Here is a 174,845-nt window from a genome sequence, read left to right on the forward strand (position 1 = left end):
GATAAAGCTGATCTTTAGTAATCTTAAAAAGCTCCACTGCGGTACCAAGGAACGTCCCCTGATTATAAGTAAGCGTCGTCATATCCACATTACCTGTCTGACCATTAATATTATCATAAACAGCGCCTGTTGACGGATTATACAAGGTTGCCTTTTGCCATTCGTAGATCTTCTTGGCCCAGGTCAGGTAGTTTTCATCTTTTGTCAAACGATATAATCTAGCTGCCAGAATGCTAGCTGGCCCATTCGAGCAGGCATTTTTACTATAGCGCATATCTTTCTTCCAAGCCAATCCGCCGCCTGCATATTGCTCATCCCACGCACCAATAATATCTTTCCATAAAAGTAATACGGTGTCGAGGTATTTTTGCTCCTTGGTAATTTCATATAAGCGCAATATGGTCAGTGCATTCCATTCCATATCATCATAGAATACGTTATAATAGGTATTGCCATTTTTGATCTTCACACCTTCAAACCATTTGCTGAAATAGGCACTATATCTGCTGTCCTTCGTTCGTAGATAGGCATCGATAACAACATCCATGGCATGTGCATTGGGCCAATATTGAAATCCCAGATCGGATTGATTGATCGCATTGTTAAAATACCCGGACTCATTCCAGAACCCGGCAATCATCTTATCGGAAACCTGTGTTGCAATAGCTGTCCAGCTTTCCTCGACGGTGTCTTCATACGGGTAGCTGTCCTCAATCTTGGTGCATCCAAAGAGTAGAAACAATAGGGATGACAGTATAATCATTTTATTCATCGGGTCTCCTCCTTTAATTTGGTACGACAGTATGCGTATAGTCTTTGTCGCCTTGTAAAATCATCGCTATTTTTGTTGGATGGCCGTCTACTGCATCTACAAATTTCCATTTATCATCCCATTGCGAAAGATTGGACAATATGCGAACGAAATAATAAGAAGGAGCTGATGAACTATTGGGCGGACTGTCCGTCCCGTTTTGAGTTCCCAGCTGTAATGTTTCAGCCTTTCCGGCCTTAACGGTTTCCATTTGGAACTTATAACGTTGGTCGCGGCCCCAACTTTCCTGTTTAAAATTGATGATACCCGTTGCAGCCCAAATTCCCTTCCCTTGATAAGGTAGATCCAACACTACAGCTCCGGATGGCGAGAAATAAACGCCCATGTTTTTGATCTCTGTGTAGGTAACTGCTGCAACATTGAAATCTATTCGAATACGATATACTGCGGTCTTAGCAATGCTGTTACTTCCGGTTTCACCTTCTTTTATTTTGGTTTGATCTTCCGAATAGAAAACACGTCCCTCAGCAGACTTGCGATCCGTAAAAATATATTTTTTACCGGCTTCCAATTTTGTAAAGATCTCATATTCACCGTTCCCTACCAATTTAAAAGGTAAAGATGAGGCAACATCCGTCCCACCCTCAGTTGCCTCTCCAGTGATAAATAATTCATCGGGGATTTCCGCAAAGCCTTCCAGTGTTTTGATGTTCAATACCTTCTTAGCTTTGCTCAACACCCGTTTCATTCCACGGATAGCGTAGACTGACCAGATTACATCGCCGCTCTCACCAGGGTTGATCCCCGCTTTCGTCGCGACCTGATTCAATATTTTGTGACTGATATTGGCGCCGTTTGAGTTTCCATTATTATCCGACGTAACTGTATAAAGAGGCTTGCTAAAATCGCCGTCGAGCTTGTCAAAGACAACTTCATATTGAGCTGCCCCACCGTCGGCAACCAAGGCCGACTCCCATTCAAAATACAGCGCGGCGGAGCTGGAACTTAATAATTTGACAGCTTTTCCATCTGCAGGGGCATATAGGTTCTCAACAGCAGACACCTCTGCGTCAGCGTATTTCATATCGTCTTTTTTACAGGAAACGATGCTCGCAGCCAATGCGACCATTGCTATAACTTTAAAATACCATTTCATGTCTTTATCCTAAATTTATGGTTCGAAACGTACATTTTTTTAATGCGACGTTTGCGCTAATTTTTTTAATTAAGTTTAGTTTGAGTAGCCCTGATTGTTAGGCAATAAATTTTTATTTAGATCGATCTGGGTTCGTGGTATCGACCAAAGATAGTCTCTACTTTCATCAAATCGACGGATATCCAGTTTGATATTGCTATTGTTACTACCATATTTAGCACCCAATACCTGGCCGTCCAAATAAGTTTTACCGGCCTTCCAGCGCATGATATCATAGTAACGCAATCCCTCAAGTGCGAGCTCGCTTCGCCGCTCATTTCGGACAATTGTTTTCAGATCCCCGGTAGTCGGAAAGTCTAACGCTTTTGATGCTTCAAAACCAGCCCGCTGACGAATAGGTCTGATCGTCATATCCCACACTGCTGCATTGAGTTGTCCCAGTGCTTCTTTTGCTTCTGCATACATCAATAAGATATCGGCGTACCGAAACATGATGATGTTCAATCCTGCATCGTATTTTACCGTTGCTGTTACATCGTAGTATTTCTTTACGTAATACCCTGTGGCAGAAGCGTTGGCACTTGCACCCTGATATTCGTCGAGCCGTTCCTTATCGCTTGTACCCGAGCCGGGTTTAATAAAAATCTTGCGTGTTGTACCGTCAAAATCTGTCCATTGTCCGCCATGGAAAACGATGGTTGCGGCCATGCGTGGATCGCGGTTCACATAGGGATTACTATCGTTATATTGCGGATCCGTTGCAATGGTATTTCCGCCCAGTGTCAAATAATTATCAACCAGACTTTGCAATGGTGCATATCCGTTTAAACGTGCCTGTGCAGAGATCGGTGCTGCATCATATAACTTATTCCAGGTTTTTAAAAGAGGTACATAGGCATAATCCAGAATAACTTCTGAATTGTATTCATTGGCTGCAGTAAACAGCTCCGGATAACTGCGGAATAATGAATAAGTTCCAAATTCCGTTTGTTTTTTCATCAGATTTTCACAGTACTCCACTACTTTATTCCAGTTGCTTTCATACAGGTAGGCCCGGGCTTGAAAGGCTGAAGCGGCGCCCTTGGTAATCCGGCCGCGGTCGTCTGCCGGTAAAGCATCTTTGTTCGGTAGATCGGCCATGCATTGATCCAACTCCTGATGGATAAATGCCATAATAGTCGCTTTTTCTGTCCGAGGAAGAGTCTTAGACTCTTCCAATGAGATATCTTTCGTGAAGAAAGGCACAGCGCCATAGAAATTAACAAGTCTAAAATAGAGAAATGCACGGATAAAGCGTACCTCGGCGGTACGGCGTTTTTTGAGTGCCGCATCCATTCCGGGTACACGCTCTACATTCTCTAGATAGACATGGCAGGTCTTAATACCACCGTAAAGATCGGACCACTCTGCCCCAAAGCGGCCCAGTGTTGGATCGGCGGTTCCATTACGAATTGCGCGCTGGTCTGTGTTTGAGCGCCCCTCAAAAATATTATCACTCAGGGCTTCATCATTCCACATACGATCTGCTGAATACAGCTGATTATAGGCCATATTGACCATTTTTTCGGCGTTGTCTGGATAGTCCCAAAAATTTTCATCGGTAAAGCGATCTGTTGGCAGCGTATCCAACTTATTACAGGATGTTAATTGGAGAATTGCCATTAAACTCAAGCCTCCAATAAGTATCTTATATAGTTTCATTACATAAAAGGTTAGAATTGAATATTTAATCCACCGCCATAGTATTTCAACGTCGGATAATTGCGGGCACTATTTGCCGAACCACCCATGTTAGAATCAAATTCGGAGGATTCGGGATCTATCCAGGAGTTTTTGCTCAAAGTCAGCAGGTTTTGGGCATTGATGAAAAAGCGAACACGCTGCAATCCCAATTTCGACACGACTTCTTTGGGTAACGAATAACCTACCTGTATATTTTTCAATCGAGCATATTTCCCATTGAAAAGATAGAGATCAGAATCTTTCCCAAAGTTGTTGGTCGATGCTGTTGATCCATTTGCAGTCAGTCGGGGCCAGCGTCCATCAATATTGGTCGGCGTCCAGTAATCGAGTTGATGCTGATAAATGGTATAGGAATAATTCTGATGAAATGGTTCGATCAACTCTCCCCGGATCATCATATCGCGCTTGCCTACCCCTTGCCAGAACATACTAAAATCAAAATCTTTATAATTCAGGTTATAGGTAAGACCAAATGTAAACCGGGGGAAACCATTGCCCAACACAAAGCGGTCCCGTGCATCGATAATTCCATCGTTATTGCGGTCGACATACTTTACATCTCCGGGGCGCAGATCTGCTGCCGTAATACCGCTCGGCAAGGCCGAAGTTTCAATATCCGTTATATTTTGAAAGAACCCGGCCATCTTGTACCCATAATAGGAATTATAGGGTAGCCCAACACGCGTTAATTTAGTAATGTTATCGACTGTCGAAATACGGTCATCGCCGGGCATCGCAATAATCTTATTGTGACTATCGCCCATATTCGCATTGATCGTATGGTGGAAATCGCCTGTTGTAGCACGGTAGCTAAGGTTGATTTCCCAGCCCTCATTGTTCATTTCACCTAAATTCTGATTCTTTAGGGAGGTTCCGAATGTGGAAGGTATTTGAGGCGACATCAAGATATCAACTGTACGCTTTTTAAAATAATCGAAACTGGCCGTTAATTTATCATGAAAGAAGGTGGCGTCCAACCCAACATTGAAGTTATAGGTTTTCTCCCAGCGTAGATCCAGGCTGGCATAATTAAATCCCGCAGCAGAAACAGGTTTGTTGTTAAATCCATAACTGTTCTGATAGGATTCATAGGTAAAATAATACGCATAGTCGTCTACGGCCTGATTGCCAAGAACACCATAGGTAGATCTGATTTTTAGGCTACCGACATGTTGTTTATACCAATTCATAAATACTTCGTCGGATGCCCGCCATCCGAGGGATCCCGAAGGAAAGAAGCCCCAGCGATTAGCTTTCGAGAACTTAGAAGATCCATCGTAGCGAAAGCTAAATTCGGCAAAATACCTACTTGCAAAGTCGTATCCGGCACGACCGAAGATCGAATTGATACTATTTTGCAGTGTCCCATTTGGTGTCACACGGGCACTCACGGGATCGATAACTGTCCCTGTCGTAGGTGTGCCGAGGACAGGATCAGTAAATTTCATTTTCAGTTCGTTTTGTCGGCGTGTATAGGATTCGTTGGATGCTCCAAACAGACCTGATACATGATGGCTGCCAAAATTTCGGTCATAATCCAGAAGGAGTTGAAAGTTTAACAACGAGGCTTTTTCGTTAAAATCTTCGGTATTGCGGTCTGAATTGACGTAGACCTGAGGTTGCGTGGCATCTGGACTGGAATATAATGGCACCTGGATTCTACGGATAGAACGGTGATCGGCATAGATGTCCGCTCCGAAGATACCACGCAGTTTTAAACCTTCGAACAGTTTTGCTTCGAGATTCAGGTTGATATTAAAATAGTCGTTATCATTTTTAATATAGCCGCCTTCATTCAGTTCGGCCAGAGGATTTTGATCTGTAAGTGCATTGTTGACAAGATATTTTCCATTATCAGCCTGCATGCGATAGTAGTAATAAGGCGGAAGTCTGGAAGCATTGATAATGGCACTTCCGGCCGTGTTGCTCATGTTGTTGTTGCGGGTATAGGCTAAGATTGAGGTCAATTTAAAACGTCCGATCTCTGTACTGAGGTTGCTCCGCAAATTGTACCGCTTAATGCCAAAGTCCTGTCCGACAAAGTTGCTGGGCTGATTGTAAAAGCCGCCGGAAAATAAATAGGAACTTTTATCTCCACCCCCGGCCACACTGATATTATATTTTTGCTGGAAAGAGTTTTTCATGATTTCCGGCAAGTTCCACCGCTCGATATCCTGATGGGCATATAAGTCTGCAATAGCCTCTGGTGAAAACTGTGGATCCATTCCTGAGTTGGTCAGCGCAAGATTACGAAGGGTCGCGTTTTCATATCCTGCAACCGGTGAAAATAAAATTTTGGGTTCTTGCACGCCCCACTGTGTACCGACAGTCACTGCAGGCCGCTGATTCTGGCGTCCTCTTTTGGTGGTTACCAAAATAACGCCATTGGCAGACCTCGAACCATATATCGCCGTAGATCCAGCGTCTTTCAATACCGACACCGTCTCGATATCATCCGGATTAATCTTATTGAGCGTTCCGCCTTCTGTAATAATTCCATCGATCACCACCAGCGGCGCATTACTGTTTATGGTAGATATTCCACGAATATTGATATTCATCGAATTATCGTTGGGGTCCATGCTTTTCTGTTGGATGGTCAAACTGGGTGAGGCTCCTTGAAGGGCTTGCGTTACATTGCCTACAGGTCGGTTTTCGAAAGTCTTCGCACTGATCTGGTCAACGGCCCCAACAACACGCTGACGTGTCGTGGTACCATAGCCGATTACTATAACTTCTTCGAGCTGACTGTTGCTATTTTTCATGATCACATTGAGCTGCCCCGATCCATCGGTCCGCAGGGAAGACAGTTCTCCGCTCAATGCATCATAACCAACAGAGGAGAATACCAAGGTTGCTTTGGGTGAAAGATTTGTGAGGGTAAATAGACCATCACTATTGGTGGTAGTACCTATAGATTCATTTCCTTTGACCCGCACAGAGACATTTGCGAGCGGTTCGCCACGTTCATTGGTCACACGTCCTTTTACGGGGACTTGATTTGGGGTAATCGTAAACTCCATCGGTACGGACGTTATGGAAGCTTTTGGCTTATCATAAATGACCACAGTCTTATTATCCAACTGGTAGGACAAGGGCTGATCTTTAAAGATCTGGTCTAATACATCCGACAATTGACGGTCCCTAACTTTTATGTCAACAGGCTTCGCGTTTACCATCTGCCGTTCCGTGTACAGAAAATTGTACCCCGTTTGAGATTTGAGTTCCCTAAATATTTTCTTAAGGCTCATGTTGGAGTATTCTAATGTTACCTTTTGTGCAAAGGTGGTAGCGCTAACCTGCATAAAAGTAACCAAGATAATTATGGTTGTCAATCGCATAATAAGCCATAGTTTACGGAATAGCAGATATGCTATCTCCTTTTTTCTGATATAATTTTGATACATTTGTAAGGTTTATTTGCAGTGTATTCGAGTCGTCCAAAACAGAAACATACTGCAGATTGGATAGTTAAATTTTAATTGTCCCAAACGGCAACCGAGTCCCTTCAGGATCTTGGTTGCTTTTTTATACCCCCCTTCGTGGCTATTCGTTTTGTCGTTTTTTGTTCATCGGTTCGTTTATTTAGGTTATTGTGTCATTAATTATTTAGCGGATTATTACGGCAGTACATGTATTTTTTTTCCGTCGATTCTGAAATGAACGGCACCCGTTTTTTCGAGCAGGCTTAAGACTTTTTGAACATCATCAAAACGCGATATTCCGCCACCAAATTTCTCGGTCGTTTTTTTACCTTGATAGATGACCTCCACATTATACCAGCGTGCCACCTTGCGCATGACACTTTCGATATCATCTCCATCGAACATAAATTCGTTGTTTGTCCAGGCAATAACCGGCGCAGTATCTATTGGACGGGATTTTAGCACCCCATGAGCTGTAAGGCTCGACTGCTCACCCGGTGCTAATAACAATTTTTGACTGTGGGAACTGACCTGTACACGACCTTCCAGTAGGGTGGTCTGTACCGCCGATTCGTCGGCATAACTATTTACATTGAAATGAGTACCGAGCACTTCGACCTGCTGATCTGCTGCCTGCACAATAAAGGGGTGTTTGGAATCCTTCGCTACTTCAAAATAAGCTTCACCGGTCAGTGTGACAGTTCTGTTTTTTTGATTTGCAAAACGAACCGGATAGCTGAGCGAAGAAGCCGCATTGAGCCATACTTGTGTACCGTCAGGTAGCTTAATCCGATAGGTTTCTCCTTTGGTTGTCGATAAGGTATTTTGCTCGATTTCGCCCTGCGAATTATCGCTGACTTCGTAAATCAATTGGCCATCTGTTGTTTTAGAGATTCTTATACCCGATTCTTCCGCAATCCGACCGTTTTGTGTTTCATGTAGATGAATCTGCTTGCCGTTGGCCAGCGTTAAGGTCGCCGATTGTTTTCCGGGTGATATCACATGTTGTGCAGCTTGCGGAGATACGTTTTTATTTTCAATGGTAAGAAACCAGCGACCAATAAATAATAGTCCGATAACAGCAGCTGCGCTTGCGCCAATACGTTTCCAAGTCCATAGCGATTTTGTTTTTGGTTTATTGATCTGGAGATGCAATTGGTCCCAGGTATTATCCAGTACGGCCAATAAAGTTGGATCGTCCAACAGATGTTGATCGGCGGGATCGTCCAAAACCTCCTGGATGAGTTCTTGAAGTAATATTTTATCCCTGCCTGATTTTACATAGGACAAAAACGCACGGGAATTTTCCTCGCTAAGTTTCCCCTGTATATAGCGCCTTAACTTATATCGAAGTGTTTTCTTTTCCACAATTGGTTACCCTCTTTTCAGCTAATACACTTCAGCGGTACAGATCATCTGCTCTGCCTGCGAATTTATTTTACTTTTTTTCTGTGCAATGAAAATTTTATGCGTTAATGCTGTTGGAGAAGTATAAAAGAAATAATGAGCAATGTGGATTTATCCAGGATTCCATGCTTCTCTTTTATATATTTCGTGGCTTTTACGATATGGTCGTTAATTGTAGAAGTCGATATACTCAATAAGTCGCTTACTTCGGCGTAGGTTTTGCCCTCAATTTTACAAAGATTATAGATCAGTTTGCGTTGCGGCGGCAGTTGGTCAATGGTCTGTGACAGCCATTCTTCATACTGCTTTTCATAGAGTTCTTCTTCGACGTGACTGTACAAGGCTGTGTTGTGAAGGCTAACATAGGCCTGGACTTGCTTTTCGAGATTATTTCGTCGGATAAAATTATAGACAGTATATTTGGCGATCTGGAATAAATAAGATCGAAAAGGCTGCTCGGGATCAATCAACTCCCGCTTATCCCATACTTTAATAAATACTTCCTGTAATAGTTCGACTGCGTCTTCTTCCGACTTGACCATCTTACGGATGTTGAGATAAATACGCCCACTATACATACTGTAAACCTGCCGGAAAGCACGCTGGCAGCCGGAACGAAGGGAGATCAAGACAGACTTCTCTTCAGTATTGCAGGAATATTTCATAAGTTGGTCTTTCACGCACTGTGTCCTAGTAAGTTGTAGATTACTCCCTTAATTTGGTTACGAACAAATATAACAAAACTAAAACGGTTTTGCTTTTTTAAATAAAAATTTAAAAAGATGAAGAAATTTCGATTTTTTCAATCTTGTATAACAGGAATTCTTACCGCATAAAAAAGGAGATTACGGTTAATAATCCGTATCCCCTTCATATCCCAACGATAGCTCGCAAAGCCTTTCTCTAGGCCTCCTTCCAAAAACAAACTAAGGCAATAGACGAGATCTATACCATCGCCAAAGGAGAAAAAGAAGCAAGGCGAAACCGATGATCCAAACCTGCTGGACAGCTAGCAATTGCCTGCCACGTTTTTCAATGTTGATCTGCTTCTGATTTTCCTGTTTGCTTTTTTCAGTCAGCTCCAATACCTGTTTACGGACTCTTTTGGCGGACTCATGCCATACTAAACCTCCCGACCGGGCAGATAGACCACTATCTGGGGAGAAACGGAAAGCGCTGTCCGTCCAAAAATACCAAAGGCGGGAAAGCGTATCCTGATGATCGGAATATAACCTTTGGAGCTGCTCGGTATATTGCCGGCGCGTATCCGTTTCTTGTTGTTTCTGATATTTTTTATTTTCGTAGATCTTGCAGGAGATCAGCAAGGATAAAAGTCCCCCGTAAGATACGATCTGGTATAGCCTTGTTTTCATCATTCCTCCTTTCAGTCCAGCCAATTTGAAAACGCATAAATGGTAGCCAAGGGACGCCGCTTGCACAACACACGATTATCTGCATTCCCTTCCACAGTCACGATCCAATTGCCCTCCTTTTTCCGCACAATCCCCACATGGTTGATACGCTGAAGACTGGAGCTATAGATGGCGAAGAGATCTGCCTGCCGCACAGTCCCCTGATTGATCTGCTGGGCCGTATAACGCCGGGCTAATGGAAAAAGTGCCGGGCTCCAGGCATTCCGCGGAGCTGCTAGTCCAGCTTTGCCGTAACACCAGGAGGCAAAAGCCGCACACCAGGCATGGCCCTTTCCAAGTCCAGTATACGCCAGGTATTCCTCGACCCGCTTGCCATCGTTGTGGCCAGTCGCCTCTCGCACGCCGATTTCGTGTACCGCAATATCGACAATGCGTTCGCGTACCCCCGAACTGGCGTAGCGTTTCACTGATGGGGCATCCACCTGCTCCAGGCCAGGGCTGGTACTTGGAAGCTCAGCATCACTGCCTGACTGCTCCTTATCGGCTATAGCAGCATTGCGAGCACCGCCAGGAAAGAGAACAGCGACAGAAAGAAAACCGAAAAATAAATAATGCATTGTTGCCATGAGGTCAATTGATTAAAGTGAACACTAAATTGCTGACGAAAGAATTTAAAAGGCTGCCAGAGGATCTCCTGTAGCCAGTAGCAGCAGTAGATGATCAATAGTGCCGCCAATACGGCAAAGAACAATACCGAAAGAATACCGATATCCACGACCCCTGCCGTGGGATCTATCGCTTGCAGCAGAAAGCCTGCAGCAATAAAAAATACCATAAGACAGACCAGACTGATGCCCAGTACCCATCTCCCTGTCAAAGGCCAATAGATATCCTCGATATCTGCAACCAATTGTTGTTGTACTATTTTCATTTGTTTGATTTTAAATTTTACCTAATCGAATCAATTCATTTTAAAAAAAAGGAGCTGCTCCCGAAAGAGCAATCTCCATAAATCCACACAGCTAGGTGAGCACAAATTCACCTAAATACTGGCTGCTTGATGTCATCACTCCGTCGCGATGGATGTTAAATGTCCAGCCGACTATTGTCTTACCTGTATAGCTGTCTGGCAGCGTAATATCCATTGCGGCATCAAGTCGTGTTGCACCTTCAAATGCAAAAAAGAGGTTTTCTATTACGTCGTACAGAATCACAAGGACCTGATCATCATCAAACGCATTGAAGCGGTTTCCGATCGGATCCCAGGTCAAAGACAATACCTTCGGAAAAGATTCAACTGTCTGCAACCCTACCAGAGCGGCCAAACCACCGCTTGCGATTTTCACGACACTATAGTCGACCGTAAAATTGGGATAAGTCCCCTGAAACGCATTATTGATAAATTGTTGGAAAGCTACATTGTAGCCCGTTTTGTTTCTTTGTTTGCTGTCCGAAAAACCCAGCATCAGGATATCTTTAATGGATTTGAGAAAACTGGTTGTCATCCCAAATTTCATGCGCTGTGCTAGCTGGTCTTCTGATGCTGCTTTTGAGCTTTTCTTTGGTAGCGAGCGTACATAGTCTATACCCCGCCACGACGAACCTACGATGTTACCCACTTTACCCTGGTAGGCCCCGTGTATTCCTTTTATAAATCTTGCCATGTTATTAATTTTTAAAATGTTAAACCATAAGGTGGCGCTGCAGGCAGCCACGATATCGATATCATGACACTAAGGTAAAGTGCTTTAGAAGCACGGTTGGCCAAATGGCGCCATCTTGCGCCATTTGTCTGAAAATGCCATTTTTAGCGACATAAAAACCGAGCTATATGTTGGGAAATACTGTATTTTTCGAGCGGTTTCGATTCGGTCTCGCCCGCTTCTGGATTAGTCATTCTTTGTTAGTTTAAGGCTATTTTTAGGCCATTTAAAGGCTGCTGCATTGCCAATATGACAAGGTCTAAGCAGATAAACAGGAAAGAATCACCAAAGAACAGGCAGAGAAATGGCAACGAATAAGCAGAGAAATAGTAAAGAATAAGCAAAGAAATAGCAGAGGATAGGCAGAGAAAGACCAAAGGATAAGCAATGAAGTAGCCTAGTGTAGGTAATCAATCAGTAAGGAAATGGCAGGCCAGTATACGAGCAATACCAAACCAATACGCCACAACAAGTAAAGAATTGGCCATAAATCAGCAATGAAAAAAGAGAATAAAAAAAAGGCCAACCTTTTCATAAAAGATCAGCCTTCTAAAGACCATAACTCAAATTAGTCCCTTAGCGATACTCCGCTTGATCGCATCCTGCAGATCCTCTTCGCGGTAGTAATGTTTGTTGCCCAGATAAATGGGCTTAAGGACACCCGATTTCACCCAGCGGTTGTAGGTTCGTTCGGAGATACCCAATCTTGACACCACAGCCATGCGGGTCATCAATTCGTCCACATTCCAACCTTTATCTTGCTTCCCCTTGGGAAGTAGATGATGGGCCGTAAAGGACAATCTTTCGTTGATTTCAGTCAACAAGTCAACAATTTTGTCTAATTGTTTCATACATAATTTCATTGGTCAATACCATGAAATGAGGGCAGCCCTACCCTTTTATCTATTGTTCTGTTTATAGGCATCATATTGATGCCTAAAATTATCTTTAAAATATCTTGTCATAACAATGCGGAAGCCATTCCTTGGTTTTACCAGATACAATTCTTCCGGACGCACAAGATCAACCATCGCCAAATTCACCAATGTATTATTCCGTGGCCGGGCAAACCGGTCTGATGGAAGCTCCGATTGCAGATCATTCAGACTACCCTTAAATTGGTATTCTTCTTTTTCCAAAAAAATATCAATTGTATTATTCTCCACACTAGCATAATAAATTTGCTCCACTGCGATATCAATCATTTCGCCTTCCAGACTCTTTATCTTCAGACTTTTTACGTCCCTATTTTTTCTATCCGATTTCCTATCCACAATTTCAATTACGTCTTCCATTTTGGATTTTAACGCATTGAAGCTAATTTTCTTACTGAAATAGGTGCAGAACCCCGCTTCGTTAGCTTTAAAAACATAATCTGTGTGTGCCGAACAGGCCACCATTACCGGTGGGTTGGGGATGAGTTTCGACAATTTTATACCATCAATTTCTCTATCGCTGAGATCCATATCGAGCATCAGAATATCGACCTCATTTTCTTTTAAATAAGTGATGGCCTCTATCGGATTTTCGATAATCTTGATCTCATCGTTGATAAAAGGAAGTTCTTTAAGCGACATCAATACATACACCAAAGACTGTGGCATATCGTCAACAATTAATAGGCGGTAATTTAGTTTGTTCATATTAGTTCAAAAAGTTTAGTTTCAAGTGCACAGAAAAAATACCTTCATCCTGCTTCGTTTCCATCGACGAGGGATAATCTACTTGGGCTAACTTGGCCTCCAACAGTGCAAAGCCTGTCCCCGAATGAACGAGACCTTCTTTTGGCGACCAACTGTTGTGACAGTTCACAACGAGGTCAGCTGCCGTATAGCTAATTTTATAGGATACAGGATATTCGACCGAAATATTTGCATGCTTTAGGCAATTCTCCAGCGGAAAGAAGAGCACACCTGTCGGAATATCCGGATATTTTATATTGTCATCGCTCTCACGGCTATATAATACAGTTCCCTCCCCATAATACATTTTTAATAGCCGTACAAAGCATTCCAGATGATCTACTTCGTCCACAATGGTAGCCGTCTTGTTCAGCTGTTCCACTTCTAGTAAGTATGCCAAAAATTGAATAATATCACGTTTCGCCGTTTTGTCTTTAGGGACGTCGTTAATCAGCATTTCACCAAATTTATTTGCGAAAACCGAGGTCAGAAAATGTGAGGTATACTTTATTGCTACGGCGCGGTCTCGATATTGTTTTAGATCTATGTCGAGCTGGCGTTTATTTCGTAATAAATAGATTCCGCCATAAGTCAGACAGGCGAATATCGCAAATAAATTAGCGGTCATATAACCAGAAATGAGTCGAGCGCGAAATGCAACATAATTTTCTGGTAAGTCAACCACAAAAAAAACAACACCAAACGGCGGAAGAAATTTATGTACCAAAAAATCTATGAAGGGAATAAACGTGAAAGTGAGGAAAAGATAGATTATCGCGTTTACTACAATTTTTATCCACCTTCTACTCCAAGCATGCAGGATCAAATAGGAAATCAATACACTATAACCCAAATACAGCGAAATGACAATACTAATTTGAATCAAGGGAATATGATAGTCATCACGAAAGTAATTTAGTCCGCCTATGATCGTAAACAAAACTACGAAGCAAAAGAAATGCAAAGACGGTAAAACATAAATGTTTTTCATGATAAAAAATACAGTATAACTACCTGAATTTACTTATATTTTATTTTTTACAGGAATTTGTAACAAAAATATTTCCTATTAAAACAACCTTTCCTTCCATTTAATTTTAGTTTAATGCAGGTCTGCTCCTTGTCTTTATGAGCTAACTCCTCTGGATACACTCCTACATCATAGCAATTCATTTCATGCAGATACCCCCAGCATTCCCATTTCCAGGGTCGATCTTCTATTTCAATAGCTAGAAAATCATAGAGCCGTTGCATACAGCGGCTGATGAAAATATTTCGCTGCTCATTTTCATCACGCACAATAGGTGCTCCATAGTGGACCTGATATTCCCTATCCACGGTCGTATGGGAAAGTGGTACAACGGGTACCTTTAGTAGGTAAGCCAATAGGGCTATTCCGGTACGGACATAGATCCGATTGGCTAAAAAATTAACGGCTACTTTTTTATGTTTCGACTCAGATACGCCACTGTTTCCATCTGCAAAAATCAGTAGATGCCGTCCTTCTTGAATAGCCGTCCTGGCCTTTAATAGTACCGACGGATCATCACTGATCAGGTAACGGAATTTTAATCCCCTTGACCGCATTTCTGTTTGCATCTCCAGCATCTCGTCATTTTGGGCCAGGTACACCTTTTTATCCATCAATATATCGAATTGAATCCCCTGATCGGCCAGCACCCGTGGTAATTGCGCATGAAAACCCAAATGATACAGGCAAATAATCTTAGGGCCTCCGTCTTTTAACAGGTCTGGATCTAAAGCTCTCCATTCTTCTGCTGGACGGAAAGGCCTGGCAATATGGTAAGATTTCCATTGGTCATATAATTGGTAATGATCATGCCAGGCTATAGACGGCATATAATAATGGAGGTGTGCGGAAAATAGCGCGAAATCCCAGGTATTGTATTTTTTTAACATGAATGATTTAAATTGGTTAGTAAAGGGAGCGATGCTTTGATAAAACTCCGCTCCCTATCGGGTATAAGGCTGCATTTTTTAGATGGTAAAGATCGGACATCTGTCGCCGGTAGACGCTTCCTCAGCGATAAACGGCAACAACTGCTCCCAGGTCAATGTCTGAACATTGTCCACAATCAGTTCCATACTTTTTAAAACTTGATCATTTTTTGATTCCATTTCATAGTATCTACATGTTACACCATTTTCTGTCGCCGGGTTGTACCCTCCCTTCGCCAGAAATTAACTAGTCCATATTGGATCCAATGGCGCAAATATGTTGGTGAAACAAAACCATCTGAAAAAAAAATGTACATACACGGGAAATAGACAGTTGCAATCCATTTACCACAGCGATATGCTATTTACAGTCGGTAAAATACAGTTAGCCAATCATCGTAGTCAGTCACAGGCAACAATCAGTCATGTACAATTATATTTGGCTCCCTCCAATTAAACTTCATAAAATCATCTTTTAACTATTTATATAACCGAGATGAAAAGAACTTACAAATATTCTTTAGATGAGGGTTTTAGCGCAGTCAACCAACCTCAGCAAACATTTAGTTACCTCATCCGCAATGCAGAGCAAATGCATTGGCAATCTACCGACAACCAGATTAGCGAGCAGATCTTCGATGGGCGGTATGCTTACCTCTATTATTACGAGTATTGGATCAACGAGGCAATGGACCTCCAGGTGGAGATCACGATGAACGACCTGCATCTCATCTATCCCCAGTTAAGCACAGGGCATATTTACGGCAAACGTATGGATCAATCTTTTACCTTCGAACTATCAGAAGCAAAAGGTGCATATTTTTACCTCGCTAAAGGCATTTACAACCTACACCTGCCAGTCGGCCACCACATTTTGATTGGCTTTATTGTCGATGCGGGCATGTTCAGACCGCCTGTCCTACAGCAATTCTCTTTTATCAGACATCTTATACAAGCCAAGAAGGAACATTCTGCGGCAACACTTAAAAGTGCAGACTTTAGGGTAGGCCCACTGACCATCAAATATCTACGCATTCTATTTAGCAAGCTTAACCCCAATACGCTCAACAACGAGCATATCCTGCTCAGATATTTAATTTTCCTGGTTCATCTCAGCCGTTTTAAGCTCATCGAGGTAGAGGATCCGATCCTGCCTCTCCCACAGAAAGCGAAAGACCTGCTCGAAGTGATCGTCTTTCATGAAGGCGCGAAGACGCGCATCCATGAAATTGCTCAGGTCCTAGGTGTCGATCCAGCGAGTCTAAGCCGCCAATACCATCAATTTTACGGTATCAGCATGCAGAACGAGCGCAATATGCGCTTGCTGGCCTTCGTACAATTAACCATCGTGGAGCATGATAAACTGGGGGCTACCGCAGATGAAACCGGATTTAGCGGTCCCAGCGAACTGAACCGGTTTGTCAAAAAGTTGACCGGCAAAACTGCATCGCAGTTTAAGGCCGAAATTGAAAAAAATCTCAAACGCTAAAAATAACCGATAAACTTAAACATGAAATTTAACAACAACAAAAAACTAGGTACTAAAATCACCCAAGCGATTCTTCAGGATGCTTATGAGGCCGTACCGCAACTGATGACCTTGTTGGCTCCGCAAGGATGGCGAGAAAGTTCCTTCCATCAGGAGCTTATGGTCTGTCGCTATGAGTTCTACCATGAATTTCTCCAAACGGATGATTACCTGTCCACAGGAATCGACTTTAGGCGATCCGACACGGATCAGGAAATCAGCTCCGAACCACCGCTCACTTTTGATGAATACCTCTACCTCACCTTTCCTCCATTGGGCAATGATCATCTGGAGCTCTTCTATATCCTATCCAACATTTTGATTGAAATTACCTTTACTTCTGCTCTCTACCGAGACTATGATTTCGATGCTTACTATTTTGACGAAGTGCAATGTGAAGGCATCATGATGCAGTTGGCTTATGTCAATAATCAGGTCGACAAAGAATGGGCTAATATCGCTTTCACGGCCTTTCCGCCACCCTATCTTGACGAGATGGACGTACATCACTGTCTGGAACTTTTGTTTACAATTCTCCAAAAGCATGGCTTTAAGCTGGATTATTGGCATGGTGAATTACTTTACATTGTAGAATTGCAAGATATGTATTGGGCTATTTTGTATGGAGATCTAGACGTCGAAGAAAAAGATATCCGGCGCCAACAGATTAAATCCGATATCAGCGAAATCCTCGAGCGTTATGACAGCACCTACATTGATCCACTTAACCTATCGTCAATTGTCGACCTATTCAACCGACGCTGGGTATGCCCATTTGTATTGGCCTACCTTTATGTCTATGATGAGTTCCCCAAAGGCTACCCCTATCTGCTTTCAGATTATGAAGGCCACTGAAGATCGATATCAAACTTGGCATATCGCTCGGTCAAATTTGGCCTAACACTAGGGCGGTATAAGAAGCTAATTTAGCGTTGTAAACTTAGTAAGCAGATGAACAATACAAATAGACAGATCAGCCATCAAGATTTTCAAATCGGAAAGATCCCTTCGCTAGCGAAAGCGGGAATCCGATTATTGTCGCGATTTCTGATGCTGTTCATTCGCTTTTGCTTAGTTCATTGGAAAGAAATCGCGGTGACTTTTTATGGTTCCTTAATGATGGGCCTCTGGATTTTCGTCGCTTACAACAAGCTTACAGGTTTTGACCAAAATATGGAAGGCATGCTTCGTCAGCCATTCCCAAGACCTTTTGCCTTGTTCTTGGCATATGCTATACCTGGCAGTGAGCTTATTGCCGCACTATTGATTGGTTATCATCGCACCCGGTTATTTGGGCTGGGATTATCAGCACTATTAATGATGGCGTTTACAGTCTATGTCGGCTTGGCCATATTACATGTATGGAGTGACAAGCTACCCTGTAATTGCGGCCTGATCATTCAGATTGGCTGGAAAAAACATTTTGTATTCAACGTCTTTCTACTACTGATCAGCAGCTGGGCCTTTGTACTCCAATGGTGGATATTAAAATCTAAACCTCATATTGACAAGCGAAATAATATAGATCGTTATAAAATCACCGAATCGATCCCATTAATGAGAAATCGAAAAAGGGAAACCCGTCATAGGTTGAAATGTAAGCATACGCATACGAAAGAATAGCACCAAAAGCCACAGCGGATCTCTGATGCAAGGCTATCGGAGTGAAGGGCACGTCTGCCAAAAGACATGGATTACCCTGTATTTCTGCTGAGGGCTACGGACAGAAAAAATTGGCAGCTACAGGCGGTTAAAAACAACTAATTTACCATTTAAAGTTAAGGTTATGAACCTCATTAAATTTATCAAGACAAATGTAATGCCTATTCTAGGATTAGCCATTGCAGCCGGGTTGTCAACTTGGTCGTTGACATCTGCAAACACCACTAAATATGCCGATCCAATGGATTGGTATGAAAGACAACCTAATGGCACTTATCAGTTGCTTTCTGGTGGGCCAACAGATGAGCCTTCCAATGGATGTCAGGAGGCTATTACTGATCTTTGTGCCAAGGGGTTTGCACCTGGTACAGCGCCATCAGTGATCAATGACTCCACTCCATCTGATGCACAACGTTATCATGTAGAGCCCTAATACTTTTGGTTAGCAATGAAGCCCTGTAAAAGAATTTTCTTTTACGGGGCTTTCTATTTATTTTGCAGTTGCTTCCAACGGAAATGGCCATGTCCAGCGCGGGTCATTGGGCGCTAAAACATACTTCTTTCCATTTACCGTTCTTTCCAAGCTGATATTGGCCCCCTCGATATTTAACCGTCGGAGATCCGACCAACGAATCCCACGAAAAATCAATTCTTTTCTTCGCTCCCCTAAAATCACTTTCAAGGCTTCTGTCTGAGACAGATTTTCAACAGGCACATATTTCCCCTTTTCCCAGCGATTCTCCAAAAGGTGGTTTAAGTCTGCCAGTCCCGCTTCGACCTTGCCATTTCTCACACGGCATTCTGCCCGATTTAAAAACACCTCATCCACAGCAAGGCCAGAGAAATAATTACTTCGGGTCGAGAAGTAATTATAGGTTCCCCTAAATCGATATCCAGACGGCCTTTTTTCAAAGAACAATTTCTTGCGCAAATCACTCTCGGCATAACTGTTATAAAGCTGATCGGGAATTAAAGCACTTAAAAATGTCGTTGGATAATATTGATACGGATCCGCCAGCATACCCGTCCAGTAGATCACCTCAGGCTTGATGATGCCCGATTGATTTTTGCCTGTCAATGGTTCAGTTAGCGCCATATTGATCAGGTTATAATCCAATAGGAAATCTGTAATAGCCAAGCAAGAGTCAGCATATTTTTCTGCTTCCATATAGTCCTGCATAGTTAAATACACACGAGACAGTAAAGCATAACCCGCCTGTTTGGACGGCCTAGTCGGATAGTCAATGTTTGTCTTCAAATATTGCACACTTTCCTTTAGGTCAGCAACTATGCGGCTGTAAGTTTCTGCCACCGTAGACTTCACCAGAACTTCATTGATATCCTCTGTCATGCGCAGGGGAATTGATTTTTGATCATTGGCGGTCCCTTTACGATAAGGTGGCGCAAAAACCTGCGCTAACTGATAGAATAAATGGGCGCGATGGAATAAGGCCTGTGCTTTGAGATAATTTAAATCAGCTTGCGGAGCAACGATCTTGTCTAAATGATTGAGCACCGTATTTGCCGCCAGTATGGCGCGGTAAGGATATACCCAATCTAGTACCTCCACTCCCGCATAAGGCTGTGCACTCCAAGTATAATAGTTTTGCATCTGAGGACGCAAGTTGGCATTAAAATCAGCGTCCAGCAGATAAAAATTATCTGCACCTGATTCTCCCAACTGAGGTGTCACCCCTTGACTTGTTCCATTTAAATAGGCATCTCGATCCAATAGTGCCTGAAAATGAACCAATGTGGTTGGAATGATCAATGAATCTTTGGGCTTTTCATTTAGAAATTCTTCCTTGCTGCATCCACTGAACAGTAGGCTAATTATCAACAGTTTTATAATTGATTTCATGTGTTAAAAATTAAAGTGAAAGGTTTAGACCAAACGCGACCTGTCTAGTTTCTCTTGGATTATTGTTGTAGTAAGGATCAATGGCACGGTGATTTGCTTTCCATAGCATTCCCAGATTGCTGAAATATAGAAAGGTTCTTACGTTTTTCAATTTTCCGAGTTTAGGAATGGAATAGCCAATATTGATGTCATCAAAACGGATGTGATCACCGCGCTGCACGAGTACCTCAGCATATTTATAAAAATTATCCCGATTCACATTAGCCGGATACACAAGGGAAGGAATAGCTGTGTACATTTCATCCCCAGTTTCTTGCCACCTAGCCGCATAGTCTGCATGCCCGTACCAGTCACCGGCAAACATATTGGTATAATTGACCGAATTTGTCCTAAAATAATAACCGAATTTGAAGCTGATACTAAAAGAAAGATCAAATTGTTTATAGGTCAATCTATTCCTTACCGCGCCGAAATGTGTCGGTTGGGCAGTGCCAAAGAAAACAAGATCTTCCAAGGGCGTCTGGTTATACAAAGCATTGTAGTCCTTCGAAAGATTTCCTGCCAATAAACCCTGTGGATCACCATTGGTCGGATCAAGTCCTTCCCATTTCAAAGCAAATACACTATATAGCGGTTTGCCCACCAGCGGATTCGCCAAGGTGATCGGTAGATATTGCTGGCTTGTGCTCGCTACCGGCAATAAGTACTTTGTTATTTTGGAACTTGTATGGCTGTACATCCATACGGTTTCCCAGCTCAGTGCGCCTTTGATATTTTGCGTGTTGATCTGAATATCAATGCCGCGTCCTTTCATATCAGCCACATTCATGTAGACACTTGACATACCGTAGGTAGGATCTACTGGAGTACTAGCAAGTAGATCGACCGCTTTTTTAGTGTACCAATCGATCGTTCCGTCAATACGCTTATTCAAAAATTCAAAATCAATCCCCGCATTCCACTGCTTCACCCTTTCCCAGGAGAGTTTACTATTGGCTATGGTGTTGAGATAAGCTGTTGGGAAAGGATGCGTAGTACCGCTTGTATTTAATGTAATGGTCGATATCGCATTGGCATTGCGTGCGATGTTTCCACTAACACCATAGGTACCTCTAAGTTTAAAACGAGAAAACAGTTTGTCCAATCCGATATCTTCCTTTGCCATATCCCAAGCCACACCTACTGACCATAATGGTGTCCCCTTCTCATTTGTGTTGAGGCCGAAGAGATTCGCTTCATCCTTTCGTAAACTGGCATATACATCATACCGATTTTTATAACGATATGATAAATTGCCAAAGTAAGACAAGAAGTTGTCTACTGCCCCATCCTTATAATCATTAAATGCGATTCGCCTCGTTGACGTTGTTGTTCGCCGTGGAAAATAAGTCAAAAGATCCACTTGATTAGCAATGGCGCTATTTTCGGCATTATAGCCTATATTTTGGTAGTTTTCATTTTGGGTGCGAATTGCCCTGATCTCAAATCCGGCCATTGCATCCAGTTGATGTTCCTGCTTCCAATTTTTGGAATAATTAAGCTGTCCCCTACCTTGGTGACTGCGCGTACTGCTATAATTTTGCCAGATAATGCCGCCCAATGGAAATGGATAGGTGACCAGACCTGTGGTACGATTGATCTGCGCAAGATCGTTGATATTGTTTCGCGCATAATAGGATTGTTCGGAGAATAGATCCCGACCATTGCCGGACTGATGCTGATATTGGTATTGGACAGAAGCCTGCAATCCATCAAGGATTTTATAGTCCGTCGAGACAGCGAAAACTAAATCCTGCTTGTCTGTGGAATGCCTCTCGCGATTTATTTCATCTAAGGGACGATAAGCCCAGTCCAACAGGCGACCATTACCAACAGTGTCCAAAAATCCTTTTCTATAATTCAGATAAACAGACAATGCCTTCCCATTGACATCAGCCAAGCGTGCATATGGCGATAAAGTATACGTACCAGAGGGTGCTGTTCCCATCCCATCATTATTGCCATTCTTGTTATTTGTACGGATATAGCTGATTGTCGTTTCAAATCCGAGTCGATCCGTTACTTTGAAGCGATTGTTGGAACGTAGTGTAAATCGTTGACTGGATGTACCAACTAATTGACTACGCTCTTGATCCAAACCAGTCGAAATGTAATACTGCATTCTATCATTTGCGCCGCTGACATTCAGGGCATTCTGACTATTTAGTGTGCCCTGATAAAAATATTTCCGAAGATCTTTTTTCACATCCTGACTCGCCAGTTGTGCTAGCTGCGCATCAAGATCCGGAGCGTTCGCAATCATCAGTTCCACCGCATCCGGTACCACAGCAATTCTATTGCCTAAAGTGGTTGGATTCTTATAAGCATCGTATCGGCCATTGTCAAAGAGAAACTTTTCCAGAGCGATGCGGTCTGACGACGACATGATTTTACGATGATCAAGATCAGGCTTTCCCTTATAGGACAAGTTACTATTCCAGGAGACTGTAGTCGCTCCTATTTTTCCTTTTTTGCTGGTCAGTACAATAACACCATTACCAGCACGTGCCCCCCAAATGGAGGCAGCAGCTGCATCTTTTAGCACAGTTACGGAGGCAATATCATTGGGATTGATATTCTCCAAGTCGCCTTCGTAAGGGAAGTTGTCCAGTACGATCAAAGGTTTGGCTTCGGCATTGATAGTACTACGGCCGCGAATGAGAAAAGCATCTTGTGCCGCCGCATCCCCATGATTGACCAATAATCCCGGAGAGAGGTTCTCGATACGTTGGATTATATTTGCACCGACATTTCGATTGATCAGTTCTGTTCCGATCACATCGACACTACCAACTGCCCTTTCTTTCGAAATACGCTGGTATCCTGTATTGATCAGTACCTCCTGCAGCATATTGTCTGCTTTAGCTAATCCAATTTCCATCGCACTGGATACATGCAGGTCAAATGCTACTGTTTTAGGCAAGTACCCTATCCGCGATAAGGTCAGGCTTCCTTTTGGCACCCTTGTTTTAATTTCGAATGTGCCGCTATTATCGGTAGATGCTTTTATTTTTGATTGACCGACAAGTGCAATGGTAACACCGTCTATCGTCTCGTTTGTGAAAGAGTCACGCACTATTCCTTTCAATAGACCAAGATTAGTTTGGCAATAGCCAAAATTGACCGATAATAAGGATATGATGAGAAGAACAAAGTATACTTTGATCCCACTATTTAGTTTTAGTATAAGGTTCATTATAGGTTATCTTATGTTAGGCTTAATATCAGCTGTATTGTTATCCGCAAGGATGAGCATGTCTATTTTTCTTTTCTTTTTTGAAGCCGTAAGTCCGTAAGGTCTCAGAGCTTGATTGAGCTTATCAAGATCAAATTGGAGGTCTTTATAGTAAGGCATAATTACCTTACCTGTAAAGTCCGATTCATTTATAAAAAGAGGCTGATCTACCTTCCATCGTACTGAAAAATTGAGCAGCTTGACAAAATCTTGAAAGTCCTGTGGATGGCCGGAATTGGTGATGGTGTCTTTAACGTTACTTCCTTTTAATTTGCCAATAATAATACAGTCTTTGACTACTAACTTGCGCTCCATTTTGACATCAAATTGGAGGGATAGATCATTTAAAACTCTTCTTACCCAGAATGATCTGGTGGTATCCTTGCTGATCAATTGATAGCAGAACATAGCCTCCATACCGGGAAGTTTATCGATTTCCAATAGCTTTTTATTGATGACGATAGTTTTGTTATTGGGTTGTTGCAAGGTCCGCATAAACATGGAAATCGGATCAGCATTGGTATAATTGACAAAGATTTTGTTTTGTGAAATCACCTGCGAAATAATACTACCGAGCCCTTTTTGTTTACTACTGAATGTTGAAACGGCGAAGCTATTAACCTTAGCGGTATCGATAAAATCTGCTAGATAGCGACTGGTAGAGAAATCGAGGCGATCATTTTTAGTTGCAAGCTTAAACGAATCGTCTTTCAAAGCGCGCTGAATATTATCACCCGTTGCATTAGATCCTTCGGTAATAGCGATAATTTTGCCATTTTTGATCCATACCTGATGCGGGATCATCTTATGGGGAAAATATTGTTTCAGGTATTCTGTTTTTGTACCCGAGAACAGTTTAATTCCCTGTTTTTTCAGAAAAGTATTTACTCGTTCTGCATCTTCATAACTTGTGGCAAATACCGCCAATTCATCTTTAAAAATGGGCTGCAGGCTATCCAGCTTGTGAATGGACTTAATGCAGGGACTGCACCATGTTGCCCAAAAATCTATGATGATCAATTTCTTGTCTCGAAACTGATTAAGTTTAAATGGATCACTTTTAGATGGAGCATTAACAATGTCTATTGGCAAATCCCAAACTGACTCTGGGATACTATCTCCCACTTTCAGCGGTTTGATTAATTGCCCATCGGCCCCGCTTTCCTTGCGGGGCGTCTGAGCTGATAAACTAAACATAGAAACTAAGAAGTATAAGATCACAAGTACCGTGATCTTTAGTATTTGAATATATAGTAGTGCACTGTTATTGGATTGTAGCTTTAATTTTTTCATCATTTTAGGAATTGGGGTTGGATGAGGATACGCGATTAAAGAAATCGGAGATTGCTTTAGAAATATCTATCGCTTCTTTGTTTGTCTCTACTGAAATAGATACCTTACCAAAATCCAATTGAGTCATATGGATCATAAAATAAGCTACCAGGACGCGGAGAAGTTCGACGGAAAATTCAGACAATTGCGGATTACCACTCATTTTTTCGTTATCAACCGTGTTGGGATGTAAAACAACGATATAGTCTTTAATTGTACTTAGAGGATACTTATCCCAAAAGTCTTGAACATTTTTCACCGGATCATATCCTGATCGATGAGTTTCATAAATTACCAAATCCAGTAGAATTAGGTGAGCGTAATTAGATCTCATTCTTTAGATTTTTAATAGCGAGTTTAGAGCATACCTATTCCAGTCCGACTGAATCGGTTACTTTTTAGGCCGTAAACCGCCCGTAATAAAATTGGTTAATTGGGAAAGCTAGAATTCTTCTGAATGAGTATCACTAGGTATATTATTGGTCGTCTCGAATTCCATAGCTGATGTGACCAGGTCATTGCTGGCGAAATCAGACCAAGCTACTCGGGGGATTTGAAAATGTTTTTTGTCGTTTGTTTTTTTTCTTTCATTACTCACTTAAAATTAAATTTTATAAAGTGAGCTCCATTGGTTATTAAAAAGGATCTATAACAGGCTCCTACATACCGCGCTGCAGGCTTCCGACGGCCAAACGGAACGGATTTACAGTAGGAGCCCAAGAAGTTATAGAGTACCAAAGGTACACAAAATATCCACTTGGGCATTAAACCTACCTCTTCGTCCGTTGCAATTTGTCGGAATTTGCAGCCGAAGCTCTTAAGTCTAACGCTCAACATATCAGTAGATCATTTCTTACTGATAATCAACAATACAAATATAATAAAATGAATTAAAAAAAAGAAATCACTTTCACTTTTATAATTCATTTTAAAAATTCTTTTGTGTATATGAAAATATACGATGCACAAATCGCAAAAAAGAATATTCTAAACTTCTTTAAAAAAAGCGGTATTACTATAGAGGATTTTGCGAATATTCTTGGGACTTCAGATAGATGGATTAAATATATCCAATCCAACGAAAAATATGTCTTCGATGTAGAGATAGTAAAAAAAGCCAGCTCTTTCTTTGTCGTAGAATATAGTAATATGTCCTCTACTGTACTCAATCCACCGAATAACTTACGTCAGGTTCTCCAGAAAAAACATTCCAAAAACCCTGAATATAGTAAAATATTAAACGATACTCCTACAGTCTCATTTATTATCGAAAATATTTTAGCTATAGATGGAGACTTTAAGAATTCAAATGGACTTGAACTAAAATATATTAAAAATATTATCAAGAAATATTATCCTAATATGAAGCTTACAACTCTTTCTTCCGAGCTACAAAAATCAACAGTGATAGAATCGTCGAAGAGTACTACCAAAATCAACACTAATCTTTATAAGCTTAAATAAAACTTGTAAGGTGCCTCAACTTATTTCTTTTTCAGAGTTCTATAGAGATTCCGAGCCTTCAGGCTATTAAATTTCGTTGCAAATTGACCATCTTTATTAATTCTAAAAGTAGTAAAAATTATACATTTAAAATCAATAGAGCCTTTCTTATAATGGTCAAATTAGCTCGAATTGATTGATCAATGTGCATAGCATATCTTTATCCGCTTTTAAATCTAAAGGTTCACAAGCCTCGTGAATATTTAGATTTAATTAACGATCTTTGCATCCTTTAAAAGAAAATTTAGCATTTTAAGAGATCCGGCTCTGATTATTACTATACCATGGTGAAATGGTGTCTTATCAATACTTTTTTAATGAGCCAACAAAGTGCAATAATAAAACCTAGCTTCATTGGAATTTTGATTGCTATTTTATATAAAAAAAACAATCCTAAAAGTAGCTTATATGCATGATAAATCTCGTATGCTTTTTATATTTGTCATCTTAATACAGAGAGGAAATCAGGCTTCAATGGCCGGGCTCTTGTGTCTAATGGTAATACCCAAATTATATCCTTTTCTTTCATTCTTCCACATGTAGAAATGAATACCAATTTCCGTGCACGGGTTTTCATAATTTAGGCTTTTAAAAGTCAGTATACTTTTTTTGATTTTGTGAGGGATTTCTTCATGAACCGACATATCATATAATTCATCGAAGATGCTTAGGAACAAATGTATATCGGAAATACGTGACGAATCATAACAGGTTAAGTCCAAATGCAAACTATGTACAACATATTTACTGCCTTTAATGGAGTAATTACACACTCCTGTCATAAAATCTTCACACAATTTTAGGTCTTTTGATTTCCCTTCCCATGTTTCCCCGAGATTGGAGTCGTACTCTCGGATGATGATATTCTTTCTATACAAGAATTTTTTTGCATCAATAGGATTCCAGCCCTCTAATTCAGGGTGTTTTGGAGGTGTGTTTTCCTTAATTTGTTTTGCCCGAATTTTTCTCATCGAACTCCATAGACTTTCCTCAAGATTTAAATAGCCAAAATTGTTACGCCATCTAATAACCCCTTTTATATTAAAATTGAAGAAGATTAGTGCACTAAAAAGCCATTGGTAATACTGTAACTTGTTTTTTGATTTACGTTTTAAAGGTGTAGCAATGTCCTCATACTGCACATAGAGATTTAGTGCAGCAAGAAAAGGGATAAATAGTATCGTTAAAATAATCGGAAGTGTAAACTCCTTTAATGTTTGTATGTTGAGATATTCGCTGTAATGGCGTATCGCAAAGTAGACAAGGTATATTAGCAATAAGACTGATGCAATCTGTCCCAAAATACCTAAAACCTTTCGGACAGGTGCATGCTCCTTTTTGTATTGTGCGACTGTGTGCATTCCAACAAGTAATACTAATATAGGTATCGCTATAAATTCAATCCAAAAATTGAATGTAGCCAAGGTCATTACAAATGACAGAAAAACAGACAACTTAACATTGTCCTTTATAGCGTTTTTGAGGAAGTTTAGGGGGGCTTTATTTGTAGCAATCCGATACATTAACATACTAGCACTCAATAGAACCCAATATATTGTATCTTTTAGCAAGGATTTATCCCAAAAACCAAATATTGACAGTACGTATATCAAGCCATAAAAGTGACCTAGTGTCAGCAGGTATATAATGTTGAACTTCCAATTAAACAAAAGCCTTAGTAAATTCCATACTGATTTACGTAGCTTAGGAGATGATATAATCAGGCAAATAATTATAGCTAGCCACGAGAGGTATGCCAGCTCTCTTGTGCTAAATATGAATATGAGGTTTTGTATATCTTTATAGATTATTGAAAATTCCATAGAGGAGTTGGTTTTATATCTGCTCGTCAACTTCTTCACCAATATTTTTCAAATAGGCATTTAGATTTATCGCAGGTATTGTTCCGATTGCCTGTTGTAGATACCTTGTTAATTGCATAAAGAATGTTACAAAAGAGCTGTCGGCATTGCTGAATTTAATTTTGTTGAATTTTCTGTTAGAGTAAAACTCTAAATAAGCATCTTGCCCAGCGGTTGTAATTTCTGCATTAGGATTATAGTCAATATAAAAACTTCCATAATCAGCAATACAACCCAAATCAATACTTTGAAGATTGTCTAATGCTTTTATGTGCTTTTCAATAGTGTTATTGTTTTGGTGTGTGAATGTGTTTGTACTACATAATATCCCCCCAACGATTTTAGTTAAAGGACGAGGGGGCGATTTATGTCCGCCATTGATGAAACTTGCCGCTTCTCTTTTCAATATTCTTACACTTTCAATCTTTTCTCCCGCATATTCAATATAATTTTTGTCTCCGACATTTCCTTGTATATCAGGTTTTACTTCAAAAACAGCATATACGCCTTCGGCAGGTATGTAGTAAAAACCGTTTTGATTAAAAATAAATGGAGTGAACCAATTATCGTAAATCACAATATCCAATTGTTGACTTGTGTTGCCTTCATGATCTATCACAATTGCTTTATCAACACAGTATCTATTTGGTAAGTATTTTCGTAACCATTCAATCCACGCATTTTCCAAGGCATCGCCTTTAGATCCGGGATGGTCAATAAATTCTCGATTTGTGTTCAATTGGGCAGACATCTGTTGCTGTAACCCCTTGAATAATTGTTTTAAATTAACTTGGTTCATATCTGAATAATTTATTTTCAAACCATACGTAAAATCCAAAAGTCACTGAGGACTTCGAATATCCAATTATTAGCAAAACAGGATTAGTAATGAAAGTATGCTTACTGTTTATAATCGTATTTATTGCCGAAATATCTGTTACGCTCGGGATGGGGCTATTATCTGGATGTGTATGCCATTCTCCGATGTAAACTAAAGAAGGATCTTGTCTGTAATACTCCTCAAACGCTTCTTTCAGTCCTTCAACACCTCTTTCGAAGCTTGTTTTGGTAGATTTAAAATCAATTGGTAGTATACTATCAATGATGTTCACCGTTCTTTTATCGTCCGAATAATATCCGACTAAAACCCCTCCAAATTCTTTTGGATACTGATTACGTCCATAAAGCACTAGCATATCTATTAAACTCTGTTCAATAGAAATCCTTAATCCAGTTTCCTTATTTACCAATTTCACAGCTGCTGTAATTTAATTTCAAATCCATTTTTGTTATCCGTTGAGAGGTAAAAAGACCGCAGCTTAACTTCGCGCTCATAATTTAAATTGATCTGCTTTAAAGCATAGTGTACTAGTACAGAAATATCGTTATATGAAGCCTTAAATGTTGGGTTCCAACATCCTGTAGGATTGTAAAGATCTTCCACATCATTATTCAATAACGCATAAATAGCATTGGTTGCACTATATAAATTTGGATTTACCGCACAAACCAGCTCTTTGGCATGGTTTGTAATACTTATACTGAAAATATCAGATTTTGTTGGGAGGTTATTCAACATAAATGCTACATCGTTATCCGTCGTACAATCGAATACAACATCAAAATCAGAAAGTGCTTCGCAGAGATAGTTAGCCCATTCACCGTTACCAATTCTAAGCTTCGCTGTATCCAATAACTGTTCATTAAATTTCAGTGCAACGAATGGAGAAATCGACCTTAACGTCGTCACCAACTCATGAATCTTTTTATTCACTCCAGTTGCAAACAAATACTCCGATCTACATACATTTCCAGCCTCTTTCATATCGTGATCAATAATTACCAAATTTGTTACACCACCCCTTACCAAAGTTTTTGCCAGGTTGCTACCGATCGCGCCCACCCCTAATACTGCAATTTTTGCTTTAGCTAATCGATCGTTCATTTTGCCTCTTCCAAAGAAAAAATCATAGGAACAATTATCAGTTTGCTGCCACTTGATTTCTTGAGGTATGCTGAAGTAATTCCAAACCCTCGTTTTAGGAATTCTATCAGCTTTGATTGGAGTTTTATCCATATCAATCCTTATTGATTGCCAATGAATATTGATATCATCTATTCTGTATCCTAACAAAAGAGATACATAACTACCATTGTTCGGCTTCCAAGCTCGTTGTATATTATGCAAATATTCTTTGAATGAATATGGTAGGAATCCATCGAGAGCTGACCAATCGGATACCGCAAAACGACTCATTTCTACTGGGGGTTCTTTTAGAAACACAAAAAGTCCTTCAGACTTCTCCCTCGCATATAAATCAACAAAACCTGTATCCCACTTGCATGTAGCGACTTTTTTATTTTTAATTCGGTAATCGACTACAATATTTGAGTGTAATATCTGCTGAGGCTTTCCTTTCACAATATTTGAACTAATCCTCGAATAAGTAAAAATTCCGAAATCATCATCGTTAAATAGGTAGTCTACATCTGTAAACAGAAACACGTCACCTTCTGTTCCTGATTCAGCAGAAACAATGATATGCTCGTAGTGGCTATCTTTTCCTTTCTCAATGTAATATTTTTTTACCCACTGTTTTAAAGAATCGATGTCATAACCTATCTTTTGCGTTATATCTGGGCTATGTAGAGTGTGTAAGCAAATTGACCCGTCCCTATTAACGTGATTTAAAGAGATCAAATCTTTATTGATAAATCGAATAGCTTCCTGACCTTGGAAACTCAGTGGATAGCAATCAAATATTTCAACTGCGAAATCCAATTGAACGTCCTCAATCGAAATTTTTATATTCCCTTTGAGCCGAATTTCTTCGGACTCAAAGGGAGTTAGAATTTCGACTCCATCTATCTGTTCTAAAGCAGAACCTATTTGGTCTAACCGGTCCATGTCTTATCCAAATTTGACAGGAGGAGGCACAGAACGAGAATCTCCGTTAGAACCGTAAGTTTCTTCCGGAGGAAACTTCTCATTGATTGGAAAATAAAGTTTAATCAAATCGCTTGATTCATCAATTCTTTCAATTAGATAAGCAAAATCTGATGAAAGACTTTGCTTTTCATAATCTGTTAACGTATCAGCGACTTCATTATTCGTATTACCCGGATCTGGAAGAGAAATTGATTCTATATTATCCTTAAAAAATACCAAGACAGAACGTAACTTATCCCAAAGACCACCTTCAATAGCTAGCTTATCGAACGCTTTTATAACAATAAGCTCTATGAGAAATGACTTAGGATAATTCTGGTTTGTATGCTTCTTCCAAACCTTTAAAAGCCTGATGATATTACGAACGGACGTACGATCATCCCCACTTTGTCTTATATGGTCGACTTGTTTACGTACATTGGAGCGTATATAATCACTTCCTTGCTCAAGATTACCAAATTGAGAATACACATATAAGTTCAGCTTTTCATCCTCCACATACTGGCCTTGATTTAATTCTCTACCGGGCACCACATCTATTTTTACCACCTCTCCGTCACTGTCAGGAAAGAATTCGAGCCCAATAGAAACCTTTTGTTTACGAACGTGCGCCTCTCCATCAAATTCTTCATATAAAAAGCCGTACGCCGCTTCATACATTTCTTCCAATGTACTAAAGGCGTTGCGTTTAAAAGGAGCCATTAAATCGAAATCAAATTTGAGATTAATTGCTGTATGCTTGGCAAACGAGCCAGAATTAAAAGGAGAATATAAATTATCCCCAAATCTTTCCTTGAGGCTGTCCTTTATTATGTCCCTCTTTTCTTTGAACTTAGCTAATAGCCCCTCTTCCTTACTTACCTTATGGGAGCTCAATACATCCCATAAATAACTACTTCTATCAGTCGCCATTTGTTACCTCCTTCTTGCTCTCCTCCTTATTATTATTTGTACTACTTTTCTCCTTTGAGCTCGTATATCTAGGAGTAACACTGGTGAGAACACCTGCTAACATTACCAAACCCCAATAGTCCTTATCCGCATAAATCATATATGCAGATATTAAAATCAAAAGAATTGACACTAAATTGTAACTAATGTACTTCATTTTATTTCTCCCTCCTTACTCCTTTGAACTTACCACCAGATGTTTTCACATCCATAAATTGTCCTGTTTGTGTATCACGCTTAGTCCATAATCCTGTTGTTGGATTTTGAGTCTGCGTACGCCCACCGACGTAACCGTGACGACGATTGTCACCCGATTTGCCATTTCCAGCCATAACTTTTTTAGCTTTGAAATTTTAACATTGCCAGCAGCATATCGTATTGACTATCCGCTGCAAAAAATATCGCAACGGATAATCAAAAGCAATGTGCTTCGGCTTAATTACTCCAAGAAATAACGTGATTTGTACTTAGGAAACCGGTCAGCGTATAACCCCGGTTATAGCTAGAAAGGAGAAAGTATATATACTGTTTTTGAACAAAAGCTTTTGATTATACAAACAAAAATCTTTATTTTGCGTTCATTAAAAATAAAACCAAATATACTTTCGTGCTACCTTTCTAGGTATGGACGATACAAAAATTAAAGGGCTAAGAGGTCGAAGACTTAGCTCTTTTTCTCTATATAATCCTCCCACATTTATCCATATCTCATTTTCATACTACTAACTATTTTATTATTAATCCTTCAGTTATAAACAAATTTACTAAAATTTAAATCATCAATATCTCAAAGTGTGATGGAAGTTTTCCACATTAATCAACATCTAGCAACTCAAAGTATTCCACCATTAAATGAACTGTTGTATATGGATTGCGATCAACTATTCCCCTATCTTGCATTCTTCTATAAAGCCGTATAGCTCTTTCTTTTGCTGCAGGTAAATGCATATATAAAGATTTGAAATGGTTAAGCTTAGTTTTGTGATAACCAGGCCAAAGTCGCATCAAGTTACGCAAACAGTCCTCCCCACTTCCAAATGCTCTACCGCAGTCTTCAAAATGCAATGTAAACCAGAACTCCAGACTAATCGCAGAATAAGCAACCTGAAAGCCCTCTAACTCGCAAATATCAAAAGCTTCAACTAAATGAGGTGAATTATCATGATCGAAAAATAACCAAACACAATCGTAGGCATTTTTTTCTTTAAAAGCTTTAGTAGCTTTTCTCTTCGCTTCTTTCGCTAAACTCCGGGGATCATTCTGTTTATGCTGAACGATTTCTATAGTTACCATCCGTTGCCGCTCACGCGAAAGGCTAGCCTGCAGAGCACGAGCATAGATATACTCGGTCGTTCCCTCACATAATACCAATATTCGTTTATTAATCCCCCTAGCCATTTCGAAATATTAGTCCTGCATCGCAATTAATAACTCCATATCATTGATAATTGGTGTTGCTCCAAAACGCCCAGTAATATACCACTTATCTAAAGGCGTATTTAGACGAACGCCCTCCATATCCGAACAACGGAATAGAATACTCTCCCCATATTCGTTCTTTTCAGTAAACCAAACTTGATCCCTACGAAAAACTTCACTACTCAATTGGCTCACATCATGTGTAGCAAATATCAGTTGTGCATTATGTTTATTTAATAACGGATTATGAAATATTTGAATTAAAAATTTCGTAATCATCGGATGCAGATTCTTTTCCAGCTCATCTATGATCAACACCGATCCATCTTCTAATGCTTCAATAATAATTCCTCCTAAAGCAAAAAGGTTCTTAGTTCCCGTCGATTCGTCTTTCACTTCAAAAGTATGGCTGCCTACTCTCCTTCCCGAATCAAACAGCCCGTGAGAGGTCTTAATATCATATCTAAATTTTTCTTGTATACGCCCTCTAACCTCATCAGGAACCGCAGATGGGAAGTCAAATCCTTTCCAGTCCATTTCCTCAACAGAAACCTTCTCTATCCCAGTATCTAAGGCACATATCAAAGCATTAAAACGTTTTGTAAAGGTACCTTCTTCATCTTCCGCCAACCGACGAGCATAAAATCGTTTAAGATCATCTTCTGTATCACTATCCATAAATGGTACGGCTTGCAAAGTTTGATCAAAAAAATCATAGGCCCCTGTTAATGCATCAACATTATTCAATGCAGCTTTTGATAAAAAAAGCTGATTCGGAAGAAGCATTTTTTCAATCGTTTTTTTAGCCCCTTTATAATAATCTCCAAATTTGATGTCTGCATCAGCCTCTCTTAGATAAAGTAAAGCTTTGGAATTACCCTTATAAAAAAATAGCTCTTCGTATACTATTTTAGTAGCAGTAAACTTCACCTTATATAAATACTTTACCTCGAAGCTAACAAATTCTACTTCAAACTCTACTGGTCTCTGTTGATAACCAACATCCAGCAAAAACGGCTCATAAACCGGAATATCCTTATTCGGCTTAAAATTAGCGGAATGATTAACCAAATAATCCAACGCTCGTATAGCTCTCAAGAAACCTGATTTCCCAGAAGCATTTGCTCCAAACAACACACTACTTCGCAACAAATCCCCATGATAATTTTCAGGAGAACCCTTAGCTGAGGTTCTCCTCATATCTAATATGGCCCTTTCCTTAAAGGATCTAAAATTTGAAACTGCAAAATAAACTAACATATCTCTTCTGTTTATACACAAAAATAAAAAACAAAAATGATAAAACCTATATTTTTGTTCAAAACAAACAAAATAAACATTTTAATCATTTTTAAAACATTTTAAACATAATAAACAAATAGGGTAAGCAGCCCAGATGAGACTATTGACTGATTAAGAGGGCCAACCAAAAAAATTCAATTATATTTGTAACACCTAAATATTTTTAATAAAAGTATCAAGGAAATAGTAAAGCGATATGAAGACATCTTTGCAGAAACAAACTAAGCACGAACTTAAGGTAACTCACAGAGTTCCGAAGGCTACGCATGCTGTAACTTCTGACAATAACAGATTTAAAGGTATGTATAAAGACCTCGAAAAAGCTGAACCACTTTATATCCCAGGTTATAAAATTAGAGGTTAATTCCTTATAAGTTGACAGTTAAGCTATCCATATTAAATAAGTAATTTCTGCTAATATACCATATAACACCTCTTTTCTCTAATAACAAGCGTTAATCAAATAAAATAGAATTATTTTCATTACTTAATCTATAAGTATACAAAACTTGTTTTAAATTGACTTTGTTCATAAAAAATATTACCATCGATTTAAAAAAATGACTCCAGAAACTTTCTTTTCATCCGAATTGATCCTTGAAAACAATACAGTTCTATTACGCCCCTTGACTATGGACGATCTTGACAGCATCGAAACGATAAGCTATAACAAAGCATTGGGTGAATTTGGAGCGCGAGTAAAGAACAGAAATGACTTAATGGATTATTTTAACTTCTGTCTAAATGCTAAAAAAGCTAAAGAACTTTATCCGTTAATAATCATCGGCAAGGAAAACAACATTCCGATAGGAATCACTATGCTTGGAAATATAAGCTTTCAGCATAAAAGACTGGAAATAGGCTGGACCTGGATTGGTAAAAAATTTCAGGGAACAGGCATTAATGCTGTCTGCAAAGGACTTTTACTTAATTATTGCTTTGAAACGTTGAACCTGAGAAGGGTTGAATTTAAAATAGATAATAACAATCTAAAATCGCAAAGGGCCATAGAAAAGATTGGAGCTATCAAAGAAGGTCTTCTCAGAAATTACAACATCCAATCGTACGGAGAAAGTGAAGGAACTTACGTTTATAGTATCCTTAGAGAAGAATGGTTAAGCAGGCCAACATAGGACACCGTCGACCAGTTCCGTGATGCCGGACAGGCCGTTTATAGTTTGAGTTTGTCAGTCTCTTTGTGGTAACTAATGCCAGATGAAAAGTGGCCCCTCATTTAACGGAGACCTACCTATCAAAATCTACGGCTTTACTTCTTTGTATATCGTCTGGAATTCTCGATGCCATTTCTCCAATTTGTTATTCTTAAACCTAAATAAATAGTATTCGTCATCAAAAGGAACATTCCTGTAGGAAATAACTTCTATAGTATCCGTAGCGTTTGCTTCCTTTTGCGCAATTGAATAGGATGATCCAAGAATATTGACAACTTGCAATTTAGACATCCCCAATTCAAGCTGCTCCATTTTCGATTGTCTCATTGCGGCAATTCGTGTACCAGAACAAGAAGATAACACCACAATTAAAAGACTTAAAATGGCTATTAAATTATTCTTCATATATCTAATTTAAGAAATAATTTCATTAAATTGATGCCTTTAAGTTGGAGATAAGATTTACTCAAAAAGGCTCGTAATTTGAGTTAGATCTCGATCCGTTCGTAGCACGTCATTCAATTGGCACAATGGAACTAGAATTAATACCTGTAATAGAAATTGGATATAACAATCAGGACATATCAACACCGGATAAATATCCTTATTGGGAATACTTTATATTATGGGATAAATATAATGCTGAGAGCTACAAAAAAGCAGGTTTTAAAGACGATTTAAATCCATATTTAGCCGGATCATCATTTTACAGACTTTCTGAAATCACAGACAGCAATTTAACGAAACTTGTAACTGACCATACACACGAAATGAGGGCAGGAACATACGAACGAGAACAAGCAAGTGCGTTTTTTGGAGGTTATGTTCTTCGAATTGACCATCAGGACAAATATTTCCCACAATGTTGTGGTGATCTTTCAGACATCCATTATTGGGAAAAACTTGCAAATGGAAAAGATGGCTTTTATGCAGGACATCCGCAACCAAAAGTAAAAGTGGACACGAACATTATTACGCTAGATTTTACCGTAGAAGAGTTTGACGAACACTTTGCCCCCACACCAAAAGATGTATTGGTTTCATTTGACATTTCATCTCTAAAGAAAGCAATTGAAGTTGTAAAACAGGAATTAGAAAATTTCGAAGTAAGACTGGAGAGGATAAATCGGGACAACAATTTAAACATTGAAAGAATCGGCGAACTGTTGATATGGGATGATGAAAACTATCAATAAAGAAAACCGAATGGCTACATTATGGCCAATTTTAGGATGGCCAAAACAACTAACAAATGAACGATTTACCAATAGATTGTAAACAGGAAAGACCAATTTCAGCAGAGCTGTCCGAACTTTGGACGGCTATCAAGCTTCTGCCGCTAGACAATTGGACTGTCTCAACGGCATAATTTACCCAAACAATGATCCAGAACTACTTGGCGATATTATGGGAAGAGCGATTTTACGGTACCGTTAACCTAAGGTTTTTAGAAAATCTCCGTTTCATTAATAATACTAAATAATAAGATGATGTATATTAGCCAAATTCGAAATAAAAAACCTTTGGACGACCGCGAACATTATCCGTATAATATCCCGTCATTGTCAACACTGGATGAACTAAGATTTCGGAATCCGGTGACCTTCATCGTCGGAGAAAATGGTATCGGAAAATCGACTCTCGTAGAAGCTATAGCTATAAATGCTGGCTTTAATCCTGAAGGTGGAAGCCGTAATTTTAATTTTAGTACCATGGATTCTCATTCCGCTTTATTCGAAGATATCCAAGTGATACGAACCGCATATCGCAACAGAGATGGCTATTTTCTCAGGGCTGAAAGTTTTTATAATGTAGCCACCGCAGTAGATCAATATGAAGCTCAGAAATCCTATGGTGGTTCGCTACATGAACGATCTCATGGTGAAAGCTTTCTCTCGTTATTACATCATCGCCTAAACGGAAACGGACTCTATATCTTTGATGAGCCAGAATCAGCGCTGTCTATCTTAAGCCAGCTAAACATGCTGAGTCGAATAAGAGAGCTTGTCGATCTGAGATCGCAATTTATTATTGCAACACACTCCCCCATCTTAATGGCCTATCCCGAAGCTTACATCTATCAGGTAGCTGAAAATGGAATAAAGCTGATTGCATATCAGAATACTGAACAATACAAATTGATAAAGTATTTTATGAATAATCACGAACGGATGCTATCCGAATTGGGGTTTGATTTTTAAATCAAAAAAATGGAAAACATAAATAAATGCAAAGAACTCATTGGGAAAATATATGTCTTATATATCAAAAGTAAAGTTGCACTAGCCGAAGCACATTTAACAAGAAGCCCTAAATTCTATTTTGAAAAGTTCAACACCAAAAATGATCCCGAAATAAACATCGAAATATTAGATTATTTGGTCACCAGAGAATCGCCTGTTTACGCAGAGCTATCAAGAAAAAGCTGGGTGCTATTTGTCATTGAAATAACCAAGATATTATCAAAATCCAAAGGAGAAAAATTTGGAATTTGGAAGCTTTACAATAAGCTGCTAAACAAAGAATTCAAAGATGATATTTCTCTCGATTACTTTAGCGAAATTTTAAAGATGATCGAAGATAATTATCAAGATTCAACACTTAACAAGTTAAAATTGCTACGTGATAAATTTTACGCACATACAGACAGTGAAATCAATATCCTGACACAAGATTTATTTCCTACTTACAACGAAGTATGGGAATTAATGGATATTATAGAACGATTCTTGGTGGCTATCTACTCAGAATACAGCGCTGGTATAGATTTACGAATTGATAGATTCTTGAATAAGTATGCAAGGGAGTTTGAAAAGACTTATAAATATTTTCAAACTACAATGGATATCGCGGATACCTACCGCTTAGAAAGACATTTCAGTAAATTGGAAATTGACGCTTTTAGAAATAGAAAAAATTAAATCGAACTTGAGTTAACCAGATAATCAATAAGTTTGTCCACTTCCTTGATAAATTTCAATAAATAATGAGATACATATACCTTATCATCTTCATGAAAAATTGGAAAAAATTCTTGGGGAAGATTATAATAAATTGCCTTTTCATGCCAAAAACAACGATCTATAAATTCCGTTTGCTCGAGCACTTCTCGAAGATTGCTTAGCAGAGTATGGCAAACTGTATATCATATGTCACCTTGCCCGCGAGATTCTTCTCTGGATCAGGCAGCCATAAGCCGACATTTCCTTTGGTTGAGAGGTAAAATGAGTGACTGAAAACGAGAGGAATAAAAGAGAGCTTACCAGCTCCGGCGGAACTTGACGGATTCTTGGATACCGAAGCATGGTAAGTCTATAGGGTTAAAAGCCGTATTTTCGAATTATCACACAAAGATAATTTATAGAAGGTATATTAATTTTGTCAGAATTAGTCCATTGCTTTACATATTTATAAATTGTACCTTATCAAGAATATGTTTAAAATTTGGCAACATCCGAGTGATAGCTTATAATTTAAATAGCTGTGCGCAGTCTACTGGTATGTATATTTTTCCCAGCTCCGGACCTCGGGAGCTGTGCAAGTCATATCGTCCGTGCCCCCACCCGATCGTACATATCGGCCGTTTGCCCCCCTTAGGGAGAATGTACCGTCTGCATTAGGAATCCAGTCGAATGCCTCCCAAGTTGAAGCAGTTGTTCTATTACAGATCATAGCCTTAACCCCATTTTCAGAAGAAACATATTTCCCCATGGATTTCAGGTATACCTTGCCTGTACCGGCACTGATCACTTCGAAACGTTCCCAACTTCCTACTGTAGCACGGTCACAAAGCATATTGGCCGTACCGTTATTGCTGGTTACGTATTTGCCATTACTTCCTTTGATACTAATTGTTTGGCCAACAGGAATGCTCACCGTAGCGGGCTGATCAGGTTGGCTCGCCGTATTCAGACGTACGCGAATGGGATAATGATCAGATGGTAAACTATTGTCATACGTATCGATAACGATATTATACTGGTCTACCTGAAAATGAGGCGAAACAAAGATGTGGTCGATCCGGCTATTGGCCACTCGGTTAATATCCCATCCATTATAGGTATGTCCCTTGGGATTATAAGGATAATGATTGAGGGTATAGGCATCCTTTACCACTCCTGAGGTCTGCAAGATATTGTATTGGTTGGTCGTTTGATTTGAATTGAAATCACCGGATAAAACGACAGGATTAGTACCCGCAATCTCCTCGATTTTTGCTAATACCAGCTTTACACCGTTGGTTTGCGATAAAGTTGTCAGATCAAGATGCGTGTTGAAATAAAAAAAAGAGGTATTGGATGCGATGTCGCTGATCTTAGCCCAGGTGCAGACCCGGGGGTGTACGGCATCCCAGCCGATGCTTCCTTTTACGGTAGGCGTCTCCGAAAGCCAAAAATTACCACTGGCCAAAATACTAAACTTGCTCTTGTTGTAGAAAATGGCTGTATGTTCTCCTGTGCCATTTGCATCTCTGCCAGAACCTAAGTTATTAAAGTCAGGAAGTAGACTCTGTAGATCTGCCATTTGGTTGTCTTTCGCTTCCTGCACACCGAAAACATCAAACTTGTGTGTCTTAATCAAATTGGCTATCATCGTTTTGCGGTCTGACCATTTATGATCTGGCGCATCTGCCGTAACATCTACACGTACATTATAGCTGGCCAATACAATTGTCGGAAGTTCAGCTGCTGCTACTTCTGCCTTTAGCCTGGGCTGAACGGAATCTACTCTTTCCGGTTCAAGTGCCTGTTCTTTACAGGACAGAAAGAGGGCTATGATACTTATAAGGATCAGTAAGCCCGATTTACATTGTTTCATGTTGTTTTAATTTAATTGGTGACTATTTTATTTCAAAATTGACAATCAAAGGGACGTGCCTATTTGGTGTATACCCTGCTGTATAATAATTGATGACACGCAGCTGCGATGCAGAGGAAAAAAAGATATAATCGCTCACTGTTGTTGGGTTGGGATAGGAAAAGGTCGGCAGTGGAGTCTCCTGAGTATACAACATAAAATATTCATTCAGCTTATTAAATGATGCAGATCCCACATTCGCCGTCATATTTCCGGCAAGTACAAGTGGCGTATCGTCTTGTTTTAGCTTATCTTTTAATTCATCGATCTGGGTCAAGCGGTTGTTCTCCTTGCTAAACTCAAGTTGTATGGAGACCACTTTAAGCTTTTTACCTTTTCCTACATCCACAACTGCTATTGCTGCACCCCGCGCTTCGTCATTCGGATCAGTATATAGTTTCATATTTTCGGATGATAGTATGGGGTAACGGCTTAAAATCGCATTTCCGGATTTTCCCTGGCTCACCTCCCTAACCGGCGCATAAAAATGATTCATTCCCGTCAGTTCGCCGAGCTTTTTGGCCTGGTCCACATCCATCTGACCCCGATTCGTAAACTGGTCTACCTGACGCATACAGACAATATCTGCCTTATTTGATTTGATTACATCTGCGACTGCCTCGATATCCAGTACCCCGGTATTTGTACCTTTGATCGCACGGTTGGTATAGTTGATATCATAGGACATCACCCTAATTGATCCCTCGGCAGAACCACTATTTTCATTTCCTGCAGGCTTCTCCACCACTTCATAGCGATAGACTTCCTCGACCTGGGTGATTTCCTTGCAACTGTTTAAGCTGATGACCGAACCGGTTATTAAGGTCATCAGGAAACTGTTTTTTATATTTTTCATTTTATTTTAGCTGTTATTTATTGTTTATACTAAGTTTTACACGCACAGGATAATGATCAGAGGGTAGTTTACCTTCATAATCATCGATCAGAATGTCATATTCATTTACCGTAAATTGTGGTGTGACAAATACCATATCTATTCTGGCCTTTGAAGACCTGTTCATATCAAACAGATTTAGCGTCCCCTTGGGCGCATTTGGATCAGCAGCCAAGGAATAACAATCGCGTATTATCGTCGATGTATTTAAGGTTTTGTAGTTTTCGCCATATTGGTCAAAGTTGAAATCTCCACTTAAGACCGTGGGTAGATTGCCTGCAATTTCGGGAATTTTACGCAGCAATAGAGCGGTACTTTCCCGCTGCGCAACTTGTCCCTGATGATCAATATGGGTATTAAATACATAAAACTCGGTTCCGGTTGAGCGCTGACGAAACCGCCCCCAACTACATATCCTGTTGAGCGATGCATCCCAACCCGGCCCAGGGCTCTCAGGACTAGGCGACAACCAGAAATCTCCTGTCTGTCTCACTTCGAAGAGATCCGAACGGTAAAAAATTTCCACATGTTCTCCGGTAAGACCATTGTCACGACCAGCACCGAAGTGTTTATATTGGGGTAGATTTTCAGCAAGATCGTTCACCTGGTTATCCTTCCCCTCCTGAATGCCAAATAGCTCAAACTGATGCTTCTTCACCATGTCAACAACCATCGTCTTGCGCAATTTCCATGGATTATCCACATCAGCGTCTGTGTCTGTACGAATATTGAAGGTGGCATAATAAAAGGGATCGATACTTCTTTTCTCCGGATATTCGTATACTTTTTTGCAGCCCGAAAACAACATAAAAAATGCGATCAGCGAAACTATTTCTGTAAAGTGCAATTTGATTTTTTTCATTGTCAGTGTTAGTTAGAAGGTTGCCACCCTAGGTTCTGTTTCACTTTGTCCCCGCTCAGTACCACCTGATCCAACGGAATCGGGTAGAAATACCGCTTCTCGTCAAATACTTTCTTCACATTGCTGAGCCAGATCAGATTTCCTTTTGTTCCCTCACTCAATTGACTCGATCCGCCGTTGATAATGTAATAAATAACACCCGACACCGTATTCGAAGGACGCGAAGTGACAAAAGAAACATCCGGTTTGCCATCACTATTTAGGTCCATCAAGGTATTCATGGCGGGTACATACATCCCTACAAATGGTTTTTCCAACAAATAACCTGCTTTCCAACGGACAAGATCGTCGTAGCGAAAGCCTTCGGCAACAAGTTCAATAGCTCGCTCCTTGCGGATTTCAACCAATGCGGTGCTCTGCAGACCGGGAAAGAACTCACGCTGATAATAGCTGTCCATTGTCGTCGGCATATCAGCCTTGGTAATACCGGCGCGCTGGCGCAAAAGACGTATGGTCTTGTCCCATACCGAAGAACCGAAAGTATTTAACTCTGCCATGGCTTCAGCATAGTTTAAAAGAACTTCGGCATAGCGTATTAATGGGATAGAATTATAGTTTTCGGCTTTTCCATCCAGACCAGAATCATCCAGTGTATATTTTATGGGCTGGTAACCGGTGGTAGTATAACCGAAATCAGGTGCCGCAGCAGTGCCATTGCTGCGTTTATATCCTGCAAGACGGATAGTCTGCCCGAGCCTCTTATCACGATTTTGGGTCTCCTGCATAAAAGTCATTGTTTCAAATCCCGGCTGCTCAGTAAACCGCGTACCGTCCAGCATCGGATACGAGTTGATAAAACTTTTGGTAAGACTCCACCTCGATCCGTAAGTGGCACTCGTAAACCACCAGTTGGCCGAATGCCAACGGCGTAGGCTATTGTTATAGACCGTCGCCAGCATAACCTCGTCGGTTTGCGGGTTTTCACTGATAAAAAGGCTTCGGTAATCACTGGCAGAATTGCCGGTATTCCGCAATTTATACATACCGCTATTCATCACTTTTTCAGCAGCATCGGCAGCACGTGTAAACCAAATATCAGCCTGATCTTTCAAGTTTAACTGAGGGTGATATTTTCTTATCGAGCCCTCAAAAAGGCATATCCTGGATTTCATTGCCAAGGCTACATTGCGTGTAATCCGTGACGAGCTTGTATTTTTCGCTACCCGTAAATTTTCACAGGCAAAATCCAAATCTGCCAATACAGAATCCATGACCAATGTGCGAGGATCACGAGCTTTGTAAATAGCGGGGTCATCATCAGCTAAGGTATTGCTGTACCAGGGCACATCGCCAAATTTCTTGACCATATTGAAATAGAACCAGGCCCGGAAAAAGCGTGCCAGGCCCTGATAATGATCCCGGGCTTCCTGTGATATGGAAGGGTTATTAAAATTCTCCAAAAAATAATTGATGTTGCGCAGTGGCCCCCAGTCCCAACCCGAAGTCTGATTGGATTCGAACCCATTCTGGATGTATACATTAATTGAACTCACAGCGCCATAATCCGACATGTTGTCGCTACTAAAAACATCCTTATATACCTGATCTGCCTGGGGCATAATCTGCGTGGCAGCGTAAAAAGAATTGGTATATAATTCAAGTCCTTTCTCACTGTTGAAGACCGTCTCAGGTGTCATCTTGTCTACCGGACTCAGGTCAAATAACTTTTCACATCCTGTCAAAAAAGGAATTAGAAGTATAAACAAATATATTTTCTTCATCTTTATCGATTTAATTTTGAATTGATTACTGCATTAAAATGTAATATCTAAACCAAACGTAAAACTCCGCAGCATCGGGTAACGATAGCCATTACCATTTTTTTCGTTGATTTCGGGATCGGCACCTTCGATGACTTCCGGATCAAAATTCCGCGTCACCTTATACATAGGCGAATAGGTCCATAGATTTTGTGCATTGAGGAAAAGTCTTGCCTGAGATAACTTGACACGTTCCATCCAACCCTTCGGAATAGTATAGCCAATGGTCAGATTTTTCAACCGGATATAACTTGCATCTTGCAGATAACGCGTCTGCTCAACGCGTAATGTCCCCGTAGCATTTTGGGCAAGATAGCCCCGGTACCTCGGGAAATAAGCATCGGGATTTTCAGGTGACCATGCATTATCAATGGTGTGTTGTGGCAAAAATCCATAGGGACGGTTATACTGTCCCCAAAAATATCCAGCTTCGGTTCCGGGCCACCAGTCACGTTTGCCGATCCCTTGAAAAAATGCGTCTAATGAAAAACCGTTCCAGTTTAGCCCGATATTTAAACCGTAAGTGTAGCGGACCTCACTATTTCCGATAATAGACCGATCACCCGGATTATCTATAGTATTCTCCCCATTATTAATAACGCCGTCGCCATTTAAATCTTTAAATTTCACATCTCCGGGCAGATAGTTGTTTCCACTGGAGGTACGGAGAAAGTTCTGGTTGGCATGATTACGGATCTCTTCAATATTCTGAAAAAGTCCCTCGGTGGTATATCCCCAGATTTCGCCGAGTCTCATACCCACGTAGTAGGTATTGTTAAGACTTCCGGTGGGATTGTTGAACTTTGTAATCCGGGCCCGCTGATCCGCCAGTACCAGGCGGAGATTATAACCCAATGGCTTATTGGCACCGATTTGATCCTTCCAGTTCAGGGAAAGCTCCCAGCCTTTGGTTTCAAGATCAGCATTATTGCCCTTGGGCACAGTAGCACCAAAGGTACGCGGCAGTGGCTGCAGTGCAGTGAACATATCGGTAGTGCGACGGCTGTACCAGTCAAACACAATTCCTAAACGGTTACGGAGCATCGTCATATCAATACCCAAGTCCAATGTCGTCGATGTTTCCCAAGTGAGTTTGTTGGGCAATACCGCAGGCTGGCTGATCTGAGAAGGGAACACACCGTCGAGCAACATGGGGGAACGCGTTGCGCCCAATGTGGTCAGAAAGAGATACTCATCGATATCACCATTTGGCATACTGCCATAGGAAGCCCTTAACTTCAATTCATTCAACCAGCTTTTTGCAGGTTTCAAAAACTGTTCTTCCGAAACCCTCCAGCCGGCAGACGCAGAAGGGAAGAAAGCGAAGCGCTGATCCTTCGGAAAGCGTGAGGATCCATCATAGCGACCATTGAACTCGAAGAGGTATCTATTATCAAAAATGTAGTTCAATCGATAAAACGCACCAAAAATAGCCCAGTCCGCGCCGCCACCTGTGCTGGTATAATTGAGACCATCCATTAAACTAAAATCCGGAAGTTCGGGATTTAACAAACCATCTCTTTGAAAGCGATTCTTTCTGGTTCGCGAATATTCGAGGTTGTAGCCCAATAAACCTTTGAAGGAATGCTTACCCCAGTCCTGACGGTAATCTCCGTAAATATTATTTGCAAAGTAACGCTCTTCTTTTTGATCTTCACGTAGAAAGTTGTTACCAGCAGTTTCCATTACCCCGGGACTATTGCTATAAGTAATGGGATACAATTGGGTATTGACCTTTCCACTGCGCTGCATATAGGTGAAGTCGGCATTGATATTAATCCTTTTATCCAAAAAAGTACTTTTAAGCCCCACTGTATTGCGCAACATGTTTTCCTTTTCCTTGCGCGAGCTATTTGCTGTCTCATAATCGCCTAGGGTAAAAGCGGCATGTTGTGTAAGGCTACCATCTGGGTTTCGCAAAACTGCCATCGGAAATCCTTGGTCAGCAATATTGCGTAGCACCTGATTCTGATAAATTGAGCTCATCGGTTCACGGTAGTCGTAGGCAGAGAAATCCAGGTTATTGGACAGGCTTAACCATTTGTTCAGCTTGATCTCCCCTTTCGCACGGAAGTTATACTTATTGAAATCATCAGGATTATAACGATATACACCGGCTTGTTTGTAATAACGACCAGAAATATAGTAACTCAGATTCTCGGTCCCTTTCGAAATACTGATATTCTGTTCCAAAGACGGCGTAATCCCCTTGTAAAGCTCCTTCAGCCAATTCGTTTTGCCGAAATAGAGATAACGTCCATTAGCAGGGTTCAGGCCTGTTTCAGGTAGTCCCAATTGTGGGTTTTCACTTCTGTATTTCAAAGAGTCGAGGTAGCTCAAGGAAAAAGGAAATGCATTGTTTACTCCTGTTGGATTTGACGAATAATCGTTCCAACCGCGAAAAGACTCCAGAAACATTTTGGCCCATGTATAGCCATCCCACACCATATCCGGTTTTGTAGTCTGCTCATTTATGGTATAGCTGCTATTAAAGCGTACGCTTGTAGTTCCGTTTTTCGATGATTTGGTGGTGATCAAAACCACACCAAAAGCACCACGAGCTCCATAAATAGCGGCAGATGCGGCATCTTTAAGAACCGTAACACTTTCAATATCGTTGGGATTAAGCAGGTTAGGATCACCAGCAACACCGTCGATCATAACCAATGTGCTTCCACCACTCAACGAAGTTGTCCCACGTACATTGTAGGTAGCTCCCCGTGTGGGTTTACCATCGGTCATTCGGATATTGAGATTAGGGATAACTCCCTGAAGACCCCGCGTAGTGCTCGGCATAGGTCTATTTTCAAATACTTCGGCACCGACCTGATCGACGGCACCGGTCAGGTTTACTTTTTTCTGCGCGCCGTAGCCCACAATAACCAGTTCCTCAAGTTGCTGCTGGTCTGGTTGGAGGCGGGCCGTGATAAGCGTCCTTCCGCGGACGGGTTCCTCCATTGTTACAAAGCCGACATAGGAAATCTCCAGAACCGCAGCTTCATCAACATTGTCTAGCACAAACCGACCGTCATTTCCTGTACTGGTAATTATATTGGTTCCCTTCACTTTTACACTGGCAGCACTCAGGGGCTTGTCCCTGGCATCTAAGATCTGCCCATTGATCTTTATTTTAACAAGGGTATTCAAATCGGAGCTATTAATTGAATCTTTTCCTCTCCGGATCACGATCGTGTTGTCGCTTATGGCAAAATCTAGCCCCTGGCCAGATAATGATCGGGTTAGCACGGTGTTGACATCTTGCGCTATAAAGTCGACACGGATTTTATTGTTCTTCTTTTCAAGTAGGTCTGATTTGTACACCACATTATACCCGGTCTGCCGTTTAATTTCACTAAACAGCTCTTTAAGATTTAGGGCTTTGTTTCGAATCGTCAATTGCTGAGCGAATCCAGAAGCACTGACCTGCAGGATAAAAGCAAATAAAAAGAATGTTGTTAATTTCATAACCAATAGGATTTTCCTGGTCGCACATAATAACCTTATGCCCTCTTTGAAAGCATTATTTTTCATACATTTGAATACATTTGGGTTTTAAACTAGATTTCCGAAAGATTTCAATCTGGGTTAACCAGATATAAGTGATACCTAAATGAATAGCGTGTCCTGACCGCGAATCGGGGCACGCATCATTTTCTATCACCGCAGCGTTCAAGAGGGTGGTTTTTTAAACATTTGTATTGGATTTATTGTGATTATTTGTTTCATATTTTCCGATGGATACCAGACATTATTTGGTCACGATAATTCTACGCCCGTTGATACGAAAGCGAACCTCTCCGGTGAGTTCCAGTTTCTCGAGCACTTTCGAAATCTCTGAAAAACGGCTGACTGCCCCACCAAAACGCGTAGCGGGATCAACCTGCTCGTAGGAAACATTGACATTATACCAGCGTGCAATTTTATTCATAATACTTTCGAGCGATTCATCTGTAAAGACAAATTCACCGTTTTTCCAGGCCACACTTTCTTGGGTATCCACTTGCCGCACCTTGGCCTTACCATGTCCCGATTCATACTCCTGCCCCGGTTTGAGTAGCAGCGGTTGGTCACCATTGTTCGAATTGACACGGATTGCGCCTTCCAGAAGTGTGGTCTTGTGAAGCTTGTCATCAGGATAACTGTTGACGTTAAAATGAGTACCAAGGACGGAAATTTTCTGGTCTAAAGTCTGTAGAATAAATGGCTTCGCAGGATCTTTGGCTACTTCAAAATAGGCCTCCCCGACAAGCTCAACAGTCCGTTCTGTTTTTGCAAACCGTACGGGATACTTTAATACTGAAGCAGCATTAAGCCATACATGCGTGCCGTCCGGCAGAATGACCTGGAACTGCCCTCCTCTAGGCGTCTCTATGGCGTTATACTGATCTGATAGCTTACCACTACCTAGATAGTTATCAGAAACCGTATATAGCAATTGCCCATCAACCGATTGACTGATGACAACGCCAGCATCGTTTGCCAATGTTCCATTCCCGGCATCAGCAAGGGATAGCTTCTTACCATTGGACAAGGTCAGGAATGCCCGGTTTCCGCCTGGAACAATCTTATTATCTACAGCTGTTTGATTGATTGGAATACTTAAATTATGCTGATAGAGCAGCCATGTTATTGTGACAACCAACAATATTGCAGCTGCAGCTGCAATACGTTTCCACAAAACCACTTTTGGGGGTTTAGATACGGTGTTTAGCCGCCGCCATACGGAGTCAAGATTCTCCTCCAATTCCTCATCGGAAATATCAGCGGATCCTGCTTCCATACGCTCACGATACCATGCTTCAAGAATTTCTAGCTCTTTTGGGCTGATTGTTCCTTTATTATACTTTTCAAGTAACAGCTCTGCTTCTCGGTCTTTCATATGTGGTTTATATCGGTTTTTAGATATAAGACGAATGAAACCTAATCTGGTGTAAGAAAAAAAATAAAAAATTTAAAATAAGTGCAAAATCATCAGCAATGAAGTGATTTTGGGGCGGAGTATCTTAAGCGCATTGTTAATCTGTTTTTTGACCGTATGGTCTGAAATATTCAATTGTGCCGCAATTTCCTTGTGCGAAAGGTTATCACGACGGCTTAGCTCAAAAATCTCACGCATCTTGGGTGGCAGTGCTGCCACTTCCCGGTCCAGCAAATTAACGAGCTCGTTAAAAAGCACCTGTCGCTCCGTGTAAGGTATGGAACATTCAATATAGTGTTGCAATGAATCCAGGTAATTGCCCACAAATCTATTTCTTGCAATATGATCTAATATGCGATTTCTTAGTGCTCCATTTAAATAGGCCGATAAACTCCTGTTGATCGTAATAGTCTCTCGTCTCACCCAGAGCGTCAGAAAAAGATCATGGATCACATCATTTACTTCTTCTTTCTTCTCCAGAACTTTCAACGCATGTCTATATAACGGTGCCTTATACCGATTGTAAATTTCGGTATAAGCCTGATGTGAGCCTGCCCGCAGGTGCTCAATCAATTGTTCGTCAGCGATAGATTCATACTTGGTCATTTTTAATTGCTTAGGGCTATCTAAATATAGTAATTACTTCCCGGATTAATTAATGTCTCCGTAATCGGGGAACGTTCCAATATATAAATAAAGAGGCTTAAACCTGATATAAAAGAAAAAAAATCATAATTTCTTAATATATTATTATCGAACACCTACCGTTTAGAAAGGCATTTTAGCAAATTAGAGGTTGAGGATTTTAGAAGAAGAAATTAACAGTTTTTCTTTGTCCAATCTTGCTGTATAAAAATGACCAGATCTCCTTTCTGACTAGAATAACTATTCACACAATAAATCACCTGATAATGAAAAGACATAAAATTGATATTTTAGGCGCAGTATTTATTGCTTTAAGGCAATTATAATTATTAAATGTAAATGGTAAATAAGAATGCAGCATAATTGGTAAGTTGGAGTGGTTCTTCGCCAATTTTGATGCAATTATCCAGTTTTTGAAAGACAAACTTTTCTTCTAAGTAACTCAAAGCCACATCTACCATACATCTCACGTTTTTTATTTTTTAACCTGTTTACATTTCCTTCTACCAGGCCATTCGTCCAATTATAGCTTATGGCATTCTTTACCGCAAGTATATCCTTTTTCAATCCCTTACAAAAGCTGTCAATTCTACTTCGGCCAATAGATCGGAGATATTCAAACCAGATGTCCAATCGATCGGGACAACCTCCTTTTAGAACATTTCTAAAGTCTACGAAAAGCGTACGAAAACTGGATAAAAGTGGAACCTCACTTACCAGTTTGTCAACAATTTCCTTTTCCTTTGAGCATTCTCCCGTATCCTCTGAAACTCCATATTCTGGATTTGTTACATAAATTGACAGCGTTTTTGGCAAAGGGATAGAATAAGGTCCAATTTTAGGTTTATTGACCTTTAATGGCTCCGGGTACGTCCTATTCCATTTATGTTCATAGTGGGGAAAATTCAAATAAAACCATCTTGTAAAAGATCGTTCACAACAGTTTAAGCCTATGCTCTTTAGAGACCTGAACATGGCCGTAGGATTGATTTCCAAACTGCACATGTGCTTAATTTCGTCCATATATATTTCATAATGTACGCGCGTACTTCTTGCTGCTGAAGGCATTCCCTGTTCCAGATGTTTTTTTACAGTGCGCCGGTTCGTTTGGGTTTTTCGAGCGATTTCAGAAATACTGTGTCCGTCTTTTTTCATTTCGATCATCTGGGAAAGCTTCTCTTTTTTTTGAACCATTACGGAGGACATCGCCTGCTTAACATTGCCCTTGGCGTATAAGGTTTCTTTAGCTGCTTTATCAATGGGCCTCCTTGATTCGGATCTCTCATAAATACTTTTGGAGATTTTCTTCAAATGAATATATTCCTGCCTGATCTCCTCTTGTATAGCATCTCCGAGATTTTTCACCAAATGGAACCTATCAGCTATTTGTTTTGCCTCAGGGATAGCTCTCTTGATGGCACTGGAATAAACTGTGGACCGATCTCTGGTTACGTATTTGATTTCTTTATGATCCGACAGCCATTCCACAACATCACTGGAATCCCTGCTGTTCAGTAGGTCTATGGGCCGTCCTGTCTCGGCATTAACGATAATTGTACCATAATTCATTCCCTTTCTCTTTGCCCAATCGTCTATTCCGATGCAGAGCAATTTGTCGTTTGTTGGCATCGCCATGGATTTGACCATTCTAAGACAAGTACTACTACTGATAGGGATATTCATTATTCTGGAAAAATAGGCCCCTTTATTGGACGATACCTCAAGAAGGAACTTCTTTAAATGTTCTGAAGCCCTGATCGTACGTCTGGAATAAGGCTTTGTCAAGCCGTCACACCGTTCCGAAAATATCCGCCTTTCACAGGAGGAATTTTTGCAGGCAAAGCGCCGTACCTCAAGCCTAATGAGAATTGCGATTGCTGCCCAGGGCAGGTCCGCGAGTGTTCGCACATAAGAGGAACGCACGTTGCAACTGCTTTTCATACAACTCGGGCATTTGGAGCGTGTTCCCGTTCTTTTTGCAAATAGACGTATGGTTGTACCTTGTATTTCCGAGCGATAGATCTTAATTTTCCGGGCACCATAAAATAAACCTACAATTTTTAAGTTAAAAATATTGGATGGATTCAATCTTAAAGAGTTTGATTATCAATTCTTTAAGATACAAAAAAGGCATTAGCAAAACAACTTTAAAATGATTTATTTTGCTGAAAATAAGATAGTTAACATGAATTATAGAGAATTATTAAGTGCATCAAAATTGGTGAAGAACCCAGAGAACTACCGATATTCTTTTCATTGTATGTACGTGGCAGTGTTTGGCGTTCATTGGCAGTGTTTGGCGGTGTACGAGCGTGCAATGCTTTCGTAAAGAGGACTTTACTTTGTAGAAAGATATTTTATTAACGGATTTATGCAAAATCGGATAGACAAAATGGACTTTAACAGCGACGGCTTCGAGCCGTTTTTCCCTGTTAAAATCAATCCGACCCGTAGGGCGGATTTTTGTGTTCAACAGAACACGGAAAGTTGTGCTTTGAGCATCTCGAAAACTTTTCGGATGCTTAAAACAACTTGCCCTTGCAGGGAGCAGAAAACGTCCTCCGAAGCCGGCGTTTTTGTGTGGATTAAAATGGATTAGTGATGAATGAGAACAGCAAAAAGCAGTTAAAAAAGACGGGGGGACCGCTTAAAAACGACCCTGCGAAAATCCGCTACACGATTTCCTTTAATCAGGAAGAACACGCCCGTTTTCTTGCCCTGTTTGATAAATCGGGTATGCAGGTAAAAGCACATTTTATAAAGTCTTGCATCTTCAATAAGACGATAAAATCGGTGCATATTGACATAGGAACAGTTGATTTCTATATGCGACAGACTTCGTTTCACAGTCAATTCCGCTCAATCGGGGTAAACTATAATCAGATTGTAAAGCTATTGTACAAGAGTTTTTCCGAGAAAAAAGCATCGGCATACCTGTACAAATTGGAAAAGCAGACGGCAGAAATGGTCGAATTGTTCAAAAAAGTGGTGGAGATAACGGAGGAATTTGATAAAAAACACCTCAAATAACAGCCTTAAAAATGATAGCGAAAATCGGGAGAAGTGCAAATTTGTACGGTGCATCGGCGTACAATAATCTGAAAGTTGAAAAGGAAAACGGGCAAATCCTGTTTGCCAATAAGATGATTGAAACGTCCGACGGGCAATATTCCGTTGCACAATTAGCCCAATCTTTTACTCCTTATCTGTTGGCAAACCTCAGTACCGAGAAACATACATTGCATATTTCTTTAAATCCCGACCCGAAAGATAAGGTTAGCGATGAAACTTACAGGGAAATGGCAGAGCAATATATGAGGGAATTGGGGTACGGCGACCAGCCTTTTGTCGTATTCAAGCATACGGATATAGACCGCTCCCACATTCATATCGTATCGGTTTGCGTGGACGAAAACGGTAAAAAAATCTCTGACAAATTTGAAAAAATGCGGTCAATGAATATCTGTCGTGAACTTGAAAAGCAATACAATCTCATACCAGCTACGGACAAGGAACACCAGCAGAACAATAAGATTTTTAAGCCTGTGGATTATAAAGCAGGCGATGTAAAAAGTCAGATAGCTTCCGTAGTTCGGCATTTGCCAAACTACTATCAATTTCAGACTTTGGGAGAATACAATGCTTTGCTTTCCTTGTTCAATATTACCACCGAAAAAGTCGAGGGCGAGTTGCAAGGACAGCACCGAGAGGGGTTGTTATACATTCCGTTGAATGAGCAGGTCGAAAGAGCAGGAAACCCGTTTAAGGCTTCCTTGTTCGGGAAAAATGCGGGACTTCCTGCATTGAAATCGCATATCGAGATATGCAATATGAAGCTGAAAGACCACCCAAACAAACAGACGTTAAAAGCAGCCGTAACGATTGCCCTGCAATCTACGGCTAATGAATTGAGCTTTAAAAAACAGTTGGGCGAGCAAGGTATTAATGTAGTGGTTCGCAGAAACGACACAGGACGTATTTACGGTATGACGTTCATTGACCACAATTCCAAAACCGTATGGAACGGCTCACGATTAGCAAAGGAACTTTCTGCCAACGTCTTTAATGATTATTGGAACAATAACATTAAGCCCGACATCAAAGAGCCTGACGAACCACAAGAAAAAAAATCCATAACAAATAATGCGGATCTTCCTATGGAAGAATTGCATCATTTGTTTGACTTAGACATTCCTGATAAAAAAGACAGTGGTTTAATCGAAGCCTTTGGCGGTTTGCTTATTCCTGAAGCACAAGGCGAGGATTATGAGGAGCAAGACTTCGCCAATAAAATGAAGAAAAAGCATAAACGCAAAAGACGTTTATAACAACATTCAGCCAAATACCGCCATTGACTGCCATAATCTTATAGCTACGCTATACAGCCTATAAATTCACGCCCGAACATTTAAAATTTTTAAAAATGCAGGGAGAAGACGATTTAAGAGGCTTAGCCAAGATAATGGCTTTTATGCGAGCATTAAGCATCATTATAGTATTGATGCACTTGTATTGGTTCTGTTACGGGTTCTTTATACACCGTGGCTGGACATTGGAAATCATCAACAAAATATTAGGGAATTTCAACCGGACGGCAGGACTATTTGAACACACCTTATATACCAAAGTTTTTGCTTTGATATTGCTGACTTTGAGCTGTTTGGGTACTAAAGGAGTTAAGAATGAATAGATTACTTGGGGAAAAATATATGTTGCTTTAGGTATTGGCTTCGTTTTATTCTTTTTAAATTTTCCATTGCTAAAGCTACCACTAAACACCGCTACATTTCTTTATATCCTAACCACAGGTTTAGGCTATATCGCTTTAATGGTTGCAGGGGTTTGGATGAGCCGTTTGCTTCGTAGCAATTTAATGGACGACGTTTTCAATAATGAGAATGAAAGCTTCCAGCAGGAAACCAAATTAATGCAAAATGAATACTCGGTTAATCTGCCTACGAAATTTTACTATAAAAACAAATGGAATGACGGCTGGATAAACATTGTAAACCCATTTAGGGCAACGATTGTACTCGGAACCCCCGGTTCCGGTAAATCTTATGCTATTGTAAACTACTATATCAAACAGCAGATTGAGAAAGGCTTCTCAATGTACATTTATGATTTTAAGTTTGATGACCTTTCCACGATTGCCTACAATCACTTATTAAAGAACGGGGATAAATACAAAGTACAGCCAAAATTTTATGTGATAAATTTTGACGACCCTCGCAAGAGCCACCGTTGCAACCCACTCAATCCCGACTTTATGACCGACATCAGCGATGCCTATGAAGCAGCATATACCATAATGTTAAACCTCAACAGGTCGTGGATACAGAAGCAAGGAGATTTCTTCGTGGAAAGCCCGATTATTCTATTAGCAGCTATTATTTGGTATTTAAAAATCTATGATAACGGAAAGTATTGTACCTTTCCACACGGCATTGAGTTACTGAATAAAAAGTACGCAGACGTATTTACGATTTTAAATTCTTATCCTGATTTAGAGAACTATTTATCTCCCTTTATGGATGCTTGGCAGGGAGGCGCACAAGACCAATTACAGGGAAAGATTGCATCAGCTAAAATACCTTTGTCAAGAATGATTAGCCCACAGTTGTATTGGGTAATGACAGGCGATGATTTTTCATTAGACATAAATAACCCACGTGAGCCTAAAATCCTTTGTGTAGGAAACAACCCCGACAGGCAAAATATTTATTCGGCGGCTTTGGGTTTGTACAATTCCCGAATTGTCAAACTCATTAATAAAAAAGGACAATTAAAGAGTTCTGTCATTATAGACGAGTTACCGACAATTTATTTTAGAGGCTTGGACAATCTTATTGCAACGGCGAGAAGTAATAAGGTAGCGGTTTGCTTAGGCTTTCAGGATTTTTCCCAATTAATTCGTGACTATGGAGATAAGGAAGCTAAGGTAATTCAGAACACGGTCGGTAATATTTTTAGCGGTCAGGTCGTGGGCGAAACGGCAAAGAGCCTGTCAGAACGCTTTGGGAAAGTATTACAGAAACGCCAAAGTATGACGATTAACCGAAATGACAAATCAACTTCAATTTCTACCCAATTAGACAGTCTTATTCCAGCTTCAAAAATCAGTACACTTACACAAGGTATGTTTGTCGGTTCAGTGTCCGATAACTTTGACGAACGTATAGAACAAAAGATATTTCACGCAGAAATTGTAGTAGATAACGAGAAAGTTGCTGCCGAAACAAAAGCGTACCAGAAGATACCGGAAATTTTATCCTTTGTCGATGAAAGCGGAGTAGATAATATGAAACGGGATATTGAGAACAATTATCGTCAGATAAAATTAGACATTGTTCTTATCGTGGAAAGTGAAATGGAGCGTATAAAGAACGACCCGAATTTACAGCATTTGATACAGGAGGGATAATATTGAATTTTTAAATCATTTATTTTGAAATATTTTAAATTACAGCGTCTTATAAAAGAGAGCAGACTTTTTTATTAACTTTGTTAAGTGAAAAAAATGTTTTCAATATTATTATTGTCTGTGTATTTAATTTCGACAACTGAATTAGGTCAGTTATTGAAGTTTCCTATACTTATAGAGCATTATTTCGATCACAAAGAAAAAAATCCGGAGGTTACTGTTTTGCAATTTTTGGAAGTTCATTACGCCGGGAACCATCTGGAAAACCATCCACACGATGACGATTATGAACAAGACAAACAATTACCGTTTATCGTACATATCAATGTTTTATATATCAGTTTTGTACTTGCCCCCCCTTTTAGTTTTGATATAGAAACCAAAAAACTTGTAGGCAAAGAACCCAAAACCTTGCCTTTGGACGATACATTTTCTGATAACAATTACCTTTCTGCCATCTGGAAACCGCCGAAATTCTGTTAATCTTTTTTGATTTCCAGGATGAATCCTTTCATCGTGCATTTGCTGTTTGATAATACTTTCATTCGGGCAGTCTGTGTATTTTGTGTCCGCCTGTAGGATTGATTATGTATTGAAAACGTCAAATCTCTTTATTTATCATTTACGATTAACAGAATAAATTATGCTTACAAAAATCATTGAGTTTTCTGTAAAGAACAAACTCATTATAGTATTATTGATTCTTGGTTTAATCGGCATTGGCTCTTATCAGGTAAGCAAATTACCGATTGATGCTGTGCCGGACATTACCAATAATCAGGTGCAGGTTATTACAATCGCTCCGTCTTTTGGGGCAACCGATATCGAACGTCTGGTTACTTTCCCAATTGAACAGGCGAACTCCAATATTTCCGGACTCAAAGAAATCCGCAGTTTCTCCCGTTTCGGATTGTCCTTGGTTACCATTGTTTTTGATGATGGTATTGATGTGTATTGGGCAAGACAACAAGTGGCAGAGCGGCTGCAACAGGTTCAGAATGAAATTCCGCAAGGTATCGGAACACCCCAATTAGGGCCGATTTCTACCGGTTTGGGCGAAATCTATCAATATGTCGTTCGTCCTAAAAAAGGTTTTGAACAAAAATACGACGTTACGGAACTCCGTACCATTCAGGATTGGATTGTGCGTCGACAGCTACTTCAGGTCAAAGGCGTAGCGGAAGTCAGCAGTTTTGGCGGTAAATTGAAGCAATACGAGATTGCCGTGAATCCCAACCGACTCAATGCTTATGGCATTACCATCAATGATGTTTTTGATGCACTGAATGCCAATAATCAGAACACCGGCGGTGCTTATATCGAAAAAGGGCCAACTGTTCTCTACATCCGGAGCGAAGGTTTGGTGGGCAATATTGAGGATATTCAAAACATTTCCATTACAAACAAAAATAATGATGTACCATTGTTTATCCGCGATGTAGCCGATGTAAAAATTGGCTATGCCACCCGTTACGGAGCGATGACCTATAACGATCAGGGCGAAGTTTCCGGTGCGGTGGTAATGATGCTGAAAGGTGCCAACAGCAGTCAGGTCATCAAAGATGTAAAAGCCAAAGTGGCTCAAATCCAGAAAACTCTGCCCGAAGGCGTGGTGATAGAACCCTTTCTTGACCGTACCAAAATGGTGAATAACGCCATCAGCACGGTTGAGAGAAACCTTCTGGAAGGTGCTTTAATCGTGGTATTTGTCCTCGTTTTATTTCTCGGAAATTTCAGAGCCGGCTTACTCGTGGCTTCGGTGATCCCACTGGCAATGCTTTTTGCCATTTGTATGATGAACCTTTTCGGGGTGAGCGGCAATCTGATGAGTTTGGGTGCACTGGATTTTGGATTAATCATCGACGGAGCGGTCATTATTGTAGAAGCCGTCCTGCATCAGTTATCCCTCAATCCTAAGTTCAAGAGCCTGCTGAAAATTCCGTCCAATGATATGGATAGTGTAGTTACAGAATCTGCCGGAAGAATGATGAACAGTGCAGTTTTCGGACAAATTATCATCTTCATTGTGTACATTCCGATCCTAACATTGCAAGGGATTGAAGGGAAAATGTTTCGCCCGATGGCAGAAACGGTGGCGTTTGCATTATTAGGTGCATTTCTGCTTTCCCTAACCTACATTCCGATGATGAGTTCGGTTTTGTTGAAGAAAAGAAGTTTAAAACCTTCGTGGTCGGACAGGGTAATGAAGAAAGTAGAAGCGCTTTATTTGAAAACCTTGCTGAAAGTTTTACGCATTCCGAAAACCATTTTTACCATAATCGGGATATTGTTCATCACGGCAATAATTCTGCTAAGCAGAATGGGCGGCGAATTTATTCCGTCTTTGGAAGAAGGTGATTTTGCGGTGGATACCCGCGTTTTACCGGGCAGCAACCTTACCACCACGATTGAAAGTACGCAAAAAGCAGCCCATATCTTAAAAACCCGTTTCCCCGAAGTGGAAAAAGTGGTCACCAAGATAGGAAGTGGAGAAGTGCCTACCGATCCGATGCCAATGGATGCTTCGGATATGATGGTCATTCTGAAAGACAAAAAAGAATGGACTTCCGCCAAAACGTTTCCCGAATTATCAGAAAAAATGAGCAAAGCACTGGAAGATGTGCCCGGTATTACAGTTGGTTTTCAGTATCCGGTAGCGATGCGTTTTAATGAACTGATGACCGGTGCAAGACAGGATGTGGTCATCAAAATCTTTGGCGATAATCTGGATTCTTTGGTTCAAAATGCCAACCAACTCGGTAAAATCATTGAAACGGTAAAAGGTACACAAAACCTTTATATAGAACCGGTTTCCGGGCTTCCGCAGGTGGTGGTAAAATACAATCGTCCCCTGATTGCTCAGTATCATCTTTCTGTTGCAGCTGTCAATCGGGTGATTAATACCGCTTTTGCCGGACAGAGTACAGGTTTGTTTTTTGAAGGCGAAAAACGCTTTGATATGGTAGTACGCCTGAATGCCAGTGACCGAAAAAACATCAATGATATTCAAAATCTATTGGTTCCAACACCTGCAGGCAATCAGATCCCGCTCAATCAGCTGGCAACCGTAGATGTGGTTGAAGGTCCCAATCAAATTCAACGTGAAAATGCACAACGCCGTATTGTCGTCGGCTTCAACATCAAAGACCGTGATGTGCAAAGCATTGTGGAAGAATTGCAGGGTAAAGTGGACAAACAGATTAAACTTCCGGCCGGCTATTCTATTACGTATGGCGGTTCTTTTGAAAATCTGAACAACGCCAAACAACGGTTGATGATTGCCGTTCCGCTGGCATTGGCATTGATATTTGTCCTGTTGTTTATGGCGTTCAAGTCGATTAAAGAAAGTCTTCTGATTTACAGCGCCATTCCGTTGTCGGTCATCGGAGGTGTATTTATGTTGAATTTACGCGGAATGCCTTTCAGCATCAGTGCTGCCGTTGGTTTTATCGCTCTTTTTGGCGTAGCGGTTTTGAACGGTATTGTATTGATTTCAGAATTTAACCGACTACATAAAAACGGCATTAGAAATATCGTCAGAATTGTGATTGATGGCGGCGAAAGCCGATTGCGTCCGGTGTTGATGACCGCAGCCGTTGCCTCCCTCGGCTTTATCCCGATGGCAATAAGCACAGGTGCTGGCGCAGAAGTGCAGCGACCTTTGGCGACCGTGGTAATTGGCGGACTGATATTGGCCACTTTGCTCACCCTTTTTGTCCTACCGCTTTTATATGTCAATATCGAAAATGGATTTAAAATGAAAAAACCAAAATCCAAACATGTCGCCTCTGTTCTGTTGATTTTTATGCTGTTTTCAGGAATAAAAATGAAGGCACAAACCATAATTTCTTTAGATGAAGCCGTGCAAACAGCGTTGCAAAACAATCGCAACCTGAAAAACGAAAAACTGCGCTCGGATTATGCCAAAGCATTGATTAAAACTTCCAATGCCGATATTCCGCAAACCGCAGTTACGGTAGATTACGGACAAATAAATAGTGCATACAACGATATGAAATTCGGGATTTCGCAGAGCATCGCTTTTCCGACTGTGTATCAGAAACAGAAAAATTTGCATTACGAAGAATGGAAAAAAAGCCAGTTGAATGTTTCGCTTAAAGAATTTGAACTGAAAAAAGCCGTCAGCCAAAGTTATTTCCAGATGGTGTATTGGAAAGATAAGGAAAAATTGCTGAATGAAACGTTGCAACTGTACACCCAATTTTTAGACAAAGCCAGTTTGCGTTTAAAAGCAGGAGAAAGCAATATTCTGGAAAAAACAACGGCTTCCAACCAAAAATCGGCGATTGAGATTCAGTTGAAACAAGTGCAGCAGGAAATAAAAACCTTGCAGTTGCAGTTCAGTTGGTTGCTGAATTCCGAAACGGAATATCTTCCTTTGGAAAATTCCAGACCGGTTCTTTTGCTTCAGGAAAATGCTTCGCATCCCTTGTTACATGTATTGGAACAGCAAAAAACGGTTGCCGGCAAACAAACCGAAGTGGAAAAATCCAGACTTCTTCCGGGTTTGCAAATCGGTTATAATCTCAATTCGTTCAAAGGTATGGGACCTGATGATAAACTGTATTCTGCTACACCACAGTTTCATTCGGTGATGGTAGGTGTTGGCATTCCAATATTTTCAGGCGGACAAAAGGCAAGAATTCACGCTTCTAAAGTGGCGGAAAGCATTGCGGAAAACGATTGGCATAATACTGAATTTGCATTAGAGAAAAAACAGCAACAGCTCAAGCAAATGTATCAAACGAATCTCGAAATAATCAACCGTTACGAAACTGATGAACTGAAAAATGCAGACATCATTACCAAAACAGCACAGCAACAATTCATTAACGGAGAAATCAATTATCTGGAATTTGTAATGCTCGTCAATCAGGCAGTTTTGCTCAAAAGCAATTATGCAGATGCCCTATTGAAACTAAACGAAAGCGTTGTTGAACTGAATTATATCACGCTTCAGTAGTTGATGAACAGGATATTTTAAACAGTAAACAGAATTTTTCAAATCAATATATAATTAGACAAGAAAATGAAAATATTAAAATTATACGGTTCTTATTTTTTGGTCTTGATAGTACTGCTTTCCGCAGTTCAATGTCAACAAAAACAAGAAACCACCGCCACCAAAACTGCAAATCCGAAAGACGAAAACACGGTTATTTTCACCGATGCACAGTTACACAATACCCCCATTGAAACCGCGGAACTGTCGATGCAGCATATTTCCACCGTATTGAAACTCAACGGTAAAATTGATGTACCACCGCAAAATCTGGTTTCCGTAAGTACACCGCTGGGCGGCTATCTGAAAAGCACCCGCCTTTTGCCAGGAATGAAAGTAGTTAAATATCAGGTAATTGCCGTTATTGAAAATCCGCAGTTTGTACAGTTGCAGCAGGATTATCTGATGGCAAAATCCAAATACCACTTTGCCCAACTGGATTATAACCGACAAAATAAGCTCAACCAAAGCCAGGCAAGTAGTGATAAAGTGATGCAGCAGGCACAATCCATTATGAGCGATCAGCAAATTCTGATGAATTCCATTGCCCAGCAACTGAAGTTGGTCAACATAAATCCGGCTAAGATATCTGCCGGAAATATTCAGCAGAGCGTACCTGTCTATAGTACCATCAACGGTTTTGTGAGCAAGGTGAATGTGAATGTAGGCAAATATGTAACGTCTTCGGATGTGCTGTTTGAACTCATCAATCCTTCTGATATTCACCTCAATTTAAAAGTGTATGAAAAGGATTTGGAAATGCTGAAAACCGGGCAACAGATTGTGGCTTATACCAATGTAGATCCTTCAAAAAAATATGCCGGTGAAATTTTGCTGACGAGTAAAGATGTGGACGGAAGTGGCATTGCCGATGTGCATTGTCATTTTGAAAAATACGATCCGGCACTCATTCCCGGAATGTATATGAATGCCGAAGTGGAAACCGAAAATTCCTTTGCCAACGCCATTCCCGAAGAAAGTGTGGTGGATTTTGAAGGGAAAAATTTTGTTTTTGTAGAAGCCGGAAAACAAAGCTGGAAGATGATGCCGGTCACGTTAGGAATTTCTGAAAATAGCTATGTTGAGATCCTCAACTTTTCTGATTTCAAAGGCAAGAAAATCGTAACCAAAAATGCTTATACTTTATTGATGAAGCTGAAGAACACAAGCGAAGATGAAGATTAATAGTCAGATAAAATCTCATATAAATATTTAAAAAAATGAAAATTATAAAAGCAATCATTCCCCTATTACTGATTTTGCTGATTGGCATCCAGTTCTTTGGGGTAACGCCCAATACTTCTGCAATAGTGCCTGAAAGTGCCATAGAAAACCATTACAGCATTCCCTCAAATGTGCAGCAAATCCTGAAAACCAGTTGTTACGACTGCCATTCCAATAACACGGTTTATCCATCTTACAACAAGTTGCAACCCATCAAATGGTGGCTGGCAGAACATATCGCGGATGGAAAAAAACATCTGAATTTTGATGAATTTAATGCATATGCTACAGATCAGAAATTACGTAAGCTGGCTGAGATTGAGGAAACCGTAAATGCAGGAGAAATGCCATTGAAAAGTTATACCCTTATCCATAACAATGCAAAATTGTCGGATGAGCAGAAGCAGCAACTCCGGGATTGGGTCATTGCCACAAAAAAGGTAATCAATCGTAAAGCTATTAACCGATGAAGAGTGTTATTGTATTAATCCTGTTGTGCTTATCCCAATGGAGTGTGGCTCAAAGTGGGTTGCAGAACATTGCCCAAAAGCCGGCATCAGATTCTGTATCGGTATATCAATTCAAATATAAAAAGCTGATAGTACCATCTGTTTTTATTGGATATGGAATCCTAAGTCTGACTTCTGATGACCTGAAACAGTTGAACAACTCCACCAGATATGAAATTGGTGAGCATCAGCCGGATAAATCAAAACTGGATAATTATGCCCAATATTTACCGGCAGCATTGGTTTATGGATTAAATGCTATCGGAATTGAAGGAAAACATAATTTGAAAGACCGAAGTATTATTTTAGGCACATCACTGTTGATTTCAAGTGCTGTCGTATTACCTGCCAAGCATTTGGTAAAAGAAGAGCGACCCGATGGTTCCAATGCACTGTCATTTCCGTCCGGACACACGACGTTTGCCTTTGCAACTGCCCAGTTTATGTTTCGGGAATATCAGGATGAAAATATTTGGTTAAGTTTGACTGGTTATCCTATTGCTGTTTTTACGGGAGTTTATCGGATTTTGAATGATAAACATTGGGTGGGTGATGTGGTTGCAGGTGCCGGTATTGGTATTCTCTCCACAGAAGTTGCTTATTGGCTGTTCCCGAAAGTCAGTCAACTATTTTCAATAAATCATACCGAAAACAGTGCTCTTGTATATCCGTTTTATCAAAGTAAAACAATGGGATTAGGTTTGTCTCTAAACTTTTAAAATTATAAAAATGAAAAATATATATAAATTCATTGTCGTTCTCAGCATTGCCTTAGTGGCACTTGTTATGGAATTTATTCTAAAAGAACCCTATTATTCTAAAATCTTAATTACGGCAACCGGCATTTTGATGTCTATTGTTCTTCTGAAAGGAATGATCGACGTGCTTCGTTCCGGGAATTTTGGCGTGGATATTTTGGCGATTTCTGCCATTGCTGCAACCTTAGCTGTTGGTAATTATTGGGCGGCACTCATTATCCTCATTATGATTACCGGAGGTGATTCGTTGGAAGATTATGCCCAGAAAAAAGCCCGGAAAGATTTAAAATCATTGCTTGATAATACCCCCCGAATTGCTCATAAAAAAACAGGAAACGATTTAGATGACGTTCCTGTGGAGGATATTAAAATCGGTGACATCATCATCGTAAAACCCAAGGAAATTATTCCCGTGGACGGAATTTTACTGAGTTCAGAGGTGCTGCTGGACGAATCTTCGCTCACGGGCGAATCCAAACCCGTCAACAAAACCAAAGGCAACGGCTTATGGTCGGGTTCGGTGAATGGTTCGGGAGCCATTACCATTCAGGTTTCCAAACTCGCCAAAGAAAGCCAGTACCAGCAACTCGTGCAATTGGTGCATAATTCCGAAAAAGAGCCGGCACATTTTGTGCGAATGGCGGATCGGTACGCTTTGCCTTTTACCATCGTTGCTTTTTTAATTGCCGGAATTGCTTATTTGATTACCAAAGATCCCAACCGCATTGCCGAAGTGTTGGTGGTGGCTTCACCCTGCCCGCTGATTCTGGCGGCTCCCATTGCCCTGATAGCCGGAATGAGCCGTTCCAGCAGAAATGGGGTGGTGATAAAATCCGGGACTGTCATCGAAAAACTGGACAGAATGAAAGCCATCGCCTTCGATAAAACCGGAACTTTAACCAAAGGCGATCTTACTTTGGACGACATTATCCCGGAAAATCCTTATTCGAAAGACGAACTGATTGATTTTGTAGCCAGCGTGGAACAGCAATCTTCCCACGTTTTGGCGGTTTCGGTGATGAAATATATCGGCGATAAAACGATTCTTCTGGCAACAGATTTAAAGGAAATAGAAGGAAATGGTATTCAAGGAAAAGTTGATGGCAAACTGGTGAAAGTAGGTAAACTGAGTTTTGTAACGGCTGAACCCATTCAAATTAAAACGGAAAAAACCTCGTTGTTTGTTTCGGTGAATGACAAATATGTTGGGGAAATCACCTTTATCGATGAGGTGCGTCCCGAAGCCCGGCAAACCATTGCCCAATTAATAAAAATGGGTATCCAAAAAATTATGATGATTTCCGGCGACAAGCAAAGTATTTCTGAAAACATTGCCAAAGAAATTGGCATTACGGAAGTGCACGGTGGCTGTTTGCCGGAAGACAAACTGAAAATCCTGAAAAGTATGCCCGACGAATTTCGTCCTGTTGTAATGGTGGGTGATGGCGTGAACGATGCACCATCGTTGACCGTTGCCGATGTAGGCATTGCGATGGGTGCTAAAGGATCGAGTGCCGCGAGCGATTCGGCAGACGTCGTGATTTTAAGAGACAATCTGCAAAAAGTGAGTGATACTATTCTCATTTCCAAAGAAACGATGAAGATTGCCCGTCAATCCGTTTTTATTGGCATTGCCGTATGTACCGTGCTGATGCTGATTGCCGCTTTCGGTGTTTTACCGGCATTGATTGGGGCCGGATTGCAGGAAGTGGTGGATGTGATTTCCATTACCTCGGCATTAAGGGCTTTGAAGGACAGAACGTAACCACAACATTTGTTAATTGTCAGGAAAACCTTCAAAGGTCGCTGTTCAAGTAAAATAAAAACGTCCATAAAGACCGAAGGGCAAAACATCTATTATCTGGGTTACATCAGCGTCGATAATGACCTGTTGAAAGGCATAAAGGGTTGTTAAAAAGAATCGCTTCTAATTAAGCAATTTTAAAAGGGGATTGTCTCACAAGGACAGCCCCTTTTGTTTTGGTTTAGCGTGCTGTTTTCATAGCCTTACAGTTTTATCGGAATACCACTGTTACAAACGGCATCCACTAATCCAAGTATAAAATTCCTACTATCAAATGAGAACTTTTCACAGGTAAAACCCAAGCTGTGAAAGATTTATTTCCATTTCTGTTTGCCGGATAAATTTTATTCTTTAATTTTACATAACCAATTATGTAAATAGTTTTTACGGTAGTCCTTTAGTTTCTTGTCAACTATTTCAAGGACAAAAGGATCTTTAATACTAAATTCTTTTTTTCAATTTCCGTTAACTTCTATAAATAGATCATTCCAATGGTTCAATTAATTTAAAATGATCAGTGAAGTTATAGCTAAGCTTGTATGACAAATGCTCGTGAACCAAAACCATATGCAATTCATCTAAACTACTACTTTCATTATCCACGATGATTTCGAAATCAAGCAATTGATTAGTTTGAACAATCTCATCCTCATTTACTTCGTTGATTAAAGGAAATTCATTAAAAGTAATCCCATTCCATGTGGCACCATGGGCTTGCAATGGAAACTTATCGACTACCACGCCTATTGGTAAGTCGTCAAAGGCAGTATTTGTTTTTACGACCTTGTCGCTAACGATTTTCTTTGCCAATGCTTGGCACCACTTTATATAGTCCGGAATTCTTTGGTACGCATTACTCCAACCCTTAGAGCCACTACTGTATCCAACTGTCACATTGTCTCCATTAGACACTCCTTTCATGAAAACATGACCATTTGCATAATTTTTACTGTGGCTCTTTCTGATTGATGTCTCGGCGTTTGGCCCCGCGACTATCCTTTAAGATTCCCCACTATTAGCAGAACGATTTTGCATTCCAATATTAAAAAATTCGGGATTTTTTATGTCTGCTAACACTTTATTAAGTTGATATTTAGAAATGCGTTCATATTTGCCGATAGCAAAGCGCTCAATTAGCGAGTCATAGAATTGAGGCGTTTTTATTGAAGAATGAACAAACATCAGTTGGCTATCTTCGTCAAAATAAATCAAGAAAAAATAGTGTTTAACATTTATCAAATCATCTGATATAATCCATTTAGGTTTTTCTATCTCTTTGGTAATATATATAGCAGTATTTAACTCTTCGCTGATCGCATAATGGATTGTCTGGTGTCCAGAAATGTCTAAAGTATTGTTAAGCAACACTCCCTCCGCTTTGTAGACCTTAACATGGCAATAAGGATTAAGATTATAAAATGAAATCTGTTTTCCCTGATCCAGCTTCTAAAATGAAAGGAAAAAACGAGATAAAAGGTAAAGTATGTTAAGACTTTACCCTTTATTTATTAAATTTGCAGTAATGATTTACAAGGTAATCAAATGAAAGCAAGTGCAGTAAGCACCATTACTAAATCGTTACCGATAGCACTTCCGGTTCTTCTAAACTACTCTTTATTAGCCACTTTAGGCTATATTAATCTTTTTCTGTAAAAAAATGAACACTTTAGTGTAGTATTTATCGTATTCCAATATTTTAACCTATTATTTATTAACTTCACGCCATACTAGCAAAACAAATAACACCTTAATTTAATGAAGAGAATTTTATTACTTTTTACAATTTTTATTTTTATTGGAGGATGTAAAGATCAATATGAGATTATCCCCAAAGATCCAATTAAAGAGAAAATTGATTTATTGCGAGCCGACTTTCAAAAACAAACCAATTACAGTCAGGCAGATTCTAATTTTTTGATAGCCAATTTGAAGACTTCCATTAATTGGCAAAAAAACAAAATAGTCTCCGACGACACTATCTATGTTAAGGTAAATTTATTTGATCAAGTTCAATTGCTTTCAACTGATTCCTCCAAAGTTCCTATCGAAAATTTAGTATGGATAAAAGCTATAAAAACCAAAGATAAATGGAACTATATTTTAATAACCTTTATCCCAGAAAACACAAAAAAAGGTTATACAGGAACAATTATCTCAAAATCTATCCTGACAGGGAGACAATCAACAATCTTTTATAAAGAGGGGCACAAGATTCAACGCGAGGTGATAAGCATCAAAATTGCGAATGGTAAAAAAAGTACAGCTGAAAGAAAATGTGTATACGGTTATGTGAATGGTATATTAAATTACGTAAACTGCGAACCTCAAAGAACAGGGACGGATGATCCTGACCAAGGAGGTGGCCCTATAGATTATGAAACTTTAGATCCTTTTGGTGATGATGGAAGCGGTGCAGGTGGCAGTGGGACATCTGGAGAGGGAGACGCAGAAGCTGCTGTAAATGATTTTAATGAAAGAATTGATGACTCAAATCTTCCTGACTGTATGAAAAATGTTCTAGAAAGACTACAAATGCTTAAAGGCAATACAGTTGCAGATATTATTAACAAATTCTCAGGATATGTACCCGGATACAATTTGAATTTTAAAATGGTAAACCTATCTGATATATCTCAGGTTAGTGGCGTTGAAACAACAGTATCTAAAGCAGGATATGTCACAATAAACTTCAATAATAATCCAGATGTTGTACGGAATGTTACAGATCTAGCCGTAGCAACAACAATATTGCATGAATCTATACACGCTTTTATTGTCGCATGGGCAAAAGATGACCCAGTAAACAGTAAATTAGCGTATCCACAATTATTTGAAAAATATATACAACTATCTTTGAACGTAGATCAAAACAGCCTACAGCATGATATAATAACTAAAAACTTTATTACTGATATATCGACAAGTCTTAAAAGTTATGGTGAATTGATGGGATACAAATTGAATGGCACGTATTACGATGATTTAGCATGGAAAGGGCTGACCGGAACTAAGGCATTTAATAAATTGGACGATGAAACAAAAACTAGGATAACTAATACTATTAAAGCAGAACAATATGGAATTATTAAAGAGGGTACATCCAGAAAAGGTACAAAACTTGGCTGTTAAATTCTTGTTTTTATTTTTATCCGTAACATTGTTTTCCTGTATATCGATTAGGAAACGAGATGCCAATTATTTCAAAGGAAAAGACAGTGGGGGCTATAATATAAAATATTTAAAAGATAATAGAGATCTTGAAGGAATAATATCACTTCAGGGTGAGGTACGCATGGGAGGAAGTAATAAAATAGTACCAAATGCAGAAATTGAAGTTCGAGATACAAATAATAAATTAATTGCTAAAAAAACAGCTGATAGTAAAGGAAGATTTAAATTTACCATAAAAACTGAACCTACTGTCGGGAATATTAATATAAATGGATCCGATGGAAATTCATTAGGTGAACTTGAAATTGCTAAAGTTGATATGGGTCGATTTTATTCACAAGTAGAAATATCTGTGAAACTGTTTATTATAAATGGAGTTATGACAAGCACAGTCCCCCTTTCGAAAAAAGAGATTAAAGAAATCAAGAATCAAAATAATAAATAGATATAAATGAAACCAAACTCAACAAAAATTATTAATATTGAAATGAGTTAGATTTTAGAGGTAGGTACAAGCAAGTAAAAAAACAGCTTTTGGTGGTGCTAAAAATTTCATCTTGTTTACAACGGAACCTATTTATATAAAGAATGTTTGTTTATTATTTGAAATATAAAAAAGGTCCAAATTTTTAATGGCATTACGCATAAAGTTAAACTTTTGTGGTTTTAAAATTCTTCTTTTGCTTACACTCTTTAGCTGTTCCACAAAGAAGAATTATAATGACTGGGTTGATATAGACCAAAACAACTGCAGCAGCTATAGCCAACGAGGTAAAGGTTATACAGATGATGAGATATCGCCTTTAATAAAGGGCAAAGTGAGAATGTGTCATAATAATGAAAATGTTCCTTCTGCTAGAGTTTTCTTTCTTAGTTCAGAGAGTGATACAATTGGTACAGCCATCACAGATAAAAATGGAGAATTTTCGCTAACGATCCCATCCGAGGGATTGCTCCATGGAAAAATTATTGTAGATACATTTGGAACAGGGATGACTATCGAGCATGTTTACATTGCGCCAAATTTTAAAATCTACGCCTTAGACATAAAATTACCAAGGCAGCCTATGTATATTAATGAAATAGGTTCAAAAAAGGATCAGAAAAAATTGAGGAAAGAAGTTGAAAAAGCAAATGAAAAATATAGATAGGTGCTATAATTTGATCTGGGCTATTAAAATTTCTGTCTTTTTTTGGGCCTTTTGTTTCTCATCCTGTTTTGTCATCATACCCAAAACAGAAAACAATAACGTATCGGGCGGGTACGAAACTTCTAGCTATTTAGACGAGAACGATTCGCAAGACTCGGTAACGATTTCAGGCATTATCACTGAAGCTAAGACAAAAAGAAAGGTACCCAATGCCGAGATACGATTTTTAGACTCGGAAGGAAATACGCTCAAAAAAGTATCTTCAGACGCAGATGGATCATTCAGTACAAATCTGGCAAAACTCACAAAATTTGGAAGTATCGAAATTGATGGAAATAGTGCTGGTTTTCTTACGGTAGCAAACATAGACTTTGGTATTTTTGTCAATAATACCAGAATAAAAGCGAGACTATTCAAGTACGATTATTCTGCAACGGAGTTAGAATTTTACAAGAAAGAAGATCGAGACCAGCTAAAGCGAGAGATAGAAGAAATGAAAAAACAAAAGAGGTAACAGCATCGTACCACAAAGTGTATTAATTATAGAAATGTGGAGTCGAAAGGACTTCACATTTTTTATTTGTCCATTTTTGTCATTTCGATATTCAGAGACGTATACTTCAGCGTATCTAAAATTCGATAGGCCTTATGATCAGAACCAAATTTCATACATTGGCTATCTTCCCGCCTAAGCTGAAGAAAACGAGTTTCAAAAACTGAAGCTGTGATCTCGTTGCTTAAAAAACCGCGTATAAGATCAAGGTATTTCTGGAAATTGGTACCTTCCGTATTTTTTGAACTCATCGACATAACAATTATTAAAACTGTGATTGTATAAACTATCCACTAAAATAATCCCAATAGGCTTGTTTGGAGAGATTACAAATCCTTCTCAAGCTCATACGTCAACTGATCCAAGACATTCCAGATTCCTATTTTAGACCACAAATCTATCCACATTATTTACTCAGAATATCTTCTAACAAATTCAACTTGATCAATTACTGGATATACTTGAACAAGCTGACCCCTCAAAATTGAATTAGAATTAGGGATGCGTAGTGCGTTTAAAGCTGTTATTCAACTGCCATACTGGCTGATGTTGACCCCCTAATTTATTTTTTCAGTTCATTGCGCTGGAGCATGCTGACCCCTTAGCAAGTAGTTTTTGTTACTTAGTGATCAAACAATTCGGATCACTGATGGCTGGAAAACCAAAACGAATGAGTCAGATAAAGCAATTAATCAGATTGTACCAGAGCGGTAGCGGGATAAAAACAATCGCCCGCATCCTTGGTATGAGCAAGAATACGGTGAAGTCCTATCTCAAAAAGATGGCCGACGGCGGTTTCAATACGGAAGAACTTCTTAAACAGGAGGACCCCCTGTTGGAAAAGTCGTTCTACGCAGGGAATCCTGCTTACAAGGCAGACAAGTTTGAGTACCTAAAAAGCCGTCTTGACTATTATGAAAAAGAACTTAAGCGTACCGGAGTTACCAAGCTGCTGCTCTGGCAGGAATATATAGAAAGTGATCCCACCGGTTATAGCTATCCACAGTTCAACTATCATTTAAGGCAACAGCTTGTCTCGCGCAAGGGCAGCATGGTGCTTGAACATACCGCCGGCGATAAATTATATATTGACTTTTCCGGAAAAAAGCTCCATTATATTGACAGGTCCACTGGGGAGCTGGTCGCCTGTGAAGTATTTGTGGCCTGCCTGCCCTTTTCAGACTATGCGTTTGCAATCGCTGTACCATCTCAGCAGACCCCTGACTTTTTTTATGCACTGAGCAGCTGCCTGGAGTCTCTTGGCGGTGTACCAAAGGCCATTGTCCCCGACAATCTCAAAGCAGCGGTCATCAAGGCCGATAAATATGAGCCGGTCCTGAACCAGTCCATGGAAGACTTTGCCAATCACTACGGCACAGCTGTGGTTCCAGCACGTGCAGGCCGCCCAAAAGACAAATCATTGGTAGAAAATCAGGTAAAAATGATCTATACCCGTGTTTTTGCACCACTGAGAAACAGGCAGTTCTTTGATATCCATACGCTCAATGAAGCCATAAAGGTCTGTATGTTAAAGCACAACCAGACCCGGATGCAGCAAAAGCCATACTGCCGGGAAGAGCGGTTCTTAAGTTCCGAAAAATCAACATTGGGCGAACTTCCCAAAGAACGCTTCGAGCTGAAGAGCTACGCTGAACTCAAAGTTGGAGATAACGGACATATCTACCTGCAGCGCAATAAACACTATTACAGCGTACCCTTCGCTTATATCGGAACAAAGGTAAAGATCATTTACACACGCAATATGCTCTGGATCTATTGTCGGGGCAAACAGATTGCCTCGCACATACGCAGTTACAGGGAAAATGCGTACACCACTCTGGCGACACATTTAAAGTCCGAACATCAGGCGTATAAGAACCGCTCGCATGAAACGTACCTGACAAGGGCAAAAGCACACTCTGCGGAGTTCGCCAGACTTCTGGAGATACTCTTTGAGCGGGCGCATTATCCCGAGCAGTTATTCCGTACCTGTGACGGACTGTTCAGGCTAAAACGGGACTTCCCGGCAGAACAGTTTGACAAAGCATGTAGTTACGTACTAAAAAATAAGCTATATACCTACTACTACTTTAGGAATGTACTTGAAAATGAAACAGCAAACAGTCAGCAGGAAACTTCCGTAAAAAGCTCCCTGCCAGAGCATGCCAATATCAGGGGAAGAGGGTATTATGAAGGCAGCCAGCCGACACTGTTTGATCAGTCAAACGATGGATCCGCAATACAGTGATGAATAGAATAGAATAAAATAAACAAATAATAAAATAAGATGAATATTGAAACACAGATGAGAGCGTTGCGCTTACATGGTATGGAGCGTAACTGGAAAGCATTGAATGAAACCCGCCGCAGTACAGAACTCACCCTTTCCGAAGGACTGTCCCTATTGCTGCAGGCAGAATCAGATGAACGGGATGAAAAAAGGTTTGAGCGTCTCAAACAGAATGCCGGGTTCCGCTATCAGGCTTCCATAGAGGAAATAAACATGGTCGCTACCAGAGGTTTGGACAAGGGATTGATCACTACGCTGGCTACCGGCGAGTACATCAAAAAAGGAGATCCGATACTCATCAGCGGTGCTACGGGCTGTGGGAAGAGCTTCCTCTCTTCAGCATTGGGCCATCATGCCTGCGCACAGGGGTATAAAGTCCTGTACTTTAACCTGCAAAAACTACTTCTAAAGACTAAAATGGCCCGCCTTGAAGGTACACTGCACAAGCTGATGGACAGGATATCAAAAGCAGACCTACTTATTGTCGATGACTTCGGCCTGGTAAATCTAGACCAGCAGCAAAGGCTGGATCTGATGGAAATAATTGAAGATAGACACGCTAAGGCCTCGACAATAATTGCCAGTCAGTTACCTGTGGCCAGCTGGTATGATGTAATCGGTGAAGATACAATTGCAGACGCAATACTCGATAGACTGATCCATGGATCTTACAGAATCGAACTTAAAGGCGAAAGTCTAAGAAAAAAGAAGTAATATTGTCAGGTCATCAGTTGGACTGAAAAAAGCCTTGTTAGAGGGGTCAGTATGTCCAGCGGAGGGGTCAACTTCAACATTATATCCACAATTACATCAATCATTTCCGAATTCCATTTTTTGGAATAGGGTAATAATATGAATTTATCTTTCGACAAAAATTCAATCAAATGTAAAGACTTGTTACGACCACTTGATATGGATAGAATAGAATCCTGCTTAATTCGGTACCTAAACGGGACTATACGATTATAAGGTAAATACGCTATTACACCAGAATCTTCTCTAAATGTAATCGAAATAGAAATATCATCTGTTTTTCCACACCATTGCCCAATTAGTCTTATATCCTTGGTATTTCGATCAGTTCCTAAAGAACAAAACAAAACACCGAATAAAAATACTGAAACGATAATTTGCGATTTATATTTTGCCATACTTAGTTTGTTTTGTAAGTTTTTGTTACTTCTTCTCTTTTTTCTACAATCACATTAATCTTAGTTTCTGTCCCTGCTTCAATATTTGCGGTTGCTCTATTGGATATATCTTCTGCAAAATTCTCGATTTCTTCTCCTCCCAGACAACTGCATAACACCCTTTAGATCCAACTCTTGAAAGAACTGGTGAACTTGCTGGATTTTTAAAAAATCCTCCAACGTGAATTGAAACACCTTTAGCTACTTCCTTTTTTTTATTCGCACCGGGCATCGCTACAGCATCTAGCCCTGTTCCGTCTTTACCTTTTCGCAAAGCTACTGTTGCTAAGCCTGTTCCCCTCGGATAATCATTGTCAACAACTCCTTCGAAAGTTGAAGTACCATTTTTCGGTTCAAAAGCAGCATTGTTGGCATTAAAAACTTGTATCAACTGGCGCCGCCGCCGTAACGTCTTTGTTGAGCACTACCCTTACATTGCCCAGATGGTCCGTCAAATGGTAGTAATAGCTATATGTACCCCAACTGTTCAACAGAAAACCATCCTCCGTGGCAATATGCTCGATCACAGAACTTGCCACACACACCTGTCCTGGCGTATTCGATCCCACTTATATAGTCCTGTTCGGTAGTAATGCTTCCAACCGTAGACTCTCGCTTCAATTTGCCGCCTGCTGCATCATAGGTATAGCCAATATGTTTGGTGCTCCCGATTCAGGGATTCCTAACGCTAGATTTTGTCAGAATAAAGGGGAGTAGGTCAAGATAATAAACTATACAATTATTTGAAAAACAGAAAAATATACATATATTTATTAGAAATATTAACCTAAAAATAAATATAATTATGAAAAATCTAATGCTATTTTTATTTGTAGTCACGGGATTGCTATTAGCGTCTTGTAAAGATTCAATTAAGTTTGAAGAAATCCCCATTCCGACTTCGCCCGAAGTAAAAATAAAAGATGTGCTCGCCCTTTCTCCTCAAGCGCAGAAAGTTTTTATTTCCGGTATTACGGATAAAAATGAAATCATCTCACTATTCAAACAAAAGTTCAGTAAAATAATTGAAGAAAAAATTACTTTTAAGACAGATGCTGAAATTAAACAAATAGCTGTACTCAAAGATTTTTTAGATTCTGAAACTGTAAATCAGATCTCTACACATGAGCGAGAATTTGACAATTTCATTGCTAAATGGTATTTAGAAACCTCTAATCAGTTCAAATGGAATAATAACATTTATAAATTCCTTTTGTATTCTCTAGAAACGGATCTTGAAAAGTATTTAGCTCAGCAATCCGTATCATCGTTGGCTAATGTTGCTGCTGGGTTTGACTGTGAATGTTACACTGGTGGACAAGGAATCGTTATAAAAGACTGTGCAGGTCCCGAAGCTAAATGCAAAAGCAAAAACAGCTGCGCTAATAATCAGACTGGCTGTGGGTCTTTTTGGTTAAGACCCTGTGATGGTGCGTGTGAAATAGAGAGAACTAATCCTCCTAATCCTCCTCAGTAGATAATAGATTATTTGGAATGAAAACTCTAACAAAATAATGGCTTATGAGCAAAGCGGGTAAAATTTTATCCTATGTAATACATTGTATTTATGTAATGGTTCTACCAATGTTTATACTTAGGAGCGGATATTTTCAGGCCGATGCCAGATTTAAATACTTACCAATTTTTTCTTTGTTTCTACTCGGTTTATTTTTAATAAACCGAGTAATGCCTATTAAAAAAAACAAAATACTAATAGTATTACCAATTTTATTTTTAACAGTTTTAGGACTTTATGTGAATTCTGATGGCCTAGTACCGTTTGTTTTTCCGGTTATAACAATTCTTTTTTTTCTTGCATTCGCTATCCTTATAATCCTTCCAAAAAAAAGGATGATCATGATATTGGTCAGCTCCTTTATCATTTTATTCTATTCCTTTGGAATTTACCCAAAATTGATCGTCCGAAAAGAAATTGTTGAAACTTCATTAAGCTTGAATAGTATTACGTTACACCCTTTTGTTTCCGTCCAAAAAGATTCTGTAAACATTCATTTTGAGCGTCCTGTGCTAATGGACTTTATGTTTACTTCCTGTGGCCCATGTCTCAAAAAATTAACATATTTACAGGCAATCAAAAACCTTGATCTGTCTATTTATGTTATCGTTAACGGGAAAATAGATTCATACACAGCCTTCCAGAACTATTACACAATCCATAACCAAGCTTTGCAAGGAATTAATTTTCTATACGATCCAGATGGAAGATTCACCGAACAATTCAATATCGATAGCTATCCTACGGAAATACTTATACGAAATAGAGAATTGATTGCAAGGGAAAAAGGTATACCCGATGGAGCACTCAAAGAGTATGCTGAGTTAAGGAAACAATTAATGATAGATTGACAAGTGGTAGACTTTAACATCTTGCATTAAACCGATAACAATAATCAACCTCTTAGTCTCATTTCCGTCTTTTGGAAAGGCCTACTTTTAATAAGGAGGAAGCTAGCATCCAAAGGTATACGTGTTCATATGAAAATGCTCCGTTTATCAATAATAAAATACAAGACCATCTCTTTTTGCAGTGATTTCCTTTAATTGACCATTGCGGTCAGGGTAATGATTTTATCCTAGAAAGAATAAATGGAAAATGGAAAGTGATAAAACGCGACTATACCTGTATAGCTTGAAAAGATAACATTCATTGACTTGCTCTCCAATTTTATCCGCCAAAAGCTGATTGTATATCAGGATACTGAACAGTATAAATTGATGAAGTATTTTATGAATAACCATGAACGGATATTGTCCGAATTGGAATTCGATTATCGGTGAGCCCCCTGCCCCATAAAGCTTGGTCACTTTACTGATTCTTACACGGTGTTTTGTAGAGCTATTAAGATTGAATAACTTAGATGCTTCACTTTGGTATAAAAGGAAAATTGTTAAAATAAAACGCTAGTATTGCATCTGTCTAAAAAGACACCTCGAAATAATATATGATTTTGTTAAGAAAACTTCATTTAGTCGCTAAAGATCTAATAATAACAATATTGGATTACATCCATAAAATTTTGTTTCATTTTATACCAATCAAAACATTTAGGTATGCAAGTTGTGGTGGCGGAGTGGCTGCCCTAAACATCATCATTTATTTCATATCGTATAATTTTATTTTTAGAAAGAAAATTATACAATTTACTGAAACATTAGCGGTAACTCCGCATATTGCTGCTTTTATAGTAGCTTTCCTGATTACCTTTCCATTGGGATTTTATCTGAATATGTATGTTGTCTCTAGTCAACAAGCAAATCGTAAAAGGAGGATACATTTGTTCAGATATTTTCTCGTTGTATTGCTATGTATTGTCTTAAATTATATCTGTATCAAATTCTTTGTTGAAAAACTTCATTTCTATCCGACTCCTTCCGCGTTACTTACGACGGTAGTAGTTTCTGTTTTCAGCTATGTATTGCAACAGGTTTTTTCATTTAGAAAAAAAATATAGTCAATTAAATATCAGGTTAGCATTATAAAACAGCATTGCCAAGATGAGCGATAAAATACATCAGATTTTTCTCGCTTAATATAAACGGGTCGAACAATATGATAGTAGAAAAGACAATGGTATTAAACAAAAAGGTTCGCGTTTGGAGTGTTAAGCTTCTTCTTTTGCTCACACTCTTTAGCTGTTCCACTAAGAAGAATTATAACGACTGGGTTGATATAGACCAAAACAACTGCAGCAGTTATAGCCAACGCGGTAAAGGTTATACAGATGATGAGATATCGCCTTTAATAAAAGGCAAAGTGAGCATGTGCCATAATCATGAAAATATTGCTTCTGCTAGCGTTTTTTTTCTTAGTTCAGAAAGTGATACGATCGGTACAGCCGTAACCGATAAAAATGGAGAATTTTCGCTAAGGGTCCCATCCGAGGGATTGCTCCATGGAAAAATTATTGTAGATACATTTGGAACGGGAATGACTATCGAGCATGTTTACATTGCACCAAATTTTAAAACCTACTTCTTAGACATAAAATTACCAAGGCAGCCCATGTATATTAATGAAATAGGTTCAAAAAAGGACCAAAAAAAGTTAAGGAAAGAAGTTGAAAAAGCAAATAGAAAATAGATATAGGTATTGTAATTTGATCTGGGCTATTAAAATTTCTGTCTTTTTTCGGATCTTTTGTTTCTCATCCTGCGCTATCATCAGACCCAAAACAGAAAACAATAACGTATTGGGCGGGTACGAAGCTTCTAGCTATTTAGTCGTTCCTTAACAAAACCCACTATTTAATTTATTTTTAAAAACAGGATTAGAAAACAGCATAATTTGTATCTTATAAAATAAGAAAATAATTTTCTGTTTCAGTAGTTCCATCATTTTCTTCATGTTCCAAGCGGTTGCAGCTAGTAATGCATTGATTTGTGGTCCCGTTTCTCCCATGAAATAATTTTTTGCCAGCCTAAAATCGGTTTTTAAATGTCCGATGATAGGTTCTATTGCCGCTCTGGTTCTAAATTTTTTGCGCTTTGTCTGCTTTTGATAAGCAGTGTCTTTTTTTCTTGGAGTGCTTGGGATGGAGATTTTCACGCCCTTTATTTCTGATTTTCCTCTGCCACCTCTATCGTAAACGAGTTCTTTTGGGAGCTTTTGACCACCGGTTTCCATCTGTTCCAAAAGTGGTTCTATGGTGTGACCATCGTAAGGAGTTTGCAAAAATGCTTTAATCCCGAGAATGATTTTCTTGCCTTTGTTGGCGGTGGTTATCAAACCTACCTTATTCCCAAATTCATACTGGCTATGCGCTTTTCCTTTGGCAATACATCGGGTAAAAGGCTTGTGAATGCTGTAAATTTTATCGGCATCGTTTCTTTTTTGTGTGACAACCTTGGTGTACAATGTCATTAAATCTTTATAAAATTCTTGCTGTTCTGCATTAAAATTCCGTTGCAATTCACGAATCAGTCTCATGGCGATGGTTTTGAGCTGTCTTTGAGATTTCCTTGCCGCTTTTGCCCGCTTGGGATGTTTTCCGTTGTAGGTGTTGCGCACCATTTGTTTGCTGACTTTTGTGTAGCGTTGTCTTTGTTTTATGCCTTCATTTCCGGCTATTTTGTTGCAATAATCAATCACTTTTTTGCACAATTTTGCATCGGTAGGAAAAGAGGTATTATTCTCCTGAACGGTAGTATCGGACAAAACAAAATTTGAGGTGTTCGTCTTGGCATCGTGCATTCTTACGCTGTAGGCAAAGATTTTTTCGATACCTTTTTCGCCAATTCTTTTTCGGAAATGAACAAAACGCCTCCAAGATGTTCCAGACATTTTCCCAGCGCATATAGAAAGTCGTCGGTGTGCTGGGTGGGAACGGCCATGGCGAAGGTATAATTGGAGTATGGGAGGACGGCAACCAGCACCTGTACCTTGATGATCTCCCCACTGTCGCGGTCAATATAACCCGGCGTATCGCCCACAAAGTCAACCTGTAATCGGTGTGCCGGGTCGTGCTGGAAGACCGCGCTGCCCCTGCGGGCTACCGATAATTGGTTCAGATGGTGACAGAACTGCGAATAACCGTAGCCATCAGGGTGCTCCGCACGGTACTCTTCCCAGAGCAGTTTGCGGGTAACGTGTTTGCGGCCGAGTTCTTTTTCCAGATATGGTATAAGAGGCTTGAAGTCTTCGAAACGGTCCTGTAGGTAGGCGGGGGATCCTGCCGTAAAAAGCCTCTCCAGAACAGGTTCTTCCATATCCAGCAGTTCTCCGACAGGGCGGCTGATGACCTGTAACTTCTGGACATAACGGTTCACCGTACCCTTATAAAGACCGATCTGCTCGGCAATCTTACGGTTGGACAGCCCCTGGAGATGTAAACGGAGTAATTGTTTTATCGTGCTCATTCTTTTTGTTTTTCCTGCCATATGCCTTTTCTTGATGGAATTGGCAATTAAACAAAAAGCACAGAAAATAATAGGGTCCAACTGGGTGCATATCCTCCGGAATCGCTGTTTATGTAGATCAAAACAACGGTTATCGTGCCTTTTCTGGGTGCACATGCTCCGGAATCGTCCCGGATCTATACCCCGATCCACCTGCTGGGTGCATATCCTCCGGAATCACGACGGAGCAGCTCCGAATTTCTCCCTAAACAGCTCCCTTTACGCTGTTTTTGGGTGCATAAATGCCGGAATGGCAGAGATATCAGCTCCTTTTCAGCCTGGATTAACAGCCGGATATTGGGTGCATATCCTCCGGATTATGCACTATACAAATAATCATATTCCTCCTTTATTTCAGAAATTTTTGAGTTGGAATTGGATGTTCTATTTATCTAATTTATCAACGCCAAATATTTATTTTTTACATCTTCATCAGTTCTAAATTCTATTATATGATCCCATGAGGTATCAGAACTTGGAGTGGGAATATCATTTAATATAAATTGAATTATCTGTGTTTTCCTTTCATTCGACCTTAAAGTATCAATAGTGCGAAGCAATGGGTAATATTCCGAAAATTCATTAAGTTTTCTCAAATGTAATGTGTCCAATCTAATAGATATATCATGAGTAAGGAAAAAATGATGAAAGTATTCTCGCTTCATTTCTTCTAATTCCTCCTGAGTTGGATTTGATATTTTTGAAGACTTATCTAGTCTCTCCTTCCTAAATAATTCCTCTAATTTCTTTGTCAACTCCAATATTTCCTCATCTTGTTGATCGAACTTTTCTTTAAAATATGGATATACTTCAACTACATTATTATCCTTTAAAAATTCCCATACTGCTTTCTCATGAGGTAGAAGTATGGAGAAATGGTGCAAAATTAATACCTACTTTCTGGTACGAGGACTAAAACTTTGAGATTTAAAAGTCAATCTAATAGTCTCCTGGCAATAATAAAAAAAGTACTCAGAAAAATGCTTTTAAATGGTCTAGGATCAATTGGTTCGGTTACCTCCCTTCGATAATAAAACAATTGCCATGAAATCCAAATTCATGGCAGTTTTTATTAACACACGGTATTAAGTGGATAATACCTGAAAAATCAAATCAGTTCAAATCCCTCCTGCTCCCTAACCAGTTTTCCTCAAACACTAAATATCTCTGAAACAAAAGGATAATCTTTTATAATAAGGATGCAGTAAAATCCTCTTAATCAAAATATTAATATCAGATCATTTTAGGTTCGATTTTTTTTCAGAATCTTTTGTGTCTTTATAAGATTGTTCAAAAAGTTATTTAGAGCATGTTTACGGTGTTTTATTAAGGTTAGATTTCTCCTTTGGATTTTGATGTTGACCTTCTTTAAATATTCAATAATTCTTTATCTAAGATATAATATTCAAGCTTCTTTATCATCCTAAATCTAAAATCCTGCTAATTAATCAAATTTATTTTTTCACTTTCCAAAAAGCCTCAGATCCCGGTTTCCTTTCATCTGTTGCTCTTACAACGAGTGTGTCTCCGGCGTTTAATTCCCCAAATACTTCAATTCCATTTTCGGTACTCATTCCCTGGCGTACATCAACCCATTCCGCTTTTCCGTTCTTAAGGGCTATCACAAACCTGCGCTCCTGGTTAGTGGCAATAGCGCTCGGCATGATAACCAAGGAAGCCGAGTTCCGCTGAAGATTAAGCTTCACATAGGCGAAGCTGCCTGCTTTCAGGTCATTATTTGAATTGTTGAATCTATATTCCCAGATTTCCGTACGATTTTTAGGATCAATTGCACCACTTTTTCTTGCTAACTGAGCAGAAAAGCGCTTATCAGGATTACTTTCAACCCTGAAATCAACATCCTTCCCTTTCGTTTCTGCTGAAATATAGGTTTCAGGAACTGCAACTCTTAACCTTAACGTACTTGTGTTCTGGATGGTAAATATTGGAGAACTTTGTCCGACCAGAGCGCCTCTATCCGCATTTCTCGCAGTAACTACACCATTGAAAGGAGCTGTTATAACCAGATAGCCGGCTACTTCTTTATAAGACTGGGCAAGACTTTTTGCGCTTTGATAAGCAGCGCTATCTGTCAGCTTTTGGTTCCTGCTTTTCTCCAGATCAACAGGTGCAACAATACCTGATGTTTTTGCTTGCGAGGCCCTGTATAATCTTTCGTAAACGTCCTTGCTGGACTGGTATTTGGACTGAGCTGAGGATAGTGCAGCGTTATACTCCGCAAATTTGGTCCTTAGCTCCGGCGCGTCAATTACTGCAAGCACCTGCCCTTTGCTGACCTTATCTCCAATATCCACCCTGATTTCTTTGATATATCCTTCAACCTTTGGTGTTAGGTTTGCTGTTTCGTAAGGCAACAATTCCGCAGGAAGTTCAATAGACTTGTTTACCTCCGAACCTGACAAGATAAAAACAGGTACAGTATCTGTCAATTGAGTAGTAGCTGCGTTTTGTGGTGATTTTTTTTCTGTACATGCAGAAAAGCACAGTACAACTATTGATAATTTGAATATTAGTTTTGTCATTTCTTTAAGTCTACAGTTTAACTATTTTGAGAATTTACTATTGGAGTCATCTGGGTCCAGCGAGAGATGGTTGTATTTTTTATAACCAACCATCGTTTGGTATACTGATGGCAAAAAGAATAAAACACAAATGGTTGAAGTGATTAATCCGCCTATTACTGCAATCCCTAAAGGGGCAATCATTCCATCACCTGTAGCCATAGGAATCATACCGGCAATCATTGCTAATGTTGTCATTACTATTGGGCGTAAACGGTTCTGGGCCGAATGCAAGTGTGAATTTTCATTGTTCCCCTCTTTTCTCAGCACTTCAGCATTGGTTACAAATAAAACAGCATTTGCAATGGCTACGCCTACTGCCATAATAGTTCCCATATAAGATTGTATGTTCATCGATTGCCCGGTAATCAATAGCATCAGCAAAGAGCCTGATATTACGGCCGGAATAACTGAAAGCATTACAAATCCGATCCTGAAAGATTGAAAGAATACCGCCATTAACAAAAATACTACAACTATGGCCACGAATAATCCAAATTCAAGACCATTAAGGGTTTGACTTAACAATTCAGGTTGCCCCCTCACCAATATTTTAGCACCTTTCTGAAGATCCTTCCTTAATTCTGCAGCAATATTTTCTGTTTGCTTAAATGCAGCTCCCAAATCTTTATGATGGACATTGGCTGTAACTGTAATGTAGCGCTGCTGATTTAAACGATCGTATTCGCCTGGCATGGCAATTTTTTTCCAGGAAGCTACCTCATTCAAAAGATGGGTATTGCCATTTCCTCCGCCAACCGGTATCATCTCAATTTGAGAGGTAGCGTTCATTTTGTATTCCGGATATTGAACTTGGACGATATAGGCTGTACCCGTTGATTTATCGAGCCAGTAACCAGGTGACATAAACCGGGTGCTCGACGTTGCCGCTACTACTGAACGGGTAATCTGTTCAGATGTTAAATTAAGCTGCCCGGCTTTGATCCGGTCCACGTCAATTTTTATCGTTGGATAGTCAAGCGGTGTTGCAATCTGAACATCGCGCATATAGGGCAACGCTGAAAGTGCTGCAACGATATTTTTAGCTGTCGCCTTGCCCTGGTCCAGGTTTTTGTTTACTACAGCAATTTCAATTGGATTGGTTGTACCCATATTCAAGACCTGGCTTGCGATGTCTCCAGGCTCAAAGGAGATGACAGCTTTAGGCAATTCCTTTTTTACTGCAGCGCGCAGTTCTTCCTTAAAGTCATCAATTCCAATTGAGCCCTTGTTCAGTTTTATCTTGGTCACACTTTCATGCGGTCCTCCAGTCCAAAGATAGATGTAGTTTACGGGAAAGCTTGAAGGCTGTGTTCCGACAAAAGCAGAAGTAATTTCAATATTATCCTTTCCAGCTATCTTTTCAGATAAGGCCAATAATTTTTGGGTAGCATCCTCGGTACGCTCCAACCTGGTACCTACCGGTAAACGGAGCCTGATCTGTGTCTGCCCAGAATCCACAGCCGGAAACAGCTCGGTGCCAATCAACATAAAAAATAGTACGACCAGCCCTATCGAAAGCGTTACAAATAGTAAGGAAACACGGCTGGTATGTTTTGACACCCAGGCTAGCTTATTCTCATACCAGGATCTGAATTTGTTGAAAATCTTGTCCGCTGAAGTTTTCTGGCTATGCCCCTTCATCATCCAATTAGCCATTACCGGCACAAAAGTTTGGGATAAGATAAAAGATGCGATCATGGCGAACGCAACAGCGAGTGACAAGGGAACAAACATAGCCCTTGGTACCCCATTCATGAAAAATGCCGGAACAAAGACTGCAAGAATGCTCAATAATATTAAAAGTTTGGGTATGGCAATTTCTTTGGAAGCATCTGCAACTGCCCGTGCCTTGCTTTTACCCATTTCTAAATGACGATGGATGTTTTCAATCGTTACTGTGGCTTCATCAACCAATATTCCAACCGATAAGGCCAATCCGCCCAAGGACATAATGTTGATGGTCTGGCCCATAAGGTACAGAACTGTAGCAGAACAAAGCAAAGCCAGAGGGATAGTAAGTACAACGATCAAAGCAGCTTTTCTGTCACCAAGAAATAGCAAGACCATAAGACCAGTCAGAACTGCGCCCAACCCTCCCTCAAAGAGCAGGTTTTTTAAGGCATTCACCACATAACCTGATTGGTCGAACTCATAGGAGACCTTGATGTCATCAGGAATTGCAGCTTGCATATCAGGTAGCGAAGCCTTAACCAGTTGAACAACATCCCATGTTGAGGCATCAGCCCTTTTTGTAACAGGTATATAAACTGATCTTTTTCCGTTGACCAAAGCATAACTAGTGGTCACGTCGGACCCAATGCTAACCGTTGCAATATCCTTTACATAAACAGACGCTCCACTACCTTTTTGCAATGGCGTATTTTCCAGGTCCTGTAAATTTTCAATAACGCTATTTTGCGGCGTCAGGTAGGTGCTGTCCCCAATGCGAACATTCCCCGCGGGAGAAATGGTATTTGAGGTCGCCAGCGTCTGCATAACCTGTTCTGGTGTCATTTGATAGTTGCGGATCTTATCCGGGTCTACGTTTACGATCACCGTTTTGTTGTTTCCTCCAAATGGCGGCGGCGCAGAAACCCCAGGCAGGGTTGAAAACATCGGCCTTACCCGGAATAGGGCCAGATCGGAGATTTCGCCCAATGTCTTTGTCGTGGAGCTGAATACCAACTGGCCAACGGGTACACTTCCAGCATCGAACCGGGTAATAAACGGAGGTACGGTACCAGGTGGCATGAACGCCCTGGAACGGTTCACATAGCCTACTACCTCAGCCATGGCCTGAGCCATATCTGTTCCTTCATTAAACTCGATTTTAATGATTGCAGCCCCTTGAATGGACTTTGAATCAACATATTTTACCCCAGTAATATAAAGAAAATGGTATTCATAATAGGAGGTAACAAAACCCTCCATCTGTTCGGGAGACAAGCCTCCATAAGGCTGTGCAACATAAACCGTTGGCAATCCGAGCTTCGGGAAGATATCTATCTTACTGTTGCGAATGGATATAAAAGAAAAAAACGCAATTGCGATTACCGCTACAAGAACCGTGATGGGATGCCTAAGCGCTGAGATAATGAGTTTCATCTATTATTGTATCTGTTGGAAAAAAAGGTCTAAATCTCCCCTAGCGATGCTGATTTCCAGCAATGAACGCTGAATAACCAATATTGCAGTTGCACTGCTTATTTCTGCTTGCTGGAGTTCGTACTGCGACTGAGCCAAACGCGCGAAATCAACCAATCCGCTTTCATAGCTGATCTTTAAGCTATTGAAGGCATCAGCTGCACTCTTGAGGCGTATATTCTGTTTATTAAAAATTGCAAGGTTGAATTTGTACTGCTGCCAGGCCATGTCGGTCTGTTTATTAAGGTCTGATTGCAGCTGTTTGACCCTGTATTCCTCCGCCTGAACCAATTGCCCATATTGCTTCTTTTTTGTGTTCAATTGATAAAATTGGAGAACAGGGAAGCTGATTTGCACCCCAGCACCCATATTAGTCCGGCTCAAATTTAGTCCGTCATTTTTGTCAATAGTTCCTGTGGCATTTATTCCCGAACCTCGGCCATATACATTGCCCCAAAAATCCAGTTTTGGCCTCCAGCTCTTCTTCACTTCATCCAACTTAGCTTCTGTCAGCTCTTTCTGTGCAGAAGCAGTTAAAAAATAGGGATGGTTTACATTACCTTCCAGAGAATCCATGAAAACCCCCATGCTTTTAAAAGTTGTATCTGTAAGTATCAAATTTCCATTTCGTTCTGCGCTTCCAACAAGACCTGCGAGCACTATCAGTTTTTGCCTGAAGCTATTCTCGTTTTGTAGTAGCTCTATTTCTGCCTGGGCTAAGGAGCTTTGCAGCTGTATGGTATCTACGCCAGGCCTCAATCCGGTTTTTGCAAGCACTAGTGCCTGCTCTAAACTACTCGAATATCTTTTGATACTTGCCCGGTTGCTCGAAATTACCTGTTTAAAAAAGACGGCTTCCAGATAAGTATTTATGGCTTCGAACTGATATCTGAACACCTGCTCGTTATACTGTGCATTAGCAAGTTTAAATTGGGCAGTTGCCTTTTCAATAGCTGATTGGCGTTGTCCAAATGAGATTGGCCTCCAGGTAAGAAGAGCCGCCGCTGCAGACCCAGGGACGAAATTATGATCGTTATTCTGGGATGGTGGTCCACTTATGGGCATGATCAGCCCAGGGTAACTCATTCCGGTGATATTGTTGAAAGTTGCGATGTTTGCCTGGTAACCGATGTTGAGATCTGGCATTAAGCTTCTTTTTTCATAATCAATCAAGGACTTTTCTGCTTCTGCATTGGCTTTGGCTGCATTTAACAGTGGCAGATTGTCCTTTACCAACACGGGTAGATCTTTAAGGGACAGTAGCTGCTGCGCATTTCCATTTAGGGAAAGCAGGATAAATAAAAATGCCATGACCAACAAATGAAGGCTTCCTGACATTCTTAAAACGTTTCTGTTCATCTAAATTTTCTGGTTAAATTTTAACCAAAAATGCACTATAATAAATTAATTACGTGGTATATTTGAAAAAACTGCGGTATTATTACTGTTCCATCCGAAAGGTTTTTGGGGTAATATTAGCGAAACGCTTAAAGTATTTAACAAAGTGGGACGAGTCATTGAAACTGAGCAGAAAACCAATTTCCGATATGGTTTTGTCAGTATATATCAGGAGCCTCTTTGCTTCACTGATAATGAATTCAGAGAGTATATCGGCAGCGGACAAATTTGCAGCTTTCCGGCATACTGCGTTAAGGTTCTGTGGAGAAGTGTTCAGTTTCGAAGCATAATACGAAACGCTGTTCTTTAACCGGGTTTCCTGACTGAGTAGCTCCCGGAAAGAATGGTAGAGATTACTTTCAGAAAGGTTCGGTACTACAGCAGAACTACCTTCCAACAAAAGCTTTCCAAGCAAAGCTTTCAAGAGTCCTTCAATAACTGGGTTAGGGTTAACTTTTTCAACCATGCTTTCTTTAGCCAATAGCTGGAACAGGACTGTGATGGTATCCGTCTCTTTCAGATGAAGCATTTCCGTCTTACTTAATTTATACAGGAGCGTTTTGATTTCCTTATCTAGACTAGTTTCCACAAATTGCCGTTTGATAATGACCACAAAACCTTCGGGCTCGGCATCTAATTCCCAATGATGGATTTGTTCCTTCCTTACGAAAAAAACAACTGGTGGAACAACCTTATGCCTTTGTGAATCGATAGTGTGAAAACCGGCTCCTTCTGAAAGGTAAATGATTTCAAAATAGTTGTTGTGTTTATGGGGATTGGTTACCCTTACTTCTTTTTTAAATGGCGCTATCTTGATTGTAGTGTAAGTGTTTATTTTATCTTTTATAGCTATTTTATTCTCCATATATACTTTTGAAATACCGATACCATTCTATTTTCAAATATACCACATTTTTAGATATTTACAGACTAAATTGGGCTTACTTAAATATAAATTAAGAATGCTATGTTTCAAAGGATTGTATACACTGACAATGCTGGCACAACAATCATCATCAGGTTAATGGTTGGTGCTGTTTTTCTATCGGAAGGAATTCAAAAGTTCTTGTTTGCTGATAAACTAGGGACAGGCCGCTTCGTAAAAATAGGTTTGCCAAATCCTGGATTCCTGGGGCCTTTTGTAGGCAGTTTTGAAATTACCTGTGGGATATTGGTTTTGCTAGGGCTATTCACAAGACTGTCAGCTATTCCGTTACTAGTTATTATGTTAGTTGCAATGGCTGCAACCAAATTGCAGCTATATCTGGACAACGGCTTTTGGTCAATGCTCCATGACAGCCGGACGGATTGGGCAATGTTATTAGGTTGTATCTTTTTAATTATTAAAGGAGGAGGAAAATGGTCACTGGACCAAAGCTTATGGAAAAAGAGAAAAGGCATTTAAAAGAACTGGCACAGTTATTTTTTAAATTAGGCTGCATTGGTTTCGGCGGGCCAGCGGTACATATTGCGCTGATGGAAGAGGAAGTTGTGAGAAAACGCAAATGGTTTTCTGCAGAACATTTCTTGGATATGGTTGGGGCAACCAATCTGATACCCGGTCCCAATTCAACTGAAATGACCATGCATATAGGCCATGAAAGAGCCGGATGGAAAGGGCTTGTTGTTGCAGGACTTTCGTTTATTCTTCCTGCGGTCCTAATTACCGGTGTTTTCGCATGGGCCTATCGGCAATATGGTAAACTGCCGGAAGTAGCCCCATTTATTTATGGGATCAAACCGGCCATTATTTCGGTAATTGTTTCCTTGATGATTGCTTTGGGCCGGAAGGCGCTGAAATCTATTGAGGTAGGGATTTTAGGCTTTATTGCAGGAGCATTGGCCTTTTATGGCATCAATGAGATATTGCTGCTCTTTAGTGCTGGTTTTACCGGAGTGTTGCTGTTTCTTTACAAGCCCCGTAATAGGCAGTCAGCTAACAGCGTTTTTCCATTAGCGTTTTTACATTTGGGCACATTTTCTTCCGATGCCTTTAATTGGAGGATATTTTGGATCTTTCTTAAAATCGGTGCTATCCTATATGGCAGCGGCTATGTCCTATTCGCCTTTCTTGATTCGGAGCTTGTTGAAACCGGGCTCTTAAGCAGGCAGGAACTAATTGATGCTATTGCTGTTGGTCAGTTTACGCCAGGCCCTGTTTTTTCATCAGCAACATTTATTGGATGGCAGCTAGCCGGTATCCCAGGAGCAATCGCGGCGACGATAGGTATATTTCTGCCTTCATTTTTGTTTGTAGCCTTACTTAACCCAATAATACGGAAACTGCGCAATTCCAAGATGATGTCTGCTTTCTTAGACGCCGTAAATATGGTTTCAGTTGTCCTTATTTTAGTTGTTTGTATCGAAACAGGCAGCGCATCAATTACAGACTGGAAAACAAGCTTGATCGCTATCTGCGGTTTTGCTGTTTGCTGGAAATTTAAAACGATCAATAGCGCATTCGTTATTTTGGGAGGCTCTTTGGCCGGATACCTTTTATCGTTTGTGTAAACTCATGACCTGATTATGATAAAATCTACTTTGTAAAGAGTAGTTTAAAAAGATTGCCACTCTGCAACGCCTCCCCCTTAAATACAGTTTTCATATCGCGATAATATATAATCATGGTATAGAGATAGTTTCAATAATTATTGGATAAAGATCGAAAAATTAAGCATCCTTATATCCCTCCTGCTCCCTACCTAGTTTTTCTGAAACTACAAAATATTCCTGAAAATAAAGTAAGCATCTTTAATTATTAGGGTGAAAGATTCAATGTTTTGAATTATTTTCTAAACATTTGTATTTATAAATTATTAATCATAATATTGCAATATTATGGGAGTAACAAGATCAGATATATTTACAGATGAACAAAATAGATTAGCTGTAATTTTAAAGGCTTTAGGCCATCCTGCTCGTATAGCCATCCTGCAACACATAATTAAGGCTAATGCTTGTATTTGCGGAGAATTGGTAGAAGAGTTAGGCCTTGCACAAGCTACGATTTCTCAACATTTAAAAGAGTTAAAAAATGTAGGGATAATTCAAGGGAACATTGAAGGTGTTAAGGTGTGTTATTGTATAGAACCAAAGACCTGGGACCTAATTCAGCGTGAACTTGGTCAATTTTTCTCTTCGTACAAAGGAATTGGATCCTGTTGTTAAAAAAATTTAATCATATATATCGCAATATTGCAATTAAACAATAAATATTCGTTATGAAACTTTCAGAAATTAAAGCGATCCTCACAAACGCAGAAAGTGTAAATTTTCAATTGCCCAATGGCAATATGGTGCCAGAACATTTCCATGTTACAGAGGTAGGTGTAATCACTAAAGACTTTATTGATTGCGGTGGAACTGTACGTCATGAAAAAGTAGCTAACTTTCAATTATGGGATGCTAACGACTATGAACACCGTTTAAAGGCTGGGAAATTACTCAGCATTATTGACCTCTCTGAAAAGGTACTGGGTATGGAAGACCTGGAAATAGAAGTTGAATACCAGTCGGAAACCATCGGAAAATATGACCTTGGTTTTGATGGAACTAATTTCCAGCTTTTATATAAACAAACTGCTTGTCTCGCTATGGATAAATGCGGTGTACCAGAAGAAAAAACTAAGATTAACCTCTCCGCATTACCTACTTCGGGAAACAGCTGTTGTACGCCGGGTGGTGGCTGTTGCTAATTTATCAGGATGAAATACCGCAATATGCTCCCCAAGGATTGGGAAGTAGTAAAACACATTTACCTGCAGGGAATAGCAACCGGAAACGCGACATTTCAAAAAGAAGCACCTGATTGGGAAGAATGGGATAAGGCTCATTTATCTTTCGGAAGAATTGTTTCGTTTGATGATACCGGAGTAATTACCGGATGGGCTGCGCTTTCTCCAATTTCTTCCCGCTGTGTCTATGCCGGCGTTGCTGAAGTAAGCGTTTATATTGCTACTGCTCATTACGGAAGGAAAATTGGTACCGGCCTGTTAGAAGCCTTAGTTGTGGAAAGTGAATACAAAGGCATCTGGACACTTCAGGCCGGTATATTTCCGGAAAATAAAAGTAGCATCCGTATCCACGAAAAGAATGGTTTCCGGGTAGTCGGATATCGAGAAAAAATCGGCCATATGGATGGCATTTGGAGAGATACATTATTATTAGAAAGAAGAAGCAAAATCATCTAAACATGAAGAAAATATTAGTACTCTGTACCGGCAACAGTTGCCGTAGCCAGATTGCAGAAGGTTATTTAAGATACTTCGCAGGGGATAAAGCTGAGGTGTATAGTGCCGGCGTAGAAACCCATGGAGTGAATCCCAAAGCCATTGCTACCATGGCAGAAGATGGAATTGATATCTCAGGTCATACATCCAACAACATTACCGAATACCAGGGTATAGACTTTGACTATGTTATTACTGTGTGCGACAATGCTAAAGAACGTTGTCCCTTCTTCCCTTCCAAAGCACAAAAGTTCCATGAGAACTTTACCGACCCGGCAAAGGCAATTGGTACGGAAGAAGAGATCAATGAAGCTTTTCGTAGCGTCAGAAATACCATTAAACAGTATGCCCAACAATTTATTACAGACCATATAACTCAATAAGATGTCCGCAAATAATTGTGCTCCTGCACACGAACGAAAAAAACTAGGTTTCCTGGACCGCTATCTTACGCTATGGATATTTCTGGCCATGGCAGCAGGTGTAGGTATCGGTTATTTTATCCCATCTTCAGCGTCCTTTATCAATTCATTTTCCAATGGCACGACCAATATACCTTTAGCCATCGGCCTGATCCTGATGATGTATCCTCCATTAGCTAAAGTTCGTTATGAGAAAATGGGTGAAGTATTTAAAAATACTAAAGTATTGGGAACCTCCCTTTTCCTGAACTGGATTGTGGGGCCTATCCTCATGTTTGTTTTAGCAATTGTTTTTATGAAGGATTATCCAGAATATATGATCGGGCTAATCCTTATTGGTCTTGCCCGATGTATTGCCATGGTCGTTGTCTGGAACGAGCTTGCTGAGGGTAATAGAGAGTATGCTGCCGGACTAATCGCGCTGAACAGTATATTCCAGGTCTTGTTATACAGTGTATACGCCTATATTTTTATTACTGTATTACCGCCATTCTTTGGCATGAAAGGACTGGAGGTGAATATTACTATTGGTGAAATAGCTAAAAGTGTGGGTATATACCTGGGTATTCCTTTTGCCGCTGGCGTCATCAGCCGTTATGTTTTGATCAAAATGAAAGGCTTAGATTGGTTCCAAAACAAATATGTCCCTTTCATTTCACCCATTACACTTATAGCTCTCTTGTTTACTATTGTGGTCATGTTCAGCCTTAAAGGGGAGTTGATCGTTGAGATCCCGATGGATGTAGTGCGGATTGCCATTCCACTAATTATCTATTTCCTGATTATGTTTGTCGTTAGCTTTTTTGCCGGAAAACGTATGGGTGCCGACTATTCCAAAAGTGCGTCGATTGCTTTTACGGCCGCGGGAAACAATTTTGAATTGGCGATTGCGGTAGCTATAGGTGTATTCGGGATAAACAGCGGACAGGCATTTGTGGGAGTAATCGGGCCACTTGTGGAAGTGCCTGCTCTTATCGCCTTAGTGAACCTTGCATTCTGGTTAAAGAAGAAATATTTTAGTCCATCAACTGTACACGAATAACTTATGGAAGTCGCATTCATAACTTCAATTGTATTGTTAATCGCCTTTGTTATTCTGGCCATGTTCGACTTTCCTGCTTCCCTGAGTTTTTCGTTCAGTGCGGAAAGTCTGTCCCTGAGCGCTGTGCTGTCAATGGGAAGGGGTGTTTCATCCCTGCCAAGCTCCGACTGGTCTTCTTTGATCTGGGATTCGATATCCGAAAGGACCGATTCTATTTTCTTCTCCAGTTTGGCTTTGTTCTTTTCCACTGATCCCTTCCATACAAACGTGTAACGACCGGCTGCCGATTCGATCTTCGTTCCGTCTATGTACTGGACCTTTAGGCTTACATAGCCCAATTCGGCAAGCAGACGGACTACATCGGCAAAAAGCGACTGGATATGGCCTTTGAGCCTCTTGCCACGGAAGTAGTTGATCGTACGGTAGTCCGGTGTGCTATGGCCCGACAACCACATGAAATAGATGTTCTCCTGAAGGGCTTTTTCAATCCGGCGACATGAATAGATATTGCTCAGGTAGGCGTAGAACAGCACTTTCACCAGCATCCGCGGATGAAAACTGCTCGTCCCGCCGCCTTTGTATTGCTCTATGATGTGCTCAATGTTCAATTTATCAACCACTTCGTTCACCAGGCGTACCGGGTGGTTCTCTGGGATCTTTGCAAAAATATCTTCCGGAAATAAACTCGGACTATTGGACGGTAATGCTTTGAATAGTATGTTTGCCATATTGTTTGGGTGCACCTAAAATTAACTGTTTTTTTAGGACAAACAAAATAAATCCCCGACACTTTTGTGTATCGGGGATTCCTTTTTTACAGTGACTTTTTAGACACCTTCTTTACTTGCTTTGAGTTGCTTAGGCACAAAGGGCGTAAAGAATGAGAAGATAACCTGGTCTAAAATTTACGTGGCTTTGGGCGTTGGCTTTGTGCTGTTCTTCCTGAACACACCATTGCTGAAGCTATCTCCGGCAACAGGCACATTCCTGTATATCCTTACTATCTCTTTAGGCTATATCGCTTTGCTGATGGCGGGGGTATGGATGAGCCGATTACTCCGTACTACCCTGATGGACGATGTTTTCAACAATGAGAACGAGAGCTTTCAGCAGGAAACCAAGCTGATGGAAAACGAGTATTCCGTTAACCTGCCACCAAATTTTACTACAAAGACAAATGGAACAACGGTTGGATAAACATTGTAAATCCGTTCAGGGCATCAATAGTTTTGGGTACTCCGGGTTCAGGCAAATCTTATGCTATCGTAAACAACTACATCAAGCAGCAGATTGAGAAAGGCTTTAGTATGTACATCTACGATTTCAAGTTCGACGACCTTTCCACCATTGCCTACAATCATTTGCTGAAGCACAGGGATAAGTACAAAGTTCAGCCGAAATTTTACGTGATAAATTTCGACGACCCACGCAAGAGCCACCGTTGCAACCCGCTCAATCCCGACTTTATGACGGATATTTCAGATGCCTACGAAGCCGCATATACCATAATGCTGAACCTTAACAGGTCGTGGATACAGAAGCAAGGGGATTTTTTCGTGGAAAGCCCAATTATCTTATTGGCTGCTATTATTTGGTATCTGAAAATCTATGAGGATGGCAAGTATTGTACATTCCCACACGCTATTGAATTACTCAATAAAAAGTATTCGGACGTATTCACGATTTTAACATCATACCCCGATTTGGAAAATTATTTGTCGCCCTTTATGGATGCGTGGCAAGGCGGAGCGCAAGACCAGTTGCAAGGACAAATAGCATCGGCAAAAATTCCGCTATCAAGAATGATCAGCCCGCAACTATACTGGGTAATGACAGGTGATGATTTTACGCTTGACATTAACAACCCGAAAGAGCCGAAGATTTTATGCGTTGGTAATAACCCCGACCGTCAAAATATTTATTCAGCAGCGTTGGGTTTGTACAATTCAAGGATTGTAAAACTGATTAATAAAAAGGGACAGCTAAAGAGTTCGGTTATCATAGATGAGTTGCCCACGATTTATTTCAGGGGACTGGACAATCTTATCGCAACGGCGAGAAGTAATAAGGTTGCGGTATGTTTGGGTTTTCAGGATTTTTCGCAGTTGACGAGGGATTACGGCGATAAGGAAAGCAAGGTAATTCAGAATACCGTTGGCAATATATTCAGTGGTCAGGTGGTTGGAGAAACGGCAAAAAGCCTATCGGAACGCTTCGGGAAAGTATTGCAGAAACGTCAGAGTATGACGATTAACCGCAATGATAAATCTACCTCTATCTCCACACAGTTAGACAGCCTTATTCCGGCTTCCAAAATATCCACGCTTACACAGGGTATGTTTGTCGGAGCCGTTTCGGATAACTTTGATGAACGTATCGAGCAAAAAATATTTCACGCTGAAATTGTGGTGGATAATGAAAAGGTAGCAGCAGAAAGCAAAGCCTATCAGCAAATACCGCAAATCCTTTCTTTTATAAATGAGCAGGGCGAGGATAAGATGAAACAGGAAATCGAAAGTAATTACAAGCAGATAAAATCAGACGTTCTAAATATTGTTGTCAGTGAAATGGAGCGCATTAAGAATGACCCGAACTTGCTGCATTTGGTACAACAAGAGTAATTCTAATCATTAGTATTTGTCATAAATAATCAATCATTGTAAATGAATTAAACGATGAGCAAAGCGTAGTTCAACTTAAATTGTAAATTTGTTTATTGCTTATGTATTAAATACTAAACGTAGTCAGTAAATAAATATGAATACAATCTTTATTAAAAATATGGTTTGCGACCGTTGCATTATGGTGGTACAAAACGAATTGGAAAAACTGGGATTAGATTCTAAAAATATAAAACTGGGCGAAGTTATTCTTTCCAAAGAAATAACATCTCTGGAAAAAGAGAATTTGTCCAAAACTTTAGAGCCATTAGGATTTGAAGTAATTGACGATAAAAAAGGCAGGATAATAGAAAAGATAAAGAACATTATCATTGACCTGGTACACCATCAGGATAGTGATGTAAAAACCAACCTTTCCGATGTATTGAGTGACAAATTGCATCACGATTACAATTACCTGTCCAATCTGTTTTCAGAGGTAGAGGGTACAACCATTGAAAAATACTTTATCGCCCAAAAGGTGGAGAAAGTCAAAGAATTGTTGGTGTATGATGAGTTGTCATTAAGTGAGATTGCGAACCGCCTAAATTATTCGAGCGTGGCATATTTGAGTAACCAGTTTAAAAAAGTTACCGGGCTAACACCAAGCCATTTCAAACAGATTAAAGAGGATAAAAGAAAACCGTTGGATAAAGTGTAAGTAAATCTTACAAATCAAATCCAAAATTTCACAACAGTACCCATAAATATAATAGCCAATTTTGTATTGTAAATTAAAGCAGGCAAATATGGCGACAAACAGAGAAAATATATACATTCCATTGGAGGATGTAGAAAGCGAACACTGTGCATTAATCGTTGAAAAGGGATTGGCACAGGTAAAAGGCGTAGAAACCCATAAAGTAGAGCTGAACAACCGAAGGGCAGCGATTACAGTAGATAGCAATGAAACCGTAGGCGAGGCTGTTAAGGCAATTAAAGATTTAGGTTACGGAGTTCCTACGGTTAAAAGTGCTTTTCCGGTATTGGGGATGACCTGTGCATCCTGTGCGGGCAGTGCCGAAAGCATTGTGAAATACCAACCGGGAGTAGTTAATGCTTCCGTGAACTTTGCAACGGGCAATCTTACCGTAGAATATTTGCCCAATATGACCGATGCCTCCACCCTGCAAAAAGCGGTTCAGGGAGTAGGTTACGACCTATTGATTGAAGACGAAACCAAGCAGCAGGAAACGCTCGAAGCCATCCACGAAAAGAAATTCCGAACCTTGAAAAACAAGACCATTTGGGCAATTATCCTTTCCCTGCCCGTGGTAATCATAGGAATGTTCTTTATGGATATGCCCTATGCAGACCCGATAATGTGGCTCTTTTCCACGCCCGTTGTAATATGGTTGGGCAGGGATTTTTTTGTAAACGCTTGGAAGCAGGCAAAGCACCGTTCCGCCAATATGGATACGCTGGTGGCATTGAGTACAGGTATTGCCTACCTGTTCAGTGTTTTCAATATGCTGTTTGCCGACTTTTGGCATCAACGGGGACTGCATGCTCACGTATATTTTGAAGCGGCTGCCGTTATTATCGCATTCATCCTCTTGGGAAAACTGCTGGAAGAAAGAGCCAAAGGCAACACCTCTTCAGCCATTAAGAAGCTGATGGGCTTGCAGCCAAAAACGGTCATCGTGGTACAGGCGGACGGAACGGAAAAGCAGACCGCTATCGAAGACGTAAGCGCAGGCGATGTGATACTCGTAAAGCCCGGTGAAAAGATTGCGGTAGACGGCATGGTCATATCGGGCAATTCGTATGTGGACGAAAGCATGTTAAGCGGTGAGCCTGTACCTGTATTGAAAAAAGAAAAAGAAAAAGTATTTGCAGGAACGATTAACCAAAAAGGCAGCTTCCGGTTCAGGGCGGTAAAAGTGGGCAAAGAAACCATGCTTGCCCACATCATCAAAATGGTGCAGGATGCACAGGGAAGCAAAGCACCCGTACAGAAACTGGTCGATAGGATTGCGGGCATCTTTGTTCCCACAGTGATAGGTATTGCCATCCTGACATTTACGCTATGGTTGATTTTGGGAGGCGAAAACGGGGTTGTTCAAGGTCTGTTGGCAGCCGTTACGGTATTGGTCATTGCCTGCCCCTGTGCTTTAGGCTTAGCGACACCCACCGCTATTATGGTAGGCGTTGGTAAAGGTGCTGAAAATGGCATTTTGATAAAGGATGCCGAAAGTTTGGAACTGGCCAAAAAAGTAAATGCCATCGTTTTGGACAAAACCGGAACCATCACCGAGGGAAGACCACAGGTAACGGGCATTAAATGGCTGAACAATGAGGACACTGCAAAAGAAATCCTTTTGAGCATCGAAAAGCAATCCGAGCATCCATTGGCAGAAGCCGTAGTGAAGCATCTTGGCGATGTAGCGGCCACCTCTTTATCCATGTTCGACAGCATTACGGGCAAAGGCGCAAAAGCAGACCATGACAACGAAACCTATTATGTAGGCAACAAAAAGCTATTGGCAGAAAACAACATTGCCATTGCCGGAGAATTACAAGACCAGGCCGAAGAATGGGGCAAACAGTCTAAAACCGTTATCTGGTTTGCAAACAGCAAAAAGGCTCTTGCTGTAATCGCTATCGCCGATAAGATTAAGGAAACATCGGTGCAGGCTATCCGGGAAATGCAGGAAATGGGCATTGACCTGTATATGCTGACCGGAGATAATGAAGCTACCGCTAAAGCCATTGCGGAGCAGACAGGCATCAAGCATTACAAAGCCGAAGTTTTGCCACAGCATAAAGCCGACTTTGTGAAAGAACTGCAAAGTAAAGGAAAGGTAGTGGCAATGGTGGGCGATGGTATCAACGACAGCACCGCATTGGCAACAGCCGATGTAAGTATCGCAATGGGCAAAGGCAGCGACATCGCAATGGACGTAGCCAAGATGACCATCATTTCGTCCGACCTGACCAAGATACCGCAGGCAATACGCTTGTCCAAACAGACCGTAGCCACCATCAAGCAAAACCTGTTCTGGGCGTTTATCTACAACGTAATCGGCATTCCGGTAGCGGCAGGCATCCTTTACCCTGTTAACGGCTTCCTGCTCAACCCGATGATTGCGGGTGCGGCAATGGCATTGAGCAGCGTGAGCGTGGTCAGTAACAGCCTGCGGTTGAAGTGGAAGAAATAAAACAGTAAATCTCACAAATCAAACAAGAAATTACACAACAATAACTAACTGAATAGTACGGAAATTTGCATTATCAGATAACTCTAAAATTTGTAAACAATGGAAAATAAACAATTTCAATTCAAGACGAACATCAATTGCGGCGGCTGTATCGCATCTGTAAAGCCGCACTTGGACAAGGCAGAGGGCATCTGCCATTGGGAAGTGGACACGGCCAACAAGGACAAGGTACTTACCGTGAAGTCCGAGGGCATTACCGAGCAGGAAGTAATATCGACCGTGCAAAAGGCAGGCTTCAAAATAGAACCTTTGGATGCCTAAGCCAGCAACTTTTTGAAATGCCCTTTTTCCGGCCGAATTTCCATGAGGTTGGGTTGATGAAAAAGGGCATTTTATCAATTCTGAAAAAAGGCGATAGGTTATTGCGTATATGGCATTATTTTTCCATATAGCAAAAAAAACGTAAAACGATATAAAAAAAACCAATCTAATTTGTAACTTTGTTGCGTTGAAAAATTATAGAATACATATAGGCATTTTGACATTGTTCTGTTTGGTTTTCTTTATGATGCCAAGTCAGAGCTATGCCTGTTCCAAAAATTCAACAAAGACCGAGCAGTCTTTCTGCTCAAAGGAGAAATCCAAAAAATCAGAACATAAAAAAGGTTGCAAGAGCAAATCCTGTAAAAAATGCAAAAGTGACAAATGCGGGGGCGGTTGTTCCCACAGCTCTTGCAGGTGCGGTGCTTCAACCACTTCCCTAAATGTCCCAACCGTAATCGAATTAAAGGCAAAAAATCACTTAGCAGCAGCTAAAAAGCAAAAATTCGGTTTCAAAGAAGCCTACTATTCTTCGGGCTTTTTCTCCATTTGGCTACCGCCTAAAATAAGCTAAAACTATGGCCTGATAGCCATAGGTATGTCCTGTCAGAAGCTGTTCCGGCTTTTGCAAATCCCCTATTTGTATCATTTATTTAAAATTTAAAACAGAAATGGGTTTATCAATCCCCCGTTTCTCAAAATGTAATTATTATGAAATCATTATCAAAAATAGTGATGGTAATCGCCGTATTACTATCATCAATAAACGGCTTCGCACAAATCAAGAATGCGAAAACAGAAACCGTAAAGATTTACGGCAATTGTGGTATATGCAAAACCACCATCGAAAAGGCAGGTAACGTAAAAAAGGTAGCCAGTGTGGACTGGAACAAAGATACCAAGATGGCTACGCTCACCTATGACGGCGACAAAACAAATCAGGATGAAATCCTGAAACGTATCGCTTTGGCTGGTTATGACAGTGAGAAGTTCCGTGCGCCGGATGACGTATATGCTAAACTGGCTGGTTGCTGCCAGTATGATAGACCAGTGAAGACGGTTGCCAAAAACAAGGAGGCGGGAATGGACATGAATGCCGGACATGGCAATCACGACCATAGTCAAATGGCAGCTAACAAAGATGCAGCCCAAAACCAATCACAGCTAAAGGCTGTATTTGACAACTACTTTTCAGTGAAAGATGCTTTGATAAAAACCGATGCGGCGACCGCATCTGCCAAAGCCGCTGAATTGGCTGCATCCCTTAAAGCAGTCGATATGAATAAGCTATCGGCAGAGGAACATACGGCTTGGATGAAAGTGATGCAGGACTTGACGGCCAATGCGGAAAGCATTTCAAAATCAAAAGATGTTGCAAAACAAAGAAGTGCTTTTGCGGCACTTTCGGGAAGCATCTACACACTGGCCAAAGTGTCTAAACAGGATACTCCCGTTTATTACCAGCACTGCCCTATGTACAATGGAGGTAAGGGAGCCAATTGGCTAAGTAAAGAGAATGCTGTTAAAAACCCATATTACGGCTCACAGATGCTTACCTGCGGCAGTACGGTCGAAACCATTAAATAACAGGTCTGAAAGCTATGGTACAGTACAATGACATGGTGCAGGCGCTTAAAGACCTAAGACAGCGTGGATACAGTATGGACTTTAGTCTGTTGCCGGACTGCCTGTACTGTGCGTCAAGGAGCCTGAAACTAAAACCGGAGGATTTTACGGTTACGGAAACCCATAGGTTTGAAAGCCTCGACAGCAGTCCTGATAACAATGCCGTGATTTATGCCATATCGTCCAATGATGGTAAGAATAAAGGCGTACTTGTGGATGCCTATGGTGCTTATGCCGAAGAAATGACCCATGAGATGGCAAAAAAATTAAGTGCAACATAACTTTTAAAACCCCTTATTATGAAAAAATACACGTGTCCCATGCACCCGCAGGTGCTAAAAGACGAACCAGGCAAATGCCCGCTTTGTGGCATGGCACTGGTTCCCGTTGGCGGTAGCTCAGTTTCTCATGTACAAAAATCAGGACATGGGCATTCCGGGCATTCTCATCATAACCAAGCCAGAGATAGCTTTAACAAACATGAGGGGCATCATACAGGCGATTTTCTCGCTCGTTTTTGGATAAGCCTCGTCATTACAATCCCTATCCTGCTCCTGTCACACATGATACAGCAATGGTTGGGTTTCAGCCTTGCTTTCAATGGAGATAAATATGTGCTGCTGGCATTGGGTACAGTGATTTATAGCTATGGAGGCTTGCCGTTCCTAAAGGGAATGATTGGCGAGGTGAACGCCAAAGCCATAGGGATGATGACACTTGTTGCTATCGCTATATCCGTAGCCTATGTCTATTCCGTAGCCGTTGTATTTGGCTTGCAGGGCATGGACTTCTTTTGGGAACTGGCTACGCTTATCGACATCATGCTGTTAGGGCATTGGCTGGAAATGCGTTCCCAAATGGCTGCTTCACGGGCTTTGCAATCATTGGTTGCTTTGCTGCCTAACGATGTCACGGTGGAGCGAAACGGAGAAGTGGTAAAAATAAAGCTTGAAGACCTGCAAAGCGGTGAAACGGCTATCATAAAACCGGGTGAAAAAATTCCAGCCGATGGATTGGTACTGGAGGGGCTTTCGTATATCAACGAGAGCATGCTTACCGGAGAAAGTATTCCCGTGAAAAAGGAAAAGGACGGAAAGGTCATCGCAGGCTCTATCAATGGCGATGGTGCGCTGAAAGTTAAGGTAACAGCCGTTGGAAAAGACAGCTACCTGAACAGGGTTATCAATCTTGTGCAGGAGGCACAAGCTACTAAGTCCAATACGCAAAACCTTGCGGACAAAGTTGCCAAATGGCTCACCTTTATTGCCATTGCCGTTGGCATAGGCACATTTGCCTATTGGTATGCAAGCAGTGGAGATATTGCCTTTGCGCTTGAAAGAATGGTGACGGTAATGGTAACGGCCTGCCCGCACGCATTGGGCGTGGCTATCCCGTTGGTGGTCGCCATTTCCACAACGCTATCGGCGACCAATGGTCTGCTCATCCGCAACCGCACAGCATTTGAAACCACCCGAAAACTTTCCACTGTCATTTTTGATAAGACCGGAACGCTCACCAAAGGTTCCCATGCCGTAGAAAAGGTTATACCGTTAACAGACGAATATAATGCCGATGAGGTTATCCAGTATGCTGCCGCAGTACAGCAAAATTCGGAACACCATATCGCCAAAGGCATTATGGCTACATTGAAAGAAAAGAGCCTTGCCTTATGGAAGTCTGAAAACTTCAGCTATATGCAGGGCATAGGTGTTAAAGGTGTTGTGAACGGGAAAAATGTCGTAGCTGGCGGCCCGAATTATTTCACCGAAAACCACCTTTCCCTGCCTGAAATTCCAAACGAAATCAATCAAGAGGCCGAAACGGTCAACTTTGTCCTCATTGATGACCGGGTAATCGGCATCATTACTTTGGCAGACAGCATCCGTGAGGGTTCGGCACAGGCGATTGAGGAACTCAAAAAAATGGGCATCAAGTCCTTTCTGCTCACCGGGGACAACGACAGGATTGCTGCTGCCGTAGCCGGAAAATTGGGTATGGACGGGTATTTGGCTAATGTGCTTCCGCACAACAAGCAGGAGAAAGTAAAGGAGTTTCAGGCAAAAGGCGAAATCGTAGCAATGACTGGTGATGGTGTAAATGATGCACCTGCACTGGCACAGGCAGATGTGGGCATTGCCGTGGGTTCCGGTACGGACGTGGCTGCCGAAACAGCGGATATCATATTGGTAGACAGCGACCCGAGGGATGTGGTCAAACTGATTGACTTCGGCAAACTTACCTACAAAAAGATGGTACAGAACCTTATATGGGCGGTTGGCTACAACGTGGTGGCAATACCGCTTGCGGCAGGCGTACTCTATCCGAATTTTGTTTTAAGTCCCGCTATGGGTGCTGTGCTGATGAGTGTAAGCACCATTGTAGTGGCTATTAACGCAAGTTTTTTAAAAATCAAAAAATAAATAAAAATGAAAAATCTAACATTATCAATCATTGCTGTTATCATGGCATTTGTAACAGTATCATGCAATCAGGCATCCAACAAAAACGAGCAGTCTTCAAGTGATACTGCTGTTGTATCACAAGAACAGTCAGCTTCCCAACCAAAAGAGGATGATACGGTAGCTGCGCCCGTTGTGAGTGAAACTCCGAGCGGTCAGGAAGCAAAAGCAACAGGAAAAGAAGAAGCAAAAAACTTTTCTATTGCGCCCATAGTTACCGATTATCTGTCCTTAAAGAACGCCCTTGTTTCGGACGATGACAAAGCTGCCGCCAGTTCAGGGAAAAAGCTGTTAGCTACCCTGAATAAAGTGGACATGAAAGCCGTTCCTGCCGATAAGCACAAAAAGTACATGGACATAGCGGACGATGCTAAAGAACACGCAGAACATATCGGGGAAAATGTCGGCAACATCCACCACCAGCGGGAACATTTGGCCTCGCTTGGCGAAGATTTGAAAGACCTGATTGATTTGTTCGGTACATCGCAAACATTGTATCAGGACCATTGCCCGATGTTCAATGACGGTAAGGGTGCTGTTTGGTTCAGCGAAAACAAGGAAATCAAAAACCCTTACTACGGTTCTAAAATGCTGACCTGCGGTAAGGTGGAAAAAACAATTAACAGCAAATAAAATTCAGGGTTATGGAAAATATGCAAAACAGTCACCATGCGGGTCATTCCTCGGAGCATGGCACGCACAATACAAAACATGCTTCGGCCATGTACAAACGCTTTGCGGTGATGGCTGTCGCAATGTTCGCAGTGATGTATTTTATCATGTACGCCATGATTGACGGGTGGCAGAACCTGATACCCAATATCAACAATTTGTACATGACCCTGCTGATGACCTCGGCAATGCTGCTTATCGAATTAGCGATAATGAAAGTAATGTACCCCAACAGGAAGATGAATTGGGCGATAGCCATCATCTCGGTTGCTGTTGGCATCTTTTCATGGTTTGGTATCAGGGAACAAATCAATGTCGGGGACAAGCAGTTTGCAAAGGGTATGATACCCCATCACGCAGCAGCCATATTGATGTCCGAAAAGGCACACCTGACCGACCCGGAACTGATAGAGCTGCAAAAAAATATACTTAAAACCCAAGCGGAAGAAATTGAACTAATGAAGCGCAAGCTAAAAGAGTTTGAAGAAAGTAAATAATAAAATTTAAAAAAACAAGTTTGGACATGAACAAAATAATAATTGGCTTTATTTCCTTATTAACCCTGCTATTCACCGCTTGCGGTCAGGCGGGGTCAAATAAGGATGAAGCGGAACAGCAGCATTCGCAGGCAACTCCGGAAAGCAACGGACATACTACCCAAATAGGTGAATTGGTTCCATCGGATGAAGTCTGCATGGTCAACGATGCCTATATCGGCAAAAAGCAGTTTGAAGTAAAATTTGATGGTAAAACCTATTACGGATGTTGCGAAATGTGTAAGGAACGTATTCCAAAAGATGCGACCGTGCGGATGGCGATAGACCCCTATTCCCATAAGCAGGTAGACAAAGCTAATGCGGTGATTGCTGTGACAGGAAATAACGGTGAAGTTTCTTATTTTGAAAACAAGGAGAATTATGCCAAGTATGTGAAAAAACAGTAGACACAAAAAGATGAAGCCACAATAAAATAATTATGACCATAAAGAAGAAAATCATATTGGGGCTGGCTGTCGTCCTGATTGCCATACAGTTCTTTCAGCCCTTACGGAACCAGGCGGTTGAAGTGCCAGCCACCCATATCGAAAGGGTGTACGCCGTACCCCAAAATGTAAAGGCTATCCTTGTTCAGTCCTGTTATGACTGCCATAGCAACAATACCCATTATCCGTGGTACAGCCGTATCCAGCCCGGCGCATGGTACATGGCAGAGCATATAAAAAAGGGGAAAGAGGAACTCAACTTTAGCGAATTTGGCGACTATTCTGTCCGCAGGCAGCGAAACAAGTTCAGGGCTATGGCCGGGCAGGTTAAGGACGGGGAAATGCCGTTGTCATCATACACACTAATTCATCGCAATGCAGTATTGTCACCGGAGGATAAGCAGGTTTTGATAGCGTGGTTTAGCACAATGGAAGACAGCATTAAATAAAATTTTTCAAATCATGAACAGATATAATAAAATACCTATAAGAATTTTGCAAACAGTGCTGATACTGCTTTGCACGCAAACGCTGTTTGCACAGAGAGTGGTGCATTACGAGCTGTATGTAAAAGATACGCTTGTAAACTATGCAGGTAAGCAAAAAAGGGCAATTGCCGTAAACGGGCAAATCCCCATGCCCACCCTTACCTTTACCGAGGGCGACACTGCCGAAATAGTGGTGCACAACCAATTGAAAGAAAGCACATCACTTCACTGGCATGGTGTGTTCCTGCCCAATAAAGAAGACGGTGTGCCCTGGCTTACACAAAAACCCATCGCACCGGGCACAACCTACACCTACCGTTTTCCGATTATCCAGCATGGTACGCACTGGTACCATTCCCACTCAGGATTGCAGGAGCAGATTGGCATGTACGGAAGTTTTATCATGAAGAAAAGAAGCGATGATAAGACATTCAGAAAAGGAATTGACGATTTGCCGACCGTTCCAATTATATTAAGTGAGTGGACAAATCTTAACCCCGATAATATCAACCGTATGCTACACAATGCAAATGATTGGGCGGCCATTAAGAAAGGCGCAACACAATCATATGTTGAAGCTATTAAGGAGGGAAAATTAGGGGTAAAGGTAAAAAACGAGTGGAAGCGGATGCTGGCGATGGATGTCAGTGACGTTTACTATGATAAAATCCTAATAAATGCTAGCCATAGCACCGATTTGAAAACAATTGATGGTAAAAAGCTAAAAGCAGGCGACAAAGTCAGATTGCGTGTTTCCAATGGAGGGGCGTCTTCATATTTCTGGCTACGGTATGCTGGAGGAAAAATTACAGTAGTAGCGAATGATGGGAATGATGTTGAGCCTGTAGAGGTGGACAGGTTAATCATTGCCGTTTCTGAAACTTACGATATTGTAGTGACTATCCCTCAAGATGGTTTGGCTTACGAGTTCTTAGCAACAACCGAAGACAGGACACAATCTGCGAGTTACTTTATAGGTGATGGGGTCAAACAGCTTATTTCTCCACTCCCACGATTGAAGTATTTCGAGGGGATGAAGATGATGAACGATATGATGAAAATGAATGGCGATTTGGACGATATGGGCATGAAGATGAGCCTTAACCAAATGGACATGAATGTAGTGATGTATCCCGAAATTACCGGAGATGCAACAAAAAAAGCAGACCACAGTAAGCATGAGGGTATGGATATGGATAACGACGCTAACCGTTACAACGCTAATGCCTTGGGAGACATCAAAACATTAAATTATGCTATGTTGCAATCACCTTATAACACCTCTCTTCCAAATGATGCGCCTGTAAAAGAGTTGAAATTCACACTTACTGGCAACATGAACCGCTATGTATGGAGCATGGATAATAAAATACTTTCGGAAACTGACAAAATACCTGTAAAAAAAGGAGAAATTCTACGGATTACCATTTATAATAATTCAATGATGCGGCATCCAATGCATCTTCACGGATTTGATTTCAGGGTGATAAACGGAAAAGGCGAAAAATCGCCGCTTAAAAATGTGTTGGATATCATGCCTATGGAAATAGATACCATTGAGTTTTTAGCAAATGAGGAAGGTGATTGGTTCTTTCATTGCCATATATTATATCACATGATGGCGGGAATGAACAGGGTCTTTGAAGTTGGAGACTACAATAACCCCTATCTACCCGACAAGGCAAAAGCCTATAAAGAATTGCAAAGAGAAAGTAATATGCCTCATTTTATGGCACAAAACGATTTTGCAACCAATGGTAATGATGGAGAAGCTATGCTAATGAATGCACGCTACCAATTAGGAACAGAATGGCGTTTAGGCTATAATAGTATGCACGGTTATGAAGTAGAAACCCATTTAGGTAGATACATTGGAAAGATGCAATGGTTCATGCCCTTTGTAGGTTTTGATTACCGCTACCGTAAAATGGGAGAAGATGAACACGAAAAGAACATATTTGGACAAACCAACAAGAAAGACACCCGCAGGGCGTTCAGTTTAGGGTTTATGTATACGTTACCTATGCTGGTCAATTTTCAGGCAGAAGTATATCATGATGGAATTGTGAGATTGCAGTTAATGCGTGAAGATATACCAATTTCAAAAAGACTAAGAGGTGGTTTTATGGTGAATACCGACTTAGAGTATATGGGAGAACTTAGGTATATCATTAATAAGAATATAGGTATACGTACCCACTATGATAGCGATATGGGCTTTGGTGTGGGGCTGGCATTGACTTATTAAAATTAAATAACTAAGGGTTGTAAACTGCATAACCGTAAAAAAATATCGGTAAAAAAAAGGAGGTGATGCAGGTGTAATTCGCAAAGACTAACCTGCATCATACTACAACCCTTTAAAGTATGCAACAAAAATCTATCTATCGTTCCATCATCAATACGGTAGAGGTTGAATTTTTTTAAGCAGTAATTGCATCATAAGCTAATACGAACAGTGTTAGCTTTTCTGTATTAACCAATAATATATTACATCAAAATGAAGCGAATGGATAAATTTTACAATGAAACATATCTTAAATTGGAAACTGCAATCCAGGAACTGGAGATTGAAACCGACTGCCCCATAAAAAGAATTGAAGCCGTTATACACCATATCATACAAAGCCTTGCCGACTTAAAGGACTTTGTACTGAAAAATGACTTTAAGAATATGGCAGAAGAAATCCATTTTTTCAAGTATCAGAAACCTGTTATTGTTTCAAAGCTCATCTACTACAATGCCATCTATAAAATCGAAACAAGAAGACCCTACGGGAACAAGCGTACCAAGAAATATTTTACCAAAGAACTGAAAAAGCTAAAAAGGTTCTTTGAAAACAACCTTGATTTTTACAAGTATTACCGCAGCAATAATTCTTTCGTTGACGAAAAATTCTTTGTGCGTGGCAAGCACGATATAAGGCTGTGGTTAGACACATTTTATTTTGAAGCAGACCATCGTTTTTCTACTTCACACGATTATAAGGTTGCCAAGATTATTGCCAATGACCTGATACAAGTTTATTTGGAAGACAGGCTCAATAACATCAATGTGAAAAGGGGTTCGGACAATTCATTGAAATGGACGGCAAGCAAAACGGCACTGACTGAACTCATATATGCACTGTACTCCCACGGTGTATTTAACAATGGGAATACAGATATAAAATTGATTGCTAAAGCATTTGAAGATGCCTTTAATATTGAATTGGGCGATTTTTACCATACGTTTATGGAACTGAAAGCCCGTAAGATAAACCGAACCAAATTCCTTGACAGCCTGTGTGAAGCCCTAATAAAAAAAAATGGACGAAAAGGACGAAAAGTAACGACTATTATAATACGCCACGAGGTGAATGAACGCCTTTTGTCCGTATAATGCTTTCCTGCACCTTTGGGGCTTCATTCTGCTTTTCTGCCTGCTCCGAAGCATCTTGTTTGGTTTCCGGCGTAATAGATAGCTGTATCTTTCTTTCTACGGCAGCCAGTTCCGTTTTAAGATCACTCAATCGACTTTCCTTAGCCCAAGTACCGTTAACCACTTCCTGAAGTATCGGTAGGTCTTTTGGTATTTCAGCGATTTTCTCCTGCTCCTGCTTCACAAAGCCCGGCAGTTTTTCCAAAGCCCTTAAAAAATTCATTGCGGCGGTTTCGGGGTCTTTTGCCATCAGACCGTTATTGTAGGTGTACTTGATATTGCCCTCGCCAGTTATAAAAAATCTATTGACCCTTTCGAGTGTTGAATTATCCTTTGGAAGTTCTGTTTTAACCAATAATTGAAACCCGTAGAGGTTGCCTATTTCACGATAGTCGCCTGCCGTGCGGGCTTTGTTCGCAATCTCGTTCAGTTTTGCGCCTATTTGTTTCGGATTTGCATTGGGCGGCAAGCCATCTAACAGCACAGGGTTTTCGATTGTAAATATAAAATATTTAAAAGATGATAAAGATCTTGAAGGAATAATATCACTTCAGGGAGAGGTGCGCATGGGAGGAAGTAATAAAATAGTACCAAATGCAGAAATTGAAATTCGGGATACAAATAATAAATTAATTGCTAAAAAAACAGCTGATAGTAAAGGAAGATTTAAGTTTACCATAAAAACTGAACCTACTGTCGGGAATATTAATATAAATGGATCCGATGGAAATTCATTAGGTGAACTTGAAATCGCAAAAGTTGATATGGGTCGATTTTATTCACAAATAGAAATAGCTGTGAAACTGTTTATTATAAATGGAGTTATGAAAAGCACAGTACCCCTTTCGAAAAAAGAGATTAAAGAAATCAAGAATCAAAATAATAAATAGATATAAATGAGAATCAACTCAGAAAAATTATTAATATTGAAATGAGTTAGATTTTAGAGGTAGGTACAAGCAAGTTAAAAAAAAGCTTTTGATGGTGCTAAAAATTTCATCTTGTTTACAACGGAATCTATTCATATAAAGAATTTTTGTTTATTATTTGAAATATAAAAAAGGTCCAAATTTATAATGGCATTACGCATAAAGTTAAACCTTTGTGGTTTTAAACTTCTTCTTTTGCTAACACTCTTTAGCTGTTCCACAAAGAAGAATTATAACGACTGGGTTGATATAGACCAAAACAACTGCAGCAGCTATAGCCAACGAGGTAAAGGTTATACAGATGATGAGATATCGCCTTTAATAAAAGGCAAAGTGAGAATGTGCCATAATAATGAAAATGTTCCTTCTGCTAGAGTTTTCTTTCTTAGTTCAGAGAGTGATACAATTGGTACAGCCATCACCGATAAAAATGGAGAATTTTCGCTAACGATCCCATCCGAGGGATTGCTCCATGGAAAAATTATTGTAGATACATTTGGAACGGGGATGACTATCGAACATGTTTACATTGCGACAAATTTTAAAACCTACGCCTTAGACATAAAATTACCAAGGCAGCCCATGTATATTAATGAAATAGGTTCAAAAAAGGACCAGAAAAAGTTGAGGAAAGAAGTTGAAAAAGCAAATAGAAAACATAGATAGGTGTTATAAGTTGATCTGGGCTATTAAAATTTTAGTCTTTTTTTTGATCTTTTGTTTCTCATCATGTTCTGTCATCAGACCTAAAACAATAAACAATAAAGTATTGGGCGGGTACGAATCTTCAAGCTATTTAGACGAGAACGATTCGGAAGATTCTGTGACGATTTCAGGCATTATCACTGAAGCTAAGAAAAAAAGGAAGGTACCCAATGCAGAGATACGATTTTTAGACTCGGAAGGAAATACGCTCAAAAAAGTATCTTCAGACACAGATGGATCATTCAGTACAAGACTGGCAAAACTCACAAAATTTGGAAGTATCGAAATTGATGGAAATAGTGCTGGTTTTCTCACTATAGCAAACATAGACTTTGGTATTTTTGTCAATAATACCAGAATAAAAGCGAGATTATTCAAGTACGATTATTCTGCAACGGAGTTAGAATTTTACAAGAAAGAAGATCGAGACCAGCTAAAGCGAGAGATAGAAGAAATGAAAAAACAAAAGAGGTAACAGCATCGTACCACAAAGTGTATTAATTATAGAAATGGAGACTGTAACATGAACTGTGTCAGAGGAATAATTCAATAAGATTATGTATATTCAATTATTCAAACGACACGGTCATGAAAGAAAAAGACCCATTCGACTTTGAACGCTTCAAGGCAGAAGCCATGCAAGGTCTTTACGAAGGTAAAAGTTTGTCTCCCAATGATGGCGTCCTAGCGCCGTTAATGAAGCATCTGTTGGAATCAATGATGGATGGAGAACTGGAAAACCACTTGAACGAAGAGAAAGCTTCGGGCAATAGCAATCGTCGAAATGGCAAGACAAAAAAGACAGTCCGAGGTCTCAATTGTTAATTCGCATATAGATACCCCCAGCAATTCGCATTAAAATGCCACCACCTTAAACAATTAAGGTTTTACTTGTTGAGAGTATAATAAACTCTCAGCGTTATGTATAAAGTGGCTATGTACAATACGATAAAAACACTTTTGGAACACGGCAAATCTTTGCGGGAGATCTCAAGGGAACTTGGGATGTGCCGCAAGACCGTTTCGCGTATCCACATTTAACATGTATTGTTTTGATAGAGGACTGCGTAAGCTGGTAACCGCTGAACTCGAAAAGATAGAAGTCGCAATCAGAGCAAAAATGATTTATATATTGTCTCATCAATATGGTCCTTTTTGGTATAGTGCCCCTAACCTGTTCGAATCTCTCCAGCTCCACTTAAGGGGACACTTAATAGAAAGCACCCCCTTTCTTTATACCCATAAAGAACTATGAGTCAAAATGTTAAAACACCTACACATAGAGTTAGAAAATTTCAACAAAATGTTTAGTCTTAGGTTATCAATTATTAGCAGACGTGGTCATTAAACCGAAGCATTTCTAAACACATCCGGCCGTTATGATAAGGACATTTCCAGAAACCCGCCTTATCATCGTTACGATTCATTTGTCCATCGGGCAATACACTCCAGTACCATTCTCCAAATTGAACATCAATAAGTTTTGTCTGAATAAATTTCCAGACATTTTCTGCTAAATCTAAAAACTTGGAATCAGGTACAATTTTGGACAGATAGCTATAACCAACTACTGCCTCGGCCTGTACCCACCAATGTCTTTCGTCATCTAAATGACCATCTCTAAATTCGTAAGCCATACTTCCGTCAGGAAGGATCCCCTCCACGGCGGCGAGGCCAATGCTGGTCACAATATCTTTGATGGATTGGGAGAGTGCGGGAATATTCAATACGGTAGTAGCTTCCCACAAAAGCCATGCTGCTTCAATATCATGACCATATGATATGGTATCAGTTGTTGAGTTCCACTCCCGATCAAAAAAAAGATTGAGATGCCCTGTACGCGAATCATAGATTTTGCTAACGAAAAGATCGACCAGATCCTTTTGGGCTGAAATTAATTGATCATCTGGCCACACCTGTAGCAGATTGGTATAGGGCTCAAGAATATGTAAATGAGTATTCATGGTCTTGACCTGATTCTCGTCTTTTTCACTCAGCCGCATATCGGCTATCGGTGACCAGTCGCGCGAAAATGCTTCCAAATATCCGCCAGACTCATCATCAAAAGTATGCTCAATCAACTTAAAAAGATCTATTGATAACTCCAAAGCTTCGGATATTCCCGTAGCTCTGTAAAACTCCGAGAAACCATACAGTGCAAAGCCCTGTGCATAGGTCTGTTTTTTTGTATTGAGGGGCTTGCCCTGATAATCAAGCTCCCAATAAACTCCCCCATATTCTTTATCGATAAAATTATCGCGTAGGTAGTGGTAAGCCCGTTCAGCCATTCGTAAATAGGATATATCGTTAAATTGGCGATAGGCAGCTGAGAACGTCCAGAGGATCCTCGCGTGCATAACAGCTCCTTTGCTAGCATAGGGCACCAAATGATTATGCCCATCCATCTTTCCGTAAAAACCGCCAAATTCCAGATCGACCATTTTTTCACTCCAAAATGGAAGTATGTTGTTTTCAAGTATTTCTCTAAAACGATTCATTTAATTCAAGCTAAATGTATTGATTCATCTATTTTTTTTCAAGATCAGCCTCTCTTTTATTCTTTAGATCATTAAGGATCAGATCCATCCGTTTTTCGCTCAAAGGGTAAAAACTTATGAACAACACGGATAATACAGTACCGATTGCAGGGAAAAAACTCAAGAACATCCGAATACCATGAAGTGCTTCGTCACTCTGCTGCTGATTGGCCTGAAAACCATAATAGGCCAATAGCCAACCTGTCAGAGCCGTCCCAAATGCCCAGCCGAGCTTCTGACTCATCGATGAAGAACTAAAGATCAAACCTGTTGCCCTATTGCCTGTGCGTAGTTCGGAATAATCTGCACAGTCGGCATACATCGACCAAAGCAAGGGAAATACGCTCCCGGCGCAAATACTGATGAGTACCTGAAGAGAAAATATAAGAATTAGATCTTCTTTGCCCAACCAGTAAAAGGCAATACTTCCCACCGTAGCAATAAGCATGGCAATCATATAGGTGCTTTTTTTTCCGATACGATTACTGACAGGAGCTGCTAATACAACACCTAATATATTAGCAGCTTGCCCAAGGGCCAAATAAAGTCCACTTAATACAAATGGTACCTCAAAAATCATGATTCGGTCGATTTGATGCTCCTCAACATAATACTTGAAGTAGTATAGCGTTGCTCCATCCCGAATGGAATTAAAAACAAGAGCCGCCACCCCGGCTCCCAGCAGTATCCACCAAGGACCATTTTTTAGCAAGTCTCCGATATCTTGCTTTAATGTCGAGTGATGCGCCGTCACCTCTACAACCCTTTCCTTTGTCCAATAAAAACATAGCAAAAAAAGTATCGTTGAAAATGCAGCAATAACTAGTGCAGCCATAAACCAACCATGCTGAAGTGACGTAAGATCTGCTCCCGCCTTACTGAAAAAATCTATTAATGGGTTGAATAAAAGCAGGGTAACAAAACTCCCGATATAGGCGAATGTCATCCGAAAGGTAGCCAGTACATTACGCACTTTGGGAAAGGGACTCATTACACCCAATAATGATGCATATGGTACGTTGATCGCCGAATACACCATCATCATCAAGGAATAAGTCAGGTAGGCATAGATAATTTTTCCGGTATGCGAAAAATCAGGCGTATAAAATGTTGCTGCACCGATCAAACCAAAGGGTATGGCAACATAAAGGATGAATGGTCTGAACTTGCCCCAACGGCTCCGTGTACGGTCTGCAAGTGCACCTATAATGGGATCGAACAACGAGTCCCAAACTCTGGTGATCAAAAACATGGTACCAACAGCTTTCGCCTCCATACCAAAAATATCGGTATAAAAAAACATCAGGTACATACCAAACAGCTTCCAGAACATGGACGACGCTGCATCTCCCAGGCCATATCCGATTTTCTCTCTCAACGAGATTTTTTCATTTTCAATTCTCATAAGTAGGTATTCTGGATACAAATCTAACTATTCAGATTTTTTGAAGCGATCGTATGTACGACCTTGACTGATGCTGCTGACCGAAATCCATCCTGGGCTGTATTAAAACAATAATCAAGCAATCTGTCTATCGATGATAAGGCGACATGCATCCGTGTATCGCTCGAAGCATAATAGATATAAACGGTACCATCGGGGTCTGCGATCCAGCCATTTGAAAAGAGTACGTTGGAGACATCTCCTACTCTTTCTATACCCTTGGGTGCCATAAAATGTCCCGCGGGTTCAGCAATTATTTGGTCGGGATGTGCCAGATCTGTTACAAAAAGATAGAGTACATACCTAAGGCCTGCAGCACACATCCGTACGCCATGTGCCAGGTGTAGCCAGCCACGCTCGGTTTTAATGGGCGCTGGCCCTTGCCCATTCTTAAGCTCTTTAATGGTATGATAGTGTCGGTGATTTATAATTTTCTCTTCGGAAACAACCGCATTTTCCATACTGTCTACCAGCCCCCAACCTATTCCACCACCTTTGCCTGCATCAATAAAACTATCCTGTGGACGTGTGTAAAGTGCATACTTACCATCGACAAACTCGGGGTGGAGGACCACATTGCGCTGCTGACTGCTGGACTGTAAATCTGGCAAGCGTTCCCATGTGACCAAGTCGCGAGTACGTACAATGCCGGCAGCTGCAACTGCCGAAGATAGATCACCAGCAGGAGCTGCGGGATCTTTGCGTTCGGTACAGAAAATACCATAGATCCATCCGTCCGCGTGTAGCGTGAGACGCATATCATAGATATTGATATCTGGAATTTCGGTCTCGGGAATATCTATCGGATAATCCCAAAAATGGAAACCATCTATGCCATTTTCACTTTCGGCAATAGCAAAAAATGACTTGCGATCGTTGCCCTCTACACGCACAACCATAATATATTTGTCCTGCCACTTGATTGCCCCAGCATTGAATGTCCCATTGATGCCGAAACGCTCCATCAGAAAGGGATTTCTCTCCTCATCAAAATCATAACGCCAATGAAGTGGTGTATGATCAGCAGTCAGAACTGGATAGGTATACCGCTCGTATATCCCATTTCCTGGCAATAATGGCGTATTTTTTCGAGAAATTAGTTCCTGATGTGCTTGTTCGATAGCTTGTCTACGATTTTCAAATATTAAATTCATCTTCTATAAGTATAGTTTTGTTTCTCTTGTATATTTTCTATTTCTTGTGCTCTTTAAAGATCTGTTGGACAAATTTTTCCAATTGTCCCCTCCAGAATGACCATTCATGGCCAGCATCTGCCTGGTCATAGACATAATCAACCCCATAGCTTTTCAACTTCTGGAGAAAAGCTAAATGTCCGTTGTACCGAGGATCTTTGGTACCACAGCTGGACCAGATATAGACAGCTTGACTATTGGAAGAAGATTTTAAAGCTGACATATTGGGGATATAGCGATCAAAATCAAATGCTGGATCACTCAAAAGTCCCGAGCTAAATTGACCTATATATTGGAAAGTATCTTTATTTCGCATACCGATCACGAAAGCCTGCCCTCCTCCCATAGATAAACCAGCTATGGCCCGAGATGACTTATCCTTACCCACATTAAATCGTTGCTCGACAAGCGGCTTCACGTCGTTTAGCAACTCATCTTCAAGAAGATCCATCCCTTCAACTGAACTACCCCCGGCCCATGATCCATCCGTTAGACCATTGGTCATAACCACCAACATGGGTTTTATTTTTTTTTCGGCAATCAAATTATCCATGATATACGCAACACGCCCATCACGAAACCAACTCCCCTCATCATCTCCCCCACCGTGCCTGAGATATAAAACTGGCAGCGGTTTAGTTGACTGGACAGCTTGGGGTGGCACATAGACATAAAGGTTGCGCTGCTTATTTAATTTGCTAGCGGTATAGGTTAAGATGCGGAGTTCTCCGTGGTTGACGGCTCTTAACTGATCAACGGCAGGCTGACGTGCTATAATTTCCAATACACTGCCATACACTTCTGTGCCGTATTTGACTTTAGGATTGGCTAAATCTATAGAACGTTTTCCATCTACCACAAATACATACTGATAAATACCTGGCAATAGGGAGCTCGTAGATGCCGTCCAAACACCGCTTGTATCCTGTTCCATCGCCAATCTCATAATGTCCCAGTCGCCAATCTCGACCTGCACTTTGCTGGCTTGGGGAGCCTTCACACGGAAGGTAACCCGTCCACTGGAATCAATCGCAGGTGAAAATTTGCCTGTCGATGCCTGCCACCATCCGGCTGTGCTAAATGAGGATCCGTCCTGCTGTGCTTTAACAGGCAAATAGAGACCTAACAACGCTGTGCCCAATAAAATTAGTTTTTTCATCTGTATATCATTTGTTTTCAATGGTAATGAGGCCGCCAGATCTATTCTTCCCACTGTGTGGTTTGAATATTCATGGTGGTTTCATAATTTTTTATTCTGATTTCCAGCAATAGGTGCCTACTGCTCCAGCAGCTAACTTGATCATGCTGAATTTACCCTTATACTGAACTTTTACCTCCCGATCATAGAATGAACTGTTTGCAACAATCAGGACAATCTCTTTTTTGGGAGTAAGAAACGCAACATTGGGCAATACTCCACTATTCTGTACTGTAGTAACGCGTTTGATATCCGCGTTTTCCTCGTCCGTGGTAATGTCAATACCTTGATCATAAGGAGCATTGGAGGAAACACGTACCGATCCCGGCGGAACGAATTTTGAAATATGTGCAACAACGTAATAGGCCACATTTCTTGATACCTGATCTCCATCAATGGTAAGTGCGCCCTGACATATGGCACATCCACCATTATCTGTATGGGGATCATTATTGGGATCTGCGGCCAAATTCCACAATATCATATTCCGGCTCCAATTGCGCATGGTTCCGATAACAAGGCGTTCGGTCTGGTAGGCAAGGTTGCTGATTTTACTTTGGCTAGATTGAATGACCATCTGTTCTGTAAAATAGATATTTTTGTCAGGTCTAGCTTGATGCACCAATGACATCGTACCAATGTCACCTCCATAGTGGTGGAAACCGGATCCATCTACATATGGACCAATAGCAGGGTCATTCAACAGGGTCAATGGATAATCTGGCCGATCACAATTATGATCAAAAAGAATAATTTTTGTATCCGGCTTCAATTTGTTAAAGACGGGCAGTAAGTGGTCTCTTAGAAAATTGCGCATCTGCGATACAGAAAATGGCATACTGGGAGTATTCCTCGAATTGAGTGGTTCATTTTGCACGGTGATCATATGAATAGGGATCCCATTTTTTTCCATTTCCTGTACATAACGTAAAAGATAACGGGCATATACAGGATAACAGTCCGTCCTTAATGAACCGCCTTGAAACAGCTGTCCCACTTTCATCCACACAGGAGCAGTCCAGGGTGAAGCCATAATCTGAATTTTGGGGTTGATGGCCAAAATTTCTTTGAGTACAGGAATGACATGTTCGTAATCATGCCCCAGGCTGAAATTCAAAAGATCCGGATCTGCCTGGCCACCACTGAGATCATTATAGGTATAAACAAAGCTATTTAGATCGGATGCACCAATACTTAAACGGATAGCACTAATGGCGATTCCATCTCCGGCACTGAAAAGTTCGTGTAGAAGCTTAGACCTTTTATCGGGTACCATCTGATGTATCAGTTGGGCACTACCACCCGTCAGCGCAAACCCAAATCCATCAATAGTCTGGAATGCCTGTCTTTCGTCAATAACGATAGGTAGTTGACGCCCCCGTGATGTCGGCTCGAATACTGCCGGCGGCCCTGCGGAAAGCTGCGAAAGAGGCTGATCGTGGGTCACCCACTGGTTTAATTTGTGTTCTTGCGCCTTCAATTGAAAAACAGATAGGATCGCAAATAATAAGGCATATAATAATTTTGGATTTGGTCGTCGAATAATCATAATTTGTGAGCCTAGTCTGAATATTACAATTGGTTATCTTTTAACATCTCTACAGCAAATTTACTTGGTAAAGCTTACCTCGACTAATACTATTTTAGCAGTAGGTAATTCAATTCGAACTAAAAATCATCAAAATAACACTTAAACATCACTTACGGCGTATACTATTTTATCTCCAAATTGGCCAAACTAGTAAAAAAAGCAGTAAACTGCTCCTCTAACACCAATTACCAATCACTAGAATACAACACTGTTAGGGATAAACTAGACTCGGATAATTGACATAAAAATCATTTGTAGCCACTTTAATGGCATTGAAATTACCGTAGTTATCATTTTCCCATGGATTTTTCCATGCACATACGCCTGCGTACCCGTTCCAATAGCTTTGTTTGTAATAATTGGCCAGAGTAATATTCCAATTGCCGGAATTATTATAGGATGAGCTGTTGACATCATACCCCGGTGTTTCTCCGATCAAGACAGGTTTATCACCATTATCTAACCAATAGCCGATGGTCGTGGTAAATGGCGCCCCGGAGGATTGCCACTGGTACCAATGGGGTGAATAAAAATCTAAATAGGCGTTGGAATTGTTGTACTGCGCCTGCAATTTTGCATTGCTATAATTATTGCCCCCATAGGTATCCCATGATGTGTACCTATCGCTGTTAAAAATAATCCACATTGAACCTACCGTCACCGGCTTGGTAGAAAATTGGTTTGTCTTGGCCGCACACCATGCAATGAAACGCACGACATTGTTCTTATTTAAATTGCCACAGTTTGCATCACGCCACATATGCTCTGGCTCATTGCAGATATCATATCCCATAATGGTGGGTTCATTTTCATAACGCTGCAGAAAGGGGACAAGAAAATATTCGGTATACCACTGGGTTTTGTTGACGTCATTGATGATCTGCCTAAATTGATTGTACTTGCTGCTGGTATTCTTTACCATATCAAATGACCAAAATGTAACCAGCAGATACACTCCCTTTGATTTAGCGATCTGAACGAGTTGGTCCATATCTGTCCAGAACTGACTACTGGCACCTGTGACAAGACCGTCACCGTTTAAAGACGGACTATGGCTCCCCGACCCATGCACCCAGATTCTAGCAAGGTTAATTTTATTATCCTTATAACGCTGAAACTCATTGCTCCACCAGGTGTAATCAAAATTTCTACCTAAAAAATCTAAAGTATAATCGCTTTGCTTTTGCCAGGCTGTGTTGATACCATTGAAAAAAATCTGCTTTGAGGCAACATAAAATTTATTGCCCGAAATAGTCACGGCATCAGTGATTGAAGCCGGAGCAACACCATTGTTCAAAGCCATCTTTTTCTGCTTGGGCAGAGATTCTGCAGCCTGATCAAAAGCTTTTTTTTGGCAGCTGTATGACAATATGATCAAGCAGATACACCATAATTTACATAAAGATCTCATAATTGTTTATTTTGGTTATTCTAAGATAGTGAGCTAACGATATTGCTGGCTAATACTTTATTAACAAATAGTTGTACAAGGGTGTAATTATTCTACTCACCCAGCATAATTACCTGATCGGAACCGTATAATGCTTTGATCTTAGCCTCACTGTTCTTTTCAAAGACCAATTCTGACCAGCCCATAAAAAACACCCAATTGGGCTGGTCTTTAAGTACCTCAAGTGACGGTAATACCTGGCACTCTCCGATCGCCATTGGCCTTCCTGCTGCTACACGAACGATCGCATCATACTTTTCATTACTAAACCCCGTGTGATCATCGTATACATCAAGCGAAACAATATCCCAATAGGATCTTCCGGGATTATACAGCTCGACGTCAGTATCCAGGCTTTGAAAATCTTGAACATTCCAAACCCAAATTAGATTATCGAGCTCTTTTTTCTTAACCATAAAGTCATGTACATACCGGTAGAGTCTAGCGGTGCCTTTTTCTCCCGGGCGTCCCCCCCACCAAAATTTCCCCTGATTCATCTCATGAAAGGGCCTGAACAGAGCGATGACCTTGTTGTCTTTCAATCGCTTTAGATAAACTGCAATTTCTTCCATCATCGAGACTAATTTACCATGCTCTAAGGTCCCTTCTATAAAAAGGTTTTCCCACTGGCTGTCTGTCAAATGACTTAAAACGCCACGTCCGTCATCCCAGCTACAAGGTTGTCCATTGACAGGGTTGCAGGCGTGCCACATGATATTAACAATTGCACCCTGATGGAATTGGCTGATAGCCTCATCAATCATAGTGCTCCTGTGATCAATATTTTCCTGCTGAAATAAAAAATCACCGCTCCACAGCTTCGGATATCTACCTACTAGTTTGTTTATGGCATTGGTCCAGCGGGCAGGCTCACTATTGGGTTCGCGATTGTGTATACCACCAATAACACGCTTTCCCTTAATCCGGGATAGGTAATCCATTATCTTTTGCTTTTCTTTTTTAGCCGACCACGAAACAGAATCATTGACCTGCGTATTTGCCGCCAGCGATTGGCTAGTCAATGTTTTACAGCCGATCCCGGTGATCACGATTAATGAACTACATAGTAGCGCTAGTGACTTGAATATATTTTTTTCCATAATAGGTGATTTGTTACTGTCATTACTTAATAATATAAAGCTTCTCTTTTTTAGATCCCACAAAAAGATCTTTCAATAATATTTTTCCATCCTGATGATCTTTCAGCTCTTCTGCCTGATATTTTAATGTAAGCGGGTCAAATGATTGGATCTCCTTTTTGTTTCCGATGATGTCCAAAATCTCTACGCTACTACTAAAAACCTCATTCGTGGGATTGTAAAGATAGATATAGAGTTCCTCGCCACATTTTACGCCATAGGCTTCAAGCCTACCGGCTTTTAATGCCAATGGCTTGAATTCTCCTTTTCCATTCAGCAACATACGGTCGCTCAATTGCCGTACCCCACGATAATAAGGTAGCATATCCCTATTCTGAAAGTATTCCCACCACCAGCTCATCGGTAGGATCGGTGTTGATGAGAAAAGCCCATACCAGAGACCCCGTTTGAAATCTAATTCCATCTCATATGCAAAATCATCAAAATTTTGCTGCCAATCCCATTCATAGCCAAACTCGCCAATGACATAAGGCTTTTTATGTTTTGTGGAGTATGCATTGATTTCTGAGGGTATCAGATCAGTATGTTTGTAAATGTGTTTTTGATTGATATCTATTGCCTCGATATCATTGAGCCCCGGGATATCTCTATGGGATATGCTGGTAGTAACAATGTGTTTATATGGATCTATCTTTTTTAAATAGGTAGCCATTTCAGTATGCCATTCTACAATAGCTTTAGAAGAAATCGGCTTTTCCCGACCATTAAACTGTATATTATCTACTTCATTCAGAAACTCCCACATAGCAATATGCGGTGAATACCCCCAGCGTGACACAATGTAGCGCAAACGATTTTTATAAAGCGTTTTAGCCTCTTCGGCTGCAAAAAACTCGTCCGTCGTCTTTACCCCTCCGATATTATCGGATCTGAAATTACCCATTCCCAAAGTAAGCATAACATATAAATCGAGTGAATCGGCAAGATCGACGAGATGATCGAGCCGGCGTACTGCGCTGGGGTTAAAATGAGCTGGATCTGACTGGTAGCGATCATTGTTGAATCCGTCCTGAAAATCTATGGGCAAATTCCAGGGACAGATCCAGGTCCTAAAGAAATTGCCGCCATTTTCAGCAAATTCGGCAAGCATACGGTCATAATTATAAACGGAAGCATTTTGGTGCAGTGCTGCATAATATTTTGAATCGTCTTTACGCCTTGATTCCCAACAGATGTTTTCGGCTATCCCACGAAAGGATGTACCGTTATCAAATTGTAAGGACCAGTTATTTTTAACACTTAGAAATCCTTTTTCTGCCGTTTCCCGCACCCGCGCATCGAATTTCCTAGATGTGGCGACTATTTTTCCATTTTTGCTCAATACGAACTTAAAATGATAATCGCCATGCTGTCTGGGTGAGAACCGGGCATTCCATTCTGAAATATCCCCAGATTGCCCCTTTACATAAAAGCACGGCTGAAGCAGTACCTCACCTGATGCTGTATATATCTCCATGTCAAGCTTAATGTCTTCCTGCAAATAAGGGTTTGTCCAGGTCGATTTAAGTTTTATAACGAAATCCATCCGTCTTCCTTGAAGTGCTGCTGACTCCTTAAAATCGACAGAAATAATCTGGGAAAATGTAGTTACTGGAAATATGAAAAAAAAGATTATTCCAATTAAAAAGCGCATACCTGATTAATTGACGGTTACACCATCGGCCAATACATACATATTGGGGAGGTCCTTTGAAAATAAACTTATACTGCTCCTAAATAGCGTTTTGAAATCATCGGCTGAGGGATGCCCTTTCCATGGTCCATAGAAATGTATCCCTTGCTTTAATGGATCGTATTCATTTCGCCACATAACGACCATACTGATTTTTTTACCAACGAGTGGAGTGAGGATCTGCTCGGTCCAATAACTGACATAGGGTACATTACCATTTCTGATCCCTTCAATTCCTGTTTCGGTAACACCAGCAGGCTTTTTCTTTTCTAAAGAAAGCTCTTGCAACGCGTTTAAATTGGAAAGAAACGCTTGGGTATTTGTACCATGATAACAGTCCATACCGATAAAATCGACTAATTCATCCCCCGGCCAGCGGAATAGCAGATCTTCTTTCCGTCCATTATTGTCCCGTTGTGGCGATATCGCAAAAATAAAATTATGTACCCCTTTCGCTACTGTCAAATAAGATAACGTAAACTTCCAAAGCGCTATAAACTCTTCACTAGTCGTACAAGAACTTCCCCACCAGGACCAGCTTTGGGTATGTTCATGAAAAGGTCTAAAGATAACAGGAATCAATTTGCCATTGCCATCCTTCAATGAAAGTGCAAACGTGGCGAGATTATCCAACCAACTTTTAAATTTTAAATTTGTTGCACTTCCATCGGTCAAAATTTCTTTAACAACTGTTTTTGATGAATTGTCCCATGAATCCCCGCCCGTCAAGGGATTGTTTAGGTGGCACATAGCGGTAATAACTTCACCACGGGAACGCGCTTCAAGGATAGCCTTTTTACGGGCCTCGTTTAAAGTCGCTCTGGTACGGCGGTCATCCATCAATTCAGCAAAATCAACACTAAAAACTGCGGGGTAGTCGCCTACAATTTCGTAAACGTCAGATCTACCGGCAACTTCCTTCCATTCTCTGCCGTAGATCAGATCATCATGATGGCCAAACATAAAGCCTTTGTCTTTTATCTTCCATAATTGGGAGTAGAGCGCTTTAGTTTCTGCCGTCGCCTGCTTGTCAAATAATCGGAGTTCGATTTGTGAGGGTTTTTCTCCGGGCTTTTGATCTGTGGCCGGATCAGCCTTGGTACATGCCGTTCCACCTATTAAGATGGACACGGCATACATAAATAACTTCTTCATGATTTGGATCAATTACGCTTTTTCACTTCCACCCAATATCTTCTGGGCTTTTTCACAAACTTATCATAGTCTGTATAGATTGCAGACCAGTCGTCATTACCGTTCAATGAAAAAGCAAAAGCATTGTTAACAATTGTTTTAGCCTGTTTATTGCCAAGATCCTCGGTACCAGGACCAAGAAAACTACAATTTACGCTGCTTCCATCTGCGGCAATTAGCGTCAAGATATCGGTTGTGTAGTCCCGCTCCCATTTCCCTTCACCCTTCGGTATTTTACGATAAAATTTATTGACATCTGTTTTGGGGTCTGGTGTATAAATGAAATTGGCATATTTTCCGTCAGCGCCGGCATCATTTACAAATGTACCCGTAGTTTTACCTGTCGGTGTTACTCCTGTCAGTTTAAAGGTTATGCTATTATCCAATTCCACTTGAGGACCATCAGATACAGGCCATATCCATGGTTTACTCGTTAAGGATAAAACCGCGCCACCACCATATTCAGGCCCTGTACCACCATAAAGTACAAGTCCGGTAATATCGTAGGTACCGAGGATCGTTTCGGTAAAAGGCTCGACGATGACCTCCCATTCTCGAGATTCACCTGTCTCTGCTGTCACGGTATAATTATACTTATAGTTGCCGGCAAGAAAATTGACTTCAGAACCAGAGGCAGGCGAAACAGTAGCGCGATAAGATTGTTGGATCACAGGTTTCACTTTGGAAAAGTCAGTATTGTCCTCCACCAATACTTTTACTTTCACTGTCCCAGCGGCCCTGTCTACAACTGCTGCTCCTATCTGCGTAAAGCCTGTCCCCATGGAAAAGTTTTCAATGGATTTCTCATTGCTCTCGACTCCCTTATAGGGATCCTTTTTACAACCAAAGACTGTAAAAACCAATATCAAATATGCTGCAAAACCAGCTTTATATGTTTTCAGATTCATAATAAAATAGTTATGGTTTCAATAATGGGTTTGTATCAATTTCACGCTGTGGAATTGGAAAAAAGTATGCTCCTGAAGTGATGGATTTACCATACTTTTCTACCAAAACTTTTTCCATCAGATGATTGCGTCGTAAATCAAACAGCCTATTCCCTTCAAATGCAAGCTCTAGTGCACGTTCTTCAACTACTGCCTCACGAAATGCAGCGACCGATAGATTTGCTGTAAGCGGGCCTAGGCCTGCCCGGCTACGGATTTTATTCACCGCAGCATATCCCTCAGCTGTAGGACCAGCAGACTCTGCATAAACCAGAAGAATATCCGAATAACGTATCACCGGCGAATTGGTACTCATTTTATCTGCATCCCGAAGTGGATCAATGTACTTTCGGGTAAAAGGTCGCGAGAAATCCGCAATACCAAGTTTAATGGTTTTGCCATCGGGATTGACAACTTCTGAAACAATAAGGTCTGTTTTCCTCTTATCACTTGAGTTGTAGCTGTTGTAGTGCGCGGCCTCCATCTGAAAATGGTTCCACCCTTTACCAATATTGATTATTGTAGTCTCAGGATCGCTTGGATTGTATGGAATACGCATTGCAAAACCGGGATCAGGCAAAAACATGTTCGGTAATTTGGAATAATTCCCCTCGCGCTCACCTGAGCGATCTACAGCAGCGTCAAATATGTGTTCGGAAACGGCAGCTTTTTTATAAATTTCAGTATTCCAGATATCAGGTAACACACTTGTAAAATTAAAAATTTGCTGATCGTTGATCACTTTTGCGGCATATGTATTCGCTTCAAGATAGAGCTTTGTCGCATCAGTTACAAATTCGTAGCCTGGCGAAGTTGAAGCTTTTGAAGACGCCATATGGAGGTATACCTTTGCGAGTAATGACTGGGCAGCACACCGATTTGCCCTTCCCTCAAAATTTTTAGAAATTGACATCAATTGTTCCCCTTGCTTTAGATCAGCAATGATAACATCGTAAACCTGCTGGATACTTGACTTGGCTACAGGGATCTGCTCGGCCTCAACAAGGGGTTCTAAACGAAGCGGAACTTCACCGAATAGACGCACTAGATTAAAATTGTGAAGTGCACGCAAAAAATAAGCCTCGCCGATAATTTGATTGCGGTCAGCTTCCGCCATATTAGGAACGTTAGGAACATTGGCTATTACGGCGTTAGCACGTGAAATACCACGATAAAGATATGTCCATAGATTATCAAGATCTGAATTTGTCGAGGTAGTCCGTAATTGATCCAGTTCAAAATTTGACTGCCCTGCATCTGCTTTCGCTGTCAGATTCTCAGTCGGCAATTCAGTAATAATGTAATAACCCCTAGAATAATATCCGACTTCAGGCAAAATGGCGTAAGCATAGATCAAGCCTGAAAGCGCATCTTGCCCCGTCTTGTAAAAAGACTTTGAATTAACTATTCCATAAGGCTCTTCTGTTAGTTTAGAACAGGATATAAAAGTACTGCTGATTAGTCCTAAAAGACAAATAGGTATAAAAAGTTTATTGATTTTCATGGCTGTTTAATTTAAAATCCAACGGATAATCCAAGGGAATAAGTTCGAGGTCGTGGGTAATTACCCCAGTTGATTCCATCCAATCCCATCTCGGGATCAAAACCCTTGTTAAATTTGGTAAAAGTCAGTAAGTTATTGCCGGCGGCAAACAACCTTAATGTGCTGATGCCAGCAATCAGGCCCGGCTTAAAATTATAGCCAATGGTAACATTTTGCAGTCTAAGAAAGGAACCGTCTTCAACGAAAAAATCCGAAGCTTTATAGCCTCGCGTATTATTGGCTCTAGGATATAACTGACTTGGGTTATCGGGCGTCCAGCGCTGCACTTGCCTGCTCGGTGTCATCTTTTGAAGATCGAAAACATCATTCCCATATACGCCGTAAAACTGGGCACTTAGGTCAAAACGCTTGTACGAAGCACTGGTATTAAAGCTATAAATGAATTTAGGTGTAGGGTCGCCAATTACTGTACGGTCATATGTAGGATCTATGGTCCCATCAGACTCGCCCTTAGGGCCGCTGATATCGACGTATTTAATCTCACCTGGTAATGCCTCCCGCCCAGTAAGTCCGGCACCTATCCCTTCCTCCAATGTTTGAATTATTCCATTTGCACGATAACCATAGAACGTATACATTGGTTGGCCAACGATAAAATGGTTGACATTCTGACGTACCATTTCAATCAATGATCCTGTGACAACACGGTCACTCTCGCCCATTCTAACCACTTTGTTACGGTTGAGAGCGAAATTGCCACCAACAGACCACTGTAAACCGTCGGTTTGAATTACTTTAGCATTGAGTCCCAATTCGAAACCACGGTTACTTATTTCACCATCGTTTACCCATTGTTGATCAAAGCCTGAGGATGGTGAAATTGTACGCGTACGGAGTAAATCTTTCGTCTGCTTGTCGTAATAATCTGCCGTCAGGGTAAAGCGCTGGTTCATAAACCCGATATCCAAACCAATATCGAAAGATGTTGTCGTCTCCCACTTTAGGCTTTTGTTCCCTAAGCCACCAACGACAGTAAGCCCCTGCTCATTATTGGCTCCGGCCAAGCCCGGACCAAAGCCCGTCATAAAACCATTTTGTGATCCTACAAAATAGCGCTCAGAGCCATAGCGGTCCATGGTCTGATAAGGAGATATCCCCTGATTACCTGTCAATCCATAACTTGCTCTAAATTTCAGCTCGGAAAATGCGCCCAGGTGTTTAATGAATTCTTCTTCACTTATTTTCCAGGCGAATGCTGCTGACGGGAAAAAGGCCCACTTATTATTGTCCCCAAATTTAGTAGAGCCATCTGCGCGACCGGTCAGGGTAAAAAGATACTTATCTGCTAAAGCATAATTTACCCGTCCAAACCAAGAATTCAATGTAGATGAAGAGAGTCCATTACTGAGTGTCTTTGTCTTTGCACTGTTGAGATTTTCATTTTGAAGGTTATCGTTGACAAAATTCATCCCTATCAAATTACTCGTTCTGGTTGTTGATGTCTGTAAAGAGAAACCTCCTACAATATTAAAGCGATGTATATCGTTAAATGTCTTGTTGATGGTGAGATAGTTTTCATTGACTAGCTCATTATTGTTATAGTTGCTAATAGAGCCATAACCTGTATTTTCATAACCTCGAAATGTCACAGTGGCTGGCTCGTAGATATCACCAACAGAATTACCAAACTTAGTACTTAACTGTGTCCTAAACTGAAGCCAATCAGTAAATTTTATATTAGCAAATACTGTAGCCAAGACGTCTATAGTCTTTGACTTGTTGAGCACTTCATTAGCAATCGCTATCGGATTACCAAAATCCGTAGCCGATGTACGAAAATAGTTTCCATTTTTGTCATAAACAGGGAATATACGCGTACGGCCGGCACTCAAATTTTGCCCTTGATTGTTCGTATGTGTCAATATCACATTTGTACCAGCGGAGATAGCCTCAGTTAATTTTTGGTCTAAATTCAATCTGCCGGTATATTTGTCATACGCATTTTTTATCGCGAGTCCCTCTTCCTTATAATAATTACCGGACATGGAGTATTTTGTATTATCTGAACCTCCATCTACACCAAGCGTATAGTTTTGGGAAAAAGGGTTTCGATAGACTAAATCTGCCCAGTCGGTATTGGTGGTCCACTGTGGTTTATTGGGGTCCAACCCGCGCAATTCAGCTATAGACGGAAAGTAAACCCCACTCCTAACTTCGCCTAGATAAGGTAATTGACTTAAAGGAGTCCCCCCATTTAATGCCGCCTCATTTGCATAAACAGCTTCTTCGATGCCATCACGCCAAAGATCAGGTTTGACAGCTAGTGTCGAAATAGAATTTAAAGTGTTTAAAGATATTCTTGGTTTACCGGCTCTTGCCTTTTTGGTGGTAACCATAATAACTCCATTGGCCCCACGCGAACCATATATTGCTGCTGATGAGGCGTCCTTAAGTACTTCGATGGACTCAATATCTTCAGGATTTATCTGTTTTAGATCTCCTGCATCACCCCAGGGAAATCCATCAACAACAACAAGTGGCGCATTGGATCCATTGAGAGAGCTATTACCACGGATACGTACTGTAGCGCCAGCTCCAGGCTTACCGCTTGAAATTGCCACTTGGACTCCAGGGATCTTTCCTTGCAATAATTGATCCACTGATGAAGCCGGAGTCTTGTTTAGGTCCCCACCTTTGAGTGTGGCCACAGCGCCTGTAAGATCACTCTTTTTAACTCCGCCGTAACCGATAACAACCACATCCTCGAGATCGACTGTGGCGGTTGCCAAAACTGCATTTACAACTGTTTGATTATTTAATTGGACGTTTTCGGTCTTGAGTCCGAGCGAAGTGAAGGTCAAAACTCCTGTTCCGCCTGGCACAGAAATCTGATAATTCCCTTTTTCATTTGTGGTGACTGCCTGATTTCCATATTTTACTGTTACTCCAGCTAAAGGCTGACCCTGATTGTCCCGAACGGTTCCGGAAACTAATCGACTCTGAGCAACACTTAATTGAACGGCAAATAGCGCACTGCAAAAAAGAGTATAAGTCGTCAATAAACTTCTTCTCATAATATATAACATTTAGATTTATAAATTGCTTACTATGGGTAACTTCTATTAAGCATACGTACTGTATATCCCTTTCTTAATTGGTTAGCCTCAAGTATTAGACAAATATATTCCAATACCCCACTTAAAGATCAATACTATTTTAACCAAATGTTATACTCAAATTAAAATATACCCCATCTTACAATCAAAACCACAAAATACTATATATATTATTTTAACTCTTAAATGAAAACACGGCTGCCACTGAAGTTGAGTCTATAGGCAGATGGGGTACAATTTTTTTTACGTTTGAATGCCCGGTTAAAGTTGGAAATATTATTAAAACCACATAGGTAACAAATCTCAGCGACTGTATTGCTCGTCTCTATTAACATTCTGGTAGCGTGGCCAAGTCTTATTTCATTGAGATTGTCAATAAATGTTTTTCCTGTACGTTTCTTTATAAACCGGGAGAAAGAAACTTCGGACATATTGACCAGTTCGGCGACGTCATTAAGGGAGATCAATTTGCTGAAGTTTTTATTCATATAATCAAATGCTACATCTAAACGACGGCTTCGAAAATTCAGTGATTTGTCCAAAAGCATATCTCCCTCAACCAGTAGTTCAGTGTCTTTGCTTACCGATAAATCCCGCAAAATTAGCATTAATTTTATCACTGAATCAAACCCCACCGTTTTATGCAAATTCAATATTTCGGGTGCGATTGACTTAATAGTGCTTTTCGAGAATTTTATACCAAAGCTGCTTACTTGCAACATTCTTTTAATAAAATTCAGTTGATTTTTATTTAAAAATTGATCGCTAAATAGATCTTTATTCCATTGCACTGTCACTTCAACAATATTCTTTGATCTACAATTATTATTGAACCAGCCATGTGGCAAATTAGGGCCTGTCAAAACGAGCTCATAATCTCCAATTTCTTCAATCCTGTCTCCGACAACTCGCTGAGCACCGGAAGCATTCAAAATCATATTTAATTCGTACTCCTCATGGTAATGATATGGAAAATCAAATTTATCTTTAATGCGATGAAACACAGTGAAGCATTCTGTTTCTCTTAATGGAGTGACTTCTTTGATCGGATGGTGGCTCATAATTGTTAAAATACTATTATCTAAAATAACACTATAGTTATTAATAAACAATAACAGAACAATCAAATAGTATGAATCAAGCTATTATCAGTTAAAATAGTATTATATTTATGATACTCCCCAAATACTGGATAACTGTTTAAATGTTTAAATTAGCAGTTAATAGATGAAAAAACACGAAGAAAGTTTAGTGCAAGCTTCAAAGCTAAAGTAGCTATCGAAGCTATTAAGGAACAGCAAACGATTCATGAGCTTGCCTCTAAATATGAAGTTCAAGCTACGCAGATCAATACCTGGAAGCGGGAATTCTTAGATAATGCTGAAGCAGCATTTACGACGGATAAGCCTATGGTTAATGATGATTCGAAAGAGAAAGAGCTCTATTCGAAGATCGGCGAACTCCAGATGCAGGTTGATTTCTTAAAAAAAATCTTGGGCAAATGAGCACAGAAGATAAACGTAAGCTTATTTGCCCGTCCCACCACCATCTGAGCATTCATAAACAGTGTAAAATCATAGAACTCCCTCATAGCAGTTACTATTTCAAATCTAAGGGAGTATCTACGCTGAAGCAACAGCTGATGAATGCGATAGATCGCAAATTTCTAGATTGTCCATTTTATGGTGTTAAACGTATGACTGTTCACCTGTGTAAAGACCTGGGGTATTTTGTAGGTGAGAAACGTATTCGGAGGCTTTATAAGCTCATGAACCTTAGGACGATATATCCGAAGAAGAATTTGAGTAGATCAAACAAAGCTGATTATAAGTTCCCCTATCTTCTGAGGAATCTCAAGATAGAACGAATAAATCAGGTGTGGCAGGCTGATATAACCTACATCCCCATGTTCCGGGGTTTTATGTACATGTTTGCTATCATCGATGTGTATAGTAGAAAGATCATGGGTTGGGGAGTTTCCAATACAATGAATGCAGAATGGTGCAGGGATATCATGCTTGAAACGATTGAAAAACACGGTAAACCAGATATTTTTAATACAGATCAAGGCTCTCAATTTACTTCCAGTATCTTTGTTCGTGCGCTGCAAGATGCAGAAGTTCAAATATCTATGGATGGCAAAGGTCGTGCGATCGATAACATTTACATAGAAAGATTTTGGGGTTCACTAAAGAGAGAGAAAATCTATTTGAATCCTCCTAACGCAGGGATGGATCTCTATCAGAAAGTTAACGCTTATGTTACCTTTTATAACACGATAAGACGGCACGATTCGCTTGATGATGAAACTCCAGACACTGTTTATTACGCAAAGAAAGCCTCATAATTGGTCGGTGCAATAAGGAAAGCTGGTGGTAGGTATAATATTTCCCTCTTTTTCAAACACCCTCAATCACTTTGGGGAGGGGATTTGAAAAAAGAAAAATATTAGCAAATACAGTCAAAAATTGAAGATTATATATTAAGTTTGAATTTAGTTGTCCAACAAACCGGCAGTATCATAGAGCTCCTGCCACAATGTGGTGATCAATATGCTCGGCTCTTCCCCCATACGCTTTTTTATATGCGTAAAAGAATTTTTCAAGCGGATTAATCTTGCATTGAGATTTCCGGAGCAAGGTTTCCATGTCCAAATAGTTTTTGACGGTTTGTCTGTGCATGCACAGATGCCGTGCCATGGCACGTATGGAATATCCTTTTTTCTGTAATTCCTTCAGTTGCTCAAACCGCTTTAAGCGGATCCCGCCATGAGCTGAATCCGGAGAGCTTCTGTTTTCAGATAGTGAGCTTTGATTTTCAGCTATTTGTTGATCGTCAACCCGCAACTGCTTATTGGCCAACAAAGCTGTGGCTTTGCTGTAATGCCTAATCAAAACTTTCTGTACAGCCTCACTTAAATTTTTCAACACCTTTTGCTGGTGAAAAATCGCTTTTTTCAATCAACCGTAGTATAGTCGTATCGCTAGTGGGTATAGACAATATGGTACAAATCCGCTGAGCAGGCCTTCCTCCGGCAAGAAGCCCAAGTTGTCTAATCTTACTTTCCAGACGCTCAGTCCTCCGTTTATATGGCCTGAAATGACTCTCGAGCCTCTCGGTGAATATTTTGAACGGACATTCGTCTTGATGACAATAAAATTTACGAGAGCGAAGAATAATTCTGGAAGTTTTACCAAAGACAGGAAGGTCTGCGATCTTGCGGGTGTAATAGCTGTGGATTCTTTTCGAAGTGATGCAGCAGTTTGAACAGACAGCACTTTGGGTAGTACTCTGCACATAAACTACCAGTACATCTTGCTGGTTATCTACTGATATAATCCTGAAGTTATCACCATCGTCCGAAAAAACAAGTTTTGATGCATTCATTAAAATATGAACGCTAATTGAAGACAAATATAATGGTATTACCACCAAAAGTGGGGAAGAACCAACATCAGCCAGTATGGCAGTTGAATAACAGCTTTAAACGCACTACGCATCCCTAATTCTAATTCAATTTTGAGGGGTCAGCTTGTTCAAGTATATCCAGACTTCACATTTTTTATTTGCTCATGTTTGTTATTGCGATATTCGGAGATGTATACTTTGCAAAAATAAATTAAGCACGAAATTAAAGTAGCTCAAAATTTACCTTTTAACTGGATATGCTGCACCACAGTTTTCAACCGATTGTCTGTGATAGCTATCCTGTCAAATCCTGTTCCTGTCGATTTAAAAGTGTTGATACCGTTTTTAAATCCGCTTTTGATCTGGTTTCCGCTCACATTGATATCTGATGATCTGCGTACCGAAGAAGATTGAATATCGATACCGACCTCATTGGAATCATTCCCCTCAATAATATTTCCCTCTACGGAACAGTTGTCGACCGTATATAACGAGATGCCCGTTTTCCCAACACCCAAAACAACATTTCCGGCAGTTTGATCCAGGGCTAAAAATCCACTTTCAAAATATCTTGTTCAAAAAATTATCCTGTCTATCAGACTATCAACGAGATGTAATGCGATAGATATGCAATTCTATTTCTTATCCTATGCAAAGTCGATCGAAGAACAAATCTGTTAGATTTGTAAGACTGCAAATGATCAAAATCCAGATAGAATAGATAAATGTTCCTAATATGAAATCAATATTTGAGAAAAACATAAGAGAAGCGGTCATCGAAAGAATTAATTTATTACACGAGGACAGCGATGCTCTTTGGGGAAAAATGACAGTAACGCAATTATTAATCGAGCAATATGAAACATTTGAAAAAGCTACATTTGTACATTGGTTCTTTGGTAGAATGTCCAGAGCCCAATTAGGTCAGTTCATATACAAACATTGCAACCACCATTTAAAGCAGTTTGGAGCGTAACCCAAAAAGCCACGGAACCGCTACATGTGTCAGACGTTATAACGGGTTCGTTCGAGGGCAGGTATCTGAAAATGGAATAGGTCATTATTGGTGTAATGTTTCAACACGCAGGATTGTGTTTAATCTCGGATATGATCTATTATAAAAAAAGCGCCATTGAACAAACTCAAGTTATTTATTTATATTTGATCTGCTCAATTTCTTTAATTTGAATAGTATTCTACTAATATAAATGGGAAAACCTGTATTTTTATATCTGATTTTATTTTTTATAGCCACAATTTCCAAAACTAAAGCGATTGCTTTAAAAGACTCCTCAATTCTCAATCTTACTAATCTCATTCAAAATAAAGATACTTTTGTTGAGCAAAAAGAGCTTTATCTTTCCCTGATAAAAAAAAAGCTGGACAATAGCACCGAAAATCTGAATCTAAAATTTGAATTACAAAAACAGCTGAGTAGCTCATACGCATCCTATAAATCTGATTCCGCTATTTATTATGCTAAGAAAAATTTGGAACTGGCAAATAAACTCCAGAGTCCAAATTGGATACTAGAAACTGAATTAGACCTTTCTCTACATTATCTGGTCGCAGGTATGTACATTGATTCTAAAGATATTTTGGATAGAATACCCATCCAAAAATTAAACAATCACCTAAAAATAAAATATCTGGATGCTCAAAAGAACTTTTTCAAGTTTTATGCATACCATAATTATAACCAAAAAAATTATTTAGCAATTAGCCGTAATTATCGTGATTCTTTATTAACGCTGCTTGATGAATCTTCGAATCACTACAAAATGGTATATGCAGAAAAACTGATCGACCTGAACAAAATAAAAGAGGCTAAAGTAATCTTGAATTCAATATTCGCGACAATAAAGGAAGATAGCCATGAAAAAGCAATGCTTGCATTCTCACTTTCAGAAATATACCGAAAGGAAGGCAATGTAGGCAAACAGTGCGAACTGCTGATTATATCCGCAGCTTGCGATATTAAAAATGCGATAAAAGAAAATACTTCCATGCAAGCGTTAGCATTTTTACTGCACCAACAAGGTTACATCGATGAATCCTATATGTGTATAAAATCATCGCTTGAAGACGCAATCTTCTGCAATGCTAAATTTAGGACCTATGAAGTTTCTCAAATTTTCCCAATTATTGATACCTCTTATCAGGAACATCAAAAACAAAAAAAGGAGCAATTGTTTACGTTTTTAATTGTTGCTTCCGTCCTTTCCATATTATTGATACTAGCGATAATATATGTTTATAAACAGATGAGAAAAGTGAGTAGGTTCAGGCTCGAATTATTTAAAGCAAATCAGGATCTCAATAAACTAAATGACGAATTACAAACTAAAAATGAAGAGTATAAAATTGTAAACAACAAATTGTCCAAAACGAACAATTTGTTGTATGAATCCAATCACATCAAAGAGGTATACATCGGACATTTTCTTGATATCTGTTCAATGTACATCACGAAATTGGAGAAATTTCAGACCTTAATAAAGAAAATGATCATGGGAGACAAAATCTCGGAGCTCCTTAACTTGGTTAAATCTAACGAGAGAATAGACAAAGAAAAAAAGGAACTGTTTAATACCTTTGATCATATTTTTCTTCATCTCTTTCCCAGTTTTGTAGACGATATAAACTCGTTGCTGACCGAAGATGGAAAGATAATGCTTAAAACGAATGAGCTCTTGAATACCGAATTGCGCATCTTCGCCCTAATCAGACTCGGTGTAAATGATTCATCCAAAATTGCTGGATTTCTCCATTGTTCCTTAAACACAATTTATACTTATCGGGCAAAAATTAAAAGCAAAGCTATCATAGATAAGGATGAATTTGATAAAAACATCATGCAGATCGGAACGATTAAAAGTATTTAGAAACAAGACACCCGATACGTTTAAATACCCATCTATACAGCTCTGATTCGCTGTATTACATATCGTACTGCGTGTTAAATTTAGATTATTCGGTACGCTAAATGTTAATTCCCTACCTAATTTACTGCTGTTATATCTATATTTTTCTAAAGAAAAATATAGATATAACAGCTAATAATCAAATACTTAAACATTCACCAGACTTATATTTTGCGTTTACGATCTTTTTCCTGGGATTTGGTTTCTCTAGATTTGGAACTGTAACCAATGGCTGTTTTAGAAAATACCTAAGCAGCAAAAAAGGGATAATTTAAAAATTTTAAACAACCAATTTATGAGGGTAATCTATTTAAGACAGTGCTCGTCTTTAAAGTATCTATTAACTGTGTTTATGTGGATACTGATAATGACATGGGTACAAGCTCAAGAAAAAAACATTCAAGGGAAAATTCTTGATGTGACAGGTAAACCAATGGCCGGTGTTTCTATTACCGTATCCGGAAAACCAAAAGCTACTAAAACAGATGACGAAGGAAGATTTTCACTATCCGCAGTAAATGTCGGGGATAAATTACAGATAAGTTTTCTAGGCTATAAAAAATTGGAAAAGAATATTGATAACGCCACTGTCTATAATCTAACGCTTGAAACAAATGAAGAAAGATTAGCGGACGTTGTAGTAGTTGGCTACGGAACCCTAGATAAAAAAGAAGTAACCAGCGCCATTACACATCTAAACGGTAAGGATCTCAACGTATTTGGTGGAAATGGCGTACTTAATGCTCTTGCTGGCAAGGTAGCGGGACTCAGTGTAGTAAACACTGGCCAGTCAGATCCGAATTCCTCTCCCAGTCTGCAACTACGTGGTGTGTCTTCCCGCAACGCCGGACTTGGACCGCTTTATGTGGTTAATGGTGTTCCTGGGGGAAATGTTGACAACTTAAATCAAAACGATATTGAATCAATCGATATACTCAAAGGAGGTGCAGCTTCTGCTATCTATGGAACACGTGGGAGCAATGGCGTAATTATTATCACAACAAAAAAAGGCACATCTGAGCCTTACGCATTTTATGATGGATATGCGAGTTTTGACTTACCGAATAACCGTATCCAGGTTCTCAGTGCCGAAGATTTTTTAAAACACAACCGAGGAACGGATTTTGGAGGAAATACCAATTGGTTTAACGAAGTATCGCGCAAATTCGCCTTTAATCAAAAAAATACGCTTCAGTTAGCTGGTGGAAACAGACAAACCAATTATATCGTCTCATTTGACCTGCGCAATGCTCATGGATTGGACTTACGTTCAGACAAGAAAGAATACGGGGCGCGGTTGAATCTGTCCCATACCTCGGCCAATAACCTGTATACAGCCACTGTAACCATTGCGCCCAGGTTCCTTAAAGCAAATAATGCCAGTTATAATGCATTCAATCAAAGTTTGACACTAAATCCGACATTGCCGGTGATGGATGCAAAAAATCCAAACTTATTCAATTATATCAATACGGGTTTTTCTGGTGCTTATAATCCTGTTGAAGAACTTCGCACGGTATTGGATGGAACCGAGGGCAAGTACCTGGACTGGAATGCAGCTTTTAAACTTAACATTTTGGAAAACTTGTCTACACAGGTAACGTTGGCACAACAATCTTCTGATTTTTTTGATTTCAATTTTACACCGTCCTACAATACAGGCGCGATTAATGGAAATAGTGGTAGAAATTCAGCAGGAAGAAATTATAAAAAAAGTGACCAGTATGTATTTGAATGGACAGGAAACTACAAACAAAGTTTCGGAAGACATAATATTAACGTATTAGGAGGATATGCATATAATTATTTTCTGTATTCAGGAATGAATGCGGGTAACCAAAATTTCCCATCCGATGTACTGACGTATAACAATCTGGGCTCAGGTCAATATGACGTCCCTATTCCTACCAATCCACAGCCGGGTGATTACACATTCAGATCGGTTGGTTCATATAAAAATGATGCGAAACTGATCGCTTTTTTTGGAAGAGTAAATTATGATTTGGCAAATAAATATTATGCATCGGCAAGTTTGCGCTATGAAGGCTCTTCTAAATTTGGAAGACTGAACAAATGGGGTTATTTCCCCGCGCTCTCCTTAGGCTGGCGAATTATGGAAGAGGATTTCTTTCCGAAAGCTTCTTGGATCAATGACCTGAAACTTCGAGCAGATTACGGTGAGACGGGTAATCAGGACTTTGGCAGTTACCTTTCGTTAGATACTTATCAAGGTTATGGTTATTTTGCATTTAACGGGGCATCGTACCAAGTTTGGGGTCCCAGTCAGAATACCAACTATGACCTTCGTTGGGAAAAAGCACAGAACTTAAATTTCGGCGTCGATTTTGATCTTTTCCAACGAAAAATAAGTGGTAGTATCAATTATTATGTACGTACCAACAAAGATCTACTAGGCTCCTATAACGTTCCGGTTCCACCATTCGTGTTAACAACAACCTTTGCCAATGTAGGTACTATGAAAAATTCGGGCCTGGAAGTGCAATTGAATGCTAAAATCCTCACCCAGAAAGATTTTTCATATTCGGTAAGTTTCGCTGGAGCATCAAATAGCAATAAATTCGTTTCCTTTTCAAATGACATTTATAAGGGGCAAAACTTTCAATTCATGTCCTATATGCCTTCGCCGGGGTCTCCCGGACCAGCTCAACGTTTGGAAGAAGGACGGAGAATCGGCAGTTTCTATATGTACGAATCTGCCGGTATCGACGCCACTGGACGTTTGATGGTGTATGATAAGGACAACAATATTATACCCGGAAACACAGCAAAGGAAGAAGATAAACGTTTTGTAGGCAATGGATTACCATTGTTTACCGCCAGTTTGGGACAGAACTTTACCTACAAAAACTTCGATCTTTCGGTATTTTTACGAGGTTCATTTAAATACGACCTCTTTAACACGACCGCTTTTTATTTGGGAACCCCAGTTACGCAATCTGGTGCGAACGTGCTCAAATCGGCTTATGGAAATGGCAAATATGCTGCGTTGACCAATGCAGAGACCTATTCTACTCTTTCGGATTACTTCTTGGAGAAAGGTGATTTTGTAAAAATCGACAATATTACGATTGGTTATAATATCAAACCTCCTGTCAAGCAAATCAGTTCGATCCGGGTGTATGCCGTAGCACGCAATCTATATACTTTCACCAAGTTTACAACAGGTGATCCTGAAGCAATATCCGTTAATGGACTGACACCCGGTATAAATACTTCCTTGTCTTACTATCCATCGACGGCACAATTCCTAGCAGGCTTACAGGTTAAATTCTAACGATTAAACACAACAAAGAGATGAAATTTTCATTACGTTATATAATTCCCCTTTCCATTAGCACCCTAATTTTGGGAAGCGCAAGCTGTACCAAGCTTGACGAAACCTTATATGATAAAATTACTTCTGACAATTTCTTACAGAAAAGAGAAGATGTGATCCGTGATTTTTTGAGACCGTTTGAACATGCCTTTTGGTCGATTCAGGGTGGTGGTCTATTTTACGCGCAGGAACTCCCTGCCGACCAATTGATGACCCCAAATAGGGATGGCGACTGGTTTGATGGAGGCAAATACCAACGGGCTCATTACCATACCTGGACAGTTCAGGATGATTATACCAGTGATATGTGGAAAGCTCTTTTTCAGGGTATCAGTTTAGCTACAAACTCGCTTGAGGATATCGAAAAGGTGGATATCCAAAAAGTTCAGATCACTGAAGCGGAAAAGGCCGACTTTGTGGCTGAGCTGAAGACACTCCGGGCCTGGTTCAACCTACGGGCTTTTGATTTATACCGGAATATTCCACTGGTAACAAAAGTAAAGGGTGAAACTGCAACTCCGCCGCAAGCGACACCTGCTGAAACCTTCGCCTTTATTGAAAAAGAGCTGAAAGATGCTATTCCCGGATTGCCACTCCGTCAGGATCTCGGCACAACGGGTATTGGTAGATGGACAAAAGGCGGAGCCGCAGCCTTATTGGCCAGACTTTATCTGAATGCTGAAGTTTATACGGGTCAAAGCAAATATGCTGAATGTGCTGCGGTATGTCAGGATATCATAGACGGAAAATATGGCAATTACCAATTGGAAACGATATGGTCAAAACCTTTTGATTACGATAACGCAAATTCAAGTGAAGTTATCTACGGATTCCCTGCAACTTTGGCCCGCACACACTGGCATTATAGTTCGGATATGTATTGGTGGATGGCACCGCATCAGGCTCAAAATTTCTTCGGCTTTACCGATTTCGGAAATATGAATACCCGCTATGCCCTTCAGCCAGGACGGGATGTGGACAGTGTCGAGTATAATTTTGCCCTCGGTAAGCCCTTTATCAAATTTCAGCGCTATCCAGATGATCTTCGATTAAAGAAATATAAAAATCTTGGCAATAGTAAAAGAGAAGGTATGTTTTTGTTCGGTTACCTCCCCTATTATAGCGATCCGACAAAATTGGTCAAAAGCAACCGAGGATATACCATCTTTGCCCGTGATCAGGTGGGATGGTTTAAAGATACCCCTCCGGGAACAAAGATCGCAGATAAAGAATCCAATATGAACCATGCAGATGACAACTCTGGCTTATGGGTTGCGAAATATCCGATATATCCTTCTAAGGATCCAAATACCATTTCTTCGGCATTTGCAGAGATTAGACTTGCTGAAATTTATTATTCACTAGCTGAATGTAAATATAGAACCGGCGATAAAGGATCCGCCGCAAAATTGTTGAATGCGGTGCGTAAGCGTAACTATCCAACTGGCTCAAACAGCCTGTACCTGGAGTCGGGACAGCAATTGAGCGATCAGGAAATGATCGATGAATGGGGTCGTGAGTTCCTGGTCGAAGGAAGACGCCGAACCGATTTAATTCGTTGGGGTAAATTCAATTCTGGAAAATGGTGGGATAAAGAACCTGATAATAGTGATCATACTAAAATTTATCCTATTGGACAGAGTGTTTTCACACTAACTCCGTCATTGCAACAGAATCCCGGATACTAATCAGTTTTAGTAAGTATAAAACCTTTTGAAAGTTATGAAATTTAATTGGAATATAAGATTGTCGGCTTCAAAGCAACTTGGAAATATCCTGCTATGGGGCGTATGTTTAATAATGGTGCAGTCCTGTTCGAAAGAACTGGATGCACCTACTCCACTGCCATTCGAAATTACGGATATTACAGCATCTGCTGATAAAGTGGTCATTAATCCGAGTAAGCCGTCTGAGGATGCGCTTACGGTTTCGTGGCCGGCATTTTCAAACTCAATGATCTCTTATAAAATAATCCTGGCTAACGGTGAGCAACGGGATAGTGTAGCAGTCGCCTCTGGAGCGATAAGCAAACGGTTTACCCAGGGTGAATTGAACGCTATACTAGTTGAAAAATTGAAGATGACGGTCAATATAGAGTCCAAACTGGATATTACGGTGCTCGGACTAATTCCGTCAAAAACGCTGTCAACTACATCGAAAACAATCAGCATACAGGTTGTTCCTGGTCCGGTCGGTGCGGCGTATGCATCCCTATGGGTGGTGGGCGATGCTACGCCAAATGGCTGGAATATTGAAAACCCAAATGCAATGAAGAAAGATCCGACCAACGCCTTTCAGTTTAAGTTTAATGAAGTATTGAATGCTGGTGACTTTAAAATCCCTGTAGCGACAGGAAATTGGGGGACAGATTTCTTTATGCCTTTAGCAAACCATCCAAAACTTTCCGAAACTGGTGTTCAGCTGGTTCCGGGTGGAAACCCTGATTATAAATGGAACATCGCAACTGCTGGCGCTTACAAGATTCTGCTTAATATCAGTGCAACCCCATTTATAACGATCAAACCTTTTACCCCGTACAAGCAGATATGGCTCGTAGGGGACGCTGTGCCTTCTGGCTGGACAATAGATAATCCAACACCAATGGTGCCTACAGCAGGAAACCCTTATGAGTTTACTTATACAGGCTCATTAAAAGTGGGCGAATTTAAGATCCCAACCGCAACCGGAAGCTGGGACGGAGATTTCTTCATGCCACCAACCAATGGAGAAGGAACAACAGGAAAAGATGCAATAATTATCGCTGAGGGTAAAATCGACAACAAATGGAAAATTACCGAAGCTGGAACGTATAAAATTACCTTCAACCAGCTTTACGAAACAATTTCAATTGTCAAAAATTAGGCCATATGAGACGATTTCATCAACTCGCTACACCACTTGTATTTTTGAACATGCTGTTTATGACAGCATGTTCAAAAACTCCTTCAAATGATATAACCACAAAGATAATTCATCCAGACAGTTTGCAAAATCCGTTCGTCGGCCCACTATATTGGAGCCCTTACGAATATAACTTCGAAACGGATGGTTATATTCCTGAAGATGAATGGGAAAAGAATATCAACTGGATTGACAACAACCTAAAATCTTTAGGTTACAAGATGGTCTGTATCGACGGCTGGGGCGACGACTTTAAATACAACGCCGATGGTTATCGTACAACCCACTCGTCCAAATGGAAGCACGACTACGCCTGGTGGTCCGATAACCTGAAAGGTAGAGGGATGACTTTGGGAATATACAACAACCCCCTATGGGTAATCAAATTGGCTGCTGATGCTGGTGTAAAAATTAAAGGAACGAATATTCCCCTTTCCAGCATCATGAAAGAAGATGAACAGGCCACCTGGTTTAAGTGGGTACAAGTTGACAAACCGGGAGCCGAAGAATATGTCAAAGGATATATTCAATACTATGCGGATATGGGTGTGCGCTATCTACGCGTAGATTTTCTTTCCTGGTTTGAAGATGGAAAAGATAGGAATATGGGGACAGTAGGTCCAGTACGTCCGGCGGCGTACTACGAGAAAGCTCTTCGGTGGATGCGTGAAGCCTGCGATAAAAATGGAATTTTCTTAAGTCTGGTGATGCCACATCTCTATAATGATGCGCAGGTAGAGCAAAAATACGGACACATGATCCGCGTCAACGACGATGTTGGAGATGGCAAATGGTGGCGATGGAGCGACAATGAACGTGGAATCAAACGTGTTGGATGGTCACAATATGCAAATGGCATGGATGGTCTGACCTATTGGTCTAACATTTCAGGCAGAGGAAAGATGATACTGGATGCTGATTTTCTTCGGATTAATACTTTTTCCAATGATCATGAAAAGAAGAGTGTCATCTCAGCCTGCTTTATTTCTGGCGGCGCTGTCACAATTGGAGACCGTTATAATTCCATCGGTAAAAATCTTTGGCTTTACCAAAATAGGGAACTACTTGCTTTAAGAGAAGATGGATTTGTCGGAAAACCCTTAACCAACGATCCGAAAGATCCAAAAAGCCAGATCTGGAAAGGTCAGTTGACCAATGGTGATTGGGTCATAGCCCTTTTTAATAGAGAGAGTAACTATCAAACCAGAGGATTGAATTTTACAGATTTATCTGGCAGCCATTGGCGGGTAAGGGATTTATGGAAACATGAAGACCTGGGGACAATGAGTTCCTATCTTGAGAATATTCCACCACATGGTGTAACAGTTTTGCGATTAACGAAGTAATCCAAAGCTCATAACAATACTGAATTTTAATATATATGCTAAAATAGAAATGATGAAAAAATCAATTTTTCTTTTATTTGTCGTCTTTTGCTGTAACGGGATCGTAGCACGGGGGCAACAGATAAAATCGCCCAATGGAAGATTTGAACTGGCCTTTGGATTGACAAAAGAAGGTACGCCAACCTACGAATTAAAGTTTAAAAACAACGTGGTAATCAAGACCAGCAATCTGGGATTGGAACTCAAGCTCAAACCGGATGAAGAATTAAACTTAAAGGGACAAACGGATGGTGAAACCCAGATAAAAAAGAAGAGCTCGCTTTATAGCAATTTTGAAATCTCCGATTCAAAGACCAGCACTTTCGATGAAACATGGCAACCGGTATGGGGAGAAACTAAAAATGTAAGAAACCATTATAATGAACTCGCTGTCACATTAAACCAAAAACAAACAGAGCGCCAAATTATTATCCGTTTTCGTTTATTTGATGATGGTCTCGGTTTTCGGTATGAATTTCCACTGCAGAAAAACCTAAATTACTTCACTATTAAAGAGGAACGTAGCCAGTTTGCCATGACTGGTGACCATACCGCTTATTGGATTCCTGGCGATTATGACACCCAGGAATATAATTATACCACATCTAAACTATCTGAAATAAGGGGTTTGATGGGAAGCGCTTACGAAGGCGGCAACGTCTCTCAAACCTCCTTCTCGCCAACGGGGGTACAGACCTCGTTGATGCTAAAAACCAATGAAGGTGTTTACATCAATTTACATGAAGCAAGCTGTCTGAATTACTCGACGATGCACCTCAATTTGGATGACAAAAATTTTGTTTTTGAATCTTGGCTTACGCCAGATTCACATGGCGATAAGGGTAAAATGCAAGCACCCGCTACCTCACCTTGGAGAACAATTATCGTAAGTGATGATGCAAGAGATATATTGGCGTCTAAGATGACCTATAATTTGAATGAGCCAAGCAAAATACAAAATACTTCCTGGATAAAGCCTACAAAATATGTAGGCGTGTGGTGGGAAATGATTTCCGGTAAGAGTAGTTGGTCCTATACAAATGAATTTCCGTCTGTCCAGTTGGGAATAACAGATTTCAGTATGGCAAAACCAAATGGTACCCATGGCGCGACAACAGCAAACGTTAAAAAGTATATAGATTTTGCTGCGAAGCATGGTTTTGAGGGTGTTTTGGTTGAAGGATGGAATATCGGATGGGAAGATTGGTTTGGCAATGATAAAGATTATGTCTTTGATTTTGTCACGCCTTATCCTGATTTTGATCTCAAAGGATTAAACGATTATGCACACGCCAAAGGTGTGAAACTGATTATGCATCATGAGACATCCGGATCTATCCGCAACTATGAGCGACATATCGATACAGCCTATAGGCTGATGAACCAATTGGGTTATGATGCTGTAAAAAGTGGGTATGTAGGAAATATTCTTCCATTGGGTGAACACCACTATAGCCAATGGACAAATAACCATTTTCAGTATGCTGTAGAAAAAGCAGCTTCCTACCAAATTATGGTTAATCAGCACGAAGCTGTACGTCCGACGGGTGTAGCACGTACCTGGCCAAATTTGATAGGCAATGAATCTGCTAGAGGTACAGAATACCATGCATTTGGTGGCATAAAGCCCAATCATGTAACTATCTTGCCTTTCACAAGACTTATTGGCGGTCCAATGGATTATACCCCCGGTATTTTTGAAATGAACCTCGCCAATGGCGCCCATGTGAATAGTACGTTGGCCAACCAATTGGCGCTATATGTAACGATGTATAGCCCTTTGCAGATGGCAGCAGATTTTCCGGAAAATTATGATCGTTTTCCAGATGCTTTTCAATTTATTAAAGATGTCGGGCTGGATTGGGATGACAGTAAATATTTAGAGGCTGAACCTGGTCAATATATTACCGTTGCCCGTAAAGAAAAAAATACAGAAAAATGGTTTTTAGGAAGTGTAAATGGAAATTCCAGCAGAACATCGAAGATAAAATTTGATTTTCTGGATGAAGGAAAGACCTATTTGGCAACTATTTATGCTGATGCGTCAGACGCAAACTATAAGACAAAACCACAAGCGTATACAATAAAAACTACAAGAGTAACGAAAAAGGACACGATCGTTCAACATTGTGCCGCAGGCGGTGGTTATGCTGTTTCGATTGTCCCAATCAAAAAATAAAGGCAATTGATGAGATCATAGGGAGGATTTTTCGGATCCAAACGGAAATGAATCCCTAAATGTCTTATCCATTTCTATAATTAATAAGGCCTTCTTCCCAATCTCACTTATGATAGTTTAACGGATCGATATAACTAATGTTCATTAGCGAACTTTATATCGGACCACCAACGAGATGCAATGCGTGATATATGCGGTTCTATTTCTTACATCCTGTTTTGTAAATTCAAAAACCAGTAAAGCGATATCATGAAGCTAGTTGCGAAAATATTTTAATTAAAATAGCGCTGAATAAATATGGATCATTTAGAACCTATACCATTATCGACATTAGTAGCTAATATCAAACAGGAAATTAGTTATGGTGAAGGGAAAATGGAAACCCACAAAGGCTCTAAACAGTTTAGCCCGGGCACCAAAGTGTATATTATCGATTGGTATGCTGGGATGTGCCAAGCTATCACTGTAATCGGCTTGTCCAGAGACACAAAAAAAATTAATTACGATTGTTATACGGGCCGAATGGATCGAAAACTTCCGCGTCAAGTTATGCTCCAACCCTAAAGTATGCTCAAAAATAAAGACCTACTTTGATAAGGAGGAAGCTGGAATGCAGCGGTATACAGAAAAATTTGTAAATGATATGTTTGTCGGTATACCTCAATGGAATGAACCTATTTAACTCTCACAACGATAATGTGAGTTACCTTTGCCACAATTGATTATGTATATGGTCAAATATTGTCCATTACAGTAAATTACTTTGTACTAAATTTTAGATAATGGTCTTTCATCGGTATCCCATCTGCAGTACGGAATGCATTTCCTGTAATGATAATTTCATAGGTTTTGTTTGGTTCTAACTCCCAATCAATGATAACAGATTTCTTATCTGAAGAATAACGATGTCCTTTTATCAGCGGAAAACCTTCTTTGGAAATCCCCCTAAATGACCGTCCCTGTCCCAATAAGGGCCTGTCGAAATTTATCTTCAGCTCCCTTAAGGTGTTGTTGACATTGGTTTGTCCATCCTGAATTCCCTCAAAAGAAATGATTTTTGGTCTTCTTTCTTCAAAAGCTGCATCTAAAGAAGAAATATCTGCAGCGTAAGATCGATAAGCTTTGGCAAGTACAGGCATATAGCTCTCTAAAGTAGGATATAAGTCTCGCTGACGATCAAAGTGTTCAAGTTCATCAACAAGTTTCTCAATCCAAAGAAATCCCCTATCTAGCTGTCCATTGGTTTCCTTTGAAATCTCTTCGAAGCTGAAATTATGATCTTTTTGATATTTGATAACCGCAGCTCGAACCAATGCCTCGTTCAACATCGTTTGCCAGCTACCGTATGCCTGCCGGTTCATTTTCTCCTTTACAAGGCTATATAATTTTTCGCCGCTGTCTCTAAAAATTGTCGTGTCTTTTTCCAATAAATAATTAACAAAGGAGTGGTTAAACTCGTGAAGTAATGTAGGGAAATAGCTCTGTAAAGGAAATTCAGCCATGCCAAGACTATCCATACTCCATGTCCCCATAATAGCGTAGACTTCCTTAAGACCCTGTGGATTTTTAATGGCTACCCCATAGTTACCGCCGCCATTTCCCAAACCATTCACAATCAAAAACTTTTCGGATGGTTTCTTACCATAGAATTTAGGGTACCAGTCCAATTCAATATGTTCATAAATTGGAAGAAAGCGCTTTTGTACCTCATTGTACAGTGCCTGGTTATCCTGAAAAAATCCTTTGCTATTACTGTCTTTGTAAAACTTCTTTAACAGTGTTGCGAATTGAAGAGCATTAGCTCTACTCCACCTTTTGTCCAGGGTTTCGTTGATATTTTTTTGCTTAAGATTGAACTTATCATCAAGATGTATGGCCATACTCATCACTGCATCGTAGCCTATGCCATTTTCATTTTTAATCTTATTGACAAAAGTGATCAATTCGTGTTCTTTAAAAGGACCATAGTGTTCATTGATTCGATCAACGTAGCGCTTAAAAATAGCTGAGCTATACTCTTGATTGCCAGCAAGTCTAAACACAATACTCAGAAGCTCGATACGCTCATCAACTTTTGGCTTATCCATAATTTCGTTACGCTGCCCATAGGTAAGCATAAATGATAAACTGAATAGGATAATCAATACATATTTAGAAGTTTTTTCGAACATATTGGAAATAGGCTTTACCATCTTTTATTTATTTTGTACTTGAATGGGGATTCCAAATAGTTTGCCAATAAATTTAACACGCTATTTGCCAATACACTACGAACGAATTTCTTTCTTAATACTGACCGTTATTGAACACTAGCCGTTCAATATTGAACAGGCTGCCAGCCATTTTCGATAATCTTATTCATTAATATTAAATTGATCACTTAAGTCTTATAACTGTTTGAAAGCATATTACATTTCTTGTGCAACGTTACCTAAGTTGACAGCTGTTAGAAAAGAATAAATTCTTAAATTAGTTCAAGAATTATTTAGATCTAATTAGTTGAATTTAAAACTGCTTTACACCAATAATATGACCACCCTAAGATTTATATTGCTTGCACTTATATCAGTTGTTTGGTCACTGCCCTCTGCTTCTGCTCAAAACTCCCTTCCTAGAAATCTGAAAGAAACAGCCTCATTCTTAAATCTTAACGTTTCGGATAGCCTAAAAAACGTAATCAAATATAGTGATGAGGTAGAGTTAAGTGAATTAACCGACAATGAACTTGAAAGTGAATTTGAATTGATTGACTCGCTCCTTTCGACTGGAAAATCTCCATTATTTACATATTTAAATAATAAAGGAATCCACAACTTTAAAAAAGATGTGATTTTGGAATACTATAAACAGCTACTCTCAGCAGGTTATGTAAAAGAAGATTCTCTCCTGAAGGCATTCAAACTGAAGGAAAACAAATTGAAAAAGGAAATCAGACAGCGGATGAATGCGGACACAATTGCCGGTATTTATATCCCGAAAAACCTTGACGATTGTTTTGTCCAAATAGACTCGTTCTGGGATGATAGCACCAAAAATAAAATAAGAGAAATGACAGAGTCAGAGTTTATGGCCGGCTCACATTTCGGATTTGGAATGTGGATGAGAAATAATTGGGGCCTCTGGGGAGGTTCAAGGCTCTCCGCATATTTGACTAAACGGGGAATAAGGCATCCTGACGACATGTCTGGCATCATATTAACAAGTTATTATAGGAAATTAAAGGGGAAAGATCCCGATGTAAAATCGCAGCTAGAGTATTATAAAAAGTACTGGACTCCATAAAACTTTTCAATAATACTAATCGTATTACCAATTTTATTTTTAACAGTTTTTGGGCTTTGTGTGAATTTTGATGGCCTAGTACCGTTTGTTTTTCCGGTTATTACAATTCTTTTTTTTCTCGCATTCGCTATCCTTATAATACTTCCAAAAAAAAGGATGATCATGCGGTCAGCTCCTTTATCATTTTATTCTATTCTTTTGGAATTTACCCAAAATTGATCGTCCGAAAAGAAATTTTTGAAACTTCATTAAGCTTGAATAGTATTACGTTATACCCCTTTGTTTCCGTCCAAAAATATTCTGTAAACATTCATCTGGAGCATCCTGTGCTATCGGACTTTATGTTTACTTCCTGTGGGCCATGCCTTAAAAATTAACATATTTACAGGCAATCATGATCCGCTTATCAGTAATAAAATACAAGACCATCTCTTTTCGCAGTGATTTCCTTTAATTGATCATAGTCCATATTCAAACATTGATATAGCGTAAAAATCACACCTGAGCGCATGGAATAAATTTCATCGGGAAGTCGACCCAAATTTGTACCGTTCAAAATAACGTTATTCACGGCCTTCAAAGCACAAATCTCTACAGGAAATTTCTTGAGCTTGCTATAATTGAAATCCAGTTTTAGCAGACCGTCCAATTGTCCAAAACTGCTTGGAAAATCAGTAATCGAAGATGCCCTTGCATTGATTTCCTTCAGGCTCTTAAGTTTTCCGAATGTTTCCGGTAGAGTTGTCAGTCTACTATTCTCCATATTCAGATAGGATAAACTACTTAATCCGCCGAACTCATCTGGAAGCTTCTCTACAGAAGGGGATAGCCAAAGATCTTCTAATTTTTTAAGGTTACCTATCGAAGCCGGTAAAGTTTTAAAATTACCGCCCACTAACCAGAATCTAAGATTAGACAAGTTCCCAATATTATCAGGAATAGATTGCAAGCTTTCTCCTTGAATCCAAAGTTGTTTTAAGCTCTTGAGGTTACCAAAAGATTGTGGCAGTTGCTGAAGCCTACTTTCTCCGTAAATTTCAAGCGTGTCCAACTTAGTCAAATTATCGATATCCGAAGGCAAGGTAACTGGTGATGATCCCGGATAAACAAAACTAAAACGTGCAAACCTCAAATTACGGCATTGACTCAAACTTGATGGGATATAAGCCTGTTGCGCGAGAACTTCCGTAGACACCAGTTTGGTCAAGTTTCCAAAATCTGAAGGAAGCTGGGTAACAAAGCAATCGAGGTGTTTTAAATTGACCAGTTTACCCAACGTGCCGTTGAAGTCTACATCGCCGACATACCGCATAATAAGGGTTTCGAGCGACTTTAAATTTCCAAAAGTTTTTGGCAATACCACGGTATATCCCAAATCGGGGGTTCGCATCGGTGTCAGGTGAAATGATTTCAGTTTGGTCAGATTGCCAAAATTATCAGGAATAGTAAGATAATAGCCTACCCGATCCAGACTAAGTTCTTCAAGGGCAAGATAATGATCGCCAAAAATAGTCGGAACATCTTTCAATGAAGATCCACCTAAAATAAGCTTCCTTAGATATTTAAATGCCTTAAGCGCAGGAAAAGAGCCCGGGTCATTAAAACGATGTGCTATACCTGAAGCCTGCATATTCATTTCAATAATATGTCCATCCTTATCTTCAACAACACGCCCACCGCGCCCCATTTGCAATTCATTTAATGCCTCGTCTTCTTGATATTCGCCAGTCTGTACCTTTTTGGTAAACTGATAATTTTTCCCAGCATAAGTCATCGTATAGGTAACTTGATAGCTGGTATTGGAATAACCATGCAATTCAATGGTTGGATTTTCTTCTACCGGTCTGGCCCAACCATCGTGGTATGTGCTATGTAGATGACCATAAGCTTTATCGAAAGACCATTTACCTTTATATTTCGGATCCACGGCAAAGTGAAGTATCGTCTTAAAGGATGAAGGTGTGTTTTCTTTAATATCGATATGTAACTCGGGTATTTTAACATCGACTGTGGCCGTATTACTATTACCGCTACCTTTTACCGTCCAGGTAAGGATATATTCCTCTCCAGGCACTCCCCTAAAAAACGAATTAGGGTTATTAGGGTCGTCGATTTTCACATAATCTTCCACTACAGTTCCTTTTGTTATACTCCATGTACCTGTTTCCCCTTTTTGTAAGGCGCTACCCTTTAGCTGGACGGTGAATTCGTCATATAGTTCAGTGGGCTCGGCCTTAGGTTCATATACTGTTTTCAGTACATCCTGGTATTCCTTCTTTGAACAGGCTACAAATAAAAAGCTTTCAAAAAAAACACAAAGAAATGAACACCAAAATAATGTAGACTTATTATACATGGATATTAAGGTTGAGTTGTAAAATTAAATATTGCTGAACGTACTGAATTCCCGTTGCTGTCGTTAACAATCAGTTGATAATAGTATTTTTTCGATTTTTCTAAAGGGGAAAAGAACACACTATACTTATTGTTATTTTGACTCACGGCATTGTAGATTTTTCCTCCGGTCTGTTTGTACATAACAGCAAGATCATCGTGTACATATACTTCAACTTTACTATATGGATACGAAGCAAGTGTAAAAGACAGTATGTACTGGCCTTTATCTAAAGTAACTTTATTTTGAATATCTGCAAAAGCATCTATTTCGTTATATACGGTTTCCTTTTTGCAGGAGCTCATAAGGACTAATAAAACTCCTATAAACCAGCATATACAGTTGTTATTGGATAGACATTTCATAAATTGAGCCTTCTAAAAAGTTAATATCAGCATTGAGGTAATACTTGTCTTTATAAGTGAACATTCCGCCAAAATACATATGATTTCCATTAATACTTAAATAGATAGGACTTAGCGTGTTTTTTACTATGTTGTACATCATAAAATTATTGACGTCCAATGCCAGTAATATATCACCATTAAAATTTATGGCACCTACTGGCGCATAAGGATAGGTTTGATTTGTTGTTCCGACACGATATAATTCTGTAAGTTTAAATGTGTTCGCGTCAACAGCATATATCGTTAAGGTATACCCGATATTGAAACCTTGGTCAAATACATTTGAAACTCCAAGTGCATATAATCTGCCTTTAACTGAGACAAAGCATTCACTGGAAAAATTAGTATCGAAAGTGGCGATCTCCTCAAATTTATCTTTTGTCGGGTTATATTTGGCGACAATATTCTTTATTCCACGAGAATTCACTGTAAGTGTATACGTTTGGTAGACCGCATTATTGTGCACAAAGATACTATGATTACTATAACCGTGCGATTCTTTAAGTTGGGGCCGGCTAAAATAGTACTTTGAAAATTCGCGTTTTTCAATGTCAAAAGCTTGACAAAACAACTCATAACCATTGAAAAGGTCCGGCTCTAGCGAAGGCAAAATATGGCTAACTGGAAGTGCAAGAAAAAATATTCGATTTCCAATGGATACGGACTTTGGCGGAATAACCCCCATCGTATCGGGAATATGAGCAATATTCTGCAACCGGCTCGTTTCAGGATCAAAATGTGAAACAGAATTGTTCCAAAAATAATAGATTTGGTCATTGCAGATCGAAGGATAATTAGTTCTCCAGTTCGTCTTTTTCAGTCCTATGGCCAATGTATTTCCCTTATAAATAAAATCAATAGCCTGACCAATGATCTCTTTCTCTTTATAAATCACGCGCAACATATAATTTCCGTCTCGATACGGATAATAACCCGTTAGACTGATCTGATAGGTTCCATTTTTCGTTGCAATGGGATAGTTCATGTGAAGCGTGTCCATTCCAAATAGAAATTTAATATCTCTCAGATTAATATTATTAAGATTCTTCCCTTCAACCACAGTCCTAAACTGGCCCCTTTCATCATACTCTGCCTCTGTATTTGGCCAAAAGAGCGTAAAATCTTCTGGGAATGGAGCAGTTGTGGTTATTTCAGTTTTACGCTCAGATTCTATTGTGTTGCCATTATACTCGATGTAAGGCACCAAAATATAAGTAGATTCGGAATCCAGTTCATTCAATGTGAGTCGAAACATATCGCCTTCACGAACAGCTTCAACACTTTTTCCTTGACTGGGATTATCTTTTTTATAGTACCTGACGCCCGATTTTGTATATCCTAGACTGGAAATCTGATAGGTCATTGAAATTTCTTTATCCCGGACACTAGTGATGGCCTCATTAATAATCCTTGGAAAAACCTCATTTTTTTCAGTTTTACAGGCCGACATAAGAAAAACAAGCCCCAGTAGACAAAGGTATTTGTTAAAGTTGCCCATTTGATTTTGTTTTAATATAAATGAAATTCAAATTTTCATAGGACCAGGTTTGTATATAATAGAAAAACAGGTTGTATGAATTATCGACATTCTGGGTCATATTTTTAAACATATGCATCTCCAAATTAGGATATTGTAAAGTCGATAAGAGCTTCAGATCACTGTCATACTTATTTATAGTACCATAAGTGGATATTCCACCACCTTCTTGCTGTCCATAGACCACAATATTGTTATCATTATCAAAAAAAGCTCCTGCTGGCTTTAAATTGACGTACTCACCCAATTTTGCCTTGACATTGCCATTCTTATCAAATTTGACATACCTTAACGAATAGGAATAGAAGTCAAAACCCCAGAGATAAAAAATATCATTTTTATCTTTCAGTAAAATAGGCATATGGTATTGACGTTCGTAATCGCCAGGAAGCTTTCCATCAAACTCAAAAGTAGCCAGCACATTACCGTCCCGATCTGTTTTTTGCACCTTAATTTTTGATGCTTCAGAATCAAGCAAACTATAATAGATCTGTTGCGCATTGTCTAACTGAATTGAAGAAATGCCAACGGAGCTATTTTTACGTTTCCAAACAACTTTAAAGTCGCTGGTAGTAACCTTTAACAGCTCTCCCCCACCTGTACCCATGATCATGTTATGTGACGCGTCAAACTGAACTGATGAAACGTAATCATTCGGAGACAAATCTATCGAAACGGGCTTCTCCAGTTTCAGTTTACCATTCGTCTGATCAATGACATAAATATCGTGTTTAACAATAATGAAAGCTTCATCTTGCTTAGAAGGCAACACTACATGTGGTGGTAAATCATAATAATTTAGATCCTGGATCAAGCGATACCATATAATCTGGCCTTTATTATTTGTACGATATACAATCAGTTTAAAATTTGTTTCTCCCCCCTCATGCTGCAAAAATGTACAGATTAAATGTCCACCATCTTCCAGAAGACGGATGCTATTATTGCCCGTTATACGTGATTGCGTATGAATTTTGTATTCAACATAAGTACTTCCGTTAGTTGTGCTGCCTCCAACAGTTCTTGCATCTATGCTTTGTTCTTGTGTTATTCCCGTTTGGGAACTCGCAATTACACGGATCTTATAATTTGTATCGCCAAGCAAATTAATTAAGCTGTATTTTGTTATACTAAGATCCTTCGCTACAAGCTTATTATCGACATATATCGCATAGGATACTGGCTTAAAATGCGAACTGTTCACCTTATCCCAAGATAACTCTATTAAATCTTTGTTTGCAGCACTTACAACAAGATTCAAAGGATTTAATATTTCTGCCTGATCAATATATTCATCGGTTTTGCTCGCAATATTCTCCTTCTTGGAACATCCTCCAATTAATAAAATTAGAATTAAGAAAAATAGCTGAGCACAATGGTAAAAAATAGCTCTTTTCATAAAATGAAGTTACTCACCAAAGATATTAAAAAGGTTGTATCAAAAGCATTTTTTTAAACATAATTAATTGATGCATTAATTAGGCCAAATAATTCTCTACAATATTTAATAGACCTTTATGAGATTATCGTGCCCCACAAGCAAATTCCATCTATACACACACCTATATTATCTGATTGTACAGCATTATAGGATGAAACATATCTTTTACTTCACCGTTAATTTGACGCTTGCTTTCTTCAATCCTTTTCCTTCTACTTCTGCTATAATTTCCCCAACAGAGTCTCTGCTTTCAACAAGAAAAACCAATTGACCATTAAAGCACTTCATGAAAGGCTTCTGAAATGATTCCAAACTTGTTGGATCTCCATTCGCCACAGCCTTAAAAGCCCCCTGCCCTTTTACCTTGAATTTTAATTCTCGGTCTTCGCCTGTCACTATATTCCCCTGTTTATCAACCAGCGTAGCTGTGATAAAAGCAATATCTTTTCCATTTGCTTTCAATTGTTTCCGATCAACGTCTAAACGTACAGTATATAACTTACCTGCCGTCTTTACACTATCTCTTGCAGCTATATTTCCTAAAGAATCATAGGCAACTACCGTAACCGTACCCGGTTCGTATTTAGTATCCATCCACATCAAACGATAGCGCTTTTGACGCATAAAATCATTTTGTGCCTTTTTATCGTTAGAATTTACCAAGGTAACATCAAAATCTTTCTTTTTTACTCCTTGACTTTTTCCATTGATAAAAATTTCCGCTGCAGGGTAATCTGTATAGACAAAAATTGGCGTTTTCTGTCCTTCGCGTCCCTTCCAGTTCCAATGAGGAAGAATATGAAGTGTATGCAATTCCTGGTTCCAATGGCTACGATAAAGATAATATCGATCTTTAGGGATACCGGCAAGATCTACAATACCGAACAAAGAACTATGACTTGGCCAATCTGTATAGTAGGGTGTCGGTTCGCCCAAATAATCGAACCCTGTCCAGACAAATTCACCTATTGCGTAAGGTAGATCGTCATGCTGAATAAAGTTATCTTCAGGCAAATCCGACCAGGAACAATGCTCTACATCATAACTCGAAGCCTGATGGTCGTCATATTTTGCCATCGATTTTCGTTCAACGGGAAATTTATAAACACCTCTAGAACTCAAAGTAGACGCAGTTTCAGTACCAAGAATTAACTGCTGTTGTAACTTTTTATAGGCTTCGGGGTATTTAAATGGACGATAATTAAAGCCTGCAACATCCATCGTTGAGGCAAAGCTACTATTTATAACCGCATCAGGGTTGTCCATCCCCTGGGTAACGGGGCGAGATGGATCCTCACGATGGCAAATATCTTGCAGATATCTCGCGACCTTAGATCCGTCAGGACTTCCTTGTTCGGGTACTTCATTTCCAATACACCACATCACAACGCTTGGATTATTGCGGTAATGCCGTATCAGATTTACAAGATCTTTTTCGGCCCAATCGTTAAAATATTGATTGTACCCATTCTTCATTTTGGGAATTTTCCATTCATCAAAACTTTCCGCCATTAGCATAATACCCATTTCGTCACAGGCTTGCACCAGCTCCGGAGCCGGCATATTATGGGAAGTGCGAATGGCATTAACGCCCATATCTTTCATTATTCGTAACTGCCGCCTAATAGCGGCATCATTCACAGCTGCTCCCAAAGGCCCCAAATCATGATGCAAACACACTCCTTTAAATACGGTCAGCTTTCCATTCAAATAAAACCCTTTATTGGGTACCATAGCAATGCTTCTGATTCCAAATACGGTTTGATATTTATCGATTAATTTGCCGTTCTGATAGAGCTTGCTGACAGCTTTATATAAATTGGGGGATTGCAATTCCCACAATTGTGGTTTCTCAACGAACAATTCCTGTTGCATCTGCTGGATCTGGTAGTTGCCTATCTGATCATTCTTCTTCGCCACGATGCGTCCATGGCTATCGATAAGAATAGTTTCTAAGGAAAGAGAATCTTTCGACAGATCTATACCGGCTAAATCAGTCCGAACCTGAATTCGCGCGAAATCCTTTGTGATCTCAGGCGTCGTAATATAGGTGCCCCAATGTGCAATACTTGTTTTTTCAGTGATCTCCAATCGAACATTTCGATATAATCCTGCGCCAGGGTACCAGCGGGATGACTCAGACTTATTTTCTAATCTTACCGCGACCAAATTTTGACCCGGACTCACATACTCGGAAACGTCAAAATAAAAACTATTATAGCCATAAGGCCAATTGCCGACCTTTTTCCCATTCACAAAAACGACAGCATTGCTCATAGCACCATCAAACTGTAAAACCGTGCGCTTATTTTGAACGTTTTGTGGCAATTCAAATTCTTTACGATACCAGCCAACGCCTACAAACGGAAGTCCACCAGTCCGACCTGCATGTTCCAATGCTTCCTTTTGTCCATCTTGAGCAATAGCCATATGCTGCTTATCATTGTTGGCACTAAATGGGCCATAAATTGCCCAATCATGCGGAACACGAACAGTCTGCCATTCGCTTGTAATCAATCCGATATCAGCGAAGTTTGGCTGATCATGTTTTGTAAATTTCCATCCATCCTCGAGCATGGTTACTATTCGTTCCTGAGCAAATAAAGTATTTGGTCCAATAGATATTATTGCACATAGTATAAATTTCAGTCCTCGGGTTGAAAAAATGGATAAATAAGATTTAGATTCTTTTTGCATCTATAGCATTTTAAGGTTGAGTTTGTTCATAAAAACAAATTGAAGATCCGAAAATACAACTTATGTATAACATAATAAAATTATTCAGATCTTTTGTGATTGGAATTAAAGCTGAAATCATAATGTGCTATTCAAATGCTCCTTTTTCATTGAAATAGAGTCCCAGCTGTTCTATTTGCGGGTTTAGGCGAGATTGTAAAATGTTGATTCTTAATCTCTGGGCACTAACTGTCGGAAAAGTCAATAAACGTTTGTTACCGATAGTAGTTCCTTTCGACACTTCTCTCCAGACTCCATCTTGCCAGATCTCCAAATTAAATCGCTCGACACGTTGCCCTAAAGCGATGGTTTCCTGTAAGGAAAGAACGTTGAACGCGGTTGCTTTAGGTAGGGTATATTCAAAAGTTGCTATGCTGTTTTTTTCATCTTTCGTCGTCCAAAATGGCATTTTTTTCCATTTTTTTAAAACGAGGCCTGCAGTATGGAGTTTAGCTTTGCTTAAAAGATTTTTCGAAAACAATGCTGTGCGCCAGTCATTCCACTTTTTTAAATTTGCAGCATCTACCGAATGAATCAAACCTGCAGTTGTTGGTGGAATATTAAGCAACAAGACACCATTTTTCCCTACCGAATTAAAATAAATATCCATCAACTTACCCGGGCTTTTGACTTTGTTATCCTCTTCCTCGTGATAGAACCATCCCGGGCGTATAGAAACATCAGTTTCCGCTGGGTACCATACCAGCCCTTTTGCCTCTTTGATCCTTTCTCTGCTCCCAAGATCTTTATTACGCATATCTCCGGCCGGTTTAATATTCATCTGCTGTTGCGATCCTGCAGCTATCTGATTTTGTGCTAGATTACTAGCCGGTACAACTGACCATTCTGTGTCCCGTCCATACCCCGTTTCTGTACCGACCCATCTTACATCGGGTCCCATAACTGCGATAACGGCCTCAGGTTGTTTTTCACGTATAACCTGATAATAACGATTCCAATCGTATTCCTGCTTTTTACCGTTAGGTCCCTCTCCGTTAGCACCATCAAACCAAACTTCATCAATCTGACCATATCGGGTCAGTAATTCGCTCAATTGGGCAACAAAAAAATCATTATAAGCTTCTGACCCATAAGAAGCTTCATGTCGATCCCAAGGGGAAAGATATACCCCCAACTTCATATCGTATTTTTTACAGGCCGCAGCAAGTTCGCCAAAAATATCTCCTTTTCCCTTTTTGTAAGGAGAATTTTTAACCGAATAGTCTGTTGTATTCGTTTGCCAGAGGCAGAAGCCATCGTGATGCTTCGCCGTAAGAATCAAAAGTTTGATTCCACCTTCCTTTGCTGTCCTAACCCATTGTTCTGCATCTAATTGCGTCGGATTAAATAATTTTGGATCGTCTTTCCCTTCACCCCATTCCTTATTTGTGAAGGTATTGATCCCAAAATGGAGAAATCCGGTCACTTCCAGCTTTTGCCAATCAAGCTGTCTTTGGGTCGGTATCACGTTGGCAGCTTTGGTTACAATAGCAGATTCTGATTCTCCGGGTTGTAATGCAATCATATTTTGAGCCGAAGCATGAAAAACCGCTGCCAATAACAGTAATGTAATTGTATTAATTTTCTTCATTTGATATTTATCTGACAAAAATAAGATAGCCGGAATAATCTCCGAACTATCTTATCTTCAAAGTTTTCGTAAAGGTTCCGACCAATTATTGATTGGCTCCCTGATTGGCAACTAAAGGCCAATTCGGATTTTGATAAATAATTGAACCAGCTGGGCTACCATCTGTTGAAGTTATGCTCAAATGACTTATGGCTATAGGAGACAAATAGTGGGCACTGGTCCAGCTATAGCCTTTTAGAACAAGATTGTTAGCCGAAAGATTAATCCGATAGGGTCTTAAATATTGACTTTCCTGTGGTGAGGACACATTTGCGGTTTTTCCTGCTGTGCCGGGTACGATTAAAGTCGATACACCTTTATCTTTGTACCAGTCTTGCATAGGCCCCCACAGTCTCATCCCTTCAATAATGTATGGATTGCTTGCCAATTGATCCAACGCCCGCCAACGCCTAAGATCATTAAATCTAAATCCCTCAGCAACTAGTTCTAAACGGCGCTCCCTTCTAATATTATAAAGAAGTTTGTCGGATAGTAACTGCCCAGCAGAATATGCTGCAAAATCACCTTGAGCTTCCTTTTGCATGTCTGTCGCATTTACGGTTGCCATAAAATCTGTATTTACACCTGCTCTTTCTCTGATTTTTGTCCAGTAACTATTCGCTTTTGCATCGATCATTCCCTTTGCAAGATAACTTGCTTCAATATAGTTTAAATAAGCCTCAACAGCACGAAATATAATTGAGCCTGTGGTACCAGTCTGTCCCTCAGCTTGGGCAAAAAGATAACTCATTCCTTTTTTCACGGCATAACCTGTCACGTACCTTGTTTCGGCTAGTCCGATAATATCTGGTCTCGGCTCTGTCTGTACAGCACCTGTCGAAGAAATCTGGTTGGTATAACTCAATTCACCAGGTGCTTTCATAAAGAGCTGTAAGCGATTATCCCGATTTTTTTTGACGAGGCTGATGGAATCGTCGCCTGCATAACCGGAGTTCGAAACATAAATAGGCAGTCCGTTTTTCATCGTAAAATTTTCCACAAGGCCTCTTGAATATCCAGAATTTCCGCCATTACGGTTCATGTAGTGATTTACAGCATGCGTAATTCCTAAAGGCATTGAATAACTCCGCCATAAAAGTACTTCGCTGTAACCATTTAGATTCTCGTCGCCAAACATTTTGAAATAGGGGTTCGAAGATGAATTATAACCATCATCCTTTGTATTTCCGACAAGTTCGACTGCATCGGCTACCTGAGCAGCTGCAGTCATCGACTGTTCTAAGAAATAATTGATCTCATTATCGATATTGATCGAAAAATTTGGGTGCGATTTTGCGCCCGGCCAGCCAGTTCCGCCAGGGACGAAAGCAGTTCCTTTGTGGTATTTTAGCCAAGAGCCTTCAAATAACCCTACACGAGATTTAAAAAGTAAAGCGGCCTTTTTTGAAATACGGTTTTTTCCGTCAGGGGCTACATCGTTCAACAACGTAATTGCCGAATCCAAATCAGAAAGAATAAATCTAACCACCATATTTCTAGGTTGTCGAATGGAAGTAGCCGTCAGCTCCTCCATATTATCTTTGAGTGTATTTTTAACAATCGGAAAATCACCCAGCGCCTGTACTTTATTAAAATATTCATACGCTCTCAAAAAATACGCTTCACCCACATAATGAGTTATATTTGCTGAATTTCCTGTTAACTTACCGCTCTTCCATTTTGGAAGTACCTGTTCGAGAAAATAGTTCAACTGTCTAATCTGAGCAAAATCCCATTCGCCGCCCGAACTCGGCACACGCCATTCTCCCGGAACCCAACGAGTCGAATAACTTGAAGTCACCTGGTTATCGGTACCGTTATCGTTGGCAAATGTGCCAAGCCCCCAGCCAGAATGGGATGGAAAGGCATAACGTCCAACCGTATATGCGGCTAAATCAGCTTCGGTATTTAAATATTCCTGCGGCGTTACATTGGATAAGGGTTCCCTGTCCAGATACTTGTTACAGGAATGCAAAGTGAACAGCACGGTCATCGATAACAACCAAGAAATTGTAGAAAAATAATATGTCGTTTTCATATATATCTAATTAAAAATTCAAGTTAAGGCCAAAAGAATAAGTCGTCGAAAATGGATATGTTTTTCCATCGTTCCATCCTCCTAGTCCAACGGTTTCCGGATCAAAAACCTTAGCCATTTTGGTAAAAGTCAACAAATTCTCACCTGATGCATAAATACGAATTTTGGTAAATCCTATCTTGGCCAATAGCTGTGGAGAAAACGTATATCCAAATTGAGCATTCTTTAAACGTAAATAAGCGGCGCTCTGCAAATATTTAGTTTGTGTTTGCTGATTTTTTGAGGTGTTAAAATAAGGTCTTGGTAAATAGGAATCTTTATTAACACCTAAAACACCGTTCTGTACCATCGTGGAATTCTCATCGCGGTAGAAGTTCATATTCTCAACAAATCCAGCAGACTGCCACATCCCGCCATTCGCCCCCCAAAAATATGGGCCATTGGGCATATAATCGCGTTTTCCAACACCTTGCAAGAAAATCCCTAAATCGAATCCACTATAATTGAAATTTAAATCAAAACTATAACGATAGCGTGGGGCCGAATTTCCTATAATTGCCAGATCCCCTGGGTTCGCCAACGTATTGGCTCCATTATTAACCTGACCGTCCCCGTTGAGATCAGCATACATAATATCCCCAGCTTGCCAGTTTGTCCCGAAAGACTGTTTGGCATTAGCGAGGTGTGCAGCCATTTCTTCTGCGCTCTGTGCTATTCCTAAAGTTTGATATCCCCAGATCTCCCCATTCTTGCGGCCATCGTACCAGGTACTCAACGTACCTGTAGGATTAGGATATTTGGTGACTGTCTGACGGTCGTCGGAAAGGACAGCTCGCGCGCTATAATTCAATTTACCGATATGATCTTTCCAATTTAACTCAATTTCAAAGCCTCTGGAGTTCATCTCGGCATTGTTTAATCGCGGCACAGCTGTACCCAAAATAGCGGGAAGTTCTGGTGCTGGTCCTATCATATCGAATGTATTCCGACGATAGACTTCAAGAGATAAACCTAAACGATTGGAAAGTGCCCGCAGATCCAACCCCACATTCCAGCTTGATACACGCTCCCAGGTCAAAGTTGAGGCAATAAGCCCAGGTGCACTGGCTGTATTTGTTTTTTGTCCATTCAAAAGCCAGGTACCATTAGCTATACTTACTGGCATTGTTGCATAAAAAGGATACCAATTGTCCGTATATTGGTTTCCCAACTCGCCATAGGAACCACGTAACTTAAACATGGAAACATGCTCCTTAATAGGCCAAAATGACTCATTTGCTACATTCCATCCAGCGGAAACTGAGGGGAAGAGATTCCAGCGCAAATCTCTTGGAAAACGTGAAGAGCCGTCGTATCGTCCGTTAGCCTCAAAAAGATACCTATCTTTGTAGCTATAGTTTAATCGTCCAAAAAAACCAGCGGTAGCCCAATGTTGATAGCCCCCAGAAGCCCTTGGATTGGTGGTGGCAGTATTCAATGTCGGTATATTATCTGTGATCAGATCGCTCATGCTTCCATTGAGATCTCTATACTTATTGAGCTCTGAATTGAAACCAGCCAAAATTTTGAAATGATGATCATCGTTGAGGTCAAAGGAATAATCTGAAAAGAAATTTGTACTGAAATATTCGTCTTTGCGATTGTATTCAGACACATTGGTATACCCCGCAGCATTGTATCCTACTGCAAGGAGAAACGGGTTTCCTTTTGCATCATTTGAATAAGCTTTCAAAATTTCGGCATGGTCATTTTGAGTCGTAATGCGGTAATTGACATTTCCTGTTATATTCCAGTTTTTGATTGGCTGATAATGTAATTGTAGCTGCTGATAAAGAAAATCTTTCTGAAATTTTGAACGTCCTCCTTGCTGCAGCTGCAATATTTCACTTGGTTCGGAATAATTTCCATTTGGGTCGTACAAAGGTATCGTAGGCCATCTTCTCGCTATATTATGATAATATAAATCATTCATATGGCTTGCTTTTTCGTAGTCTTCACGTACAAAACGCGTATTGTACATGAGGTCCACCTTATCGCTAATCTTTGCATTGATTTTCGTAGCTATCGAATATCGTTGAAAATTATCATTGGCAAATCTGTTCAAACCATTTTGATCCATGTAATTTGCAGAACTATAAAAATTTAGCTTTTCAGTACCGCCATTCAAACTGAGCGTATGTTCATGGGAAGTTGTAAAGTCCCTATAAAACTCTTTAAACCAGTTTGTATTCCCATTAGATCCCGTATAGTATTGAAATCTGTCACTAGCATTTGGGGTAGTTGTCGTTTCTATTTCTCCTTTCTGATAAGCGTCAATCCGTTCCAATACCTCCTGCGAAAATTTTGCACCCTCACCATCGTTTGCTGCGACTTCATTAAAATAGTAAGCAAATGTTTTGGAATCTAACATCGTTGGTAGCCCTCTTGGCTTGCCCAGTCTTATATTATTGTTATAATTTGCTGTTATCTTCCCCGATTTTCCAGATTTTGTTGTAATGAGGATAACTCCAAAAGGTGCCCTGGAGCCGTAAATAGCAGAAGCTGCTGCATCTTTAAGCACGGTGATATTTTCAATATCCTGAGGATTCAGCGCATTCATATTACCTTCCATCCCATCAATTAAAACCAAAACTGATGAACTCGACCCTACGCCTATCGTCCCCGCACCACGGATATTGACGCTTAGATTTTGATTTAGCTCGCCGCCCAATCCAGTTGTCTGTAAATTCAACCCAGGAATCATGCCCTGCAGCGCCTGTCCAACATTCTGCACAGGTCTTGACTCTAACTCTTTACCATCAAGGGAAGAAACCGCACCAGTCAAATTTGCCTTCTTTTGAGTTCCGTACCCCACTACGACAACTTCTTCCAAGGCTCTATCCTGACTGGCCATTGTCAACAGCATTGGGTTGCGACTAGCGTTTTCACTTAAAGAAGCATACCCCACATAGGAAAAATCCAAAATAGATTTTTCATTTGCTACTTTTAAAGTAAATGTTCCGTCTTCTGCTGTCAATACAGTATTTGAGGTACCTCTTTCTGTCACAGTCACACCCGCAATTGGTTTTCCCGATGCATTCAAAACTGTACCTTTAATCTCTATCTTTTCTAATTTTTGATTTGGGATATTTTTGAAACTATTCCTTTCCTGTGGTTTAACAATAATAGTTTTACCTTCAATCACAAAATCTAGATCCTGCTCCGTGAGCGCTTTTTTCAACACTAACCTCAAATCCAATTTGGAACCAGAATAAGAGATTAATTTTTTGTTTTGCAAAATATCCGAATCATAAATAATCTGATATCCCGTTTGTTTACGTATCTCTTTTAGGACCTCTGATAAGGTTGCATTTTTTAGATTGAGGTTTAATTCTTGTGCCTTGGCTAAGGGAAGGCTTTGGAGAGCTATTAAACCAAGGATAGTACCTATTCTTGACGATCGCTTTAGAAAAGTTAAAGCAGATTGGTCCCGAACAAACCAAAATTTGTTTTTTCTCAGGTGAAATTTTTTATTCATATTTTTAGGCTTTATTGTAAAAGGGGCATTATTCCCATTCTTACAATAAAGAGTCTCCCAAACGCGATTACCCTAAAAAATTTTTTTAAAAAATTAATTCATGACCTTTTAACGTGATGTTCAAATTGCCTGATCTTTTTATGAGATCCAAAATCTCAGAAAACGAGCGATCTCTTTTAAGAAAAAGTGTAAAATTTCGATTGGGAACTTTATTGGGATCAAAATGAATCGGATAAATATTAGCGAGATCTGAGAGAATATAGCGCAAGCTTTTATTTTCGTAATACAAATTACCATCTTTCCACGATGTATAATCTTCGGTTATAGCAGTTGTTTTATCAATAGATCCTTGATCATCCAGCATGGCTCTCTCTCCAGGAACAAGAAACTCATTTTTTCCTGATTTCATACTTCTCAAAGCTATACTTCCTTCTGTTAATACAGTCTGCTCGATCTTTTCACGAGACAAAACATTAAACTTAGTACCTAATACAGCTATCCGCTGTTTCCCTGTCAGAACAGTAAATTCCTGTTTAATACCAGCCTGTTGTCTCTTTGCAACCTCAAAAAAGGCTTCCCCTTTTAAACTTAAAATCCGATTTTTTAAAAAATCACCTTTGTAGCTTAGCTCGGAATTGGAATTAAGAAATACTATAGTTCCATCTTTTAACAAAACCTTATACAATCCACCAACCCCAACGCGCAGAACAACATCATCAAATTCGGAGGTTGATGATTCTGTCGGTTCAATAATCAACATATCTTTCTTTTTACTGACTTTGAAAGGTTTGTTTTTATTATTCTCCCATTCAACAAGGGAAATGGGCCTTGACCCTGAAATTGTGATATCTCCAGCTGTAATATCCGCATAAATATGCTCAGATTTTTGGGGGGAGATATTAATGGAACGAGAATAAAAAAAGTATAAGCTAGCAGAACAAATAGATAAAACAAAAAATAGGATAGCCCCATTCAACAAACGCTTTTTACGTTTCTTTCTACTAATCGTTGTTAGAATACGATCAAAAGTCTGTTTTTTTATATCTTCTCTATCGTTAAGGGGCATATGCTTATAATACGGATGAATTTGAAAGATTTTAATTTGTTAATATGACAAAATAACGAAAAGGTGAATATAATTATAAGGCTTTTCGTAATTTATTCAAGACTTTTGATATATGATATTCTACAGATTTGATACTAAGGTTCATTTTTTTGGCGATTTGTTTGTAGGATAAATCATCTTCGCGACTCATGATAAATATTGCTCTTGTTTTGGTAGGAAGTCTCGCTAATAATCCATCAAGCTGATCAGAGAGTTCTTTATATGAAAGCTCATCATGCTCAACAGCTATGTCTAACAACAGGTGTTCCTCTAATTCATTTAACCTACGTAATTTCCCCAGCAGTTTAAAACATCTGTTTTTTGTACAAATGAATAAATAATCTTTTAACGATGATTGGATGTTTAATCTTTTATGACGGGCCCACAACTCAGTAAAGACATCATGTAAAACATCTTGTGCTAGTGATTCTTCCTTCATCAATCGTAAAGCAAAGGTATAGAGGCCATCCCAGTAAAAATTATATACTAAGGAAAATGCTTGCATATCTCCGTCTTTTAGACAGCGCAAAATTTTGTGCTCTATTTGACTTTCCACTTGATTCGATTCCATATCGGTAATTAAATTGTTCTTCAATGGTTAGCAGATGTTTAAGACTAATTGGTTAGATTATGAAAAATGCCAACAATATTATGTATTACATAAATACAATATTAATATTTTTTTATAAATGTATAAAACGATATATAAAATTTTTAAATAAAAAATTAGTCCAAATTTTGCTTTGGACTCGAAATCATAGTATCACGTTGGTATAGTTATATGTTTATTTCATTGAAAGATCTAAAACTGGATAAGAAGCAGCAAAGTTGGGGATCAATCGACACACTAGAGTAGCTGTACTCCCCAGCAGCGATATATTTTGTCTCTACATTATAAAATAAAGCCCATAATATCGTAGGAACACAAACTTGGTTGACTGTAAGAATATCAATTGTTTAAACAAAAAAAATCCACATTAATTCTTAAATTAGAGGATAAACCTATTTCAGCATATTTTAACATCCTCGTGTCTGCCTTGTTATGCTCATTTCCGGAAATGAAAGCCGCACAAGCGTACTTCGCTAAGGATAAAAAAAAACTGCCTCAACAGTTGAGCAGTTTTTTTATAGGGTATTAATCCAACTTTTGATTATTGTGCGAGAAATCATCTACTTGCTTTTCGCCGATGACTACATCACCGCGGATGGATCTTAAGTAGCCTTCAAAAGCGATATTCAATCCTTCAATAATCACTTTATCATGTGCATCAATGTCGCCCAGTATTTTCTTGTCGTCATAGCTATCGCCAACGATTGCCAAAACGCAGTTCGAGCTTTGTTTTGGAAAAAGTCCAACACCTATTATTTCCTCGCCAAATTTCACAAACCAGGTTTCTTCGTGATGGTCGTCCGTCGTGTTTGGTATATGTATGGCCTGGCCGAGGTCCTCACATTTAATCATATCAAAATTCATTGTGCTCTGTTTATGTTACATAGCTAAGACAGCACTAAAAGGAATATTGTTTTTAGAAACTTCGTCACGATTTCGCCTTTTCCGGTGCAAACGCAGGGACTATAAATCGAAGTTCTTCTGAGCTCCGGAAGATGCTTGCTAAATTTCGGCTACCTTGGTAAATAACCCCGGATAATTGACCACTAAACCCAAATGATCTACTTCAAGGTCGGCCTCAAAATCTTTCGGAACATTCTTGTATTGAAAGGTTAACATGTTCGTTTTCGAATAGTTCTGATGAACTGGTTTTATGCCGTCGTTTAGAATATCAAAATAGAGCACTTTGATATCCGTACTCTCACCGACTTCGAGATTCAAACTATTGATCGGAAGTGTATTGGTAAATGGTGTGAGGGAGATATCAATATAATCAATACCCTGAAAATCGATTATAATCGATCCATTTATTTCCCAGTCATTTTTAACTTTATTTCCTTTTATTCTTTTATTAACGCCATTCACTTCATATTCTAAATCAAGACCTTGAACATTCCAATGCTCGTCAATCTTCAAATGATATTTGAGGGTATAGATTTTATCTTCATAATACCCAATAATGTTGGAATCGACCATAAAAAAGCCTCCCTGTTGTGTCAGTTTAAAATATTCGAGGGAATTGTAGATAATGCCCTTCCAAATTAATATTTTCATCTTTAAAATTTATTTATCGCTCATTTTTGCAGAGACTTTAATCAAAATTGTGGCGCATTAAGGCATTTTAAAAAAACTTTTTATTTGGCAAAGTATCAAAGAGCTTTTCAGCAATAACAACATAGCCATTTTCTTTGAAAGATCGCACCAGAATTTCATGAGCCGCGGATCTGGCGTAACTATAATGAGCCGAGTTTTTTATTGCAATTTTTTTTTAAGATTTTATTCAATTCAATTATGTTTTCTTTATATCTTGGATATTTTCGAATATTTCGAACACTATGGTTTTGATTGTTTACTGTACCCACTTCATCAAGCTCAAAAAAGACCTCGTCAATTAAAAGTCCGTTTAAAATACATTTAGAAATATATTCCGCACTTTGCTCAAACTGTGGTACTGTCTTTAAATGGTTATATATAATCTGCTTCGCATGGTCTCTTTGCTCTCTTTCAATTGCTGTCATTGGTAACATAAGCAGAAATAATTGTTCAAACTGTTGAAGTGATAACAGTTCATCCCAAGTTAGAAACCAAGCTTCAAAATGCCCACCTAACTTCCCAAAGTAAATGTCGTTAAGAAAAAATCTAATTTCATGATCTTGAAATTCAATTAAGAAGGTCGTATCTCCATCTAATTTTCCTTCGATAAATTTTGAAACTTCTCCAAAGTCATCTAGCGAAAAAAATCGTTCTTCCCATTCCGCTAATTTTTCTTTGTCAATGCCGATAACTTCTAATGCTTCGTCAATGTTGATCTCGTTTATTTCGTCGTATCCATTGAACCATTTAATATAGCTATACCAAAAGAATGTATTGTCTTTTATGTTGTTTTGTGTAATTTGTCTATTCATATTTAGATACTGTTATTCAAATTCGATACGGCAAGCCAATTTATTTAAGGTACGATTCTAAATGCTATGCTTTTGGTACGGGAGCATTTGCCGCAATTAATTTTTCATGTTTTAATTCTTCCCAAAAATCGGCGGAAATTTTAGTCTTGAAAGATTCCGCATTTTGAATGGCCTGCTTTACGGTATGTGCTCCGGGTATCACTCCTGAAACCTCGTCTGGTGCTGCAGCGAATTGCAATGCAGCTGTCCGCAGGTCTACAGCATGATCGTCAGCCACCCTTTGTAAAGCATTCAACTTTTCTTTAACCCCAGCAGGAAACGTTCCATCATATAGGTAGCGGTCCCTGCCTGACAGAAATCCAGCACACAGTGGTGCGCCTACAACAATCGACAACCCTCTCTCAGCGATCTTTGGGAAAACCTTATTCAAATCGTCATCATGTTTAATCAACGAATATTGGCAGGCTGAAAGAAAAATATCGGGATCTGCCACGTCTAATGTTTGCAAAATTGGTTCGATGGTATTGACACCTAGCCCCCATCCTTTTATTATACCTTCTTCTCTCATTTTAGTCAGCTCGGGCATCGCTCCTTTCGCCGCTTGCTCAAAGTAACTTCCATAGCTGTCTTTCATATCACCATTGTCGGGTGAAAGATCATGAATATATACGATATCTATAGATGATAAGCCCATGCGCTGTAAGCTATCCTCTACGCTTTTTCTCACACCGGCAGCACTGTAATCGTATTGATAACGAAAATTCATTTTACCCTTCCATAACAACTGTTCCATGGTAAAGTCCTCTTTAGGTTCTAAGAGTCGTCCTACTTTAGTGGAAAGGGTAAAGCTGTCGCGTGGCTGATCTTTTAAAAACAAGCCCATTCTGCGTTCGCTGATGCCCAATCCGTACCATGGGGAAGTATCAAATAATCGTATCCCAGCATTCCAAGCTGCTTCTACTGCTTGGAGACATTCTAGATCTGCGTTTTGCTGAAAGCCATTCCCTAATGCCACGCCACCAAACCCGGCTTTATTATTGGAGCGAAAACGTCTGTGTTTGCTTAAATTATCAGGTTTTACCATACTATGTTCTTTAATTGTTCTTACCAAAATATTAGGTGCCGCTGCGCTAAAGATTAAGCCCGATCCTGCAAGGCCTGTTTGCACTATAAATTTTCTTCTTTTCATACGCGGCACCTTATCTAAATTCCCTTGACTGTGCTATTTATTTGCAATGGCCAAATTCAATATGCATATAGCAATCAGGATTCTGCTAAAAAAACCATTCTCAGGCCTGCTTTGTTTTAGAAGATCATCACTATAGCAGATCATCGCTATCGCATGAAGGACGATGGCATACTATTAGTGACCACACCAAGAAATAGATTGGTAGATCCAGCACAATTAAAAAAATTAGAAATAGTTGATCCCCGGCAATACGTTTTAGACCTTTTCCAATAATTGTACTCCCGAATTGACAAAACAGAAATCAAAATTAAGAATTTTTAAAAACGATCTTCTCCCCACTCGTGTCCATCTCTAAAAAGAATTATGGCAAAATCGAATCAAAATCAGCAACAAATGCCAAACGAGCATTTACATGAGTTATTTGTAGACGAATTAAAAGATATTTTAGGCGCGGAGAAACAGCTCTTAAAAGGTTTAAAGAAAATGAGCAAAGCCGCAGAAGACGAACAATTAAAACAAGCATTTGAGGAGCACCACAGCCAAACTGAAGGACAAATCGAGCGGCTTAAAGAAGTATTTGGAGCGTTGGGCATTGCTGCCCGCGGGAAAAAATGTAAAGCTATGGAAGGTCTGCTGGAGGAAGCTGATGAAATCATTGAAAATTTTGAAGGCGATCCAGCACTAGATGCGGCACTCATTTCTGCAGCCCAAAAAGTTGAACATTATGAAATCGCCAGCTATGGTTGCCTTGTCACATTTGCAAAATTAATGAACCATACTGAAGCCGAGCAATTGCTTCAACAAACACTAGATGAGGAAAAGCAAACCGATACATTACTCACAGAAATAGCCGTCTCGTCAGTAAACGAGTCTGCGTCATAAGTTAATAAATGCCCGGTAATCCGGGCATTTATTATACCTGTGCAATCGTCCATTGAGTTATCTTTAGCAAAACACATCCTATCCCTAGCCACAATCAATTTATTTTCTTCAAAGCTTAGTTATTCCTTTCATCAGCCTAATTGAAAAACAGGACAAACACGTTTTCACCGTAGTTGTACCATAAACATCAATTGTTAAAACGATTGTTACCTTGCTTCTCTTCCTATAAGGAGACAAGCACATTATACAGTTAAGAAATTAGCATGATGATAAATCCCGTCACTCCTTGGACAGCAACGGTCCAGGCTGATATAGCAGATTCTACGTCTATTTTTGAAATAGACCTAAAAACATACAGACTCAAAATTCATAATCCAGGCGATTCGATTTGGCTCGTGGTTATCTGGCCAACGGGCGCTAGCATAGCCTTTAGACTGGCCTTTGGGATGAATAGCAGGTTTGAAAAGGTGACGATCTCCGAAGCTCCCGATGAGATCCTTATCACTGCTTCTACTAGGTTAGCCTATTATCGAATCATTGTCTTCTTTCCCGAAAGTCTGCGCGCCACCTTTCGTTATACCACGACCTTGCGAACGAAATTACCGCTTCTTATCCCGTTTTGGCCCCGCGATATTGTTCCCTTGACTAAAGATGGAAATACTGAAAATACAGTGGGAAAAATACATGCCAAACAGGTAGGGTCCCGGTCAGGACAGCTTTATTTTAGTATGACAAAGCCAAAAGCCGGTTCGGTGTTCTATTTTCAGAATCTCACAGCCATGTCTCCCTATTGCCAGGAAACAGAAGTATCACTCCGGGAAACTGTCGGCGGTGAATGGCCAGAACTGGGGTTCCAGTTTCCTGTAAACGCTGAAAAACCATTGCCGGCCAATAAAGAATATATCATTTCGGATGCTTTTGTACAGCTCGATGAAAAGATTCCCGAAAGTGACGTCGAGGTCGTTGAAAGTTACCTCGATTCACTGGCATCAATATACCTCCTCCTTCCTAAGCCTGAAGCCAGCCAACATAATTGGCTGCAGTCGGCTGAAAAGATCCTGGATAATATTTCGAACAACAAAGGTTGCTGGACACAAACAGACGGCAGTCCTTATCTGAATGCTTATGTGGGCGACTACAAAACGCCTGCAGAAATCATGGTGCAGCTTGCCGTCATACTCCCATTGCATGAGTATCTTACCTGGACCGGAGAGCAGCACCCTTTGTTGCAGGAGCTCTCCGATGGACTCACCTCATTTTATGATAAGTCTATAAAGAGTTTAGTCAGGTGGCACCCTTCGTTAAAAGATGACTTGGATCATTCCGAAGAGCAAAAGAGTGAGATGGTAATGGACTCCTGGTATCTACATCACCCCTTGTTAAACCTCGCCAGGCTTGCATTGCGGGGCGACAAGATGGCTGAAAAACTATTTCTGGATTCGATAGATTATGCGATAAAGGTTGCCAAACATTTTGACTATCAATGGCCTGTCTTTTATAAGATGACCACTTTGGAGGTATTAAAAGCCGAAACGACTCCAGGTAAAGGTGGTGAAAAAGACGTCCCGGGATCATATGCACACGTTATGCTCCTGGCCTGGCAGCTGACCAAAGAAAAACGATTTTTTCTGGAAGCAAGCAGAGCACTTAAAAGTTTAGACGGTCTGGCCTTTGATATATTTTATCAGGCCAACAATACGGCATTTGCTGCTGGGGCCTTTTTGGAGATGTATAAGGTGACCGACGATGAGCATTACCTAAAACTAAGCTATTGCTGCCTCGCCGGCATATTTAAAAACTGTCAATTGTGGGAATGCAATTATGGTTACGGCAAAAACTTTCCTTATTTTTTTTCTGTTTTTCCCTTGAAAGATGCCCCCTATACCGCGGCATACGAAGAGCTGGAAGTATTTGCTGCCCTGCATCATTATCTTGAGGTGGCAGCAGGAATGGCTATTCTTCCATCGCTAAAAATATTGATCCCGGAATTTATCAAGTATGCTGCGGGCCGACTCGCCTACTATTACCCTCCGCTACTTCCGACAGAAATGATTGTCGAAAAAACCAAAACGGGTGAAATACAAAAAGATCTATGGATTCCACTTCAAGACATACATGATGGCTGGGAGAAAAGCGGTGAAGTCGGCCAGGAAGTATATGGCGCCGGACTGGCCTTTGGTATCATACCACGACAGTATTTTAAAGTGGCCAATTGGGGTGGAATAGTTTTTATAAATTACCCAATTTCAAACTTTCGAGTCGGCAAAGATTCAGTCACTTTCCGATTGGAGGGCAGTGATCTGCTCCGGGCACAAATGAGGCTTTTAGGCTTTTCCAGAGAAGTATTAACCAAAATAAGCGTAGAACAAAAAGTTAAATCATCATATAAACGTGTGCATTCAAGTCGTACTGGTTTTTACGAATTAGCCGGAGCTGGGATGGTTAGAATAACAAGAAAATAGATGAACAAAAAAGTTGATAGCATATCCGATCAAGATCACCTCCGTCCTCCCAAGAAGTTAATATAGCTGAAATTAACTTCTTGGTAAAAGGACTTTATCGAACCAAGGAATAAGCATCAACGATTTCCATTTTCCATTCATCTATCGTTTCTGCTGCTGCACGGTCGGCACGGTCAAAGAATAAATGGCACTTCACATCGAAGCCACAATAGGTATAGATACCTCTGTCGGAGGTCAGTATCAGCGCCCTATCCATTCCTATTTCCTGATATTCAGCCTTTGATTTTCCATGTGAATTGATAATGTAGGCGGTCTTACCGGCCAACAGTCCTTTTTGTACTCCGTTATCGTACCTATAGGCAAATCCGTAGCTGAATACCCTATCGATATATCCTTTCATCATAGCCGGCATACCTGTCCACCATATCGGATAAATAAAGGTAACAGCTTCAGCCCAGGAAATATGTTGCTGTTCCTTTCTAATTGCTTCGCTTACGATGCCCCTGCGTTGTCCGTCCATATCTTCAAGGGACAGCACAGGGTCGAAATTAAGCTGATACAGATCCCTGACTACAACTTCGTTCTTTTGTTGCAGGAGTGTTTCTTCAATTGTTTGCTTGAATAAATGATTTAAACTTGCCGTATTTGGATGGGCATAAATAATAAGATGTTTCATTTTTTTTGTTTTAAGTAATTGAATAAAACAAAAATAGCCTGAAAGTAAACGGAAAAATTGTAAGAAAACGAAAAGGCTATTCTCCTGAAGCCCGGCAGATATCTTGCTGAAATCGAACAAAATTTCTTGGGGAAAGATTGATAAAATGCTTAAAATCCCGGATAAGCTGGCTTTGGTCGTAATATCCACATTCAGCTATAATTTCAAACCAGTCCACTTTTTTCGATGATAAAAGAACATGTTGTATCAGTTCAATTGCTTTTACAAAACGCTGGTATCTACTAAGCTCTTTGGAGCTATAGCCAAAATGCTTTTTTTGCGTCAATTGCACATTTCTTTCAGTTTGCCCGGTTTCTTCGGCAATGGTCTTGACTGGATTGCGTGTACTGTCTTTAAAATTAGCCAATAAAGCCGCGGTGCTGTGCTGTGATTTTAAGTAAGTCTGCAAAAATCGAGAATGCAGTTTACTCGGTCTGATACACTTGTCATACCGTTCAACTGATGCCACAGGTAGCTAAAACAATTTTCACTTATAACTTCATCTGGGTTTATTGGCAAATGCTGTGAAAGAAATGCCTTTCCAAAAAAACGATAAAATGCATCGCCCTTGAAATTAACCACTAAAATTTGTGATCCGGGGAGAAGTGTATATTCAAAGGCAGATTTTAAGGGACCTAGTACGATGCATTTGTCCACCTCGATTTCATTTTTGGCATCAGAAACCAATCGGACTATTGTACCAAAGTTGAACACCATAATAGTCTGAAAAGACGGCAACAATGTTTTCGTTAGGGCAGTTGCTGAATTGTTCTCTGCAAAATAAAAATGAGAAAACACCGTTTCAAATTCGCTTGCAATGGAAAGCCTGTAACTACGGTATGTCTGTTCGTCTGCTTTCATGATTTGTGGCATCCATATTAAAACTGTTGATCTTTTGCTACTGCTATTTTGGTGTTTCTCCTCTAATCTACGAACAAATTCAACATGATCAATTAAATCAATCATTTCCGAAGTTCAAACCTAATCTTGCTTCAAAAAGATCTTTATTTCTGTTCCATGCCCAGGCTCACTTATTAAGTCGATTGACCTATTCCTTTAAGCAA

146 protein-coding genes and 6 pseudogenes (1 of these 152 cut by a window edge) are annotated in these 174,845 nt (G+C 40.0%); 67 read left to right on the forward strand and 85 right to left on the reverse strand.

Annotated elements, in window-relative coordinates:
* The 15 genes from B2O97_RS00455 to B2O97_RS00525 all read right to left on the reverse strand — a co-directional run.
* Positions 1–772: the 5' portion of a glycoside hydrolase family 76 protein gene (locus B2O97_RS00455; protein ID WP_159333188.1), read on the reverse strand. It extends 353 nt beyond the left edge of the window; the window shows 772 of its 1,125 coding nt (coding positions 1–772); the start codon lies at positions 770–772; its stop codon lies off the left edge, out of view.
* Between the two features lie 13 nt (positions 773–785).
* A complete protein-coding gene (locus B2O97_RS00460) occupies positions 786–1,928 on the reverse strand; it encodes a SusE domain-containing protein (RefSeq protein ID WP_286766663.1) in 1,143 nt (380 codons plus the stop codon).
* A gap of 75 nt (positions 1,929–2,003) precedes the next feature.
* Positions 2,004–3,629: a RagB/SusD family nutrient uptake outer membrane protein gene (locus B2O97_RS00465; RefSeq protein WP_286766664.1), complete on the reverse strand. Its 1,626-nt coding sequence runs from the start codon at positions 3,627–3,629 to the stop codon at positions 2,004–2,006.
* Between the two features lie 11 nt (positions 3,630–3,640).
* On the reverse strand, positions 3,641–7,078 hold the full coding sequence (locus tag B2O97_RS00470) for a TonB-dependent receptor (RefSeq protein WP_286766665.1): 3,438 nt from the start codon (positions 7,076–7,078) through the stop codon (positions 3,641–3,643).
* A gap of 213 nt (positions 7,079–7,291) precedes the next feature.
* Positions 7,292–8,464, reverse strand: a complete 1,173-nt coding sequence (locus B2O97_RS00475; protein ID WP_286766666.1) for a FecR family protein — start codon at positions 8,462–8,464, stop codon at positions 7,292–7,294.
* Between the two features lie 104 nt (positions 8,465–8,568).
* Positions 8,569–9,168 carry an RNA polymerase sigma factor gene (locus tag B2O97_RS00480; protein ID WP_112375985.1) on the reverse strand — a complete coding sequence of 200 codons (600 nt, stop codon included), beginning with the start codon at positions 9,166–9,168 and terminating at the stop codon, positions 8,569–8,571.
* 261 nt (positions 9,169–9,429) lie between these two features.
* Complete coding sequence (locus B2O97_RS00485; protein WP_172462484.1) at positions 9,430–9,879, reverse strand: hypothetical protein; 450 nt, start codon at positions 9,877–9,879, stop codon at positions 9,430–9,432.
* Positions 9,880–9,887: 8 nt separating this feature from the next.
* Positions 9,888–10,502 (reverse strand): CHAP domain-containing protein, encoded by a 615-nt coding sequence (locus B2O97_RS00490; RefSeq protein WP_286766667.1) that lies wholly within the window; start codon positions 10,500–10,502, stop codon positions 9,888–9,890.
* Complete coding sequence (locus B2O97_RS00495) at positions 10,421–10,807, reverse strand: hypothetical protein (RefSeq protein ID WP_286766668.1); 387 nt, start codon at positions 10,805–10,807, stop codon at positions 10,421–10,423. Before B2O97_RS00495 ends, B2O97_RS00490 begins: the two co-directional genes overlap by 82 nt.
* A 91-nt stretch (positions 10,808–10,898) precedes the next feature.
* Positions 10,899–11,540, reverse strand: a complete 642-nt coding sequence (locus B2O97_RS00500; protein ID WP_259254272.1) for a DUF6266 family protein — start codon at positions 11,538–11,540, stop codon at positions 10,899–10,901.
* A 602-nt stretch (positions 11,541–12,142) separates the two neighbouring features.
* Positions 12,143–12,430: a helix-turn-helix transcriptional regulator gene (locus tag B2O97_RS00505; RefSeq protein ID WP_286710041.1), complete on the reverse strand. Its 288-nt coding sequence runs from the start codon at positions 12,428–12,430 to the stop codon at positions 12,143–12,145.
* A gap of 48 nt (positions 12,431–12,478) precedes the next feature.
* Positions 12,479–13,222 (reverse strand): LytR/AlgR family response regulator transcription factor, encoded by a 744-nt coding sequence (locus B2O97_RS00510; RefSeq protein ID WP_286766669.1) that lies wholly within the window; start codon positions 13,220–13,222, stop codon positions 12,479–12,481.
* Position 13,223: 1 nt separating this feature from the next.
* Positions 13,224–14,252: a hypothetical protein gene (locus B2O97_RS00515; RefSeq protein ID WP_286766670.1), complete on the reverse strand. Its 1,029-nt coding sequence runs from the start codon at positions 14,250–14,252 to the stop codon at positions 13,224–13,226.
* Between the two features lie 47 nt (positions 14,253–14,299).
* The gene (locus B2O97_RS00520) at positions 14,300–15,181 is read right to left on the reverse strand and encodes a hypothetical protein (protein ID WP_286766671.1); all 882 of its coding nucleotides are present in this window, start codon (positions 15,179–15,181) and stop codon (positions 14,300–14,302) included.
* Between the two features lie 78 nt (positions 15,182–15,259).
* Positions 15,260–15,400 (reverse strand): hypothetical protein, encoded by a 141-nt coding sequence (locus tag B2O97_RS00525; protein WP_286766672.1) that lies wholly within the window; start codon positions 15,398–15,400, stop codon positions 15,260–15,262.
* A 316-nt stretch (positions 15,401–15,716) separates the two neighbouring features.
* Between B2O97_RS00525 and B2O97_RS00530 the strand changes: the two genes are divergently transcribed.
* The 4 genes from B2O97_RS00530 (at position 15,717) to B2O97_RS00545 (ending at position 18,843) form a co-directional block, all read left to right on the forward strand.
* Positions 15,717–16,709 carry a helix-turn-helix domain-containing protein gene (locus B2O97_RS00530; protein ID WP_286766673.1) on the forward strand — a complete coding sequence of 331 codons (993 nt, stop codon included), beginning with the start codon at positions 15,717–15,719 and terminating at the stop codon, positions 16,707–16,709.
* A 21-nt stretch (positions 16,710–16,730) separates the two neighbouring features.
* The gene (locus tag B2O97_RS00535; protein ID WP_286766674.1) at positions 16,731–17,603 is read left to right on the forward strand and encodes a hypothetical protein; all 873 of its coding nucleotides are present in this window, start codon (positions 16,731–16,733) and stop codon (positions 17,601–17,603) included.
* Positions 17,604–17,699: 96 nt separating this feature from the next.
* On the forward strand, positions 17,700–18,371 hold the full coding sequence (locus tag B2O97_RS00540; protein WP_286766675.1) for a DoxX family protein: 672 nt from the start codon (positions 17,700–17,702) through the stop codon (positions 18,369–18,371).
* 163 nt (positions 18,372–18,534) lie between these two features.
* Positions 18,535–18,843, forward strand: a complete 309-nt coding sequence (locus B2O97_RS00545) for a hypothetical protein (protein ID WP_286766676.1) — start codon at positions 18,535–18,537, stop codon at positions 18,841–18,843.
* 57 nt (positions 18,844–18,900) lie between these two features.
* On the opposite strand, the gene B2O97_RS00550 is transcribed toward B2O97_RS00545, so the two are convergent.
* From B2O97_RS00550 to B2O97_RS00565, 4 genes are read right to left on the reverse strand one after another with little or no spacing between them, the layout of a single operon-like run.
* Positions 18,901–20,271 carry a RagB/SusD family nutrient uptake outer membrane protein gene (locus B2O97_RS00550; RefSeq protein WP_286766677.1) on the reverse strand — a complete coding sequence of 457 codons (1,371 nt, stop codon included), beginning with the start codon at positions 20,269–20,271 and terminating at the stop codon, positions 18,901–18,903.
* A 10-nt stretch (positions 20,272–20,281) separates the two neighbouring features.
* Complete coding sequence (locus tag B2O97_RS00555) at positions 20,282–23,506, reverse strand: SusC/RagA family TonB-linked outer membrane protein (RefSeq protein WP_286766678.1); 3,225 nt, start codon at positions 23,504–23,506, stop codon at positions 20,282–20,284.
* A 6-nt stretch (positions 23,507–23,512) separates the two neighbouring features.
* Positions 23,513–24,841: a TlpA family protein disulfide reductase gene (locus tag B2O97_RS00560; RefSeq protein WP_286766679.1), complete on the reverse strand. Its 1,329-nt coding sequence runs from the start codon at positions 24,839–24,841 to the stop codon at positions 23,513–23,515.
* 1 nt (position 24,842) lies between these two features.
* Positions 24,843–25,211 (reverse strand): hypothetical protein, encoded by a 369-nt coding sequence (locus tag B2O97_RS00565; RefSeq protein WP_286766680.1) that lies wholly within the window; start codon positions 25,209–25,211, stop codon positions 24,843–24,845.
* A 614-nt stretch (positions 25,212–25,825) separates the two neighbouring features.
* Here B2O97_RS00565 and B2O97_RS00570 point away from each other — a divergent pair.
* Positions 25,826–26,341, forward strand: a complete 516-nt coding sequence (locus B2O97_RS00570) for a hypothetical protein (RefSeq protein ID WP_286766681.1) — start codon at positions 25,826–25,828, stop codon at positions 26,339–26,341.
* 503 nt (positions 26,342–26,844) lie between these two features.
* On the opposite strand, the gene B2O97_RS00575 is transcribed toward B2O97_RS00570, so the two are convergent.
* The 8 genes from B2O97_RS00575 to B2O97_RS00610 all read right to left on the reverse strand — a co-directional run bounded on the left by B2O97_RS00575 (position 26,845) and on the right by B2O97_RS00610 (position 34,822).
* Positions 26,845–27,741: a hypothetical protein gene (locus B2O97_RS00575; protein ID WP_286766682.1), complete on the reverse strand. Its 897-nt coding sequence runs from the start codon at positions 27,739–27,741 to the stop codon at positions 26,845–26,847.
* A 475-nt stretch (positions 27,742–28,216) separates the two neighbouring features.
* On the reverse strand, positions 28,217–29,041 hold the full coding sequence (locus tag B2O97_RS00580) for a DUF6602 domain-containing protein (RefSeq protein WP_286766683.1): 825 nt from the start codon (positions 29,039–29,041) through the stop codon (positions 28,217–28,219).
* Positions 29,028–29,498 carry a Mov34/MPN/PAD-1 family protein gene (locus tag B2O97_RS00585; protein ID WP_286766684.1) on the reverse strand — a complete coding sequence of 157 codons (471 nt, stop codon included), beginning with the start codon at positions 29,496–29,498 and terminating at the stop codon, positions 29,028–29,030. Before B2O97_RS00585 ends, B2O97_RS00580 begins: the two co-directional genes overlap by 14 nt.
* Entirely contained in the window at positions 29,495–31,024 is a 1,530-nt protein-coding gene (locus B2O97_RS00590) for a ThiF family adenylyltransferase (protein ID WP_286766685.1), read from the reverse strand. Before B2O97_RS00590 ends, B2O97_RS00585 begins: the two co-directional genes overlap by 4 nt.
* Before the next feature lie 129 nt (positions 31,025–31,153).
* A complete protein-coding gene (locus B2O97_RS00595; RefSeq protein ID WP_286766686.1) occupies positions 31,154–32,104 on the reverse strand; it encodes a nucleotidyltransferase in 951 nt (316 codons plus the stop codon).
* A gap of 197 nt (positions 32,105–32,301) precedes the next feature.
* Positions 32,302–32,475: a hypothetical protein gene (locus B2O97_RS00600; RefSeq protein WP_286766687.1), complete on the reverse strand. Its 174-nt coding sequence runs from the start codon at positions 32,473–32,475 to the stop codon at positions 32,302–32,304.
* Between the two features lie 481 nt (positions 32,476–32,956).
* Positions 32,957–33,541, reverse strand: a complete 585-nt coding sequence (locus tag B2O97_RS00605) for an RloB family protein (protein WP_286766688.1) — start codon at positions 33,539–33,541, stop codon at positions 32,957–32,959.
* Positions 33,542–33,550: 9 nt separating this feature from the next.
* Positions 33,551–34,822: an AAA family ATPase gene (locus B2O97_RS00610; protein WP_286766689.1), complete on the reverse strand. Its 1,272-nt coding sequence runs from the start codon at positions 34,820–34,822 to the stop codon at positions 33,551–33,553.
* 602 nt (positions 34,823–35,424) lie between these two features.
* On the opposite strand from B2O97_RS00610, the gene B2O97_RS00615 reads away from it, so the two are divergent.
* Positions 35,425–35,997 (forward strand): GNAT family N-acetyltransferase, encoded by a 573-nt coding sequence (locus B2O97_RS00615; RefSeq protein WP_286766690.1) that lies wholly within the window; start codon positions 35,425–35,427, stop codon positions 35,995–35,997.
* A gap of 126 nt (positions 35,998–36,123) precedes the next feature.
* Here B2O97_RS00615 and B2O97_RS00620 read toward each other — a convergent pair whose 3' ends face one another.
* Positions 36,124–36,441: a hypothetical protein gene (locus tag B2O97_RS00620; RefSeq protein ID WP_286766691.1), complete on the reverse strand. Its 318-nt coding sequence runs from the start codon at positions 36,439–36,441 to the stop codon at positions 36,124–36,126.
* Positions 36,442–36,566: 125 nt separating this feature from the next.
* Between B2O97_RS00620 and B2O97_RS00625 the strand changes: the two genes are divergently transcribed.
* From B2O97_RS00625 to B2O97_RS00635, 3 genes are all read left to right on the forward strand, one after another.
* A complete protein-coding gene (locus tag B2O97_RS00625; protein WP_286766692.1) occupies positions 36,567–37,232 on the forward strand; it encodes a hypothetical protein in 666 nt (221 codons plus the stop codon).
* 291 nt (positions 37,233–37,523) lie between these two features.
* On the forward strand, positions 37,524–38,237 hold the full coding sequence (locus tag B2O97_RS00630) for an AAA family ATPase (RefSeq protein WP_286766693.1): 714 nt from the start codon (positions 37,524–37,526) through the stop codon (positions 38,235–38,237).
* Positions 38,238–38,246: 9 nt separating this feature from the next.
* Entirely contained in the window at positions 38,247–38,957 is a 711-nt protein-coding gene (locus B2O97_RS00635) for a hypothetical protein (RefSeq protein ID WP_286766694.1), read from the forward strand.
* Positions 38,958–39,528: 571 nt separating this feature from the next.
* On the opposite strand, the gene B2O97_RS00640 is transcribed toward B2O97_RS00635, so the two are convergent.
* The 8 genes from B2O97_RS00640 to B2O97_RS00675 all read right to left on the reverse strand — a co-directional run bounded on the left by B2O97_RS00640 (position 39,529) and on the right by B2O97_RS00675 (position 52,121).
* Positions 39,529–40,854 carry an endonuclease/exonuclease/phosphatase family protein gene (locus B2O97_RS00640; protein WP_286766695.1) on the reverse strand — a complete coding sequence of 442 codons (1,326 nt, stop codon included), beginning with the start codon at positions 40,852–40,854 and terminating at the stop codon, positions 39,529–39,531.
* A 22-nt stretch (positions 40,855–40,876) separates the two neighbouring features.
* A complete protein-coding gene (locus B2O97_RS00645; protein WP_286766696.1) occupies positions 40,877–41,749 on the reverse strand; it encodes an endonuclease/exonuclease/phosphatase family protein in 873 nt (290 codons plus the stop codon).
* Positions 41,750–41,762: 13 nt separating this feature from the next.
* A complete protein-coding gene (locus B2O97_RS00650) occupies positions 41,763–42,650 on the reverse strand; it encodes an endonuclease/exonuclease/phosphatase family protein (RefSeq protein ID WP_286766697.1) in 888 nt (295 codons plus the stop codon).
* An 8-nt stretch (positions 42,651–42,658) separates the two neighbouring features.
* Positions 42,659–44,431 (reverse strand): RagB/SusD family nutrient uptake outer membrane protein, encoded by a 1,773-nt coding sequence (locus B2O97_RS00655; protein ID WP_286766698.1) that lies wholly within the window; start codon positions 44,429–44,431, stop codon positions 42,659–42,661.
* Between the two features lie 33 nt (positions 44,432–44,464).
* The gene (locus B2O97_RS00660; protein WP_286766699.1) at positions 44,465–47,935 is read right to left on the reverse strand and encodes a TonB-dependent receptor; all 3,471 of its coding nucleotides are present in this window, start codon (positions 47,933–47,935) and stop codon (positions 44,465–44,467) included.
* Between the two features lie 283 nt (positions 47,936–48,218).
* The gene (locus B2O97_RS00665) at positions 48,219–49,349 is read right to left on the reverse strand and encodes a FecR family protein (protein WP_286766700.1); all 1,131 of its coding nucleotides are present in this window, start codon (positions 49,347–49,349) and stop codon (positions 48,219–48,221) included.
* 72 nt (positions 49,350–49,421) lie between these two features.
* Positions 49,422–49,994, reverse strand: coding sequence for an RNA polymerase sigma factor (locus tag B2O97_RS00670; RefSeq protein ID WP_286766701.1), 573 nt, complete (start codon positions 49,992–49,994; stop codon positions 49,422–49,424).
* A 441-nt stretch (positions 49,995–50,435) separates the two neighbouring features.
* On the reverse strand, positions 50,436–52,121 hold the full coding sequence (locus B2O97_RS00675) for an ISL3 family transposase (protein WP_286766702.1): 1,686 nt from the start codon (positions 52,119–52,121) through the stop codon (positions 50,436–50,438).
* Positions 52,122–52,634: 513 nt separating this feature from the next.
* Here B2O97_RS00675 and mobA point away from each other — a divergent pair.
* The 9 genes and pseudogenes from mobA to B2O97_RS00720 all read left to right on the forward strand — a co-directional run bounded on the left by mobA (position 52,635) and on the right by B2O97_RS00720 (position 65,736).
* Positions 52,635–53,063 (forward strand): conjugal transfer protein MobA, encoded by a 429-nt coding sequence (mobA, locus tag B2O97_RS00680; RefSeq protein ID WP_286766703.1) that lies wholly within the window; start codon positions 52,635–52,637, stop codon positions 53,061–53,063.
* An 11-nt stretch (positions 53,064–53,074) separates the two neighbouring features.
* Complete coding sequence (mobB, locus tag B2O97_RS00685) at positions 53,075–54,361, forward strand: conjugal transfer protein MobB (protein WP_286766704.1); 1,287 nt, start codon at positions 53,075–53,077, stop codon at positions 54,359–54,361.
* Positions 54,362–54,456: 95 nt separating this feature from the next.
* A pseudogene (mobC, locus tag B2O97_RS00690) lies at positions 54,457–56,457 on the forward strand (conjugal transfer protein MobC).
* Positions 56,458–56,544: 87 nt separating this feature from the next.
* Positions 56,545–56,940, forward strand: a complete 396-nt coding sequence (locus tag B2O97_RS00695) for a hypothetical protein (protein ID WP_286766705.1) — start codon at positions 56,545–56,547, stop codon at positions 56,938–56,940.
* A 160-nt stretch (positions 56,941–57,100) separates the two neighbouring features.
* Positions 57,101–61,441 carry a CusA/CzcA family heavy metal efflux RND transporter gene (locus B2O97_RS00700; RefSeq protein WP_286766706.1) on the forward strand — a complete coding sequence of 1,447 codons (4,341 nt, stop codon included), beginning with the start codon at positions 57,101–57,103 and terminating at the stop codon, positions 61,439–61,441.
* Between the two features lie 66 nt (positions 61,442–61,507).
* Positions 61,508–62,665 carry an efflux RND transporter periplasmic adaptor subunit gene (locus B2O97_RS00705; protein ID WP_286766707.1) on the forward strand — a complete coding sequence of 386 codons (1,158 nt, stop codon included), beginning with the start codon at positions 61,508–61,510 and terminating at the stop codon, positions 62,663–62,665.
* A 35-nt stretch (positions 62,666–62,700) separates the two neighbouring features.
* Positions 62,701–63,174 carry a heme-binding domain-containing protein gene (locus B2O97_RS00710; RefSeq protein ID WP_286766708.1) on the forward strand — a complete coding sequence of 158 codons (474 nt, stop codon included), beginning with the start codon at positions 62,701–62,703 and terminating at the stop codon, positions 63,172–63,174.
* The gene (locus tag B2O97_RS00715; RefSeq protein WP_286766709.1) at positions 63,171–63,932 is read left to right on the forward strand and encodes a phosphatase PAP2 family protein; all 762 of its coding nucleotides are present in this window, start codon (positions 63,171–63,173) and stop codon (positions 63,930–63,932) included. Before B2O97_RS00710 ends, B2O97_RS00715 begins: the two co-directional genes overlap by 4 nt.
* 10 nt (positions 63,933–63,942) lie before the next feature.
* On the forward strand, positions 63,943–65,736 hold the full coding sequence (locus B2O97_RS00720; RefSeq protein WP_286766710.1) for a heavy metal translocating P-type ATPase: 1,794 nt from the start codon (positions 63,943–63,945) through the stop codon (positions 65,734–65,736).
* 522 nt (positions 65,737–66,258) lie between these two features.
* Here the strand turns inward: B2O97_RS00720 and B2O97_RS00725 are convergent.
* Both B2O97_RS00725 and B2O97_RS00730 read right to left on the reverse strand, forming a co-directional pair.
* Positions 66,259–66,696: a hypothetical protein gene (locus B2O97_RS00725; RefSeq protein WP_286766711.1), complete on the reverse strand. Its 438-nt coding sequence runs from the start codon at positions 66,694–66,696 to the stop codon at positions 66,259–66,261.
* A gap of 78 nt (positions 66,697–66,774) precedes the next feature.
* Positions 66,775–67,140: a hypothetical protein gene (locus tag B2O97_RS00730; protein ID WP_286766712.1), complete on the reverse strand. Its 366-nt coding sequence runs from the start codon at positions 67,138–67,140 to the stop codon at positions 66,775–66,777.
* Between the two features lie 390 nt (positions 67,141–67,530).
* Between B2O97_RS00730 and B2O97_RS00735 the strand changes: the two genes are divergently transcribed.
* The 4 genes from B2O97_RS00735 to B2O97_RS00750 all read left to right on the forward strand — a co-directional run bounded on the left by B2O97_RS00735 (position 67,531) and on the right by B2O97_RS00750 (position 70,611).
* Positions 67,531–68,904 (forward strand): hypothetical protein, encoded by a 1,374-nt coding sequence (locus B2O97_RS00735; protein WP_286766713.1) that lies wholly within the window; start codon positions 67,531–67,533, stop codon positions 68,902–68,904.
* Positions 68,852–69,391 carry a hypothetical protein gene (locus B2O97_RS00740; RefSeq protein WP_286766714.1) on the forward strand — a complete coding sequence of 180 codons (540 nt, stop codon included), beginning with the start codon at positions 68,852–68,854 and terminating at the stop codon, positions 69,389–69,391. Before B2O97_RS00735 ends, B2O97_RS00740 begins: the two co-directional genes overlap by 53 nt.
* A gap of 187 nt (positions 69,392–69,578) precedes the next feature.
* Positions 69,579–70,097, forward strand: a complete 519-nt coding sequence (locus B2O97_RS00745; protein WP_286766715.1) for a hypothetical protein — start codon at positions 69,579–69,581, stop codon at positions 70,095–70,097.
* Entirely contained in the window at positions 70,081–70,611 is a 531-nt protein-coding gene (locus B2O97_RS00750) for a carboxypeptidase-like regulatory domain-containing protein (protein WP_286766716.1), read from the forward strand. The genes B2O97_RS00745 and B2O97_RS00750 overlap by 17 nt, the downstream gene beginning before the upstream one ends.
* A gap of 62 nt (positions 70,612–70,673) precedes the next feature.
* Here the strand turns inward: B2O97_RS00750 and B2O97_RS00755 are convergent, their stop codons facing one another.
* The gene (locus tag B2O97_RS00755) at positions 70,674–70,901 is read right to left on the reverse strand and encodes a colicin immunity domain-containing protein (protein ID WP_286766717.1); all 228 of its coding nucleotides are present in this window, start codon (positions 70,899–70,901) and stop codon (positions 70,674–70,676) included.
* A 419-nt stretch (positions 70,902–71,320) separates the two neighbouring features.
* Here B2O97_RS00755 and istA point away from each other — a divergent pair, with 419 nt between their 5' ends.
* Together istA and istB are read left to right on the forward strand one after the other, a co-directional pair.
* Entirely contained in the window at positions 71,321–72,898 is a 1,578-nt protein-coding gene (gene istA, locus B2O97_RS00760; protein ID WP_286766718.1) for an IS21 family transposase, read from the forward strand.
* 57 nt (positions 72,899–72,955) lie between these two features.
* Positions 72,956–73,654, forward strand: a complete 699-nt coding sequence (istB, locus tag B2O97_RS00765; protein WP_286726949.1) for an IS21-like element helper ATPase IstB — start codon at positions 72,956–72,958, stop codon at positions 73,652–73,654.
* 5 nt (positions 73,655–73,659) lie between these two features.
* Here the strand turns inward: istB and B2O97_RS00770 are convergent, their stop codons facing one another.
* From B2O97_RS00770 to B2O97_RS00780, 3 genes are read right to left on the reverse strand one after another with little or no spacing between them, the layout of a single operon-like run.
* Entirely contained in the window at positions 73,660–74,091 is a 432-nt protein-coding gene (locus B2O97_RS00770; RefSeq protein ID WP_286766719.1) for a hypothetical protein, read from the reverse strand.
* A gap of 49 nt (positions 74,092–74,140) precedes the next feature.
* Complete coding sequence (locus B2O97_RS00775) at positions 74,141–74,521, reverse strand: hypothetical protein (RefSeq protein ID WP_286766720.1); 381 nt, start codon at positions 74,519–74,521, stop codon at positions 74,141–74,143.
* Complete coding sequence (locus B2O97_RS00780; RefSeq protein ID WP_286766721.1) at positions 74,505–74,699, reverse strand: hypothetical protein; 195 nt, start codon at positions 74,697–74,699, stop codon at positions 74,505–74,507. Before B2O97_RS00780 ends, B2O97_RS00775 begins: the two co-directional genes overlap by 17 nt.
* 236 nt (positions 74,700–74,935) lie before the next feature.
* Here B2O97_RS00780 and B2O97_RS00785 point away from each other — a divergent pair, with 236 nt between their 5' ends.
* From B2O97_RS00785 to B2O97_RS00800, 4 genes are all read left to right on the forward strand, one after another.
* Positions 74,936–75,607: a bacteriocin fulvocin C-related protein gene (locus B2O97_RS00785; RefSeq protein WP_286766722.1), complete on the forward strand. Its 672-nt coding sequence runs from the start codon at positions 74,936–74,938 to the stop codon at positions 75,605–75,607.
* Positions 75,608–75,651: 44 nt separating this feature from the next.
* Positions 75,652–76,497, forward strand: a complete 846-nt coding sequence (locus B2O97_RS00790; protein WP_286766723.1) for a TlpA family protein disulfide reductase — start codon at positions 75,652–75,654, stop codon at positions 76,495–76,497.
* Positions 76,498–77,093: 596 nt separating this feature from the next.
* The gene (locus B2O97_RS00795) at positions 77,094–77,603 is read left to right on the forward strand and encodes a GtrA family protein (RefSeq protein WP_286766724.1); all 510 of its coding nucleotides are present in this window, start codon (positions 77,094–77,096) and stop codon (positions 77,601–77,603) included.
* Positions 77,604–77,701: 98 nt separating this feature from the next.
* Positions 77,702–78,232: a hypothetical protein gene (locus B2O97_RS00800; RefSeq protein ID WP_286766725.1), complete on the forward strand. Its 531-nt coding sequence runs from the start codon at positions 77,702–77,704 to the stop codon at positions 78,230–78,232.
* A 147-nt stretch (positions 78,233–78,379) separates the two neighbouring features.
* Here the strand turns inward: B2O97_RS00800 and B2O97_RS00805 are convergent, their stop codons facing one another.
* The 7 genes from B2O97_RS00805 to B2O97_RS00835 form a co-directional block, all read right to left on the reverse strand.
* Positions 78,380–79,240: a hypothetical protein gene (locus B2O97_RS00805; RefSeq protein WP_286766726.1), complete on the reverse strand. Its 861-nt coding sequence runs from the start codon at positions 79,238–79,240 to the stop codon at positions 78,380–78,382.
* A gap of 104 nt (positions 79,241–79,344) precedes the next feature.
* Entirely contained in the window at positions 79,345–80,028 is a 684-nt protein-coding gene (locus B2O97_RS00810; protein ID WP_286766727.1) for a winged helix-turn-helix transcriptional regulator, read from the reverse strand.
* A gap of 410 nt (positions 80,029–80,438) precedes the next feature.
* The gene (locus B2O97_RS00815; RefSeq protein ID WP_286766728.1) at positions 80,439–80,930 is read right to left on the reverse strand and encodes a hypothetical protein; all 492 of its coding nucleotides are present in this window, start codon (positions 80,928–80,930) and stop codon (positions 80,439–80,441) included.
* 570 nt (positions 80,931–81,500) lie between these two features.
* The gene (locus tag B2O97_RS00820) at positions 81,501–82,589 is read right to left on the reverse strand and encodes an efflux RND transporter periplasmic adaptor subunit (RefSeq protein ID WP_286766729.1); all 1,089 of its coding nucleotides are present in this window, start codon (positions 82,587–82,589) and stop codon (positions 81,501–81,503) included.
* A gap of 21 nt (positions 82,590–82,610) precedes the next feature.
* A complete protein-coding gene (locus B2O97_RS00825; protein WP_286766730.1) occupies positions 82,611–85,736 on the reverse strand; it encodes an efflux RND transporter permease subunit in 3,126 nt (1,041 codons plus the stop codon).
* 3 nt (positions 85,737–85,739) lie between these two features.
* Complete coding sequence (locus B2O97_RS00830) at positions 85,740–87,134, reverse strand: TolC family protein (protein ID WP_286766731.1); 1,395 nt, start codon at positions 87,132–87,134, stop codon at positions 85,740–85,742.
* Positions 87,135–87,216: 82 nt separating this feature from the next.
* Positions 87,217–88,038 (reverse strand): helix-turn-helix domain-containing protein, encoded by an 822-nt coding sequence (locus B2O97_RS00835; RefSeq protein ID WP_286766732.1) that lies wholly within the window; start codon positions 88,036–88,038, stop codon positions 87,217–87,219.
* A 102-nt stretch (positions 88,039–88,140) separates the two neighbouring features.
* On the opposite strand from B2O97_RS00835, the gene B2O97_RS00840 reads away from it, so the two are divergent.
* The 7 genes from B2O97_RS00840 to arsB all read left to right on the forward strand — a co-directional run bounded on the left by B2O97_RS00840 (position 88,141) and on the right by arsB (position 92,866).
* Positions 88,141–88,578, forward strand: a complete 438-nt coding sequence (locus tag B2O97_RS00840; RefSeq protein ID WP_286766733.1) for a DoxX family protein — start codon at positions 88,141–88,143, stop codon at positions 88,576–88,578.
* Entirely contained in the window at positions 88,554–89,684 is a 1,131-nt protein-coding gene (gene chrA / locus B2O97_RS00845; RefSeq protein WP_286766734.1) for a chromate efflux transporter, read from the forward strand. Before B2O97_RS00840 ends, chrA begins: the two co-directional genes overlap by 25 nt.
* 327 nt (positions 89,685–90,011) lie before the next feature.
* A complete protein-coding gene (locus B2O97_RS00850) occupies positions 90,012–90,341 on the forward strand; it encodes an ArsR/SmtB family transcription factor (RefSeq protein WP_286766735.1) in 330 nt (109 codons plus the stop codon).
* Between the two features lie 53 nt (positions 90,342–90,394).
* Positions 90,395–90,868: a DUF6428 family protein gene (locus tag B2O97_RS00855; protein ID WP_286766736.1), complete on the forward strand. Its 474-nt coding sequence runs from the start codon at positions 90,395–90,397 to the stop codon at positions 90,866–90,868.
* 9 nt (positions 90,869–90,877) lie between these two features.
* On the forward strand, positions 90,878–91,363 hold the full coding sequence (locus B2O97_RS00860; protein WP_286766737.1) for a GNAT family N-acetyltransferase: 486 nt from the start codon (positions 90,878–90,880) through the stop codon (positions 91,361–91,363).
* A gap of 2 nt (positions 91,364–91,365) precedes the next feature.
* Positions 91,366–91,785 carry an arsenate reductase ArsC gene (locus tag B2O97_RS00865; protein ID WP_286766738.1) on the forward strand — a complete coding sequence of 140 codons (420 nt, stop codon included), beginning with the start codon at positions 91,366–91,368 and terminating at the stop codon, positions 91,783–91,785.
* A 1-nt stretch (position 91,786) separates the two neighbouring features.
* Positions 91,787–92,866, forward strand: a complete 1,080-nt coding sequence (gene arsB / locus B2O97_RS00870; protein ID WP_286766739.1) for an ACR3 family arsenite efflux transporter — start codon at positions 91,787–91,789, stop codon at positions 92,864–92,866.
* Between the two features lie 44 nt (positions 92,867–92,910).
* Here the strand turns inward: arsB and B2O97_RS00875 are convergent.
* Positions 92,911–93,594 (reverse strand): annotated as a pseudogene (locus tag B2O97_RS00875) (transposase); the annotation flags it as partial.
* A gap of 112 nt (positions 93,595–93,706) precedes the next feature.
* On the opposite strand from B2O97_RS00875, the pseudogene mobC (B2O97_RS00880) reads away from it, so the two are divergent.
* The 13 genes and pseudogenes from mobC (B2O97_RS00880) to B2O97_RS00940 form a co-directional block, all read left to right on the forward strand.
* A pseudogene (gene mobC, locus B2O97_RS00880) lies at positions 93,707–95,487 on the forward strand (conjugal transfer protein MobC); the annotation flags it as partial.
* 136 nt (positions 95,488–95,623) lie between these two features.
* The gene (locus B2O97_RS00885) at positions 95,624–96,187 is read left to right on the forward strand and encodes a helix-turn-helix domain-containing protein (RefSeq protein ID WP_286710011.1); all 564 of its coding nucleotides are present in this window, start codon (positions 95,624–95,626) and stop codon (positions 96,185–96,187) included.
* Positions 96,188–96,275: 88 nt separating this feature from the next.
* A complete protein-coding gene (locus tag B2O97_RS00890) occupies positions 96,276–98,687 on the forward strand; it encodes a heavy metal translocating P-type ATPase (RefSeq protein ID WP_286710010.1) in 2,412 nt (803 codons plus the stop codon).
* Positions 98,688–98,786: 99 nt separating this feature from the next.
* Positions 98,787–99,008 carry a heavy-metal-associated domain-containing protein gene (locus B2O97_RS00895; protein WP_002981097.1) on the forward strand — a complete coding sequence of 74 codons (222 nt, stop codon included), beginning with the start codon at positions 98,787–98,789 and terminating at the stop codon, positions 99,006–99,008.
* 711 nt (positions 99,009–99,719) lie between these two features.
* The gene (locus tag B2O97_RS00900; protein ID WP_034735069.1) at positions 99,720–100,595 is read left to right on the forward strand and encodes a DUF3347 domain-containing protein; all 876 of its coding nucleotides are present in this window, start codon (positions 99,720–99,722) and stop codon (positions 100,593–100,595) included.
* A 14-nt stretch (positions 100,596–100,609) separates the two neighbouring features.
* A complete protein-coding gene (locus B2O97_RS00905; protein ID WP_002981094.1) occupies positions 100,610–100,915 on the forward strand; it encodes a hypothetical protein in 306 nt (101 codons plus the stop codon).
* A gap of 39 nt (positions 100,916–100,954) precedes the next feature.
* Positions 100,955–103,054, forward strand: a complete 2,100-nt coding sequence (locus tag B2O97_RS00910; protein ID WP_414711300.1) for a heavy metal translocating P-type ATPase — start codon at positions 100,955–100,957, stop codon at positions 103,052–103,054.
* A gap of 6 nt (positions 103,055–103,060) precedes the next feature.
* A complete protein-coding gene (locus B2O97_RS00915; protein ID WP_002993266.1) occupies positions 103,061–103,726 on the forward strand; it encodes a DUF3347 domain-containing protein in 666 nt (221 codons plus the stop codon).
* An 11-nt stretch (positions 103,727–103,737) separates the two neighbouring features.
* Positions 103,738–104,262 (forward strand): DUF305 domain-containing protein, encoded by a 525-nt coding sequence (locus tag B2O97_RS00920; protein ID WP_002993268.1) that lies wholly within the window; start codon positions 103,738–103,740, stop codon positions 104,260–104,262.
* Positions 104,263–104,288: 26 nt separating this feature from the next.
* On the forward strand, positions 104,289–104,708 hold the full coding sequence (locus tag B2O97_RS00925) for a hypothetical protein (protein ID WP_070566707.1): 420 nt from the start codon (positions 104,289–104,291) through the stop codon (positions 104,706–104,708).
* 32 nt (positions 104,709–104,740) lie between these two features.
* Positions 104,741–105,196, forward strand: a complete 456-nt coding sequence (locus tag B2O97_RS00930; RefSeq protein ID WP_070566710.1) for a heme-binding domain-containing protein — start codon at positions 104,741–104,743, stop codon at positions 105,194–105,196.
* 13 nt (positions 105,197–105,209) lie between these two features.
* Entirely contained in the window at positions 105,210–107,483 is a 2,274-nt protein-coding gene (locus B2O97_RS00935) for a multicopper oxidase family protein (RefSeq protein WP_070566711.1), read from the forward strand.
* A gap of 261 nt (positions 107,484–107,744) precedes the next feature.
* Positions 107,745–108,567, forward strand: a pseudogene (locus B2O97_RS00940) (RteC domain-containing protein).
* A 6-nt stretch (positions 108,568–108,573) separates the two neighbouring features.
* On the opposite strand, the gene B2O97_RS00945 reads toward B2O97_RS00940, so the two are convergent.
* A complete protein-coding gene (locus tag B2O97_RS00945; protein ID WP_070566713.1) occupies positions 108,574–109,140 on the reverse strand; it encodes a hypothetical protein in 567 nt (188 codons plus the stop codon).
* Here B2O97_RS00945 and B2O97_RS00950 point away from each other — a divergent pair.
* The 6 genes and pseudogenes from B2O97_RS00950 (at position 109,115) to B2O97_RS00970 (ending at position 111,545) form a co-directional block, all read left to right on the forward strand.
* Positions 109,115–109,546, forward strand: coding sequence for a hypothetical protein (locus B2O97_RS00950; RefSeq protein ID WP_139145004.1), 432 nt, complete (start codon positions 109,115–109,117; stop codon positions 109,544–109,546). The two genes, B2O97_RS00945 and B2O97_RS00950, sit on opposite strands and share 26 nt — an antisense overlap.
* Positions 109,547–109,732: 186 nt before the next feature.
* Positions 109,733–110,251 (forward strand): hypothetical protein, encoded by a 519-nt coding sequence (locus B2O97_RS00955; protein ID WP_070566717.1) that lies wholly within the window; start codon positions 109,733–109,735, stop codon positions 110,249–110,251.
* 43 nt (positions 110,252–110,294) lie between these two features.
* Positions 110,295–110,765, forward strand: coding sequence for a hypothetical protein (locus tag B2O97_RS00960; RefSeq protein ID WP_159333204.1), 471 nt, complete (start codon positions 110,295–110,297; stop codon positions 110,763–110,765).
* Positions 110,766–110,878: 113 nt separating this feature from the next.
* Positions 110,879–111,109: pseudogene (locus B2O97_RS00965) on the forward strand (IS256 family transposase); the annotation flags it as partial.
* 117 nt (positions 111,110–111,226) lie between these two features.
* Positions 111,227–111,331 carry a helix-turn-helix domain-containing protein gene (locus tag B2O97_RS25170; RefSeq protein WP_368072492.1) on the forward strand — a complete coding sequence of 35 codons (105 nt, stop codon included), beginning with the start codon at positions 111,227–111,229 and terminating at the stop codon, positions 111,329–111,331.
* Between the two features lies 1 nt (position 111,332).
* Positions 111,333–111,545 carry an Abi family protein gene (locus tag B2O97_RS00970; protein ID WP_088162435.1) on the forward strand — a complete coding sequence of 71 codons (213 nt, stop codon included), beginning with the start codon at positions 111,333–111,335 and terminating at the stop codon, positions 111,543–111,545.
* A gap of 73 nt (positions 111,546–111,618) precedes the next feature.
* Here the strand turns inward: B2O97_RS00970 and B2O97_RS00975 are convergent, their stop codons facing one another.
* The 13 genes from B2O97_RS00975 to B2O97_RS01035 form a co-directional block, all read right to left on the reverse strand.
* Entirely contained in the window at positions 111,619–112,788 is a 1,170-nt protein-coding gene (locus B2O97_RS00975; RefSeq protein WP_070566725.1) for an AGE family epimerase/isomerase, read from the reverse strand.
* A gap of 28 nt (positions 112,789–112,816) precedes the next feature.
* Entirely contained in the window at positions 112,817–114,232 is a 1,416-nt protein-coding gene (locus B2O97_RS00980) for an MFS transporter (protein WP_070566727.1), read from the reverse strand.
* 23 nt (positions 114,233–114,255) lie between these two features.
* Complete coding sequence (locus tag B2O97_RS00985; RefSeq protein WP_070566729.1) at positions 114,256–115,425, reverse strand: glycosidase; 1,170 nt, start codon at positions 115,423–115,425, stop codon at positions 114,256–114,258.
* Positions 115,426–115,462: 37 nt separating this feature from the next.
* Positions 115,463–116,623, reverse strand: a complete 1,161-nt coding sequence (locus B2O97_RS00990) for an alpha/beta hydrolase (protein ID WP_070566731.1) — start codon at positions 116,621–116,623, stop codon at positions 115,463–115,465.
* A gap of 91 nt (positions 116,624–116,714) precedes the next feature.
* Positions 116,715–118,211, reverse strand: a complete 1,497-nt coding sequence (locus B2O97_RS00995; protein WP_070566733.1) for a glycoside hydrolase family 30 protein — start codon at positions 118,209–118,211, stop codon at positions 116,715–116,717.
* A gap of 253 nt (positions 118,212–118,464) precedes the next feature.
* Positions 118,465–119,556: a hypothetical protein gene (locus B2O97_RS01000; RefSeq protein ID WP_198385963.1), complete on the reverse strand. Its 1,092-nt coding sequence runs from the start codon at positions 119,554–119,556 to the stop codon at positions 118,465–118,467.
* A gap of 200 nt (positions 119,557–119,756) precedes the next feature.
* A complete protein-coding gene (locus B2O97_RS01005; RefSeq protein WP_083295979.1) occupies positions 119,757–120,803 on the reverse strand; it encodes a glycosyl hydrolase in 1,047 nt (348 codons plus the stop codon).
* Between the two features lie 22 nt (positions 120,804–120,825).
* Positions 120,826–122,496 carry a cellulase family glycosylhydrolase gene (locus B2O97_RS01010; RefSeq protein WP_070566737.1) on the reverse strand — a complete coding sequence of 557 codons (1,671 nt, stop codon included), beginning with the start codon at positions 122,494–122,496 and terminating at the stop codon, positions 120,826–120,828.
* Between the two features lie 6 nt (positions 122,497–122,502).
* Complete coding sequence (locus tag B2O97_RS01015) at positions 122,503–123,690, reverse strand: glycoside hydrolase family 26 protein (RefSeq protein WP_088162439.1); 1,188 nt, start codon at positions 123,688–123,690, stop codon at positions 122,503–122,505.
* Between the two features lie 8 nt (positions 123,691–123,698).
* Positions 123,699–124,637: a hypothetical protein gene (locus B2O97_RS01020; protein WP_201303565.1), complete on the reverse strand. Its 939-nt coding sequence runs from the start codon at positions 124,635–124,637 to the stop codon at positions 123,699–123,701.
* Between the two features lie 10 nt (positions 124,638–124,647).
* Complete coding sequence (locus B2O97_RS01025; protein WP_070566742.1) at positions 124,648–126,180, reverse strand: RagB/SusD family nutrient uptake outer membrane protein; 1,533 nt, start codon at positions 126,178–126,180, stop codon at positions 124,648–124,650.
* A gap of 11 nt (positions 126,181–126,191) precedes the next feature.
* Entirely contained in the window at positions 126,192–129,254 is a 3,063-nt protein-coding gene (locus B2O97_RS01030; RefSeq protein WP_157698540.1) for a SusC/RagA family TonB-linked outer membrane protein, read from the reverse strand.
* A gap of 224 nt (positions 129,255–129,478) precedes the next feature.
* Positions 129,479–130,357 carry an AraC family transcriptional regulator gene (locus tag B2O97_RS01035; RefSeq protein ID WP_070566744.1) on the reverse strand — a complete coding sequence of 293 codons (879 nt, stop codon included), beginning with the start codon at positions 130,355–130,357 and terminating at the stop codon, positions 129,479–129,481.
* A gap of 162 nt (positions 130,358–130,519) precedes the next feature.
* Between B2O97_RS01035 and B2O97_RS25175 the strand changes: the two genes are divergently transcribed.
* Both B2O97_RS25175 and B2O97_RS01040 read left to right on the forward strand, forming a co-directional pair.
* The gene (locus B2O97_RS25175) at positions 130,520–130,801 is read left to right on the forward strand and encodes a transposase (protein ID WP_070566746.1); all 282 of its coding nucleotides are present in this window, start codon (positions 130,520–130,522) and stop codon (positions 130,799–130,801) included.
* A pseudogene (locus B2O97_RS01040) lies at positions 130,789–131,643 on the forward strand (IS3 family transposase); the annotation flags it as partial. The gene B2O97_RS25175 and the pseudogene B2O97_RS01040, both read left to right, overlap by 13 nt.
* Before the next feature lie 172 nt (positions 131,644–131,815).
* Here the strand turns inward: B2O97_RS01040 and B2O97_RS01045 are convergent.
* The 3 genes from B2O97_RS01045 to B2O97_RS01055 form a co-directional block, all read right to left on the reverse strand.
* Positions 131,816–132,256, reverse strand: coding sequence for a hypothetical protein (locus B2O97_RS01045; RefSeq protein WP_139145007.1), 441 nt, complete (start codon positions 132,254–132,256; stop codon positions 131,816–131,818).
* Positions 132,207–132,683, reverse strand: coding sequence for a transposase family protein (locus B2O97_RS01050; RefSeq protein ID WP_070566753.1), 477 nt, complete (start codon positions 132,681–132,683; stop codon positions 132,207–132,209). The genes B2O97_RS01045 and B2O97_RS01050 overlap by 50 nt, the downstream gene beginning before the upstream one ends.
* Positions 132,684–132,937: 254 nt before the next feature.
* Positions 132,938–133,222 carry a right-handed parallel beta-helix repeat-containing protein gene (locus B2O97_RS01055; protein ID WP_070566755.1) on the reverse strand — a complete coding sequence of 95 codons (285 nt, stop codon included), beginning with the start codon at positions 133,220–133,222 and terminating at the stop codon, positions 132,938–132,940.
* Positions 133,223–133,440: 218 nt separating this feature from the next.
* On the opposite strand from B2O97_RS01055, the gene B2O97_RS01060 reads away from it, so the two are divergent.
* The 8 genes from B2O97_RS01060 to B2O97_RS01095 all read left to right on the forward strand — a co-directional run bounded on the left by B2O97_RS01060 (position 133,441) and on the right by B2O97_RS01095 (position 145,994).
* Positions 133,441–133,680 carry a DUF1569 domain-containing protein gene (locus B2O97_RS01060; protein ID WP_070566757.1) on the forward strand — a complete coding sequence of 80 codons (240 nt, stop codon included), beginning with the start codon at positions 133,441–133,443 and terminating at the stop codon, positions 133,678–133,680.
* A 232-nt stretch (positions 133,681–133,912) separates the two neighbouring features.
* Positions 133,913–135,589: a DUF6377 domain-containing protein gene (locus B2O97_RS01065; protein WP_070566759.1), complete on the forward strand. Its 1,677-nt coding sequence runs from the start codon at positions 133,913–133,915 to the stop codon at positions 135,587–135,589.
* Positions 135,590–135,980: 391 nt separating this feature from the next.
* Positions 135,981–138,923 carry a SusC/RagA family TonB-linked outer membrane protein gene (locus tag B2O97_RS01070; RefSeq protein ID WP_070566761.1) on the forward strand — a complete coding sequence of 981 codons (2,943 nt, stop codon included), beginning with the start codon at positions 135,981–135,983 and terminating at the stop codon, positions 138,921–138,923.
* A 20-nt stretch (positions 138,924–138,943) separates the two neighbouring features.
* Complete coding sequence (locus B2O97_RS01075) at positions 138,944–140,653, forward strand: RagB/SusD family nutrient uptake outer membrane protein (RefSeq protein WP_070566764.1); 1,710 nt, start codon at positions 138,944–138,946, stop codon at positions 140,651–140,653.
* A gap of 34 nt (positions 140,654–140,687) precedes the next feature.
* A complete protein-coding gene (locus B2O97_RS01080; RefSeq protein ID WP_070566766.1) occupies positions 140,688–141,827 on the forward strand; it encodes a SusF/SusE family outer membrane protein in 1,140 nt (379 codons plus the stop codon).
* A 5-nt stretch (positions 141,828–141,832) separates the two neighbouring features.
* Complete coding sequence (locus tag B2O97_RS01085) at positions 141,833–143,212, forward strand: alpha-galactosidase (protein WP_139145008.1); 1,380 nt, start codon at positions 141,833–141,835, stop codon at positions 143,210–143,212.
* A 49-nt stretch (positions 143,213–143,261) separates the two neighbouring features.
* Complete coding sequence (locus tag B2O97_RS01090; RefSeq protein ID WP_254667718.1) at positions 143,262–145,430, forward strand: glycoside hydrolase family 97 protein; 2,169 nt, start codon at positions 143,262–143,264, stop codon at positions 145,428–145,430.
* A 297-nt stretch (positions 145,431–145,727) separates the two neighbouring features.
* Positions 145,728–145,994 (forward strand): hypothetical protein, encoded by a 267-nt coding sequence (locus B2O97_RS01095; RefSeq protein ID WP_070566772.1) that lies wholly within the window; start codon positions 145,728–145,730, stop codon positions 145,992–145,994.
* Between the two features lie 194 nt (positions 145,995–146,188).
* On the opposite strand, the gene B2O97_RS01100 is transcribed toward B2O97_RS01095, so the two are convergent.
* A complete protein-coding gene (locus B2O97_RS01100) occupies positions 146,189–147,622 on the reverse strand; it encodes a DUF4932 domain-containing protein (RefSeq protein ID WP_083295983.1) in 1,434 nt (477 codons plus the stop codon).
* A 307-nt stretch (positions 147,623–147,929) separates the two neighbouring features.
* Between B2O97_RS01100 and B2O97_RS01105 the strand changes: the two genes are divergently transcribed.
* Positions 147,930–148,712, forward strand: a complete 783-nt coding sequence (locus B2O97_RS01105) for a DUF6794 domain-containing protein (RefSeq protein WP_139145009.1) — start codon at positions 147,930–147,932, stop codon at positions 148,710–148,712.
* A 406-nt stretch (positions 148,713–149,118) separates the two neighbouring features.
* Here the strand turns inward: B2O97_RS01105 and B2O97_RS01110 are convergent, their stop codons facing one another.
* The 14 genes from B2O97_RS01110 to B2O97_RS01175 all read right to left on the reverse strand — a co-directional run bounded on the left by B2O97_RS01110 (position 149,119) and on the right by B2O97_RS01175 (position 169,617).
* The gene (locus tag B2O97_RS01110; protein ID WP_070566775.1) at positions 149,119–151,068 is read right to left on the reverse strand and encodes a leucine-rich repeat domain-containing protein; all 1,950 of its coding nucleotides are present in this window, start codon (positions 151,066–151,068) and stop codon (positions 149,119–149,121) included.
* Between the two features lie 5 nt (positions 151,069–151,073).
* On the reverse strand, positions 151,074–151,412 hold the full coding sequence (locus B2O97_RS01115; protein WP_070566777.1) for a hypothetical protein: 339 nt from the start codon (positions 151,410–151,412) through the stop codon (positions 151,074–151,076).
* 40 nt (positions 151,413–151,452) lie between these two features.
* A complete protein-coding gene (locus tag B2O97_RS01120; RefSeq protein WP_139145010.1) occupies positions 151,453–153,012 on the reverse strand; it encodes a hypothetical protein in 1,560 nt (519 codons plus the stop codon).
* The gene (locus B2O97_RS01125) at positions 152,999–154,450 is read right to left on the reverse strand and encodes a hypothetical protein (protein ID WP_070566781.1); all 1,452 of its coding nucleotides are present in this window, start codon (positions 154,448–154,450) and stop codon (positions 152,999–153,001) included. Before B2O97_RS01125 ends, B2O97_RS01120 begins: the two co-directional genes overlap by 14 nt.
* Positions 154,451–154,657: 207 nt before the next feature.
* A complete protein-coding gene (locus B2O97_RS01130; RefSeq protein ID WP_083295985.1) occupies positions 154,658–157,189 on the reverse strand; it encodes a glycoside hydrolase family 2 TIM barrel-domain containing protein in 2,532 nt (843 codons plus the stop codon).
* A gap of 127 nt (positions 157,190–157,316) precedes the next feature.
* Positions 157,317–158,819: an alpha-L-fucosidase gene (locus B2O97_RS01135; protein WP_070566783.1), complete on the reverse strand. Its 1,503-nt coding sequence runs from the start codon at positions 158,817–158,819 to the stop codon at positions 157,317–157,319.
* Between the two features lie 85 nt (positions 158,820–158,904).
* Positions 158,905–160,896, reverse strand: coding sequence for a RagB/SusD family nutrient uptake outer membrane protein (locus tag B2O97_RS01140; RefSeq protein ID WP_083295986.1), 1,992 nt, complete (start codon positions 160,894–160,896; stop codon positions 158,905–158,907).
* Between the two features lie 10 nt (positions 160,897–160,906).
* The gene (locus B2O97_RS01145) at positions 160,907–164,413 is read right to left on the reverse strand and encodes a TonB-dependent receptor (protein ID WP_070566785.1); all 3,507 of its coding nucleotides are present in this window, start codon (positions 164,411–164,413) and stop codon (positions 160,907–160,909) included.
* An 85-nt stretch (positions 164,414–164,498) separates the two neighbouring features.
* Entirely contained in the window at positions 164,499–165,173 is a 675-nt protein-coding gene (locus B2O97_RS01150; protein WP_159333208.1) for a FecR family protein, read from the reverse strand.
* Positions 165,174–165,552: 379 nt separating this feature from the next.
* Positions 165,553–166,089 carry an RNA polymerase sigma-70 factor gene (locus B2O97_RS01155; RefSeq protein ID WP_070566790.1) on the reverse strand — a complete coding sequence of 179 codons (537 nt, stop codon included), beginning with the start codon at positions 166,087–166,089 and terminating at the stop codon, positions 165,553–165,555.
* A 564-nt stretch (positions 166,090–166,653) separates the two neighbouring features.
* On the reverse strand, positions 166,654–166,992 hold the full coding sequence (locus tag B2O97_RS01160) for a hypothetical protein (protein ID WP_070566791.1): 339 nt from the start codon (positions 166,990–166,992) through the stop codon (positions 166,654–166,656).
* 138 nt (positions 166,993–167,130) lie between these two features.
* Complete coding sequence (locus B2O97_RS01165) at positions 167,131–167,682, reverse strand: putative glycolipid-binding domain-containing protein (protein WP_070566793.1); 552 nt, start codon at positions 167,680–167,682, stop codon at positions 167,131–167,133.
* A 179-nt stretch (positions 167,683–167,861) separates the two neighbouring features.
* Positions 167,862–168,533, reverse strand: coding sequence for an Imm19 family immunity protein (locus tag B2O97_RS01170; RefSeq protein WP_286766742.1), 672 nt, complete (start codon positions 168,531–168,533; stop codon positions 167,862–167,864).
* 64 nt (positions 168,534–168,597) lie between these two features.
* Positions 168,598–169,617, reverse strand: coding sequence for an aldo/keto reductase (locus B2O97_RS01175; RefSeq protein ID WP_286766743.1), 1,020 nt, complete (start codon positions 169,615–169,617; stop codon positions 168,598–168,600).
* 468 nt (positions 169,618–170,085) lie between these two features.
* On the opposite strand from B2O97_RS01175, the gene B2O97_RS01180 reads away from it, so the two are divergent.
* Both B2O97_RS01180 and B2O97_RS01185 read left to right on the forward strand, forming a co-directional pair.
* The gene (locus tag B2O97_RS01180; RefSeq protein ID WP_112375903.1) at positions 170,086–170,604 is read left to right on the forward strand and encodes a ferritin-like domain-containing protein; all 519 of its coding nucleotides are present in this window, start codon (positions 170,086–170,088) and stop codon (positions 170,602–170,604) included.
* Positions 170,605–170,867: 263 nt separating this feature from the next.
* The gene (locus B2O97_RS01185) at positions 170,868–173,066 is read left to right on the forward strand and encodes a hypothetical protein (protein WP_217493540.1); all 2,199 of its coding nucleotides are present in this window, start codon (positions 170,868–170,870) and stop codon (positions 173,064–173,066) included.
* A 94-nt stretch (positions 173,067–173,160) separates the two neighbouring features.
* Here the strand turns inward: B2O97_RS01185 and B2O97_RS01190 are convergent, their stop codons facing one another.
* From B2O97_RS01190 to B2O97_RS01200, 3 genes are all read right to left on the reverse strand, one after another.
* The gene (locus B2O97_RS01190) at positions 173,161–173,742 is read right to left on the reverse strand and encodes an NAD(P)H-dependent oxidoreductase (protein WP_070566799.1); all 582 of its coding nucleotides are present in this window, start codon (positions 173,740–173,742) and stop codon (positions 173,161–173,163) included.
* Between the two features lie 76 nt (positions 173,743–173,818).
* Positions 173,819–174,190: a helix-turn-helix domain-containing protein gene (locus tag B2O97_RS01195; protein ID WP_217493541.1), complete on the reverse strand. Its 372-nt coding sequence runs from the start codon at positions 174,188–174,190 to the stop codon at positions 173,819–173,821.
* A complete protein-coding gene (locus B2O97_RS01200) occupies positions 174,175–174,747 on the reverse strand; it encodes a hypothetical protein (RefSeq protein ID WP_217493542.1) in 573 nt (190 codons plus the stop codon). The genes B2O97_RS01195 and B2O97_RS01200 overlap by 16 nt, the downstream gene beginning before the upstream one ends.
* Positions 174,748–174,845 lie beyond the last annotated feature (98 nt).

Origin of the sequence: Sphingobacterium sp. UBA865 (assembly GCF_002295765.1) — a bacterium.
GTDB classification, from domain to species: domain Bacteria; phylum Bacteroidota; class Bacteroidia; order Sphingobacteriales; family Sphingobacteriaceae; genus Sphingobacterium; species Sphingobacterium multivorum.

What these genes read in the sequence shown, in the direction of transcription:
- B2O97_RS00480 (WP_112375985.1), bottom strand. Translation starts at nt 9,168, where the DNA reads ATGAAATATTCCTGCAATACTGAAGAGAAGTCTGTCTTGATCTCCCTT.
- B2O97_RS00855 (WP_286766736.1), top strand. Translation starts at nt 90,395, where the DNA reads ATGAAACTTTCAGAAATTAAAGCGATCCTCACAAACGCAGAAAGTGTA.
- B2O97_RS00605 (WP_286766688.1), bottom strand. Translation starts at nt 33,541, where the DNA reads ATGGCTAGGGGGATTAATAAACGAATATTGGTATTATGTGAGGGAACG.
- B2O97_RS01115 (WP_070566777.1), bottom strand. Translation starts at nt 151,412, where the DNA reads ATGAGCTCCTGCAAAAAGGAAACCGTATATAACGAAATAGATGCTTTT.
- arsB (WP_286766739.1), top strand. Translation starts at nt 91,787, where the DNA reads ATGTCCGCAAATAATTGTGCTCCTGCACACGAACGAAAAAAACTAGGT.
- B2O97_RS00520 (WP_286766671.1), bottom strand. Translation starts at nt 15,181, where the DNA reads ATGTTAAAAAAATACAATACCTGGGATTTCGCGCTATTTTCCGCACAC.
- B2O97_RS00830 (WP_286766731.1), bottom strand. Translation starts at nt 87,134, where the DNA reads ATGAACAGAAACGTTTTAAGAATGTCAGGAAGCCTTCATTTGTTGGTC.
- B2O97_RS00665 (WP_286766700.1), bottom strand. Translation starts at nt 49,349, where the DNA reads ATGAAAGACCGAGAAGCAGAGCTGTTACTTGAAAAGTATAATAAAGGA.
- B2O97_RS00785 (WP_286766722.1), top strand. Translation starts at nt 74,936, where the DNA reads ATGAAAAATCTAATGCTATTTTTATTTGTAGTCACGGGATTGCTATTA.
- B2O97_RS00460 (WP_286766663.1), bottom strand. Translation starts at nt 1,928, where the DNA reads ATGAAATGGTATTTTAAAGTTATAGCAATGGTCGCATTGGCTGCGAGC.
- B2O97_RS00515 (WP_286766670.1), bottom strand. Translation starts at nt 14,252, where the DNA reads ATGAAAAACATTTATGTTTTACCGTCTTTGCATTTCTTTTGCTTCGTA.
- B2O97_RS00630 (WP_286766693.1), top strand. Translation starts at nt 37,524, where the DNA reads ATGATGTATATTAGCCAAATTCGAAATAAAAAACCTTTGGACGACCGC.
- B2O97_RS00930 (WP_070566710.1), top strand. Translation starts at nt 104,741, where the DNA reads ATGACCATAAAGAAGAAAATCATATTGGGGCTGGCTGTCGTCCTGATT.
- B2O97_RS00985 (WP_070566729.1), bottom strand. Translation starts at nt 115,425, where the DNA reads ATGAATTTAATATTTGAAAATCGTAGACAAGCTATCGAACAAGCACAT.
- B2O97_RS25170 (WP_368072492.1), top strand. Translation starts at nt 111,227, where the DNA reads ATGTACAATACGATAAAAACACTTTTGGAACACGGCAAATCTTTGCGG.
- B2O97_RS00715 (WP_286766709.1), top strand. Translation starts at nt 63,171, where the DNA reads ATGAAGAGTGTTATTGTATTAATCCTGTTGTGCTTATCCCAATGGAGT.
- B2O97_RS01125 (WP_070566781.1), bottom strand. Translation starts at nt 154,450, where the DNA reads ATGAAAAGAGCTATTTTTTACCATTGTGCTCAGCTATTTTTCTTAATT.
- B2O97_RS01145 (WP_070566785.1), bottom strand. Translation starts at nt 164,413, where the DNA reads ATGAATAAAAAATTTCACCTGAGAAAAAACAAATTTTGGTTTGTTCGG.
- B2O97_RS00995 (WP_070566733.1), bottom strand. Translation starts at nt 118,211, where the DNA reads ATGATTATTCGACGACCAAATCCAAAATTATTATATGCCTTATTATTT.
- B2O97_RS01030 (WP_157698540.1), bottom strand. Translation starts at nt 129,254, where the DNA reads ATGAGAAGAAGTTTATTGACGACTTATACTCTTTTTTGCAGTGCGCTA.
- B2O97_RS00465 (WP_286766664.1), bottom strand. Translation starts at nt 3,629, where the DNA reads ATGAAACTATATAAGATACTTATTGGAGGCTTGAGTTTAATGGCAATT.
- B2O97_RS01075 (WP_070566764.1), top strand. Translation starts at nt 138,944, where the DNA reads ATGAAATTTTCATTACGTTATATAATTCCCCTTTCCATTAGCACCCTA.
- chrA (WP_286766734.1), top strand. Translation starts at nt 88,554, where the DNA reads ATGGAAAAAGAGAAAAGGCATTTAAAAGAACTGGCACAGTTATTTTTT.
- B2O97_RS00655 (WP_286766698.1), bottom strand. Translation starts at nt 44,431, where the DNA reads ATGAAGAAAATATATTTGTTTATACTTCTAATTCCTTTTTTGACAGGA.
- B2O97_RS01090 (WP_254667718.1), top strand. Translation starts at nt 143,262, where the DNA reads ATGATGAAAAAATCAATTTTTCTTTTATTTGTCGTCTTTTGCTGTAAC.
- B2O97_RS00770 (WP_286766719.1), bottom strand. Translation starts at nt 74,091, where the DNA reads ATGGCAAAATATAAATCGCAAATTATCGTTTCAGTATTTTTATTCGGT.
- B2O97_RS00535 (WP_286766674.1), top strand. Translation starts at nt 16,731, where the DNA reads ATGAAATTTAACAACAACAAAAAACTAGGTACTAAAATCACCCAAGCG.
- B2O97_RS00615 (WP_286766690.1), top strand. Translation starts at nt 35,425, where the DNA reads ATGACTCCAGAAACTTTCTTTTCATCCGAATTGATCCTTGAAAACAAT.
- B2O97_RS00570 (WP_286766681.1), top strand. Translation starts at nt 25,826, where the DNA reads ATGAAAATATACGATGCACAAATCGCAAAAAAGAATATTCTAAACTTC.
- B2O97_RS00925 (WP_070566707.1), top strand. Translation starts at nt 104,289, where the DNA reads ATGAACAAAATAATAATTGGCTTTATTTCCTTATTAACCCTGCTATTC.
- B2O97_RS00720 (WP_286766710.1), top strand. Translation starts at nt 63,943, where the DNA reads ATGAAAAATATATATAAATTCATTGTCGTTCTCAGCATTGCCTTAGTG.
- B2O97_RS01165 (WP_070566793.1), bottom strand. Translation starts at nt 167,682, where the DNA reads ATGAAAATATTAATTTGGAAGGGCATTATCTACAATTCCCTCGAATAT.
- B2O97_RS00820 (WP_286766729.1), bottom strand. Translation starts at nt 82,589, where the DNA reads ATGACAAAACTAATATTCAAATTATCAATAGTTGTACTGTGCTTTTCT.
- B2O97_RS00540 (WP_286766675.1), top strand. Translation starts at nt 17,700, where the DNA reads ATGAACAATACAAATAGACAGATCAGCCATCAAGATTTTCAAATCGGA.
- B2O97_RS00470 (WP_286766665.1), bottom strand. Translation starts at nt 7,078, where the DNA reads ATGTATCAAAATTATATCAGAAAAAAGGAGATAGCATATCTGCTATTC.
- B2O97_RS00670 (WP_286766701.1), bottom strand. Translation starts at nt 49,994, where the DNA reads ATGACCAAGTATGAATCTATCGCTGACGAACAATTGATTGAGCACCTG.
- B2O97_RS00500 (WP_259254272.1), bottom strand. Translation starts at nt 11,540, where the DNA reads ATGGCAAGATTTATAAAAGGAATACACGGGGCCTACCAGGGTAAAGTG.
- B2O97_RS01100 (WP_083295983.1), bottom strand. Translation starts at nt 147,622, where the DNA reads ATGGTAAAGCCTATTTCCAATATGTTCGAAAAAACTTCTAAATATGTA.
- B2O97_RS00625 (WP_286766692.1), top strand. Translation starts at nt 36,567, where the DNA reads ATGGAACTAGAATTAATACCTGTAATAGAAATTGGATATAACAATCAG.
- B2O97_RS00810 (WP_286766727.1), bottom strand. Translation starts at nt 80,028, where the DNA reads ATGGCAGGAAAAACAAAAAGAATGAGCACGATAAAACAATTACTCCGT.
- B2O97_RS00740 (WP_286766714.1), top strand. Translation starts at nt 68,852, where the DNA reads ATGGAATTATTAAAGAGGGTACATCCAGAAAAGGTACAAAACTTGGCT.
- B2O97_RS01065 (WP_070566759.1), top strand. Translation starts at nt 133,913, where the DNA reads ATGGGAAAACCTGTATTTTTATATCTGATTTTATTTTTTATAGCCACA.
- B2O97_RS01010 (WP_070566737.1), bottom strand. Translation starts at nt 122,496, where the DNA reads ATGCGCTTTTTAATTGGAATAATCTTTTTTTTCATATTTCCAGTAACT.
- B2O97_RS01000 (WP_198385963.1), bottom strand. Translation starts at nt 119,556, where the DNA reads ATGGCTTTGAACAATGGTGTTGCTCCGGCTTCAATCACTGATGCCGTG.
- B2O97_RS01080 (WP_070566766.1), top strand. Translation starts at nt 140,688, where the DNA reads ATGAAATTTAATTGGAATATAAGATTGTCGGCTTCAAAGCAACTTGGA.
- B2O97_RS01035 (WP_070566744.1), bottom strand. Translation starts at nt 130,357, where the DNA reads ATGAGCCACCATCCGATCAAAGAAGTCACTCCATTAAGAGAAACAGAA.
- B2O97_RS00865 (WP_286766738.1), top strand. Translation starts at nt 91,366, where the DNA reads ATGAAGAAAATATTAGTACTCTGTACCGGCAACAGTTGCCGTAGCCAG.
- B2O97_RS00835 (WP_286766732.1), bottom strand. Translation starts at nt 88,038, where the DNA reads ATGGAGAATAAAATAGCTATAAAAGATAAAATAAACACTTACACTACA.
- B2O97_RS00920 (WP_002993268.1), top strand. Translation starts at nt 103,738, where the DNA reads ATGGAAAATATGCAAAACAGTCACCATGCGGGTCATTCCTCGGAGCAT.
- B2O97_RS00485 (WP_172462484.1), bottom strand. Translation starts at nt 9,879, where the DNA reads ATGATGAAAACAAGGCTATACCAGATCGTATCTTACGGGGGACTTTTA.
- B2O97_RS01180 (WP_112375903.1), top strand. Translation starts at nt 170,086, where the DNA reads ATGGCAAAATCGAATCAAAATCAGCAACAAATGCCAAACGAGCATTTA.
- B2O97_RS00750 (WP_286766716.1), top strand. Translation starts at nt 70,081, where the DNA reads ATGAAAAATATAGATAGGTGCTATAATTTGATCTGGGCTATTAAAATT.
- B2O97_RS00860 (WP_286766737.1), top strand. Translation starts at nt 90,878, where the DNA reads ATGAAATACCGCAATATGCTCCCCAAGGATTGGGAAGTAGTAAAACAC.
- B2O97_RS00900 (WP_034735069.1), top strand. Translation starts at nt 99,720, where the DNA reads ATGAAATCATTATCAAAAATAGTGATGGTAATCGCCGTATTACTATCA.
- B2O97_RS01005 (WP_083295979.1), bottom strand. Translation starts at nt 120,803, where the DNA reads ATGGAAAAAAATATATTCAAGTCACTAGCGCTACTATGTAGTTCATTA.
- B2O97_RS00490 (WP_286766667.1), bottom strand. Translation starts at nt 10,502, where the DNA reads ATGGCAACAATGCATTATTTATTTTTCGGTTTTCTTTCTGTCGCTGTT.
- B2O97_RS00635 (WP_286766694.1), top strand. Translation starts at nt 38,247, where the DNA reads ATGGAAAACATAAATAAATGCAAAGAACTCATTGGGAAAATATATGTC.
- B2O97_RS00935 (WP_070566711.1), top strand. Translation starts at nt 105,210, where the DNA reads ATGAACAGATATAATAAAATACCTATAAGAATTTTGCAAACAGTGCTG.
- B2O97_RS01130 (WP_083295985.1), bottom strand. Translation starts at nt 157,189, where the DNA reads ATGCAAAAAGAATCTAAATCTTATTTATCCATTTTTTCAACCCGAGGA.
- B2O97_RS00610 (WP_286766689.1), bottom strand. Translation starts at nt 34,822, where the DNA reads ATGTTAGTTTATTTTGCAGTTTCAAATTTTAGATCCTTTAAGGAAAGG.
- B2O97_RS01150 (WP_159333208.1), bottom strand. Translation starts at nt 165,173, where the DNA reads ATGTTGATTATTGAACCGACAGAATCATCAACCTCCGAATTTGATGAT.
- B2O97_RS00800 (WP_286766725.1), top strand. Translation starts at nt 77,702, where the DNA reads ATGATAGTAGAAAAGACAATGGTATTAAACAAAAAGGTTCGCGTTTGG.
- B2O97_RS00970 (WP_088162435.1), top strand. Translation starts at nt 111,333, where the DNA reads ATGTATTGTTTTGATAGAGGACTGCGTAAGCTGGTAACCGCTGAACTC.
- B2O97_RS01175 (WP_286766743.1), bottom strand. Translation starts at nt 169,617, where the DNA reads ATGGTAAAACCTGATAATTTAAGCAAACACAGACGTTTTCGCTCCAAT.
- B2O97_RS01135 (WP_070566783.1), bottom strand. Translation starts at nt 158,819, where the DNA reads ATGAAGAAAATTAATACAATTACATTACTGTTATTGGCAGCGGTTTTT.
- B2O97_RS00825 (WP_286766730.1), bottom strand. Translation starts at nt 85,736, where the DNA reads ATGAAACTCATTATCTCAGCGCTTAGGCATCCCATCACGGTTCTTGTA.
- B2O97_RS01015 (WP_088162439.1), bottom strand. Translation starts at nt 123,690, where the DNA reads ATGAAGAAGTTATTTATGTATGCCGTGTCCATCTTAATAGGTGGAACG.
- B2O97_RS00510 (WP_286766669.1), bottom strand. Translation starts at nt 13,222, where the DNA reads ATGAACAAACTAAATTACCGCCTATTAATTGTTGACGATATGCCACAG.
- B2O97_RS00620 (WP_286766691.1), bottom strand. Translation starts at nt 36,441, where the DNA reads ATGAAGAATAATTTAATAGCCATTTTAAGTCTTTTAATTGTGGTGTTA.
- B2O97_RS00555 (WP_286766678.1), bottom strand. Translation starts at nt 23,506, where the DNA reads ATGAACCTTATACTAAAACTAAATAGTGGGATCAAAGTATACTTTGTT.
- B2O97_RS01110 (WP_070566775.1), bottom strand. Translation starts at nt 151,068, where the DNA reads ATGTATAATAAGTCTACATTATTTTGGTGTTCATTTCTTTGTGTTTTT.
- B2O97_RS01200 (WP_217493542.1), bottom strand. Translation starts at nt 174,747, where the DNA reads ATGATTGATTTAATTGATCATGTTGAATTTGTTCGTAGATTAGAGGAG.
- B2O97_RS00575 (WP_286766682.1), bottom strand. Translation starts at nt 27,741, where the DNA reads ATGCACACAGTCGCACAATACAAAAAGGAGCATGCACCTGTCCGAAAG.
- B2O97_RS00650 (WP_286766697.1), bottom strand. Translation starts at nt 42,650, where the DNA reads ATGAAAAAAATCAAATTGCACTTTACAGAAATAGTTTCGCTGATCGCA.
- B2O97_RS00645 (WP_286766696.1), bottom strand. Translation starts at nt 41,749, where the DNA reads ATGAAAAATATAAAAAACAGTTTCCTGATGACCTTAATAACCGGTTCG.
- B2O97_RS00890 (WP_286710010.1), top strand. Translation starts at nt 96,276, where the DNA reads ATGGCGACAAACAGAGAAAATATATACATTCCATTGGAGGATGTAGAA.
- B2O97_RS01190 (WP_070566799.1), bottom strand. Translation starts at nt 173,742, where the DNA reads ATGAAACATCTTATTATTTATGCCCATCCAAATACGGCAAGTTTAAAT.
- B2O97_RS00525 (WP_286766672.1), bottom strand. Translation starts at nt 15,400, where the DNA reads ATGGAATCAAAAAATGATCAAGTTTTAAAAAGTATGGAACTGATTGTG.
- B2O97_RS00850 (WP_286766735.1), top strand. Translation starts at nt 90,012, where the DNA reads ATGGGAGTAACAAGATCAGATATATTTACAGATGAACAAAATAGATTA.
- B2O97_RS00975 (WP_070566725.1), bottom strand. Translation starts at nt 112,788, where the DNA reads ATGAATCGTTTTAGAGAAATACTTGAAAACAACATACTTCCATTTTGG.
- B2O97_RS01185 (WP_217493540.1), top strand. Translation starts at nt 170,868, where the DNA reads ATGATGATAAATCCCGTCACTCCTTGGACAGCAACGGTCCAGGCTGAT.
- B2O97_RS00745 (WP_286766715.1), top strand. Translation starts at nt 69,579, where the DNA reads ATGGCATTACGCATAAAGTTAAACTTTTGTGGTTTTAAAATTCTTCTT.
- B2O97_RS00735 (WP_286766713.1), top strand. Translation starts at nt 67,531, where the DNA reads ATGAAGAGAATTTTATTACTTTTTACAATTTTTATTTTTATTGGAGGA.
- B2O97_RS00550 (WP_286766677.1), bottom strand. Translation starts at nt 20,271, where the DNA reads ATGAAATCAATTATAAAACTGTTGATAATTAGCCTACTGTTCAGTGGA.
- B2O97_RS00595 (WP_286766686.1), bottom strand. Translation starts at nt 32,104, where the DNA reads ATGGCGACTGATAGAAGTAGTTATTTATGGGATGTATTGAGCTCCCAT.
- B2O97_RS01060 (WP_070566757.1), top strand. Translation starts at nt 133,441, where the DNA reads ATGAAATCAATATTTGAGAAAAACATAAGAGAAGCGGTCATCGAAAGA.
- B2O97_RS00705 (WP_286766707.1), top strand. Translation starts at nt 61,508, where the DNA reads ATGAAAATATTAAAATTATACGGTTCTTATTTTTTGGTCTTGATAGTA.
- B2O97_RS00790 (WP_286766723.1), top strand. Translation starts at nt 75,652, where the DNA reads ATGAGCAAAGCGGGTAAAATTTTATCCTATGTAATACATTGTATTTAT.
- B2O97_RS00755 (WP_286766717.1), bottom strand. Translation starts at nt 70,901, where the DNA reads ATGAGTTCAAAAAATACGGAAGGTACCAATTTCCAGAAATACCTTGAT.
- B2O97_RS00910 (WP_414711300.1), top strand. Translation starts at nt 100,955, where the DNA reads ATGCACCCGCAGGTGCTAAAAGACGAACCAGGCAAATGCCCGCTTTGT.
- B2O97_RS00700 (WP_286766706.1), top strand. Translation starts at nt 57,101, where the DNA reads ATGCTTACAAAAATCATTGAGTTTTCTGTAAAGAACAAACTCATTATA.
- mobA (WP_286766703.1), top strand. Translation starts at nt 52,635, where the DNA reads ATGAATGAGAACAGCAAAAAGCAGTTAAAAAAGACGGGGGGACCGCTT.
- B2O97_RS00660 (WP_286766699.1), bottom strand. Translation starts at nt 47,935, where the DNA reads ATGAAATTAACAACATTCTTTTTATTTGCTTTTATCCTGCAGGTCAGT.
- B2O97_RS00565 (WP_286766680.1), bottom strand. Translation starts at nt 25,211, where the DNA reads ATGAGATCTAATTACGCTCACCTAATTCTACTGGATTTGGTAATTTAT.
- B2O97_RS00640 (WP_286766695.1), bottom strand. Translation starts at nt 40,854, where the DNA reads ATGAAACAATGTAAATCGGGCTTACTGATCCTTATAAGTATCATAGCC.
- istA (WP_286766718.1), top strand. Translation starts at nt 71,321, where the DNA reads ATGAGTCAGATAAAGCAATTAATCAGATTGTACCAGAGCGGTAGCGGG.
- B2O97_RS01120 (WP_139145010.1), bottom strand. Translation starts at nt 153,012, where the DNA reads ATGGGCAACTTTAACAAATACCTTTGTCTACTGGGGCTTGTTTTTCTT.
- B2O97_RS01070 (WP_070566761.1), top strand. Translation starts at nt 135,981, where the DNA reads ATGTGGATACTGATAATGACATGGGTACAAGCTCAAGAAAAAAACATT.
- B2O97_RS00885 (WP_286710011.1), top strand. Translation starts at nt 95,624, where the DNA reads ATGAATACAATCTTTATTAAAAATATGGTTTGCGACCGTTGCATTATG.
- B2O97_RS01160 (WP_070566791.1), bottom strand. Translation starts at nt 166,992, where the DNA reads ATGAATTTTGATATGATTAAATGTGAGGACCTCGGCCAGGCCATACAT.
- B2O97_RS00915 (WP_002993266.1), top strand. Translation starts at nt 103,061, where the DNA reads ATGAAAAATCTAACATTATCAATCATTGCTGTTATCATGGCATTTGTA.
- B2O97_RS00495 (WP_286766668.1), bottom strand. Translation starts at nt 10,807, where the DNA reads ATGAAAATAGTACAACAACAATTGGTTGCAGATATCGAGGATATCTAT.
- B2O97_RS00905 (WP_002981094.1), top strand. Translation starts at nt 100,610, where the DNA reads ATGGTACAGTACAATGACATGGTGCAGGCGCTTAAAGACCTAAGACAG.
- istB (WP_286726949.1), top strand. Translation starts at nt 72,956, where the DNA reads ATGAGAGCGTTGCGCTTACATGGTATGGAGCGTAACTGGAAAGCATTG.
- B2O97_RS01170 (WP_286766742.1), bottom strand. Translation starts at nt 168,533, where the DNA reads ATGAATAGACAAATTACACAAAACAACATAAAAGACAATACATTCTTT.
- B2O97_RS00600 (WP_286766687.1), bottom strand. Translation starts at nt 32,475, where the DNA reads ATGGCTGGAAATGGCAAATCGGGTGACAATCGTCGTCACGGTTACGTC.
- B2O97_RS01020 (WP_201303565.1), bottom strand. Translation starts at nt 124,637, where the DNA reads ATGAATCTGAAAACATATAAAGCTGGTTTTGCAGCATATTTGATATTG.
- B2O97_RS00990 (WP_070566731.1), bottom strand. Translation starts at nt 116,623, where the DNA reads ATGAAAAAACTAATTTTATTGGGCACAGCGTTGTTAGGTCTCTATTTG.
- mobB (WP_286766704.1), top strand. Translation starts at nt 53,075, where the DNA reads ATGATAGCGAAAATCGGGAGAAGTGCAAATTTGTACGGTGCATCGGCG.
- B2O97_RS00530 (WP_286766673.1), top strand. Translation starts at nt 15,717, where the DNA reads ATGAAAAGAACTTACAAATATTCTTTAGATGAGGGTTTTAGCGCAGTC.
- B2O97_RS00840 (WP_286766733.1), top strand. Translation starts at nt 88,141, where the DNA reads ATGTTTCAAAGGATTGTATACACTGACAATGCTGGCACAACAATCATC.
- B2O97_RS01095 (WP_070566772.1), top strand. Translation starts at nt 145,728, where the DNA reads ATGGATCATTTAGAACCTATACCATTATCGACATTAGTAGCTAATATC.
- B2O97_RS00980 (WP_070566727.1), bottom strand. Translation starts at nt 114,232, where the DNA reads ATGAGAATTGAAAATGAAAAAATCTCGTTGAGAGAGAAAATCGGATAT.
- B2O97_RS01155 (WP_070566790.1), bottom strand. Translation starts at nt 166,089, where the DNA reads ATGGAATCGAATCAAGTGGAAAGTCAAATAGAGCACAAAATTTTGCGC.
- B2O97_RS00725 (WP_286766711.1), bottom strand. Translation starts at nt 66,696, where the DNA reads ATGAAAGGAGTGTCTAATGGAGACAATGTGACAGTTGGATACAGTAGT.
- B2O97_RS00560 (WP_286766679.1), bottom strand. Translation starts at nt 24,841, where the DNA reads ATGATGAAAAAATTAAAGCTACAATCCAATAACAGTGCACTACTATAT.
- B2O97_RS01050 (WP_070566753.1), bottom strand. Translation starts at nt 132,683, where the DNA reads ATGAATGCATCAAAACTTGTTTTTTCGGACGATGGTGATAACTTCAGG.
- B2O97_RS00795 (WP_286766724.1), top strand. Translation starts at nt 77,094, where the DNA reads ATGATTTTGTTAAGAAAACTTCATTTAGTCGCTAAAGATCTAATAATA.
- B2O97_RS01140 (WP_083295986.1), bottom strand. Translation starts at nt 160,896, where the DNA reads ATGAAAACGACATATTATTTTTCTACAATTTCTTGGTTGTTATCGATG.
- B2O97_RS00955 (WP_070566717.1), top strand. Translation starts at nt 109,733, where the DNA reads ATGGCATTACGCATAAAGTTAAACCTTTGTGGTTTTAAACTTCTTCTT.
- B2O97_RS00545 (WP_286766676.1), top strand. Translation starts at nt 18,535, where the DNA reads ATGAACCTCATTAAATTTATCAAGACAAATGTAATGCCTATTCTAGGA.
- B2O97_RS01085 (WP_139145008.1), top strand. Translation starts at nt 141,833, where the DNA reads ATGAGACGATTTCATCAACTCGCTACACCACTTGTATTTTTGAACATG.
- B2O97_RS01025 (WP_070566742.1), bottom strand. Translation starts at nt 126,180, where the DNA reads ATGAAAATCAATAAACTTTTTATACCTATTTGTCTTTTAGGACTAATC.
- B2O97_RS00580 (WP_286766683.1), bottom strand. Translation starts at nt 29,041, where the DNA reads ATGAACCAAGTTAATTTAAAACAATTATTCAAGGGGTTACAGCAACAG.
- B2O97_RS00505 (WP_286710041.1), bottom strand. Translation starts at nt 12,430, where the DNA reads ATGAAACAATTAGACAAAATTGTTGACTTGTTGACTGAAATCAACGAA.
- B2O97_RS00710 (WP_286766708.1), top strand. Translation starts at nt 62,701, where the DNA reads ATGAAAATTATAAAAGCAATCATTCCCCTATTACTGATTTTGCTGATT.
- B2O97_RS00895 (WP_002981097.1), top strand. Translation starts at nt 98,787, where the DNA reads ATGGAAAATAAACAATTTCAATTCAAGACGAACATCAATTGCGGCGGC.